222 protein-coding genes, 4 tRNA genes, 3 rRNA genes and 3 pseudogenes (2 of these 232 cut by a window edge) are annotated in these 220,383 nt (G+C 70.7%); 135 read left to right on the forward strand and 97 right to left on the reverse strand.

Annotation, left to right across the window (positions count from 1 at the left end):
* The 4 genes in view from PE066_RS12110 to PE066_RS12125 are tightly spaced (at most 33 nt apart) and all read right to left on the reverse strand, a layout consistent with a single transcriptional unit that may run on beyond the window.
* A protein-coding gene (locus PE066_RS12110; RefSeq protein WP_271232795.1) for a chemotaxis protein CheA crosses the window boundary here: on the reverse strand, positions 1-504 show its beginning. It extends 1,671 nt beyond the left edge of the window; only the first 504 of its 2,175 coding nucleotides appear in the window; its start codon is at positions 502-504; the stop codon falls past the left edge of the window.
* Entirely contained in the window at positions 501-830 is a 330-nt protein-coding gene (locus tag PE066_RS12115) for an STAS domain-containing protein (RefSeq protein ID WP_271232796.1), read from the reverse strand. Before PE066_RS12115 ends, PE066_RS12110 begins: the two co-directional genes overlap by 4 nt.
* Positions 827-1,198 (reverse strand): response regulator, encoded by a 372-nt coding sequence (locus PE066_RS12120; RefSeq protein ID WP_271232797.1) that lies wholly within the window; start codon positions 1,196-1,198, stop codon positions 827-829. Before PE066_RS12120 ends, PE066_RS12115 begins: the two co-directional genes overlap by 4 nt.
* A 33-nt stretch (positions 1,199-1,231) precedes the next feature.
* Positions 1,232-2,350, reverse strand: coding sequence for a methyl-accepting chemotaxis protein (locus tag PE066_RS12125; RefSeq protein ID WP_271232798.1), 1,119 nt, complete (start codon positions 2,348-2,350; stop codon positions 1,232-1,234).
* A 225-nt stretch (positions 2,351-2,575) separates the two neighbouring features.
* Here PE066_RS12125 and PE066_RS12130 point away from each other — a divergent pair, with 225 nt between their 5' ends.
* The 8 genes from PE066_RS12130 to PE066_RS12165 all read left to right on the forward strand — a co-directional run bounded on the left by PE066_RS12130 (position 2,576) and on the right by PE066_RS12165 (position 9,505).
* A complete protein-coding gene (locus tag PE066_RS12130; protein WP_271236567.1) occupies positions 2,576-3,403 on the forward strand; it encodes a response regulator in 828 nt (275 codons plus the stop codon).
* Complete coding sequence (locus PE066_RS12135) at positions 3,400-4,431, forward strand: hypothetical protein (RefSeq protein ID WP_271232799.1); 1,032 nt, start codon at positions 3,400-3,402, stop codon at positions 4,429-4,431. Before PE066_RS12130 ends, PE066_RS12135 begins: the two co-directional genes overlap by 4 nt.
* 40 nt (positions 4,432-4,471) lie before the next feature.
* A tRNA-Met gene (locus PE066_RS12140) sits at positions 4,472-4,548 on the forward strand.
* A 152-nt stretch (positions 4,549-4,700) separates the two neighbouring features.
* Positions 4,701-5,795 carry an ABC transporter ATP-binding protein gene (locus tag PE066_RS12145; RefSeq protein ID WP_271232800.1) on the forward strand — a complete coding sequence of 365 codons (1,095 nt, stop codon included), beginning with the start codon at positions 4,701-4,703 and terminating at the stop codon, positions 5,793-5,795.
* Positions 5,792-6,664 (forward strand): ABC transporter permease, encoded by an 873-nt coding sequence (locus PE066_RS12150; protein WP_271232801.1) that lies wholly within the window; start codon positions 5,792-5,794, stop codon positions 6,662-6,664. The genes PE066_RS12145 and PE066_RS12150 overlap by 4 nt, the downstream gene beginning before the upstream one ends.
* Positions 6,661-7,467, forward strand: coding sequence for an ABC transporter permease (locus PE066_RS12155; protein ID WP_271232802.1), 807 nt, complete (start codon positions 6,661-6,663; stop codon positions 7,465-7,467). Before PE066_RS12150 ends, PE066_RS12155 begins: the two co-directional genes overlap by 4 nt.
* Before the next feature lie 38 nt (positions 7,468-7,505).
* Positions 7,506-8,546, forward strand: a complete 1,041-nt coding sequence (locus PE066_RS12160) for an ABC transporter substrate-binding protein (protein ID WP_271232803.1) — start codon at positions 7,506-7,508, stop codon at positions 8,544-8,546.
* Positions 8,543-9,505 (forward strand): tripartite tricarboxylate transporter substrate binding protein, encoded by a 963-nt coding sequence (locus tag PE066_RS12165; RefSeq protein WP_271232804.1) that lies wholly within the window; start codon positions 8,543-8,545, stop codon positions 9,503-9,505. Before PE066_RS12160 ends, PE066_RS12165 begins: the two co-directional genes overlap by 4 nt.
* A 52-nt stretch (positions 9,506-9,557) precedes the next feature.
* On the opposite strand, the gene PE066_RS12170 is transcribed toward PE066_RS12165, so the two are convergent.
* Entirely contained in the window at positions 9,558-10,586 is a 1,029-nt protein-coding gene (locus tag PE066_RS12170) for a LysR substrate-binding domain-containing protein (protein WP_271232805.1), read from the reverse strand.
* A 182-nt stretch (positions 10,587-10,768) separates the two neighbouring features.
* Between PE066_RS12170 and torT the strand changes: the two genes are divergently transcribed.
* From torT to PE066_RS12265, 19 genes are all read left to right on the forward strand, one after another.
* Positions 10,769-11,833 (forward strand): TMAO reductase system periplasmic protein TorT, encoded by a 1,065-nt coding sequence (gene torT / locus PE066_RS12175; RefSeq protein WP_271232806.1) that lies wholly within the window; start codon positions 10,769-10,771, stop codon positions 11,831-11,833.
* A 16-nt stretch (positions 11,834-11,849) separates the two neighbouring features.
* On the forward strand, positions 11,850-13,385 hold the full coding sequence (locus PE066_RS12180; RefSeq protein ID WP_271232807.1) for a sugar ABC transporter ATP-binding protein: 1,536 nt from the start codon (positions 11,850-11,852) through the stop codon (positions 13,383-13,385).
* 8 nt (positions 13,386-13,393) lie between these two features.
* The gene (locus PE066_RS12185; RefSeq protein WP_271232808.1) at positions 13,394-14,455 is read left to right on the forward strand and encodes an ABC transporter permease; all 1,062 of its coding nucleotides are present in this window, start codon (positions 13,394-13,396) and stop codon (positions 14,453-14,455) included.
* Positions 14,456-14,488: 33 nt separating this feature from the next.
* A complete protein-coding gene (locus PE066_RS12190; protein ID WP_271232809.1) occupies positions 14,489-16,030 on the forward strand; it encodes a 4-hydroxyphenylacetate 3-hydroxylase N-terminal domain-containing protein in 1,542 nt (513 codons plus the stop codon).
* Positions 16,031-16,044: 14 nt separating this feature from the next.
* Positions 16,045-16,980, forward strand: coding sequence for a VOC family protein (locus tag PE066_RS12195; RefSeq protein WP_271232810.1), 936 nt, complete (start codon positions 16,045-16,047; stop codon positions 16,978-16,980).
* A 28-nt stretch (positions 16,981-17,008) separates the two neighbouring features.
* Entirely contained in the window at positions 17,009-17,425 is a 417-nt protein-coding gene (locus tag PE066_RS12200) for a RidA family protein (RefSeq protein WP_271232811.1), read from the forward strand.
* Between the two features lie 12 nt (positions 17,426-17,437).
* Entirely contained in the window at positions 17,438-17,971 is a 534-nt protein-coding gene (locus PE066_RS12205) for a flavin reductase family protein (RefSeq protein ID WP_271232812.1), read from the forward strand.
* 20 nt (positions 17,972-17,991) lie between these two features.
* Positions 17,992-20,343, forward strand: a complete 2,352-nt coding sequence (locus PE066_RS12210; RefSeq protein ID WP_271232813.1) for a xanthine dehydrogenase family protein molybdopterin-binding subunit — start codon at positions 17,992-17,994, stop codon at positions 20,341-20,343.
* Positions 20,340-20,648 carry a YciI family protein gene (locus PE066_RS12215; protein WP_271232814.1) on the forward strand — a complete coding sequence of 103 codons (309 nt, stop codon included), beginning with the start codon at positions 20,340-20,342 and terminating at the stop codon, positions 20,646-20,648. The genes PE066_RS12210 and PE066_RS12215 overlap by 4 nt, the downstream gene beginning before the upstream one ends.
* A 22-nt stretch (positions 20,649-20,670) precedes the next feature.
* Entirely contained in the window at positions 20,671-21,327 is a 657-nt protein-coding gene (locus PE066_RS12220; protein WP_271232815.1) for a CoxG family protein, read from the forward strand.
* Positions 21,328-21,334: 7 nt separating this feature from the next.
* Positions 21,335-21,817 (forward strand): (2Fe-2S)-binding protein, encoded by a 483-nt coding sequence (locus tag PE066_RS12225; protein ID WP_271232816.1) that lies wholly within the window; start codon positions 21,335-21,337, stop codon positions 21,815-21,817.
* 2 nt (positions 21,818-21,819) lie between these two features.
* Positions 21,820-22,650, forward strand: coding sequence for an FAD binding domain-containing protein (locus PE066_RS12230; RefSeq protein ID WP_271232817.1), 831 nt, complete (start codon positions 21,820-21,822; stop codon positions 22,648-22,650).
* Complete coding sequence (locus tag PE066_RS12235; protein ID WP_271232818.1) at positions 22,647-23,510, forward strand: fumarylacetoacetate hydrolase family protein; 864 nt, start codon at positions 22,647-22,649, stop codon at positions 23,508-23,510. Before PE066_RS12230 ends, PE066_RS12235 begins: the two co-directional genes overlap by 4 nt.
* Positions 23,507-24,244, forward strand: a complete 738-nt coding sequence (locus PE066_RS12240; protein WP_271232819.1) for a ribonuclease activity regulator RraA — start codon at positions 23,507-23,509, stop codon at positions 24,242-24,244. Before PE066_RS12235 ends, PE066_RS12240 begins: the two co-directional genes overlap by 4 nt.
* A complete protein-coding gene (locus PE066_RS12245; protein ID WP_271232820.1) occupies positions 24,241-24,657 on the forward strand; it encodes a cupin domain-containing protein in 417 nt (138 codons plus the stop codon). The genes PE066_RS12240 and PE066_RS12245 overlap by 4 nt, the downstream gene beginning before the upstream one ends.
* Before the next feature lie 220 nt (positions 24,658-24,877).
* A complete protein-coding gene (locus PE066_RS12250) occupies positions 24,878-26,362 on the forward strand; it encodes a 4-hydroxyphenylacetate 3-hydroxylase family protein (RefSeq protein ID WP_271232821.1) in 1,485 nt (494 codons plus the stop codon).
* A gap of 59 nt (positions 26,363-26,421) precedes the next feature.
* A complete protein-coding gene (gene dctP / locus PE066_RS12255) occupies positions 26,422-27,438 on the forward strand; it encodes a TRAP transporter substrate-binding protein DctP (RefSeq protein WP_271232822.1) in 1,017 nt (338 codons plus the stop codon).
* Positions 27,439-27,446: 8 nt separating this feature from the next.
* Positions 27,447-27,920 (forward strand): TRAP transporter small permease, encoded by a 474-nt coding sequence (locus PE066_RS12260; RefSeq protein WP_271232823.1) that lies wholly within the window; start codon positions 27,447-27,449, stop codon positions 27,918-27,920.
* On the forward strand, positions 27,917-29,206 hold the full coding sequence (locus tag PE066_RS12265; RefSeq protein WP_271232824.1) for a TRAP transporter large permease: 1,290 nt from the start codon (positions 27,917-27,919) through the stop codon (positions 29,204-29,206). Before PE066_RS12260 ends, PE066_RS12265 begins: the two co-directional genes overlap by 4 nt.
* A gap of 20 nt (positions 29,207-29,226) precedes the next feature.
* On the opposite strand, the gene PE066_RS12270 is transcribed toward PE066_RS12265, so the two are convergent.
* From PE066_RS12270 to PE066_RS12295, 6 genes are all read right to left on the reverse strand, one after another.
* A complete protein-coding gene (locus tag PE066_RS12270) occupies positions 29,227-29,961 on the reverse strand; it encodes an SDR family oxidoreductase (RefSeq protein ID WP_271232825.1) in 735 nt (244 codons plus the stop codon).
* Positions 29,955-31,475 carry a tripartite tricarboxylate transporter permease gene (locus tag PE066_RS12275; RefSeq protein ID WP_271232826.1) on the reverse strand — a complete coding sequence of 507 codons (1,521 nt, stop codon included), beginning with the start codon at positions 31,473-31,475 and terminating at the stop codon, positions 29,955-29,957. The genes PE066_RS12270 and PE066_RS12275 overlap by 7 nt, the downstream gene beginning before the upstream one ends.
* 15 nt (positions 31,476-31,490) lie before the next feature.
* Entirely contained in the window at positions 31,491-32,009 is a 519-nt protein-coding gene (locus PE066_RS12280; protein ID WP_271232827.1) for a tripartite tricarboxylate transporter TctB family protein, read from the reverse strand.
* Complete coding sequence (locus PE066_RS12285; protein ID WP_271232828.1) at positions 32,006-32,977, reverse strand: tripartite tricarboxylate transporter substrate binding protein; 972 nt, start codon at positions 32,975-32,977, stop codon at positions 32,006-32,008. The genes PE066_RS12280 and PE066_RS12285 overlap by 4 nt, the downstream gene beginning before the upstream one ends.
* Positions 32,978-33,016: 39 nt before the next feature.
* A complete protein-coding gene (locus tag PE066_RS12290) occupies positions 33,017-34,603 on the reverse strand; it encodes an alkaline phosphatase family protein (protein ID WP_271232829.1) in 1,587 nt (528 codons plus the stop codon).
* A 494-nt stretch (positions 34,604-35,097) separates the two neighbouring features.
* Positions 35,098-35,173 (reverse strand) — tRNA-Arg (locus PE066_RS12295).
* A 153-nt stretch (positions 35,174-35,326) separates the two neighbouring features.
* Here PE066_RS12295 and PE066_RS12300 point away from each other — a divergent pair.
* The gene (locus PE066_RS12300) at positions 35,327-36,208 is read left to right on the forward strand and encodes a c-type cytochrome (protein WP_271232830.1); all 882 of its coding nucleotides are present in this window, start codon (positions 35,327-35,329) and stop codon (positions 36,206-36,208) included.
* 70 nt (positions 36,209-36,278) lie between these two features.
* On the opposite strand, the gene PE066_RS12305 is transcribed toward PE066_RS12300, so the two are convergent.
* Both PE066_RS12305 and PE066_RS12310 read right to left on the reverse strand, forming a co-directional pair.
* A complete protein-coding gene (locus PE066_RS12305) occupies positions 36,279-36,806 on the reverse strand; it encodes a DUF2946 family protein (RefSeq protein WP_271232831.1) in 528 nt (175 codons plus the stop codon).
* Positions 36,807-36,841: 35 nt separating this feature from the next.
* The gene (locus tag PE066_RS12310; protein ID WP_271232832.1) at positions 36,842-37,600 is read right to left on the reverse strand and encodes a sulfite exporter TauE/SafE family protein; all 759 of its coding nucleotides are present in this window, start codon (positions 37,598-37,600) and stop codon (positions 36,842-36,844) included.
* Positions 37,601-37,989: 389 nt separating this feature from the next.
* On the opposite strand from PE066_RS12310, the gene PE066_RS12315 reads away from it, so the two are divergent.
* Positions 37,990-38,832 carry a hypothetical protein gene (locus tag PE066_RS12315; protein ID WP_271232833.1) on the forward strand — a complete coding sequence of 281 codons (843 nt, stop codon included), beginning with the start codon at positions 37,990-37,992 and terminating at the stop codon, positions 38,830-38,832.
* Here PE066_RS12315 and PE066_RS12320 read toward each other — a convergent pair.
* Positions 38,829-40,457, reverse strand: a complete 1,629-nt coding sequence (locus PE066_RS12320; RefSeq protein WP_271232834.1) for a GMC family oxidoreductase — start codon at positions 40,455-40,457, stop codon at positions 38,829-38,831. The two genes, PE066_RS12315 and PE066_RS12320, sit on opposite strands and share 4 nt — an antisense overlap.
* A 124-nt stretch (positions 40,458-40,581) precedes the next feature.
* Entirely contained in the window at positions 40,582-42,123 is a 1,542-nt protein-coding gene (locus PE066_RS12325; protein ID WP_271232835.1) for a CoA-acylating methylmalonate-semialdehyde dehydrogenase, read from the reverse strand.
* A 130-nt stretch (positions 42,124-42,253) separates the two neighbouring features.
* Here PE066_RS12325 and PE066_RS12330 point away from each other — a divergent pair, with 130 nt between their 5' ends.
* From PE066_RS12330 to PE066_RS12350, 5 genes are read left to right on the forward strand one after another with little or no spacing between them, the layout of a single operon-like run.
* The gene (locus PE066_RS12330) at positions 42,254-43,375 is read left to right on the forward strand and encodes an MlaE family ABC transporter permease (RefSeq protein ID WP_271232836.1); all 1,122 of its coding nucleotides are present in this window, start codon (positions 42,254-42,256) and stop codon (positions 43,373-43,375) included.
* Complete coding sequence (locus tag PE066_RS12335) at positions 43,375-44,199, forward strand: ABC transporter ATP-binding protein (RefSeq protein ID WP_271232837.1); 825 nt, start codon at positions 43,375-43,377, stop codon at positions 44,197-44,199. Before PE066_RS12330 ends, PE066_RS12335 begins: the two co-directional genes overlap by 1 nt.
* An 8-nt stretch (positions 44,200-44,207) precedes the next feature.
* On the forward strand, positions 44,208-45,185 hold the full coding sequence (locus PE066_RS12340) for an MlaD family protein (RefSeq protein ID WP_271232838.1): 978 nt from the start codon (positions 44,208-44,210) through the stop codon (positions 45,183-45,185).
* Positions 45,182-45,835 carry an ABC-type transport auxiliary lipoprotein family protein gene (locus PE066_RS12345; RefSeq protein WP_271232839.1) on the forward strand — a complete coding sequence of 218 codons (654 nt, stop codon included), beginning with the start codon at positions 45,182-45,184 and terminating at the stop codon, positions 45,833-45,835. Before PE066_RS12340 ends, PE066_RS12345 begins: the two co-directional genes overlap by 4 nt.
* A complete protein-coding gene (locus PE066_RS12350) occupies positions 45,832-46,482 on the forward strand; it encodes a Crp/Fnr family transcriptional regulator (protein WP_271232840.1) in 651 nt (216 codons plus the stop codon). The genes PE066_RS12345 and PE066_RS12350 overlap by 4 nt, the downstream gene beginning before the upstream one ends.
* On the opposite strand, the gene PE066_RS12355 is transcribed toward PE066_RS12350, so the two are convergent.
* The 3 genes from PE066_RS12355 to PE066_RS12365 are packed head-to-tail and all read right to left on the reverse strand — an operon-like array spanning position 46,454 to position 48,305.
* Positions 46,454-47,086 carry a MarC family protein gene (locus tag PE066_RS12355; protein ID WP_271232841.1) on the reverse strand — a complete coding sequence of 211 codons (633 nt, stop codon included), beginning with the start codon at positions 47,084-47,086 and terminating at the stop codon, positions 46,454-46,456. The genes PE066_RS12350 and PE066_RS12355 overlap by 29 nt on opposite strands.
* On the reverse strand, positions 47,086-47,559 hold the full coding sequence (locus PE066_RS12360; RefSeq protein WP_271232842.1) for a MaoC family dehydratase: 474 nt from the start codon (positions 47,557-47,559) through the stop codon (positions 47,086-47,088). Before PE066_RS12360 ends, PE066_RS12355 begins: the two co-directional genes overlap by 1 nt.
* Positions 47,559-48,305, reverse strand: a complete 747-nt coding sequence (locus tag PE066_RS12365) for an SDR family oxidoreductase (protein WP_271232843.1) — start codon at positions 48,303-48,305, stop codon at positions 47,559-47,561. The genes PE066_RS12360 and PE066_RS12365 overlap by 1 nt, the downstream gene beginning before the upstream one ends.
* Before the next feature lie 102 nt (positions 48,306-48,407).
* Between PE066_RS12365 and PE066_RS12370 the strand changes: the two genes are divergently transcribed.
* Positions 48,408-49,094, forward strand: a complete 687-nt coding sequence (locus PE066_RS12370; protein ID WP_271232844.1) for a dienelactone hydrolase family protein — start codon at positions 48,408-48,410, stop codon at positions 49,092-49,094.
* A 15-nt stretch (positions 49,095-49,109) separates the two neighbouring features.
* Positions 49,110-49,328: pseudogene (locus PE066_RS12375) on the forward strand (glutathione S-transferase family protein); the annotation flags it as partial.
* On the opposite strand, the gene PE066_RS12380 reads toward PE066_RS12375, so the two are convergent.
* Together PE066_RS12380 and hemB are read right to left on the reverse strand one after the other, a co-directional pair.
* The gene (locus PE066_RS12380; RefSeq protein ID WP_271232845.1) at positions 49,235-50,056 is read right to left on the reverse strand and encodes a CorA family divalent cation transporter; all 822 of its coding nucleotides are present in this window, start codon (positions 50,054-50,056) and stop codon (positions 49,235-49,237) included. The pseudogene PE066_RS12375 and the gene PE066_RS12380 sit on opposite strands and share 94 nt — an antisense overlap.
* An 11-nt stretch (positions 50,057-50,067) precedes the next feature.
* Positions 50,068-51,069, reverse strand: coding sequence for a porphobilinogen synthase (gene hemB / locus PE066_RS12385; protein ID WP_271232846.1), 1,002 nt, complete (start codon positions 51,067-51,069; stop codon positions 50,068-50,070).
* A 263-nt stretch (positions 51,070-51,332) separates the two neighbouring features.
* Here hemB and PE066_RS12390 point away from each other — a divergent pair, with 263 nt between their 5' ends.
* The 21 genes and pseudogenes from PE066_RS12390 (at position 51,333) to PE066_RS12490 (ending at position 65,689) form a co-directional block, all read left to right on the forward strand.
* Positions 51,333-51,755: a CopD family protein gene (locus tag PE066_RS12390; RefSeq protein ID WP_271232847.1), complete on the forward strand. Its 423-nt coding sequence runs from the start codon at positions 51,333-51,335 to the stop codon at positions 51,753-51,755.
* Between the two features lie 11 nt (positions 51,756-51,766).
* On the forward strand, positions 51,767-52,897 hold the full coding sequence (locus PE066_RS12395) for a VanZ family protein (RefSeq protein ID WP_271232848.1): 1,131 nt from the start codon (positions 51,767-51,769) through the stop codon (positions 52,895-52,897).
* Entirely contained in the window at positions 52,894-53,235 is a 342-nt protein-coding gene (locus PE066_RS12400) for a (2Fe-2S) ferredoxin domain-containing protein (protein WP_271232849.1), read from the forward strand. Before PE066_RS12395 ends, PE066_RS12400 begins: the two co-directional genes overlap by 4 nt.
* Positions 53,236-53,245: 10 nt before the next feature.
* Positions 53,246-53,869 (forward strand): alpha/beta hydrolase, encoded by a 624-nt coding sequence (locus PE066_RS12405; protein WP_271232850.1) that lies wholly within the window; start codon positions 53,246-53,248, stop codon positions 53,867-53,869.
* Positions 53,870-53,886: 17 nt separating this feature from the next.
* The gene (locus PE066_RS12410; RefSeq protein ID WP_271232851.1) at positions 53,887-55,044 is read left to right on the forward strand and encodes a D-alanyl-D-alanine carboxypeptidase family protein; all 1,158 of its coding nucleotides are present in this window, start codon (positions 53,887-53,889) and stop codon (positions 55,042-55,044) included.
* Between the two features lie 128 nt (positions 55,045-55,172).
* Positions 55,173-55,550, forward strand: coding sequence for a 30S ribosomal protein S12 (gene rpsL, locus PE066_RS12415; protein ID WP_027101803.1), 378 nt, complete (start codon positions 55,173-55,175; stop codon positions 55,548-55,550).
* Between the two features lie 141 nt (positions 55,551-55,691).
* Positions 55,692-56,165 carry a 30S ribosomal protein S7 gene (rpsG, locus tag PE066_RS12420; RefSeq protein ID WP_271232852.1) on the forward strand — a complete coding sequence of 158 codons (474 nt, stop codon included), beginning with the start codon at positions 55,692-55,694 and terminating at the stop codon, positions 56,163-56,165.
* A 64-nt stretch (positions 56,166-56,229) separates the two neighbouring features.
* The gene (gene fusA, locus PE066_RS12425; protein ID WP_271232853.1) at positions 56,230-58,332 is read left to right on the forward strand and encodes an elongation factor G; all 2,103 of its coding nucleotides are present in this window, start codon (positions 56,230-56,232) and stop codon (positions 58,330-58,332) included.
* A 128-nt stretch (positions 58,333-58,460) separates the two neighbouring features.
* The gene (gene tuf / locus PE066_RS12430) at positions 58,461-59,651 is read left to right on the forward strand and encodes an elongation factor Tu (RefSeq protein WP_271232854.1); all 1,191 of its coding nucleotides are present in this window, start codon (positions 58,461-58,463) and stop codon (positions 59,649-59,651) included.
* Positions 59,652-59,655: 4 nt separating this feature from the next.
* Entirely contained in the window at positions 59,656-59,967 is a 312-nt protein-coding gene (gene rpsJ / locus PE066_RS12435; RefSeq protein WP_145895499.1) for a 30S ribosomal protein S10, read from the forward strand.
* A 184-nt stretch (positions 59,968-60,151) separates the two neighbouring features.
* Positions 60,152-60,835 carry a 50S ribosomal protein L3 gene (gene rplC, locus PE066_RS12440; protein WP_271232855.1) on the forward strand — a complete coding sequence of 228 codons (684 nt, stop codon included), beginning with the start codon at positions 60,152-60,154 and terminating at the stop codon, positions 60,833-60,835.
* On the forward strand, positions 60,836-61,456 hold the full coding sequence (gene rplD / locus PE066_RS12445) for a 50S ribosomal protein L4 (RefSeq protein ID WP_271232856.1): 621 nt from the start codon (positions 60,836-60,838) through the stop codon (positions 61,454-61,456).
* On the forward strand, positions 61,453-61,788 hold the full coding sequence (gene rplW / locus PE066_RS12450; RefSeq protein ID WP_271232857.1) for a 50S ribosomal protein L23: 336 nt from the start codon (positions 61,453-61,455) through the stop codon (positions 61,786-61,788). The genes rplD and rplW overlap by 4 nt, the downstream gene beginning before the upstream one ends.
* A 3-nt stretch (positions 61,789-61,791) precedes the next feature.
* Positions 61,792-62,616 (forward strand): 50S ribosomal protein L2, encoded by an 825-nt coding sequence (gene rplB, locus PE066_RS12455; RefSeq protein WP_271232858.1) that lies wholly within the window; start codon positions 61,792-61,794, stop codon positions 62,614-62,616.
* Positions 62,617-62,628: 12 nt separating this feature from the next.
* Positions 62,629-62,907 carry a 30S ribosomal protein S19 gene (gene rpsS / locus PE066_RS12460; RefSeq protein WP_271232859.1) on the forward strand — a complete coding sequence of 93 codons (279 nt, stop codon included), beginning with the start codon at positions 62,629-62,631 and terminating at the stop codon, positions 62,905-62,907.
* Between the two features lie 12 nt (positions 62,908-62,919).
* Positions 62,920-63,249: a 50S ribosomal protein L22 gene (gene rplV, locus PE066_RS12465; protein ID WP_271232860.1), complete on the forward strand. Its 330-nt coding sequence runs from the start codon at positions 62,920-62,922 to the stop codon at positions 63,247-63,249.
* A gap of 14 nt (positions 63,250-63,263) precedes the next feature.
* Positions 63,264-64,181, forward strand: a pseudogene (rpsC, locus tag PE066_RS12470) (30S ribosomal protein S3); the annotation flags it as partial.
* A 4-nt stretch (positions 64,182-64,185) separates the two neighbouring features.
* Entirely contained in the window at positions 64,186-64,602 is a 417-nt protein-coding gene (gene rplP / locus PE066_RS12475) for a 50S ribosomal protein L16 (RefSeq protein ID WP_271232861.1), read from the forward strand.
* Between the two features lie 10 nt (positions 64,603-64,612).
* A complete protein-coding gene (gene rpmC / locus PE066_RS12480; protein ID WP_271232862.1) occupies positions 64,613-64,816 on the forward strand; it encodes a 50S ribosomal protein L29 in 204 nt (67 codons plus the stop codon).
* Positions 64,817-64,828: 12 nt separating this feature from the next.
* A complete protein-coding gene (gene rpsQ / locus PE066_RS12485; protein ID WP_271232863.1) occupies positions 64,829-65,098 on the forward strand; it encodes a 30S ribosomal protein S17 in 270 nt (89 codons plus the stop codon).
* Positions 65,099-65,182: 84 nt separating this feature from the next.
* A complete protein-coding gene (locus tag PE066_RS12490; RefSeq protein WP_271232864.1) occupies positions 65,183-65,689 on the forward strand; it encodes a peroxiredoxin in 507 nt (168 codons plus the stop codon).
* A 98-nt stretch (positions 65,690-65,787) separates the two neighbouring features.
* Here the strand turns inward: PE066_RS12490 and PE066_RS12495 are convergent, their stop codons facing one another.
* Both PE066_RS12495 and PE066_RS12500 read right to left on the reverse strand, forming a co-directional pair.
* On the reverse strand, positions 65,788-66,264 hold the full coding sequence (locus PE066_RS12495) for a GNAT family N-acetyltransferase (RefSeq protein ID WP_271232865.1): 477 nt from the start codon (positions 66,262-66,264) through the stop codon (positions 65,788-65,790).
* Between the two features lie 103 nt (positions 66,265-66,367).
* Positions 66,368-67,027, reverse strand: a complete 660-nt coding sequence (locus tag PE066_RS12500; protein ID WP_271232866.1) for a cytochrome b/b6 domain-containing protein — start codon at positions 67,025-67,027, stop codon at positions 66,368-66,370.
* Positions 67,028-67,171: 144 nt separating this feature from the next.
* Between PE066_RS12500 and PE066_RS12505 the strand changes: the two genes are divergently transcribed.
* Positions 67,172-67,627 carry a c-type cytochrome gene (locus tag PE066_RS12505; RefSeq protein WP_271232867.1) on the forward strand — a complete coding sequence of 152 codons (456 nt, stop codon included), beginning with the start codon at positions 67,172-67,174 and terminating at the stop codon, positions 67,625-67,627.
* An 85-nt stretch (positions 67,628-67,712) separates the two neighbouring features.
* On the opposite strand, the gene PE066_RS12510 is transcribed toward PE066_RS12505, so the two are convergent.
* The 3 genes from PE066_RS12510 to PE066_RS12520 are packed head-to-tail and all read right to left on the reverse strand — an operon-like array spanning position 67,713 to position 70,240.
* On the reverse strand, positions 67,713-68,210 hold the full coding sequence (locus tag PE066_RS12510; protein WP_271232868.1) for a TlpA family protein disulfide reductase: 498 nt from the start codon (positions 68,208-68,210) through the stop codon (positions 67,713-67,715).
* Positions 68,211-68,270: 60 nt separating this feature from the next.
* Positions 68,271-69,005: an alpha/beta fold hydrolase gene (locus PE066_RS12515; RefSeq protein WP_271232869.1), complete on the reverse strand. Its 735-nt coding sequence runs from the start codon at positions 69,003-69,005 to the stop codon at positions 68,271-68,273.
* On the reverse strand, positions 69,005-70,240 hold the full coding sequence (locus PE066_RS12520) for a CaiB/BaiF CoA transferase family protein (protein ID WP_271232870.1): 1,236 nt from the start codon (positions 70,238-70,240) through the stop codon (positions 69,005-69,007). The genes PE066_RS12515 and PE066_RS12520 overlap by 1 nt, the downstream gene beginning before the upstream one ends.
* A 78-nt stretch (positions 70,241-70,318) precedes the next feature.
* Here PE066_RS12520 and PE066_RS12525 point away from each other — a divergent pair, with 78 nt between their 5' ends.
* From PE066_RS12525 to ptsP, 4 genes and pseudogenes are all read left to right on the forward strand, one after another.
* Positions 70,319-71,551, forward strand: coding sequence for an MFS transporter (locus PE066_RS12525; RefSeq protein WP_271232871.1), 1,233 nt, complete (start codon positions 70,319-70,321; stop codon positions 71,549-71,551).
* Positions 71,548-71,998, forward strand: a pseudogene (locus PE066_RS12530) (PTS sugar transporter subunit IIA); the annotation flags it as partial. The gene PE066_RS12525 and the pseudogene PE066_RS12530, both read left to right, overlap by 4 nt.
* Positions 71,970-72,239, forward strand: a complete 270-nt coding sequence (locus PE066_RS12535; RefSeq protein ID WP_271232872.1) for an HPr family phosphocarrier protein — start codon at positions 71,970-71,972, stop codon at positions 72,237-72,239. The pseudogene PE066_RS12530 and the gene PE066_RS12535, both read left to right, overlap by 29 nt.
* Positions 72,240-72,342: 103 nt before the next feature.
* Positions 72,343-74,112 (forward strand): phosphoenolpyruvate--protein phosphotransferase, encoded by a 1,770-nt coding sequence (gene ptsP / locus PE066_RS12540; protein ID WP_271232873.1) that lies wholly within the window; start codon positions 72,343-72,345, stop codon positions 74,110-74,112.
* On the opposite strand, the gene PE066_RS12545 is transcribed toward ptsP, so the two are convergent.
* The 6 genes from PE066_RS12545 to PE066_RS12570 form a co-directional block, all read right to left on the reverse strand.
* Complete coding sequence (locus PE066_RS12545; protein WP_440480529.1) at positions 74,097-76,562, reverse strand: penicillin-binding protein 1A; 2,466 nt, start codon at positions 76,560-76,562, stop codon at positions 74,097-74,099. The two genes, ptsP and PE066_RS12545, sit on opposite strands and share 16 nt — an antisense overlap.
* A 102-nt stretch (positions 76,563-76,664) precedes the next feature.
* Positions 76,665-77,513: a DMT family transporter gene (locus tag PE066_RS12550; RefSeq protein ID WP_271232874.1), complete on the reverse strand. Its 849-nt coding sequence runs from the start codon at positions 77,511-77,513 to the stop codon at positions 76,665-76,667.
* A 55-nt stretch (positions 77,514-77,568) separates the two neighbouring features.
* Positions 77,569-78,558: a lipoyl synthase gene (lipA, locus tag PE066_RS12555; RefSeq protein WP_271232875.1), complete on the reverse strand. Its 990-nt coding sequence runs from the start codon at positions 78,556-78,558 to the stop codon at positions 77,569-77,571.
* A gap of 10 nt (positions 78,559-78,568) precedes the next feature.
* Positions 78,569-79,231 carry a lipoyl(octanoyl) transferase LipB gene (gene lipB, locus PE066_RS12560; RefSeq protein WP_271232876.1) on the reverse strand — a complete coding sequence of 221 codons (663 nt, stop codon included), beginning with the start codon at positions 79,229-79,231 and terminating at the stop codon, positions 78,569-78,571.
* Between the two features lie 11 nt (positions 79,232-79,242).
* The gene (locus PE066_RS12565) at positions 79,243-79,539 is read right to left on the reverse strand and encodes a DUF493 family protein (protein ID WP_271232877.1); all 297 of its coding nucleotides are present in this window, start codon (positions 79,537-79,539) and stop codon (positions 79,243-79,245) included.
* 3 nt (positions 79,540-79,542) lie between these two features.
* On the reverse strand, positions 79,543-80,436 hold the full coding sequence (locus PE066_RS12570) for a D-amino acid aminotransferase (RefSeq protein WP_271232878.1): 894 nt from the start codon (positions 80,434-80,436) through the stop codon (positions 79,543-79,545).
* Between the two features lie 125 nt (positions 80,437-80,561).
* On the opposite strand from PE066_RS12570, the gene PE066_RS12575 reads away from it, so the two are divergent.
* From PE066_RS12575 to PE066_RS12615, 9 genes are all read left to right on the forward strand, one after another.
* Complete coding sequence (locus PE066_RS12575; protein ID WP_271232879.1) at positions 80,562-81,047, forward strand: ATP synthase subunit I; 486 nt, start codon at positions 80,562-80,564, stop codon at positions 81,045-81,047.
* Positions 81,048-81,063: 16 nt separating this feature from the next.
* Positions 81,064-81,912 carry a F0F1 ATP synthase subunit A gene (gene atpB, locus PE066_RS12580; RefSeq protein ID WP_271232880.1) on the forward strand — a complete coding sequence of 283 codons (849 nt, stop codon included), beginning with the start codon at positions 81,064-81,066 and terminating at the stop codon, positions 81,910-81,912.
* A gap of 52 nt (positions 81,913-81,964) precedes the next feature.
* Complete coding sequence (atpE, locus tag PE066_RS12585; protein ID WP_440480530.1) at positions 81,965-82,228, forward strand: F0F1 ATP synthase subunit C; 264 nt, start codon at positions 81,965-81,967, stop codon at positions 82,226-82,228.
* Positions 82,229-82,300: 72 nt separating this feature from the next.
* Complete coding sequence (locus PE066_RS12590; RefSeq protein WP_271232881.1) at positions 82,301-82,771, forward strand: F0F1 ATP synthase subunit B; 471 nt, start codon at positions 82,301-82,303, stop codon at positions 82,769-82,771.
* 11 nt (positions 82,772-82,782) lie between these two features.
* On the forward strand, positions 82,783-83,313 hold the full coding sequence (locus PE066_RS12595; protein WP_271232882.1) for a F0F1 ATP synthase subunit delta: 531 nt from the start codon (positions 82,783-82,785) through the stop codon (positions 83,311-83,313).
* A 35-nt stretch (positions 83,314-83,348) separates the two neighbouring features.
* Positions 83,349-84,902 carry a F0F1 ATP synthase subunit alpha gene (gene atpA / locus PE066_RS12600; RefSeq protein ID WP_271232883.1) on the forward strand — a complete coding sequence of 518 codons (1,554 nt, stop codon included), beginning with the start codon at positions 83,349-83,351 and terminating at the stop codon, positions 84,900-84,902.
* A gap of 58 nt (positions 84,903-84,960) precedes the next feature.
* Positions 84,961-85,836 (forward strand): F0F1 ATP synthase subunit gamma, encoded by an 876-nt coding sequence (gene atpG, locus PE066_RS12605; RefSeq protein WP_271232884.1) that lies wholly within the window; start codon positions 84,961-84,963, stop codon positions 85,834-85,836.
* A gap of 17 nt (positions 85,837-85,853) precedes the next feature.
* Positions 85,854-87,263, forward strand: coding sequence for a F0F1 ATP synthase subunit beta (gene atpD / locus PE066_RS12610; protein WP_271232885.1), 1,410 nt, complete (start codon positions 85,854-85,856; stop codon positions 87,261-87,263).
* A gap of 3 nt (positions 87,264-87,266) precedes the next feature.
* Positions 87,267-87,695: a F0F1 ATP synthase subunit epsilon gene (locus PE066_RS12615; protein ID WP_271232886.1), complete on the forward strand. Its 429-nt coding sequence runs from the start codon at positions 87,267-87,269 to the stop codon at positions 87,693-87,695.
* A gap of 145 nt (positions 87,696-87,840) precedes the next feature.
* Here the strand turns inward: PE066_RS12615 and PE066_RS12620 are convergent, their stop codons facing one another.
* Both PE066_RS12620 and PE066_RS12625 read right to left on the reverse strand, forming a co-directional pair.
* Entirely contained in the window at positions 87,841-88,881 is a 1,041-nt protein-coding gene (locus PE066_RS12620) for a TerC family protein (RefSeq protein ID WP_271232887.1), read from the reverse strand.
* The gene (locus PE066_RS12625) at positions 88,878-89,315 is read right to left on the reverse strand and encodes a TerB family tellurite resistance protein (protein WP_271232888.1); all 438 of its coding nucleotides are present in this window, start codon (positions 89,313-89,315) and stop codon (positions 88,878-88,880) included. The genes PE066_RS12620 and PE066_RS12625 overlap by 4 nt, the downstream gene beginning before the upstream one ends.
* 139 nt (positions 89,316-89,454) lie before the next feature.
* On the opposite strand from PE066_RS12625, the gene nhaR reads away from it, so the two are divergent.
* Positions 89,455-90,375 carry a transcriptional activator NhaR gene (gene nhaR / locus PE066_RS12630; RefSeq protein ID WP_271232889.1) on the forward strand — a complete coding sequence of 307 codons (921 nt, stop codon included), beginning with the start codon at positions 89,455-89,457 and terminating at the stop codon, positions 90,373-90,375.
* A 12-nt stretch (positions 90,376-90,387) separates the two neighbouring features.
* Here nhaR and PE066_RS12635 read toward each other — a convergent pair whose 3' ends face one another.
* Genes PE066_RS12635 through PE066_RS12645 form a run of 3 tightly spaced genes read right to left on the reverse strand, consistent with a single transcriptional unit; the run spans position 90,388 to position 92,562 of the window.
* Positions 90,388-90,897, reverse strand: coding sequence for a TPM domain-containing protein (locus tag PE066_RS12635; RefSeq protein ID WP_271232890.1), 510 nt, complete (start codon positions 90,895-90,897; stop codon positions 90,388-90,390).
* Complete coding sequence (locus tag PE066_RS12640; RefSeq protein ID WP_271232891.1) at positions 90,897-91,883, reverse strand: TPM domain-containing protein; 987 nt, start codon at positions 91,881-91,883, stop codon at positions 90,897-90,899. Before PE066_RS12640 ends, PE066_RS12635 begins: the two co-directional genes overlap by 1 nt.
* A 4-nt stretch (positions 91,884-91,887) precedes the next feature.
* The gene (locus PE066_RS12645) at positions 91,888-92,562 is read right to left on the reverse strand and encodes a LemA family protein (RefSeq protein WP_271232892.1); all 675 of its coding nucleotides are present in this window, start codon (positions 92,560-92,562) and stop codon (positions 91,888-91,890) included.
* A gap of 49 nt (positions 92,563-92,611) precedes the next feature.
* Between PE066_RS12645 and PE066_RS12650 the strand changes: the two genes are divergently transcribed.
* The 4 genes from PE066_RS12650 (at position 92,612) to PE066_RS12665 (ending at position 95,340) form a co-directional block, all read left to right on the forward strand.
* On the forward strand, positions 92,612-93,361 hold the full coding sequence (locus PE066_RS12650; protein WP_271232893.1) for a hypothetical protein: 750 nt from the start codon (positions 92,612-92,614) through the stop codon (positions 93,359-93,361).
* A 22-nt stretch (positions 93,362-93,383) separates the two neighbouring features.
* Positions 93,384-93,833 carry a YybH family protein gene (locus PE066_RS12655; RefSeq protein ID WP_271236570.1) on the forward strand — a complete coding sequence of 150 codons (450 nt, stop codon included), beginning with the start codon at positions 93,384-93,386 and terminating at the stop codon, positions 93,831-93,833.
* A complete protein-coding gene (locus PE066_RS12660; protein ID WP_271232894.1) occupies positions 93,833-94,876 on the forward strand; it encodes a YheT family hydrolase in 1,044 nt (347 codons plus the stop codon). Before PE066_RS12655 ends, PE066_RS12660 begins: the two co-directional genes overlap by 1 nt.
* An 86-nt stretch (positions 94,877-94,962) precedes the next feature.
* A complete protein-coding gene (locus PE066_RS12665) occupies positions 94,963-95,340 on the forward strand; it encodes a hypothetical protein (RefSeq protein WP_271232895.1) in 378 nt (125 codons plus the stop codon).
* On the opposite strand, the gene mrdA is transcribed toward PE066_RS12665, so the two are convergent.
* From mrdA to PE066_RS12685, 4 genes are all read right to left on the reverse strand, one after another.
* The gene (gene mrdA, locus PE066_RS12670; RefSeq protein ID WP_271232896.1) at positions 95,337-97,427 is read right to left on the reverse strand and encodes a penicillin-binding protein 2; all 2,091 of its coding nucleotides are present in this window, start codon (positions 97,425-97,427) and stop codon (positions 95,337-95,339) included. The genes PE066_RS12665 and mrdA overlap by 4 nt on opposite strands.
* 220 nt (positions 97,428-97,647) lie before the next feature.
* On the reverse strand, positions 97,648-98,166 hold the full coding sequence (gene mreD / locus PE066_RS12675) for a rod shape-determining protein MreD (RefSeq protein WP_271232897.1): 519 nt from the start codon (positions 98,164-98,166) through the stop codon (positions 97,648-97,650).
* Positions 98,163-99,086: a rod shape-determining protein MreC gene (gene mreC, locus PE066_RS12680; protein WP_271232898.1), complete on the reverse strand. Its 924-nt coding sequence runs from the start codon at positions 99,084-99,086 to the stop codon at positions 98,163-98,165. Before mreC ends, mreD begins: the two co-directional genes overlap by 4 nt.
* 20 nt (positions 99,087-99,106) lie before the next feature.
* The gene (locus PE066_RS12685) at positions 99,107-100,150 is read right to left on the reverse strand and encodes a rod shape-determining protein (RefSeq protein WP_271232899.1); all 1,044 of its coding nucleotides are present in this window, start codon (positions 100,148-100,150) and stop codon (positions 99,107-99,109) included.
* A gap of 147 nt (positions 100,151-100,297) precedes the next feature.
* Between PE066_RS12685 and gatC the strand changes: the two genes are divergently transcribed.
* Genes gatC through gatB form a run of 3 tightly spaced genes read left to right on the forward strand, consistent with a single transcriptional unit; the run spans position 100,298 to position 103,505 of the window.
* Positions 100,298-100,597, forward strand: coding sequence for an Asp-tRNA(Asn)/Glu-tRNA(Gln) amidotransferase subunit GatC (gene gatC / locus PE066_RS12690; RefSeq protein WP_271232900.1), 300 nt, complete (start codon positions 100,298-100,300; stop codon positions 100,595-100,597).
* The gene (gene gatA / locus PE066_RS12695) at positions 100,594-102,063 is read left to right on the forward strand and encodes an Asp-tRNA(Asn)/Glu-tRNA(Gln) amidotransferase subunit GatA (RefSeq protein WP_271232901.1); all 1,470 of its coding nucleotides are present in this window, start codon (positions 100,594-100,596) and stop codon (positions 102,061-102,063) included. Before gatC ends, gatA begins: the two co-directional genes overlap by 4 nt.
* On the forward strand, positions 102,060-103,505 hold the full coding sequence (gene gatB, locus PE066_RS12700; RefSeq protein ID WP_271232902.1) for an Asp-tRNA(Asn)/Glu-tRNA(Gln) amidotransferase subunit GatB: 1,446 nt from the start codon (positions 102,060-102,062) through the stop codon (positions 103,503-103,505). Before gatA ends, gatB begins: the two co-directional genes overlap by 4 nt.
* A 93-nt stretch (positions 103,506-103,598) precedes the next feature.
* Here the strand turns inward: gatB and PE066_RS12705 are convergent, their stop codons facing one another.
* Both PE066_RS12705 and PE066_RS12710 read right to left on the reverse strand, forming a co-directional pair.
* The gene (locus PE066_RS12705; RefSeq protein WP_271232903.1) at positions 103,599-104,582 is read right to left on the reverse strand and encodes a Bug family tripartite tricarboxylate transporter substrate binding protein; all 984 of its coding nucleotides are present in this window, start codon (positions 104,580-104,582) and stop codon (positions 103,599-103,601) included.
* 34 nt (positions 104,583-104,616) lie between these two features.
* Positions 104,617-105,489 carry a fumarylacetoacetate hydrolase family protein gene (locus tag PE066_RS12710; protein ID WP_271232904.1) on the reverse strand — a complete coding sequence of 291 codons (873 nt, stop codon included), beginning with the start codon at positions 105,487-105,489 and terminating at the stop codon, positions 104,617-104,619.
* A 140-nt stretch (positions 105,490-105,629) separates the two neighbouring features.
* Between PE066_RS12710 and PE066_RS12715 the strand changes: the two genes are divergently transcribed.
* Positions 105,630-106,301, forward strand: coding sequence for a FadR/GntR family transcriptional regulator (locus PE066_RS12715; protein ID WP_271232905.1), 672 nt, complete (start codon positions 105,630-105,632; stop codon positions 106,299-106,301).
* Between the two features lie 52 nt (positions 106,302-106,353).
* Positions 106,354-106,905, forward strand: a complete 552-nt coding sequence (locus PE066_RS12720; RefSeq protein WP_271232906.1) for a DUF488 domain-containing protein — start codon at positions 106,354-106,356, stop codon at positions 106,903-106,905.
* 10 nt (positions 106,906-106,915) lie between these two features.
* Here PE066_RS12720 and PE066_RS12725 read toward each other — a convergent pair whose 3' ends face one another.
* On the reverse strand, positions 106,916-107,959 hold the full coding sequence (locus PE066_RS12725) for an NAD(P)H-dependent flavin oxidoreductase (RefSeq protein WP_271232907.1): 1,044 nt from the start codon (positions 107,957-107,959) through the stop codon (positions 106,916-106,918).
* Between the two features lie 181 nt (positions 107,960-108,140).
* On the opposite strand from PE066_RS12725, the gene PE066_RS12730 reads away from it, so the two are divergent.
* Complete coding sequence (locus PE066_RS12730; RefSeq protein WP_271232908.1) at positions 108,141-108,656, forward strand: hypothetical protein; 516 nt, start codon at positions 108,141-108,143, stop codon at positions 108,654-108,656.
* 67 nt (positions 108,657-108,723) lie between these two features.
* On the opposite strand, the gene pyrE is transcribed toward PE066_RS12730, so the two are convergent.
* Positions 108,724-109,404, reverse strand: a complete 681-nt coding sequence (gene pyrE / locus PE066_RS12735; RefSeq protein WP_271232909.1) for an orotate phosphoribosyltransferase — start codon at positions 109,402-109,404, stop codon at positions 108,724-108,726.
* Between pyrE and PE066_RS12740 the strand changes: the two genes are divergently transcribed.
* Positions 109,403-110,206 (forward strand): exodeoxyribonuclease III, encoded by an 804-nt coding sequence (locus PE066_RS12740; RefSeq protein WP_271232910.1) that lies wholly within the window; start codon positions 109,403-109,405, stop codon positions 110,204-110,206. The genes pyrE and PE066_RS12740 overlap by 2 nt on opposite strands.
* Positions 110,207-110,231: 25 nt before the next feature.
* Here the strand turns inward: PE066_RS12740 and PE066_RS12745 are convergent, their stop codons facing one another.
* From PE066_RS12745 to PE066_RS12765, 5 genes are all read right to left on the reverse strand, one after another.
* Complete coding sequence (locus PE066_RS12745) at positions 110,232-110,636, reverse strand: HIT family protein (protein WP_271232911.1); 405 nt, start codon at positions 110,634-110,636, stop codon at positions 110,232-110,234.
* 95 nt (positions 110,637-110,731) lie between these two features.
* A complete protein-coding gene (locus tag PE066_RS12750; protein ID WP_271232912.1) occupies positions 110,732-111,457 on the reverse strand; it encodes a response regulator in 726 nt (241 codons plus the stop codon).
* A 55-nt stretch (positions 111,458-111,512) separates the two neighbouring features.
* On the reverse strand, positions 111,513-114,038 hold the full coding sequence (locus PE066_RS12755; RefSeq protein ID WP_271232913.1) for a PAS domain-containing hybrid sensor histidine kinase/response regulator: 2,526 nt from the start codon (positions 114,036-114,038) through the stop codon (positions 111,513-111,515).
* A gap of 136 nt (positions 114,039-114,174) precedes the next feature.
* Complete coding sequence (locus PE066_RS12760) at positions 114,175-114,567, reverse strand: hypothetical protein (RefSeq protein WP_271232914.1); 393 nt, start codon at positions 114,565-114,567, stop codon at positions 114,175-114,177.
* A gap of 160 nt (positions 114,568-114,727) precedes the next feature.
* The gene (locus PE066_RS12765; RefSeq protein WP_271236571.1) at positions 114,728-115,960 is read right to left on the reverse strand and encodes a TIGR03862 family flavoprotein; all 1,233 of its coding nucleotides are present in this window, start codon (positions 115,958-115,960) and stop codon (positions 114,728-114,730) included.
* 163 nt (positions 115,961-116,123) lie between these two features.
* On the opposite strand from PE066_RS12765, the gene PE066_RS12770 reads away from it, so the two are divergent.
* The 3 genes from PE066_RS12770 (at position 116,124) to PE066_RS12780 (ending at position 118,003) form a co-directional block, all read left to right on the forward strand.
* A complete protein-coding gene (locus PE066_RS12770) occupies positions 116,124-116,504 on the forward strand; it encodes a hypothetical protein (RefSeq protein WP_271232915.1) in 381 nt (126 codons plus the stop codon).
* A 121-nt stretch (positions 116,505-116,625) separates the two neighbouring features.
* Positions 116,626-117,546, forward strand: coding sequence for a cysteine synthase A (gene cysK, locus PE066_RS12775; RefSeq protein WP_271232916.1), 921 nt, complete (start codon positions 116,626-116,628; stop codon positions 117,544-117,546).
* 88 nt (positions 117,547-117,634) lie between these two features.
* Entirely contained in the window at positions 117,635-118,003 is a 369-nt protein-coding gene (locus PE066_RS12780; RefSeq protein ID WP_271232917.1) for a PA2779 family protein, read from the forward strand.
* A 37-nt stretch (positions 118,004-118,040) separates the two neighbouring features.
* Here PE066_RS12780 and fusA (PE066_RS12785) read toward each other — a convergent pair whose 3' ends face one another.
* The 3 genes from fusA (PE066_RS12785) to PE066_RS12795 form a co-directional block, all read right to left on the reverse strand.
* Positions 118,041-120,092: an elongation factor G gene (fusA, locus tag PE066_RS12785; protein WP_271232918.1), complete on the reverse strand. Its 2,052-nt coding sequence runs from the start codon at positions 120,090-120,092 to the stop codon at positions 118,041-118,043.
* A 164-nt stretch (positions 120,093-120,256) separates the two neighbouring features.
* Positions 120,257-120,601: a RidA family protein gene (locus PE066_RS12790; protein ID WP_271232919.1), complete on the reverse strand. Its 345-nt coding sequence runs from the start codon at positions 120,599-120,601 to the stop codon at positions 120,257-120,259.
* Between the two features lie 95 nt (positions 120,602-120,696).
* On the reverse strand, positions 120,697-121,983 hold the full coding sequence (locus PE066_RS12795; RefSeq protein ID WP_271232920.1) for an O-acetylhomoserine aminocarboxypropyltransferase/cysteine synthase family protein: 1,287 nt from the start codon (positions 121,981-121,983) through the stop codon (positions 120,697-120,699).
* 237 nt (positions 121,984-122,220) lie between these two features.
* Between PE066_RS12795 and PE066_RS12800 the strand changes: the two genes are divergently transcribed.
* Positions 122,221-122,631 carry a hypothetical protein gene (locus PE066_RS12800; protein WP_271232921.1) on the forward strand — a complete coding sequence of 137 codons (411 nt, stop codon included), beginning with the start codon at positions 122,221-122,223 and terminating at the stop codon, positions 122,629-122,631.
* 75 nt (positions 122,632-122,706) lie between these two features.
* On the opposite strand, the gene PE066_RS12805 is transcribed toward PE066_RS12800, so the two are convergent.
* The 5 genes from PE066_RS12805 to PE066_RS12825 form a co-directional block, all read right to left on the reverse strand.
* Positions 122,707-123,429, reverse strand: coding sequence for a Crp/Fnr family transcriptional regulator (locus PE066_RS12805; protein WP_271232922.1), 723 nt, complete (start codon positions 123,427-123,429; stop codon positions 122,707-122,709).
* Positions 123,430-123,527: 98 nt separating this feature from the next.
* A complete protein-coding gene (locus PE066_RS12810; protein ID WP_271232923.1) occupies positions 123,528-124,031 on the reverse strand; it encodes a hypothetical protein in 504 nt (167 codons plus the stop codon).
* A gap of 152 nt (positions 124,032-124,183) precedes the next feature.
* Positions 124,184-125,584 (reverse strand): sensor histidine kinase, encoded by a 1,401-nt coding sequence (locus PE066_RS12815; RefSeq protein WP_271232924.1) that lies wholly within the window; start codon positions 125,582-125,584, stop codon positions 124,184-124,186.
* Positions 125,581-126,243, reverse strand: coding sequence for a response regulator transcription factor (locus PE066_RS12820; RefSeq protein WP_271232925.1), 663 nt, complete (start codon positions 126,241-126,243; stop codon positions 125,581-125,583). The genes PE066_RS12815 and PE066_RS12820 overlap by 4 nt, the downstream gene beginning before the upstream one ends.
* Positions 126,243-126,569 carry a PepSY domain-containing protein gene (locus PE066_RS12825; protein WP_271232926.1) on the reverse strand — a complete coding sequence of 109 codons (327 nt, stop codon included), beginning with the start codon at positions 126,567-126,569 and terminating at the stop codon, positions 126,243-126,245. Before PE066_RS12825 ends, PE066_RS12820 begins: the two co-directional genes overlap by 1 nt.
* A gap of 136 nt (positions 126,570-126,705) precedes the next feature.
* Here PE066_RS12825 and PE066_RS12830 point away from each other — a divergent pair, with 136 nt between their 5' ends.
* Genes PE066_RS12830 through PE066_RS12845 form a run of 4 tightly spaced genes read left to right on the forward strand, consistent with a single transcriptional unit; the run spans position 126,706 to position 129,114 of the window.
* Positions 126,706-127,134, forward strand: a complete 429-nt coding sequence (locus PE066_RS12830; protein WP_271232927.1) for a DUF1924 domain-containing protein — start codon at positions 126,706-126,708, stop codon at positions 127,132-127,134.
* Positions 127,131-127,649 carry a diheme cytochrome c gene (locus PE066_RS12835; RefSeq protein WP_271232928.1) on the forward strand — a complete coding sequence of 173 codons (519 nt, stop codon included), beginning with the start codon at positions 127,131-127,133 and terminating at the stop codon, positions 127,647-127,649. Before PE066_RS12830 ends, PE066_RS12835 begins: the two co-directional genes overlap by 4 nt.
* A gap of 15 nt (positions 127,650-127,664) precedes the next feature.
* Positions 127,665-128,465 (forward strand): cytochrome b/b6 domain-containing protein, encoded by an 801-nt coding sequence (locus PE066_RS12840; RefSeq protein WP_271232929.1) that lies wholly within the window; start codon positions 127,665-127,667, stop codon positions 128,463-128,465.
* A 28-nt stretch (positions 128,466-128,493) separates the two neighbouring features.
* Positions 128,494-129,114 (forward strand): lipoyl protein ligase domain-containing protein, encoded by a 621-nt coding sequence (locus tag PE066_RS12845; RefSeq protein WP_271232930.1) that lies wholly within the window; start codon positions 128,494-128,496, stop codon positions 129,112-129,114.
* Here the strand turns inward: PE066_RS12845 and PE066_RS12850 are convergent.
* The 3 genes from PE066_RS12850 to PE066_RS12860 are packed head-to-tail and all read right to left on the reverse strand — an operon-like array spanning position 129,083 to position 132,790.
* Entirely contained in the window at positions 129,083-130,267 is a 1,185-nt protein-coding gene (locus tag PE066_RS12850; protein ID WP_271232931.1) for a phospholipase A, read from the reverse strand. The genes PE066_RS12845 and PE066_RS12850 overlap by 32 nt on opposite strands.
* 55 nt (positions 130,268-130,322) lie before the next feature.
* Positions 130,323-130,721 (reverse strand): hypothetical protein, encoded by a 399-nt coding sequence (locus tag PE066_RS12855; RefSeq protein ID WP_271232932.1) that lies wholly within the window; start codon positions 130,719-130,721, stop codon positions 130,323-130,325.
* Positions 130,718-132,790 carry an ATP-dependent helicase gene (locus tag PE066_RS12860; RefSeq protein WP_271232933.1) on the reverse strand — a complete coding sequence of 691 codons (2,073 nt, stop codon included), beginning with the start codon at positions 132,788-132,790 and terminating at the stop codon, positions 130,718-130,720. The genes PE066_RS12855 and PE066_RS12860 overlap by 4 nt, the downstream gene beginning before the upstream one ends.
* Positions 132,791-132,905: 115 nt before the next feature.
* On the opposite strand from PE066_RS12860, the gene PE066_RS12865 reads away from it, so the two are divergent.
* On the forward strand, positions 132,906-133,871 hold the full coding sequence (locus tag PE066_RS12865; RefSeq protein WP_271232934.1) for an AEC family transporter: 966 nt from the start codon (positions 132,906-132,908) through the stop codon (positions 133,869-133,871).
* Positions 133,872-134,105: 234 nt separating this feature from the next.
* Here the strand turns inward: PE066_RS12865 and PE066_RS12870 are convergent, their stop codons facing one another.
* The 3 genes from PE066_RS12870 to PE066_RS12880 all read right to left on the reverse strand — a co-directional run bounded on the left by PE066_RS12870 (position 134,106) and on the right by PE066_RS12880 (position 137,271).
* Positions 134,106-135,632, reverse strand: coding sequence for an MFS transporter (locus PE066_RS12870; RefSeq protein WP_271232935.1), 1,527 nt, complete (start codon positions 135,630-135,632; stop codon positions 134,106-134,108).
* Positions 135,633-135,679: 47 nt separating this feature from the next.
* Positions 135,680-135,982 (reverse strand): hypothetical protein, encoded by a 303-nt coding sequence (locus tag PE066_RS12875; protein ID WP_271232936.1) that lies wholly within the window; start codon positions 135,980-135,982, stop codon positions 135,680-135,682.
* A gap of 92 nt (positions 135,983-136,074) precedes the next feature.
* Positions 136,075-137,271, reverse strand: a complete 1,197-nt coding sequence (locus PE066_RS12880; protein WP_271232937.1) for an esterase/lipase family protein — start codon at positions 137,269-137,271, stop codon at positions 136,075-136,077.
* Between the two features lie 239 nt (positions 137,272-137,510).
* Here PE066_RS12880 and PE066_RS12885 point away from each other — a divergent pair, with 239 nt between their 5' ends.
* The gene (locus PE066_RS12885; protein WP_271232938.1) at positions 137,511-137,822 is read left to right on the forward strand and encodes a hypothetical protein; all 312 of its coding nucleotides are present in this window, start codon (positions 137,511-137,513) and stop codon (positions 137,820-137,822) included.
* Between the two features lie 15 nt (positions 137,823-137,837).
* On the opposite strand, the gene PE066_RS12890 is transcribed toward PE066_RS12885, so the two are convergent.
* From PE066_RS12890 to PE066_RS12905, 4 genes are all read right to left on the reverse strand, one after another.
* Entirely contained in the window at positions 137,838-138,287 is a 450-nt protein-coding gene (locus PE066_RS12890) for a universal stress protein (protein WP_271232939.1), read from the reverse strand.
* Between the two features lie 92 nt (positions 138,288-138,379).
* Positions 138,380-139,318: a 1-phosphofructokinase family hexose kinase gene (locus tag PE066_RS12895; RefSeq protein WP_271232940.1), complete on the reverse strand. Its 939-nt coding sequence runs from the start codon at positions 139,316-139,318 to the stop codon at positions 138,380-138,382.
* Positions 139,319-139,385: 67 nt separating this feature from the next.
* Complete coding sequence (locus PE066_RS12900) at positions 139,386-139,811, reverse strand: Hsp20/alpha crystallin family protein (RefSeq protein ID WP_271232941.1); 426 nt, start codon at positions 139,809-139,811, stop codon at positions 139,386-139,388.
* A gap of 259 nt (positions 139,812-140,070) precedes the next feature.
* Entirely contained in the window at positions 140,071-140,802 is a 732-nt protein-coding gene (locus PE066_RS12905; RefSeq protein WP_271232942.1) for a TerC family protein, read from the reverse strand.
* Between the two features lie 392 nt (positions 140,803-141,194).
* On the opposite strand from PE066_RS12905, the gene rocF reads away from it, so the two are divergent.
* Positions 141,195-142,112: an arginase gene (gene rocF / locus PE066_RS12910; protein WP_271232943.1), complete on the forward strand. Its 918-nt coding sequence runs from the start codon at positions 141,195-141,197 to the stop codon at positions 142,110-142,112.
* Positions 142,113-142,217: 105 nt separating this feature from the next.
* Positions 142,218-142,496: a hypothetical protein gene (locus PE066_RS12915; protein WP_271232944.1), complete on the forward strand. Its 279-nt coding sequence runs from the start codon at positions 142,218-142,220 to the stop codon at positions 142,494-142,496.
* A 7-nt stretch (positions 142,497-142,503) separates the two neighbouring features.
* Here the strand turns inward: PE066_RS12915 and PE066_RS12920 are convergent, their stop codons facing one another.
* Together PE066_RS12920 and PE066_RS12925 are read right to left on the reverse strand one after the other, a co-directional pair.
* A complete protein-coding gene (locus tag PE066_RS12920; RefSeq protein ID WP_271232945.1) occupies positions 142,504-144,606 on the reverse strand; it encodes a sensor histidine kinase in 2,103 nt (700 codons plus the stop codon).
* Positions 144,603-145,322, reverse strand: coding sequence for a response regulator transcription factor (locus PE066_RS12925; protein WP_271232946.1), 720 nt, complete (start codon positions 145,320-145,322; stop codon positions 144,603-144,605). The genes PE066_RS12920 and PE066_RS12925 overlap by 4 nt, the downstream gene beginning before the upstream one ends.
* A 143-nt stretch (positions 145,323-145,465) precedes the next feature.
* On the opposite strand from PE066_RS12925, the gene PE066_RS12930 reads away from it, so the two are divergent.
* Genes PE066_RS12930 through PE066_RS12940 form a run of 3 tightly spaced genes read left to right on the forward strand, consistent with a single transcriptional unit; the run spans position 145,466 to position 148,899 of the window.
* Positions 145,466-146,128, forward strand: coding sequence for a hypothetical protein (locus PE066_RS12930; protein ID WP_271232947.1), 663 nt, complete (start codon positions 145,466-145,468; stop codon positions 146,126-146,128).
* 22 nt (positions 146,129-146,150) lie between these two features.
* Positions 146,151-147,440, forward strand: a complete 1,290-nt coding sequence (locus PE066_RS12935) for an SPFH domain-containing protein (RefSeq protein WP_271232948.1) — start codon at positions 146,151-146,153, stop codon at positions 147,438-147,440.
* Between the two features lies 1 nt (position 147,441).
* A complete protein-coding gene (locus PE066_RS12940; RefSeq protein WP_271232949.1) occupies positions 147,442-148,899 on the forward strand; it encodes a hypothetical protein in 1,458 nt (485 codons plus the stop codon).
* A gap of 33 nt (positions 148,900-148,932) precedes the next feature.
* Here PE066_RS12940 and PE066_RS12945 read toward each other — a convergent pair whose 3' ends face one another.
* Complete coding sequence (locus PE066_RS12945) at positions 148,933-149,301, reverse strand: hypothetical protein (RefSeq protein WP_271232950.1); 369 nt, start codon at positions 149,299-149,301, stop codon at positions 148,933-148,935.
* Positions 149,302-149,438: 137 nt separating this feature from the next.
* On the opposite strand from PE066_RS12945, the gene PE066_RS12950 reads away from it, so the two are divergent.
* The 3 genes from PE066_RS12950 to PE066_RS12960 all read left to right on the forward strand — a co-directional run bounded on the left by PE066_RS12950 (position 149,439) and on the right by PE066_RS12960 (position 154,569).
* Entirely contained in the window at positions 149,439-151,865 is a 2,427-nt protein-coding gene (locus PE066_RS12950; protein ID WP_271232951.1) for a hybrid sensor histidine kinase/response regulator, read from the forward strand.
* A 609-nt stretch (positions 151,866-152,474) separates the two neighbouring features.
* Positions 152,475-153,968: a glycerol kinase GlpK gene (gene glpK / locus PE066_RS12955; RefSeq protein ID WP_271232952.1), complete on the forward strand. Its 1,494-nt coding sequence runs from the start codon at positions 152,475-152,477 to the stop codon at positions 153,966-153,968.
* Positions 153,969-154,020: 52 nt separating this feature from the next.
* Positions 154,021-154,569, forward strand: coding sequence for a DUF3617 domain-containing protein (locus tag PE066_RS12960; protein WP_271232953.1), 549 nt, complete (start codon positions 154,021-154,023; stop codon positions 154,567-154,569).
* Positions 154,570-154,673: 104 nt separating this feature from the next.
* Here PE066_RS12960 and PE066_RS12965 read toward each other — a convergent pair whose 3' ends face one another.
* Positions 154,674-155,366, reverse strand: a complete 693-nt coding sequence (locus PE066_RS12965) for a YggS family pyridoxal phosphate-dependent enzyme (RefSeq protein ID WP_271232954.1) — start codon at positions 155,364-155,366, stop codon at positions 154,674-154,676.
* 48 nt (positions 155,367-155,414) lie between these two features.
* Between PE066_RS12965 and PE066_RS12970 the strand changes: the two genes are divergently transcribed.
* From PE066_RS12970 to PE066_RS12980, 3 genes are all read left to right on the forward strand, one after another.
* Positions 155,415-156,458 (forward strand): type IV pilus twitching motility protein PilT, encoded by a 1,044-nt coding sequence (locus PE066_RS12970; protein WP_271232955.1) that lies wholly within the window; start codon positions 155,415-155,417, stop codon positions 156,456-156,458.
* Positions 156,459-156,503: 45 nt separating this feature from the next.
* Positions 156,504-157,640, forward strand: coding sequence for a PilT/PilU family type 4a pilus ATPase (locus tag PE066_RS12975; RefSeq protein WP_271232956.1), 1,137 nt, complete (start codon positions 156,504-156,506; stop codon positions 157,638-157,640).
* A gap of 229 nt (positions 157,641-157,869) precedes the next feature.
* A complete protein-coding gene (locus PE066_RS12980) occupies positions 157,870-158,772 on the forward strand; it encodes an NAD(P)-dependent oxidoreductase (RefSeq protein WP_271232957.1) in 903 nt (300 codons plus the stop codon).
* Between the two features lie 146 nt (positions 158,773-158,918).
* Here the strand turns inward: PE066_RS12980 and PE066_RS12985 are convergent, their stop codons facing one another.
* Together PE066_RS12985 and PE066_RS12990 are read right to left on the reverse strand one after the other, a co-directional pair.
* Positions 158,919-159,560 (reverse strand): BON domain-containing protein, encoded by a 642-nt coding sequence (locus tag PE066_RS12985; RefSeq protein WP_271232958.1) that lies wholly within the window; start codon positions 159,558-159,560, stop codon positions 158,919-158,921.
* Positions 159,557-160,156 carry a phosphoheptose isomerase gene (locus tag PE066_RS12990; protein WP_271232959.1) on the reverse strand — a complete coding sequence of 200 codons (600 nt, stop codon included), beginning with the start codon at positions 160,154-160,156 and terminating at the stop codon, positions 159,557-159,559. Before PE066_RS12990 ends, PE066_RS12985 begins: the two co-directional genes overlap by 4 nt.
* Before the next feature lie 226 nt (positions 160,157-160,382).
* On the opposite strand from PE066_RS12990, the gene PE066_RS12995 reads away from it, so the two are divergent.
* Positions 160,383-163,646, forward strand: a complete 3,264-nt coding sequence (locus PE066_RS12995) for a PAS domain-containing hybrid sensor histidine kinase/response regulator (RefSeq protein WP_271232960.1) — start codon at positions 160,383-160,385, stop codon at positions 163,644-163,646.
* A gap of 190 nt (positions 163,647-163,836) precedes the next feature.
* Here PE066_RS12995 and PE066_RS13000 read toward each other — a convergent pair whose 3' ends face one another.
* The 3 genes from PE066_RS13000 to PE066_RS13010 all read right to left on the reverse strand — a co-directional run bounded on the left by PE066_RS13000 (position 163,837) and on the right by PE066_RS13010 (position 164,977).
* Entirely contained in the window at positions 163,837-164,202 is a 366-nt protein-coding gene (locus PE066_RS13000) for an Hpt domain-containing protein (RefSeq protein ID WP_271232961.1), read from the reverse strand.
* Complete coding sequence (locus PE066_RS13005) at positions 164,199-164,495, reverse strand: DUF4242 domain-containing protein (RefSeq protein WP_271232962.1); 297 nt, start codon at positions 164,493-164,495, stop codon at positions 164,199-164,201. Before PE066_RS13005 ends, PE066_RS13000 begins: the two co-directional genes overlap by 4 nt.
* A 95-nt stretch (positions 164,496-164,590) precedes the next feature.
* Positions 164,591-164,977 carry a YraN family protein gene (locus tag PE066_RS13010; protein WP_271232963.1) on the reverse strand — a complete coding sequence of 129 codons (387 nt, stop codon included), beginning with the start codon at positions 164,975-164,977 and terminating at the stop codon, positions 164,591-164,593.
* A 14-nt stretch (positions 164,978-164,991) separates the two neighbouring features.
* On the opposite strand from PE066_RS13010, the gene rsmI reads away from it, so the two are divergent.
* Positions 164,992-165,897 (forward strand): 16S rRNA (cytidine(1402)-2'-O)-methyltransferase, encoded by a 906-nt coding sequence (gene rsmI, locus PE066_RS13015; protein ID WP_271232964.1) that lies wholly within the window; start codon positions 164,992-164,994, stop codon positions 165,895-165,897.
* A gap of 131 nt (positions 165,898-166,028) precedes the next feature.
* Here rsmI and PE066_RS13020 read toward each other — a convergent pair whose 3' ends face one another.
* Together PE066_RS13020 and hemE are read right to left on the reverse strand one after the other, a co-directional pair.
* A complete protein-coding gene (locus PE066_RS13020) occupies positions 166,029-168,080 on the reverse strand; it encodes a primosomal protein N' (protein WP_271232965.1) in 2,052 nt (683 codons plus the stop codon).
* A gap of 343 nt (positions 168,081-168,423) precedes the next feature.
* On the reverse strand, positions 168,424-169,515 hold the full coding sequence (hemE, locus tag PE066_RS13025) for a uroporphyrinogen decarboxylase (RefSeq protein ID WP_271232966.1): 1,092 nt from the start codon (positions 169,513-169,515) through the stop codon (positions 168,424-168,426).
* A gap of 95 nt (positions 169,516-169,610) precedes the next feature.
* On the opposite strand from hemE, the gene PE066_RS13030 reads away from it, so the two are divergent.
* Both PE066_RS13030 and PE066_RS13035 read left to right on the forward strand, forming a co-directional pair.
* On the forward strand, positions 169,611-170,741 hold the full coding sequence (locus PE066_RS13030; protein ID WP_271232967.1) for a tetratricopeptide repeat protein: 1,131 nt from the start codon (positions 169,611-169,613) through the stop codon (positions 170,739-170,741).
* 50 nt (positions 170,742-170,791) lie between these two features.
* Positions 170,792-171,592, forward strand: a complete 801-nt coding sequence (locus PE066_RS13035; RefSeq protein WP_271232968.1) for a general secretion pathway protein GspB — start codon at positions 170,792-170,794, stop codon at positions 171,590-171,592.
* 79 nt (positions 171,593-171,671) lie between these two features.
* On the opposite strand, the gene PE066_RS13040 is transcribed toward PE066_RS13035, so the two are convergent.
* Together PE066_RS13040 and PE066_RS13045 are read right to left on the reverse strand one after the other, a co-directional pair.
* A complete protein-coding gene (locus tag PE066_RS13040) occupies positions 171,672-172,994 on the reverse strand; it encodes an O-acetylhomoserine aminocarboxypropyltransferase/cysteine synthase family protein (RefSeq protein WP_271232969.1) in 1,323 nt (440 codons plus the stop codon).
* Position 172,995: 1 nt separating this feature from the next.
* Positions 172,996-173,487, reverse strand: a complete 492-nt coding sequence (locus tag PE066_RS13045; RefSeq protein WP_271232970.1) for a CoA-binding protein — start codon at positions 173,485-173,487, stop codon at positions 172,996-172,998.
* Positions 173,488-173,566: 79 nt separating this feature from the next.
* Here PE066_RS13045 and PE066_RS13050 point away from each other — a divergent pair, with 79 nt between their 5' ends.
* On the forward strand, positions 173,567-175,978 hold the full coding sequence (locus tag PE066_RS13050; protein ID WP_271232971.1) for a glycoside hydrolase family 5 protein: 2,412 nt from the start codon (positions 173,567-173,569) through the stop codon (positions 175,976-175,978).
* A gap of 38 nt (positions 175,979-176,016) precedes the next feature.
* Here the strand turns inward: PE066_RS13050 and PE066_RS13055 are convergent, their stop codons facing one another.
* On the reverse strand, positions 176,017-178,173 hold the full coding sequence (locus tag PE066_RS13055; RefSeq protein ID WP_271232972.1) for a protein-disulfide reductase DsbD family protein: 2,157 nt from the start codon (positions 178,171-178,173) through the stop codon (positions 176,017-176,019).
* Positions 178,174-178,211: 38 nt separating this feature from the next.
* Positions 178,212-178,952, reverse strand: a complete 741-nt coding sequence (locus tag PE066_RS13060; protein ID WP_271232973.1) for an alanyl-tRNA editing protein — start codon at positions 178,950-178,952, stop codon at positions 178,212-178,214.
* A gap of 63 nt (positions 178,953-179,015) precedes the next feature.
* Between PE066_RS13060 and PE066_RS13065 the strand changes: the two genes are divergently transcribed.
* From PE066_RS13065 to PE066_RS13085, 5 genes are all read left to right on the forward strand, one after another.
* Positions 179,016-180,317: a PQQ-dependent sugar dehydrogenase gene (locus tag PE066_RS13065; RefSeq protein WP_440480531.1), complete on the forward strand. Its 1,302-nt coding sequence runs from the start codon at positions 179,016-179,018 to the stop codon at positions 180,315-180,317.
* Between the two features lie 50 nt (positions 180,318-180,367).
* Complete coding sequence (gene iaaH / locus PE066_RS13070; RefSeq protein ID WP_271232974.1) at positions 180,368-181,891, forward strand: indoleacetamide hydrolase; 1,524 nt, start codon at positions 180,368-180,370, stop codon at positions 181,889-181,891.
* A gap of 40 nt (positions 181,892-181,931) precedes the next feature.
* Positions 181,932-182,768, forward strand: coding sequence for a creatininase family protein (locus PE066_RS13075; RefSeq protein ID WP_271232975.1), 837 nt, complete (start codon positions 181,932-181,934; stop codon positions 182,766-182,768).
* Positions 182,769-182,895: 127 nt separating this feature from the next.
* A complete protein-coding gene (locus PE066_RS13080) occupies positions 182,896-183,363 on the forward strand; it encodes a CBS domain-containing protein (protein WP_271232976.1) in 468 nt (155 codons plus the stop codon).
* A gap of 87 nt (positions 183,364-183,450) precedes the next feature.
* Positions 183,451-184,089, forward strand: coding sequence for an MBL fold metallo-hydrolase (locus PE066_RS13085; protein WP_271232977.1), 639 nt, complete (start codon positions 183,451-183,453; stop codon positions 184,087-184,089).
* 93 nt (positions 184,090-184,182) lie between these two features.
* On the opposite strand, the gene PE066_RS13090 is transcribed toward PE066_RS13085, so the two are convergent.
* The 3 genes from PE066_RS13090 to PE066_RS13100 all read right to left on the reverse strand — a co-directional run bounded on the left by PE066_RS13090 (position 184,183) and on the right by PE066_RS13100 (position 185,674).
* Complete coding sequence (locus PE066_RS13090) at positions 184,183-184,395, reverse strand: KGG domain-containing protein (RefSeq protein WP_271232978.1); 213 nt, start codon at positions 184,393-184,395, stop codon at positions 184,183-184,185.
* A 166-nt stretch (positions 184,396-184,561) separates the two neighbouring features.
* Entirely contained in the window at positions 184,562-184,936 is a 375-nt protein-coding gene (locus tag PE066_RS13095) for a thioredoxin family protein (protein ID WP_271232979.1), read from the reverse strand.
* Between the two features lie 66 nt (positions 184,937-185,002).
* Positions 185,003-185,674 carry a histidine phosphatase family protein gene (locus tag PE066_RS13100; RefSeq protein ID WP_271232980.1) on the reverse strand — a complete coding sequence of 224 codons (672 nt, stop codon included), beginning with the start codon at positions 185,672-185,674 and terminating at the stop codon, positions 185,003-185,005.
* A 152-nt stretch (positions 185,675-185,826) separates the two neighbouring features.
* On the opposite strand from PE066_RS13100, the gene PE066_RS13105 reads away from it, so the two are divergent.
* Positions 185,827-186,096, forward strand: a complete 270-nt coding sequence (locus tag PE066_RS13105; protein WP_271232981.1) for a DUF6496 domain-containing protein — start codon at positions 185,827-185,829, stop codon at positions 186,094-186,096.
* A gap of 105 nt (positions 186,097-186,201) precedes the next feature.
* Here the strand turns inward: PE066_RS13105 and PE066_RS13110 are convergent, their stop codons facing one another.
* Genes PE066_RS13110 through PE066_RS13130 form a run of 5 tightly spaced genes read right to left on the reverse strand, consistent with a single transcriptional unit; the run spans position 186,202 to position 190,504 of the window.
* On the reverse strand, positions 186,202-186,885 hold the full coding sequence (locus tag PE066_RS13110) for a VOC family protein (protein ID WP_271232982.1): 684 nt from the start codon (positions 186,883-186,885) through the stop codon (positions 186,202-186,204).
* On the reverse strand, positions 186,882-187,751 hold the full coding sequence (locus PE066_RS13115; RefSeq protein ID WP_271232983.1) for a PhzF family phenazine biosynthesis protein: 870 nt from the start codon (positions 187,749-187,751) through the stop codon (positions 186,882-186,884). Before PE066_RS13115 ends, PE066_RS13110 begins: the two co-directional genes overlap by 4 nt.
* A 28-nt stretch (positions 187,752-187,779) precedes the next feature.
* Positions 187,780-188,400, reverse strand: coding sequence for a glutathione S-transferase family protein (locus PE066_RS13120; protein WP_271232984.1), 621 nt, complete (start codon positions 188,398-188,400; stop codon positions 187,780-187,782).
* Positions 188,397-189,602 (reverse strand): aminotransferase-like domain-containing protein, encoded by a 1,206-nt coding sequence (locus PE066_RS13125; RefSeq protein ID WP_271232985.1) that lies wholly within the window; start codon positions 189,600-189,602, stop codon positions 188,397-188,399. The genes PE066_RS13120 and PE066_RS13125 overlap by 4 nt, the downstream gene beginning before the upstream one ends.
* Positions 189,599-190,504 carry a DMT family transporter gene (locus tag PE066_RS13130; protein WP_271232986.1) on the reverse strand — a complete coding sequence of 302 codons (906 nt, stop codon included), beginning with the start codon at positions 190,502-190,504 and terminating at the stop codon, positions 189,599-189,601. The genes PE066_RS13125 and PE066_RS13130 overlap by 4 nt, the downstream gene beginning before the upstream one ends.
* 212 nt (positions 190,505-190,716) lie before the next feature.
* On the opposite strand from PE066_RS13130, the gene PE066_RS13135 reads away from it, so the two are divergent.
* Positions 190,717-192,141, forward strand: coding sequence for an aminotransferase-like domain-containing protein (locus PE066_RS13135; protein WP_271232987.1), 1,425 nt, complete (start codon positions 190,717-190,719; stop codon positions 192,139-192,141).
* Between the two features lie 10 nt (positions 192,142-192,151).
* Here PE066_RS13135 and PE066_RS13140 read toward each other — a convergent pair whose 3' ends face one another.
* A complete protein-coding gene (locus tag PE066_RS13140; RefSeq protein ID WP_271232988.1) occupies positions 192,152-193,891 on the reverse strand; it encodes a phospholipase D family protein in 1,740 nt (579 codons plus the stop codon).
* Between the two features lie 84 nt (positions 193,892-193,975).
* Positions 193,976-195,850, reverse strand: a complete 1,875-nt coding sequence (locus tag PE066_RS13145; protein ID WP_271236573.1) for an ATP-binding cassette domain-containing protein — start codon at positions 195,848-195,850, stop codon at positions 193,976-193,978.
* 803 nt (positions 195,851-196,653) lie between these two features.
* Between PE066_RS13145 and PE066_RS13150 the strand changes: the two genes are divergently transcribed.
* The 5 genes from PE066_RS13150 to rrf all read left to right on the forward strand — a co-directional run bounded on the left by PE066_RS13150 (position 196,654) and on the right by rrf (position 201,836).
* Positions 196,654-198,184 (forward strand): 16S ribosomal RNA (locus tag PE066_RS13150).
* Positions 198,185-198,283: 99 nt separating this feature from the next.
* Positions 198,284-198,360 (forward strand) — tRNA-Ile (locus PE066_RS13155).
* Positions 198,361-198,377: 17 nt separating this feature from the next.
* Positions 198,378-198,453, forward strand: a tRNA-Ala gene (locus tag PE066_RS13160).
* 281 nt (positions 198,454-198,734) lie between these two features.
* A 23S ribosomal RNA gene (locus tag PE066_RS13165) occupies positions 198,735-201,611 on the forward strand.
* 112 nt (positions 201,612-201,723) lie between these two features.
* Positions 201,724-201,836, forward strand: a 5S ribosomal RNA gene (gene rrf / locus PE066_RS13170).
* Together the 16S, 23S and 5S rRNA genes with 2 tRNA genes alongside form the textbook arrangement of a ribosomal RNA operon.
* 212 nt (positions 201,837-202,048) lie before the next feature.
* Here the strand turns inward: rrf and PE066_RS13175 are convergent.
* Both PE066_RS13175 and PE066_RS13180 read right to left on the reverse strand, forming a co-directional pair.
* Positions 202,049-203,740 carry an AMP-binding protein gene (locus PE066_RS13175; RefSeq protein WP_271232989.1) on the reverse strand — a complete coding sequence of 564 codons (1,692 nt, stop codon included), beginning with the start codon at positions 203,738-203,740 and terminating at the stop codon, positions 202,049-202,051.
* Positions 203,741-203,784: 44 nt separating this feature from the next.
* Positions 203,785-204,525: an FFLEELY motif protein gene (locus tag PE066_RS13180; RefSeq protein WP_271232990.1), complete on the reverse strand. Its 741-nt coding sequence runs from the start codon at positions 204,523-204,525 to the stop codon at positions 203,785-203,787.
* A 67-nt stretch (positions 204,526-204,592) separates the two neighbouring features.
* Here PE066_RS13180 and PE066_RS13185 point away from each other — a divergent pair, with 67 nt between their 5' ends.
* The 5 genes from PE066_RS13185 to PE066_RS13205 all read left to right on the forward strand — a co-directional run bounded on the left by PE066_RS13185 (position 204,593) and on the right by PE066_RS13205 (position 209,090).
* Positions 204,593-205,099, forward strand: a complete 507-nt coding sequence (locus tag PE066_RS13185) for a hypothetical protein (RefSeq protein ID WP_271232991.1) — start codon at positions 204,593-204,595, stop codon at positions 205,097-205,099.
* Between the two features lie 4 nt (positions 205,100-205,103).
* The gene (locus PE066_RS13190; protein ID WP_271232992.1) at positions 205,104-206,702 is read left to right on the forward strand and encodes a GMC family oxidoreductase; all 1,599 of its coding nucleotides are present in this window, start codon (positions 205,104-205,106) and stop codon (positions 206,700-206,702) included.
* Positions 206,702-207,607 carry an esterase/lipase family protein gene (locus PE066_RS13195; protein WP_271232993.1) on the forward strand — a complete coding sequence of 302 codons (906 nt, stop codon included), beginning with the start codon at positions 206,702-206,704 and terminating at the stop codon, positions 207,605-207,607. Before PE066_RS13190 ends, PE066_RS13195 begins: the two co-directional genes overlap by 1 nt.
* A gap of 110 nt (positions 207,608-207,717) precedes the next feature.
* Complete coding sequence (locus PE066_RS13200; protein ID WP_271232994.1) at positions 207,718-208,365, forward strand: helix-turn-helix transcriptional regulator; 648 nt, start codon at positions 207,718-207,720, stop codon at positions 208,363-208,365.
* Between the two features lie 74 nt (positions 208,366-208,439).
* A complete protein-coding gene (locus tag PE066_RS13205; protein WP_271232995.1) occupies positions 208,440-209,090 on the forward strand; it encodes a Crp/Fnr family transcriptional regulator in 651 nt (216 codons plus the stop codon).
* A gap of 12 nt (positions 209,091-209,102) precedes the next feature.
* Here PE066_RS13205 and PE066_RS13210 read toward each other — a convergent pair whose 3' ends face one another.
* On the reverse strand, positions 209,103-209,687 hold the full coding sequence (locus PE066_RS13210) for an adenylate/guanylate cyclase domain-containing protein (protein ID WP_271232996.1): 585 nt from the start codon (positions 209,685-209,687) through the stop codon (positions 209,103-209,105).
* Between the two features lie 138 nt (positions 209,688-209,825).
* A complete protein-coding gene (gene hppD / locus PE066_RS13215; RefSeq protein ID WP_271232997.1) occupies positions 209,826-210,965 on the reverse strand; it encodes a 4-hydroxyphenylpyruvate dioxygenase in 1,140 nt (379 codons plus the stop codon).
* Between the two features lie 109 nt (positions 210,966-211,074).
* Here hppD and PE066_RS13220 point away from each other — a divergent pair, with 109 nt between their 5' ends.
* The 9 genes from PE066_RS13220 (at position 211,075) to PE066_RS13260 (ending at position 220,121) form a co-directional block, all read left to right on the forward strand.
* Entirely contained in the window at positions 211,075-211,557 is a 483-nt protein-coding gene (locus tag PE066_RS13220; protein ID WP_271232998.1) for an Lrp/AsnC family transcriptional regulator, read from the forward strand.
* 96 nt (positions 211,558-211,653) lie between these two features.
* Complete coding sequence (locus PE066_RS13225) at positions 211,654-212,298, forward strand: GNAT family N-acetyltransferase (protein ID WP_271232999.1); 645 nt, start codon at positions 211,654-211,656, stop codon at positions 212,296-212,298.
* A 92-nt stretch (positions 212,299-212,390) separates the two neighbouring features.
* A complete protein-coding gene (locus PE066_RS13230) occupies positions 212,391-213,272 on the forward strand; it encodes an HlyC/CorC family transporter (protein WP_271233000.1) in 882 nt (293 codons plus the stop codon).
* A 17-nt stretch (positions 213,273-213,289) separates the two neighbouring features.
* Entirely contained in the window at positions 213,290-214,804 is a 1,515-nt protein-coding gene (gene lnt / locus PE066_RS13235; protein ID WP_271236574.1) for an apolipoprotein N-acyltransferase, read from the forward strand.
* A gap of 11 nt (positions 214,805-214,815) precedes the next feature.
* Complete coding sequence (glyQ, locus tag PE066_RS13240) at positions 214,816-215,745, forward strand: glycine--tRNA ligase subunit alpha (RefSeq protein ID WP_271233001.1); 930 nt, start codon at positions 214,816-214,818, stop codon at positions 215,743-215,745.
* Positions 215,745-217,850, forward strand: coding sequence for a glycine--tRNA ligase subunit beta (gene glyS / locus PE066_RS13245; RefSeq protein ID WP_271233002.1), 2,106 nt, complete (start codon positions 215,745-215,747; stop codon positions 217,848-217,850). The genes glyQ and glyS overlap by 1 nt, the downstream gene beginning before the upstream one ends.
* 13 nt (positions 217,851-217,863) lie before the next feature.
* Positions 217,864-218,430, forward strand: coding sequence for a D-glycero-beta-D-manno-heptose 1,7-bisphosphate 7-phosphatase (gmhB, locus tag PE066_RS13250; protein WP_271233003.1), 567 nt, complete (start codon positions 217,864-217,866; stop codon positions 218,428-218,430).
* Positions 218,431-218,434: 4 nt separating this feature from the next.
* Positions 218,435-219,169: a lysophospholipid acyltransferase family protein gene (locus tag PE066_RS13255; protein WP_271233004.1), complete on the forward strand. Its 735-nt coding sequence runs from the start codon at positions 218,435-218,437 to the stop codon at positions 219,167-219,169.
* A 43-nt stretch (positions 219,170-219,212) separates the two neighbouring features.
* Positions 219,213-220,121, forward strand: coding sequence for a M48 family metallopeptidase (locus tag PE066_RS13260; RefSeq protein ID WP_271233005.1), 909 nt, complete (start codon positions 219,213-219,215; stop codon positions 220,119-220,121).
* Positions 220,122-220,167: 46 nt separating this feature from the next.
* On the opposite strand, the gene PE066_RS13265 is transcribed toward PE066_RS13260, so the two are convergent.
* Positions 220,168-220,383, reverse strand: the 3' end of a protein-coding gene (locus PE066_RS13265; RefSeq protein ID WP_271233006.1) for an MBL fold metallo-hydrolase. It continues 855 nt past the right edge of the window; 216 of the gene's 1,071 nt are visible here — the last part of the coding sequence; the start codon falls outside the window, past its right edge; the stop codon is at positions 220,168-220,170.

Raw genomic sequence — 220,383 nt, forward strand, 5'->3', positions numbered from 1 at the left:
GCGCAGGACATCGGCGGCAAAGCGCACCGACACATGCCAGCGGGCGCGCTCGCCCGGCGCGCCGGCGTCGGGCGAGCCCGGCGCGGGCCCGCCGGCCGCGCTGAAGCCCGCCAGCCGCGCCAGCAGGCCGGGGCTGTCGGCGGCGATCGCCTCCAGCCGTTCGGCCCGGTCCTCGTCGTCGAGGCAATTGACCATCGCCGCGACATGGTCGCTGCAGGCCAGCAGCAGCTCGACCAGCGCGTCGCCGATGGCCAGCTCGCCGCGGCGCACCTCGACCAGCACGCCTTCCAGCACGTGGGTGAAGGTGACGATCGGATCAAGGCCGAACATGCCGCCCGATCCCTTGAGCGTGTGGACGGCGCGGAACAGCGCGTGGATCGCCTCGGCGTCGCCCGGCGACCGCTCCAGCGCAAGCAGCGCCGCCTCCATCTCGCGCAGCAGTTCGCGCGATTCGGCAAGGAAGGTCTGCGGGACGGCGTCGGCGCCGGGGTTCGGCCGGTTCATGCGGATCCGTCCGTCGTGGTGGGCTGCAGCGCGTCGAGCCGGTACAGCGCCAGCGCCTGGCGCACCGCCGGGCTGGCCGCCACCAGGGCGCAGCGGCGGCCGGCGTCCAGCGCCTCGCGTTGCGCCGCCGCCAGCAGCTGGATGCCGGCGGTGTCGATCTCCTCCACCGCGCGCAGGTCCAGCTCGAAGTCGCGCCCCGATTGCAGGGCCGCCAGCAGTTGCCGGCGCAGCTCGGGCGCCTCGTAGATCGTCGCCGGGCCCTGCCAGGCCAGTCGCAGCGGATCGTCGGCGTCACGGCCCGCCGGGTGCAGCGCGCCGGCCGTCATGGCAGCACCAGCCGGGCCACCGCCTGCAGCATCTGCTCGGGCCGGAACGGCTTGACCATCCAGGCGCGGGCGCCGGCCATCTGGCCTTCGAGCTTGCTTTCCTCGCGCCACTCGGTGGTGAGCATGATGATCGGCACGAAGGCATAGCGCGGCAGCTTGCGCGCCTCGCGCACGAAGCTGATGCCGTCCATCACCGGCATGTTGACGTCGCACACCACCAGGTGGATGCGGCGGCCGTCCAGGCGCTGCAGCGCCTGCCGGCCGTCGGCCGCCTCGATCACGTCGTACCCGGCGCCGCGCAGGGTGATGCCGACCACTTCGCGCAGCGAAGGCGAGTCGTCGACGACCAGGATGGACTTGCGGTTCACGCGGACTCCCGAACTGCCGGTTGGATAGCGAAGCTAGAAATAGGTGATCTCGTCGGCCGCCCGGGCGCCGGCGGGCACGCCGGGCGCCGCGTCGGGCTGCAGGTTGCGCAGCTCCTCCGGCGTGGAGTAGGGCTGGGCCAGCCGCTGCAGCCAGTCGCCGGCATCGGTCGACTCGAAGCGGCCGCCATCGAGCTCGCGCTGCAGCTCGTGCAGGTTGCGCGTGACGTGCGACAGGATCTGGCTGACCCGGTCCTGGAACTGCAAGGCGACCAGCACGCGCGAGACGTCGTCGCGCACTTCGCGCCGCTCGTGCCCCATGGCCTCGATCGCGCGCGCCAGTTCCGCCATCGCCGACTCGAAGCTGTCCACCACCTCGCGCACCAGCGACTGGCCCCAGGCGATGGAGCCGCCGGGCTCGCCCGCGGCCGGCGACTGTTCGTGGAAGGCGGCCTGGACCATGCCATGCAGGCGGTCGGTGTGGCGCGAGAACTGGTCGCTGGCTTCCGCGCTGCGTGCCGCCAGCTCGCGCATGCCGCTGACGATCACTGCGAACGGCCGGCCCGCCGTGCCGGCGCGCGCCGCTTCGATGGTGGCGTTGAGGGCGACGATGCGCGTCTGCATCGCGATCTGGCGGATGTCGGCAGCGTTCTCCTTCAGCCGCGCGGCCTCGCTGCCGATCTCGGCCACGATGCGCTCGCGGCTGGACTGCAACTGGCCGAGCGCCTCCACCAGCCGGTCGAGCCGTTCGCGGTTGTCGTCCAGCTGCGCCAGCAGGTCGGCGCCGGCGGGCGCGCGCCAGCCGGCCGGCCCGATCGCCGAGTCCAGCCGCTGCGCGATGCGGCCGAACAGCCGGGTGAGCTGGGCCACCTCGCCGTCGCCTTCGCTGCGCACCGTCTCGATCTGCCGCGCCCACAGCGGCGCCGACACGGCGCACAACCGGGCCATGCGTTCGATCTCGCACTGCGCCTGCGCGGCCGCCTCGGCGCGCTCGGCCGCGGCCCGGGCGGAAAGCCAGCGGGCCGCGTGCAGGGCCGCGGCCAGCAGCGCCGCCGCAGCCGCCAGCGAAGGCCAGCCGGCGCCGCCCACCAGCAGCAGCAGCGCGCTGCCGCCGGCCCCCAGCAGCAGCGGCGCCCGTCGCCAGGGGGTGGCCATGGCCGCGGCAATGGCCCGCGCCGGGCGCGCCGGTCGGCCCGGTTCGCGCCTTGCCGTCGCATGCATGGCCCATGTCATGACATTTTTTATAACGGCCAACGGGCCGTGCCGGCCGCCAGTCGGGCTGAACGTGACGAACCCGACTTTGCGTGCGTGGCGCGGTTGCGCCGTGGGCGATGCGCGGCTACTTTCGGCGACCGAACGGGTGAAGGGGCCGTGGTGCAGATGACGGGAATGCAGGCTGGACACGAGGCGACGGGTGCGGCGACGCCGTACCAGGTCGACGTGATCGGCTTCGACGCCACCGAGCGCGACATGCTCTCGGTGCTGTTCGCGCGCACCTCGGGCCAGGCGACCGCCTTCGTGCCGTTCGACCCCGACTCGATGGGCGAGCCGGACCTGTACCTGGTCGATGCCGCCGATGCGAGCGCCTACGGCGAGTACCGCCTGCTGTGCCGGCGCGAGGACAAGCCGGCCGTGCTGGTGGACGGCAGCCTCGGGCACGCCGGCGAAGTGCTGGAGCGCCCGCTCCAGGGCGAACGGCTGCTGGCCGCGCTGGAGCGCACGCTGGGCGAGCCGCGCGAGCCGGCGGCCGTCGCCGCGCCGGAGGCGACGGTGCTGGTGGTCGACGACAACGCCGGCGTGCGGGCCTTCATGCAGGCCCGGCTGGCGGCCTGCGGCATCGACGCGCATTTCGCCGAGAGCGGCGAGCAGGCCATCGCCATGGCCGGCGCCCAGGATTACCTGTGCGTGTTCCTCGACGTGATGCTGCCCGGCATCGACGGCTTCCAGGTCTGCCGAGCCATCAAGTCGCGGCGCGCGGCGCAGCGCACCGCGGTCGTGATGCTGACCGCCCGCAGCTCGCCGATGGACCGGCTGCGCGGCTCGCTGGCGGGCTGCGACGCCTACCTCACCAAGCCGCTGGACGAGGGCCGCTTCGCGGACGTGGTCGAGCGCTACGCCGGCCGGCCACGGTGCCACGCCGGCCGCGCAGCCGCCGCGCCGTCGGCGGCCGGGCGCCGACGCGCCGTCGCCCGCGCGAGCGTCTCATGAACATCCGCGCCCGTGCGCCGGCGGCGCAGGACTTCCCCGTGCTGCGGCTCGGCCTGGCCGGCTTCAGCCCGGCCGAGGAAGAGGGCATCCGCGCCGCGCTGCGCGAGCCCGCGCCGGGGCTTCTCTGGGAGATCGTGCCGCTGGCCGACGCCGATGCCTGGTGCGTCAACGGCGTGCGCGCCCAGCCGCTGGGCGACGGCACCGTCCGCATCGCGCCGGGACTGCCGTCGAGCCGCTCGATCCGGGTCGACCCGCGGGCGGTCGATTGCCCCGTGGTCTTCGCCCGGCTGCCGGCATCGCCCGGGTTCCGGCCGCAATGCGTGTTCGATCCCGAACAGCCGGCCACCATCGCCGCCATGCTGCGCTGGCTGGAAGGCCGGCTGCGGCCGATCGTCGTCCAGTTCCATGTGGCGCGCCATATCGCCGTGGCGGAGCCCGACCTGCGGGCCTGCAGCTGGCACGTGACGCTGGAAGGCCGCCTGTGCGCGGTCGTCAACCAGCGCAGCGGCATCGGCGTCTGGGCGCTGGCCGATCCGGCCGCGCTGCCCAACGCGCGCTGGAGCCGCCGCCCGGAATCGGCCAACGCGATCCCGGCCCACTTCGTGACGACCGACTTCTCGCAGCTGATGTGGCAGTACGCGACGCGCACCTCGCGCGACTGCCTGCCGCCGCACTACCGGACGCAGCCCCTGTTCCTGCGCCGCCCGCCCCGGCTGCCGGCGCGCACGCTGGACGACACCAGCCTGCTGCTGGTGCGCGAGCTAGGCCATGCGTGCGCCGGCTTTGCCGAGCTGCGCGAGCGCACCGGCCTCGGCGAGGCCGCGCTGGCCCGCCACCTCGGCGCGCTGTACATGGTCGGCGCGATCACGGCCGACCCGCGCCGGGCCTCGGTGCCACGCGCGGTGCTGGACGCCGCCAACTCGTCGGGCTTTGCGCCGGCGACCGTGCTGCCGGCCACCGCGCGCACGCTCGGCATGACGGTCAAGCTGATCATCGGCACGCCTGGCAACACGGCCGCCGCCGGCTGAGTGCGGCGGCCCGCGACTTGGCCTATAATCACGGCTTCGACGCGCGGTGGAGCAGCCTGGTAGCTCGTTGGGCTCATAACCCAAAGGTCGCAAGTTCAAATCTTGCCCGCGCAACCACCTTCCAAGCCAAACGCCCACTTCGGTGGGCGTTTGGCTTTTTGGCGTGGCAGGTGAGCACGAAAGCCGCGGGCCTATAACCAGCCGGCGCTGCGCGCGAGGCGAAAAGTGATTGGACGCACGGCAGAGCATGCGCCAGCATCGCTCGCCAAATGCAGCAGTCTCGAGCATCCAGCCCCGGGTCGGGCGGGGCGGGCCAGCGGGCGGTGAAGGTCGCCGTCCGCGGCCTCACCCGGCGCTTCGGCACCACCGTCGCGGCCGACCGCATCGACCTCGACATCCGCGACGGCGAATTCCTCACGCTGCTGGGCGCCAGCGGTTGCGGCAAGACGACCCTGATGCGGATGATCGCCGGCCTGGAGCGGCCGGACGCCGGCCGCATCGAGATCGATGGCCGCGACGTCACTGCCTTGCCGCCGCGGGCCCGGCGGCTCGGCATGGTGTTCCAGCAGTACTCGCTGTTCCCGCACATGACGGTGGCGGAGAACGTCGCCTACGGCCTGCAGGCGCAGGGCGGCGCCCGCGCCGAAATCGACGAGCGGGTGCAGGCCATGCTGGAGCTGGTGCAGCTGCCGCAGTTGCATGATCGACGGCCGGCGCAGCTGTCCGGCGGCCAGCAGCAGCGGGTGGCGCTCGCCCGCGCGCTGGCGACGCGGCCTTCGCTGCTGATGCTGGACGAGCCGCTGGCCGCGCTGGACCTGAAGCTGCGGCGCCAGCTGCAGGCGGAGCTCAAGCGCATCCACCGCCAGACCGGCACCACCTTCCTGTTCGTCACCCACGACCAGGAGGAGGCGCTGCACCTGTCGGATCGCATCGCCGTCATGCGCGGCGGCCGCATCGAGCAGCTGGGCGACCCGCGTTCGATCTACCTGGAGCCCGCCAACGAGTTCGTGGCCGACTTCATCGGCGACATCAGTTTCCTGGACGGCCACTACGACGCCGAGGGCGGCTTCGAGCTGCCCGGCGGCGCGCGCATCGCCGCCCCGCTGCCGCGACCGGCCGGCCCTGCCAGGCTGGCGGTGCGCCCCGAGCAGGTGAGCCTGACGAACGCCAGCTCCGGCCTGGCCGCGATGATCGTCGAGGTGGCGCCGGAGACCGGGAGCACCTTGCTCGGGTTGCGCCTGGCCTGCGGCCAGCGGCTGCAGGCGCGGCTGCTCGGCCTGCCCGCGAGCGCGCTCGCACCGGGCCAGCCGGTGCGGGTCCAGCTGGACCACTGCACCCTGGCGTTCGGCCCGGCCGCCGCATGAGCGCGCTGCGGGCCGCTTCGCTGCCGGATCGCGCGACCCTGTGGCTCGCATTGGCGCCGGCGGCCGCGCTGGTGCTGTTGGCCATGGTGGTGCCGCTGGCCGAGATGGCGGTCATCAGCTTCCGCAGCGAGAGCTTCGGCCAGATCCTGCCCGGCTTCACGCTGGCCAACTACGCCAGCCTGCTGGGCGGCCTGGGCAGCCTGCAGCTGTTCACGCAGACCTTCGCGGTCGCCGCCGCCGTCACGCTGCTGTGCGCCTTGCTCGGCTTCCCGCTGGCGGCGGCCATCGCGCGCGCGCCGGCGCACTGGCGCGGCCTGCTGTACTTCGCGGTCGCCGCGCCGCTGCTGGTGAACACCGTGGTGCGCAGCTACGGCTGGCTGCTGATCCTGGGGCGCAAGGGCCTGCTGAACACGCTGCTGCAGGCGGCCGGCTGGAGCGGCGAGCCGCTGGCGCTCACCGGCAACCTGACCGGCCTGGTGATCGGCGGGACCCAGGTGTTCCTGCCGTTCATGGTGCTGTCGCTGGCCACCTCGCTGCTGGCGCTGGACCGGCGGCTGCTGGAGTCGGCCGACATCCTGGGCGCCGGTCCGGCCCGCGCCTTCTTCAGCGTCACGCTGCCGCTCGCGCTGCCGGGCCTGATCGCCGGCTCGGTGCTGGTGTTCAGCCTGATGCTGGGCGCCTTCGTCACGCCGCTGATCCTGGGCGGCACGGCCGTCAAGTACGTGTCGGTGGCGGTCTACACCGACGCTTTGGTGCTGTTCAACCTGCCGCGGGCCACCGCCCTGTCGCTGCTGCTGATGGTGGCGGTGCTGGCCGTCTACGCGCTGCAGAAGCGCCTGACCCGCCGGGTGGAGGCGGCGCTCGCATGACCGCGGATCGACTCTGGCGCTGGGGCGGCAACGCGCTGGCCGCGCTGGTCTGCCTGTTCCTGGCGCTGCCGCTGCTGGTGGTCGTGCTGTTCAGCTTCAGCGAACGCTCGTTCTTCACGTTTCCCCCGGCCGGCTTCTCGCTCAAGTGGTACCGCGCCGCCTGGGCCTCCGATCTGTTCCTGGCGCCGGCCGTGCGCAGCCTGGTGCTGGCGGCGCTGGCCACGGCGCTGGCGGCCGTGCTGGCCGTGCCGGCGGCGCTGGGTCTGCGCCGGATGCCGCCGGGGCGCTTGCGCGCGGCACTGGAGTTCGGCTTCCTGTCGCCGCTGGTGGTGCCGGCGCTGATCATCGGGATCGCGCTGCTCTACGCGTTCAACCGGGCCCGCCTGCTGGACACCTTCACGGCGCTGCTGGTGTCCCACACGCTGATCGTGTTTCCGTTCATGTTCCGCTCGGTCCTCACCAGCGCGCTTGCACTGAAGCAGGCCCTGGTCGATGCCTCGGAGATCCTCGGTGCATCGCCGGCGACGACCCTGCGCCGCGTGGTGCTGCCGGCATTGCTGCCCGGCATCGTCGCCGGCGCGATCTTCTCGGCGATCGTCTCGCTGGACCAGTTCACCGTCAGCCTGTTCGTCACCCAGTCCGAACAGGTCGTGCTGCCGGTGGCGCTCTACAAGTACCTGTTCGACGTCAACGACCCGGTCGCCGCCGCCGTGTCCACCGTGCTGGTGGTGTTCGGGCTGCTGGCGGCCCTGCTGATCGACCGCCTGGGCTGGCTGCGCCACCTGGGCGGCGGCGGCGCCTGAAGCGCCGGCGTTTGCTTGTTCCCACGAAAGAAAGAACCATGACCCACGACTTCTCGCGCCGCCGGCTGCTCACCGCGGCCGCCGCGTGCGCCGCCGCCGGCTTGCCCTCGCTGCCGGTGGCCGCGCAGACGGCGCCGCTCACCATCGGCTGGTACCCCGGCCTGCTCGGCTCCTATTTCAAGCGCAGCTTCCTCGATACCTTCTCCGGCGCGCCCGGCGCCAAGGTGGTGGAGTCCTTCGACAACGCGCGCTTCACGCAGATGCAGGCCAACCGCAGCGCGCCCAACCTGCACGTGGGGGTGTTCACCGACGTGCTGCTCCCGCTGATCGCGCGCTCGGGCCTGGTGGCGCAGCTCGATGAAAAGCTGATCCCCAACCTGCGCGCGCTGGATCCGGCGGTGAAGCTGCCGGTCGGGCGCCATGCCGTCCCGGTGACCTACGGCACCTGGGGCATCGCCTACAACGCCCGCAAGGTGGGCAAGCCCATCACGGGCTGGGCCGACCTGCTGCGCGACGACCTCAAGGGCCACGTGTCGGCACCGAACGTCACCTACAACTCCTCGATGTACACGCTGGACGCCCTGGCCAGCCTCAAGGGCGGCAGCCTGCGCGAGCCGGCCGCGGGGCTGGAGGCGCTGCACCAGGTGCGCACCCGCGGTCCCGGGCTGTGGGACCAGGAGAGCATCGCCGTCGGCTGGCTCAAGAGCGGCGAGATCTGGGCGACGCCCTACTTCAGCGGCAACGTGCTGGCGATGATGAAGGATCCCGACCTGGCCGACCTGAAGTTCTGCGTGCCCAGCGAGGGCGGCTATGCGCTGCCCATGAGCGTGGCCCGGGTGGTCAACCCCTCCGCGGGCCAGGTTCCCGATGCCTTCATCAACCACATGCTCGGCATCGAGGCGCAGGAGGCGTGGGCGCGCATCGGCAATGCCCGGCCGGTGCATGCCAAGGCCAAGGTGCCGGCCGAAGTGGCGGCCGCGGTGCCGACCGCCGACAAGCTGCGGCACCTGGACTGGAGTTTCTTCGCCGAGCAACGCGCCGGCATCGTCGATCAATGGAACAAGGTGGTGAACCGATGAATACCCAACGCAGACACCTGCTGGCGCTCGGCGCCGGCGCCCTCCTGGCCGGGCTGGCGCAGCCGGCGCTGGCGCAGTCGGGCAGCGGCCGCTTCGTCGTGCCCTATGCGGCCGGCGGCACCGGCGATCTGCTGGCACGGGCGGTATCCGAGCGCATCGGCCCCGCGCTCGGCCGCAACTTCATCGTCGACAACAAGCCGGGCGGCGGCACCGTGATCGGTACCCAGTTCGCGGCCCAGGCGCCGGCCGACGGCGCCACGCTGCTGTTCGTGGCGGCCAGTTTCGTCATCCAGCCGCAGCTGCAGGCCAAGCCGGCGTACGACGCGCTGCGCGATTACGCGCCGGTCACGCAGCTGGCCAGCAACCCGCACGTGCTGGTGGTGCATCCCGCCGTGCCGGCCAAGACGCTGGCCGAGTTCGTCGCCTGGGCCAAGGCGAACAAGGCGGCCTTCGCGTCCTTCGGCAACGGCTCCTCGGGCCACCTGGGCTTCGAGCTGTTCAAGAAGGCCAGCGGCTTCGACATGGTGCACGTGGCCCACAAGGGCAGCGCACCGGCCACGCAGGACCTGCTGGGCGGCCACGTGCACGCGATGTTCGCCGACCTGCCGCAGGTGGTGGGCCACATCAAGGCCGGCAAGCTCAGGGCCATCGCCGTGGGTTCGGCCCGCCGCGACGCGGCGCTGCCCGAGGTGCCGACCTTCGGCGAGGCCGGCCTGCCGGGGTTCCTGTCGCAATCCTGGTACGGCGTCGTCGTCAAGGCCGGCACGCCGCCGGATGCAGTGCAGAAGCTGCAGGCGGCCATTGCCACGGCGATGGCCGATCCGCGCCTGCGCCAGGTGCTCGAGCCCACCGGGCTGGACATCGTCGGCAATTCCGCCGCCGACTTCGGCGCCTTCCTGCAGGCGGAGTCGGCGCGCTACGGCGAAGCGATCCGCATCTCGGGCGCCAGGATCGACTGACGCGCGGCGCGCGCTGCGCCGGTGCCGCACAGGCGCCGGCGGCGCAGCCGCCCTACCAGATGCCGACGGGCCGTTGCTGCACGACCGGTGTGCTGGCCACCAGAGGCGGACCGGGATCCGCCAGGGGTGACGTGTCGGCCACCACCCGCGGCATCCGCGCCGCCGTCTCGCGCAGCAGCTCGCGCACCATGCGCTGTGCGTTGCTCATGCGACGGTCCACCATCCACACCAGGCCGACCCGGATCAGGATGTTCGGCACTTCCAGGGGCAGCACCTCCAGCGCACCCTGGGCGGCGAAGTGGCGCGCCAGATCGCGCGCCAGGAAGCCGACCGAATCGGTGAACTGCAGCACGCCGATGTTGGTGAGTGTGGAGATCGACTCCACGTGCCGGCGCGGCACGTCGACGCCGCTTTCCGCCATGAAGGCGTCGATCGGGCCGCGGGTGGAGGCCGAGGGCGGCGGCAGCACCATCGGATAGCCCGACAGCATCGGCCACTCGAGCCGCCGGGCGGCCGCGAGCGGGTGGCCACGGCGCACCACCACCACCACCGGGTCCTCGTAGAGCAGCTCGCTGTCGAACTCTACCGGAAGCCGGCGCTCGGGTAGCAGCCCGACCAGCAGGTCGACGTCGCCGGCGCGCAGGGCCGGCAGCATGGTGGCCATGGTGCCTTCGCGCACGTTGACCGCCACATCGGTGGCTTCCGCCTCGAGCTGCGCGATGAAGCGGGGCACGAGCACGCAGGCGGTGGCCGGCAGCACGCCCATCGACACGCGCGTGATGCGCCCTTCCGTGATGTCGCGCAGCTCGTCGCGGACCACGGCGAGCTGGCCCAGGATCTCGCGCGCGTGGCGGATCAGGCAGGCCCCGTGCTCGGTGGGCTCCATCCCCCGCGGCGTGCGTTCGAACAGCGGCAGCTCCAGGCCTTCCTCGATCTGCGCCAGGGTCTTGGACACGGCAGGCTGCGTGACGTTCAGGTAGGCGGCGACGCGGTTGACGCTGCCCAGATCATCCATCGCCACCAGCAGTTGCAGATGACGCAGCTTGAGGTTCGCGCGGATGTACCAATCGAGTCTGGACATGGTGTGACTAGGGGAAAGTACGGAGGACCGATAACCGTCCGGTAATTGAATTGGACTGGAAGATTCAATGGACCTCATATGGTGCTTCCCCCTAGCATCCCTCTCACGCTTCGTTGACGACCACGCGGCGGACGCCGGCTCCCGATGCCGGCGGCGCGACAACTCCAACGCAAGAGGAACCGATGCTGAGACTTCAACGACTGGCGCTCGCCGCCGCTTCCGCGGTCCTGATGCTGGGCACCACGACCGTGCGCGCAGCCGACTGGTACCCGCTGAAGGTCAACACCGGGACCGACGGCAAGGTCGCGCTGGCCGACTACCGGCCGCTCGACAAGGCGAGCAAGAACTGGTCGATCTGCGTGTCGTTCCCGCACATGAAGGACCCGTTCTTCCTGGCCGCCAACTACGGCATGGTCGAGGAGGCGCGCCGGCTGGGCGTGCGCGTGCAGACGCTGGACGCGGGCGGCTATACCGGCCTGAACACCCAGATCTCGCAGATCGAGAACTGCGTCTCCGGCGGCGCCGACGCGGTGGTCATGGTGGCGATCGCGCGCGACGGCATGAACAACCTCCTGACGCAGCTGAAGTCGAAGAACATCCCGGTGGTGGACGCCGTCAACGGCGTGTCATCCAAGGACACCGGCGCACGCGTGCTCACCAGCCCGCGCGACGAGGGTCTGCGCGCCGGCCAGTACCTGGCCAAGAAGCATCCGCAGGGCAGCAAGCCGGTCAAGGTGGCGTGGCTGCCGGGCCCGGCCGGCGCCGGCTTCGTCGAGGCGTTCAACGCCGGCTTCCAGGAAGGCATCAAGGGCAGCGCGGTCGTGGTCGCCGAGACCAAGTACGGCGACGTCGGCAAGGAAGTGCAGGCCCGCCTGGTGGAAGACATCCTGCAGACCCACAAAGACCTCGACTACATCGTCGGCACCGCCGTGATGGCCGAGGCCGCCGTGCCGATCCTGAAGGCGCGCAAGGTCCACGACAAGGTCATGATGGTCTCGATCTACATGACGCCCGGCGTGTACCGGCACCTGAAGGCCAGGAACATCGAAGCCGCCGGTGCCACCCCGATCGCGCTGACCGGCCGCATCATGCTGGACACCGCGGTGCGCCTGCTGGAAAAGAAGGTCGAGTACCCGGACGTCAACACCCTGGGGCAGGTCTATACCGGTGCGGACATCGGCACGCTCGCCATCAACGACGTGCTGGCGCCCGCCAGCTACAAGCCGGTCTTCAAGTTCGGCAAGTAAGCCGGGACCCCGCGCCGTGAACGCTGTCGCCTCGCCAGCCGCTTGCGCACCGCGCGCCGGGCATGCCGCCCTGCGCGTGCGCGGCGTGTCCAAGCGCTACGGCCAGCACATCGCGCTCGACGCGGTGTCGCTGGACCTGCACGCCGGCGAGGTGCACGTGCTGTTCGGCGAGAACGGGGCCGGCAAGTCCACCCTGATCTCCATGCTGGCCGGCGCCGGTGAACCGAGCGCCGGCGAGCTGGAGATCGGTGCCCATCGCGGCGCGTTCGGCTCGGTGGCGCAGGCGCGCGCCCATGGCGTGCGCGCCGTGTTCCAGGAGTTCTCTCTGGTGCCCTCGCTGTCTGTGGCCGAGAACATCACGCTGGGCGAGGAGCCGCTGCGCGCAGGCGGGCTGCTGTCGAAGTCGGCGGCCCGGGCCGAGGCCCGGGCGCTGATCGAGCGGCTGGGCTTTGCGCTGGACGCCGACGCGCAGGTAGGCGACCTGCCGCGCGGCAAGCAGCAGATGGTGGAGATCTGCAAGGCGCTGCGGCGGGTGCCGCGCGTGCTGATCCTGGACGAGCCGACCGCGTCGCTGTCCGAGCATGACGCCCAGGCGCTGTTCGGGCTGTTGCGGCGGCTCAAGCAGGACGGCACGGCCATCGTCTACATCACGCACCGCCTGCACGAAATTTCCGCGCTGGGCGACCGGGTGACGGTGCTGCGCGACGGCAAGCAGGTCGCCACCGTGCCGGCCGACACGCCGCAGCACCGGCTGATCGAGCTGATGACCGGCCGCAAGCTGGCCGACATCTATCCCGCGCCCGGACGGGTCGGCGAGCGCGTCCGGCTGCAGCTCGATGGCGTGAGCCTCGCGCCGCGGCCGGGCTGCATCACCGTGCGCGATGCCAGCCTGCAGGTGCGCGCCGGCGAGATCGTGGGCATCGCCGGCCTGGTGGGCTGCGGCAAGAGCGAACTGGCGCAAGCCTGCTTCGGGCTGCGGCCGCTGGCCGCCGGGCGCGTCCTGCTGGACGGCCACGCCGTGCGTTTCGCCCATCCCGCCGATGCCATCGCGGCGGGCCTGTGGTACAGCCCGGCCGACCGCAAGTACGAAGGCCTGGCGCTGGGCCTGCCGGCCGGCGACAACATGGCGTTGTCGGCGCTGCGCTTCGGGCCGGTGCGCGGCCGCTGGCTGAAGCCGCGCCACGAGCGCGCGCACCTGCGCACGCTGGCGCAGCGGGTGGATTTCGCGGCGCCACGGCTGCGCGAGCCGGCGGCCAACTTCTCCGGCGGCAACCAGCAGAAGGTGCTGCTCGCCAAGGGGCTGGCGCAGGACATCGGCGTGTACGTGTTCGACGAGCCCACGGTGGGCGTGGACGTCGGCGCGCGGCAGGCGATCTACCGCTGCCTGGCCGAGTTGAGCGCCGCCGGCGCCGCCATCCTGCTGGTGTCGTCCGACCTGCCCGAACTGCTGGGCATGACGCACCGCCTGCTGGTGATGAACGAGGGGCGCATCGCGGCCGAATTCCAGCGGGCCGACTACGACGAGCACCGCATCCTGGCCCAGTTCTTCTGACCCCTCGCATGAATACCACCCACGCCGTTGCCGCCGAACTGGCCGTCGTCCCCGAGCGGCCCGCGGCTGCGCCGCCGGACGTCGCCACCGCCACGGCGGCGCCCGCCCGCTTTCGCCTGCTGCCCTGGCTGCAGCGCAACCGCCAGGACCTGGCGCTGCCGCTCATGTTCATCGCCGCCGTGGCGGTGTTCAGCCTGCAGGCGCCCGGCTTCCTCACCGCCGACAACCTGACCAACATGGCGCGCCAGTCGGTCTACCTGCTGATCGTGGCGCTCGGCCAGCTGATCGTGCTGGTGGGCGGCGGCCTCGACCTGTCGGTGGGCATGGTGGTGTCGCTCACCTCGGTGGCCAGCGCCACCGTCATGGCCGCCGTCTACGCGGCCGCACCCGACGCGCCCTGGCTGGCGGTGGCGGCCGGTGCCGCCACCGGCCTCGTGATCGGCTGCGCGGTCGGCCTGGTCAACGGGCTGGGCAGCACGCTGCTGAAGATCCCGCCTTTCATGATGACGCTGGGCATGTCGTCGGTGCTGTTCGGCATCACGCTGCTGGTCTCCGGCGGCGTGCCGATCTACGGCCTGCCGCCCGTGCTGGGCGAGGTGTTCGGCTTCGGCGAATTCCTCGGCGTGCCGGTGCCGGCCCTCGTGGCGGTGCTGCTGGTCGCCGCCACCTACCTGCTGCTGGAGTGGTCGCGCTTCGGCCGGCACCTCTACGCCACCGGCGGCAACCTGCGCGCGGCCGAGCTGTCCGGCGTGCGCACCCGCCGCGTCCTGGTCCATTCCTACATCCTGTCCGCCTTGACGGGCGTGCTCACCGGGCTGCTGCTGACGGCGCGGCTGGACACCGGCGAGGCCAACATCGGCGCCAGCCTGCCGCTGGAGTCGATCGCCGCCTGCGTGATTGCCGGCGTCAGCCTGGCCGGCGGCCAGGGGCGCGCGCTCAAGGTGCTGCTGGGCACGCTGCTGATCATGCTGGTGGGCAACGGCCTGAACCTGATGCAGGTGGGCGCCTATGCCCAGACCATGGCGATCGGCGCCATCCTCATTTTTGCCATGGCGCTCGCCCGCCACTGACCTTTCCACCCACCCCGACGGAGACACCCTCCCATGAACGCACCGATGCTGCAGCAGGCGCTGGTCCCGATGACCGGCCAGGAATACCTGGACAGCCTGAATGACGACCGCGAGGTCTGGATCTACGGCGAGCGCGTCAGGAAGATCACCGAGCACCCGGCCTTCCGCAACTCGGCGCGCATGGTCGCGCGCTTCTACGACGCCCTGCACGATCCGGCCCGGCGCGAGGTGCTGACGGCGCCGACCGAGTGGGGCGGCTACACGCACAAGTTCTTCCAGGCGCCCAGGACGGTGGAGGAACAGGTGGCCTCGCGCGACGCGATCGCCGAATCGCAGCGCATCTCCTACGGCTGGATGGGCCGCTCGCCCGACTACAAGGGCAGCTTCCTGGCCACGCTGGGCGCCAACTCCGCCTACTACAAGGGCTACGAGGCCAACGCCCTGGCCTGGTACCGCAAGGCGCAGGAGCGCACCTGGTACATCAACCACGCGATCATGAATCCGCCGGTGGACCGCAACAAGCCGAGCGCGGACACCTCCGACGTCTTCATCCGCGTCGTCAAGGAAACCGATGCGGGGCTGTACATCAGCGGCGCCAAGGTGGTGGCCACGGCCTCGGCCCTGACCAACTACACCTTCGTCGCCCACGCCGGCCAGATCCCGATCAAGGACCCGGCCTACGCCCCGGTGTTCATCGTTCCCACCGGCACGCCCGGCGTGAAGATGATCTCGCGCATCTCCAACGAGCAGCGCGCGGCCGTGCTGGGCAGCCCGTTCGACTACCCGCTGTCCTCGCGCATGGACGAGAACGACGCCATCCTGGTGCTGGACAACGTGTTCGTGCCCTGGGAGAACGTGTTCATGCACGGCGACGTCGAGCAGGCCAACGACTTCGCGCCGGGTTCCGGCTTCAACGCCCGCGCCGCCATGCATGGCTGCACCCGGCTGGCCGTCAAGCTGGACTTCATCGTCGGCGTGCTGAGCAAGGCGCTCAAGCTGACCGGCACCGCCGCCTTCCACGGCGTGCAGTCGCGCTTCGGCGAAGTGGTCGCCTGGCGCAACACCATGTGGGGCCTGTCCGATGCGATGGCCAAGAGCAACATCCCCTGGAACGGCATGGTGCAGCCGGACGCGCGCTTCGGCGCCGCCTACCGCACCATCTCGCAGGTGGCCTTCCCGATGATCAAGCAGATCATCGAGGCCAGCGTGACCAGCGGCCTGATCTACCTGCCCTCGCACGCCAACGACTTCAAGGTGCCGGAGATCCGCGGCTACCTCGACCGCTACGTCCGCGGCAGCGGCGGCGTCGACGCCGAGGGCCGCGTCAAGGTGATGAAGCTGCTGTGGGACTGCATCGGCAGCGAGTTCGGCGGCCGCAGCGAGCTGTACGAGATCAACTACCTGGGCTCCAACGACGTGACCCGGCTGGCCAACCTGTGGGAATCGCAGGGCAGCGGCGACATGGCCAACATGGAGTCGCTGGTGGACCGCTGCATGGGCGAGTACGACCTGGATGGCTGGACCGTTCCCGACCTCGTCAACAACGACGACGTGAGCGTGCTCAAGCGCCGTTGACGAGGACCGCTGACATGCCCAAGGCGATCGACGTCGCGTACGTCATCTACCAGGTCGACGACCTGGACCGCATGGAAACCTTCATGCACGACTTCGGCCTGGTGACCGCGCAGCGCAACGCCGGCCAGCTGTGCCTGCGCGGCGCTTCGACGGCGCCGGTGATCCACGTCACCCGCAAGGGGCCGGACAACCGCTTCCTCGGCGCGGCCCTGCAGATGGCGTCGCGCGCCGACCTGGAGGCGCTGGCCAGGCTGCCCGGCTCGTCGCTGGTGGAGCCGATCGACGACCTGCCCGGCGGCGGCTGGCGCGTGCGCACCACGACGCCCGACGGTGTGCCGGTCGACGGCGTCTGGGGCCAGGCGCCTGCGGAGCCGCTGGGCCTGCGCGATCCCAACCCGTTCAACGCCGGCACCGTCAAGCGCCGCATCAACGCCTCGCTGCGCCCGCAGCGCGAGCCGGGCCTGGTGCTGCGCCTGGGCCATTTCGTGCTCCGCGTGAGCGACCACGCCGCCTCCAAGGCCTGGTTCCACGAACGGTTCGGGCTGGTCGACTCCGACTACCTGTGCGTGCCCGGCGACGAGAGCCAGGTGTTCGGCACCTTCGTGCGCTTCGACTGCGGCGATGAGCCGGTGGACCACCACTCGATGCTGATCACGCAGGCCGCGGAAACCGGCGTGCACCACTGCAGCTTCGAGATGCAGGACATCGACGCCGTGTTCGGCGCGCACGACTACCTGCTGCAAAAGGGCTACCGGCTGGAGTGCGGCGTCGGCCGGCACCTGGTGGGCAGCCAGATCTTCGACTACTGGCGCGACCCGTTCGACTTCCGCGTCGAGCACTACACCGACGGCGATGTCGCCGATTCGCGCTACGAGCCCGTGCGCTATGCGGTGGCCGCCGACGAAACCACGCAGTGGGGCATGCAGCCCCCCCGCACCTTCTTCGACTAACCCGTTCCGTCAACAAAGGAGTACACCCATGACGACCACCCTGAAGAAGCAACGCTTCATCTCGCCCCACGTTGCCGAGTACCCCCCCGGCCACTGGTCCAACACCATCCGCGTCGGCGACCAGATCTGGCTGTCGGGCTTCACCGCCCGCTCCAACGACCTGAAGTCGATCCATGGCGTGGGCGACGCCTACGAGCAGGCCAAGGTGATCTTCACCAAGGTCAAGCACTGCCTGGAGGCCGCCGGCGCCACCATGGCGGACGTGGTGACCATGACGATCTACGTCACCGACATGGCCGACAACAAGGCCATCTGGAAGGCGCGCCAGGAATTCTTCACCGGCGACTTCCCGTGCTCGACGCTGGTCCAGGTGGCTTCGCTGGCCAACCCCGAGATCAAGCTCGAGATCACCTGCCAGGCGATGGCGGGCTCCGGCCAGGCCTGAGGACACAAGGCGATGCCCCCGATCGTTCCCGCTTCCCTGGCGAGCGCCTTCGAGGGCGTCGCCCCGGCCTTCACCGCGCGCGAGTTCCGCGACGCGATGGGCCAGTTCGCCACCGGCGTGGTCGTCATCTCCACCGAGGTGGACGGTGACGCCCATGCAATGACCGCCAATGCCTTCATGTCCGGCTCGCTCGAGCCGCCGCTGGTGCTGGTGTCGGTGGCGTGCACGGCCCGCATGCACGACAAGATCCGCGCCGCCGGCCAGTTCGGCGTCAGCGTGCTGGCGCAGCACCAGCTGCAGGTGAGCAGCCATTTCGCCGGCCGTCCGGTGGACGGCTTCGCCCCCGAATTCGACCGCCTGCAGGGCTTGCCCGTGATCCGCGGGGCCGCCGTGCACGTGGCGGCGGCGCTGGAACACGCCTACCCGTGCGGCGACCACACGCTCTACGTCGGCCGGGTGCTGGCGCTGCGCGGCCAGGCCGAGAAGCCGCCGCCGCTGCTGTACCACGGCGGGCGCTACGCGGCAGCGCAACCCATGGCCTGCTGAACGCACGAGACCCATCCGCGATGAAGGCTGACCCGATCCAGCGCGCGCTGCACGGCATAGGCGCGCCGCTGCCCAGGCTGGAAGATCCACGGTTGCTGACCGGCCACGGGCGTTTCGCCGACGACGCGGTGCTGCCCGACATGGTGCGGGGCTACGTGCTGCGCTCGCCGGTGGCGCACGCGCGCATCCGCTCCATCGACGTGAGCGGCGCGCTCGAGGTGCCCGGGCTGCTGGCGGTGCTGACCGGCGAGGACTACGCCGCCGACGGCCTGGGCCACATGCCCTGCGTGAGCATCCCGCCGACCATCACCGGGCGGACCTACCACCGCACGCCCTTTCCTCCGCTGGCCAGCGATCGTGTGCTGGCGGTCGGCAGCGGCGTCGCCTTCGTCGTGGCCGAGACGCTGGCCGCCGCCATGGACGCGGCCGAGCGCATCGTGGTCGACTACGAGCCGCTGCCGGCGGCGCCGACGGTGGAAGCGGCGATCGCCCCGGGCGCGCCGCTGGTGTGGCCAGAGGCCGAGGGCAACCGCTGCTTCCAGCACGAACTGGGCGATGCGCATGCGACGGCGGACGCCTTCGAGGGCGCGGCCCACGTGGTGCGCGCGCGCGTGCGCAGCCAGCGCGTGGCCGGCAATCCGCTGGAGCCGCGCACCGCGCTGGGCGTCTACCAGGAAGGCGAGGGCCGCTGGCAGCTCACCAGCTCGGCGTCCAACCCGCACCGCATCCGGCTGTTGCTGGCCGAGCACATCTTCCGGGTGCCGGCGCACCGCATCCACGTGATCGCCGGCGACGTCGGCGGCGGCTTCGGCACCAAGGGCGGTCTCTATCCCGAGGAGATCCTGGTGCTGTGGGCGGCGCAGCGCGTCGGCCGCCCGGTGAAATGGGTGAGCGACCGCAGCGAGGCCTTCCTGTCCGACTTCAACGGCCGCGACCAGATCGCCGACGCCGAGATGGCGCTGGACGCCGACGGCAAGGTGCGCGCGCTGCGCGTGGTCGTCAACCACAACCTCGGCTGCCAACTCGGCCCGTCGACGGCGCACCCGCCGCTGGTGGGCTGCCGCATGCTGTCGGGCGTGTACGCGATCCCGGCGATGCACGTCGAGATCAACGGCATCTTCACGCACAGCCGCACGCTCACCACCTACCGCGGTGCCGGCCGGCCGGAAGCCACGATGGTGGTGGAGCGCATGCTCGACCTCGCGGCGGCCGAGATCGGCATCGACCCGGTCGAGCTGCGCCGCCGCAACTTCATCCGCCCCGAGCAGATGCCGTACCGCACGGCCATCGGCGAGACCTACGACTGCGGCGAATTCGAGGCCGCGATGGACCAGGCGCTGGAACTGGCCGACTGGCAGGGCTTCGAGGCCCGGCGCGCCGAGAGCGCCCGGCGCGGCAAGCTGCGCGGCCGCGGCCTGTCCTGCTACATCGAGGTCTGCGCCACCATCAGCGACCGCATGGAGGTGCGCTTCGACGCCACCGGCGGCCTGACCATCCTGGCCGGCACCTTCAGCTACGGCCAGGGCCACCACACCAGCTACGCGCAGATGGTGCACGAGTGGCTGGGCGTGCCGCTGGAGCGCATCCGCTTCGTCCAGGGCGACACCGACAAGATCGCCAACGGGCGCGGCAGCTTCGGCTCGCGCAGCATGACCGTCGGCGGCTCGGCCCTGAAGGCCGCCTGCGCGCAGGTGGTCGAGCGCGGGCGCCGCGTGGCCGCCATCCTGCTCGACCGGCCGGAGGCGAGCCTGGTCTTCGAGGACGGCACCTACCGCAGCGCCGACGATCCCAACACCAGCATTTCGCTCGACAAGGTGGCCCGCGCCACCTATGCGTGGGGCACGCCCAAGCCGCTGCCGCCGGAGCTCTGGTCCGGGCTGGAAGGCGTGGGCCATTTCAGCGCCAGTCCGCAGAACTACCCCAACGGCTGCTACATCGCGGAGGTGGAGGTGGATGCCGACACCGGCGAGGTGCGGCTGGACGCGGTGACCGCCGTCGACGACGTCGGCAACGTGATCAATCCGCTGCTGCTGGAAGGCCAGATCCGCGGCGGCATCGCGCAGGCCGCCGGCCAGGTGCTCAAGGAAGCCGTGGTGTACGCACCGGACGGCCAGCTGCTGACCGGGTCCTTCACCGACTACGCCATGCCGCATGCGGCGGATTTCCCGCGCTTTCGATCGGCGCTGCGGCCGGTGCCCACCAAGACCAACCCGCTCGGGGTCAAGGGCGGCGCGGAAACCGGCACGGTCGGCCTGCCGCCGGCGATCGTCGGCGCCATCGTCGACGCGTTGCGCCCGCTGGGCGTGCGCGACATCAACTGCCCCGCCACGCCGCATGCGGTGTGGCAAGCCATCCAGGAAGCCCGCGCATGAACCTCTACATGGTGTACCGCGTCGATCGCGACGACGGCCAGGCCGCCGCCATCCGCGCCGCGACACGGCCGGCCCATCGCGCCTACATGGACCAGTTCGCCACGCGCGTGCGCCTGGGCGGCCCGATCCTCGACGCCGGCGGCCAGGGCTGCGGCGGGCTGATGCTGATCGAGGCCGAGAGCGAGGAGGCGGTGCGCGAGATGGTGCGCAACGACCCGTTCGAGCAGGCCGGGCTGTCGGCCCGCATCGACATTTACCCGTTCCGCTGGCAGACCAACCGGCCGGCGGACCTGCCACCCCTGTGAGGGTGCGAGCGAGAGGAATTCCATGGAACTGACAGGCGAGCAGCGGCTGCCGGTGACGCGCGAGCGCGTCTGGGCGGCCTTGCTGGACACGGACACCCTGCGCGCGGCCATTCCGGGCTGCGAGGCGGTCACGCACGAAGGCGACGGGCGCTACAGCGTGAGCGTGGTCGCGGCGGTCGGACCGGTGAAGGCACGCTTCAAGGGCCGGCTGCAGCAGCAGGACCTGCAGCCGCCGCAGCGCTACACGCTCAGCTTCGAGGGCGACGGCGGCATGGCCGGCTTCGCCCGCGGCAGCGCCGAGGTCGATCTGAGCGAGGCGGACGGCAACAGCACCGTGCTGGCCTACCGCGCGCAGGCGCAGATCGGCGGGCGGCTGGCGCAGATCGGCTCGCGCCTAGTCGATGCCACGGCCGCGCGCATGTCGCAGGAGTTCTTCGAGCGGCTGACCGAAGTGATCACGGCACCGCCCGGATCGGCGCAGGCGGCCCGCCCGGCCGTGGGCATTCCCCTGAGCGCCGGCGAGTCGCCGTCGCCTGCCAGGCAACGGGGCCCCGCGCTGGGCTCGGCGCCGGTCGAAGCCCCTGGCTGGAGCGGCACCGTCACGATCGCGATGCCGGGCTGGGCCTGGGCCTTCACCGTCGCCGCGGCCGTGGCCTGCGTCTGGATCGCCGGCACCTGAGGCCGCCATGCCCACGCGCGAAGTCACCCTCACCGTCAACGGCATCCGCCGCACGCATGCGGTGGAGCCTCGCACGCTGCTCGTGCAGTTCCTGCGCGAGCACTGTCACCTCACCGGCACCCACGTCGGCTGCGATACCACCCAGTGCGGCTGCTGCACGGTCCATCTCGACGGCCGCGCGGTGAAGTCGTGCACCCTGCTGGCGGTCCAGGCCGACGGCGGCGAGGTCACCACCATCGAAGGCATCGGCACGCCGAGCCAGATGCATCCGCTGCAGGAGGCCTTCCGCGAACACCACGCGCTGCAGTGCGGCTTCTGCACGCCGGGCATGGTGATGCAGGGCATCGACATCATCCGCCGCGGCTGCGCCGGCGACGACGCGACGGTGCGCCGCGAGCTGGAGGGCAATCTGTGCCGCTGCACCGGCTACGAGGGCATCGTCGATGCGATCCGCTCCTGCGCCCAGCGCTGCGGGGCCGAGGGGGTCTGACGGTGGTCGACTTCGATTACGCGCGGCCGCGCACGCTTGCCGAAGCGCTGGCCTTGCTGGCCGCCAATCCCGAGGCGCGGGCCCTGGCCGGCGGCCAGACGCTGATCCCCACGCTCAAGCAGCGGCTCGCCCGGCCGGCGCTGCTGGTGGACCTGCAGGCCATCGCCGAGCTGCGCGGCATCGAGGTGGGCGACGGCTTCGTCAGCGTCGGCGCCATGACGCGCCACGCCGAGACCGCCAGCCACGCGGGGTTGTCCGCGGCGATCCCGGCGCTGGCCTTCCTCGCGGGCGGGATCGCCCACCCGCAGGTGCGCCACGTCGGAACCATGGGCGGATCGATCAGCAACAACGACCCGGCGGCCGACTACCCCGGCGCGCTGCTGGGCCTGGGCGCGCAGGTCCAGACCACGAGCCGCAGCATCGCCGCCGACGATTTCTTCACCGGCCTGTTCTCGACCGCGCTGGAGCCGGGCGAACTGGTGGTGCGCGTGCGCTTCCCGCGACCGGTGCGCGCGGGCTACTGCAAGATCGCCAACCCCGCCTCGGGCTACGTGACCACCGGCTGCTTCATCGCCGACTTCGGCGGCGGCCGGGTGCGCGTGGCCGTCAACGGCGCCGGCCCCTGCGTGTTCCGCCTGCCGGCGCTCGAAGCCGCGCTGGGCGCCGACTTCTCACCCGCCGCGCTGGCCGGGTTCCGCCAGGATCCCAAGGGCCTCAACGCCGACCTGCATGCGAGCGCGGCCTACCGCGCGCAGCTCGTCGCAGTCGCCGTCCGGCGCGCGTTGTCCATGGCGCTGTCCGCATCCCCCCTACTGGAGAGTTCCCCCGCATGAAACTGATGTCCTATGTCACTCCGCAGCGCGCCAGCTTCGGCGTGGTGCAAGGCGGGCACGTGATCGACATGGGCCTGCGTCTGGGCGCCGGCTGCCCCGACCTGAAGAGCGCGATCGCGCAAGGCCTGCTGCCGCGCATCGCGGCGCTGGCCGACAACGCGCCGGCCGACTTCCGCCTGGACGAGGTGGTGGCCCTGCCGGTGATCCCCAACCCGAACCGCATCCTGTGCGTCGGCCTGAACTACGTGGCGCACCGCGCCGAGGGCAGCCACAAGACCGAGGCCGCCGCGCCGACCATCTTCCTGCGGCTGCCGGAATCGCAGGTGGGCCACGGCCGCCCGCTGGTGTGCCCGCGCGAGTCGGACCAATTCGACTTCGAGGCCGAGCTCGCGGTCGTCATCGGCAAGGCCGGCCGCCGCATCGCCAAGGAGAACGCGCTGGCCCACGTGGCCGGCATCAGCGCCTACAACGACGGCTCGGTGCGCGACTGGCAGTTGCTGATGGGCCAGTGGGCGCCGGGCAAGAACTTCCCCGCCACCGGCGCCTTCGGCCCGTGGATGGTGACCGCCGACGAACTGCCGCCGGACCGTGTGCTGAGCCTGGTGTGCCGGCTGAACGGCCAGGAGATGCAGCGCACCACCACCGACCTCATGATGTTCGGCATCCCCGAGCTGATCGCGTTCGTCTCCACCTTCACCACGCTGGAGCCCGGCGACGTGCTGGTGACCGGCACGCCCGGCGGCGTCGGCCTGCGGCGCGACCCGCAGGTCTGGATGAAGCACGGCGACGTCGTCGAGATCGAGCTGGAAGGCGTGGGCGTGCTGCGCAACCCGGTCGTCAAGGAAGGGGCGGCGGGGTGAGCAGCGTCCTCACCGAGCGCAGCCGCGAGCAGCTGGCCCGCAGCGGATCGGCCAACATCGCCAACTGCCTGCTCAAGCGCGGGCTGCGCAACACCATGCTGCTGGGCCTGTCGCCGATGGATCCGGGCCAGCCGCCGCTGGTGGGCCCGGCCTGGACGGTGCGCTTCATTCCCGCGCGCGAGGATCTCGACACGATGGCGCTGTACGCCACCGAGCAGAGCCTGCATCGCCGCGCCATCGAGGAGTGCCCGCCCGGCGCGGTGCTGGTGCTGGCACCGTCCGGCGAGACGCGGGCCTCGGTGATGGGCGACATGATGGCGCTGCGCCTGCAGGTGCGCGGGGTCGCTGGCGTCGTCACCGACGGCGGCTTCCGCGATGCGCCCGGCATCCGCAGCGTCGGCCTGCCGTGCTTCCAGGCGCGCAGCTCGGGGCCCGCAACGCCCATCGCGCTCAGCCCGGTGGAGTTCGACGTGCCGGTCGGCCTGGCCGGGGTGGCGGTGTACCCGGGCGACGTGATCGTGGGTGACGCCGAAGGCGTGGTCTGCATCCCGCAGCACCTGATGGCCGAGGTGGCGGCGGAAGCCGCCGGCAACGCCGACTACGAGGTGTTCGTCGCCGCGCACCTCAGGCGCGGCCGGTCCATCTTCGGCCTGTTCCCGGCGACGCCGGAGAGCCGCGCCGAATTCGAGCAATGGGTGGCCGCTGGCCGCCCGCCCCTGGAGAACCTGCCATGAACGCCCCCGACCTGAAGACGCTGGAAGTGCTGATCCGCAGCCAGGACCTAGATCCTGCCCAGTGGATCGACTACCCCGAGTACGGTTTCCGCCAGTACTTCCTGTGGAAGAACAAGGACACCGGTGCCTCGATCGCGCTGCTGGAATACCAGAAGGGCGGCCGCATCCCGGTCAAGCACAGCCACGCGTCCAACCAGTTCATGTACTGCCTCGAGGGCGACTACGAATACACCGATTCGGGCCTGCGCCTGAAGCCGGGCTCGTTCTACATGAACCCCAAGGACCATCCGCACGGCCCGACGGTGGCGCACGAGAAGAGCCTGCTGATCGAGATCTACGACGGCCCGCACTACTACGAGAAGCCGGTGTTCCACACCGACGAGACGATCGGGGACTTCCTCTCGAAGAAGTAGGCCCGGTGCCTGCGGACGGGTGGCGGCAGCCGTCCTCCGCAATGAGCACAGCGGCCACGCAGGGCGTCTGCTTGCAGGCGCCCTGCACCGCGTGCGCGCTCGCGCCGAGCGCTCGCGTTCTCTCATAACCCACGGGTTATTCGCTTGGCCGAATATGTCAGTAGCGCCCTGGCAGGGCCGCTGACACCATGCCGCTCCATCCATTCACGAGATAGGGGCCATGTCGAAGACCGGATCCAAGCACCTCAAGAGCCTTGCCGATGGCCGCGTCGTACTCCTCGACGGCGAGCGCGTGCAGAACCCCGTCGAGCACCCGGCCTTCCGCAATGCCATCGGAACCATCGCGCACCTGTACGACCTGCAGTCGGACCACCCCGAGACGATGACATTCGTCTCGCCCACCAGCGGCAAGCCGGTGGGGAGGCATTGGCAGATCCCCCGCAGCCACCAGGACCTGGTCGAGCGGCGCCGCGCCATGACGCTCTGGAGCCGCGCCTCCTACGGGTTCTTTGGCCGCTCGCCGGACCACATCCCGACTTCGGTGTGCGGCATGCTGATGGACCTCGAGCGCTTCCGCCGTTCCGCACCGGAGCGGGCCAGCGCGCTGCAGGGCTGGTTCGAGCACGCGCGGGACCAGGACCTGTACGTCACGTACACCATCATCAATCCGCAGTCCAACCAGGCCAAGGGCCCGGGCGAGCAGGGGTTCGAGCAGCATCCCGGAGCCAGGATCGTGGACGAGGACGGGGGCGGCATCACCGTGCACGGCGCCAAGATGCTCGGGACGGCCGCGGTGATGGCGAACGAAGTGTTCGTGGCCAACATCACCCCGCTGCGCCCGGGAGAAGAGGCATTCGCCACCTCCTTCGCGATCCCGCTGGGAACACCGGGCGTGAAGATCCTGTCGCGCAAGTCCTACGAACAGAGTGCGCTGTCGGAGTTCGACAACCCGCTGTCCTGCCGCTTCGACGAGAACGATGCCGTGGTGGTGTTCGACCAGGTCAAGGTGCCCTGGGACCGCGTGTTCGTGCACCGCGACATCGGGTTGGCGGCATCGCAGTTCCGCGACACCTGGGCTGCACCGATGCAGAACCACCATTCGCAGATCCGCTTGTCGGTGAAGCTGCAGTTCCTGCTGGGCCTGGCGCGCCGCATCGCCGAGATCAACGGCGTCATCGACATTCCGCAGGTGCGTGACCAGCTCGGGCGCATGGCCGCATCGGTGACCATGGTGGAAAGCCTTGTGCAGGCCATGGAGGTCGCGGGCGAGCAGGTGGGTCCCTACTTCGCGCCGAACCGCATGATGATGCACGCGGCGACCTGCCTGGCGCAGGAGCTCTATCCGCAGTTCATCACCTCCATCCGCGAGCTCGCCGGCGGCGGGATGATCATGCTGCCGTCCTCCAGCGCCGACTTCGACAACGAGGAGATCCGCGGACTGATCGGGCGCACGCAGCGCTCGAGCGTGACCGACGCCTATGGCCGGGTGAAGACGCTCAAGCTGGCGTGGGATGCGGTGGGGTCCGAGTTCGCCTCGCGGCACGTCCAGTACGAGATGTTCTACGCCGGCGCCACCGTGTTCCAACGGGCCGCCGCGTTCCGCAACTTCGACTGGGGGAACGCTGCGTCCCTGGTCGATGGGGCGCTCTCCGGCTACGACCTGCCTGCCGAAGCACGGCCCTCGGCCGGGCCGGCCGTTGCCTGATTCCCCGACCTCCCTCCCGTTCCCGTCCACGTCCACGACTGCGTCCCAAGGAGCTTCGCATGATCCCTCGTCGCCATTTCTGCGCCGCCGCTGCCGCGGCCGCGCTGCCCGGGCTTTCGCGCGCCTCCCGGCCGCTCCTGTTCAACAGCTTCCTGCCGCCCGTCCATCCGGTGGCCGCGCGCATCCTCAAGCCCTGGGCCGAGGAAGTCGGGAAGGCGACGCAGGGGCGGGTCGTGCTGGACATCCCCAGCGGCAGCGTCGCGCCGCCGACGCAGCAAATGGACGCGGCCGCGAAGGGCGTGATCGATGTCGGCTACCAGTTCCTCGGCAACCTGAGCGATCGCATCAAGCTGCCGCAGATGACCAATCTGCCGCTGCTGCACGCCGGCGCCCGCGCCAGCTCGGTCGCGCTGTGGAAGACGCATGCCCGCTTCTTCGCGCCGGCCGCCGAGTTCCGGGACGTGCATCTGCTGGGCCTGTGGGTGATGTCGCCGGCGACCATCTTCCTGATGAAGAAGCCGGTGGGCTCGCTGCAGGAGCTGGAGGGCATGAAGGTGTGGAGCACGCCGGGCTACCCGGCGCGGGTGCTCGAGGGGCTGGGTGTGTCCGTCGTCGCGGCTCCGGCGGTCCGCAGCTACGAGATCGTGTCCGGGGGCACCGTGGACGCGTTCGCCAGCTACGCGGTGTCCGATGCCGTTGCCTTCAACACGCTGCAGTACGCGCGGCACGTCATGGATCTGCCGGGCTTCCTGCAGGCGCCGTCCTTCGCGCTGTTCATCAACAAGCGCGCGTGGTCCCGCCTGTCGGCCGCGGACCAGGAGGCGGTGACCGCGTTGAGCGGGGAAGCGCTGGCGCAGCGCCTGGTGGTCCTCGACGAGATCGAGGCCAAGGGGCGCGAGGCAGCGGCGGCCAGGGGCGTGCAGATCGCACAGGCCGGCAGTTCCGTCGTGGAGGGTGTGCGCAAGGCGGCGGAGCCGCTGGTCAAGGAATGGCTGGCCGATGCGGCCCGCCTGGGCGTCGACGGGCGCCAGGCGCTCGACTTCTACAAGGCCGAGGCGGCCCGGACCAGCCGCTAGGACGGACGATGGAAACCCACGACCGATTCGACGCCACCCTGGGCGTGCTTTGCGCCATCCCGGGCGCGCTGATGGTGGGGCTGACCTTCGTCGACGTGTTCGCGCGCTACCTGTTCGCGGCGCCCGTGCGCGGCAGCCTCGAGATCATCGAGTTCTGCATGGCGCTGGTGATCTTCACGGCGCTGCCGCTGGTGACGCGGCATGGCGAACACGTGCGCGTCGGGCTCCTCGAGGACCTGGGCCCGCCGTGGTTGCGCCGAGCGCGTCGCCTGGCCTGCGACCTGGTCGGCGCGGTGGTGCTGTCGGTCGTGGGCTGGCGGCTGTGGGTGTACGCCGACGCTTCGCTGGCGGCCGGCACGCGCACCATGGTGGTCGGCCTGCCGGAGGCGCCGCTGGCCTACGCGATGGCGGTGCTCAGTGGCGTGAGCGCCTTCGTGCTCTTCGCGGCGATGGCGGCGGCGCTGAAGGGGCAGAAGTCATGAACATCGCGCTGGCTGGATTCGCGGCGGTCTTCCTTCTCGCGTTCTTCGGCGTCCCGCTCGGTATCGCGACGCTGCTGGTCGGGGTGGGAGGGTTCGCGCTGCTGCGCGGACTGGACCCGGCACTGGAAATGCTGGCCCAGATGATCATGGACTCGTCCGCCAACTACGGGATGTCGGTGCTGCCGATGTTCGTCCTCATGGGTGTCTTCGTGCAGAAGGCGGACATCGTCGATGAGCTTTACGCGGCGGCCAATGCCTGGGTCGGCCACCTGCGCGGTGGCCTCGCCCAGGCCACGGTGCTGTCGTGTGCGCTGTTCGCGGCGATCTCCGGCAGCTCGATCGCCACTGCGGCCACCATGAGCAAGGTGAGCATCAAGCCCATGCGCGGCCTCGGCTACGACGACCGGCTCTCCACCGGCACGGTTGCATCGGCGGGCGTGCTGGGCGTGCTGATTCCACCGTCCGTCCCGCTGGTCGTCTTCGGCCTGCTGACGGAGACCGACATCCGCAAGCTGTTCATCGCCTCGGTAGTGCCGGGCCTGCTGCTGGCGGCCTTGTTCTTCCTCACGGTCTGGATTTCGGTGCGCCGCAATCCTGCCCTGGGTCCTGCCGGGCCGAAGCAGCCGACAGCGGTGCGGCTCAAGTCCCTCAAGGGCGTGTGGCCGGTGCTGGCGCTGTTCACCCTGATCATGGGTGGGCTCTACGGCGGCATCTTCACGGCGACGGAGTCGGCCGGAATCGGCGCCGCCGGGGCCTTCCTGTTCGGCGCGGCGCGCCGGCGGATCACGCTGCAGGTGTTCATCGCGAGCCTGGTCGAGGCGGGCAAGACGACGGCGATGATCTTCACCATCATCTTCGGGGCGCTGGTCTTCACCAACCTGATCACCTTGTCGGGTTTGACGGGGCAGCTGGTGGCCTGGATCCAGGGCGGCAGCATGAGCGCCACGGGCGTGATCCTCTCCATCGGGCTGATCTACCTCGTGATGGGCTGCTTCATGGAGGGGATGGGCCTGATGCTGCTGACGGCGCCGCTGTTCGCCGCCATCGCGTCGCAGGTCGGCATCGACCTGGTGTGGTTGGGCGTCTTCGTCGTGATGATGATCGAGATCGGGATGCTGACGCCGCCGGTGGGCATGAACCTGTTCACGGTCAAGGCCATGTGCCCGGAGGTGCCCTTGTCCACCATCGTGCGGGGCGCGATGCCCTTCGTGGTGGCCAACCTGGTGGCGGTGGTGCTGGTCTGTGTCTGGCCGACGCTGGCGCTCACGCCGGTGAGCTGGTTCTAGCGCTGGCTGGCCGGCCGATCTCAGCGCGCCAGGGGTGCTGCCAGTTCGCGGGCCAGCGCTTGCGGGTCCTTCGCCAGCATCTGCTCGATGCGGGCGGCGCCGTCACCGAAGCTCAGATCCTCCTGGCCCCGCTCGATGCCGTCGAGCAGGGCTGCCGCCGCATCCTCGGGCCGGCCCTTGGGAATCGCCAGCCCCCGGGTCATGGCGGTGTCGACGGCGCTGGGCAGGAAAGCCACCACCAGCGTGCCCTGCGGCGCCAGTTCCGCGCGCACGCACTCCGTCAGGCGCAGCGCGGCGGCCTTGGAAGCGCTGAGCGAGCCCATCGCGGGCATGCCCACCCGGGCGGCGATCGACAGCACGTTGGCGATGGCGCCGCCGCCGTTGCGCGCCAGCACGGGCGCGAAGGCGCGGCACATGGCGAGCGTGCCGAAGTAGTTGGTCTCCATCTCGTCGCGGGCCGCCATCGGGTCGGCGGCGTGCAGCAGCCGCTGGTTGCGGTTGACGCCGGCGTTGTTGACCAGCAGCGTCACATCCTCGGCCGCCCGGGCGGCGGCGGCCACTTGCGCCGGGTCCGTGATGTCCAGGGACAGCGGCACCACGCGGGGGTGGGCGGCCGCGGGCATCCGGCGGCCGGCGGCATACACGCGCGCCGCGCCGCGGCGCAGCAGCTCGGTCACGATCCACGCGCCGATGCCGCCGGCGGCCCCGGTCACCAGGGCGACCGATCCGGCGATCGGGCGTGGGCCGGTCAGCACGCCGGGCCCTTCGGCGGTGCCGCGGGGACCGGTGCGCCGCGCAGGATCCGCCAGCCGCGGCGCAGCAGCGGCCACAGCAGCATCAGCAGCACGGCCGACATCAGCGCCGCCGAGACGGGACGCGAGAAGAAGATCGCCGGCGAGCCTTCACCGATGTTCAGGGCCTGCCGCATCGACGTCTCCATCAGGTCCCCCAGCACCATGCCCAGCACCAGCGGCACCGCCGGCAGGCCGGACAGCGCGCACAGCCAGCCGAAGATGCCGAACCCGAAGGCCACCCAGGTGAAGTAGAGCGAGTTGCCGACCGAGTACGAGCCGATGAAGCACAGGGCCAGGATCGCCAGGCCCAGCAGCCGGGGATCGACCTGCACGCACAGCGCCACCCAGCGCACCAGGAACACCAGCAGCAGCATGATGACCACGTTGATCAGCAGCATGGAAACCATGATCCCGCTGACCAGCTCCGGGCGTTCCGCGAACAGGTTGGGGCCCGGGAACACCCCGTGCACCATGAACACGCCCAGGATGATGGCGGTGACCGCGTCGCCCGGGATGCCCAGCGCCAGCAGCGGCACCAGGGCGCCGCCGCTGACCGAATTGTTGGCGCCCTCGGCCGCGATGATGCCGCGCGGGTCACCCTTGCCGATGTTCTCGGGATCGTGCCGCTTGGCCTCGAAGTACGACAGCGAGGTGGACAGCGCCGCCCCCACCGCCGGCAGCACGCCGATGAAGGTGCCGATGCCGACCGACTTGGCCAGCGTGCCCGGGTGGCGGAACACCTCGCCCAGGCCGCTCCAGCGGAAGCCGGCCTGCTCCAGCTGGTCGCCGCTCTTGCGTTCGCGCGGACGCATGCCCAGCAGCACGAAAGCCTGCGCCATGCCGAACACGCCGATGACCACCGCCGCCAGCGGCAGCCCCGTCATCAGCTGGGGCGAGCCGAAGGTGAAGCGCTGCTCCTGCGAGCTGGGGTCGATGCCGACGGTGCCGATGAACAGGCCCAGCCCCAGCATCAGCGCGGCCTGCACCGTGCGGCCCTGGTAGGCCTTGACCACGCAGACCAGCGCCAGCAGCGCGGCGGCGCTGAACTCGGCGGCACCGAAGCGACCGGCGAACGAGGCCAGCGGGCGCGCGGCGAAGATCAGGAAGACGGCGCTCACGATCCCGCCGACGAACGCGGAGGTGAAGGCCAGCGTCAACGCGCGCTGCGCTTCGCCCCGCGCGGCCATCGGGTAGCCGTCGAACATGGTCATGATCGACGAGGCCTCGCCGGGCGTGCGGATCAGGATCGAGGTGACGGCGCCGCCGTAGAAGGCTCCGCAGTAGATGCCGAGCAGCAGCACCAGCCCGGCCATCGGCGACATGCCGTAGGTGATGGGGAGCATCACGGCGATGGCGACGGCCGGGCCGATGCCGGGCAGCACGCCGATCAGGATGCCGAGGGCGGAGCCGGCCGCCAGCGAGGCGAGCACGCCCCAATGCAGCACGGACTGCAGCCCGAGGAGCAGTTCGTTCATGTCCAGTCCCTTGCTTCAGGAGGCGGCGGCAAGCAGGCTGGCGCTGGGAAACCAGACCTTCAGTCCGACCACGAAGGCCAGGTACAGCGCCGCCGTCATGACCACGGCCAGCACGGCCGGCAAGCGCCAGCCCAGGCCGGCCAGGCTGCCGAAGGCGAACAGGAAGGCGGCGGTGGCCGCGACGTAGCCCACCAGCGGTACCAGCGCGGCGTAGACCGCGTACCCGACGAAGGCCAGTACCACCACGGGCCAGTTGGCCGCCGGCTCGTCGATGTCATCGGTGGCGAGGGCGGCGCCCCGCAGCAGGCGAACGCCATGCACGAGCGCGCTGACCGCGACCACCGCCAGCGCCAGCAAGGGGAACAGGGCGGGGGAACGGTAATAGGGCACGTCCTTGGGCATGCCGATGATCAGGCTCGGCACCAGCGGCAGCAGGACCGCGGCGCCCAGCGCGAGCAGGCCGACGAAGCCGGCGGCCAGCCGCCGCTGCGCAGCTTCGCCGAGCTCGCGCGAGCGGCCGGCGGCAACGCTCACTGCGCTCCTCCGGCCTTCTTGATCAGGCCCAGCTCGGTCATCACCGGCGTGAGCCCGGCCTCGTCGGCGCGGATCTGGGCGGCCGTCTCTTCGGCGTTCTTCCAGAACAGAGGGGTGTTGATCTTCTTGGCCAGCTCGAGCACCGAGGGATCCTTCAACGCGACCTGCATCGCGGCCGCCAGCTTGTCGCGGATGTCGGCCGGCGTGCCCTTGGGCACGAACAGTGCCTGCCAGACCAGGACGTCGAAGTTGTAGCCGGCCTCGCGCAGCGTGGGCACGTCGGGCAGTTCGTGCAGGCGCGTGGGGTTGAAGGTCAGGATCGCGCGCACGTCGCCGGCGGCGATGGCGCTGCGGGCCGTGTTGTAGGGCGCGGTGACGAAATCGGCGTCGCCCGACTTCAGCTGCGCCGGGCTGGCCGGGCTGAAGGTGACCCCGCGGAAGCGCCACTTGTTCTGCGAGGCCATGCGATAGATGACCTGCGTGGGCACGGCGGCCGGCCCGAAGTGGCCCAGCACCAGCGGTTTGTCGGACTTCTTGGCGTGCGCCTCCAGGTCCTGGATGGTCTTGAACGGCGAGTCGCCGCGCACGATCACCACGAAGGTGGAGGCGTTGAAGATGCCGATCGGCTCGGCGTCGGTCACCTTGTAGGGCGCGTTGCCGGCCAGCGGCTGCGTGAGCATCGGCCCGATGCTGTTGAACAGGATGGTGTGCCCGTCGGGCTTGGCCCGCATGGCCTCGGCGGTGCCGACCACGCCGCCGCCGCCCGGCCGGTTGATCACGGCCATCGGCACGCCCAGCTGGCGCGACAGCACCGGCACCATGGTGCGCGCCAGGATGTCCAGTTCCTGGCCGGCGGGCCAGGGCACGATGGCCTCGATCGGCTTTTCGGGCCAGGCGGCGAAGGCGGGCCCGGCCGCCGTGGCGGCCAGCAGGGCGGCTGCGCGGATGTGGAAGGAACGGCGGTTCATGTCTTGTCTCCTGGTTTGTTCAACGGAAAAGGTGAGGCGTCACCACACGCCGATCAGCACGTTGGCCTTGCGCTGGTATTCGGTGTGCGAGGCGATGTAGTCATGGTCCACGCCGGTGCGCCGCTTCAGGCGCAGCTGCCAGTCGGCCAGGCGGTCGCGCATCTCGCGGCGCACACCGGCCAGTTGCGGATCGTCGCCGCGGTCCACCAGCTCCTGCGGGTCCTCCTGCAGGTCGAACAGCTGCGGGCGCAAGCCGTCGTGGTGGATGTACTTCCAGCGCTCGGTGCGGGCCATCCAGGCCTGGCACTCGCCGGGATGGCGGTCCAGGTGGGTGCGAGCGCCCCGGAAGGCATAGTCGAGTTCGCTGAAGGCGCAGTCGCGCCAGCCGGCCGGCGGCTCGCCGCGCAGCAGCGGCAGCAGCGACTCGCCTTCCACCAGGTGGCGCGCCGGGTCGAGCCCGAGCGCGTCGAGGATCGTGGGCAGCACATCGACGGCTTCCACCAGGCGCCGCTCCACGGTGCCGCGCGTCGCGTCGGCGGCGGCGCTCGGATCCACCACGATCAGCGGCACCCGGACCGCCTGTTCGTAGAACAGCTCCTTCTCGCCCAGCCCGTGATCACCCAGGTGGTCGCCGTGGTCCGAGGTGAAGACGATCAGGGTGTCGTCCAGCCGGCCCAGGCGCTGCAGCTCGGCGAACAGCCGGCCCAGGTGGTCGTCCACCTGCTTGACCAGGCCCATGTAGGTGGGGCGCACGTGCCGCACGAAGCGCTCGTCCTGGTGCGAGACGCAGTCCTCGTGCGCCCGCCGGTAGGCCTCGAGCACGGGGTGCGCATTCTCGGTGCGCGGGTCCGCCACCACGATCGGGCCGGTGTCGCTGTCGCGGTACATCGCGTGGTAGGGGGCGGGCGCCATCAGCGGCCAATGCGGCTTGATGTACGACAGGTGCAGGACCCAGGGCGCGTCGCCCTGCTGCCGCACGAAATCGATCGCGCGGTCGGTCATGTAGGCCGTCTCGGAGTGTTCTTCGCGCACCCGCGCCGGCAGGTGGGCATGGCGCGAGTACCAGCCGCTGACGGGCTCGCCCTGCTCGTCCAGCGCGCCAACGACGTGGTCGTTCCAGGGATCGTCGCCGGTGTAGCCGTGGCTGCGCAGGTAGTCGGCATAGCCGCTCTCGGGGCCCGGCGGGGCGTGGCCGTCGTAGCGGTCCAGCTGCTCGAAGCCGCCTCCGAGCAGCAGCCGCCCGGGGTCCGAATCGGGATCGATGCCCAGCCGCATCAGCCCGTGCCGGTCGGGGATCACGTGGGTCTTGCCAGCCAGCGTGGCGCGGCGGCCGGCCCGCCGCAGGTGGTCGCCCAGGGTGACCTGCGCCACCGACAGCGGCACGTAGTTCCAGGTCGTGCCGTGGCTGGCCACGTAGCGGCCGGTGTAGAACGACATGCGCGACGGCACGCAGACGGCCGACTGCACGTAGGCGCGGTCGAAGCGCACGCCGCGGCGGGCCAGCGAGTCGATGTGCGGGGTGTGCAGGACCGGGTGGCCGTAGCAGGACAGGTAGTCCCACCGCAACTGGTCGCACATGATGAACAGCACGTTCCGTGCCGACGTCCGCTGCGGTTGTGCCGCCATCCCAACTTGCTCCTGTTCGCCGGAGACGGCGCTGCCGTCCATGGCGCGCATCATGGAAACGAGCCGGGCTGACGTCTAATGAATATTGGAGTCAACAGCATAACCATCTCGTTAGGTGCGCCCGCAAGCCCAGGCATGGCGCTGCAGTGCTCTCTTCCGCTCGGCCGGCCCTAAGGGAAAGCGAGCGGTCGTGAGCGTCGGGCCGAAGCGGTAGCGATGCTTGAGCGTTCAAGCTTCTGGCAAGCACGACGCGTCTGGCATCGAACGGCTGCGGCCGTGGTGCAGGCGGCGCGTCAGGCGATGGCCAAGATCGAGCTCCGTCCTGCGCGGTGAACTCGCCGCTGCGGGAAGCGGCCTCGAGCACGAAGGTTCAAGCAGGATGGAGGCGGGTTGCTGCTCAGGCGCCGGCCCCATCGGCGCCATTGCCCGGCAAGCAGGCGGCATCCACGGACGGCCCCGTGGGTCACTGCTACGCTGGAATCAAGAGGGGGGATTGGCGCGGCTGGCGGGGATCGAACCCACGACCCTCGGCTTCGGAGGCCGATACTCTATCCACTGAGCTACAGCCGCATCAGGGCAGGAGGCGCATTATCGCTGATCGCGCATGGGGCTCGGCGCACGGGTGTGCGGCGTGCATGCGCACGCGAAGCGCAGCAGTGCCCCAGCTATAATCGAGAGTTGGTTTGAAACGCCGACGCGCGCAATACATCTCCCGAGGACGCCATGAGCGACAGCATGCAGGAAGAAGCCCACACCGGCCCGATCAAGACGCCCAAGCAGCTGCTGCTCGCCGCCATCATGGCTTTCGTCGTGCCGGTGATCGTCATCATCGGCCTGGTGGCTTACGTCACCTCGGAGAACAAGCCCTCGGGCAGCACCCAGGCCGAGGCGTACGCCATGGGCGGCATGACCGCGCAGGACCTGGAGCGGGGCGTCGCCGAGCGCCTGCGCAAGGTCGGCACCGTGGAAATCCGCGATGCCAACCGGCCGCTCAAGGCCGGCGCGGACGTCTACAAGGCCCAGTGCGCGGCCTGCCACGACGGGGGTGTCGCCGGTGCGCCCAAGTTCGCCGACGCGGGCGCCTGGGCCGCTCGCATCAAGACGGGCTTCGAGGCGCTGGTGGCCTCGGCCCTGAAGGGCAAGGGCGCCATGCCTCCGCAGGGCGGCGGCGACCACAACGACGTGGAGATCGCGCGGGCCGTGGCCTACATGGCCAATGGCGCGGGTGCCAAGTTCGCCGAGCCGCAGGGCCAGGCGCAGGCTGCCGATGCGGGGGCTTCTGCTGCTGCTGCGCCCGCTTCGGCCCCTGCTGCGCCGGCCACCCAGACGGCGGCAGCTCCTGCTGCGGCTGCTCCCGCTGCGGCGTCCGGCCAGGGCGAAGCCCTGTACAAGCAGGCCTGCATGGCCTGCCATGCGGCCGGCGTGGCAGGCGCCCCCAAGCTGGGCGACAAGGCGGCCTGGGCGCCGCGCATCGCGCAAGGCATGGACGCGATGGTGCAGGTGGCGATCAAGGGCAAGGGCGCCATGCCCCCGCGCGGCGCCAGCACCGCTTCCGATGCCGAGCTGCGCGCCGCCGTCGAGTACATGGCGAACGCGTCCAAGTAAGGCGCACGCGCCGCGACAAAGAGCCGGTCAGCGACCGGCTCTTTCTTTTTGCGCGCGGCGGATCGGTGAATCAGCCGAGGTGGCGCTGCGCCGGACTGCACACGAAGCCGAAGCGCAGCGGCAAGTCGGTGGCGGCCACCGGCTCGGGCGACCACTGCCCGGCCTCGACCCGGTCGGCGGCCGCATGCATGTCCAGGGTGTGCACCAGGCCCAGCCCGGCGTCGGTGTGCAGGAACAGCCGCCCGCCTTCATCGACATGGCTGGTGCGCGCCTGCACGGGGCGACCGGTGTGGGTGAGCACTTGGCCGTCCGGAGCCAGCCGCAGCACCCAGGGCGCGGCTTCCAGTTCGACATAGACGCGCTGCGGGCCGTTCTGGAAGAACCAGCAGCCGTCATCGTCGGCCTCGTAGTTGCGCTGGATGAATTCGATCAGCTTGGCATGGCGCAGCACCGCGCCCTTCACGGCCGGAAAGGAGCCGGCGGCCTGCACCCGGTCGTCGCGCATGTACCAGTCGCCGCGCGCGTCCAGCGCCAGCCAGCCGTAGCAATCCGGCACGTTGGGCCACTTGGCGATGGCCTGCCGGACGATGTCATCCATCGCGCCATTATCGGCCGCAACCGGCGCGCGCTGTCTCAGCGCAGGAACGCGTCGTAGCCGGTCTTCAGGATGAGCGCGCCCACCACCGCGATGAACATGCCGCGCACGAAACCGGCGCCATGGCGCAGCGCCAGCCGCGTGCCCAGCAGGCTGCCGGCCACATTCGCCAAAGCCAGCACCAGCGCGTAGTGCCACCACACGTGGCCCTTGTACGCGAAGAGCGACAGCGCGGCCAGGTTGGTGGAGGTGTTGACCAGCTTGGCCGACGCCGAGGCATGCAGGAAGTCGTAGCCCAGCCAGCGCACGAACAGGAACACCAGGAAGCTGCCGGTGCCCGGCCCGAAGAAGCCGTCGTAGAAGCCCAGTACCAGGCCGATCGCGGCGGCGGCCCAGGTCTCGGCGCGCCGCGTCAGCGTCGGCGCATGGTGCTGGCCCAGTTGCTTGCGGGCGATCGTGTAGGCCAGCACCGCCAGCAGCACGAAGGGCAGCAGCTTGCGCAGGAACTCCGGCGAGACCACGGTGACCGCCCACGCCCCCGCGAAGGCGCCGGCCAGGCCGCACAGTGCCGCCGGTGCGAGCGAGTGCCAGTGCAACTGCACGCGCCGGCTGTACTGCACGGTGGCGATCGCCGTGCCCCAGATCGACGCGCTCTTGTTGATGCCGAACAGCGTGGCCGGATGGGTGTTGGGGAGGATCGCGAACAGCGCGGGCACCAGGATCAGCCCCCCGCCCCCGACGATGGCATCCACGAATCCGGCCATCAGCGAGGCCAACGCCATCCAGATCAGGTCCATCGGGCCCGATTGTCTCATCCAGCCTGCAGGCGCCCGCGGCAGCGGCGGCGCGAAAAAACAAAGGGCGCCGGGGTGAGCCGGCGCCCTGAATGCATCTTCTTGGATTGCGGCAGGCCGTTGTGGTGTTCTCTGCCTTGTCTCCTCGGACCCCCGCCTGTGCACGGACGGCTGTCCGCTTGCGAGTGCCGGCCACTGTAGCGGCGAATCGAGGGGCCGCCATCGGGACTTTCCCGGTTCAAGGCGGCCGCAACGATCGGCGCTCCCCGTGGCCGGCGCGGCACCGCGCGCCTGTGCGGGCGCCTGCGTTTCGGCCCGAGGGACCGGTGCTATAGTGCCGCGCGGTCCGCGAGGCCCGCACACATCCCGGAGCGAACGATCGAATGACCACGATGCGACGGTACGGCTCCGGAACCGGGGGCGCTGCCCTGAACGCGCGCATCCGCCCCGCCGCCCTCCTTCTGCTGCTCGCCGCCGCGCCGCTGGCGCAGGCCGATGCGCCGGCGCCGGACCTCACCGGTTCGGTGGGGCTGATGCACCGCCGGCTGACGGAGCGCAATGCGCTGGGCGGCAAGCTGCTCACCGAGACCGGCCCGATGCTGCAGGTGCAACTGGAAGCGACGCGGCCGCTGCCGGACGGCGCTGCGCTGGCGGCGCGGGCGCACCTGGCCGCCGGCGACATTGACTACGACGGTCGCACCCAGGGCGGCGTGCCGCTGGCCACCACCACCCGGCAATACGAGGGCGGCGTCGACGTCCTGTGGCGGCCGCACGAGCCCGCGGCCTGGGGCGAAGCCTGGCTGTCGCTGGGCTGGCTGGCCAACCGGCGCCTGATCCGGGGTACGCCGATCGCGGGCGGCCTGGACGAACTCTCGTCGGCGACGCTGGCCGGCGTGCGCTGGCGCAGCCCGGCGTTCACCCCGGCGGCGGGCTGGACCAGCCGGGTCGAGGTGGAGGCGCGCACCAGCCTGTCGCACCAGCTGCGGGTGGACTACTACGGCCTGCTCGACCGATCCAGGTTCGAAGGCGCGCGCAAGCAGTTATGGACGCTGCGGCTGCAGGCCGCGCCGACCGATTCGCCCTGGCAATGGGGGCTGGAGTGGTCGCTGCTGCGCCAACCCGCCAGCAAGGCCGTGCCGGTGTCGCGCGGCGGCATGCTGCTGCCCGGCACCACCGTGCGGCAGCCGGAGTTGACCTCCAGCGATTTGGTGCTGCGGGTCGGCCGGCGCTTCTAGGCCGCCTCGGCCAGCACCCAGTCGGCGGCCTTCTCCGCCATCATCAGCGTCGGCGAATTGGTGTTGCCGCTGGTGATGGTGGGCATGGCGCCGGCATCCACGACCCGCAGCCCCTCGACACCGCGCACGCGGAACCGGGCATCCAGCACCGCCATCGGGTCGCCGTCGCGGCCCATGCGGGTGGTGCCCACCGGGTGGAAGATGGTGGTGGCGATGTCGCCGGCCAGCCGCGCCAGTTCCTCGTCGGTCTGGTACTGCAGCCCGGGCTTCCATTCCTCGGTGCCGTACTTCGCCAGCGCCGGCTGGGCGCAGATGCGCCGCGTCAGCCGCAGCGAGTCGGCCGCGACCTGCCGATCCTCGGGCGTGCTCAGGTAGTTGGGCGCGATCGCCGGCGCGTCCTCGGCGCGCGGGCTGCGGATGCGCACCGAGCCGCGGCTGGTCGGGTTGAGGTTGCACACGCTGGCGGTGAAGGCGGGAAAGCCGTGCAGCGGCTCGCCGAAAGCGTCCAGGCTGAGCGGCTGCACGTGGTATTCCACGTTGGGCCAGCGCTGCTCGGGCGTGCTGCGGGTGAAGGCGCCCAGTTGCGAGGGCGCCATGCTCATCGGGCCGCTGCGCATCAGCAGGTACTGCAGGCCGATGCGGGCCTTGCCGTGCCAGCTGTTGGCCAGGGTGTTGAGCGTCGGCACGCCGCGCACCTTGAACACCGCGCGGATCTGCAGGTGGTCCTGCAGGTTCTCGCCGACGCCCGGCAGCTCGTGCACGACCGGGATCCCGTGCCCTTGCAGCAGCGCGCCGGGGCCGACGCCGGACAGCTGCAGCAGCTGCGGCGAGCCGATGCTGCCCGCGCACAGCAGCACTTGCGTGTGCGCATGGACCCGCACGTGCTCGCTGCCGGTCCACACCTGCGCGCCGGTGCAGCGCAAGGCGCCGTCCGCGCCACGCTCGACCAGCAGGCGGTGCACCGTGGCGCCGGTCCACATCGAGAAGTTCGGCCGGCCGTAGCAGGTCGGCCGCAGGAAGGCCTTGGCCGTGTTCCAGCGCCAGCCGTTCTTCTGGTTGACCTGGAAGTAGCCCACGCCTTCGTTGTCACCGCGGTTGAAGTCCTCGCTGTGCGGGATGCCGGCCTGCTGCGCCGCCTGCGCGAAGGCGTCGAGGATGTCCCAGCGCAGGCGCTGGCGCTCCACCCGCCACTCGCCGCCGGCGCCATGGACCTCGTCCGCGCCCTTGTAGAAATCCTCGTGCCGCTTGAAGAAGGGCAGGCAGCGGTCCCAGCGCCAGTCGGGGTCGCCGGTCAGCTCGGCCCAGTGGTCGTAGTCGCGCGCCTGGCCGCGCATGTAGATCATGCCGTTGATGCTGGAGCAGCCGCCCAGCGCCTTGCCGCGCGGGTACTTCAGCTGGCGTCCGTTCAGGCCGGCGTCCGGCTCGGTGCGGTACATCCAGTCGGTGCGCGGGTTGCCGATGCAGTACAGGTAGCCGACCGGGATGTGGATCCAGTGGTAGTCGTCGCGGCGGCCGGCCTCGATCAGCAGCACGGTCTTCGACCGATCGGCCGAGAGGCGGTTGGCGAGCAGGCAGCCGGCGGTGCCGGCACCGATGATCACGTAGTCGAAGGTGTTGTCGCTCACCCTTGTCTCCTCCTCCGCTCTTGGATGCGGCTGTCTTTTCCAGTGCCACCGCGGATCCGGCTTGGCCGGTCCGCTGGTGGCTCCCCCTCGGGGGAGGCGGCCGTCAGGCCGCTTCGGGGGGAGCCTATTTGGCCGTCGGCATGGCGAATTCCGCGCCCTTGCCGATGCTCTCGGGCCAGCGCTGCATGATCGACTTCTGCTTGGTGTAAAAGCGCACGCCCTCCTCGCCGTAGGCGTGCATGTCGCCGAACAGGCTCTTTTTCCAGCCGCCGAAGCCGTGCCAGGCCATCGGCACCGGGATCGGCACGTTGATGCCCACCATGCCCACCTGCACCCGGCGCGAGAACTCGCGCGCCACATGGCCGTCGCGCGTGAAGCACGACACGCCGTTGCCGTACTCGTGCGAGTTGATCAGCGCCACCGCCTCGGCCAGGTCCTTGACGCGCACGCAGCCCAGCACCGGGCCGAAGATCTCCTCCTTGTAGATCCGCATGTCCGGCTTGACGTCGTCGAACAGCGTGCCGCCGATCCAGAAGCCGCCCTCGCAGCCGGCGCCCGCCTTGGCGCCCTGGAAGCCGCGGCCATCCACCACCAGCTTGGCGCCCTCCTGGACGCCCTGGCCGATGTAGCCGGCAATGCGCTGCTGCGCGGCGCTGCTGACGATCGGGCCCATCTCGGCATCGAGCTCGACGCCATTCCTGATCTTCAGCTGCTGGGTGCGCTCGGCCAGCATGGGCAGGATCTTGTCGGCCGCCTCGCCCACCAGCACGCCCAGCGAGATCGCCATGCAGCGCTCGCCGGCCGAACCGAAGGCCGAGCCGATCAGCGCGTCCACCGCCTGCTCGAGGTCGGCGTCGGGCATCACCACCATGTGGTTCTTGGCGCCGCCCAGCGCCTGCACCCGCTTGCCGTGGCGCGCGCCGGTCTCGTAGATCTTCTGCGCGATCGCGGTGGAGCCGACGAAGGAGATCGCCTGCACATCCGGGTGCTCCAGCAGCGCGTCCACCGCGTCCTTGTCGCCCTGCACCACGTTGAACACGCCGTCGGGCAGGCCGGCTTCCTTGAGCAGGCGGGCCATCAGGATCGAGGCGCTCGGATCCAGCGGGCTGGGCTTGAGGATGAAGCTGTTGCCGGCGGCGATGGCCACCGGGTACATCCACATCGGCACCATGCAGGGGAAGTTGAACGGCGTGATGCCGGCCACCACGCCCAGCGGCTGGCGCATCGTCCAGTTGTCCAGGCCGGTGGAGACCTGGTCGGTGTACTGGCCCTTGAGCAGCTGCGGGATGCCGCAGGCGAATTCGACGATGTCGATGCCGCGGCTGACCTCGCCCTGGGCGTCGGTGAACACCTTGCCGTGCTCGGCGGTGATGGCATGCGCCAGTTCGTCGCGGTGCCGGTTCAGCAGCTCCAGGAACTTGAACATGACCCGGGCCCGGCGGATCGGCGGGGTGTCGGCCCAGGCCGGGAAGGCAGCGCGGGCGCTGGCCACCGCCCGGTCCACTTCGGCGGCGCTGGCCAGGGCGACCTTGCCGGTGACGGTGCCGGTGGCCGGGTTGAAGACGTCGGCGCTGCGGCCGCTGGCGCCGGGCACCGGCGCGCCGTCGATCCAGTGGTCGATGGAGGCGAGGGCGGCGGCGGCGCGGGTGGAGTCGGGTGCGTTCATGGCGGTATCGTGGTGGGGCAGGCTCGGAATGTGCCAGTCTAAGGCGCGCAACACCGCGGACCGGATTCGGGCCGGAAATGGCACTACCCGCGCCACCCGCCGTTAGCATTGCACTTTCTTACAAGCGCCCATGCAGGAACCCTCGACACCCCGTCTCGAGCCGTTGCCCGATGCAGGAGGAACCCCGGTCAGGGTGCGGGGCCAGTGGACCGCCGCTCACATCGCCCAGCCCGGCGTGCTGGATGCCCTGACCGCCGACTTGCGCGGCGCCGCCGGCCGGGAGCACTGGGATCTGCGCGGCGTCGAGCAACTCGACCACGTGGGCGCACAGCTGCTGTGGGACCACTGGGGGCGGAGCCGCCCGCCGCAGCTGCAGGTGCGGGCCGCGCAGCAGGCGGTGCTGGAGCGGGTCGAGCAGTTCACCACCGGCGCGCCGCCGCCGCGCCGCCCGAGCCTCGGCGAGCGCTACCTGGCCGTCGGCGAATCGGTCCTGGACCGGGCCTTCCGGGCGCGCGAGTTCGTGCGGCTGGCCGGCCAGTTGGCCATGGACGGCCTGCGGTTGCTGCGCAGCCCGCAGGAGGGGCCCTGGCGCGACTTCTCCGGCCACCTGTACCACATCGGCGCGACCGCGCTGCCCATCACCGCGCTGGTCGGCTTCCTGATCGGGGTGGTGCTGGCCTACCTCACCGCCAAGCAATTGCGCCAGTTCGGCGCCGATGCCTTCATCGTCAACATCCTGGGCGTGGCGCTGATCCGCGAGCTCGGCCCCATGCTGGCCGCCATCTTGGTGGCGGGGCGCTCGGGCTCGTCCATCACGGCCCAGATCGGCGTCATGCGCGTCACCGACGAACTCGATGCCATGAGCGTGATGGGCATCTCGCACAGCTACCGGCTGGTGCTGCCGCGGGCGCTGGCGCTGGCCATCGCCATGCCGCTGGTCAGCATCTGGACCACCTTGTGCGCGCTGGTGGGCGGCATCCTGGCGGCCGACATGTCGCTGGGCATCACGCCGACCTTCTTCCTGCGCGCGCTGCCCGACGCCGTGCAGATCGGCAACCTGCTGCTGGCCACGTCCAAGTCGGTGGTGTTCGGCCTGCTGATCGCGCTGATCGGCTGCCACTACGGGCTGGCGGTGGAGCCCAACACCCAGAGCCTGGGCGAAGGCACGACCGCCTCGGTGGTGACCTCGATCACCGCGGTGATCCTGGTCGATGCGCTGTTTGCCATCGCCTTCCAGGAAGTGGGGTTCTGATGGCGCAGGCGCTGGCTGCCCCGCTGCTGCCGGCGCCCGGCACCCCGATGGTCGACATCCGCGGCCTGAGCACGGTGTTCGACCTGCCCGGGCGCACGTTCACCGTGCACGAGAACCTCGACCTGGCCGTGCAGCGCGGCGAGGTGCTGTCGCTGGTGGGCGGCTCGGGCACCGGCAAGACCGTGCTGCTGCGGCAGATCCTGGGCCTGGAGCAGCCGGCCGCCGGCGAGATCCGGGTGCTGGGCCGGCCGGTGGCGGAACTCGGCCAGCGCGGCGCCGCCAGCCGGGTCGGCATGCTGTTCCAGCACGGCGCGCTGTTCTCCGCCTTCACCGTGCTGGAGAACATCGCCTTTCCGCTCAGTGAGCTGCGCACGCTGCCGCCGGCGCTGGTGCGCGAGGCGGCCATGGTCAAGCTGCAGATGGTCGGCCTCAAGCCCGAGGACGGCGCCAAGATGCCCTCCGACCTGTCCGGCGGCATGATCAAGCGGGTGGCGCTGGCCCGCGCGCTGATCATGGACCCGCCGCTGCTGCTGCTGGACGAGCCCACGGCGGGGCTCGATCCGGACAGCTCCGACGGCTTCGTCACGCTGCTGCGGGCCCTGCACCGCGACCTGGCGCTGACCGTGATCATGGTCACGCACGACCTCGACACCCTGTTCGAGCTGTCCACCCGCATCGCGGTGCTGGCCGACCGGCGCGTGATCGTCAACGGCCCACCCAAACAGGTCATCGCCTTCCAGCATCCGTTTGTGCATGATTTCTTCCTCGGCCCGCGCGGCCAGCGCGCCATGGAGCTGCTGCGCGAGTACCCCTTCGCCGTCTAGGAGACCGGATGCAAAACAAAGCCCACGCCCTGGCCGCCGGCGTCTTCGTGCTGGTGCTGACCGGCCTGCTGCTGCTGCTGGGGGCCTGGCTCACGCGCGAGAGCGGCGAGCAGCATGTCTATGAAATCTCCACCCGCGAGGCCGTGACCGGCCTGCAGGAGCAGGCGCCGGTGCGCCTGCGCGGCGTGGACGTCGGCAAGGTCGCCTCCATCGCGTTCGATCCGAAGGTGCAGGGCAACGTGCTGGTGCGCATGGACATCGCCGCCGGCACCCCGATCACGCGCGAGACCTTCGCCACGCTGTCGTTCCAGGGCGTGACCGGCCTGGCCTTCGTCCAGCTCGACGACGCCGGCCAGCCGGCGCCGCTGCTGCCGCCCGACGACGCGGCGCCGCCGCGCATCCCGCTCAAGCCGGGCCTGCTGTCCAAGCTGGCTTCGCGCGGCGAGGCCATCATGGAGCAGGTCGAGCAGGCCAGCACCCGCATCAGCCAGCTGCTTTCCGAGTCCAACCAGAAGCGCTTCACCGCCGCTTTCGACAACGTGGCCGAGGCCGCCGCCAGCATCACCGTCCTGAGTCGCAACCTCGACGCCACCCTCAGCGCCCAGTTCGGGCCGCAGCGCGTCAACATCCCCTCGCTGGTGCGGCGCACCGACAACGCACTGGCCTCGCTGCAGGAGACGTCCGAGGCCACCCGCGTCACCATCACCGAAATCGGCCAGACGGCGCGCCGCCTGAACGCCGCCGACGGGCCGATGGATCGCCTGTCGGCCGGCACCGCCTCGCTGGCGCACGCCGCCGATGCCTTCAATTCCGCCACCTTGCCGCGCATCAACCGGGTGACCGAGGACACCTCGCGCGCCGTGCGCCAGCTCAGCCGCACCATCATCGGCATCAACGACAACCCGCAGTCGCTGATCTTCGGTACCGGCCGCATCGAACCGGGCCCCGGCGAGGAAGGCTTCACGCCCCCAGGAGCGAGCAAATGACGATCCGTATCCTCGCGCGCGCCGCCGCCGCTCTGTCGCTGCTCTTGCTGGCCGCCTGCGCCAGCATCGTCGACAAGCCGGTGCGCCCGACCTTGTTCGACATGGGGCCGCTGCCCCCGATCACGCCGCCGATCGAGCGCTCGGGCCAGCGCTTCGCACTGGTGGTGCCGGAGATCGACGCCGCCGGCGCGCTGGAAGGCTCGGCCATCCTGTACCGGCTCGGCTACTCCGACGACCACCAGCTGCGCGCCTATTCGCAGTCGCGCTGGAGCGCGCCGCCGCCCCAGCTGGTGCGCCAGCGGCTGCGCCAGCAGCTCGGGCGCGAGCGGCCGGTGCTGAACCTGGACGAGAGCGCCTCGCTGGCGCGCGAGGCGGCGCAGCCGCTGTACCTGCTGCGCATGGAGCTGGAGGAGTTCGCCCACGTGTTCGACGAGCCCGCCAGCAGCCGGGGCGTGATCCGCCTGCGCGCCACCCTGTTCCTGAGCACCACGGCGGGCGAGAAGCTGGTCGGCCAGCGCAGCATTGCGGTGCAGGGCGTCGCGCCGTCGCAGGACGCCTCCGGCGGCGTGAGGGCGCTGACCGAGGCCACCGATGCCGCGGCGTCCGACATCAGCGAGTGGCTGGTGCAGGTGGCGCGGACGCGGCCATGAGCCCGGCGGCGCAAGGCACCGCAGAGGCGGCCCGGCTGGTCACCGGCGCCACGGGTCGACCGCCGCTGGAGGAGGAGATGAAAGCGGCCGGGCTGGAGGTGCTGGGCCCGTGCGAAGGGCTGTCGCAGCGCCGCGAACTGCTGCGCGAGTCGCCGTTCCTGCAGGACTTCACGCCGGCCGAGGCCGAGGTGCTGGGGCAGGCCATGCTGCACGTGCGCGCGCAGGCCGGCCAGGTGCTGATCGCCGAGGGCGACGCCAGCGACTGGATGATGCTGCTGCTGTCCGGCACGGTCGATGTCGGCAAGCGCAAGGTCGGCGCGGCGGTCGATCGCGGCGCGCTGCCCGTCACGACCGAGCGGCTGGCGGTGCTGCGGGAGGGCGCGGCGCTGGGCGAGATGTCGATGCTGGACGGCGAGCCGCGCTACGCCAGCTGCTGGGCGTTGAGCGAGGTCGAGGCGGCGGTGCTCAGCCGCGCGGCCGTCGCCGGCCTGATCGCCGGGCAACCGGCGGTCGGCGCCAAGCTGCTGGTGAAGATCACGCAGCTGCTGGCGCAGCGCCTGCGCAACACCAGCAACCAGCTGCTGCGCCACCTGGAGCAGGCCGCCGCCGGGCAGGCCGCTAGTGGGCCAGGGCCGGAAACAATTTGACGAGACCCACGGCCATCACTTCGACGGCCAGCGCGGCCAGGATCAGCCCCATCAGCCGGGTCATCACGCTGATGCCGGTCTTGCCCAGCACGCGGGCGATCGGCTCGGCCAGGGCGAAGGCGATGGCGATGGCCAGGCCGATCACCACTCCGTAGCCCACCAGCGCCGCCATCTGCCAGAAGGTGTGGGCGCGCTCGGCATAGATCACCACGGTGGAGATGGTGGCCGGCCCGGTCAGCAGCGGGATGGTCAGCGGCACCACCGCGATGCTGGCGCCCATGGCGGCTTTCTCCGCGCCCTGCTCCAGGTCGTGCGTGGCCGGCTTGGCCTCGGCCGGCCGGGCGTTGAGCATGTTCAGGGCGCTGGTCAGCAGCAGCATGCCGCCGCCCACCTGGAAGCTGGCCAGCGAGATGTTGAAGAACTCCAGCACCTGCAGGCCCAGCAGGGCGCTCATGGCGATCACCAGGGCCGCGGTGGTGGCCGCCGTGACCACGGTCTCGCGCCGCTGCTGGCGGCTGAAGCCGTCGGTGTAGTGGATGAAGAAGGGCACGATGGCCAGCGGATTGACCACCGCCAGCAGCGTGATCAGCGGCTTGAAGTCCATCAGCCGGCTGCAGCGGGAGCGGCGGGCGTGCGCCGGCGGAACATGCCCCAGCCCTCCATGTGCAGCACCTGCTCGCCGCGCTGGTTGAACATTTCCCAGACCGAGCGCACCAGGCCGATGTCGGGCCGGCTGTTCATCGGACGCGCTTCCAGCACCCGGTGCTTGAGCGCCAGCGTGTCGCCGGGGTAGACCGGCTTGAGCCACTTGAGGCTCTCCAGCCCCGGCGAGCCCATGCTGCTGGAATCGCGCAGGAAGTGGTCCACCGTCAGCCGCATGGCCAGGGCGCAGGTGTGCCAGCCGCTGGCGCACAGGCCGCCGAACACCGACTGCCGGCCGGCCTCCTCGTCCAGGTGGAACGGCTGCGGGTCGAACTGCGCCGCAAAGTGCTTGATCTCCTCGGCGCTGGGGCTGACGGTGCCCAGCTCCAGCACCACCCCCGGCTGCAGGTCCTCCCACCAGTAGCGGATCGCCATCAACGCCCTCCCGATACGTCCAACAGGCTCATGGTGGTGTAGCTTGCCTCGGGCGAGAGCAACCACACGATCGCCTGCGCGACTTCGTCGGCGCTGCCGCCGCGCTGCATCGGCACCTCGGGCGCCAGCCGCTGCACGCGGTCGGGGATGCCGCCGGAGGCGTGGATGTCGGTGTCGATCAGTCCGGGCCGCACGGCATTCACGCGGATGCCGTCGGCGGCCACTTCCTTGGCCAGCCCCACGGTGAAGACGTCGATCGCGCCCTTGGCCGCGGCGTAGTCGACGTACTGGTTCGGCGAGCCGAGCCGCGCCGCCGCGCTGGACACGTTGACGATGGCGCCGCCCGGGCCGCCGTGCCGCGTGCTGATGCGCCGCACGGCCTCGCGCGCGCACAGGAAGGAGCCGATCACGTTGATGGCGAAGATGCGCTGCAGGCGCGCGGCGCTCATCTGCTCGACCCGTTCGCTCACGTCGACAACGCCGGCGTTGTTCACCAGGTCGGTGACGCGGCCCAGGCGCGCATCGATGTCGGCGAACATGCGGACCACCTGCTGCTCGTCGGCGACGTCGCCCTGCACGGCGATGGCGCGCCGGCCCGCCTGCTCGACCTGGCGCACCACCTGCTGCGCCGCATCGGCGTTGCTGGCGTAGTTGACCGCAACTGCCCAGCCGCGCGCCGCGGCCAGCCTGGCCGTGGCGGCGCCGATGCCCCGGCTGCCGCCGGTGACCAGCACGACTCGCTCCAATTTCCGCCTCCTGCGCCGAGGGCGCGACTACGATACAACCCCATTAGAACAAAGCGCGGGCGGCGCCGCCCGCGTGCTCAACCCACCGACAAGGAGACCGACATGGGCAGCTTCGTGGACCTGCAGGCCGGCGACGGCTTCAGCTTTCCCGCTTATGTGGCGCAACCGAACGGCCGTCCCAAGGGCGGCGTCGTGGTGCTGCAGGAAATCTTCGGCGTCAATTCGCACATCCGCTCGGTAGCCGACGGCTACGCGGCCGAAGGCTGGCTGGCGGTGGCGCCATCGACCTTCCACCGAATCAAGCCGGGCGTGGAACTGGGCTACGGCGAGAACGACATGTCGGCCGGCTTCGCGCTCAAGACCGCGGTCGAGGCGCTGCCGGCGCCCGGCGTGATGCCGGACATCCAGGCCGCGATCGGCCATGCGGCGCAGGCCGGCAAGGTCGGCATCGTGGGCTACTGCTGGGGCGGGCTGCTGTCCTGGCGCTCGGCCTGCCTGCTGGACGGCCTGTCGGCGGCGGTGACCTACTACGGCGGTGGCATGACCACGCCGGATGAAGCCGCGCGCCAGCCCCGCGTGCCGGTGCTGTCGCACTTCGGCGAGCAGGACCACTGGATCCCGCTGGAAGGCGTGGAGGCGTTCCGCAGGGCCCACCCGGAGGTCGAGGTCCATGTGTACAAGGCCAAACACGGCTTCAACTGCGACCAGCGCGGCTCCTGGAACGAGCCGGCCGCGAAGCTCGCGCGCGAGCGCTCGCTGGCCTTCTTCGGACAGCACCTGGCGGCCTGAGCCAGCGCGCGCGACATGATCCGGTTGTTCCACTACCCCGGCACCGCGGCCATGGTGCCGCACATCCTGCTGGAAGAAATCGGCGTGCCCTACGAGCGGGTGCACGTGGACCGCGCCGCCAACGCGCACAAGGCGCCGGACTACCTGCGGCTCAATCCCAACGGGCTGCTCCCGGTGCTGGTCGACGGCGAACTGGTGTTGTACGAGACGGCCGCGATCGCGCTGCACCTCTCGCGCGCGGTGTCCAGCCACTCCTGCATGGCGTCGCCCTGCTCCTCGCACAGGTCTTCGAGCGCATGCAGCTCGCGCCGGGCGACCATCAGTGCGCCCCAGTTGCGGAAGGCGGTGTTGGGTCGCAGGAGTTCCTGTTGCCACTGGTCCAGCTCGCTGGTGAGCTGGCGGCGCAGCTCCAGGTAGCCGTCCACCATCACGTTGACCATGCGCAGCATCAGGTCCGACGGGCTGGCCGGCAGCCGGCTGCGGTTGCTGCCAGCCAGGCCGTCGTTCTGCACGGCGTCGGACAGGTAGCGCGAGATGAAGGAGCGGGCGGTCAGGCAGCCGGTGGGATGGACCGTCACCAGCAGCCGGTCGAACACCACGAAGGCGAGCGCGCGCGTGCGGATGCGGTAGAAGCTGGCCAGGGCCGACGGCGGGGCGCCGGCCGGGTGTTCCTGCAACTCCCGGTCGACCTCTTCGCCGGTGGCCAGCCGGCGGAACACCACCAGGTCATAAACCGAGGTGTAGTCGTAGTGCGAGGGATGGGCCCGGTTGCCCAGGTCCTTCAGGTGCAGGTCCAGCAGCGCCGAGCCGCCCAGCCGCTGGCAGGCGGCCTGCAGCACCGCCAGCTGCTCGGTCAGGGCCTCGCGCTCGAGGTAGATCCAGATGAACCCATCGCCCGGCGCCTGCGCCGGCACTTCATCGAGGAAGCGCAGCGTGCCGGGCGTGAATTCGACGATGTGCATGGGTGGGTGCTTCAGGCGCGCAGCCGGCGTGCCGCTTCGAGCGCGAAATAGGTCAGGATGCCGTCGGCGCCGGCCCGCTTGAAGGCCAGCAGGCTTTCCATCATCGCCGCCTCGCCGTCCAGCCAGCCGTTGCCGGCGGCGGCCTGCAGCATCGCGTACTCGCCCGAGACCTGGTAGGCGAACGTGGGCATGCGGAATTCGTCCTTGACCCGGCGCAGCACGTCCAGGTACGGCATGCCGGGCTTGACCATCACCATGTCGGCGCCTTCGGCGATGTCCATGGCGACCTCGCGCAGCGCCTCGTCGCTGTTGCCGGGGTCCATCTGGTAGACCTTCTTGTTGCCCTTGCCGAGATTGGCGGCGGAGCCGACCGCGTCGCGGAACGGGCCGTAGAAGGCACTGGCGTACTTGGCGCTGTAGGCCATGATGCGGGTGTGGATGGCGCCGCGCGACTCCAGCGCCTGGCGGATCGCGCCGATGCGCCCGTCCATCATGTCGCTGGGGGCGACGATGTCCACGCCCGCCTCGGCCTGCACCAGCGCCTGGCGCACCAGCACCTCGACCGTCTCGTCGTTCAGGATGTAGCCGCTGGCGTCCAGCAGGCCGTCCTGGCCGTGGCTGGTGAACGGGTCCAGCGCGACGTCGGTCATCACGCCCAGCTGCGGGAACTGCTGCTTGAGCGCGCGCACGGCGCGCGGCACCAGCCCCTGCGGGTTGAACGCCTCGCGGCCGTCCTCGGTCTTGAGCGCCGGATCGATCACCGGGAACAGCGCCATCACCGGGATGCCCAGTTCCACGCACTCCTGCGCCACCGGCAGCAGCAGGTCCACGCTCAGGCGCTCCACGCCCGGCATGGAGGCGACCGCCTGGCGCTGGTTCTGGCCATCGAGCACGAACACCGGGTAGATCAGGTCGTGCGGCGACAGCGCGTGCTCGCGCACCAAATTGCGGGTAAATTCGTCGCGGCGCAGGCGGCGCGGGCGGCCTTGGGGGTAGGGGGCATGCAGGACCATGGGGAAAATTGTGCCCGATGCCCCGGCGTCGCCGGCGCGGCGCATCCCCCGCTTTTGCGCTTGCCGGCTTGAAAGCGCGGGAGGCGTTTGGTAGATTACGGCCGGGCGGCTTGCCGCCCCCCGCTTTTCCTCCCTGAGCGGGTGCCTTAATGTGTGACAGCAAAAAGGCTTCCTGCCCCGGCTGATGGCCGGGGCTTTTTTTTGCCCGTGCCCCGCCGGTGGCTGTCGCGGACGCGGGGCCACCCCTTCCGTACACTCGGCGCATGCTCTGGGTCAAGGCGCTTCACATCGTGTTCATCGCGAGCTGGTTCGCGGGCCTGTTCTACCTGCCGCGCATCTACGTGAACCTGGCGATGGTGGAGCCGGGCTCGCTCGCCGAGCGTGAGCGGCTGCTGCTGATGGCGCGCAAGCTGCTTCGCTTCACCACGCTGCTGGCGGTGCCGGCGGTCGGCCTCGGGCTGTGGCTGTGGCTCGGCTGGGGCATCGGCCGCGGCAGCGGCTGGATGCATGCCAAGCTGGCGGTGGTGGCGCTGACCGTCGGCTACCACGCCGCCTGCGCACGGCTGCTGCGCAGCTTCGATGCCGGCGACAACCGGCGCAGCCACCGCTGGTACCGCTGGTTCAACGAGGCGCCCGTGCTGCTGCTGCTGGCGGCCGTGGTGCTGGTGGTGCTCAAGCCCTTCTGACGGCAGCGCGGATGGCGGCACGCAAGACTTCGGCCTGGCCGCTGGCGCAGGCCTGGGCGGCGCTGATCGTCTATGCCAGCCTGTATCCGTTCGCCGACTGGCGCGATCAGGGCATTGAGCCGTGGGCGTTCCTGCACAGTCCCTGGCCGCGCTACTGGACCGCGTTCGACTTCGCGGCCAACACCGCCGGCTATGCGCCGCTCGGCTTCCTGCTGGCCCTGGCCTTCCTGCGGCGAAGCAGCGCGCTGCCGCAGGCCCGGCTCTGGGCGCCGGTCGCGGTCGCCACGGCCTGCGGCGCCGTGCTGTCGTTCGGCATGGAGGCGCTGCAGACCTACCTGCCGGCGCGCGTGCCCTCCAATGTGGACTTCGGGCTGAACGCGCTGGGCGCGCTGATCGGCGCCGCGCTGGCGGTGGCGCTGGAGAAGGCCGGTGCGCTGGACCACTGGAGCCGGTTCCGGCGGCGCTGGTTCGTGGACGAATCGCGCGGCGCGCTGGTGCTGCTGGCGCTGTGGCCGGTGGCGTTGCTGTTCCCGGCGGCGGTGCCGCTCGGTCTGGGCCAGGTGTTCGAGCGCCTCGAGGCCGCCGTGGCCGACTGGCTGATGGACACGCCGTTCCTCGAGTGGCTGCCGGTGCGCGACGTGGAGTTGCAGCCGCTGGTGCCGGGCGCCGAGCTGATCGGCGTGGCGCTGGGTGCGCTCGTGCCCTGCCTGCTGGCGTATTCGGTGATGCAGTCGATCGGCCGGCGCGCGCTCTTCGCCGGATTGCTGGTGGCGGCGGGCGTTGCGGTCACCGCGCTGTCCTCGGCCCTGAGCTGGGGGCCGGCGCATGCCTGGAGCTGGCTGACGCTGCCGGTGCGACTGGGCCTGGTGACCGGCCTGGTGCTGGCCCTGGCCCTGCTGGCGCTGCCGCGCCGGGGCTGCGCGGCGCTGCTGCTGCTGGTGCTGGTGCTGCAACTGGCCCTGTTGAACCAGGCGCCCGCCAACGCCTATTTCACGCACACGTTGCAAGGCTGGGAGCAGGGCCGCTTCATCCGCTTCCACGGCCTGGTGCAGTGGCTCGGGTGGCTGTGGCCTTACGTGGCCCTGGCCTATGTGCTGGTGCGCGTCTCCAGTCCGGATGCGCGGCCTAGAATTCCGCAATGAGTCCAGACCAGCCCTCCTACTACGAGCGGCACATCTTCTTTTGCCTGAACAAGCGCAGCAACGGCGAGAACTGCTGCGCCGACCACAACGCCGAGGCCGCCTTCGACCGCTGCAAGGCGCAGGTCAAGGCCCAGGGGCTGGCCGGGCCGGGCAAGGTGCGGGTGAACAAGGCCGGTTGCCTCGACCGCTGCGCCGCCGGACCGGTGGCGGTGGTCTATCCGGAAGCCGTCTGGTACAGCTACGTGGACCAGCAGGACATCGACGAGATCGTGGAGTCGCACCTGAAGAACGGCCGCGTGGTCGAGCGCCTGCTGACGCCGCCGCACCTGGGGCGCTGAGCCCGGCGCCATGAACGTCCACACGCGGCGACTGCAGGCGCAGGGCGCGGCCGGTGCCATCGAGGTGCTGCGCGACGACCCCGAGCAGGCCGCCGTCGGCGTCGCCTTCATCGCGCATCCGCACCCGCTGTTCGGCGGCACCATGGAGAACAAGGTGGTGCAGACGCTGGCGCGCGCCTTCGTGCAGGAAGGCTGGAGCGCGGTGCGCTTCAATTTCCGCGGCGTCGGCGGCAGCGCGGGCGAGCACGACGAGGGCCGCGGCGAGGCCGACGACATGCGCGGCTTGGTCCAGGAGCTGGCGCCGCAAGGGCCGATTGCACTGGCCGGCTTTTCCTTCGGCGCCTACGTGGCGGCGAGCGTGACCGAGGCGCTGTGGCCGCAGCGCGAGCTGCGCAAGATCGTGCTGGTGGGTACCGCCGCTTCGCGCTTCGCGGTGCCGGCGCTGCCCCGCGACGCCCACGACCGCACCCTGGTGGTGCACGGTGAGCAGGATGACACGGTGCCGTTGCAGGCGGTGCTCGATTGGGCCCGGCCGCAGACCCTGCCGGTGACGCTGGTGCCCGGGGGCGGTCATTTCTTTCACGGACAATTGCCGCTCCTGAAAAACCTGGTGGCCCGCCACCTTCGCAGCTGAAGGAGTTTTCCCTGCCGATGAACCGTTTTGCCAAGGCGCTGGCCGCGCCGTTGCTCGCCCTGCTTTGCTTGGCCGCCGCCGCCCAGGCGCCGCAGCCTCCCGAAATCGCCGCCCGCAGCTACCTGCTGCTGGACGTCAGCGCCAACCAGGTGCTGGCCGGCCGCGACATCGACACCCCGGTCGAGCCCGCTTCCCTGACCAAGCTGATGACCGCCTACCTCGTCTTCGATGCGCTGCGCGCGAAGAAGATCGGCCTGCAGCAGACCCTGCCCGTGAGCGTGCGCGCGTGGAAGATGCCCGGCTCGCGGATGTTCATCGACCCCAGCATGCAGGTGCCGGTGGAGGACCTGATCAAGGGCATGATCGTGCAGTCGGGCAACGACGCCACGGTGGCACTGGCCGAAGGCGTCGGCGGCAGCGTCGAGCGCTTCGTCGAGCTGATGAACGACCAGGCCAAGGCCCTGGGCATGAACAACACCGGCTACAAGAATGCCGAAGGCCTGACCGCGCCGGGCCACACGACCACCGCGCGCGACCTGAGCATCCTGGCCACCCGGCTGCTGCAGGACTTCCCCGAGTACACCCACTACTACGCGATCAAGAAGTACCGCTTCCAGGGCACGCCGACGGCCAACGACACCAACCGGAACATGCTGCTGTTCCGCGACCCCACGGTCGACGGCCTCAAGACCGGCCACACCGACGCCGCCGGCTACTGCCTGGTCGCCACCGCGCGACGCGACTTCCCCAACCTGCAGGGCCGCCGGCTGCTGTCGATCGTGCTGGGCACGACCAGCGAGAACGTGCGGGCCAACGAGTCGCAAAAGCTCCTGAACTGGGGCTTCACCGCCTGGGAAGGCATCAAGCTGTTCGACGCCAACCAGCCGGTGGTCACCCCCGAGGTCTGGAAGGGCACCGCCAACACGGTCAAGCTCGGCCGCCACCAGCCGCTGGTGGTGGCCGTACCGGCGGGCACCGCCGCCCAGCTCAAGACCGCCGTGGCCCGGCCCGACCCGCTGGTGGCGCCCTTCACCAAAGGCCAGCAGGTGGCCACGCTGAAGGTGCTGGCCGGCGACAAGCCGGTGGCTGAGGTGCCGCTTGTGGCGCTGGAGGCGGTCGGCGAGGCCGGCGTGCTCGGCCGCGCCTGGGACGCCATCCGCCTGTGGATCCGGTGAGCGGACGGCCCCCGCGCCCTTGAGGGCAAACCCGCATCCGGCTATACTGGCGGGCTTTCCCGCAATTGGGGCGGGGAAGCCGTGCGCGCCACCGGGTGCGCCATTTCACGCTTAGGGACCCTTTTTCAATGCCAACCATCAACCAACTCGTGCGCCAGGGGCGGGAGGTCGAGAAGACCAACTCCAAGTCCCCCGCGATGCAGAACAGCCCCCAGCGCCGTGGCGTGTGCACCCGCGTGTACACCACGACGCCCAAGAAGCCGAACTCGGCCCTGCGCAAGGTCGCCAAGGTGCGCCTGACCAACGGCTTCGAGGTCATTTCGTACATCGGCGGCGAAGGCCACAACCTGCAGGAGCACTCGGTGGTGCTCGTGCGCGGCGGCCGCGTCAAGGACCTACCGGGCGTGCGCTACCACATCGTGCGCGGCTCGCTCGACCTGCAGGGGGTCAAGGACCGCAAGCAGTCCCGCTCCAAGTACGGCGCCAAGCGCCCGAAGAAGGCGTAACAGGTTTTTCGTTTGTCGGTGCTTCGACCGCTCGGCAGGCGAATCGAAGCGTAGTGACCCGCTGTCGGGTCGAGTAAGCGGGAGGCCGATTGGCTCCCTGGGCCCTCCGAGGGCCGGCTGAAGCAAATCAAGAGGTGAAAAATGCCACGTCGTCGCGAAGTCCCCAAGCGTGAAATCCTGCCGGATCCCAAGTACGGCAATGTCGAGCTCGCCAAGTTCATGAACGTCATCATGCAAGGCGGCAAGAAGGCGGTCGCCGAGCGCATCGTGTATGGCGCGCTCGAGCAGATCGAGAAGAAGAACCCCGGCCGCGACCCGGTCGAGGCCTTCACCATGGCGATCAACAACATCAAGCCCATGGTGGAAGTGAAGTCGCGCCGTGTCGGTGGCGCCAACTACCAGGTCCCGGTGGAAGTGCGCCCGGTGCGCCGGCTGGCGCTGTCGATGCGCTGGCTCAAGGAGGCCGCCAAGAAGCGCGGCGAGAAGTCCATGGCCCTGCGCCTGGCCAACGAACTGATGGAAGCCACCGAAGGCCGTGGCGGTGCCATGAAGAAGCGGGACGAAGTGCACCGCATGGCCGAGGCCAACAAGGCCTTCAGCCACTTCCGCTTCTAATCACCGTCCCCATCCAGGATCGGGCCCGCCGCGAGCGGGCCTGTCCCGTTAACGAAAGCACATCATGGCCCGCAAAACGCCTATCGAGCGGTACCGCAACATCGGTATCTCGGCGCACATCGACGCCGGCAAGACCACGACGTCCGAGCGCATTCTTTTCTACACCGGCGTGACCCACAAGCTGGGCGAGGTGCACGACGGTGCCGCCACCACCGACTGGATGGAGCAGGAGCAGGAGCGCGGCATCACGATCACGTCCTCCGCCGTGACCTGCTTCTGGAAGGGCATGGACCTGAGCCGTCCGGAGCACCGCATCAACATCATCGACACCCCGGGCCACGTGGACTTCACCATCGAGGTGGAGCGTTCCATGCGCGTGCTCGACGGCGCCGTGATGGTGTACTGCGCCGTGGGCGGCGTGCAGCCGCAGTCCGAGACGGTCTGGCGCCAGGCCAACAAGCACAAGGTGCCGCGCCTGGCCTTCGTCAACAAGATGGACCGCACCGGCGCCAACTTCTTCAAGGTGCACGACCAGATGCGCCTGCGCCTGAAGGCCAACCCCGTGCCGGTGGTGGTGCCGATCGGCGCCGAGGACGGCTTCGAGGGCGTGGTCGACCTGATCAAGATGAAGGCCATCTACTGGGACGACGCATCCCAGGGCATGAAGTTCGAGTACCGCGACATTCCGGCCAACCTGGTCGACACCTGCAACGAGTGGCGCGAGAAGATGGTCGAGGCGGCCGCCGAAGCCAGCGAAGAGCTGATGAACAAGTACCTCGAGGAGGGCTCCCTCTCCGAGGCGGAGATCATCGCCGGCCTGCGCCAGCGCACCATCGCGACCGAGATCCAGCCCATGCTGTGCGGCACCGCGTTCAAGAACAAGGGCGTGCAGCGCATGCTGGACGCCGTGCTGGACTTCCTGCCCGCGCCGACGGACATCCCGGACGTCAAGGGCACCGACGACGACGAGAAGCCCGTCACCCGCAAGGCCGACGACAACGAGAAGTTCTCGGCGCTGGCCTTCAAGCTGATGACCGACCCCTTCGTCGGCCAGCTGACCTTCGTGCGCGTCTACTCCGGCGTGCTGAGCAAGGGCGACACCGTCTTCAACTCGGTCAAGGGCAAGAAGGAGCGCATCGGCCGGATCGTGCAGATGCACGCCAACGAGCGCCAGGAAGTCGACGAGATCCGCGCCGGCGACATCGCCGCGTGCGTGGGCCTGAAGGACGTCACCACCGGTGAGACCCTGTGCGACCCGGCCTCGCCCATCGTGCTGGAGCGCATGGTGTTCCCCGAGCCCGTGATCCGCCAGGCCGTGGAGCCCAAGAGCAAGTCCGACCAGGAGAAGATGGGCATCGCGCTGCAGCGCCTGGCCTCGGAAGACCCCTCGTTCCGCGTGAACACCGACGAGGAATCCGGCCAGACCATCATCGCCGGCATGGGCGAGCTGCACCTGGAAATCATCGTCGACCGCATGAAGCGCGAGTTCGGCGTCGAGGCCAACGTCGGCAAGCCGCAGGTGGCCTACCGCGAGACCATCCGCAAGCAGGTCACCGAGGTCGAGGGCAAGTTCGTGCGCCAGTCGGGCGGCAAGGGCCAGTATGGCCACGTCGTCTTCACGGTCGAGCCGAACGAGGCCGGCAAGGGTTTCGAGTTCGTCGACGCCATCAAGGGCGGCGTGGTGCCGCGCGAGTACATCCCGGCGGTGCAGAAGGGCGTCGAAGAGGCCCTGAACACCGGCGTGCTGGCCGGCTACCCCGTGGTGGACGTGAAGGTCACGCTGACCTTCGGCTCGTACCACGACGTCGACTCGTCCGAGCAGGCGTTCAAGATGGCCGCCATCTTCGGCTTCAAGGATGGCGCCCGGAAGGCCAACCCCGTCATCCTCGAGCCCATGATGGCAGTGGAAGTCGAGACGCCCGAGGAGTACGCCGGCAACGTGATGGGCGACCTGTCGTCCCGCCGCGGCATGGTGCAGGGCATGGACGACATGGTCGGCGGCGGCAAGGCCATCAAGGCCGAGGTCCCGCTGTCCGAGATGTTCGGCTACTCGACCACCCTGCGCTCGATGTCGCAGGGCCGCGCGACGTACACCATGGAGTTCAAGCAGTACAGCGAGGCCCCGAAGAACGTCGCCGAGGCGATCATCGCGGCGCGCGCCAAGTAAGTTCGAGACGGCCGCTTCGGCGGCCCGTCTGCGACCACGCCCCCCTCGCTGCCCGTGGCGAGGGAGCCAGGAGCGTGGTGCAGACGTAAAACCCGATCACGGGCATTGCTCTTTCTGGAGATTTTTCAATGGCAAAAGGTAAATTCGAGCGCACCAAGCCGCACGTCAACGTGGGCACGATCGGCCACGTGGACCACGGCAAGACGACGCTGACGGCGGCGATCGCGACGGTGCTGTCGGCCAAGTTCGGCGGCGAAGCCAAGGCCTACGACCAGATCGACGCGGCGCCGGAAGAAAAGGCGCGCGGCATCACGATCAACACCTCGCACGTCGAGTACGAGACGGCGGCGCGCCACTATGCGCACGTGGACTGCCCGGGCCACGCCGACTACGTCAAGAACATGATCACCGGCGCTGCCCAGATGGACGGCGCCATCCTGGTGTGCTCGGCCGCCGACGGCCCGATGCCCCAGACGCGCGAGCACATCCTGCTGGCGCGCCAGGTGGGCGTGCCCTACATCATCGTGTTCCTCAACAAGTGCGACATGGTCGATGACGCCGAGCTGCTGGAGCTGGTGGAGATGGAAGTGCGCGAGCTGCTGAGCAAGTACGACTTCCCTGGCGACGACACCCCGATCATCAAGGGCTCGGCCAAGCTGGCGCTGGAAGGCGACAAGGGCGAGCTGGGCGAGCAGGCCGTGCTGAAGCTGGCCGAGGCGCTGGACACCTACATCCCGACGCCCGAGCGGGCCGTCGACGGCGCCTTCCTGATGCCGGTGGAGGACGTGTTCTCCATCTCCGGGCGCGGCACGGTGGTGACCGGCCGCGTGGAGCGCGGCATCGTCAAGGTCGGCGAGGAAATCGAGATCGTGGGCATCAAGGCCACGCAAAAGACCACCTGCACGGGCGTGGAGATGTTCCGCAAGCTGCTCGACCAGGGCCAGGCCGGCGACAACGTCGGCATCCTGCTGCGCGGCACCAAGCGCGAGGACGTCGAGCGCGGCCAGGTGCTGTGCAAGCCCGGCTCGATCAAGCCGCACACGCACTTCTCGGCCGAGGTGTACGTGCTGAGCAAGGACGAGGGCGGCCGCCACACGCCGTTCTTCAACAACTACCGCCCGCAGTTCTACTTCCGCACGACGGACGTGACCGGCTCGATCGAGCTGCCCAAGGACAAGGAAATGGTGATGCCCGGCGACAACGTGACGATCACCGTCAAGCTGATCGCCCCGATTGCCATGGAAGAAGGCCTGCGCTTTGCCATCCGCGAGGGCGGCAAGACCGTCGGCGCCGGCGTCGTCGCCAAGATCATGGAGTAATCAGATGGCCCAGCAGAAAATCCGCATCCGCCTCAAGGCCTTCGATTACAAGCTGATCGACCAGTCCGCCGCCGAGATCGTCGATACCGCCAAGCGCACCGGCGCCATCGTCAAGGGGCCGGTGCCGCTGCCGACGCGCATGAAGCGCTTCGACATCCTGCGCTCGCCGCACGTCAACAAGTCGAGCCGCGACCAGTTCGAGATCCGCACCCACCAGCGTCTGATGGACATCGTCGACCCGACCGACAAGACGGTGGACGCGCTGATGAAGCTCGACCTGCCGGCCGGCGTGGACGTGGAGATCAAGCTGCAGTAAGCGCAGCCGCAAGGCAAGTCAGTGCCCGCTCTTGGCAGGCTTGCCGGGGTCCGGCTATAATTTCGGGCTCCGCGCCGACAGGTGCGGAGCTTTTTTCAACCTTCTTGTGCCGTTCTCCTGCGGGAGGGCGTCCAACGCAGAAGCCAATTGCAGCGGCTGCGGCGCAAGTTCAGGAGCTAACAACATGAGTCAAAGCAACTCCCTCGGGTTGCTGGGCCGCAAGGTGGGCATGATGCGCCTGTTCACCGATGACGGGGATGCCATTCCTGTCACGGTGCTCGACGTGTCGGGCAACCGCGTGACCCAGGTCAAGACCCAGGAAACCGACGGCTACGCGGCCTTGCAGGTCACGTTCGGCAAGCGTCGTCCCTCGCGCGTGTCCAAGCCGCTGGCCGGCCACCTGGCCAAGGCGGGCGTCGAGGCGGGCGAGATCATCCAGGAATTCCGCGTGACGGCCGAGGCCGCCGGCAAGTACGCCGCAGGCGCCACCGTGCCGGTGGCCGACGTGTTCGCCGTGGGCCAGCAGGTCGACGTGCAGGGCACCTCGATCGGCAAGGGCTACGCCGGCACCATCAAGCGCCACAACTTCGCCTCGCAGCGCGCCTCGCACGGCAACAGCCGCTCGCACAACGTCCCGGGCTCGATCTCCATGGCCCAGGACCCGGGCCGCGTGTTCCCGGGCAAGAAGATGACCGGCCACATGGGCGACGAGACCGTCACCACCCAGAACCTCGACGTCATCCGCATCGACGAAGCGCGCCAGCTGCTGCTGGTCAAGGGCGCCGTGCCCGGCGCCAAGGGCGGCTTCGTCACGGTGCGCCCGGCCGTCAAGGCCAAGGCCGCCGCCGCCGAGAAGGGAGCGAAGTAAATGCAGCTCGAACTCCTGAACGAGCAGGGCCAGGCCGCGTCCAAGGTGGACGCGCCCGAGACCGTGTTCGGCCGTGAATACAACGAGGACCTGGTTCACCAGATCGTCGTCGCCTACCAGGCCAACGCCCGCCAGGGCACCCGGGCCCAGAAGGACCGCCAGCAGGTCAAGCACTCGACCAAGAAGCCGTTCAAGCAGAAGGGCACGGGCCGGGCCCGCGCCGGCATGACCTCCTCGCCGCTGTGGCGCGGGGGCGGCCGCATCTTCCCGAACAGCCCGGAAGAGAACTTCACCCAGAAGATCAACAAGAAGATGTACCGCGCCGGCATGGCGTCCATCTTCTCCCAGCTGGCCCGCGAAGGGCGCCTGGCCGTGGTCGACTCGCTCAAGGTCGATTCGCCCAAGACCAAGCAGCTGGCGGCCCGCTTCAAGGCCATGAACCTCGAGTCGGTCCTGGTGATCGCCGAAGAGGTCGACGAGAACCTGTATCTCGCTTCCCGCAACCTGGCCAACGTGCTCGTCGTCGAGCCGCGTTACGCCGATCCGCTGTCGCTGGTGCACTTCAAGAAGGTGCTGCTCACCAAGGGCGCCCTCGACCAGCTCAAGGAGATGTTCGCATGAGCCGTGTGAACCCCACTCCCGCCGAACGCAAGTTCGACGAAGGCCGCCTGATGCAGGTGCTGGTCGCACCGATCGTCTCCGAGAAGGCGACGCAGGTGGCAGACAAGACCAATGCCGTCACCTTCAAGGTGCTGCAGGACGCCACCAAGCCCGAGATCAAGGCTGCCGTGGAACTGATGTTCAAGGTCGAGGTCACCGGCGTGTCGGTGGTCAACACCAAGGGCAAGACCAAGCGCTTTGGCCGCTCGGTGGGTCGCCGCGACAACGTGCGCAAGGCCTACGTGACGCTCAAGGAAGGCCAGGAGCTCAACCTCTCCGGGGAGGCCGCGTAAATCATGGCAGTCGTGAAGATGAAACCGACCTCGCCCGGCCAGCGCGCCGTGGTCAAGGTCACGCGGGACCACCTGTACAAGGGTGAGCCTTACTCGCCTCTGCTCGAAAAGCAGTTCCAGAAGGCCGGCCGCAACAACAACGGCCACATCACCATCCGGCATCGCGGCGGCGGCAACAAGCACCACTACCGCGTCGTGGATTTCCGCCGCGAGAAGGACGGCATCCCGGCCAAGGTGGAGCGCATCGAGTACGACCCGAACCGCACGGCGCACATCGCCCTGGTGTGCTACGCCGATGGCGAGCGCCGCTACATCATCGCTCCGCGCGGGCTGGAAGTCGGCGCGCAGCTGGTGTCCGGCTCCGAAGCCCCGATCCGCGCCGGCAACACCCTGCCGATCCGCAACATCCCGGTGGGCTCGACCATCCACTGCATCGAGCTGCAGCCCGGCAAGGGCGCGCAGATCGCGCGGTCGGCCGGCACTTCGGCGACGCTGCTGGCCCGTGAGGGCGTCTACGCGCAGGTGCGCATGCGCTCCGGCGAAGTGCGCCGCGTGCACATCGAGTGCCGCGCCACGATCGGCGAGGTGGCCAACGAAGAGCACAGCCTGCGCCAGCTCGGCAAGGCCGGCGCCAAGCGCCACATGGGCATCCGCCCGACGGTGCGCGGCGTCGCGATGAACCCGATCGACCACCCGCACGGCGGCGGCGAGGGCCGCACCGGCACCGGCATGCCGCCGGTCGATCCGTGGGGCAACCTGACCAAGGGCTACCGCACGCGTAATAACAAGCGTACGCAGACGTTCATCGTCTCGCGCCGCAAGAAGTAAGGGGTCGCACAAATGACGCGTTCTCTCAAGAAGGGTCCGTTTGTGGACCACCACCTGGTGGCCAAGGCCGACAAGGCCGTGACCAACAAGGACAAGAAGCCGATCAAGACCTGGTCGCGCCGCTCGATGATCCTGCCCGAGTTCATCGGGCTGACCATCGCCGTGCACAACGGCAAGCAGCACGTGCCGGTCTACATCACCGACCAGATGGTGGGCCACAAGCTGGGCGAATTCGCCCTGACGCGCACCTTCAAGGGTCACCCGGCGGACAAGAAAGTCCAGAAGAAGTAAGGAGCAGACACCATGGAAACCCGTGCAGTCCTCCGCGGCGTCCGCCTGTCCGTCGACAAGGGCCGGCTGGTGGCCGACCTGATCCGCGGCAAGAAGGTGGACCAGGCGCTGAACATCCTGGACTTCACCCAGAAGAAGGCCGCCCTCGTGGTCAAGAAGGTGCTGGAGTCCGCCATCGCGAACGCCGAGCACAACGAAGGCGCCGACATCGACGAGCTGAAGGTCAAGACCATCTACGTCGAGCAGGGCGCCACGCTCAAGCGCTTCACGGCGCGCGCCAAGGGCCGCGGCAACCGCATCAGCAAGCCCACGTGCCACGTGTACGTGACGGTCGGCAACTGAGGCAAGGCAAGAATATGGGACAGAAAATCCACCCGACCGGCTTCCGTCTTTCGGTCAGCCGCAACTGGGCCAGCCGCTGGTACGCCAACAACCGTGACTTCGCCGGCATGCTGGCCGAGGACATCAAGGTCCGCGAGTACCTCAAGAGCAAGCTGAAGAACGCCGCCGTCTCGCGCGTTCTGATCGAGCGCCCCGCCAAGAACGCCCGCATCACCATCTTCTCGGCCCGCCCGGGCGTGGTGATCGGCAAGAAGGGCGAGGACATCGAGGCGCTGAAGAAGGAACTGGCCACCCGCCTGGGCGTGCCGGTCGCCGTCAACATCGAGGAAGTGCGCAAGCCCGAAGTCGATGCCCAGCTGATCGCCGACTCGATTACCCAGCAGCTCGAAAAGCGCATCATGTTCCGCCGCGCCATGAAGCGCGCGATGCAGAACGCCATGCGCCTGGGCGCGCAGGGCATCAAGATCATGTCGGCGGGCCGCCTGAACGGCATCGAGATCGCGCGCACCGAGTGGTACCGCGAAGGCCGAGTGCCGCTGCATACGATGCGCGCCGACATCGACTACGGCTTCTCCGAAGCCAAGACCACCTACGGCGTCATCGGCGTCAAGGTGTGGGTCTACAAGGGCGACACGCTGGGCCGCAGCGACGCGCCGTCGCTGGACTCGACGCCCCGCCCCGAAGGCGAGGAGCGCCGTGGCCCGCGCGGCCCGCGCCGTGACGGCCGCGGCGGCCCCGGCGGCGATCGCCGTGGTCCCTCGCGCGGCCCGCGCGGCGGCGCCGGTGCTGGCTCGACCAGCGCCGCGCCCGCCGACGGCAGCGACAAGCCCCAAGAGGCAACTGGAGGCGCGGATGCGCCGAAACCCGCCGTTAAGCGCGTAGCCCGCAAGGTCGCCGCGCCGGCCGCCACCCCGGCCGACGGCAAGGAGAGTAAACATGCTGCAACCCGCTCGACGCAAGTACCGCAAAGAGCAGAAGGGCCGCAACACCGGCATCGCGACGCGTGGCAACAGCGTCGCCTTCGGTGACTTCGGCCTCAAGTCCACCGACCGCGGCCGCCTGACGGCGCGCCAGATCGAGGCCGCGCGCCGCGCGATCTCCCGCCACGTCAAGCGCGGCGGCCGCATCTGGATCCGCGTCTTCCCGGACAAGCCGATTTCGCAGAAGCCGGCCGAAGTCCGCATGGGCAACGGCAAGGGCAACCCCGAGTTCTACGTGGCCGAGATCCAGCCGGGCAAGGTGCTGTACGAGATCGTGGGCGTGCCCGAGGAGCTGGCGCGCGAGGCGTTCCGCCTGGCGGCGGCCAAGCTGCCGCTGCGCACCACGTTCGTGTCGCGCATGATCGGCGCGTAAGGAGGAAAGCATGAGCAAAGCATCCGACCTGCGCCAGAAGGACGTGGCCGCCCTCGAGACCGAGGTCAAGGATCTGCAGCGGGCCCATTTCGGCCTGCGCATGCAGAAGGCCACCCAGCAACTGAACAACACCGCTTCGCTGCGCGTCACGCGCCGCGACATCGCGCGCGCCAAGACCATCCTGGCCCAGAAGCGCGCCGAGACCGCCAAGTAAGGAGTGACGGACATGACGGAAGCCAAGACTTCTCTGAAGCGCACCCTGGTTGGCAAGGTGGTGAGCGACAAGCGTGCCAAGACCGTGACGGTCCTGGTCGAGCGCCGCGTCAAGCACGAGCTCTACGGCAAGATCGTGGCCCGCTCGAGCAAGTACCACGCCCACGACGAAAAGGGCGAGTACCACGTGGGCGACCTGATCGAGATCACCGAGAGCCGGCCGATCTCCAAGACCAAGAACTGGGTGGCTACCCGCCTGGTGCAGAAGGCCGCGGCGGTCTAAACCCCCTCGCCTTCCCGCGACTTCGAAACGGCCCACAATGTGGGCCGTTTTCTTTTTTCAGACCCAGCAACAGGAGAAATGCACATGATCAAGGTCGGAGACAACCTGCCCGATGTGACGCTGCAGGAGTACTCGGAAGTCGAGGGCAATGGCTGCAGCATCGGCCCCAACCCGGTGAAGGTGAAGGAGGCGGCGGCCGGCAAGACCATCGCCCTGTTCGGCCTGCCCGGCGCCTTCACGCCGACCTGCTCGGCCAAGCACGTGCCGGGCTACGTGCAGCAGTTCGACGAGCTGAAGAAGGCCGGGGTCGACGAGATCTGGTGCGTCAGCGTCAACGATGCCTTCGTCATGGGCGCCTGGGCGCGCGAGCAGAAGACCGGCGGCAAGGTGCGCATGCTGGCCGACGGCAGCGCCGATTTCGCCCGGGCCACCGGCCTGACGCTGGACCTCACCGGCCGGGGCATGGGGGTGCGCAGCACGCGCTACTCCATGCTGGTCAAGGACGGCAAGGTCGCCACGATGAATGTGGAAGGGCCGGGCAAGTTCGAGGTGAGCGACGCCGCCACGCTGCTGGCACAAGCCAAGGGGTAAGCCGGACCTCGCGCCTGCTTCGCTCGGGCGAGCGGTAGGGGCGCGCACAGGCGTGCCCCTTTTTGCTTTTCAGGCCGCCCGTCCGGGGGCTTTCAGCGCTACAGGTCCACCTTCAGGTAGTGCGCGCCGGCGATGGGGTTGTGGTAGTACGGCTCGATCGGGTGGAAACCCAGGTCCTCGTACAAGGCGCGCGCTGCCTCCATGTCGTCCAGCGTATCGAGCAGCACGCAGGCATAGCCACCCTGGCGGGCTGCGTCGAGGATGGCTTCGGCCAGTTGCCGGCCCAGCCCGAACCCGCGGAAAGCCCTGCGCACGTACAGCCGCTTCATCTCGGCGGCGTTGGGGTAGTCGCAGGCGGCCAGCGGCCGCAGCGCACAACAGCCGGCCAGGGCGCCATCGACCCGCGCCAGCAGCAGCGCGCCATGGGGAGCCGCATACTCGCCGGGCAGCGTCTTCAACTCCTCCTCGAACCCCTGGAAGCACAGGTCCACGCCAAGTCCCTGGGCGTATTCGATGAAGATCTCGCGGGTGGCTTCCAGCTCTTCGGCGCTGGCCGGCGTCGCCAGCTCGATCAAGGGTAAGTCGGCCGTGGGCAATCTGGTGGCGGGGGGATGGACGGGCTGGCCAGTTTAGCGGCTGGCCGCAGCGGCTCAAGCTGAGCCGCTCGGCCGGCAGGGGCTAGGTGACCAGCCAGCCGACGGCACCGGCGCACGCGGCAAACAGGCCCAGGGCGGCCAGCCGGGACGCCGCATCGTCGCGCGAAGCCGGCGCCGGGAAGGCCAGCACCTTGTCGCCGCGCAGCATGGGTCCGACCAGGTCGTGCTTCTTCTTCCACTGGTAGAACAGGACCGCCGCGATGTGCAGGCCGAGCAGGCCGACCAGCAGCCATTGGCCGATGTCGGCGTGGTACGCGGTGGCGGCCAGGCCGGTGTCGGTGCCGACCAGCCGGTTCAGCGGTCCCTGGAAGGCGATTTCGTCATCGCTGACCAGCCCGGTGCCGACCTGTGCCAGCAAGGCCACCAGCATGGCCAGCACCGAGGCGGCGCCCAGCGGGTTGTGACCCACCAGATGGTCGGGATGGGCGCGCCCGCGCAGGTAGTCCACCACCCGGGCCGGCGCCTGCAGGAAAGCGGCGAAGCGCGACCAGCGCCCGCCCACCAGCCCCCAGACCAGCCGGAAGACCAGCAGCGCCAGGACGGCGTAGCCCAGGCGGGCGTGCCACACGATCCAGGAGCCCGGCGCCCAGGCGGTGGCCAGCAGGCCGATGATGCAGGCCACCAGGCCCCAGTGGAACAGGCGCGTGGGCAGGTCCCAGACGCGAACGGTGTGCAGGGTCATGGGTCGATTTTCTCGCCGCCGATTGTGCGTGGAATCTCCGACCGCGCCGGTCCCCGCCAAATTCCCGAGTGCGCCGCCGGACCGGGCCGATTTGCTACAAACCCGGCGCCGCCCCCGCGGCACCCATCAACCCGGAGACCCTTCATGAGATTTTTCGCACCGCTCGCCCTCGCCGCTGCAGCCGCCGCCTTCGCGGGCCCGGCCGCGGCGCAGTTCGCCAAGCCGGAGGACGCCGTCAAGTACCGCCAGAACTCGCTGTTCGTGATGGCCCAGCACTTCGGTCGCATCGGCGCGATGGTGAACGGCAAGGCCCCCTACGACGCCAAGGCGGCGGTGGAGAACGCCGAAATCGTCAACGTCATGGCCAAGCTGCCCTGGGCGGGCTTCGTCGCCGGTACCGACAAGGTCGGCCAGACCAAGGCCAAGCCGGAGATCTGGGCCGAGCAGGCCAAGTTCCGCGAGCACAACGAAAAGCTGGTCGGCGAATCCGGCAAGCTGCTGGCGGCGGCCAAGACCAACAACCTGGACAACCTGAAGGCCGCCTTCGGCGCCACCGCCGGCACCTGCAAAGCCTGCCACGACGACTTCCGCAACAAGTGACCCGGCAAAGCCCCGTGAAGCGGGGCACGCCGAAAAACAAAGGGCGCCGGTGGCGCCCTTTGTTCATTCCAGCGCGCCGGAGCGCTCACCCCTGCGCCAGCAACCGCTCGATCAACTGGTGCAGCTCGGCGAAATCCGGCTGGCCGACGTAGCGCTTCACGATCTCGCCGCGCTTGTTGACGATGAAGGTGGTGGGCGTCAGCTGCACGTCGCCCCAGGCCCTGGCGGCCGCGCCGGTGTTGTCGATGGCCACGGAGAACGGCAGCTTGCGCGTCTGCGCAAAATTGACGACGTAGCTCGGCGGGTCGTAGCTCATCGCCACGGCCAGGGTGTCGTAGCCGCGCGCCTTGTACTTGTCGTGGGTCTCGACGATGTGCGGCATCTCGGCGACGCAGGTGGTGCAGCTGGTGGCCCAGAAGTTCACCAGCGTGACCTTGCCCTTCAGGTCCTCGGTGGTCTTCTTGCTGCCGTCCAGCAGGACGAAGGTGGACGCCGGCGCGGCCGCGGTCCCGGTGTTCAGGTACACGGTGGCGCCGATGGCCACCACGGCCGCCGCCACCACGCCGATCAATGCTTTCTTCATGGGCTGTCCAGTTTACGGCCCGATGGACCCCGTTTCCGGCAAAAGGTTTCTGGCCGGGACTCAGGCGCAGGCCGACAGAACGGCGGCCAGCTCCGCCGGCTGGCTGACCATCGGGTCGTGGCCGCTCGCGAGCTCGACCACGCGGGCGCCGGCGCCGCCACGCCAGGCTCCGGCCCAGAAGCCCGGGTCGGCCATGCGCGGCCGGATGGCGTCGATGGTGGGCAGCGGCGGCCGGGTGCAGTTGACGAAGGTTCTCGGCACGGCCGCCACGCGCGCGGGGTCGAACGCCAGCGCCGCCTCGTAGCAGTGCCCCGGCTGCGGCGTGAGCCGGCGCTTGACCCACTGGTAATCGGCGGCGTCCAGCCCGTAGTTGTCCGGATCGGGGACGGCCAGCGCGAACTCGGGCGAGGCGGCAGCGCTGGCCAGGCGCGCATCGCGCACGGCGCGCGCATGGGTGCTGCTCCAGCTCTCGCCCGGCCGCGGCACCACCGCATCGACGTACGCCAGGTGGCGCAGGCGGCCGCCCATGCGGTCGGCGATCGCCGTGCCGATCATCCCGGCGTACGAGTGGACGGCCAGCACCACGTCGTCCATCTCCTCGGCCTCGATCGCCGCCGCCACGTCCTGGATGTGGGTCTCCAGCGTGATGGCCGGCGACAGCAGGTGGGCCCGCTCGCCCAGCCCGGTCAGCGTCACCGCATGCGCCCGGTGGCCCTCGCGCGCCAGCGCCTGCACCACCCGCTGCCAGCACCAGCCGCCGTGCCAGGCCCCGTGCACCAGGACGAAATTGGCCATCAGGTCACTCCCTGTCGTTGCAGGCCGGCCACCTGCTCGTCGCTCCAGCCGAGCACGCCGGTCAGCACTTCGCGCGTGTGCTGCCCCAGCAGCGGCGGCGGCCGTTCGCTGCGCACCGGGGTCGCTCCCATCTTGATCGGACTGCCCACCAGCCGCAAGCCGTCGGCCAGCGGGTGCGGCCAGTCGGTCACCATGCCGCGCTCGCGCACCTGCGGGTCGGCGAACACCTCGGCCAGGTTGTTGATCGCTCCACAGGGCACCTTGGCCGCCTCGAGCGCGCCCAGCCACTCGGCCTTGCCGCGGGTGCGCATCACCTCCTCCAGCATCGGCACCAGCACGGCGCGGTGCCGCACCCGGTCCTGGTTGCGGGCGAAACGCTCGTCGCGCGCCAGCGCCGGCCGGCCCGCCACCTCGCAGAACCTGGCGAACTGGCCGTCGTTGCCGACGGCCAGGATGATGTGGTCCTTGCCGCCGTCCGCTGCCGGCGCGACCTCGAACACCTGGTAGGGCACGATGTTCTGGTGCGCGTTGCCGGCGCGGCCCGGCACCTGGCCGCTGACCAGGTAGTTGGCGCCCAGGTTGGCCAGCATCGCCACCTGCGTGTCCAGCAGGGCCATGTCGATGTGCTGGCCCTCGCCGGTGCGCTCGGCGTGGCGCAGCGCCGCCAGGATCGCCACCGTCGCATAGAGGCCGGTGAACAGGTCGGCCACCGCCACGCCGACCTTCTGCGGCCCGCCGCCCAGGTCGTCGCGCTCGCCGGTGATGCTCATCAGGCCGCCCATGCCCTGCACGGCGTAGTCGTAGCCGGCGCGCTCGCGGTAGGGGCCGGTCTGGCCGAAGCCGGTGATGCTGCAATAGACCAGGCGCGGATTGACGGTGCGCAGCGAGGCCCAGTCCAGTCTGTAGCGGGCCATGTCGCCGACCTTGAAGTTCTCCACGAACACGTGGCAGTGGCGCGCCAGTTCGCGGATCAGCGCCTGTCCGGCCGGCTGCGCGATGTCGCAGGTGACGGACCGCTTGTTGCGGTTGGCGCCCAGGTAGTAGGCGGCCTCGTGCGTGTCGTGGCCGTCGCGGCCCGGCAGGAACGGCGGGCCCCAGCTGCGGGTGTCGTCGCCGCTGCCCGGGCGCTCGATCTTGATCACGTCGGCCCCCAGGTCGGCCAGGGTCTGGGTGCACCAGGGGCCGGCCAGCACGCGGGACAGGTCGAGGATGCGGATGCCGTCGAGCGAGGTCATGGACGCGATTGTCGAACGGAACCGTATCATCGGGCCGATGCCTTCGACCTGCGCAGCGCACCTGCCGATGAAGTCCGGATGGCGCTGCTGAGCCGGCGCGCGGCGGTCCAGATGTTCCTGGCGTTCGCCTTCGCCTACTTCTTCTCCGCGCTGCTGCGGGCCATCATCGCCACCCTGGCCCCGACCCTGACCGGCGAGTTCGCGCTGACGGCGCGCGACCTCGGCCTGCTGGCCGGCGGCTACTTCATCGGCTTTGCCGCCACCCAGTTGCCGCTGGGCACCTGGCTGGACCGGCACGGGCCGAAGAGGGTCATCCTCGCCTTCCTGTCGATCGCGGTGGCCGGCTGCATCGCGTTCTCGCTGGCCGGCAGTTTCGCCACGCTGCTGGCCGCACGCGTGCTGTGCGGCATCGGCGTCAGCGCCTGCCTGATGGCGCCGCTCACCGGTTTCCGCCGCTGGCTCGACCCAGGTGCGCAACTGCGCGCCAACTCCTGGATGCTGATGACCGGCTCGTTCGGCATGCTGGCCTCGACCCTGCCGGTGCAGTGGCTGGTGCCGCTGGCCGGCTGGCGGCCGTTGTTCTGGGCGCTGGCGGCGCTGATCGCGCTGTCCATGCTGCTGCTGGCCTGGCGGGTGCCGGCCTGGCAGGCGCCGCCGGCCGGCAACTCGGCGCCCGCCAGCTATGCCGAGGTCTGGCGCAGCGCCTACTTCTGGCGCATGGTGCCGATCGGCTTCTTCAGCTATGGCGGCTTGGTGGCACTGCAGACGCTGTGGGCCGGGCCGTGGATGGTGCGGGTGGCCGGCTACACGCCGGTCGAATCGGCCGCCGGCCTGTTCACCATCAACCTGTCGATGCTGGTCACCTTCTGGAGCTGGGGCGTCGTCACGCCGCTGCTGGCGCGCCGCGGCATCGGCGCCGACCGGCTGATCGCCTGGGGCCTGCCCTGCAGCCTGCTGGTGCTGGCCGCCATCGTGTGGGCCGGTCCGGCCGCCGGCGCCGCGGCGCTGGCCCTGTTCTGCGTCAGCTCCAGCTTCGTCACGCTGGCCCAGCCCGCCATCGGCATGGCCTTCCCGGCGGCACTGGCCGGGCGTGCCTTGTCGGCCTACAACCTGGTCATCTTCCTGGGCGTGTTCACCCTGCAATGGGGCATCGGCCTGCTGGTGGACGGCTTGGAGGCACTCGGCTGGCCGCAGGTAGCCGCCTTTCAAGGCGCCTTCGCCGTTTTCCTTGCCTTCAGCGTGGCCTCGTACGGCTGGTTCCTGCTGGGGAACCGGGATAATCGAAGGGCCGCACAGCCGGCCTCGCCATGAACGCGATCCTGATCATCGGCCACGTACCGCTTGCGAGCGCGCTGCGCCAGTGCGCGCTGCACGTCTTTCCGGATTGCGAGCCGGTGCTGGCTGCCGTGGATGTCCCGCCCGACGCCGCTCCCGAGCAGACCCTGGCGCGCGCCCGCGAGGCGATGGCCGGACTCGCCCGGCCCGGCACCGACGGCGTGCTGGTCCTGACCGACCTGTTCGGCGCCACGCCGGGCAACGTCGCGCAGCGGCTGGTCGACGGCGTGCACTCGCGCCTGATCACCGGCGTCAACCTGCCCATGCTGCTGCGCAGCGTCTGCTATCGCAACGAGCCGCTGGACGCGCTGGTCTCGCGCGCCGTCGTCGGCGGCACCCAGGGCGTGATGCAGGTGGCCGCCGGCGCTGCGCCCAACCCGCCCCACCGCGCCCCATGATCTCGACCCGCACGACCATCGGCAACAAGCTCGGCCTGCATGCCCGCGCCTCCGCCAAGCTCACCAAGCTGGCGGCCAGCTTTCCCTGCGAGGTCTGGATGAGCAAGGGCGAGCGGCGGGTCAATGCCAAGAGCATCATGGGCGTGATGATGCTGGCCGCCGGCGTCGGCAGCGAGGTGCTGATCGAGGCCGAGGGGTCGCGCGAGCAGGAATGCGTGGACGCGCTGCTGGCGCTGATCCGCGACAAGTTCGGCGAGGGGGAGTGAGCCCGCTTCGCTTCGCATGACCAATGACGAATGAAATGACCCCGAAGCGCCAGCCGCCGGTCATCGCCGCGCGCCGCACGCGGCCATTCGTCATGGAGCGGCCATGACCTTCGCTGTCCACGGGCTGCCGGTCGCGCGCGGCATCGCCATCGGCCGCGCGGTGCTGATGGGCGGGCGGGTGGACGTGGCGCACTACTTCATCGAGCCGTCGCAGGTGGATGCCGAGATCGCGCGCGTGCGCGAGGGGCGCAATGCGGTGGTCGAGGAGATCCAGCGGCTGCAGCACACCATCGCCGGCATGGGGCCGAAGGAAGCGCCGCACGAGCTGTCGGCACTGCTGGACGTGCACCTGATGCTGCTGCAGGACGAGGACCTGATCGACGGCGTCAAGCACTGGATCCGCGAGCGCCTGTACAACGCCGAGTGGGCGCTGACCACCCAGCTCGAGCAGCTGTCGCGCCAGTTCGACGAGATGGAGGACGAGTACCTGCGCGAGCGCAAGGCCGACCTCGAGCAGGTCGCCGAGCGCATCCTGCGCTACATGAAGGGCGTGCCCTCGCCGGTGGCGGCGCCGCCGCCGCGCCGGCGCACGCAGGAGCTGCTGCTGGACGACAGTGTCGACGTGCCGCTGGTGCTGATCGCGCACGACCTGTCGCCGGCCGACATGCTGCAGTTCAAGCAGAGCGTGTTCGCCGGCTTCGTCACCGACGTCGGCGGGCGCAACTCGCACACCGCGATCGTGGCGCGCAGCATGGACATCCCGGCGGTGGTGGGCGCGCGCGGCGCCAGCCAGCTGGTGCGCCAGGACGACTGGGTGATCATCGACGGCGACGAGGGCGTGGTGATCGTCGAGCCCTCGCCGATCATCCTGGCCGAGTACGGCTTCAAGCAGCGCCAGGCCGAACTGGAGCGCGGCCGCCTGGCCCGGCTCAAGCACACGCCGGCGGTCACGCTGGACGGCGAGAAGATCGAGTTGCTGGCCAACATCGAGTTGCCGGAGGACGCGGCGGCCGCCGTCGAGGCCGGGGCGGTGGGCGTCGGCCTGTTCCGCAGCGAGTTCCTGTTCATGAACCGGCGCGACGGCCTGCCCGGCGAGGACGAGCAGTACGAGGCCTACCGGCGCGCGGTCGAGGGCATGGGCGGGCTGCCGCTGACCATCCGCAGCATCGACGTCGGCGCCGACAAGCCGCTGGACGAGGCCGACCGCCATTCGAGCCACCTCAACCCGGCGCTCGGGCTGCGCGCCATCCGCTGGTGCCTGGCCGACCCCGCCATGTTCCTGATCCAGCTGTGCGCCATCCTGCGCGCCGCCGCCCACGGCAAGGTCAACCTGCTGATCCCGATGCTGGCCCACGCCAGCGAGATCCGCCAGACCCTGGCGCTGGTGGACGCCGCCCGGGCCGACCTCGACCGCCGCGGACTCGCGTACGGGCCGGTGCAGCTGGGCGCGATGATCGAGATCCCGGCCGCGGCGCTGACCCTCAAGACCTTCCTGCGCCACTTCGACTTCCTGTCGATCGGCACCAACGACCTGATCCAGTACACCCTGGCGATCGACCGCTCCGACGAATCGGTGGCGCACCTGTACGACCCGCTGCACCCGGCGGTGCTGAACCTGGTGGCCCAGACCATCGCCGAGTGCCAGGCCCAGGGCAAGGGCGTCAGCGTGTGCGGCGAGATGGCCGGCGACACCGCCTACACGCGCCTGCTGCTCGGGTTGGGCCTGCGCAGCTTCTCCATGCACCCGGCGCAGATCCTGGCGGTCAAGCAGGAGGTGCTGCGGGCCGACACGCGGCGGCTGCGCGAGTGGGCGCGCGAGGTGGTGGCGGCCGAGGAACCGGCCCAGCTGATGGCGGCTCAGGGCCCCTGGTAGCCGCCGCCCGGCAGGCCCGGTATCGCCGGCAGGGGGGCCGGTCCGGCGCCACTGGCTTCGCCCGGCGGTGTCCAGAGGCGGTGGGGCGGCCCCGCGCCGCCGCCTGCCGCCGGGTCACGGGGCGGCGCGACCACGATGGCGCGCTCGACGCCGCGCCCGCCCGCCGACTCCACCGGCGACGGCGCCACCACCACCGACTGCACCGGCGGAAAGCCCAGCGCAGGGCCGGTGTTCACCCCGTACTCGGCCGGGTAGGGGTTGACGGGGGTCAGCGGCACCAGTTCCGGCTGCAACTGCGGCGGCCGCGGGAACAGCGCGCCCCATTGCGGCGCCTGCGGCTCCCAGGAGAACGGCTCGGGTGCGGCCGGGAAACGGGCCTTGGCATCGACCAGGCGGGCTTCGGCGAGCAGGCCCATGAACTCGCCGACCATCGGCAGGGCACTGCGCGCGCCCTGGCCCCAGGCGTCGGGCATGGTGATGCGGCTGTCGTTGAAGCCGACCCAGGCGCCGGCCACCAGCCGCGGATGCATCAGGATGAACCAGCCATCGGTGTTGTACTGGGTGGTGCCGGTCTTGCCAGCCAGTTCGCCGCGCAGCTTGTAGCGGCTGCGGATGGCGGCGCCGGTGCCGCGGTCGATCGCGGCGCGCATGGCGTCCAGCAGCTCGGCATCGGCCGCCGGCGAGAGGGCCGGCTCGGGCGCCGCCGGGGCAAACGATTCCAGCACCCGGCCCCGGCGGTCTTCCACGCTGAGCACCAGCAGGGGCGCCACGTAGTCGCCGCCGTTGGCGATCGTGGCGTAGGCCGCGGCCATCTCGCGCAGCGTCACCCCGCTGGTGCCCAGCCCGAGCGAAGGCACCGGGTCGAGCCGGCTGTCGCGCACGCCCATGGCCTGCGCCAGCCGCGCCACCGCATCCGCCCCGACGTGGTGGATGAGCTGGGCGGTGATGGTGTTCTTGGATCGCGCCAGGGCATCGTGCAGGCTGACCGGCTCGTAGCTCGGCTCGCCGATGTCGGTGGGGCGCCAGATCTTGCCGTCCGGCGTGACGTACTCCATCGGCTCGTCGATCAGCATGTCGGTGGGCAGCGCGCCGAGCTCGAACGCGGCGCCATAGACGAAGGGCTTGAAGGTCGAGCCGGGCTGGCGCCGCGCCTGGTTGACGTGGTCGTACTGGTCGATCGCGAAATCACGGCTGCCGACCCAGGCCCGCACGTACCCGGTCCCGGGCTCCACCGCCACCAGGCCGGCTTCCAGCCGGGTCTTGCCGGCCCGCAGGGCTTGCATGAACCGGGCGTCGGTGCGCAGCCGCGCGATTGCCTGCGCCTCGTCCTGGCCGCCGGCGCGCGCGGCCTGGAACTGCGGGGTCTCGCGGATGAAGGTATCGACCAGCGCGCGCTGGGCGGCCCAGCCCTTGCGGCCGTCCCAGGCCTTGTCCACGCGCTGCTGCAGGGTGTCGGCCTGCCGGGCCAGGGCGGCGGCGGCCATCGCCTGCGCGCGCGAATCGAGCGTCGTGCGCACCACCAGGCCGTCGGCGTAGATGTTGTAGCCGTTGCGGTCGGCCCAGTCGATCAGCCAGCGCCGCAGCAGCACCGTGAAGTGCGGCGCCGGGCCGAGCTGCTCGTCGCGCCGCTCGAACTTGACCTGCAGCGGCGTGTCCTTGAGCTGCTCAAAGCGCTGCGCCTCCAGCTCGCCCGTCCGCACCATCTGCGCCATCACGATGTTGCGCCGCTCGCGTGCGCGCTCCGGATTGAGCACGGGGTTGTAGTAGGTGGTGCCCTTGAGCATGCCGACCAGGGTGGCGCTTTCCCGCACGTCCAGCTCGCGCGCCGGCTTGTCGAAATAGGTTCGCGCGGCCATCTCGATGCCGTACGTGTTGTAGAGGAACGGTACCGTGTTCAGGTAGATCTCCAGGATGTCGTCCTTGCCGTAGGCGCGCTCGATCTTCAGCGCCGTGAGGGCCTCGCGCACCTTGCGCTCCAGGGTCGGTGCGCGGCCGATCGCGTCCGGGTAGAGGTTGCGCGCCAGCTGCTGCGTCAGGGTCGAGCCGCCCTGCAGCCGGCCGCGCACGGTGCTGAGGGCCGCCGCCAGCGTGCGGCGCCAGTCCAGCCCGCGGTGCGCGTAGAAGCGCTGGTCCTCGGTGGCCAGCAGCGCGTGGATCACGTGCGGCGAGATGTCCGCGAGCGGCACCCACTGGCGCCACTCCTGGCGGAACACGGCCAGCTGCTGGCCGTCCGACGTCAGCAGCACGCTGGGGTGGTCGTCCTGGCTTTGCTTGAGGTCGCCGATCAGCGGCGTCCGCGGCAGCTGATCCATCAGATAGAGCACCGGCGGTACCGTGGCGGCCACCAGCAGCGCGAGCAGGACCGTGGCACCGACCAGCCAGGGATGGCGGAGGAACCAGGGACGCCGCGGCGGGGCGGCGCCGGGATCGGCACGGTCGGCCATGGTCATCGGCAGCTTCGGTCGGAGTCGGACAACGACTCTAGGAAGCGCCGCACCGCGGCCCTGTAGGACTTGTACGCCAGCGGTCCGGCCCGCCGGCGCCAATCGCGCTCAGGCTGCGCTGGCGGGCGCCGGTCGCTCGCGCATGCGGGTGCCCAGCACCGCGCCGCCGACGATCAGCGCGGCGGCCAGCGCAATGCTCCAGCTCAGGCCGCGGCCGGTGACCAGCAGCAGCAGCGCGGTCGAGGCCAGCGGCGTGATGTAGCTCAGCACGCCGATCTGGCGCGCATCGCCGGTCTTGAGCGCCCGGTCCCACAGGAAGAAGGCCGCGCCCAGCGGGCCCAGCCCCATCAGCGCCAGCAGGCCCCAGTCGCCGGCGCCGATTGTTACCCGCGGCTCCAGCAGCGCATGGCAGGCCAGCGACAGCAGGCCCGAGACCAGCCCGAACAGGCCGATGGCCGCGGTCGGGAAGGTCGGCACCCGGCGCGTCAGCAGCGAGTAGGTCGACCAGATGAAGGCGGCGCCCAGCGCCGGCAGGAAACCCCAGGACCAGCTGCCCGAAGCACCGCCCGCGCCCAGGATCGCGACGGCGGCGCCGGCGAATCCGAGCAGCGCCCCCAGCACGTGGCCGGCCTGCAGCGACAGCCCGGGCAGGAACACCGGCGCCAGCACCACGATGAACAGCGGCCACAGGTAGTTCACCAGGTTGGCCTCCACCGCCGGCGCCATGCGCAGCGCGATGAACAGCAGGAAGTGGTAGCCGAACAGCCCGTACAGGCCCAGCGCCAGCGTCGCGGGCGGCACCCGCCACTGGCGCACGAGGGGCCAGGCCGGCACGCTGCCGATCACCAAGGCGATGCCGGTGAGCAGGAAGGGCGGCAGGTGCTGCAGCGAGGCGCCCAGCGAAGCCAGGCCGGCCCACAGGCCGATCGCGCCGAGCGCGTACAGGTTGGCGTGCATGGCGCGCGAGCTTAGCCGGGCGCGGCGGCCCTGCCTTCGCGCGGGGCCGGACGAATCAGGTGTTGGCGACGCCGGCGGCGTGCGCCTGCTGGTCGGCGTGGTAGCTGGAGCGCACCAGCGCGCCGACCGCGGCGTGGGTGAAGCCCATCTCCCTGGCCTGCGCCTCGAACATCCGGAAGGTGTCCGGGTGGACGTAGCGCTTGACCGGCAGGTGCGAGGTGGACGGCGCCAGGTACTGGCCGATGGTGAGCATGTCGATGCCGTGCGCGCGCATGTCGCGCATGACCTCCAGGATCTCCTCGTCGGTCTCGCCCAGGCCCACCATCAGGCCGCTCTTGGTCGGCACGTGCGGAAACAGCGCCTTGAACTTCTTGAGCAGGTTCAGGCTGAAGGCGTAGTCGGAGCCGGGGCGGGCCTGCTTGTACAGGCGCGGCACCGTCTCCAGGTTGTGGTTCATGACGTCGGGCGGGGCGGCCTTGAGGATGTCCAGCGCGCGGTCGTCGCGGCCGCGGAAGTCGGGCGTCAGGATCTCGATGGTGGTGGCGGGCGACAGCTCGCGCGTGCGGCGGATGCAGTCGACGAAGTGCTGGCTGCCGCCGTCGCGCAGGTCGTCGCGGTCGACACTGGTGATCACCACGTACTTCAGCTGCAGGCGGGCGATGGTGCGGGCCAGGTTCTCCGGCTCGTGCGGATCGAGCGCGTCCGGGCGGCCGTGGCCGACGTCGCAGAACGGGCAGCGCCGCGTGCACTTGTCGCCCATGATCATGAAGGTGGCGGTGCCGCGGCCGAAGCACTCGCCGATGTTGGGGCAGGAAGCTTCCTCGCAGACGGTGTGCAGGTTGGCCTCGCGCAGGATCTGCTTGATCTCGTAGAAGCGGGTGCTGGGCGAGCCGGCCCGCACCCGGATCCACTCGGGCTTGCGCAGGATCTCGTGCGGCTCCACCTTGACCGGGATGCGCGAGAGCTTGGCGGCGGCCTTCTGCTTGGCGGCCGGGTCGTAGGCCTCGAGGGATTGCGCTTCGCGCACGACGGGGGTGGAGCTCATGGGCGTGGGGTCAGGGTGCGAGCAGGGCGTTGAGCTTCTGGCCCAGGACCTGCGCTGCTTCGTTCCAGGGGGTGGGAGCCCCGATTCTAGAAAGGTCCACCGTCTGCAACCCTGCGTAACCGCAAGGGTCGATGCGGGAAAAGGGTTCCAGGTCCATCCCGACGTTCAGCGCCAGTCCGTGGTAGGTGCAGTGGCGGCTGACTTTGACGCCGAGCGCGGCGATCTTGCCGAGGCCGCGGAATGGATCGTTCGGGTTCGGGGCCAGGCGGTCGTGGCTGAAGGGATCGTCCAGCCGCACGTAGATGCCCGGCGCGCCGCGCACGCGGTGGCCGGTGACGCCGAACTGCGCCAGGGCGCGGATCACCGCCTCTTCCAGCCGGTAGACGTACTCCTTGACGAAGTAGCCGCGCCGGCGCAGGTCCAGCAAGGGATAGGCGACCACCTGCCCGGGGCCGTGGTAGGTGACCTGGCCGCCGCGGTTGGTGGCCACCAGCGGGATGTCACCGGGGGCCAGCACGTGCTCGGGCCGGCCGGCCAGCCCCTGCGTGAATACCGGCGGGTGCTCGCACAGCCAGATCTCGTCGGGCGTGTCCGCCTGGCGCGCGTCGGTGAAGGCCTGCATGGCCTGCCAGGTGGGCAGGTAGTCCACCCGCCCGAGCATGCGCACCTGCATGCCGCAGCGCCCTACAGCACCACCTTGACCATCGGGTGCGCCGTCAGCGCGCGGTACAGGTCGTCGAGCTGCTCGCGGCTGGTGGCGGTGACGATGATGGTGATGCCCAGGTAGTTGCCGGCCTTGCTGTCGCGCAGCTCGATGGTCGCGGCATCGAATTCGCCGTCGAACTGCCGGGCGATCTGGGTGACCGCATGCACGAAGCCATCGGCCTTGGCGCCCATCACCTTGATCGGGAAGCGCGAGGGGTACTCGATCAGCGAGTCCTTGCGCGGGTCGGCGGCAGGTGCGGGCTTCGGTGCGGTCATGGGTCAGGAGGATTGCTTGGCTTGTTGGTAGCCGGCGTAGAGCTTGTCGTAGATGGGGCCGGGGCGCCCGTTTCCAACCGGCTGGCCGTCCATCGTGGTGATCGCCAGCACTTCCTTGGTGGCCGAGGTCAGCAGCAGCTCGTCGGCCGCCAGCACCTCCTCGCGGCTGACCCGGCGCAGCTCGAACGGGATGCCGGCGGCGCGGCACAGCTGCTCCATCAGCCCGTAGCGGATGCCTTCCAGCACCAGGTTGTCGCGCGGCGCGCCCAGCACCTTGCCGTCCTTGACGACCCAGACGTTGGACGCGGCGGCCTCGGACAGCATGCCGTCGCGGAACATCACGGTCTCCGCCGCGCCCTGGTCGGCGCTGAGCTGGCGGGCCATGACCGAGCCCAGCAGGCTGGTGCTCTTGATGTGCGCCTTCTTCCAGCGGAAGTCCTCGGCGCTGATGCAGGCCACGCCGCGGGCGCGGTCCTCGGCGCTGTACAGCGGCAGCCGGTTGCTCATCGCGAACACGGTCGGCTGCAGGTTCGGCAGCATCACGTGGTCGCGCATGGCCACGCCGCGGGTGACCTGCATGTAGACCATCTGGTTCGTGGCGTCGGCGGGCTGGCCGACATGGCGGGCGTAGGCCTGCACCAGCTGGTCCACCAGTGCGCGCCATTGGGCGCGGGCCATCGGGTTGGCGATGCGCAACTCGCCCAGGCTGCGGTCCAGCCGCGCCATGTGCTCGTCGAAGCGGAACGGCCGGCCGCCATACACCGGAACCACCTCGTACACGCCGTCGCCGAAGATGAAGCCGCGGTCGAGCACGCTCACGCGCGCCTGGTCGACGCGGGTGATCTCGCCGTTGAGGTAGCAGGGCAGGTCGGGCAGCGGGGCGGGGGTGTCGTTCATGGCGCGATTGTCGCGCCGAGCCGCCCGGCTGTCCGGCCCAGCCCAGCCGTGGATTTCGGCCTTGGGTTTCTACTTATAATGGGCGGCTTTGTGGATTTCAGGGCCAAGGGCTGGGGCTGCTCTCAATGAAAAAAACAGTTGCCCCGCTGCCTGAGCCCTGGGAGGACGAGCAATCCCCAGTCAAGCCGCTGAGCGCCGAGGAGGCGCGAAAGCTGCGCGAACAGCACCCGCCGGTTTCCCCCTGGTGGGTGGTCGGGGGGCAGGCGGTGGTGGGGCTGGTCGCGGCGCTCGTGGCCTGGGCCATCACCGGCAAGCACAACGTCGGGTGGTCGGTTGGGTACGGCGCGCTGGCCGTGGCGGTTCCCGCCGCGGTCTTCGCGCGGGGCCTGACCGGGCGGATTGCCTCGCTCAATGCGGGCACCGCGGCGTTCGGCTTCATGCTGTGGGAGATGGTCAAGATCGCCTTGACGGTGGCCATGTTGATGGCCGCGCCAAGGCTGGTGCGCGAGTTGAGCTGGCCGGCGCTGCTGGTGGGGCTGGTGCTCGCGATGAAGGTGTACTGGGTGGCGCTGGCGATTGCACCGCGCGGGCGGCCCCCGAAGACGAACTGAAGAGACGCACGACAACATGGCTGCCGAAACCGGACCGAGCGCAGGCGAGTACATCGTCCACCACCTGCAGCACCTGCAGAACAAGACGCCGGGCAACGTGCTCGACTTTGGTGTCTTCAATTTCGACTCGCTGTTCTGGGCGATCCTGCTGGGGGTGGTCACCTGCTACTTCCTCTGGAAGGCGGCACGCAAGGCCACCCCGGGGGTGCCGGGGCGCTTCCAGGCGGCCGTGGAGATCCTGGTCGAGATGGTCGAGTCGCAGGCCAAGGGCATCGTGCACAGTGCCGAGAGCCGCAAGTTCGTCAGCCCGCTGGCGCTGGTGGTGTTCCTCTGGATCCTGGTGATGAACGCGATGGACCTGCTGCCGGTGGACCTGCTTCCGCAGATCTGGCACGGCGTGGCACCGGCCGTCGGCTCGCCCGACTACATGCGCGTGGTGCCGACCGCCGACCTGTCGGTCTCCATGGGCCTGTCGGTGGCCGTGCTGCTGATCTGCCTGTACTACAACATCAAGATCAAGGGCCTGGGCGGCTGGATCCACGAGCTGTTCACCGCTCCGTTCGGCTCGCACCCGCTGCTGTGGATCCCCAACTTCGCCATGCAGGTCATCGAGTTCGTCTCCAAGACCATCTCGCACGGCATGCGGCTGTTCGGCAACATGTACGCCGGCGAACTGGTGTTCATGCTGATCGCCCTGATGGGCGGCGCCTGGTCGCTCTCGGCCACCGGCATCTTCCTGGCGATCGGCCACGTCATCGCCGGCTGGGCCTGGGCCGTCTTCCACATCCTGATCATCACGCTGCAGGCGTTCGTGTTCATGATGCTGGCGCTCGTGTACGTCGGCCAGGCGCACGACGCCCACTGATCCGGTTTTCCCTTCCCTTTCCCAACCAACCCAAAGTCCCTTAGGAGCAATCATGGAAGTTATCAGCTTTGTCGCCCTGGCCGCCGGCCTGATCATCGGCCTCGGTGCCATCGGCGCCTGCATCGGCATCGGCATCATGGGCAGCAAGTACCTCGAGTCGGCCGCCCGCCAGCCCGAGCTGATGAACGAGCTGCAGACCAAGATGTTCCTGCTGGTGGGCCTGATCGACGCGGCCTTCATCATCGGCGTCGGTATCGCCCTGTGGTTCGCCACCGCCAACCCGTTCCTGGGTCAGCTGGCCAACCTGCCGAAGTAAGCCGCCGCGGGCGGATCTTCCTTCGTCAACGTCTTTCCCGGCGCGCCGAGTGCCGGGGACAAGGATGAAACAGTGAGCATCACCGGTACCCTCATCATTCAGATCATCGTGTTCCTGCTGCTGGTGGCGTTCACGATGAAGTACGTGTGGCCGCCGATCGCCGCCGCGCTGGACGAGCGCGCCACCAAGATCGCCGAGGGGCTGGCCGCCGCGGACCGGGCCAAGTCCGAACTCGCCGCCGCCAACGCCAAGGTCGACGAGGAGCTGGGCAAGTCGCGCAACCAGATCGCATCGCTGCTGGCCGACGCCGAGCGCCGCGCCCAGGCCATCGTCGAGGAAGCCAAGGGTCGCGCCGGCGACGAGGCGGCCAAGATCGTGGCAGCCGCCCGCGCCGAAGCCGAGCAGCAGACGGTGAAGGCCCGCGAGGCGCTGCGCGAGCAGGTGGCCGCGCTGGCGGTCAAGGGTGCCGAGCAGATCCTGCGCAAGGAAGTCAACGCCGGCGTCCATGCCGACCTGCTCAACCGCCTGAAGACCGAGCTGTAAGGGACCGACGCATGGCCGAACTCGCCACCATCGCCCGCCCGTACGCCGAGGCGCTGTTCAAGTCCTGCGCCGCTGACCTGGACGGCACTGCGCAGTGGCTGGACGCGCTGGCCGCCGTGGCCGGCAACGAGCAGTTGCTGCAGTACGCCGACAATCCCAAGGTCACGGACAAGGAAGTGTTCGACCTGGTCGCCGGCGTGCTGCGCCAGCCGCTGCCGACGGTGGGCCAGAACTTCCTGCGCACCGTGATCGACAACGGCCGGCTGGCCGCGCTGCCCGAGGTGGGCGCGCAGTTCCGGGCCATGAAGAACGCCCAGAGCGGCGCCTCCGACGCCATCGTCTACAGCGCCTTCCCGATCCCGGCAGCCAGCCTGGGCGAGGTGGCGCAGACACTGGAGCGCCGCTTCGGCCGCAAGCTCAATGTCACGGTGCAGGAGGATCCGTCGCTGATCGGCGGCATCCGCGTGGTGGTCGGCGACGAGGTGCTCGACACCTCGGTCAAGGCCCGCCTCGAGCAAATGAAAGTTGCGCTGACGGCCTGACGGCCGCCCGCTCCCAAGGACACAAGGAACGAGTCATGCAGCTCAATCCCGCAGAAATTTCCGAACTGATCAAGAGCCGGATCGAGGGCCTGTCCGCCAGTGCCGACATCCGCAACCAGGGCACGGTGATCTCCGTGACCGACGGCATCGTCCGCATCCACGGCCTGTCCGAGGCGATGGCCGGCGAAATGCTGGAGTTCCCGGCCACCAAGGACGGCACCCCGACGTTCGGCCTGGCGCTGAACCTCGAGCGCGACTCGGTCGGCGCGGTGATCCTGGGCGAGTACGAGCACATCTCCGAGGGCGACACCGTCAAGTGCACGGGCCGCATCCTGGAAGTGCCGGTCGGCCCGGAGCTGATCGGCCGGGTGGTGAACGCGCTGGGCCAGCCGATCGACGGCAAGGGCCCGATCAATGCCAAGATGACCGACGTGATCGAGAAGGTCGCCCCGGGCGTGATCGCGCGCAAGTCGGTCGACCAGCCGGTGCAGACCGGCCTGAAGTCGATCGACTCGATGGTGCCGATCGGCCGTGGCCAGCGCGAGCTGATCATCGGCGACCGCCAGACCGGCAAATCCACGGTCGCGATTGACACGATCATCAACCAGAAGGGTCAGAACATGACCTGCGTGTACGTCGCGATCGGCCAGAAGGCGTCCACGATCAAGAACATCGTGCGCGCGCTGGAGCAGCACGGTGCGATGGAATACACCATCGTGGTCGCGGCCTCCGCTTCCGAATCCGCCGCCATGCAGTACGTCTCCGCGTATTCGGGCTGCACGATGGGCGAGTACTTCCGCGACCGCGGACAGGACGCGTTGATCATCTATGACGACCTGTCCAAGCAGGCTGTCGCCTACCGCCAGGTGTCGCTGCTGCTGCGCCGCCCGCCGGGCCGCGAAGCCTACCCGGGCGACGTGTTCTACCTCCACAGCCGTCTGCTGGAGCGCGCCGCGCGCGTGAACGCCGACTACGTCGAGGCCTTCACCAAGGGCGAGGTCAAGGGCAAGACCGGTTCGCTGACGGCGCTGCCGATCATCGAGACGCAGGCCGGCGACGTGTCCGCGTTCGTGCCGACCAACGTGATCTCGATCACCGACGGCCAGATCTTCCTGGAAACCAGCCTGTTCAACGCCGGCATCCGTCCCGCCATCAACGCCGGCATCTCGGTGTCGCGCGTGGGCGGTGCCGCCCAGACCAAGCTGATCAAGGGCCTGTCCGGCGGTATCCGTACCGACCTGGCGCAGTACCGTGAGCTGGCCGCGTTCGCCCAGTTCGCCTCCGACCTGGACGCCGCCACCCGCAAGCAGCTCGATCGCGGCGCCCGCGTGACGGAACTGCTCAAGCAGCCGCAGTACAGCCCGCTGCCCATCTCGCTGATGGCCGCTTCGCTGTTCGCGGTGAACAAGGGCTACCTGGACGATATCGACGTCAAGAAGGTGCTGTCGTTCGAGTCGGGCCTGCACGGCTGGCTCAAGGACAAGCACGCCGGCTTGCTGGACAAGCTGGAAACGCAGAAGGCCATGGACAAGGATGCCGAGGCCGAGCTGACCGGCGCCATCGAAGCGTTCAAGAAGACCTTCGCCTAACCCCGCTTTTCGTGCGCGCCGGCCCCGCCGGTGCGCACGGGACACCAGGAAACTAGCAATGGCTGCAGGCAAAGAGATTCGCGGCAAGATCAAATCGGTGGAGAACACCAAGAAGATCACCAAGGCCATGGAAATGGTCGCCGCCTCCAAGATGCGCAAGGCGCAGGACCGCATGCGCGCGGCCCGCCCCTACAGCGACAAGGTCCGCAACATCGCGGCCAACCTCGGCAAGGCCAACCCCGAGTACACCCACGCCTTCATGCGCCACAGCGACGTGAAGGCGGCGGGCTTCATCGTGGTCTCCACCGACAAGGGCCTGTGCGGCGGCCTCAACACCAACGTGCTGCGCGTGGTCACGACCAAGCTGCGCGAGCTGCAGGAACAGGGCGTGAGCGCCCAGACCGTGGCCATCGGCAACAAGGGCCTGGGCTTTCTCAACCGCATCGGCGCGCAGGTGGTCTCGCACGCCACCCAGCTGGGCGACACGCCACACCTCGAGCGGCTGATCGGCCCGGTCAAGGTGCTGCTGGACCAGTACGCCGAAGGCAAGCTCAATGCCGTCTACCTGTGCTACACGCGCTTCATCAACACGATGAAGCAGGAGCCGGTGGTCGAGACCCTGCTGCCGCTGTCGGCCGACAAGATGCGCGCCGAGACCCATGCGGCCGGCGAGCCGGGCTGGGACTACATCTACGAGCCCGACGCCAAGACGGTGATCGACGACCTGCTGCTGCGCTACGTCGAGGCGCTGGTCTATCAGGCGGTGGCCGAGAACATGGCGTCCGAGCAGTCGGCCCGCATGGTGGCCATGAAGGCCGCCACCGACAACGCCGGCAACCTGATCAACGAACTCAAGCTGGTCTACAACAAGACGCGCCAGGCGGCGATCACGAAGGAACTCTCCGAGATCGTGTCCGGCGCGGCCGCTGTTTGAATTTAACGGAGCAAAGAATGGCTCAAGTCCAAGGAAAAATCGTCCAGTGCATCGGCGCCGTGGTGGACGTCGAGTTCCCGCGCGAGAACATGCCGCGCGTGTACGACGCGCTGAAGATGGAAGGCAGCGCGCTGACGCTGGAAGTGCAGCAGCAGCTGGGCGACGGCGTGGTGCGCACCATTGCGCTGGGCTCGTCCGACGGCCTGCGCCGCGGCTCCATGGTCTACAACACCGGCGCGCCGATCACGGTGCCGGTGGGCAAGGCCACCCTGGGCCGCATCATGGACGTGCTGGGCAACCCGATCGACGAGCGCGGCCCGGTCGACCAGGCGCTGACCGCCCCGATCCACCGCAGGGCCCCCGCGTACGACGAGCTGTCGCCCTCGCAGGAACTGCTGGAGACCGGCATCAAGGTGATCGACCTGATCTGCCCGTTCGCCAAGGGCGGCAAGGTGGGCCTGTTCGGCGGCGCCGGCGTCGGCAAGACCGTGAACATGATGGAGCTGATCAACAACATCGCCAAGGCGCACTCGGGCCTGTCGGTGTTCGCCGGCGTGGGTGAGCGCACCCGCGAGGGCAACGACTTCTACCACGAGATGGCCGAATCCGGCGTCGTGAACCTGGAGAACCTCGGCGAGTCCAAGGTGGCCATGGTGTACGGCCAGATGAACGAGCCCCCGGGCAACCGCCTGCGCGTGGCGCTGACCGGCCTGACCATCGCCGAATCGTTCCGCGACGAAGGCCGCGACGTGCTGTTCTTCGTGGACAACATCTACCGCTACACGCTGGCCGGCACCGAAGTGTCCGCGCTGCTGGGCCGGATGCCGTCCGCCGTGGGCTACCAGCCGACGCTGGCCGAGGAAATGGGCCGCCTGCAGGAGCGCATCACCTCCACCAAGGTCGGCTCGATCACCTCGATCCAGGCCGTGTACGTGCCCGCGGACGACCTGACCGACCCGTCGCCCGCCACCACCTTCGCCCACCTGGACGCCACCGTGGTGCTGTCGCGCGACATCGCCGCGCTGGGTATCTACCCGGCGGTGGACCCGCTGGACTCCACCAGCCGCCAGGTCGACCCGAACGTGGTCGGCGAGGACCACTACACCACCACCCGCGCGGTGCAGGCCACCCTGCAGCGCTACAAGGAACTGCGCGACATCATCGCGATCCTGGGCATGGACGAACTGTCGCCGGAAGACAAGCTGGCCGTGGCGCGCGCGCGCAAGATCCAGCGCTTCCTGTCGCAGCCGTTCCACGTGGCCGAGGTGTTCACCGGCTCGCCCGGCAAGTACGTGCCGCTGTCCGAGACCATCCGCGGCTTCAAGATGATCGTGGCCGGCGAGTGCGACCACCTGCCCGAGCAGGCCTTCTACATGGTCGGCACCATCGACGAAGCCTTCGAGAAGGCCAAGAAGCTGGCGGCCTAAGCCATGGCGGACCCGACCCACACCATCCACGTGGACGTGGTCAGCGCCGAGGAGTCGATCTTCTCGGGCGAGGCGCGCTTCGTCGCCCTGCCCGGCGAGGCCGGCGAGCTCGGCATCTACCCGCGCCACACGCCGCTGATCACGCGCGTGCGGCCCGGCTCGGTGCGCATCGAGAAGGCCGACGGTAGCGAGGAGTTCGTGTTCGTGGCCGGCGGCATCCTGGAGGTGCAGCCGACCCGCGTCACCGTGCTGTCCGACACCGCCATCCGCGGCAAGGACCTGGACGAGGAAAAGGCCGCCGAAGCCAAGCGCGCCGCCGAGGAAGCGCTGAAGAACGCCAAGAGCGAAATCGACATCGCCCGGGCGCAATCCGAGCTGGCCATCATGGCGGCGCAAATCGCGGCGCTGCAGAAGTACCGGCAGAAGAAGTAGACGACTCCGGGGACAGAGCAAGCGCGCAGCGCCTGCTCCATCCGCCCGAAACAAGAACGCGCTAAAAACCCGCGCTCTCGAGCCCCCGCCCGAAAGGCGGGGGCTTTTTTCTTGCCGGCCCGGCGTAGCGCGCGGATGGCACCGATCAGCGGTACCGCTTGCCGTCGCCTCGCGACACCGGATCCCGGGCGCGGCGCGCCCCGCCGCCGTTGGCAGTCGGCAAGACCGCCGAGCGTGTCTTCCACAGCGAAACCAGCACGCCACCGGCGATGAGCCCGGCCGTGACCGACAGGCTGATCGCCGGCGGGATCTTGCCGGTGATGTTCACCAGGAAGATCTTGCCGCCGATGAACACCAGCACCAGGCCCAGCGCATACTTCAGGTACACGAAGCGGTGGATCATCGCCGCCAGCGCGAAGTACAGCGCCCTCAGGCCCAGGATGGCGAAGATGTTGCTCGTGTAGACGATGAACGGATCCGTGGTGATGGCAAAGATCGCGGGCACCGAGTCGACCGCGAAGATCAGGTCGGCGAACTCCACCAGGCACAGCGCTAGGAACAGGGGCGTGACCCAGAGCACCGGCGCGCCGCCGCGGGCGAGCGGCTCGCGCACGAAGAACGCGTTCCCCCGCAGCTCGGGCGTCACGCGCAGCATGTGCCGCATCAGCCGCAGCACCGGATTGCGCTCCAGGTCCGGCGGGTGGTTGGCCAGCCACAGCATCTTGATCCCGGTGATCACGAGGAAGGCGCCGAACAGGTACAGCACCCAGGCGAACTGGGACACCAGCGCCGCGCCCAGTCCGATCAGGAGGGCCCGCAGCACCAGCACGCCCAGGATGCCCCAGAACAGCACGCGGTGCTGCAGCCGCCGCGGGATGGCGAAGAACGAAAAGATCATCGCGATGACGAACACGTTGTCCATCGACAGCGACTTCTCGATCAGGTAACCGGTGAAGTACTCCAGCCCCGACTCGGGGCCCAGCTGCCACCAGAGCCAGCCGCCGAAGGCGGCGGCGGCACCGACGTAACCGGCCGACAGCCACAGGCTTTCGCTGACACCGATCTCGTGATCGTCGCGGTGCAGCACGCCCAAATCGAACGCCAGCAGCATCACGACGAGGGCCGCGAAGACCAGCCAGAGCCAGGTCGCCTGCCCCAGGAAAGGGGTCGTCAGTATTTCGGTCACGTCTGTTCCCGTCCACCCCACGCGAGGTGGTCGTCGTTCGCTGCACGGTCAGTGCAGTCCACGCCCCAGCGCAGGCGCGCACTGGCGAGCAGGGCCTGCTCGCCGGACGCCAGATGGCCGTCCGCCTGCGCGGCGGCCAGCGCCAGCTCGGCCACCGTCTGCTGCAGCCCGGGGTCGTCGACCTCGGACAGCAGTGCGCCGACCATGGCCGGATCGAGCTCGGCCGTGCCGCTCCAGCCGGCGGTCGCGACCAGGTCTTCCGCCAAGTGCCGCAGTACCTCGTGCAGATCGGCTGGACCCAGGCCCAGTTGTTCGTGCGCGCCGGCGCGCTCGAGTGCGGCGAGTTCGCGGCTGCCGAGATGCCCGTCGGCGATCAGGGTCAGCGCGACCAGTCGCGCCGATGCGTGCGGGCTGTTGCGGGGATAGGCTCTCATCGCAGGTCTCCAGTGAATCGATGCGGTCAATGTAGGCCCGGCGACCTCGCAAGAAAAATCGATATTCGTGCAGCAAGCTTCGATAATCTCGAAGGGTCGGGCCGCCATGTCCTCGTCTGGCCCGACCGACCGAGCGACCGTGAACTATCGGCATCTGCACTACTTCTGGAGCGTGGTGCGCGCTGGCGGCGTGTTGCGCGCGGCCGAGCAGCTGCACCTGACTCCGCAGACGCTCAGCAGCCAGATCCGGCTGCTGGAGGAGCGCGTCGGCCAGCCGCTGCTGCGCAAGGCCGGCCGGGGGGTCGAGCCCACCGAGGCTGGGCGGCTGGCACTGCAGTACGCCGAGGAGATCTTCGCCCTCGGACAGGAGTTGGAGCACGCGTTGCGGGGCGGGCGCGAAGCGGCGACACCGTCGCCCGTCCTGCGCGTGGGCATCGCCGACGCGGTGCCCAAGGCGATCGCCTGGCACGTGCTGGAGCCGGCCCTGCGCATGTCACCCCCGCCGCGGCTGCAGTGCAGCGAGGGCAAGCTCACTGCGCTGCTCGCTGAGCTGGCGCTGCGCCGGCTCGAACTCGTGGTGTCGGATGTACCGCTGCCCGGTCATGTTGGCGTGCGAGCCTACAGTCACCTGCTCGGCCGTAGCGCGGTCTCGTTCTTTGCGGCTCCGGCCTTGCTGCAGCAGGCCGGGCTGACCCTGCGCGGCGCGCGCGCCCGGTTCCCGGTCCTGCTGGCCGAGTTGCCGACCCTGCTGCCGGGCCCGGATTCCGCGCTGCGGCCGCGCCTTGACGCGTGGATGCGCCGCCAGGGGGTGCTGCCACGGGTGGCCGGCGAGTTCGATGACACCGCCCTGATGAAGGCATTCGGCCGCGAGGGCAGCGGCGTCTTCGCCGCGCCGGCCGTGCTGGCCCGCGAGATCGCCCGCCAGTACGAGGTGCAGGCGATCGGCACCGCCGGGGAGGTGCAGGAGGAGTTCTACGGCATCACCGGCGAGCGGCGCATCACTCAACCGGCGATCGCGGCCATCACCGCGTCGGCGCGCCAGGAGCTGTTCGCCACCTGACGGCCGGGCCCTTCAGCCAAGGGCCGGCGGGTCCGGCAACTCGTTCGGGTTGGCCTGGCCGGGCTGCAACGGGAAGTGCTCGACCAGCAGCGCCGACACCTCCTCCAGTGCTTGCGTGAGCCCGTCTTCGAAGCGGCCGGCGCGGAAGGCCTCGCGCATGTGCTGCACGATGGCGTGCCAGTGGCCCGGCTCGATGCGCCGCGCCAGCCCGCGGTCGGCCACGATCTCGATCGCGTGCTCGGCCAGCAGCAGGTAGATCAGCACGCCGTTGTTGTGCTCGGTGTCCCACACGCGCAGCTTGCCGAACATGGCGACAGCCCGTTCGCGCACGCCGGCGTCGCGCCACAGGTAGCTCAGCGGCAGCCCGGCTTCCACGTAGATGCGGATCTCGCCGCTGTGGCGCCGCTCGCTGGCCGCCACCCGCGCGGCCAGGCGCTCGGCCAGCTGGGGCGGGATCGCCTTGCGGGTGTCGTCTTCATCGAGCCAGCGGTGGCGCGCGATGCGCCGGATCCTGTGCCACATCACCAGCTCCCCGAGGCGCCGCCGCCGCCGAAATCGCCGCCGCCGCCGGAGCCGAAGCCGCCGCCACCGCCCCAGCCGCCGCCGCGGCCACCCCCGCCCCAGCCGCCGCCGGGAAAGGTCACCGGCCCGCCCCAGCCGCGCCGGCGCCCGCCCAGCCCGCCGAGGCCGGACAGCATCGAGAACAGCAGCGCCAGCACGCCGGCCGCCAGTCCCACCACGAGGCTGGACGTGATCAGCAGGGCCAGCCCGCCGACGCCGCCGCCGGTGAGCAGCGAGCCGAGCTTGCGGCCGAAGATGCCGCGCAGCACGGCGCCGGCGATCGGCACGGCGAAGAACAGGAAGATCGCCAGGTCGAACCAGTCGAAGCCCGGCGCCCGTCCCTGGCCACGCTGCCCGGGCGCCGGCAGCGCTTCGCCGCTGACGCGTGCGATCAGCCGGTCGGCCGCGGCCTGCAACCCGCCGGCGAAGTCGCCCTGGCGAAAGCGCGGCGTGATCGCCTCGTCGATGATGATCTTCGCGGCCAGGTCCGGCACCGCGCCCTCCAGCGTCTTGGCCACCTCGATGCGGACCTGCCGGTCCTCCTTGGCGACGATGACCAGGATGCCGTCGCCCACGTCCCGGCGGCCGATCTTCCAGGTGTTGGCGACCCGGTTGGCATAGCTGAAGATGTCCTCCGGCTGCGTGGTGGGCACCAGCAGCATCACGATCTGCGTGCCGCTGCGCTGCTCGAAGGCGGCCAGCTTGTCCTCCAGCCCCTTGCGCTGGCTGTCGTCGAGCGTGCCGGTCTGGTCGACGACGCGGGCGGTGAGCTCGGGGACGGGAAGGACGTCCTGGGCGGCGGCCGGTCCCCAGGACCATGCCAGCAGCAGGCCGACGAAGCACGAGAGCAGGAGCCGTGCGAAGACCTGGATCGCCGCCGGCGCGGCAGCGGCAGGCCGGGGCGCGCTACCGCCTCCTGCCGTCGACGAACGAGGCCGGCCGCCCATGCGGCTAGCGGGTCGGTGTCCCGGCCGGCGTGGACGGCGCACCCGAAGCGGCGGGCGCAGCAGGTGCCGCCGGCGCGGCCGGCCGTGCCGCGCCGCCGAAATCCACCTGCGGCGGCCGCGAGATCTCGGCCTCGTTCTGCACCGTGAAGTTGGGCTTGGGCTCGTAGTTGAACACCATGGCCGTCAGGTTGGTCGGGAAGCTGCGCGTGAGCACGTTGTACTGCTGCACGGCCTGGATGTAGCGGTTGCGCGCCACCGTGATGCGGTTCTCGGTGCCCTCGAGCTGCACGCGCAGGTCGCGAAAGCCCTGGTTGGCCTTCAGGTCCGGGTAGCGCTCGACCACCACCATCAGCCGGCTCAGGGCGCTGGACAGCTCGCCCTGGGCCTGCTGGAAGCGCTGGAACGCCTGCGGATCGTTCAGCGTCTCGGGCGTGACCTGCATCGAGGTGGCCTTGGAACGCGCCTCGATCACCCGGCTGAGCGTCTCCTGCTCGAAGTTGGCTTCGCCCTTGACGGTGGCCACCAGGTTGGGCACCAGGTCGGCGCGGCGCTGGTACTGGTTGAGCACCTCGGACCAGGCCGAGCGGGTCTGTTCGTCCAGTCGCTGGAAGTCGTTGTAGCCGCAGCCGGTGAGCGTGAGCGACAGGGTCAGGGCGATGAGGGCGAACCAGTGGCGCATCGGGGCGTCTCCTGCAGCAGGGATCGTCGCCGACGGTAGCATAGAAGCCATGCGGCATGAGCCGATCCACGCCCTGCAGGCGGCCGCGCGCGACCCGGCCCGGACGGCGCCGCCGCCCTCGCGCCTGGTCATCGCCGGCGCCACCGGCGTGCTCGGCAACGAAGTGCTGCGCCGGCTGGTCGGCCTGCAGCGCTACGGCAGCACGGAAGTGCTGGCGCGCGAGCCGATCCGCGCCGGCCTGCGCGGCGTCGGCAGCCGGCTGGTGGAAGGCGACGACCCCGCGCAGTGGGCGCCCGGCGCCGCCGACACCGGCCTGGTGCTGTTCGAGCCGCCGCGCCTGTTCTACGACCGCGAGCGCGCGCTGTGGACGCCCCGGCCCGGGCAGTTGCCCGCGCTCGCGCAGTGGATGCGCCGCAGCGGGGTGCGCACGCTGGCGATCGTGCTGCCGCACGCGCAGGGGCGCCTGCCCGAGGCGCTCAAGCGCGGGCTGGCCAGCCTGGATGAGCAGGCGGTGGCGGCGCTCGGCTTCGAGCGCCTGCTGATCGTGCGCAGCGCCCGCAAGCCCGAGCCGGTCGTCGGCGGCGGGCCGCTGGCCGGGCTGGCCCGCTGGATGGGTTCGGTGTTCAAGTACATGCTGCCCGACAGCGAGCAGCCGGTGCGCTCGGCCAAGGTCGCCGAGTTCGTCGCCGCGGCGCTGCAGGCCGCGCCGCCGGGCATCCACGTGGCCGCGCCGGAGACGGTGTGGCGCGCGGCGCAGGGCCCGGCGCAGGAGGCGGTGCACGCCTGGCTGCGCCGCTGAATCCATGCACAATCGCCCGGACATGCGCAAGTCCAGGCTCCAGGCGGCCAACCTCCAGGGCGATGCCGATGAGGTCGAGGCCGCGTTCTACGACGCGCTGCAGAGCGCCGACATCGACAAGCTGATGGCGTGCTGGGCCGACGAGGACGAGATCGTCTGCATCCACCCCGGCGGCCCGCGGGTGGTGGGCGCGGCGGCCATCCGCGCCACCTTCGAGGCGATGTTCGCCAACGGCAGCATCCGCGCCTGGCCCGAGCGGGTGCGCAAGATCGAGTCGATGGCCAGTTGCGTGCACAACCTGCTGGAGAAGGTGGAGGTGCTCACGCCGCAGGGTCCGCGCCACGCCTGGGTGATCGCGACCAACATCTACCACAAGACCGCGCAGGGCTGGCGCCTGGTGGCGCACCACGCCAGCCCCGGCACCGCCAGCGACATCCAGGAGGTCTCGGACTCGCCCTCGGTGCTGCACTGATGCAGGCGGCGGCAGGCGGGGGAACGATCGCGCAGGACGGGGCGTTCGGCTACGCTGCTCCCGCCTGGCTGCCCGGCGGCAACCTGCAGACGATCTGGCCGGCGCTGTTCGCGCAGCGCGCGGCCGGCGCGCCGCCGCAGTACCGGCGCGAGCGCTGGCACACCCCGGACGGCGACTTCGTCGACCTCGACTGGCTCGAGCCCACGCCGGCCGCCGCAGCCCCCCTGCTGGTGCTGTTCCATGGCCTCGAAGGCTCCTCGCGCAGCCACTACGCCGAAGCCTTCGCCGGCTTCGCGCGCGACCAAGGACTGGCCTACGTGGTGCCGCACTTCCGTGGCTGCAGCGGCGAGATCAATCTCGGCCCGCGCGCCTACCACTCGGGCGACTACGAGGAAGTGGACTGGATCCTGCAGCGGCTGCGCGAGCGCCATCGCGGCCCGCTGCTGGCCGTCGGCGTGTCGCTGGGCGGCAATGCGCTGCTGCGCTGGGCCGGCGAGTCCGGCAGCCAGGCCGCACGGCTGGCCGATGCGGTGGCGGCGGTCTGCTCGCCGCTGGACCTGGCCGCCGGCGGCGCCGCCATCGGGCGCGGCTTCAACCGGCTGGTCTACACCACCATGTTCCTGCGCAGCATGCGGCCCAAGGCCCTGCGCAAGCTGGCCCAGCACCCCGGCCTGTTCGATCGCGAGGCAATGCTGGCCGCGCGCGACCTGTACGCCTTCGACAACGTGTTCACCGCGCCGCTGCACGGTTTCCGCAACACCGATGACTACTGGGCGCGCGCCTCGGCCAAGCCGCACCTGGCGCGCATCCGTCTCCCGGCGCTGGCGCTGAACGCCCGCAACGACCCGTTCGTGCCGGCGTCCAGCCTGCCGCGCGCGGCCGAGGTGGGCGGGTGGGTCACGCTGTGGCAGCCGCGGCAGGGCGGCCACGTGGGCTTTCCGGCCGGCGGCTGGCCGACCCATGTGCGTTCGATGCCGCACGCCGTCGGGCACTGGCTGCTGGACGCCGGAGGATGGCACGGGGGCGGTGTGGGCGGCGGCTGACGCGGGCCGTCGCCTTTCGCCGATGGGGGCCGGCGCGCGCACTGGCAAGTTCGGCGGCTGGGGCAATCGCCCGCGGGGGTGTCCGCATGAACACGCGACAGATGCTTCAGGTGGCCGGCGTTGCCGCGGTCCTGGCCCTGCCGGAGGCCAGCCAGGCCCAGCCGCAGCCGATCGGGCGAGATGACGACGCACCGCCGCCCTCCCGCTGTGACGGGCCGGCCTACGACGGGCCGGCGCTGTGGCATCGGCAAGAGCGCCTCGCGCAGTTCGAGTCCCTCGGCGAGCACTGCCTCAAGCGCCTGATGGTCGAGTGCGATGCCGCCGCCGGTCGCCAGTTGCTGGACCCCGACAGCGCGTTCACCTGCTCGCTCGGCTACGAGGCGCTGCTGCGGCGCGGCTTCGATGGCAACTTCCAGGCACTGCTGGCGTGGTGGCGCCGCCGCGCCGCCGGCCAGGGCGATTAGCCGGGCCGGCGCGGCGCTGCCACCGGCACGGTGCTGGTGGTCGGCACCGCCGCCGTGACGGGCGCCGAGGCAGGCGCGGACACGGCAGCGGCCATGGCGGCCGCGCCCGGCGGCGCCAGCGGCGGCGGGCGCGATCCGGCCGGTGGCCAGGCCGCCTCGGACGCCAGCCTCGGCTTGCCCATCGGCGGGCCGCCCTGGCCCTTGCTCACCGCCGCCAGGTCCTCTTCGCTCGGGTACAGCCCCGTCAGCCAGTAGTCGAACACGCGGCGCGCGATCGGTGCCGCCGCAGCCGCGCCGAAGCCGGCGTTCTCCACCACCACCGCCAGAGCGATCTGCGGGTCCTCGGCCGGCGCGAAGGCGATGTAGAGCGAGTGGTCGCGCTGGTGTTCCTCCAGCTTGGCGGCGTTGTACTTTTCCTTCTGGCCGATGGTCACGGCCTGGGCAGTGCCGGTCTTGCCGCCCGAGACGTAGCCGGCGCCGGCGAACACCCGGGTGCCGGTGCCGCCCTGGGTCACGCCCACCATGGCCTTGCGCACCACGGTGATGTGCTCGGGCTTGTAGCCCAGGTCCACGCCCGGCTCCGGCGGCACGATCTCGCGCACCCGCGTCATCGGGTCCTGGGTCGCGATCACCAGCCGCGGCTTGTGCTTGACGCCGCCGTTGGCCAGCGTGGCGGTGGCCTGGGCCAGCTGCAGCATGGTGAAGCTGTTGTAGCCCTGGCCGATGCCCAGCGAGATGGTCTCGCCGGCGTACCACTTCTTCTGCTCCGGCCGCCGGTAGTAGTTGCGCTTCCACTCCTGGCTGGGCAGCACGCCGCGCACCTCGCCGAAGATGTCGATGCCGGTCAGCTGGCCGAAGCCCAGCGGCTTCATGAAGTCGTGCATCAGGTCCACGCCCATCTCGTTGGCCAGCGAGTAGTAGTAGACGTTGCTCGACCTGACGATGCTGGTGTGCATGTCGACTGCCCCCAGCCCGTGGTCGCCGTGGCTGCGGAACACGTGGCCGCCGAAGCTCCAGGAGCCGTTGTCCATCACCACCTGGTTGGCGGTGCGCTTGCCGGTGGTCAGTGCGCCCAGCGCCATGAAGGGCTTGTAGGTGGAGCCGGGCGGGTAGGTGCCGCGCAGCGCCCGGTTCAGCAGCGGCTTGTCGATCGACTCGTTCAGCGCCTGCCAGTTCTCGGTGTCGATGCCGTCGACGAACAGGTTGGGGTCGAAGGTCGGCTTGGAGACGAAGGCCAGCACCTCGCCGGTCTTGGGGTCCAGCGCCACCAGCGCGCCGCGCCGCTCGCCGTACAGGTCCTCGACCAGCTTCTGCAGCTTGATGTCGATCGACAGCATCACCGTATGGCCCGGCGTGGCCGGCGTGTTGGCCAGCTTGCGCACGGCGCGCCCGCCGGCCGAAGTCTCGACCTGCTCGACGCCAGTGGTGCCGTGCAGCTGCCGCTCCAGGCTCTGCTCCACCCCCAGCTTGCCGATGTACTCGGTGCCGCGGTAGTTGGCCTGCGCCTCCTCTTCCCACTCCTCCATCTGCTTCTTCTCGGCCTGGTTGATGCGGCCGATGTAGCCGATCACGTGGCTGGCGAGGTCGCCCCAGGGGTAGTTGCGGAACAGGCGGGCCTTGATCTCCACGCCCGGAAAGCGGTAGCGCTGGGCGGCGAAGCGCGCCACCTCCTCGTCGGTCAGCTTGGTGCGGATCGGCAGCGACTCGAAGCCCTTGGTCTCGTCCAGCAGCTTGCGAAAGCGCCGCTTGTCGCGCGGCTGGATGTCGACCACCTGCGCCAGCGCCTCGATGGTGGCCTCCAGGCTGCCGGCCAGGCGCGACGGCGTGATCTCCAGCGTGTAGGCCGAGTAGTTGGTGGCCAGCACGATGCCGTTGCGGTCCAGGATGAGGCCCCGGTTGGGAACGATCGGCACGATCGCCGTGCGGTTGCTCTCGGCCCGCTCGCTCAGCTCGTCGTGCTGCAGCACCTGCAGGTAGACCAGCCGCAGCGCCAGCAGCAGGAAGCAGGCCAGCACCACCAGGCTGGCCGCGAGCACCCGCGCGCGAAAACGCGAGAGGTCGGCTTCGACGTTGCGGAGTTCGGTCATGGGTGGGCGTTTCTGGCGGCGCTTGGTCGTCTGAGCGTGGGCGTTGGATCACTCCGATCGACGGCGCTTGCGCGCCTGTGCGGGGGCCGTTCGACCACTCCAGTCAGTTGGGGACAGAGCAACGCGGCACCCTGTGCCGCGCTTGGTCTGTCCCGCTCTCTAGTCAGTTGGGGACAGAGCGACGCGGCGTCCCGCCGCTCTCGGTCTGTCCCGCAAAGTCTCATAAGGGGCGATTCTCATCCGGATCCGGCGCCCGGCGCTGCGGCGCCAGCAGGATCACGCTCACCACCGGCCAGAGCAGGGATTCGATCACGGGGGCGAGCAGGGCGCTGGCGCCGGGGAAGATGCCGCCGGCCATCATGCGGATCGCCAGCTCGATGGCGTGCGCCGCCGCGAACAGCGGCAGCACCTGCACCGCCTGCGACGGCACGGTGAACCAGAGCAGCCGGCGGTGCATGGTGATGGCGAAGAAGCTCAGGGTGGTGTAGGCCAGCGCGTGCTGGCCGAGCAGGGCGGCCTGGTGCACGTCCATCGCGATGCCGAACAGGAAGGCCGCGCCGATGCCCACCCGCAGCGGCTGGTGCACGCTCCAGAACACCAGCACCAGCGCCAGCACGTCCGGCATCCAGGCGACGCGGCCCAGCGGCAGCATGTTGGCGAGCATCGCCACCAGCAGGCTGGACCAGATGAACAGGGGGTTGGCCGGCAGCAGCAGCTGCTGGCCCGGGCGCATGATCATTTGCGCGCTCCCTTGCCCGTGGCCGGCGGCGCTGCCAGGTCGGCCGGCCGCGCCGGCAGCAGCCCGGCCACCGGCTTGAGCACCATCACGTAGCGGGCGCCGTCCACCTGCGCCTGCGGCACGCAGTAGATGCGGGCGAAGCCCGAGTCGGCGCGCCGCTCCACCTTGCCGACGCGGGCCACCGGCAGGCCGGCCGGATAGATGCCGTCGACCCCGCTGGTGGTGAGCAGGTCGCCCTCGTGCACGTCGGCGTTGCCGGCCATGAAGCGCAGCTCCAGCGCGCCGGCGTGGCCGGCGCCGGAGTCGCCGAAGGCCACACTGCGAGCGCCGGTGCGGGTGTTCAGCACCGGGATGGCCTGGTCGCGGTCGGTGATCAGCGTGACTTCGCTGATCAGCGGGTGCACGCGGGTGACCTGGCCGAGCACGCCGGACTCGTCGATCACCGGCGAGCCGGCCTCGATGCCCTGGGCCAGCCCCTTGTCGATCACCACCTTGCGGGTGTAGGGGTCGGCGGCGTCGTACAGTACCTCGGCGGCCTGCGCCGGCGTGGTGATGCGCTCGCGCAGCGCGAGCAGCTGGCGCAGCCGCTCGTTCTCCTGCGCCAGTTCCTCGACCTGGTTGGCGCGCTGCGACTGGCGAGCCAGCTTCTCGCGCGCCGCCGCTTCCTGCGACTGGGCGGCGCGCAGCGACTCGAAGTAGTGGCCCGCCTCGCGCACGGCCAGCACCGGCCGCAGCGCCAGCCATTGCACCGGGTACAGCACGGTGGCCACCCCGGCGCGCAGCGGCTGGGTGATGCCGAAGCGGGTGTCGGCCACCATCAGGAACAGCGCCAGCGCGCTGAACACCATCAGCCGCGACAGGGCCGAGGGGCCCTGCTTGAAGAAGGGGGGCGGGCTTCGATCCAGCGTACCGAGCGGCATCGCTGTCTCCGCAGGCGGGATTACTCGCTGGTGAAGATCGAACCGAGGCGCTCCATGCGCTCCAGTGCGATGCCGCAGCCGCGCACCACGCAGGTCAGCGGATCTTCGGCCACCAGCACCGGCAGGCCGGTCTCCTCGGCCAGCAGGCGATCGAGGTCGCGCAGCAGCGCGCCGCCGCCGGTGAGCATCATCCCGCGCTCGGCGATGTCGGCGCCCAGCTCGGGCGGCGTGCTCTCCAGCGCGCTCTTGACCGCCGACACGATGTTGTTCAGCGGATCGGTCAGCGCTTCCAGGATCTCGTTGGAGGAGATCGTGAACGAACGCGGCACGCCTTCGGACAGGTTGCGGCCCTTGACCTCGATTTCCTTGACCTCGCTGCCGGGGAAGGCCGAGCCGATGGTCTTCTTGATCGCTTCGGCGGTGGGCTCGCCGATCAGCATGCCGTAGTTGCGGCGGATGTAGGCGATGATGGCGTCGTCGAAGCGGTCGCCGCCGACGCGCACGCTGCCCTTGTAGACCATGCCGCCCAGCGAGATCACGCCGACTTCGGTGGTGCCGCCGCCGATGTCGACCACCATCGAGCCGGACGCTTCGCTCACCGGCAGGCCGGCGCCGATGGCGGCGGCCATCGGCTCCTCGATCAGATAGACCTCGGCGGCGCCGGCGCCCAGCGCCGACTCGCGGATGGCGCGCCGCTCCACCTGGGTGGAACCGCAGGGCACGCAGATGATGATGCGCGGGCTGGGCTTCAGGATGGAGCGCGGGTGCACCATCTTGATGAACTGCTTGAGCATCTGCTCGGTGACGGTGAAGTCGGCGATCACGCCGTCCTTCATCGGGCGGATCGCCTCGATGTTGCCCGGCACCTTGCCCAGCATGGCCTTGGCTTCGTGGCCGACGGCCTGGATGGTCTTCTTGCCCTGGGGGCCGCCCTCGTGGCGGATCGCCACGACCGACGGCTCGTCCAGCACGATCCCCTTGTCCATCACGAAGATCAGCGTGTTGGCGGTGCCCAGGTCAATGGCCAGATCGGTTGACAGGTACCGACGGAACGCTCCGAACATGGGGGGGAATCCTCTTTCTTCTACGAAAGCGGCCCCGCGGAGGGGCCGTGCGCCAAAGGCGGGATAATAACTGATCCCCTGTGAATAACTGTCCGGCGCGGCGCCCTGACTGTCGCGCTTACATTCCGTTTCCCGCCGCATCGCGCCATGGCCCTGACCCCCGACGACATCCACCGCATCGCGCATCTCGCGCGGCTGGAGATGCAGCCCGCCGAGAGCGAGCGCATGCTCACCCAGATCAATGGCTTCTTTTCCATCGTGGAGGCGATGCAGGCTGTGGATACCACGGGGATCGAGCCGCTCGCGCACCCGGTCGCGGCGTTCCAGGACGTGCAGCTCCGGCTGCGCGAGGACGTGGCGAGCGAGACCGACCAGCGCGAGGCCAACCAGCGCAGCGCCCCGGCGGTCGAGCGCGGCCTGTTCCTGGTGCCGAAGGTGATCGAATGAGGGCCGAGCTGCATGAACTGCCGGTGGCCGAACTGGCCCGCCGGCTGAAGTCCAAGGACGTCTCCGCCCTTGAAGTCGCGCAGCACTTCCTGGCGCGCGGCGAAACCCACGGCAGCCTGGGCGCCTTCCTGGCCATCGATCCCGAAGTGACGCTGGCGCAGGCCCGCGCCGCCGACCAGCGCCTCGCCGCCGGCGACGGCGCGCCGCTGCTGGGCGTGCCGGTGGCGCACAAGGACATCTTCGTCACGCGCGACTTCCCGACCACCGCCGGCTCGAAGATGCTGGCCGGCTACCGCTCGCCGTTCGACGCCACCGTGGTGCGCAAGCTGGCCGAAGCCGGCATGGTCACGCTGGGCAAGCTCAATTGCGACGAGTTCGCCATGGGCTCGTCCAACGAGAACTCGGCCTACGGCCCGGTGAAGAACCCGTGGGACGCGAGCCGCATCCCGGGCGGCTCCTCGGGCGGCAGCGCCGCGGCAGTGGCCGCGCGCCTGGCGCCGGCCGCCACCGGCACCGACACCGGCGGCTCGATCCGCCAGCCGGCCTCGTTCTGCGGCATCACCGGCATCAAGCCGACCTACGGGCGCGCCTCGCGCTACGGGATGATCGCCTACGCCTCCAGCCTGGACCAGGCCGGCCCGATGGCGCGCAGCGCCGAGGACTGCGCGCTGCTGCTGTCGGCCATGTGCGGGCCCGACCCGGACCGCGACTCCACCTCGCTCGACGTGCCGGCCGAGGACTTCACGCAGGCGCTGGGCGGCTCGCTGCAGGGCCTGCGCATCGGCGTGCCCAAAGAGTTCTTCGGCGAAGGCCTGGCGCCGGACGTGCGCGCCGCCATCGACGCCGCCCTGCAGCAATACGAGAAGCTGGGTGCGCGCCGGGTGGAGATCTCGCTGCCGCGCACCGAGCTGTCGATCCCCGTCTACTACATCATCGCGCCGGCCGAAGCCTCGTCCAACCTGTCGCGCTTCGACGGCGTCAAGTTCGGCCACCGCGCCGGGCAGTACGCCGACCTGCTCGACATGTACAAGAAGAGCCGCGCCGAGGGCTTCGGCCAGGAGGTCAAGCGCCGCATCATGGTGGGCACCTACGTGCTGTCGCACGGCTACTACGACGCCTACTACCTGCAGGCGCAGAAGGTGCGCCGGATGATCGCCGACGACTTTAGGCGCGCGTTCGCCGAGTGCGACGTGATCGCCGGCCCGGCCGCGCCGACGGTGGCCTGGAAGCTGGGCGAGCACGGCAGCGATCCGCTGGCCGACTACCTGGCCGACATCTTCACCCTGCCGGCCTCGCTGGCCGGCCTGCCGGGCATGAGCGTGCCCTGCGGCTTCGGCGCCGGCGGCATGCCGGTGGGGCTGCAGTTGATCGGCAACTGGTTCCAGGAAGGCCGGCTGCTGGGCGCCGCCCATGCCTTCCAGCAGGCCACGGATTTCCACCTGAAGCAGCCGGAGGGCCTGCAATGAGCCCGCTCGTGCAAGGCTGGGAAGTGGTGATCGGCTTCGAGACCCACGCCCAGCTGTCCACCCGCTCCAAGATCTTCAGCCGCGCGCCGACCGACTTCGGCGCCGAGCCGAACACGCAGGCCAGCGCCGTCGACCTGGCGCTGCCCGGCACGCTGCCGGTGATGAACCAGGGCGCGGTCGAGCGCGCCATCGCGTTCGGCCTGGCGGTCGGTGCGCACATCGCGCCGCGCAGCGTGTTCGCGCGCAAGAACTACTTCTACCCGGACCTGCCCAAGGGCTACCAGATCAGCCAGTACGAGATCCCGGTGGTGCAGGGCGGCGTCGTCGAGTTCTGGCTCGGCGACGAGAAGCGCTCGGTGCGCCTGGTGCGGGCCCACCTGGAGGAAGACGCGGGCAAGTCGCTGCACGAGGACTTCGTCGGCCAGACCGGCATCGACCTGAACCGCGCCGGCACGCCGCTGCTGGAGATCGTCACCGAGCCGGACATGCGCTCCACCGCCGAGGCGGTCGCCTACGCCAAGGAGCTGCACAAGATCGTCACCTGGATCGGCATCTGCGACGGCAACATGCAGGAAGGCAGCTTCCGCTGCGACGCCAACGTGTCGGTGCGCAGGCCAGGCGGGCCGCTGGGCACCCGGCGCGAGATCAAGAACCTCAACAGCTTCCGCTTCATGCAGCAGGCGATCGACTACGAGATCCGCTGGCAGATCGAGGAGCTGGAGGAGGGCCGCGCGATCCAGCAGGCCACCGTGCTGTTCGACCCCGACACCGGCGAGACGCGCGCCATGCGCACCAAGGAGGACGCGGCCGACTACCGCTACTTCCCCGACCCGGACCTGCCGCCGCTGGTGGTGGCGAGCGAATGGGTCGAGCAGGTGCGCGGCTCGATGCCGGAGCTGCCGCGCGCCATGGCCGCGCGCTTCGTCGCCGGCTACGGTCTGCCCGAGTACGACGCCACCACGCTGACGCAAAGCCCGGCGATGGCCGCCTACTTCGAAGCGGCGGCGAAGGCCAGCGGCCAGCCCAAGCTGGCCAGCAACTGGATCATGGGCGAGGTCTCGCGCCGGCTGAACGCGCAGGAGATGCCCATCGAGCAGGCGCCGGTGCCGGCCGCCACGCTGGCCGCGCTGGTCGGCCGGATCGCCGACGGCACCATCTCCAACAGCGCCGGCCGGCAGGTGTTCGACGCGCTGTGGAGCGGCGAGGGCCAGGACGTCGATGCGCTGATCGAGGCCAAGGGCCTGCGGCAGATGAACGACGCCGGCGAGCTGGAGCAGATCCTCGACGGCATCATCGCCGCCAACCCCGACAACGTCGCCCAGTTCAAGGCCGGCAAGGACAGGGCCTTCAACGCCCTGGTCGGCCAGGCCATGAAGGCCACCAAGGGCAAGGCCAACCCGCAGCAGGTCAACGAGCTGCTGCGCCGGAAGCTGCAGGGCTGAACGCCGCGGCAGCGGGGCGGCCTGCGGGCCGCGCGGCCCCGGCAATGGCCGGGCCTTGCGCGGCCCGGCCGGTTGCCTCCAAGCCGGCCCGGCTTACTCCACCTTGCCGATCTTCTTGACGACGTCCGCCATCCGGCGGGCATCGTCCTGCACGTACTTCTCGAAGTCGGGCGTGTCCTGGTACAGCACCGGGCTGCCGGCGCCGAGGATCACCTGCTTGACCTTGGGATCGTTGGCGGCCGCCTTGGCCGCCGCGCGCAGGCGCTGCACGACCGGCTCGGGCGTGTCGGCCGGGGCGAACAGGCCGGACCACTGCGCGTATTCGGCGCCATAGCCGATGTCCTTCAGCGCCGGCACCTCGGGCAGGGTTTCCAGCCGCGCCTGGCCCCAGTGGGCCAGCACGCGCACCTTGCCCGCCTTGACGTGCTGCAGCACCGTGGCCGGCCCGGTGGACAGCGCGTCGACCTGGCCGCCCAGCAGGGCGACGACGGCCGGCCCGGCGCCGGTGAAGGGCACGTGCGTCATCCGGACGCCGGCGTTCTGGGCCAGGATCTCCATCGGCACGTGCATGGTGCCGTAGTTGCCCGAGGACCCGTAGTTGATCGCGCCCGGGCGCTTGCGTGCGTCCTCGACGAAGTCCTTCGCGGTCTTCCACGGCGCGTCGGCGCGCACGGCCAGCACCGTGGGGTCGGCCGTGAAGCGCGCGATCGGCCGCAGCGAGCGGACCGTGAACGTGGTCTGGCGGCCCAGGATCGCGTCGGCTTCCGGCAGCACCGTCAGCGAGGACAGCGCCATCAGCACCGTGTAGCCGTCCGGCGCGGACTTGGCCACCTGGGCCATGCCGATGGCGCCGCCGGCGCCGCCCTTGTTCTCGATGACCACCGGCTGGCCCAGCTCGCGCGACATCGCCTCGGCCACCGGCCGGGCGACGGTGTCGGCGAGCCCGCCCGGCGGGAAGGGCACGACCATCTTCACGGGACGGCTGGGAAAGTCGGCCGACTGGGCCATCGCGGTCGTGCCGGCCATGCACAAAGCGGCCACGACCGCGAACCTGAAGCCGGTAACAAGGGTTCTCATGGTGTCTCCTCGGGTCAAATGGAAAAGGGGGCTGTCACTCGAATCGGTTCTCGATCGAGCCGATCCCGTCGATCTCGATGCGCACCACGTCCCCACTGCGCAGGTAGCGCGGCGGGTTGAATCCCATGCCCACGCCGGCGGGGGTGCCGGTGGCGATCACGTCGCCGGGATAGAGCGTGATGCCGCGCGAGACGGTCTCGATCAGGGTCGGGATGTCGAAGATCAGGTTCACGGTCTCGGCGTCCTGCCGCAGCTCGCCGTTGACCCAGCAGCGCACGCGGGTGCGCGTGCCGTCGAGCTCGTCGGCCGTGACGATCCACGGGCCCATGGGGCAGAAGGTGTCGAACGACTTGCCCATGTCCCACTGCTGGTGGCGCATCTGCACGTCGCGCGCCGTCACGTCGTTGACGATGGTGTAGCCGAACACGTGCGACAGGGCGTCGGCCCGGGCGATGTTCTTGCCGCCCTTGCCGATCACCAGGGCCAGTTCGGCCTCGTAGTCGATCTGGGCGGAAACCGCGTCGCCCGGCAGCGCCACCGGGTCGGCCGGGCCGACCACGCACTCGGGCACCTTGGTGAACACGATCGGCCACTCCATCGGGTTGGCGTTGCTGCCCTTGAAGACCGATCCGGCCAGCTCCTGCGCGTGCGCATGGTAGTTGCGGCCCACGCACCACAGGTTGCGACGCGGCAGCGGCAGCGGGGCCTCGAGGGTCACCGCCGACAGCGGCAGCGCGGCGCCGGCCGGTGCCGGCATCGGCTCGCCCCGGGCCGCGGCCTCCACCAGGGGCAGCGCGCCCTGGCGCGCCTGCTCCGGCGACAACTGCAACGGCGTGACCTGCTGGCCGTCGGGCGAGACAATGCCCACCTGGCGGCGCCCTTCATGGATAAAGGTGGCGATGCGCACGAAAAAACTCCTGATTGGTTAAAAATGGTCCATTTGGACCAACATCCTTTATCCTACACGCATCGGCGCACGTGCATCCAGCGATATCCGACAAGGAGTTGCGATATGGCTGGGGTCTGCCGGAATTGGTACTGATTGGTATGAAAGCCGGTAGCCTTCGCGAATTCATCCTCGACAACCTGCGCGCCGGCCGCTGGCGCGCCGGCGACCGGTTGCCGCCCGAGCGCAGCCTGAGCGACCAGTTCACCCTCAGCCGCGGTTCGGTGCGCAAGGTGCTGCAGGACCTGCGCGGGCTGGGCCTGATCGAGCAGACGGTGGGCAGCGGCACCTACGTGACCGAGGGCGCCGATGCCGTGATCCGCACCCTGCCGGCCGTGCGGCCGGCGGCGGTCCAGACCAGCCCGGCCGAACTGATGGAGGCCCGCATCACCCTGGAGCCGGCGGTGCTCGAACTGGTGGTGGCCCAGGCCACCGCCGCCGACTTCGAGCGCATGGACGAATGCTGCGAGCGGGCGGAGGCCGCGCAGACGCTCGAGGAGTTCGAGCACTGGGACGGGCTGCTGCACGAGGTGATCGCCGGCGCGACGCGCAACAGCTTCGTCACCGGCGTGTTCCGCCTGATGAACCAGGCCCGGGCCCAGACCGAGTGGGGCGCCCTGAAGCGGCGCAGCGTCACGCCCGAGCGTCGCCAGGAGTACCAGCGGGAGCATCGACGCCTGGTGCAGGCCCTCAAGGCGCGCGACCTCGAGCAGGCCCGCTCGGCCGCACTTGCGCACCTGGAGCACGTGCGCCGGAACCTGTTCGGGTCCTGAACGGAGCCGCGCGCCACGACACGCGGATGCCGTTCCGCACTACAGTGCAGCGGTGCCCCTTGAAGTCTGGACCCTCGGCCACTCGAACCGCTCGGCGCAGGAATTCCTGTTGCTGCTCCAGGCCTGGAAGATCGAGGCGGTGGCCGATGTGCGGCGCTTCCCGGGCTCGCGCAAGCACCCGCAGTTCGGCAGCGAGGCGCTGGCGGCCTCGCTGCAAGCCCACGGCATCTCCTACGCCTGGCTGCACAAGCTCGGCGGCCGGCGCAAGCCCGACCCGGCCTCGCCCAACGTCGCCTGGCGCAACGACTCGTTCCGTGCCTACGCCGACCACCTGGCGACGCCGGAGTTCGCCGAGGGGCTGGACGAACTGCTGCACATGGCCGCGGCCTGCCGCACCGCGATGATGTGCTCGGAGCTCGTTTGGTGGCGCTGCCACCGCGGCCTGATCGCGGACGTGCTGCTGTTCAGCGGCATGGCGGTGACGCACATCCTGGACGAGCACAAGGCCAGCCCCCATCCCTACACGCCGCCGGCGCGGGTGCGGGGCGGCGAGCTGGTCTATTCGCTGGAAGGCGAGCCGCTGTCGCGGCGCGGCTGCTGCTGATCGCGCCGCTTCACGCCAGGCCGCGTGCCAGCTCCCGGGTGAGCTGCGCGGCCGGCACCTCGCGGCAGCCGCCGGTGTTCTGCCCGGCCCACAGCGGCGAGAAGTCGCTGCGGCCCTGGGCTTCGGCCCGGGCGCGCAGCAGCCCCATGGCCGGCGCCGCTTGCGGGAACGCCGGGGCCGCCGCGCTGATCGGGCCCAGTTCGCGGATCACCCGGTTGACGATGCCGCGCGCCGGCCGGCCGGTGAAGACGTTGGTGACCACCGTGGTGCGCGCCGCTTCGCTCTTCAGCGCCGTGCGGTGCAGCGACGTGGTCGTGCATTCGGGACACAGCAGGTAGGCCGTGCCGACCTGCACGCCGGCGGCGCCCAGCGCCAGGGCCGCAGCGACACCCTGCGCATCGGCAATGCCGCCGGCGGCGATGACCGGCACGCGCACGGCCTGCGCGACCTCCCGCACCAGGGCGAAGGTGCCGACCTGGGTGGCGACGTCGTCGGTCAGGAACATGCCGCGATGCCCGCCCGCTTCCAGCCCCTGGGCGATGACCGCGTCGACGCCGCGCTCCTGCAGCCACAGCGCCTCTGCCACGGTGGTGGCCGATGACAGCACCTTGGCGCCCCAGCCGCGCACGCGCTGCAGCAGCTCGGGCGAGGGCAGGCCGAAATGGAAGCTGACCACGGGCGGGCGGAATTCCGCCAGCAGGTCCGCCGCCTCCGGGCCGAACGGCAGCCGGCCTGGCCCGCGCGGGATCGCGCCGGGATCCAGCCCGAGTTCGCTGAAATACGGCGCCAGCGCCCGGTGCCAGCCCGCCTCGCGCGGCTCGTCGGCGGCGGGCGCGGTGTGGGCGAAGAAGTTGACGTTGAAGGGCTGGTCCGTCTGCGACCGGATCGTCTCCAGCTCCTTGCGCAGCGCGTCGGGTGCGAGCATGGCGCAGGGCAGCGAACCGAGTCCGCCGGCATTGGAGACCGCGATGGCCAGCGCGCTGCCCTGCACGCCGGCCATCGGCGCCTGGACGATGGGCAGCTCGGTGCCCAGCAGTTGCTGGAGGGTGGTCATGGCGCGCTCCTGGTGTGCGAAGCGGCCATGGTAGCGGCGGCGCCGTGGCGCTACCGCCGGCACGGGGACTGGGCGCGCGGCCGGCCGTGCGCGGCTCCGGCTGCAACAGTTGATTGCCGAGCACGAACCGGGCGATCCGCTGGCTACATTGGGCCGCTTCGCAATGAAAGGAGAAATCCGGATGGCCACCCAATCCAGGCGTGCACAGAACAGCTCGACCGACGACGCGGCCCGCGTGGCCCGAGGTGCCCTGACGTCCGGCGCCGCGGCGGCAGCCGACATGGCACGCCAGCAACTGGCGCTGGCAGCCGACTTGTGGGCCACGCTGCTGCGAGCCGGAGAGTCCGTGCAGCAGGCGCAATTGCACATGACGCAGCGCGCTTCGCTGCTGCACCGGCAGGCGGCGGAGAACCTGCGCAAGGCCGAGACGCCGCTGGAGTTGATGTCGGTGCAGGCCAACCTGCTCGCCTACGACTTCCAGGAGTCGATGCGCTACCTGCAGGAGCTGCTGCAGGCCGGCACCAGGGCCGGCAGCGATGGGCTCAGCCGGGCAGAGCCGCGCGAGCAGGATGCGGCCACGCAGGCCGCGAGCGCGGCCGCGCAGGCCGTCGGTGCGGCCATGAACGCGGCCGCCCCGATGGCGCAGGCCTGGCAGCAGATGTTCACGGCACCGATGGCGGCACAGAAGCCGCACTGATCGCACGGCGGGGCTGACCGCCCATGGCGGGCCGGCGCGGGCTGCACCGGCCGGATGCCGGCCGGCGTCAGTCGACCCCGTATTGCTCCCGGTACGCCAGCACCCGGGCGTAATGCGCGCCGAGTTCGCCGCCGGCGTGCTGCTCCAGATAGGCCAGCAGGTCGGCCAGCTCCGCGATCGCGCACACCTGCAGGCCGAGCTGGCCGCGCACGTACTGCACGGCGCTGTGCGCGACGTCTCGGCCATCCTCGGTCGCCTTCTCCTGGCGGTCCAGCGCGATCGCCACCGCATGCGGCGTGGCGCCGGCGGCGCGGATCAGCGCGATCGATTCGCGCGCGGCGGTGCCGGCCGACATCACGTCGTCGACGATCAGCACCCGGCCGCGCACCGGCGCGCCGACCAGGTGGCCGCCCTCCCCGTGGTCCTTGGCTTCCTTGCGGTTGTAGGCGTAGGGCACGTTGCGCCCGGCGCGCGCCAGCTCGATCGCGACCGCCGCCGCCAGCGGGATGCCCTTGTAGGCCGGCCCGAACAGCATGTCGAACTCGATGCCCGAAGCCAGGATGCGGCGTGCATAGAATTGCGCCAGCCGGCCGAGCTTGGCGCCGTCGTCGAACAGCCCCGCATTGAAGAAGTAGGGCGACAGGCGACCGGCCTTGGTCCTGAACTCGCCGAAGCGCAGCACGCCGGCTTCCACCGCAAATTGCACGAACTCCTGCGCCAGGGCGTCCTGGCCGCGCGCTGCCACCATGGGAAATTCCTTGTTCAAGCTCACCAGCCTCAACCTCAACGGCATCCGTTCCGCCGCGAACAAGGGCGTGGAGCAATGGCTGGCGCAGGCGAAGCCGGATTGTATTTGCGTGCAGGAGGTCAAGGCCCAGGCGCCCGACGTGCAGGGCCGCTTCGAGGAGCTGGCCGGCCTGAAGGGCCACTTCCATTTCGCCCAGAAGAAGGGCTACTCGGGCGTGGCGGCGTACAGCCGGCACGAACCGACCGACGTGATCACCGGCTTCGGCTCCGAGGAGTTCGATGCCGAGGGCCGCTACGTCGAACTGCGCTTCGACACGCCGCAGCGCAAGTTCTCCGTCATCAGCGCCTACTTCCCCAGCGGCTCCTCGGGCGAGGAGCGCCAGCAGGCCAAGTTCCGCTTCCTGGCCGAGTTCGAGCCGCATCTGCTGCGCCTGAAGGGCGAGCGCGAATTCGTGCTGTGCGGCGACGTCAACATCGCGCACAAGGAGCAGGACCTGAAGAACTGGCGCAGCAACCAGAAGAACAGCGGCTTCCTGCCGGAGGAGCGGGCCTGGATGACCAAGCTGCTGGAGCAGCACCGCGTGGTCGATGTCTACCGCCACCTGCAGCCGCACACCACCGGCGAGAGCTACACGTGGTGGAGCAACCGCGGCCAGGCCTATGCCAACAACGTCGGCTGGCGGCTGGACTACCACCTGGCCACGCCCAACGTCGCCGTCACGGCCCGGCGCGAGGAGATCTACCGCGCCGAGAAGTTCTCCGACCACGCGCCGGTGACGGTGGAGTACGAGTTGAAGATGTAGCCCGGCGCAACGCGTCAGGGCAGGCTCAGAGCCGGATCTTCGCGGCGAGCTGCCGCAGCTCGTCGATCGATGGATTCTTGCGCGGCCACACCAGCCCGACCCCGTCATCGGCATGGCGCGGCAGCACGTGCACGTGCAGGTGCGGCACGGTCTGCCAGCCCGACGCCTTGTTGGCCTGCAGGATGGTCAGGCCTTCCGGCTGGAAGGCGGCGTGCACCGCCTTCGCGACCCGGTGCACGGTGCGGAACAGCGCGGCGGCCGTGTCCTCGTCGATGTCGAGCAGGGTCTCGGCCGGCTGCCGCGTGGCCACCAGCACGTGACCGGGGTTGAGCTGGCCCGCGTCCATGAAGGCGAAGGTCAGTTCGTCTTCGTACACGATCGCCGCCGGCACTTCGCGCCGGAGGATGCGGGTGAAGATGGTCGGTTCCAAGCGGGGCTCCCGTGCAGGCCAAGGAGACCCGATTCTCGGGCAGGCCCGCGCCGCCGTGCCGGCCATGCGGGCAAGGCCATTCCTCCTGCCGGGCCTCAGCCGGGGACGAACATGTAGCCGGCGTTGCGCACCGTGCGGATGCAGCGCGGCTCGCCGCCGGGATCGGGCTCCACCTTGCGGCGCAGGCGGCCGATGCGGATGTCGATCGAGCGGTCGAACGGGCCCGATTCGCGGTTGCGCGTGCGCATCAGCAGCTGGTCGCGCGTGAGCACCCGGTTCGGGTTGGCCAGGAAGGTCGTGAGGAGCTCGAACTCCATCGGCGTGATCGGGATCTCGCCGCCGCCGAGCTCGAACAGGCGGTGCGATTCGACGTCGATCTCGCAGCGGCCGAAGCGCTGCCGCCCGCCCGCCCGGGTCGCGATGCCGGAGACGGCCGCGGCGGTCGGCCTGGCCTGCAGCCGCCGCAGCACGCTCTTGAGGCGGGCCAGCAGCTCGCGCATGTCGAACGGCTTGGCGATGTAGTCGTCGGCGCCGATCTCCAGCCCCACCACGCGGTCGACCACGTCGCCCGAGGCGGTGACCATGATCAGGCCGAGGTCGTAGTGTTCGCGCAGGTAGCGCGCCAGCGCCAGCCCGTCCTCGCCGGGCAGCCGGATGTCCAGCAGGACGGCGTCCGGCAGGTGGTGCTCCAGCTGCCGGCGCATCTGCGGTCCGCTGCCCGCCTCGTCCACGTCGAAGCCGTGGCCTTCGAGGTAGTCGTGCAGCATCGCCCGCACCGACGGGTCGTCGTCCACCACGAGCAAACGGTTGCGCGCGTCCATGGCGCCGGAATTTTCCCGCAGCGGCCGCCCGGTCCAAGGCCAGCCGCGGGTGCGCTTACAGCGCCGTTACACCCTGCTCGACCACCGGCCGCGCGGCCCCCGCTTCGGCATCGAGCAGCTCGCGCAGCAGCTGGCGCAGCGCCGCGGTGTCGATCGGCTTGCGCAGCAGCCCGGCCACGCCGCTGCCGGCCAGATCTTCCGCCCGGATCGCGCCGGCATTGCCGGTGTACAGCAGCACCGGCAGGCCCGGGCGGCACTGCACCGCATGGCGCGCGAGCGCGAGCCCGGTCATGCCCGGCATGGTCTGGTCCGTCAGCAGCAGCTCGAAGGCCTCGTCGTGCGCCGCCAGCCGGCGGGCCGCGAGCAGCGGGTCATGCTCCAGCACCACCTCCAGGCCCCAGCTGCCCAACAGCTCCTGCATGTAGTCGCTGACGATGGACTCGTCCTCCACCAGCAGCACCCGGGCGCGCAGCGGCGGCGCCGGTGGCGCGGCCGCGGCCGCTGCCGCAAGCGCGGCCGGGGGCTCGCCGCAGGCCTGGTGCGCGGCGGGCAGCATGACGCGAAAGGTGGAGCCGCGACCCGGCTCCGATTCCACCTGCACGTGGCCGCCATGGTCGTGCGCGATGGCATGGACCATGGCCAGGCCCATGCCGCTGCCGCGGCCGACCTCCTTGGTCGTGTAGAACGGATCGAACATCCGGTCGAGCACGTCCTGCGGCATGCCGCGGCCGTCGTCGGCCACTTCGAACCAGACCCAGCCGTCCCCCTCCAGCGCCATGCTGCACGAGGCGCAATGGCCGGCCGCCGCGGAGTGCCCGATGCGCAGGCGCAGGTTGCCGTGCTCGCCGATCGCATCGCGGGCGTTCAGGCACAGGTTCAGCAGCACCTGTTCGAGCTGCACCGGGTCGGCCGCCACCGGCGGCAGTTCGGCGTCGTGGCCGCCCGGCGCGTCCAGCGTCACCGCAATCGAGGCCGGCAGGTTGGGCCGCAGCAACTGCAGCGCCTGCCGCGCCACCTGGGCTGGCTCCAGCAGCCGCCGGTCGCCGCTGCGCGGCCGCGAGAACGCCAGCAGCTGGGCGACGTGGTCGCGCGCGCGCTCGGCGGCCAGCCGGGCCTGCTCGAGCTGGCGCCCCAGCACCGCGTCGTCGTCGTTCGCCGCCGCGCGCTCCTGCGCCATCGTGACGTAGCCGAGCACGCTGGTGAGGATGTTGTTGAAGTCGTGCGCCAGCCCGCCGGTGAGGTGGCCGATCGCCTCCATCTTCTGGGCCTGGCGCAGCTGCCGCTCCAGCTCGGCGCGGCGCTGCTCGGCGGCCTTGCGCTCGGTGATGTCGCGCACCGCGTACAGCACGTGCGGCCGCCCGCGGTACGTCATCGGCGTGCCGCGCACCTCGGCCTGCCAGGTGGAGCCGTCCTTGCGGGTGCCGGTGACTTCGAACCGCAGTTCCCGGCCGGTCGCCAGCGCCACGTCGTGGGCCCGGCGGTGCCGGGCGCGGGCGCCGGCATCCGCCTGCGTCAGCACGTGGTCGGCGGCCATCACTTCCTCGCGCGTGTAGCCGCTGGCCGCCGTGTAGGCCGGATTCACCTCGATGGCGCGGTAGTCGGTATCGCGCAGCACCAGCGCGTCGGCCGAGGCGTTGAAGATCGCGCGGTACTGCTCCTCGCTGTCGCGCAGGGCCTGCCCGGCCGCCTTGGCCTGCGTGATGTCGCGGCCGATGTACAGCACGTGCGGCTGGCCACGGTGCTGGATCGGCACGCCCCGCAACTCCAGCTCGTAGCGGTGGCCATCGCGGTGCAGCAGCTGGGTTTCCAGCCGGATCGTCGCCCCGGCCAGTGCCTTGTCGTGCTGGGCCCGGATGGTGGCGCTCAGCTCGGGCGGGTTGGCCAGCACCCGATCGACCCCCAGCACCTCGGCCCGGGTGTTGCCGGTCATCGCCTCGTAGGTGGCGTTGACGTCCACGATGGCGAAATCGGCGTCGCGCAGCACCAGGGCATCGACCGAGGCGTTGAAGATCGCGCGGTACTGCTCCTCGCTGTCGCGCAGGGCGCGGTCGCGCGCGCGTCGCTCGCTGATGTCGCGCACCACGGTCAGGGCGTGCGGCCGGCCGCGCTGCACGAAGGGCATCACCCGCAGGTCGGCCTCGAAGGTGGTGCCGTCCGGACGCAGCACGGTGGTCTCGACGTGCGTCGTGCGGCCGGCCAGGGCGTCGCGGACCATGTCCAGCCGGGCCCGCACATAGTCGGCGGGCATGCTGTCCGGATAGCTCTGCCCGACCATGTCCTCGCGGCGCACGCCGTACAGGGCAACGCCGGCCGGGTTCACGTCCGCCACGCGCAGGCGCTCGTCCCAGACGAACAGGCCGTCGAGCGAGGCCTCGAACACGGCGCGATACTGTTCGTCGCGCTGGCGCAGGTCTTCCAGCACCTGCTTGCGCGCCTGGCTGGTGGCCAGCAGCCGCACCAGCTCGTCGAACACGATCGCGCTGGGCGAGGGCGGTGCGGACCGCACCAGGCGCCGCCGCGTCTGCCCTGGGTCGGCGTGGCACATCGATGCCGCCGGCGGCGGTGGCGCTGGCCTGCTCATGGCGCCAGTCTAGGACGCAGCGGGCGGTGCCGGCGGGCCGATTGCCATGCCGCTACACAGCCGATACATGCCGGTTGCCAGGCGCTCGCGCGGCCGGCCGGCAAGGCGGGGCCGCGCGGGACGGCGGCGGCCGAGCTCAGCGGGTCTCCTCGCGGCCGGCCAGCAGCGTGGCGCGGCTGCCCATCGGATGCTGGGCGAGATAGGCCGAGCCGCTGTCTTCCGAGGTGAAAGCGCGGACCGCGTCGCGCGAGGCGATGTAGTCGGCCGTGACCTGGGCGCGCGTGAGCTGGCTCGTCCTCGGCTGCGGCATGTTGCCCTGCGACGCCCATTCGCCGCCGGCGGCGGTCAGCATGTCGCGCTGGCTCATCACCTCGGCCCGCACGTCGGCGCGGCTGCGGGTGCTGACGAACGGCGGGGTATCGACCAGCGGGGTCTCGGCATTGGCGCTGGCCGTCATCAGGGCGGAGGCGAGGGTGGCGGCGGCGACGGTGCTGCCGTACGCGAGGGCGGAAACGAGGCGGCGGTTCATGGCATTCTCCAGAGCGAAGCGACTGCGAGGAGGTGGCAAGGCGGCCTTCGCTCTCTTTCCGCATTGCCCCGTGGCGTGGAAAGGAGTCTGTCCGGCGACGGTATTCGCCCTGTGTCGGGCGACCGCCGTTTTGTATTGCCCGCGTATTCGCGCGGGGCGCTCAGGCGGATTCGCCTTGCCGGCCGGCGCCCGCGTGCTGCAGCCAGCGTGCCGCGCCCAGCCCGGCGATGCGTCCGGTGGCCAGGCAGGCGGTCAGCAGGTAGCCGCCGGTGGGCGCTTCCCAGTCCAGCATCTCGCCGGCGCAGAACACGCCGGGTACCTCGCGCAGCATGCCGTGCGCATCCAGCGCCTCCAGGCACACGCCGCCGGCGGTGCTGATCGCTTCGGCCACCGGCCGTGCCCGCGCCAGCGGAAGCGGCAACGCCTTGAGGGCGGTCGCCAGCGTCGCGGGATCTGCCAGTTGTTCCGCCGTGAGCAGTTCATGCAGCAGCGCCGACTTGACGCCGGCGATGCCCAGACGGCTCTTGAGGTGGGTGGACAGGCTGCGCGGCCCGCGCGGGCGCTGGGTCTCGGCCAGCACCTGCTGCGCACTGTGCTGCGGCAGCAGGTCGATGATCCAGCGGGCCTGGCCACGGGCGGCGATCTCTTCGCGCAAGGCGGCCGAGAACGCGTACACCAGGCTGCCCTCGATGCCGCTGTCGGTCAGCACGAATTCGCCTTGCTGGCTGTCCGCCGGCGCTTGCACCGACAGGCGGGCGGCGACCGGCTTGACCGGATGCCCGGCGAAGCGCTGGCGCAGCCAGTCGCTCCAGCCGGACGCACCGGGGCGCGTCGGCACCACGTCGAACCCGCAGTTGGCCGGCTGCAGGGGCGCGAGGGCCACGCCGCGCTCGCGCAGCAGCGGCACCCAGGCGCCATCCGATCCCAGTCGCGGCCAGCTGGCGCCGCCCAGCGCCAGCACGGTGGCATCGGCCCGGTGCACGACCGGTCCGGCCGGCGTGTCGAAGGCCAGGGCGCCGCCGGCGCCGTCCCATCCGGTCCAGCGGTGGCGGGTGTGCACCCGCACGCCGGCGGCGCGCAGCCGGTGCAGCCAGGCACGCAGCAGCGGCGCGGCCTTCATGTCGGTCGGGAACACCCGCCCCGAAGTGCCGACGAACGTCTCGATGCCCAGGCCGGCGGCCCATTGCCGCACCGCCTCGCCGCCGAAGCCGGCGAGCGCTTCGCGCAGCTCGCCGCTGCGCGCGCCGTAGCGCGCGAGGAAGCGCTGCGGGCCCTCGGAATGCGTCAGGTTCAGGCCGCCGCGGCCGGCCAGCAGGAACTTGCGGCCGACCGACGGCATCGCATCGAACAGGTCCACCGCCAGGCCCTGCCCGGCCAGCGTCTCGGCCGCCATCAGGCCGGCGGGGCCGCCGCCGATGACGGCAACGCACAAGGGGGAAGAGGTCACGGTCCGATTGTCGGGTGTGTTCCCCCATGTAAGAGTCCGTTTCCCTCGCCGAAGTGTCACACACGGCCCTTAGCATGGCCGCGCAGTCCGGTTTTGCAAGGGAGGTTGCATGAACGAATACCGTCCGCAGTTCTGGTTTCGCGCCGAGCACGTCGGTGCCGATTTCAGCGCCGACGGCGAGCGGCAAGTGGCGGCGTGGCTGCGCGATCGCCTGCAAGCCCTGGGCTATGCGGCGCGGGCGCCCGAGGAACAGTCCTGGGGACACCGCATCCGCATCGATTCGGCCGTGCCGCTGTATGTCGATTGCGCGCCGGCCCGGCGCGTGACCGGCTCGCCCTTCGCGCCGCCGTGCTGGATCGCGGAGGTCAACGCCGACGACGGGCTGAAGATCGGCTGCGAGGGCCGGGTGACGGCGCTGCCGGTGGTGGCCCAGGTCGGGCGCGACCTCAAGGGCATCCTCGGCGAGGACGCCGGCGCCTGGATCCACTGACGAGCTATTGGCGGCGCGCGCCGGCGCCGGTGGGTGGGGCGCCGCGCATCACCGAACCGCCCCCGCACGGCGGTCGCGGCCGGCGCACAATGGCCGCCTTGCCTGCAAGGAGCATCCAGCGATGAAGGCCAACAGCATCCTCGACACCATCGGCCGCACGCCGCACGTGCGCCTCAACCGGCTGTTCGGCGACAGCCACCAGGTCTGGGTCAAGTGCGAGCGCGCCAATCCGGGCGCGTCGGTCAAGGACCGCATCGCCCTGTCGATGATCGAGGACGCCGAGAAGACGGGCAAGCTGCGCCCGGGCGGCACCATCATCGAGCCGACCTCCGGCAACACCGGCATCGGGCTGGCCATGGTGGCGGCCGTCAAGGGCTACAAGCTGGTGCTGGTGATGCCCGACAGCATGTCCGTCGAGCGGCGCCGGTTGATGCTGGCCTATGGCGCGACCTTCGACCTGACCCCGCGCGAGAAGGGCATGAAGGGCGCCATCGCCAGGGCCGAGGAGCTGGCCGCGCAGACGCCCGGCGCCTGGATCCCGCAGCAGTTCGAGAACCCGGCCAACGTCGCGGTGCACGAGCAGACCACCGCGCGCGAGATCCTGGAGGACTTCCCCGACGGGCTGGACTGCATCATCACCGGCGTCGGCACCGGCGGCCACATCACGGCCTGCGCCAAGGTGCTCAAGCCCAAGTGGCCGCAGCTGAAGGTGTTCGCGGTCGAGCCGACCGCCTCGCCCGTGCTGTCCGGCGGCCAGCCGAGCCCGCACCCGATCCAGGGGATCGGCGCCGGCTTCGTGCCGGCGATCATGGACATGTCGCTGCTCGACGGCGTGATCCAGGTCGACGCCGAGCCGTCCCGCGAGATGGCGCGCCGCTGCGCGCGCGAGGAGGGCATCTTGGTGGGCATCTCGTCCGGCGCGGCGCTGGCCGCGGTGGCGCAGAAGCTGCCCGAGCTGCCCGCCGGCGCCCGGGTGCTGACTTTCAACTACGACACCGGCGAGCGCTACCTGTCGGTGGACGGCTTCCTGCCGGCGGCCTGAACGCCGAGCCCATCCGGTAACGCCGCCCCCACGCGGGGCCGGCCGCCGATATAGTGACCCGCTCCACTTCACGCAGCGAGGCTCGGCCATGAAGCCACTGACGCACTTCGTTCGCCGCTCGTGCTGGGGCCTGGCGGCGGCCCTCGCATTGCAGGCGCCGCTGGCGCAGGCGGAAATGATCGGGGCCGAGGCGGCCATGGCCGCGCAGCCGGCCACCCAGGAGCAGCTCGAGCGGGCCCGCGTGCAGCAGTTCCTGGAAAGCGCCGCGCTGCAGGACCGCTTGCGGGCGCTGGGCGTGGACGGGCTGCACGCGGCCAGCCGGGTCGACGCCATGACGCAGCAGGAGGTGCACGCGCTCGCGCAGCGCATCGACAGCCTGCCGGCCGGCGGCGCCTTCAGCGACCGCGAGATCATCCTGATCCTGCTGATCGCGCTGCTGATCGTGGTCGCGCTCTGACGCGCTCTGACGCGCTTTGCCGTGCCCGCGGGCCGGGCTACTCTTCCTTCGGCTTGAACTGCGCCGCCAGTTGCGCCTGCACGCTGGGCGGCACCGCCTCGTAGTGGCTGAAGGCCAGCGTGTAGCGGCCCTGGCCGCCGGTCAGCGAGTTGAGCCGCGACTGGTAGCTGGCCAGCTCCGACAGCGGCGCCAGCGCCTGCACCATGGACAGGCCGTCGGCGCCCGAATGGGTGCCGCTCACCTGGCCGCGGCGCGCGGCCAGGTCGCCGGTGATGTCGCCCAGGTTCGGCTCGGGCGCGCTGATCTCCATGCCGACGATCGGCTCCAGCACGCAGGGCCGGGCCGACTTGACCGCATCGACCAGCGCCTTGCGGCCGGCGGTGACGAAGGCGATCTCCTTGCTGTCCACGTTGTGGTGCTTGCCGTCGTACACGGTGACCTTCAGGTCCACCACCGGGTAGCCGGCCACCACCCCCTGCGCCATCGCCTGGCGCACGCCCTTTTCCACCGCCGGCATGAAGTTGCCGGGGATGGCGCCGCCCTTGACCTCGTCGACGAACTGGAAGCCGGTGCCGCGCGGCAGCGGCTCGATGCGCAGGAACACCTCGCCGAACTGGCCGGCGCCGCCGGTCTGCTTCTTGTGGCGGTGGTGGCCCTCGGCCGGCGCCGTCACCGTTTCACGGTAGGCGATGCGCGGCGGGCGCGTCTCGACCGGGCAGCCGTGCACTTCCGTCAGCCGCTCCAGCAGGGTGCGCAGGTGCAGCTCGCCCAGGCCGTAGACCACGGTCTCGTGGGCGCCCGCCGGCTGCTCGACCCGCAGGCACGGGTCCTCGCTCACCAGCTTCTGCAGGATCTCGTGCAGGCGCTGTTCGTCGCCGCGCCGCTTCGGCTCGATCGCCAGCCCGTGCACCGGCACCGGGAACTGCAGCGGCTTCAGGTGGATGTGCGCGTCCTCGGCGGCGTCGTGCAGCACCGCGTCGAAGTGCATCTCCTCCACCTTGGCAATGGCGCACAGGTCGCCGGGGACCGCCTGGGCCACCTCCGTCAGCCGGCTGCCCTGCAGCTGGAAGAGGTGGCCGACCTTGAAAGGGCGGCGGCCATCGCCCACGTAGAGCTGGCTGTCGCGCGTGATCGTGCCCTGGTGCACGCGCGCCACGCCCATCTTGCCGACGTAGGGGTCCTGCGTGATCTTGAAGACATGGGCCAACACGTGGCGCTCCGGGTCCACCGCCGCCTCGACCGGCCGTGCAGCCTCGTCTTCGCGCAGCAGGAACTCGGGCGGGTTGCCCTCGCTCGGGTCGGGCAGCAGGCGCTCGATCACGTCCAGCAGCTCGGCCACGCCGGCGCCGGTGCGCGCCGAGACGAAGCAGATCGGCACCAGGTGGCCTTCGCGCAGCGCCTGCTCGAGCGGCGCGTGCAGCTCGGCCGGATCGACGTCGCCCTCGTTCAGGTAGCGCTCGACGAAGGCGGCGTCCACTTCCACCACCTGCTCGACCAGCGCGCGATGGGCCTGCTCGACCGAGGAGAAGTCGGGGGCCGGCCTTTCGTCGCCGAGCTTCCAGAAGCAGTCCAGCACCGCCTGGCCCTCCTGCGCCGGCAGGTTGACCGGCAGGCATTCCTTGCCGAAGGCGGCCTGGATCTGCTCGACCAGCGGCTGCAGCCCGGCGCCCGGCGCGTCGATGCGGTTGACCACGATGAGGCGGTCGCGCCCGAGCTGGCGCGCCGCCTCCATCATGCGCACCGCCATCGGCTCGATGCCGGTGGCGGCGTTGATGACGATGGCCGCGCTCTCCACCGCCTGCAGCGCCGGCAGCGACTGGCCCAGGAAGTCGGGCGCGCCGGGCGTGTCGATCAGGTGGGTGGTGATGCCGCGGTGCTCGAGGTGCAGCACGCTGCTGTTGAGGGAGCGCAGCGCGCGCTTTTCCAGCGGGTCCCCGTCGGAGACCGTGCTGCCCTTTTCCACGCTGCCGGGCGCGCCGATCGCCCCGGCCTTCCACAGCAGGGCTTCGGCCAGGCTGGTCTTGCCGGCCGCGCTGGGGCCCACCAGGGCCACGGTGCGGCGGCTGGCAATGTCACGATGAGCGGGCACGGGGCACTCCTTTCGCAACGAAGGACGGCCCCGCGGGCGAGGCCGATCGCCTTCATTGTGGGTGCATTCGGTGGCCGATGGCAGCCCTGGCGGCAGCCGAGGCGCGGCCGTGCCGCCGCGCGGATGGGCTCGCCCCGGCGGGAGCCCGGCCGGGGCGGGAGCCGCTACACCGCGGCCGTGACCACCACCTCGATGCGCCACTCCTTCTTCACCAGCTGGCCCTGCACGGTGGCGCGCGGCGGCGCGTTGCCGGGCGCCACCCAGGCTTCCCAGACCTCGTTCATGCCGGCGAAGTCGGCCAGGTCGGGCAGGAAGATCTGGGCCATCAGGATCTTCGACTTGTCGCTGCCGGCGCGCGCCAGCAGCGCGTCGATGGCGGCCAGCACCTGGCGCGTCTGGCCGCGGATGTCCTGGGTGGCGTCGCCGGCCACCTGGCCGGCGAGGTAGGCGGTGCCGTTGTGCACGGCCATCTCGGACAGCCGGGTGCCCACGTCGAAGCGCTGGATCAAGTCGATTCCTTTCGTGCGGGCCCCGCAGGGCCCTGGACAAGCTGCGCCGTCACCCATGGCGGCGCCAGGCCGCCATTGTTGCAGCCGGCCCGCGCTCAGCGCGTGGCCGCCAGCGCCTGCGCCAGGTCGGCCTTGAGGTCGTCGATGTGCTCGATGCCGATCGACAGCCGCACGGTCTCTTCCGACACGCCGGCCTTCTTCAGCTCCTCGGGCGACAGCTGGCGGTGCGTGGTAGAGGCCGGGTGGGTGGCCAGCGAGCGCACGTCGCCGATGTTGACCAGCCGGGTGAACAGCTGGAGCGCATCGAGGAAGCGTGCACCGGCCTCGCGCCCGCCCTTGACGCCGAAGGTCAGGATGCCGGAGGCGCGCCCGCCCAGGTAGCGCTTGGCCAGCTCATGCTGCGGGTGCTGCGGCAGCCCGGCGTAGCTGACCCATTCGACGGCCTGGTGCTGTTGCAGGAACTGCGCGACGGCCAGCGCGTTGTCGCAGATGCGGTCCATGCGCAGCGCCAGCGTCTCGATGCCCTGCAGCACCAGCCAGGCGTTGAACGGCGAGATCGCCGCGCCCATGTTGCGCAGCGGCACCACGCGCGCGCGGGCAATGTAGGCGGCCGCGCCCAGCGCCTCGGTGTACACGACGCCGTGGTAGCTCACGTCAGGCTCGTTCAGGCGGCGAAAGCGCGCCGCATGCTGCGCCCAGGGGAACTTGCCGCTGTCGACGATGGCGCCGCCGATGCTGTTGCCGTGGCCGTTGAGGTACTTGGTCAGGGCGTGCACCACGATGTCGGCGCCGTGCTCGAACGGGCGCAGCAGGTAGGGGCTGGGCACGGTGTTGTCCACGATCAGCGGCACGCCATGGTCGTGCGCCACCCGGGCCAGGGCGGCGATGTCGGTCACGTTGCCCAGCGGGTTGCCGATCGACTCGCAGAACACGGCCTTGGTGCGATCGTCGATCAGCGCGGCGAACGACTCGGGCCGGGCCGGGTCGGCGAAGCGCACCTCGATGCCCTGCTGCGGGAAGGTGTGGGCGAACAGGTTGTAGGTGCCGCCGTACAGCGTGCTGGCCGAGACGATGTTGTCGCCGGCCTCGGCGATGGTCTGGATCGACGCCGTGATGGCCGCCATGCCCGACGCCACGGCCAGCGCGCCGATGCCGCCTTCCAGCGCCGCCAGCCGCTGCTCCAGCACCGACTGGGTCGGGTTCATGATGCGCGTGTAGATGTTGCCCTCGACCTTCAGGTCGAACAGGTCGGCGCCGTGCTGGGCGCTGTCGAAGGCATAGGCCACCGTCTGGTACAGCGGCGGCACCACGGCGCGCGTGGTCGGGTCGGGCGAATAGCCGGCGTGCACCGATCGCGTCTCGAATTTCCAGTTCTGGCTCATAAGGGTCTCCTCGTGCGGCATGGCGCCCGCCGCGAGCCGGCGGGCAAAAAGGGCGTAGCTTGCCTGCGAAATGGGACGCGGCAAGGAACGAGTTCTCATGAGCTTATGGCGGGCCGGCGCGTTGATGCAGCTCAATCCGCGGTGCGAGGGGCGCTGTCGTCAATAACGTCCTACAGACGCCAGGGGGCCGCGCGGAACACCATCGCGCCCCTGTAGTACCACCGCTTGCATCGACACGTGACTTCCGCCAGTGCCTTTGCTCCCGAGCGAGCCCGCGAAACCTCCTTCAACGGCACCCTCTCCCTTGCGCGGCCGGCCCGACCGGCGGTGCGGCCCTTGCAGCCGCACCGCCGCCGGGCCCTGCGTTACCACTTCCACCTCGCCCAGCGGGCAGACCGCTCGCCGGTGCGGGCCGTCGATTTCGACGACCCCGCCGTGTTCGACGCCTGCTGCCGCGTGCTGGTGCGGTGCGCGGTGATCGGCCGGGTGGAGGTGCCGCCCGCCGGCGCGGCCGCCGGCAGCCTGAGCTTCCGCTCCGAGTTGCCGCTGCGCCGCGTGTTCGAACAGCTCGAGCCCACCGTGCAGGCCTGCAACCGCGCGCTGCGCGACACACCCTGGCAGTTCCTGCTGCAGGCGGGCGATCCCTGAATCCGGTCGTTTCCCCCGCGAAGGTGGCGGATCCGGCGCAGCGCGCCTGCAGCGCTTCGATTCCCCTGGATGCGGTCAGGCGGCGTCGGCCGCCCGCAAGGCGGCCACGTCGGGCACCACGATGCGCCGGCCGGCCACGGTCAGCAGGCCGCTCGCCTGCAGCTCGCGCAGCAGGCGCGAGAAATGCTCGGGCGAGACGTGCAGGCGCGCGGCGATCGAGGCCTTGCTGGCCGGCAGCACGACGCCGTCGGGCCCGCCGCCGGCCTCGGCCACCCGGGCCAGGAAGTCGATCACCCGCTGGCGGCCGCCGCCGCGGGCCTGGCGGCCCTGTTCCTGCACCAGGCTTTCGATGCGCGCGCTCAGCGCCGCGATGATGCGGCGCGCGAACACCGGGCTGCGGTCGATCTCCTCGAACACCGCTTCGCGGGGCAGGTGCAGCAGCAGCGCGTCGCCGGCGGCGACCGCATCGACCACCGCCGGGCGCTCGAGGAACATCACGGCTTCGCCGAAGCTGCGGCCGGCCGAGGCCACGCCGGTCAGGCGCTCCCGGCCGTGGCCGTCGCGCGCCAGCAGCCGCACTTCGCCGAACACCACCAGGTACATGCCGGTGGGCTGGTCGCCGATGCGGAACAGCGCCTGGCCGCGCTGCAAGGCCAGGCGCCGGGTGCGCGCCGCCAGCCGGTCGAGGCTGGCCCGGTCCATGCCCTTGAGCAGGGGCAAGGCGGCGAGCAGGGCGCGTTCCCGGGCCGGCGCCAGGCCGGCGCCGTCGCTGCGGGATCGGGGGTCGGATGCGGACACGGCTGCCAGGCCGGCACGGCCCTGCCGCGCCGGCCCACCGGGTGTACCTGCTGCGCCCCCGGCGCGCCTTGAGCTGGCGCAAGCCGGCGCGCGCGGGATCAGGCGCGCAGCTTCTTCCAGCCCGGGTGGTCGAAGGTGCGGCCGTATTCGTTCAGCGCGTTCAGCAGCTTGACGGCACCGTCGCGCGGCCTGGCCTTGGACTTGCCCGCCATCGCCTCGTTGGCTTCGCCGATCTGGCCGATGATCAGGTGCAGCGCCGCGTCGGCGTCCGGCGGCAGCTTGCAGTTGGCCACGATGTAGGCGACCTGCTGCTCGGCCTTGGCGGCGATCGCCTGGTACTGCTCGGGCGCCAGCTTGTTGTCGTGGATGGCGCCCAGCTGCGGCTCCAGCGCGTGGCGGATCTCGGTCATGCCCTGGCGCAGGGCCGCGTCGGTGGCCCAGCGCTTGCCGGCCGGCAGCGGCTTGTCGGCCGCGCTGGCATGGCCGTGGTCATGCGCTTCGCCGGCCGCCAGGGCCGGGGTGGCGGCCACGTTCAGGGCGGTGAAGCCGGCGGCGGCCAGCGTGATGGCCAGCAGGCGGGCGGTGGCGGGGATCGATGTCATGGGGTGTCCTTTCGGTCGGTTGCGGGAAGGACGATGGCCTTCCTCGCCCCGATGGAGCGTCCCGTGCGGCCACGGATTCCGGCGCGCTGGCGCGGTCTTGATATCTGCTAAGAAATGGCCGCGCGGTGCAGGTCGCCGGGCGCTTGCCGCGCTCAGGCCGCCGGCAGCAGCAGCACCGCCCGCAGGCCGCCCGCGGCGCCGCGCTGCAGCTCCAGCGTGCCGCCGTACAGGCCGACCAGGTCCTGCACGATGGCCAGCCCGAGGCCGCTGCCCGGCACGGTTTCGTCCAGCCGCACGCCGCGGCGCGAGGCCTGCGCGCGAGCGGCGTCGTCGATGCCGGGGCCGTCGTCTTCCACTTCGATGCGCACCTGCGGGCGCTGCGTGCCGGCGGTGACCGCCTGCGCGCGGACGTCCACCGCGCTGCGCGCCCACTTGCAGGCGTTGTCCAGCAGGTTGCCCAGGATCTCGTGCAAATCCTGCTCTTCGCCCTGGAAGGCCAGCGCGCCGTCGATGGCCGCGGACTCGATGCGCAGGCCGCGATCGGCATGCACGCGCGCCATCGCCCGCACCAGTCCTTGCGCCACGGGCGCCACCGGCGTGGACTGGCCCCCCGGGCGCGCCAGGGCCGCGGAACGGGCCCGCGCCAGGTGCCAGTCGACGTGCCGCGCCGCGCGATCGACCTGCTCGTGCACCAGCCGGCCCAGCTGCGGCAGCTCGCCGCTGGCCACGGTGCCGGCCGCCAGCCGCTCGGCCGCCTGCCGCAGCACCGCCAGCGGCGTCTTCACCGCATGCGCCAGGTTGCCGGCGTGCTTGCGCGCCTGCTCCACCATGGCGGCGTTCTGCTCCAGCACGCCGTTGAAGTCGTCGACCAGCGGCTGCACCTCGGCCGGAAAGCGGCCCAGCAGCCGCTGCGCGCGCTGGCCGCGCACCGCCTCCAGCGCCTCGCGCAGCGCGCGCAGCGGCGCCAGCCCCACCAGCACCTGGACCCACGAGGCCGCCAGCAGCAGCGCGAACAGCACCAGCAGCGACAGCGCCAGCTGGCCGCGAAAGCGCTGCACCGCCTGGTCCAGCGGCGCGGTGTCGGCCGCCACCGCCAGCCGCCAGCTGGCCTGCGGCTGGCGCGGGTCGTGCACGCTGCGCTCGACCACCAGCACCGGCCGGCCGAGCGGCCCGAGCGCCTCGTGCACGTGCACGGCACCGCCGGGCACGCGGTCGTCCGGCAGCACCAGCGCCTGGTCCCACAGCGAGCGCGAGCGCAGCGCGCCGCTGCGGGCGGGCCCGTCGACCTGCCAGTACAGGCCGGAGTAGGGCCGGTCCCAGCGCGGGTCGCTCAGCCCGGCGCTGTCCACCAGCGGCTGCGCCGCCGGGTCGAAATCCAGCCGCGCCGTCAGCTGGTCGAGCTGGCCCTGCAGGCCGTCGCGGAACTGCTGCAGCGCATGTTCGCGAAACAGCGCCGACAGCCCCCAGCCGGCCACCAGCAGCGCCAGCGCCAGCACCACCGCGGTGGCGGCCAGCAGCCGCCGGCGCAGCGACGGCGCGGCGGCGGGCTTCATGCGCCGGGCACCAGCCGGTAGCCCATGCCGCGCACGGTTTCGATCATGCCGGGCGGCAGCTTCTTGCGCAGGCGGCCGACGAACACCTCGATGGTGTTGGAGTCGCGCTCGAAGTCCTGCGCGTACAGGTGCTCGGTGAGTTCGGTGCGCGACACCACGCGGCCGGGCCGGTGCATCAGGTAGGCCAGCAGCTTGAACTCGTGGCTGGTCAGCGGGACCGGCACGCCGTCGCAGGTCACGCGGCCGCTGCGGGTGTCGAGCGCGACGGGGCCGCAGGTCAGCACCGCCGAGGCGAGGCCCTGGGCGCGCCGGATCAGGGCCCGCAGCCGCGCCAGCAGTTCTTCCATGTGGAAGGGCTTGGCCAGGTAGTCGTCGGCGCCGGCGTCGATGCCGGCCACCTTCTCGTGCCAGAGGTCGCGCGCGGTGAGGATCAGCACCGGCGTGGCCAGCCCGCCGGCGCGCCAGCGGCGCAGCACGCTCAGCCCGTCCAGCACCGGCAGCCCCAGGTCCAGCACGATGGCGTCATGGGGCTCGACCGCGCCGAGGTGCAGCGCGTCCTGCCCGTTGTCGGCGACGTCGACCGCGTAGCCGGCTTCGGCCAGCGCCTGCGCCAGCTGGCGGCGCAGCGCCGGCTCGTCCTCCACCAGCAGCACCCGCATCAGCGCTGCCTCTCGCGGCGCCGCAGCACCTCGCCGGTGCGGCCGTCGACGTCCAGCTTGACCAGCGCGCCGCCGGGCTGCAGCAGCTTGAGCTCGTAGACCCAGCGCTCGCCGTCGCGCTCCAGCTCCACCGCCATCACCTGGCCGGGATGGGTCTGCGCCACCTGCTGCAGCACGCGGTCGAGCGGCAGGACGTCGCCGGCCTGCAGCGCGGCCCGCGCCTGCTCGTGGTCCCGGTGGCGGTCGGCCCGGGCGGCGGGTGCTCCGGACGCCAGCGCCAGCGCCGCGAGCAGCGGCAGGAGGCGGGCGAGGGGACGGATGCGCATCGGGGCTCCGAAGGGCGGGTGGGCGTGCGCCGCATTGTGTCGCGGTCCGGCTGAACGCCACATGAACGCCGCCTTCATCGCGGGTACAGCCGCCGGCTCGCAGCATGGCGGCGCCATTCGATGAAAGGAAGCTTCCATGACGCCTCGCCCGATCCGCGCCGCCGCCCGGCGCGCGCTGCCGTGGGCCCTCGCGCTGCTGGCCGCCTTGAGCGGGCTGGCCGCGCACGCGGCCGACACCTCGGCGGCGCAGCAGTTGCAGCACTGGAGCGCGCAGGCCGACCAGCCCGGCGATGCGGCGGCCGGCCGCGTGTTCTTCACCGGCCGCCATGGCGGCGAGTGGTCCTGCGCGTCCTGCCACGGCAACCCGCCGACCGCCAACGGCCGGCACGAGAGCACCGGCAAGACCATCGCCCCGCTGGCGCCCGCCTTCAACCCCAAGGCCTTCACCGACAGCGCCAAGGTCGACAAGTGGTTCCGCCGCAACTGCCGCGACGTGTTGCAGCGCGAGTGCAGCGCCCAGGAGAAGGCCGACGTGCTGGCCTTCCTGCAGGGGTTCAAGCCATGACCCGCGCCGCTGCCTTCGCTTCGCGCGCGCTGCTCTCGCTGGCCGTGCTCGGTGTTATTCCCGTTGCCGCCCAGGCCGACGGCGGCCGCCGACTGCCGGCGCAGGTGCCGCCGGCCTACACCGCCGAATGCGGCAGTTGCCACCTGGCCTATCCGCCCGGACTGCTGCCGGCGCGCGCCTGGCTGCGCGTCATGTCCGGGCTGCAGGACCACTACGGCACCGATGCGTCGCTGGACCCCGCCACGGTGCAGCAGCTGTCGGCCTGGCTGGTGGCGAACGCCGGCACCTACAAGCGGGTGCGCGAGGAGCCGCCCGAGGACCGCCTGACGCGCTCGGCCTGGTTCGAGCGCAAGCACCGCGGCCTCGAGCCGGCTGCCTGGAAGCTGGCCAGCGTCAGGAGCGCCGCCAACTGCGCGGCCTGCCACACCCGCGCCGAGCAGGGCGAGTTCGACGAGCACCAGTTGCGCATCCCGGCCGGGCTGGACGCCCGCTCGCGCCGCGCCTTCCACGATTGACAAGGAGCCCATGCCATGACTTCCACCTCCCCTTCGCTGGCGGCCGCGACCGCCGCGCGTCCGCCCGCGGCCAGCCGCCGCGCGGTGGACGCGCCCACCCGCATGTTCCACTGGCTGTTCGCCCTGAGCTTTGCCGGCGCCTGGTTGACCGGCGACGCCGAGCGCTGGCGCGCCCTGCACGTGGTGCTGGGCTACACGATGGCCGGCCTGCTGGCGTTCCGCATCGTCTACGGCCTGGTCGGGCCGCGGCAGGCGCGATTGAGCCTGACGTTCCGCCGGCTCGGCGGGTCGCTGCGATGGCTGCGCGGCGCGGTCGCGAGCAGGCTGTCCGGCGTCGATTGGCGGCGCGGCCAGAACCTGCTGACGCCGCTGGCCATCGTGGGGATGCTGGCGCTGGTCGTTCCGGTCACCCTGAGCGGCTACGCCACCTTCCACGAATGGGCCGACGGCGAATGGCTGGAGGAGATCCACGAGTTCTTCGCCAACGCGTTGCTGTGGGTGGTGCTCGCCCACCTGGCGCTGCTGGCGGTGCTCAGCCTACTGCGTCGCCAGAACCAGGCGCTGCCCATGCTGACCGGCCGCCTGCCCGGGCGCGGGCCCGACCTGGTGCAGCAGAACCGCGTCGGCCTGGCCTTGCTGGTGCTGGCCGCCGTGCTGGCGTACGGCAGCTGGGAATGGCAGCAGGCGCCCCACGGACTGCTGCCGTCCAAGGCGCTGCGCGGCGGCGACCACCGCAAGCGCCGGCAGGGCGACGACGACCGTGCGCGTGCGCCGACGCCGGTGCAGCCGGCACCGGTTCGCTCCATACTCGTGTGATGCCCCTCGATGCCACCCGTCCGTACCGATGAAGCCCGCGCGCCTGTGGGCTTGCGTGAGCCTGGCGCCGGCCGTCGTCCTCGGCCGCAGCCAGCGCGGGCTGCCGACGCACCCGGTGGTGCGCGTGCAGCGCCGCTCCAGCGGCGGCGGCGCCGTGCTGACCGGCCCCTGGATGCTGGAGGCGATGCTGCGGCTGCCGCGTCAGCACCCGATCGCGGCCCGGGGCCCGGCGGAAGCCGCGCGCTGGTTCGGTAGCTTGCACCTCGAGTGGCTGCGCGAGCAGGGCATCGAAGGCGCCGCGCTGCACGAAGGCAAGACCACCGCGCACTGGTCCTGCTTCGCCGGCCTGGGGCCGGGCGAGGTACTGGTGCAGGGCCGCAAGCTGACCGGCATCGCCCAGACCTGGCGCCGCCAGAACATCTACCTGGGATCGGGCACCCTGCTGTCCACGCCGCCCTGGCCGCTGCTGTGCGAGGTGCTGGGCCGCCCGTCCGGCGACGCCGCGGAACTGCGCGACCAGGCCACCTCCGCCCAGGAATGCCTGGGCCAGCCGGTGCAGGCGGCCGAGTGGCTGCGCAGCCTGCGCCAGAAATTGGGGTCAGATTCCAATTTCCCGCTCACCAATCGACCAGGCTCAGCCCCACGCTGAACGTCACGCGCCGGCGGTTGTAGTCGAGCAGGCTGTCGCCGTAGCCGGCGAAGAGCTGGGTGTGCAACTGCAGCCCGCTGGGCTCGCCGGTGCCCTTGTCGACCAGCGCGCGGAACCATTCGACGCGCAGCGAGCCGCGGCCGCTGCGCCGCAGCGAGTGGCGCGCGGTGACCGACCACAGGTTGTCGCTGTTGGCCTGCCAGATCGCCTGCAGCTCGCCGCGGCCCAGCCAGTCGGTGATCGCGGGGTTGTCGTCGGTGCCGCCCTCGGCCATGCGGCGCCACAGGCGGCCGTGCAACTGCAGTGCGCCTTTCTCGGCGCCGGCCATCAGGTAGGCGCGGTTCCAGCTGCGCGACAGCGGCAGCGACTGGCCGTTCGACTGGTGCGCCGCGCCCAGGCCGGCGTAACGCAGCCGCCACTGGCCGGGCATGGCCGATTGCACCGGCGCCACGTACATCACCTCCGGCTCGTGGTCGGTGTTGCGGAACGGCCGCGACAGGCCGGGCGTGAACAGCTGCCAGTACGACTGCTGCGTGTAGCCCAGCCAGAGCGAATCGGTCTCGTCCTCGTCGTGCACCAGCAGCCCCTTGGCGATCTTGGTGCGCACCGACAGCTGCAGCCGCAGTTCGGTGTTGCGGTAGGGCACGTCGGCCAGCGCGGTGTTGGTCGGGTTGTCCGACGTGGGCCGCCGGTTCACGCTGTCGGACGCCACCACGTCGATGCTGCTCGGGCGGTAGCCGCGCAGGCCGAAGGTGCCGCAATCGGCGCCGGGCTCCAGCTCCCAGAAGCGCGACATCGAGGAGTAGCGCTGGTCGGCGCAACCCTGGCGCGAGGTCAGGCGCAGGCCGATGCGGGCGCCGGGGGCCGAGCGCACCGGCGGTTCGGGCAGCACCTCGGCAGCCGGGGCCGCAGGTGCCGGGGCCGCGGGTGCCGGGGGTGCGGGCGACGGCGGCGCTACTGGCAACGGCACCGCGTTCGACGAGGCGGCTGCACCGGTCTGTCCCTGCGACCAGCGGTCGAAGCAGGCCAGCCGCGCGGCCGGTTCGGCCAGCGCCGTGCAGGTTTGCCAGGGTTCGGAAGGAGTCGGCTGCGCCTGCGCAGCCAGCGACGCGAACACGAGGCCGGCGGCCCCGCGCGTGAGGAAAACAGGCATCGGGCGATGCTAGCCCGCAAGGCGGCCCGAACCGCCGCGCTTGCGTATCAAGTCGCTACAGCTTCCGCATGGTGAAGCCGAGCGCCTTGCCCTCGCCGCGCGGCTGCCAGCTGCCGCGGATCTCGCGACCGCACGAGCCGGGCACCACCTCGCCCAGCCAGGTGCCGTCGATGCGCCGGCCGTCGGCCGACTCCTCCAGCGTGACCTCGCCTTCCTCGATGTCGCCGGCGACCAGCCTGCGCTCGCCGTCGCGGTTGATGGCGCCGCGCAGGCTCTGTGCATAGACCGGGTGCCGCTCCAGCAGCAGCGTGGCGCCCTGCGCCAGGCCGTCGAACTCGGCGTGCCACAGGCCCAGCATCTGGAGCGGCGTCACTTCGGCCGGCTGCGGGCAGTCGGCGGCATTCGCCAGCGCGCTGGCGCCGCCCAGCAGCAGTGCGGCCAGCCGCGCCTTCATGGCGTGCCGCCCGCTGCGGCGGCGGCCGCTTCGGCGCTGCGGCGCGCGAACTCCGCGCGCAACGCCTTGAGCTTCTCGCGCGGGTCCTCCTTCACCGTGGCCTTGTCCAGCGCCATCTCCGCGATGAAGCGGCTGGGCTGGCCGGCGACCACTTCGCGCCCCTTCTTGCGCTTGCGCAACCAGCTCACCGCCAGCGAGCGCTGCGCGCGCGTGATGCCCACGTACATCAGCCGGCGCTCCTCCTGCAGCCGCTGCAGGATGCCCTCGTTGGCCTGGCCCTTGAGGCCGTCGTCGTCATCCAGCTTGAACGGCAGCAGCCCTTCCACGCAGCCGACCAGCATCACGTGCGGCCACTCCAGGCCCTTGGACGCGTGCAGGGTGGACAGGGTCACCACGTTCTGGTCCTGCTCGCGCTCGGACAGCGTGGACAGCAGCGAGATCGTCTGCGCCACCTCCAGCAGGCTCTTCTTCTCGCCGGCCAGCGCGACGCCGGCGCTGTCGTCGATCTCGCCGCCGCAGCGCTTGGCCATCCAGTCGCAGAAGTCCAGCACGTTGCTCCAGCGCGCCGCCGCCAGCTTCTCGCTGTCCTCGCTGTCGTACAGGTGCTTCTCGTAGCCGATGTCCTTGAGCCAGTCGGCCAGGAACGCCTTCGCATCTTCCGCGCCCAGCGTGTGGCGGGCGCGGTACTCGAGGTCGTTCACGTAGCGGCCGAACTCGTGCAGGCTGCCCACCGCCCGGGCCGGCAGCGCCGCGCCGAGCGAGGAGGAGAACAGCGCCTCGAACAGCGACAGCTTGTACTGGCCGGCGAACACGCCCAGGCTCCCCAGCGTGGTGTGGCCGATGCCGCGCTTGGGCGTGGTCACCGCGCGCAGGAACGCCGGGTCGTCGTCGTTGTTCACCCACAGGCGCAGCCAGGCGCACAGGTCGCGGATCTCGGCGCGGTCGAAGAAGCTCTGGCCGCCCGAGACCTTGTACGGCACCTGCGCCTTGCGCAGCGCCTGCTCGAACACCCGCGCCTGGTGGTTGGCGCGGTACAGCACGGCGAAGTCCTTCCAGTCCTTGCCCAGGCCGGCGGCGCGCAGCGACTGGATGCGCGCCACCGCGCGTTCGGCCTCGTGCTCCTCGTTGTCGCAATCGACCACGCGCACCGGCTCGCCCTCGCCCAGCTCGGAGAACAGCGTCTTGGGAAACAGCTTGGGGTTGGGCTGGATGACGTTGTTGGCGGCGCGCAGGATGGCCCCGGTGGAGCGGTAGTTCTGCTCGAGCTTGACCACCTTCAGCTGCGGCCAGTCCTGCGGCAGGCGCTTGAGGTTGTCGAGCGTGGCGCCGCGCCAGCCGTAGATCGACTGGTCGTCGTCGCCGACCGCGGTGAACCGGCCGCGCTCGCCCACCAGCAGCTTGAGCAGCTCGTACTGGGTGGCGTTGGTGTCCTGGTATTCGTCGACCAGCACATGGCCCAGGTGGCGCTGCCACTTGTCGCGCACTGCGTCGTGCTCGTGCAGCAGCTTCAGCGGCAGGCCGATCAGGTCGTCGAAGTCGACGCTCTGGTAGGCGGTCAGGCGCTCCTCATAGCGCGCCATGATGCGGGCGGTGACCCGCTCGTTGTCGTCCTTGGCCTGCGCCTCGGCCTGGGCCGCGTTCAGGCCCATGTTCTTCCACAGGCTGATCGCCCACTGCCACTGGCGCGCGGTGGCGGCGTCGGTGGTGCCGCCGGCGTCCTTCAGGATCGCCGTGACGTCGCCGGTGTCGAGGATCGAGAACTGGGGCTTGAGACCGAGCGCCGCGCCGTCCTGCCGCAGCAGCCGCACGCCCAGCGCGTGGAAGGTGCAGATCACCACCTCCTTGGCGTCGCGCCCGATCAGGCCCTTGGCGCGCTCGCGCATTTCGGCGGCGGCCTTGTTGGTGAAGGTGATGGCCAGGATGCGGCGCGCCTCCAGCCCGGTCTGGATCAGGCGCGCGACCTTGTGCGTGATCACGCGCGTCTTGCCCGACCCCGCCCCGGCCAGCACCAGGCAGGGCCCGTGCATGTAGTTGACTGCTTCCTGCTGGGCGAGGTTGAGGCCGGACATTCGGGGGGTACTGCGGCGCCCGGGGGCGCGATGGGGAAAGCGGCGAATCATAAGCGGCGGGTCCGGCGCGCACCCGGCAAAAAGGCCGCATGGGGTTGCACGGACAATACGCTGCGTGCTCGACGTCCTGAGGGTCACCTTCCCCTTCTTCGCGCTGGTGCTGTGCGGCTACCTGGCCGCGCGCTGGCGCCTGCTGCCGCTTGAGGCGATCGGCGGGCTCAATGCCTTCGTGCTGTATTTCGCACTGCCGGCCATGCTGTACGAGTTCGGCGCGCGCACGCCGCTGCACCAGTTGCTGGACCCGGTGGCCTTCACGGTTTATCTGGCCTGCGCGCTGCTGATGGTGGCCGGCACCGTGAAATTCAGCCTGAACCCGCGCATCCGCTGGAACGACGCGGCGTTCGGCGCGCTGGTGGCGGCCTTCCCCAACACCGGCTTCATGGGCGTGCCGCTGCTGGTGGCGCTGCTCGGCGCGGCCTCCGCCGGCCCGACCATCCTCACGATCGCGATCGACCTGGTGATCACCAGTTCGCTGTGCATTGCCTTGTCGCGGCTGGACGGCGCCCACCAGCACGGCGCCGCCGGCGCGGCCCGCAAGGCGCTGCGCGGCATGGCGCTCAACCCGATGCCCTGGTCGATCGCGCTGGGCGCGCTGTCCTCGGGCCTCGGCGTGCTGCCGGTCCAGCCGGTGATGGCCACGATCTCGCTGCTGGCCGCCGCCGCCTCGCCGGTGGCGCTGTTCACCATCGGTGCGGTGCTGGCGCGCTCGCAGCTCGTCGCGGCGGCGTCGGAGCACGGCCCGCTGCCGGCGGGCGACTACGTGCCGGTCGCCGCAGCCAAGCTGCTGGTGCACCCGCTGCTGGTGTTCGCCGTCGGCGAGCTCGCCATCGCGCTCGGCCTGCCGCTGGACCGCTTCGCCCTGACCGTGATGGTGCTGGTGGCGGCGCTGCCCAGCGCCAGCAACGTGTCCATGCTGGCAGAGCGCTTCGGCGCCGACAACGGGCGCATCGCGCGGATCATCCTGCTGACCACGGCCGCGGCGTTCTTCACGTTTTCGGCGGCGGTGGCGTTGATGAAATAGGCGCCTGGCGCCGCCTCGGCCGGAGGTCACAGCTGTGTGCGATCGCACGGCGACTGGAAGGTGGTAGCACACGTGCTGCGGTTCCCGCGGCAGGCGCCGCCCGCCGCGCCGCACGGCCTCAAGTCACGCGCTCTGTGCGTGTCCCGCCCGCTGAAGGCGAAAGCATTGGATCCCCGCCTCCGCGGGGATGACGGGGAAAAGGCGTGCCGCCAGCGGACCCTCGAGGGACATCGCTCACGCGCTTCGCCTGCGATCGAGGATCCGCTGCTCCGGCCAGCGCGGCGGCTCGCGCAGGCGGCGGCGCTCGCTGCGCCACCACTTGCGGCGCTCGTTCAGGCGCTCGAACGGGAACAGGCCCTCGAAGGCGGCGGACGACAGGCTGTTGAGCGAGCGGCGCGCCTCGAACACGAAGGCCTGCACCACCTGGCGCTCGCTCACCTCGCGCCCTTCCTCGATGCGGTACAGCGCGTGGATCACGTACAGGCCCAGCAGGGCGGAGATCGCGAACAGGAACTCCCAGTGGGCGAAGCTGAAGATCGCCATCTCCTTCCAGTGGCCGGGCGACTGCCAGCGCACCACGGCCGACAGCTCGCTGGTCTGGAAGGCCTGGGCCAGCGCGCCGGCCAGCACCGGCGCGATGCCGCCGGCCACCGCCGAGGCCAGGCCGATCGCGGCCAGGTACACCGTGCCCTCGCCCTGCGGCGCCAGCTTCAGGCCGAGGTTGCCGGTGGCCAGCGCGATGCCGCCGGTGGCGATGCCCATCACGAAATGCAGCACGTACAGCAGCCCGAGCTGGCCGCGCGCACCGCTCACCGCATCGACGAACACCAGCGCCAGCACGCAGGCGAAGTGCACCGGCAGCGCCACCGCCAGCACGCCCTTGTTGGAGAGCCGGTCCGACAGCCGCCCCCAGAGGTACAGCGTGAGGGCGTTGCTCACCTGGCTGGTGACCCACAGGCTGGTGACGGTGCCCACCGGGTAGCCGAGCTGCTCGATCAGGTAGACGGTCAGGAACGGCGCGGTGAAGTTGGAGGCGATGGTCCACGCCGCCAGGAAGATCAGCAGCCGGCGGAAGTTCGGATGCGTGAACGGCTGGCGCAAGCGCTCGAGCGCGCGCCCGGCCGGGGCGCCGGCCGACATCGCCGGCTCGGGCGCGCGGCCCAGGTGCCAGGAGCTGACGAAGCCGGCCAGGCCGGCCAGGGCGAAGGCCGCGGCGTAGGCGTACATCGGCTGGCCGCGCGGCGCCGCGTCGACCATCCTGCCGGCGATCAGCGTGCCGACGCAGGCCAGGGCCGTGCCGAAGAACAGGCGGCGCGAGAAGAAGTGGCCCAGCCGCTCGTGCGGGATGAGCTGGTGCAGCCAGGAGTTGATGGCGCAGCCGCCCACCGCGTTGAAGGTGGCGATCAGCACCTGCGCGCCGATCAGCGCCGTCAGCGCGAAGCCGCCGCCGATGAACGGCAGGACGGCGGTCGCCAGGATCACCAGCCGCGCCGCCGTCACCGACAGCACGCCGATGCGCCGGCGCAGCCGCACCCGCTCGATCAGCAGCGTGGCCGGCAGCTGCGACGCCTGGGCCAGGAACGGAATGGCCGCCAGCAGGCCGATCTGCAGCGGTGTCGCGCCCAGCGTGAGCGCGAAGGCGACCAGGATCACGCCGCCGGAGAAGGCGCCGCACAGGCTGGCCCAGGCCAGGTCCTGCACCAGCGCGCGCTCGCCGCTGGCGAGCTGCTCGGCCGAGACGTGGGGGACCGGGCGCAGCATCGGTCAGCGCATCCGGCCTGCGCCCGCGCCGCGCCCGCGGCTGGCGATCAATGGTTGCGGTGCAGGCGGGCGGCGCCGTCGCCGTGCAATGCCTTCAGCAGGTTGCGGCCGCGCCGCTCGGTCTCCGGGTCGGGCAGGTCCAGCATCTCGCGCACGCTTGGCAGCGGCTCCAGGCAGGGGCCGAGCGCCGTCTCCAGGGCCGCCATTCCGGTGCTCTCCGGTTCGGGCGAACCGCTGCGCTCGAGGTGCGCCTTGAGGTCGCGCAGCACGCGGTGCAGGAAAAGCTTGGTCGTTTCGGGCACCAGCAGGTCGCCGTTCATCTGCTCCTGGGCTCGGGGAAGATAGGACATCGCACGCACTCCACAAGTTGCGGCCAGTGTGCGGCGCGCCCGCCGAGGCGCCTGTCAGCGACCGGCCTACCCCCCTGTGCGAGCGGCGCCCCTCAGGCCGACAGCCACTGCCGCATCGTGCGAAAGACTGCATCGCTCGCCAGCAAGCCCATGTGGTCCACGCCGCGGGCGACCCAGCGGCGCTCCTCCGGCAGGGCCAGGGGGCCGCCGGCTGCGCCGCCGGCGCGGCCCAGCGCGCTCGCCACCGGCACCAGGCCGTCGCTCAGCCCATCGCCGACGGCACCGGCGATCGCATGGGCGCGCAAGGTGGGCGGCAGGCCGGCGTCGGCGTCGGGCGGCAGCGCCGCGCCGGCGCGTGGATCGGCCGGCAGCACGCGGCCATGGAGAAAGTCGTCGATGCCGGCGCTGTGTCGGCGGGGCAGGCGCGCCAGCGGCAGCAGGCCGGCGGCGCGGCCGGCGCCGATGCGGGCCAGCCAGGCCAGCACCCGGCCCGGCGCGGCGCCGCCGTGCGGCGTGCCGAGGAACACCACGTGCCGCACCCGCGCGGGCCAGGCCATGCCGCAGCGGCCGGCCTGGTGCAGGGCGCTGCGCAGCACCAACCCGCCCAGGCCATGGCCCACCAGCACCACGCCCTGCAGCGCGACGGGCCACTGCGACAGCATCGCCTGCAACTCGGACGCCAGCTCGCGCCCGACGGCCGCGACCGGCCGCCCGCTGCTGTAGTGCGCCAGCACCGGCGTGGCATCGATGGCCGCGGCCAGCGCCTGTCCGTGGTCCTGGCCGTCGTCGGTCTGCCAGTGCAGCGGATCCAGGCCCAGGTCGTGCACCAGCACCAGCACGCGCGGCGTCGGGCTGCCGGCGCGCTGCAGCCGGGTGCGGATCAGCAGCGGGTTGTCGGTGCGCTGCAGGTGGTCGCCGGCGACGGCATTGAGCGCGGCCAGCAGCGCTTCGCGCCGCGGCGACGGCCCGGCCGAATCCCGCTCCTGGCGCGGGTCGGCCAGCGAAGCCTGCAACGAGGCCAGCGCCAGGTCGATCACGCCGCCGGCGAGGCCGGCCGTGCCGCGCAGGCCGTGGTAGATGACCGTGCCCCAGCCGGTGCGCGGCTGCGCAATGCGCGCGCCGCGCACCGCCGGCCGGACCCGGGCCAGGCGGTCGTGCGCCGCCTCGATGCGATCGATGCCCAGCGCCACGCCGTCCATCACCAGCCGCATGCCGCCGCGCAGGTCGCGCACGGCGGCGGCGGCGTGGCGCGGCCATGGCGGATCGGCGGTCGGTGCGGGGCTGGGCATGGGGTCCTCCCTTCGGCGGTGCGCCGCCCATGCTAGGCGGGCCGTTCCCGACGCCTCGTAGGAGGAGGGTGACACATGCAGTGGCCCTGCGGGGCCCTGGCCCAGGGCCGGACCGCACAGCCGGCGCCGCCGCGTTCCTACAGCCCGGCAGCGGTGCGCCTGTCCAGAATGGCTGCAGGACCCGCGGTTGCGGCCGCGCTCCGCTTTCCATCACTTTCCATGCCATCGGGAGATTCGACATGTCCAAGACCACGCTGACCGCCGCGCTCGCGGCCGCCGCCGCCCTGGGCCTGGCCGCCTGCGACGTGCAGAAGACCGACGAGGGCCATGTGGCGCTGCCCAAGTACGAAGTCACCAAGACCCAGGAGGGCCGGGTCGACCTGCCCAACTACAACGTGAAGACGCCGGACGTCGAAGTCGGCACCACGCGCAAGCAGGTCACGGTTCCCGACGTCGATGTGCACGCCGAGAAGAAGACCATCGAGGTGCCCAAGGTGACGGTCACCCCGCCGGCCGAGGAACGGCAGGCGAACGCGACCGGCAAGCAATAGGCGGGGCGGGCCGGCTCAGTCGATCTCGCTGCCGCGGATCACCAGCACCGGCACCGGCGCGAGCCGGATGATCTGCTCGGCGCCGCTGCCCAGCAGCAGCCGGCCCATGCCGCGCCGGCCATGGGTGCCGACCACGATCAGGTCGGCATTCCACCCCTGCGCCGCCTGCGCGATCGATTCGCCCAGGCGGTTGGCGGTGTGTTCGAGCAGGCGGGTCTCCACCTCGACGCCGGCGTCGCGGGCGCGCTGGGCCGCCTCCTGCAGCGACTTCGCGCCGGCTTCCCGCGCCACCGTCAGCAATTGGCCCGAATAGTCCATGCCGGCGACGAAGGCCAGCTCCTCGACCGCATGGACCGCCAGCATCCGGCCGCCCGAGGCGCGGGCGAATTCGATGGCCGTGGCCATCGCCTGCAGCGCGGTGGCGCTGCCATCGACGGGAACGAGGATGCGTTGGTAGTTGGGCATGGGACCTCCTGCAGGTGGCTTGCCGCCAAGCATAGCCTTGGCGGCAGGGCTTGCATCGCCCGCGCGTGCTCGGCACGGCGGGGGCGGCCCCGCTAGACCGGCCGCACCTGCACCTGCGCCCGCAGCCGGTCGATGTCTTGCGGCCGCGCCAGGCTGGTGCCGCCGCCCAGCAGCGCGGCCGCGCCGGCGGCCATGGCGGTGGCGAGCGCATCGGGCAGGTCGCCCCCCCGCGCCAGCACCGACACCAGCCCGGCCAGGAAGCTGTCGCCGGCCCCCACGGTGCCGGCCACGTCGACGCTCAGACCGGGCGCGCGCAGGGACTGATCGCGCGTGACCAGCAGGGCCCCCTTGGCCCCGAGCGAGACGGCGATGATCTCGGCCCGGCCCTGCTCGATCAGCCGGCGGGCGGCGCGCAGCCAGTCGGCCTCGACGGCCAGCGGCTCGCCCGTGAGGGTGCGCAATTCGGACAGGCTGGGCTTGGCCAGGTACAGCCCGGCGGCGAACGCAGCCGCCAGCGCGGGCCCGGAGGTGTCCACCACCAGCCGGCTGCCCAGGCGTTGCGCGGCCGCCGCCAGCGCCTGCTGGAACGCCAGCGGCACGCCCGGCGCCAGGCTGCCGCTGGCGATGATCCAGCGCGGCGCCGGCGCGAAGGCGCCGAGCGCATCGAGGCAGGCGCGCCACTCGCTCTCGGCCAGCTCCGGGCCCGGCAGCACGAAGCGGTACTCGCGCCCGGTGGCGGTTTCGTTCACCGTGAAGCTCTCGCGCGTCTCGCCGCCGATGCCCACGCAGTGCACCGGCACGCCCTCGGCCTGCACCCGCTCGCGCAGGCGGTCGCCGGTGGAGCCGCCGCAGGGGAACACCGCCGCCACCTCGGCGCCGAGGCGGTGCAGCACGCGCGCCACGTTGATGCCGCCGCCGCCCGGGTCGAAGCGCGGCTGCTCGCAGCGCAGCTTGTGAGCGTCGAGCACGCGCTCGGTGCGGGTGGAGACGTCCAGGGCCGGGTTGAGGGTGAGCGTGACGATCGCAGCCATGCGCCCGTTTATACCCACGCACCCGGCTCGCCCGGCGGTGCGCGCAGGCCCCGATGCGGGCCGCGGATCACTGGACCGTGATCTTGCGGGCCGCCGCCGGCGCCTTCTTGGGCAGCTGCAGGCTCAGCACGCCGTCGGCGTACTTGGCTTCCACCTTGATCTCGTCGATGTCGCTGGCCAGGCTGAAGCTGCGCGACATCGTGCCGTAGTAGCGCTCGCTGCGCAGCACCTTGTCGCCAGCACCCTTGGTCTCCTTCTCGCTGCGGCACTCGGCGTCGATGCGCACCACGTTGCCGTCCACCCGCACCTGGATGTCTTCCTTGCGCACGCCGGGCACGTCGGCGGTGACCTGGTAGCCCTGGTCGTTCTCGCTCACGTCGATGCGCATGCGCAGCGGCTGCGAGTCGTCCGCATGGGTCGGCGCGAAGAAGCGGCGGAAGGCGGCATCGAAGGGATCGCTGAACACGGGGTCCAGCACGCGAAGGTTGCTCATGGCCGGTTTCTCCTCACGGGGTGGCGCGGCGTCCAGCGCCGCACTATCGATCCTCGCCAGGGCCGGCGCGGCGTGCCAGTCAGCCGCAACGCCATCGCGTGTAGGCCAAGGCATACGACGGGCTGGACCGCCCGCGATCGAGGCGCCGGCGGGAGCGGGTCGCGTCGCGCGCTGTCGGGTTCCCGAAAAGAAGAAGGCGCCGGCGGTTCGCGCCGGCGCCTCGTGTGGCGCGGATGGGGCGGCGGGCGCCGCCCGGGGGTCAGGAGGCGGGTGCGCCTTCTTCCTTCGATTGCCCGGCCTGGGTGCGCTGCGCCTGGCGGCGGGCGGCCAGCCAGCCGGCGCCCAGCACGCCGACGATGGCCAGCACGTAGACGGCCCAGCGCGAGGCCGTGGCCTGCACGGTCTGGGGGTCGAACACGCCGTCCAGCCACTGCTCGCCGACGATCATCTTGGCCGCCGTGAAGGCCAGCACGGCCGCGCCGAGCTGGATGATGATGGGGAAGCGGTCCACCAGCTTGAGCACCATGGTGCTGCCGAACACCACGATCGGGATGCTCACCAGCAGGCCGATGACCACCAGGTCGAACGAGCCGTGGGCGGCACCGGCCACGCCCAGCACGTTGTCGATGCCCATCAGGGCGTCGGCGATCACGATGGTCTTCATCGCGCCCCAGAAAGTGGAGGCGACCGCCCCGCCGTGTTCGTCCGATTCCTCGTGCGGGGCGATCAGCTTGTAGGCGATCCACAGCAGGCCCAGGCCGCCGACCAGCATCAGCCCCGGAACCTTGAGCAGCCAGACCACGCCGATGGTCATCACCGAACGCACGGCGATGGCACCGACGGTGCCCCAGACGATGGCCTTCTTGCGCAGGTGCTCGGGCAGGTTGCGCGCGGCCAGCGCGATGACGATGGCGTTGTCGCCCGCCAGCACGAGGTCGATGAGGATGATGGCCAGCAGCGCGGAGAACCAGGCCGGCGAAAGGAATTCCATGGTGAGAAGGGCTCCAGGTCTTGACTTCGGGGTGTCCGGGGCGACGGCGCCGGCGCAAGGCCGACGTCCGGCACCCAGGCCGTCGTCGAAGGTCTTGCTCGGCTTGATGAGTCCGGCCCGGCGTGCCGGAAGCCGCGCAGCGGCTTCGTACTGACGACACGTCGATCGGCGCGGCCGGGATCGCCGGCGCGCCGGGGAGCTACTCCCCTTCGCAGGCCGCGATTAGAACACGCAGGCTGCACAGCCGGAATACGTAGCGTCCGCATGTCCCGGCGTCGGCGAGGGGGCTTGCAGCAGGCGTGCGCCGGCGACCCGCTCCGCCGCTTGCGCTGCGCCAGCGGCCTGCCGCTGCGGGCGCCCCGGCGACCGCGCGATCCACCGACAATCGCGGCATGAGTTCGGCCCGCACCGTCTGCCTGATCGGCGCGCCCACCGACATCGGCGCCAGCGTCCGCGGCGCCGGCATGGGCCCGGACGCGCTGCGCGTGGCTGGCCTGGCCGAAGCGCTGCGCGCGCACCGGCTGGAGGTGGTCGACCGCGGCAACCTGTCCGGCCCGCCCAACCCCTGGCAGCCGGCGCAGGGTGGGGCGCGCCACCTGGACGAGGTGGTGGCCTGGAACTGGAGCGTGTACGGCGCCGTCGAGCAGGCCCTGGCCAGCGGACAGGTGCCGCTGCTGATGGGTGGCGACCACTCGCTGGCGATCGGCTCGATCAGCGCGGTGGCGCGGCACTGCCGCGCCCATGGCCGGCAGTTGCGGGTGGTCTGGCTGGACGCCCACACCGACGTCAACACCGAAGCCATCAGCCCGAGCGGCAACCTGCACGGCATGCCGGTGGCCTGCCTGCTGGGCCACGGCCCGGCGCCGCTGGTGGGCTGGAGCGGCGAGCCGGCCGCGCTGGCGCCCGGCCAGCTCGACTTCATCGGCATCCGCAGCGTCGATGCCGACGAGAAGGAGGCGATCCGCCAGCTCGGCCTGCAGGTGTTCGACATGCGCCACCTGGACGAGCACGGCATGCGCACCACCATGGCCGAGGTATTGGCCGACGTGCACGAGGACACCCACCTGCACGTGAGCTTCGACCTCGACTGCCTGGATCCGATGGAGGCGCCCGGCGTGGGCACCGGCGTGCGCGGCGGCCCCACCTACCGCGAGATGCAGCTGTGCATGGAAATGATCGCCGACACCGGCCGGCTCGGCTCGCTCGACGTGGTGGAGATCAACCCGGCGCTGGACGTGCGCAACCGGACCGCCGAACTGGCGGTGGAGTTCGTGCGCAGCCTGTTCGGCGCCTCGACGCTGGTCCGCTGAGCCGGCAGCCGTTTCGGCCGCGTCACGTCGGCCGCAAAGTGTGATCGGCGCGCCCTGCTGGGCGGCTGCGCGGCTAGGCTGGTGGGTTGCAGGGAGACCGCCCCCGTGGACCCCGAGCTGGAACAGCAGGACTTCGCCCCGCCGCCCGAGCGGCGGCTGCTCCTGCGCGGCCTGCCGGTGGCGATCGTGGCCAACGTGCTGCTGATCCTGGCGCTGGCCGCCAGCCTGGACTGGAAGCGCGCGCCGGACCCGTCGCTGGCGGCGATCCCCTTGCCGCCGCCGGCCGCCACCCCGGCCGAGCCGACCCAGGCGATGGGCGCGCCGCCCGCGCCGCCCGCTGCCGAAGCCGCCGCAGCGCGCCGCCCACCGCCGCGCTCCCGCTGAATCCGCCTCAGCCGGCCAGCGGCAGCGTGATCTCCAGCGCCACGCCGCCGTCCTCGTTGGCCGCGCGGATGCGCCCGCCCATCTTGGCCAGGTAGGTGCGCGCCACGAACAGGCCCTGGCCGCGGCGGCCGCCGGTGTCCTCGCGCGCGGCGTCGCTGACGCCGTAGTCGAACACCTTGTCGAGCAGGGCCGGATCGATGGCCGGGCCCCGGTTGTGCACGCGCACCAGCGCCTGGCCGTCGGCCGCCGACAGGCGCAGCCCGATCGGCGTGCCGGGCGTGCGGTGCCGGTCGGCGTTGCGCAGCAGGTGGGTGAGCACGTCTTCCAGCGAGAACTCGTCGGCGCGCACCGTCACCGCGCGGCCGAGCGGGCGGTACTCGACGCCGGCGATGCCGGCGAAGGCGGCGTTGCCGGCCACGTGGCGCAGGAACTCGTCGAGGTCGAGCGGCGCCAGCGCCAGGTCGGCGGCGGCCAGCGCCTCGCTCGGCGAGGCCTGTCCGTACAGCACCTGCACCGCGTGCTGCATGCGCTGCACATAGCGGCGCGCCGGGTCGTCTTCGCCCGCGTGCAGCACCATCAGCGACTGCAGCGGCGACAGGATCTCGTGGCCGACCGCCTGCAGCATGTCGCGCTCCTGGCGGGCGCGCAGCTGCTCGCGCTGCACGTCGTCCTTCACGCGCTGCAGCAGGTCGGCCAGCCCGCCGGCCAGGATGCCCAGCTCGTCGCGCCCGCGCAGGTCCGACACGTCGAGCCGGCCGATGCGCTCGCCGCCGTGCGCGTCCTGCTGCACGTCGCGCGACACCGCTGCCGCGCGCCGCGTCAGCACCGTGATGCGCCGGATCAGCCCCAGCTCGATCACCAGCCAGGCCAGCACGATGGCGCCCAGCATGGCGGCCACGTACCAGGACATGCGGGTGGCCACCGCGCTCAGCCCGCGCTCGATGCCGCGCGCGTCGCCGGTGAGCAGCACCTCGTAGCGGCCGGCCGGCGTGGCCAGCACCTCGCGCGCCTCCGAGCGCCCGGTCATGCCCTTGACCGGCAGCTGCCGCACCAGCCGCGTGATCAGCGGTGAGCTCGGCTCGGGCGACTCGTCGCGGCCCTGCAGCACCAGCGGCTGCGGGTTCTTCGCGCCCAGCTTGCGGATGCTGAGCGTCTCGCCGGGCAGCAGCGCCTTGCGCAGGTCCTGCAGCGAGGGCGGCGGCGAGGCGCCCGGTGCCGCGGTGTCGAACAGCGGCCGGTCCGAGCCCGGCCCGAGCACCTGCATGCGCACGTCGATGCGGTCCAGGTCGGGCGGCGGCCAGACCGGCCGGCGATCGCCGAACAGGGCCTCGCTGAAGGCCTCGACCGGCAGCCGGATCGAGAAGAAGGCATCGCGCAGGCAGCCCGGCTGCGGGTCGCCCTCGGCGCAGGCGCCGGCCTGCCACAGCCAGCCGCGGAAATCGCGCACCGGCCGCGCCGCCGACGGCAGGGTCGGCGCGCCACTGTCGACGAAGCCGGTCAGGCGGCCGCGCACCAACGGCGAGCGCGGGCTGCCCAGCTGCTCGAACGGCGCGACCCAGCGCCAGGTTTCGCCGCGCATGGACAGGCTGACGTGGGCGCGGTGCACGGCGCCCAGGTCCAGCATGCCGCGCTCGCGCGGCACCAGCTCGCCGACCCGCAAGCGCCCGACCAGGTAGACGAAGCCGCCGGCGTACGGGTCGCTGCCGATCGCCACGCAGACCGAGCTGCCGTCGGGGTAGCGCACCGAGCAGCCGGCCATCTCCACGGCCTGCTGCGCCTTGTGCTGGTCATCGAAGTCGATCGCCGAATAGGGCAGCAGCAGCGGGTGCAGGGCGCCGGCGCCCTCGCCGCTGGCGCCGGGGTTGAGCAGCGCCAGCAGCCCGGCCGGATGCCGCAGGCGCGCCATCAGTTCGGCCTGGGTGCGCAGGAAGCCGCGCTGGTAGTTGGCGTAGCTGCGCTCCTTCTCGTCCTGCAGGAGCACCAGCGCCAGCGCCAATGTCGCGACCACCAGCAGCAGGAACACGCCGCGCAGCAGGATGCGGCGGGTGAAGGCGGCCAGCCCCAGCCGCGGCTTGTCGCGCGCGGACGGGGCGGGCGCCGGCCGCTTCATGGCCGGCGCGCGGTGGCGGCATCGACCCAGCGGAAGCCCCGCATGGGCACGTTCTCGATGCCCTCGAAGGCGGGATCGACCTCGCGGAAGGCGTCGCGGATGGTGCTGACGTGCTTGCGCACGTTGTCGCGGTTGCGCCCGCTCTTGACCACCTCGAACAGCTCGTCGTAGCCCACCACCTGGCCGCGCCGCTGGTACAGGGTGGCCAGGATGCGCTGGGCCGTCAGCGGCAGGTTGATGCGCTCGCCGCGCCAGGTCGGGGTGCGCTGCCACAGCGGATCGAGCGACAGTTCGGCGGCGGCCGGTTGTGCCGGCGCCGGCTGCTGCGCACGGCGCTCGCGCGCCACCCGCAGGATCTCCAGGAAGGTCTCGACGAAGTCGGCCTCTTCGAAGGTGGTCTTCTGCAGGTAGTCCCAGGCGTCCAGCGCCTTCATGATGCTGCGGTAGATCGCTGCCGGCATGGCCGACACCACCAGCACCGGCGTGCCGCGGCCCTGCTTGTTGATCGCGTTGATCAGGGCGACGCCGGCGTGGCGCTCGCGCCCCAGCTCGATGTCCAGCACCACCACGTCCCAGGCCTGGCGCGCCAGCGCGGCCTCGGCCTCGTCGCGGCTGAAGAACTGCTCGATCTGCGCCGCCGGGTGCGCGGCGCGGATCCAGCCGGCGAGCTGCCCGCTGGTGGGCGGGTCGTCCTCGATGACGGCGATGCGGGCCATGCGGCCGATTATGGGCGGCGGCCCGCGCGGCGCGCGTGAAGGTTTCTTCCGGGCCGTGAAGCAAGCCGCCCGCCGCCCGCCTTGTTCACTCCGGGGCCGCTTCGAAGAATGGCCGCATCGCACCACCACCAAGGAGAAACGCGATGCACGCCACCCCCGTCCCGTTCCGCGCGCGGCGCGCACTCGGCCAGTTGCTGGCCGTGGCCGCCGCCGCGGTGATCGCCGCCTCCACCTGGGCCGCCGGCGTCCAGGAAGAGGGCTACCTGCTCGATGCCGGGCTCTGGCACAGCGAGGTGGCCGGTGCGGCCGCGAGCCATTGGCCGCGCGACGGCTGGTACCGGCTGGCCCTGGGCGACCAGGCGATCGAAGTGCAAGTCGCCGACCCCCAGCTGGCCACCGTTGCGGACGAAGACGAGGACCGCGGCTGGTACGTGCGCATCCCCGGCCTGCGCCTGCAGACCGGCGCGCGTGCGCTGTACCGCATGGCGGCGCCGGTGGCGCAGCCGGCGCTCGACCGCGAGTACCAGCTGATGTTCGGCCGCACGCCCTTCGGCTTCACGGTCGAGGACGGCAACGGGTCGCTGAACTACGCCATCCGCTATGACGGCGCCGAGCACCTGTACCGGCTCGGGCGCCCGGGCGACCCGACCGCGATCCGCTCGATCGTCGACCTGGATGGCGACGGGCGGCCCGACTTCGTCGTCGACGTGGACGACCAGACCTACCTGCTGCTCTCGGGTACCGCGCGGCCGGGCGTCAATCTGCCGAGCGCGCAGCTGTGGGCCGCGGCGCACGACGGCTGCTGACACCCGTTTCTGGAGGAACGCCATGAACGACCGCCTCGAGTCCCTGTGGGCCGCCTTGCGTGCCGCACTCTCGCGCGTCCGGTGGCGCCGTGCCGGCCCCGCCGGCGAAGCCGCGCCTGCTCCCTTCGGCGCCGAGGCCACGCTGGGCCGCTTCGCCCGGCTGCTGCCGGTGCTGCTGGTGCTGGCCGGCGCGGTGGCCGCCGGCTGCTGGCTCGCCTTCCATCCGCCGCTGCAGCCGGTGCCGCGCGGCGAGGTCGGGCTGCGCGTCAACCAGTTCACCGGCCAGGTCACGCAGTGGCGCGACGGGCTGGTGCTGGTCGTGCCCGGCCTGCACCGGATGCGGGTGGTGTCGCTGCGCGACCGCACCTGGCGGCCGGACCAGCTGGCGCTGGCGTCGGGGCCGGCGCCGGTGCAGTCGGTCGAAGGCCTGTCGGTCGGCATCGACCTGACCGTGCGCTACGCGGTCGATCCGGCCGGCGTGGCGCGGCTGCGCGAGTTGCCGACCGACCTGGACGCGGAGATCGTCGAGCCGGCGGTGCAGAACGTGGTCTACAAGGTGTTCGCCCGCTACACGGTGCGCGAGATCTTCGCCACCCAGCGGGCCGAGATCCAGGCCGCGATCGAAGCGGAGCTGGGCCCGCGGCTGGCGGCCGATGCGGTGCTGCTGCGCAGCGTGCTGGTCGGCAAGGTCGACCTGCCGGCCGACTACAAGCGCGGCATGGAGTCGCTGCTGGCCGAGGAACTGGCCACGCAGAAGATGCGCTACACGCTGGAGCTGAAGGACAAGCGGGTCAGGGAGACCGAACTGGAGGCCACGGCCGACAAGGTCCGGCGCGAGGTGCGGGCCGAGGCGGCGGCGCGCGAGCAGGTGATTGCGGCGCGCGCGCAGGAGGAGGCCATGCGGCACGTGCTGCCGTTCAAGGAGCGCCAGATCGAGCAGCGCCGGCTGGAGGCCGAGGCCGAGAAGCAGGCCCGCCTCAAGGTGGCCGAGGGCAGTGCCCAGGCGCGCCGCATCGAGGCCGGCGGCGAGGCCGACGCGCGCCGGCAGTTGGCGGAAGCGGAGGCCTTCCGGCTCGACCGGCTGGGCCAGGCCAGCGCCGAGCAGATGGCGCGCGAAGGCACGCTGCTGTCGCGCCACCCCCTGCTGATCCAGAAGACGCTGGCCGACAAGCTGTCGGACAAGGTGCAGGTGATCATCGCCCCGCCTGGTGCCGCCGGCGGCTTCATCGGCGCCAACCTGCTGGGGGGCGGCTCCGGCGCGGCGCCCGGTCTGCAGCAGGCGGCCGCGCGCGAAGCGCAGGAGGGTGACTGAGATGCCGGCGGGGATGCTGCTCACCGCCGCCGCGGCCGCCGGCCTGGGCACCGCCATCGTCACCGGCGAGGCGGCGGTGCTGCGCGCCGCACCGCGCGAGTCGGCGCAGCAGCAGGCCAGCCTGCGCCGCGGCGAGCTGCTGGAGGTGCGCGGCGAGCGGCTGGACCACCTGCAGGTCTGGGACCACCGGCGCGAGCGCGGCGGCTTCGTGCGCGCCAGCCAGCTGCGGCGGCTGTCCGGTGCGCCGGAGGACGCGCCGGAGCTGCTCGCGGTGCTGCGCTTCGTGCGCGAGACGCCGGGCGACGAGGCGCTGGGCATCGGCCTGGCCGGCGCCTGGCTGCAGGCCGCGCCGGCCGAGGCGGTGCGCGGGGCGGCCGGTGTCGAGGTGCTGGATGCGCTGGGTACGCTGGCCGAGCGGCTGGCGCAGCGCGCCTCGTCCGGTGCACACCTGAGCCGCGGTGCGCAGGCCGGCGTCGCCGCCGACCTGGAGGTCGCACGGCACTACGGCGTGCGCTTCGCCAGCCACGAGCGCGACGGCCGCATGCGCGTGTGCTACGACGGCGAGGCGTTCCGGCGCGTGCTGGTCCTGGGCGCGCAGCCGGCGCAGCAGGCCCACGCCGCACTGGCGCTGACGAATGCCGATTGCCTCGACCCGGACCTGCCGCCGTTGCAGCTGCACCAGGCCAACCAGTGGCGCGCGCAGGTGCTCGATCGGGTCGAGGCGGCGGGCCTGCCCGCGTACTTGAAGAACCGTGTCGCGATGCGTCGCGCCGAGGTCTGGAGCACGCTGGCCTGGGAGCTGGCCCGCCTGAGCCAGCCGCCGCAGGCGGCGGGCCGGCGCGCCTTGGCGGAACTGGGCTCGGTGCAGCCGGCCGAGCTGCCGGAAGCCGATGCGGCGGCGTGGAACGATGCGGTGATGCGGGTCAATGCCTCGCGCTGGGCGGCGGTGGCGCCGCCGGCGGCAGCCACGCCCTCGTCGCGCCCGTCGGTGATCGCCGTTGCCGGCCAGCCGGGGGAGACCTGCGTGCTGCTGGTCGATGCGCGCCACGATGCGGCGAACCCGCTGGCGCGCCGCTGCACCTGGGGCGTGGCCTGGCCCTCATCGGCCTCGCTCAACCGCGAAGGCAACGCGCTGGCGCTGGCGGTGCAGCCGCTGGCGGGCTGGCGCGAGCTGTGGCTGTTCCGCCGCTCGCGGGCCGGCTGGGCGGTCGATGTGCTGCCGCCCCATGCGGTGTCGCCGGCGCTGGGCTACGCCGAGTTCGCCGGCTGGGTGCCGGGCGGACAGCAGGTGCTGGTGGCGCGCGAGGCGCGCGGCGATGGCCAGTACCGGCGCCGCTACGAGGTGCTGTCGCTCGACAGCCTGGCGGTGCAGCGGCAATCGACGGATGCGGCTGGGCTGGGTCCGTTCCAGCGCTGGGCCGACCCGGCCTGGAAGCGGCTGACGGTCAGCCTGCGCTGAGCCGGGCACCGACAAGCCGATACGGCCGCGTTTTCAGTCGTCGGCTTCCGGCTCGCGATCGGCGTCGAGGTCGGTGAACTCCTGGCTGTCGGGATCGGCTTCCGGGAAGCCGTTGCCGGAACCGGGGCCGCTGTCCACGTCCTCGCCGAGCGTCTCGTCCTGGTCGCCGGCGCCCATGCGCACCACGCGGTCGGGCGCGATGTCGGCGCCTTCCTCGAAATCGCCGCCGAAGACGCCGGCGCGCTCGCCGGTGCCGGGGCCGTCGGAGTCGGCATGGACCTCGGGCGTGCCGATCGCGTCGCTGCCGCTGTCGGAGTTGTCGCTCGGGCCGAGGGCGTCGCTGCCGCGCCCGGCGGGCTGGGCGGGCGCCGGGTCGGCGCCCAGGATGCTGCTGTAGGCCATGGGGTTCTCCTGTGGTCCGGAACCAGTTTGGCGGCGCCGTTGCTGCTGTCGCGTAGTCGGCAGGGCGCGCCCGCTGTCGGACGCGGCGCATAATCGTTTGCACTCCCGTCCGCAGCCTCCAGCCCGGGGCACCGAGCATGCAAGTTGCGCAGCCCGACCCAGCGGAGGAGCCGTCCGCCGGCCCTCCATCCCACCGTCCCGCCGAGCGCACAGGAGGGCCGCTGGCCGGTGCCGGGCACATCCCCGGCCAGCGCGCCGCACTGGCCGAGCTGCACCTGAAGCTGCTGGACCGGCTCGGCCCGCCGTCGGCCCTGGTCGACGCCGACCACGAGGTTTTGCACCTGTCGCCGCAAGCCGGCCGTTTCCTGCAACTGCGCGGCGGGGAGCCGTCGCGACGGTTGCTGGCGCTGGTCGATCCGGCCTTGCGCCCGAGCCTGGCGGCGGCCCTGCAGCAAGCCGGGCGGTCGGCCGCCGAAGTGCGATCGGCGCCGGTCGAGCTAGGCAGCGGCGGCGAGCGCCTGTCACTGGCGGTGCGGGTGGTGCCGGCGGCCGACCTGGGCCCCGGCCTGCTGCTGGTGCTGTTCGAGACGGGCCCCCCCGCCGCAGCGCCGGCGGCCGATGCGTGCCTGGCCGAGCTGGAGCACGCCACCCGCGGCCTGCTCGAGCTGCTGGAGGCCACCGGCATTCCCACCGTGTTCCTCGATCCCGGGCTGGGCGTGCGGCGCTACACGCGCGCCGCGACCCAGCTGTTCAGCCTGCTGCCGGCCGACGCCGGGCGCCGGCTGACCGACCTGGCCACGCCGCTGGCGTACCCGGAGCTGGCCGCCGATCTCGAACGCGTGCTGCAGGAGCTGCAGCCGGTCGAGCGCGAAGTCGGCGACCGCGCCGGGCGCCGCTTCCTGGCGCGGCTGCTGCCCTACCGCGCCACCGGCGACGACCTGGCCGGGGTGGTGCTGTCGTTCACCGATGTCACCGAGCGCAAGCAGGCCGACGAGACACGGCGCTGGCTGTCCACGGTGGTCAATGCCTCGACCGACGCCATCATCAGCTTCTCGACCGACTTCACCATCCTGAGCTGGAACGCCGGCGCCGAGCGCATCTATGGCTACCCGGCGGCGGAGGTGATCGGCCGGCCCCTGTTCCTGCTGGCGCCGGGCCGCGAGGCCGACTACCACGAGAACATGCGGCAGCTGCGCCGGGGCGAGGCGATCCAGTACGAGGCGGTGCGGCGGCGCAAGGACGGCGGCGAGGCGCAGATCTCGGTGCGGGTGTCGCCGATCCGCGGCGCCGACGGCCAGGTGGTCGGCGGCACCGCGATCGCGCGCGACATCAGCGATGCCATGCGCGCGCGGCAGGCGTTGCAGGAGCGCGAGGCCGAGCTGCGCCAGGCGCTGGAGGAGACCCAGCAGGCGCGCAGCGCGCTGGAGACGGCCGACGCCAACAAGGACCGCTTCCTGGCCGTGCTCTCGCACGAACTGCGCAACCCGCTGGCCTCGATCGCCAGCGCCTCCGAGCTGCTGCTGATGCCGCGCCTGCCCGAGTCGGCCCGGCACAAGGCGGCCGAGGTGGTGCAGCGCCAGGCGCACGCCATGAAGGCGCTGCTGGACGAGCTGCTCGATGTCTCGCGGCTGACGCTGGGGCGGCTGAGCCTGGAGCGGCAGCCGGTGGCGGTGGCCTCGGTGATCCAGACCGCGCTGGAGGCCACCCGGCCGCTGGTGCAGGCCGCCTCCCACGAGTTGCTGGTGCGGCTGCCGCCGCCGGCGGTGCAAGTCGATGGCGACCCGATGCGGCTGGCCCAGGTGGTGTCCAACCTGGTCACCAATGCCGCCAAGTACACGCCCGAGAGCGGCCGCATCGAGGTGTCGGCCACGGTCTTCCACGACGAGGTGGTGATCGAGGTGTCGGACAACGGCATCGGCATGGAGCCTTCGCAGATCGAGCGCATGTTCGACCTGTTCTCGCAGGGCGAAGGTGCGCTGGACCGCTCCAATGCCGGGCTGGGGGTCGGCCTGGCCCTGGCCCGCAACATCGTCGAGCTGCACGGCGGCTGGATCATGGCCAGCTCGGCCGGGCTGGGGCAGGGCTGCCAGGTGCGCGTCGGGCTGCCGCTGCTGCCCGAATCGGCGCGCGGCGCCGTTGCCGGCGAACCGCCGCCGCAGCAGGCGCCCGAGCCGGCCGTTGCCGCCGAGGGCGAGCTGATCCTGGTGGCCGACGACAACGGCGACGCGGCGTGGGGGCTGGCCAAGCTGCTGGAGCTGTCGGGCTATCGCGCCGTGCTGGCGCGCAGCGGCGGCGAGGCGCTGCAGGTGGCCGAGCAGGAGCGGCCGGCGATCGCGCTGCTGGACATCGGCATGCCCGACCTCAGCGGCCACGAGGTCGCCCGGCGGCTGCGCCGGTCGCCCTGGGGGCGCGACATGATCCTGATCGCGGCCACCGGCTGGGCGCAGGAGACCGATATCCGGCATTCGATGGAAGCCGGCTTCGATGCCCACCTGACCAAGCCGCTCAACGTGGCGCGCATCGACGGGCTGATCGAGGAACTGGCGGCGCGGCGCAAGAGCTGAGCCGCGCCGGCCGCCACGGCGGCCTAGCAGGCGGCGACGTAGTGGCCATCCGGTCCGCCCGCCACCGCGAAGTCGATCGGCGCGGCACCGGCTTGCGGGGCCGTGCGGGGGCCGCCCATCCGGATCCGAGCACCTGCCAGCGCGCTTCCAGCGGAACCAGCACCGGCCCCAGGGGCTGCGCCCACACGCCGGAGGCACCAGCGCCGGGACGGCGGGGGCGCTCCAGGCGATGACCCAGTCCCCGTTCGACAGGCCGGCGAGCGCGAACGAGCGGACCGGCGGCGCAATCGTCGTGACCCCGCAGTCCGTGCGCGTCTCCCGGAGTGAATGGCGGATGCTGGCGTCGCGCCCCGGCCGGAAGCGAGCCGGTCTCGCATCATTGGTGGCGACAGGTTGCGGATGCGGGATGCGGGATGCGGGATGCGGGATGCGGGACGCGGCTTGTTTCGATCCGCCATCGATTGGCGCAATGGGTTTGCAGGTCCCGGCCACATCGGAGCGGGCATCGAGCCGTGCCAAGGGCGGCAGCAGCCGGCGCCTGGGATGTGCAGCGCCGCGGCGTGGCCCTGCTGCCTGGCCGCCGGTCCGCGCTGCGGCTAGCATCGCCGGATGACCTACCTGCTTGCGCTCGACCAGGGCACCTCCAGCTCCCGCAGCATCGTCTTCGACGCCGCCGGCGCCATCGTCGCCATGGCCCAGCGCGAGCTGCCGCAGATCTACCCGCAGCCCGGCTGGGTGGAGCACGACCCGATGGCGATCTGGCACGGCCAGCTGGCCACCGCGCAGGAGGCGCTGGCCCAGGCGGGGATCGCGGCCAAGGACGTGGCGGCGCTGGGCATCACCAACCAGCGCGAGACGGCGGTTGTGTGGAACCGCCGGACCGGCCAGCCGATCCACCACGCCATCGTCTGGCAGGACCGGCGCGGCGAGCCGCTGTGCGCCCAGCTGCGCGAGCAGGGCCATGCCGAGCGCATCCAGCAGCGCACCGGGCTGCTGATCGACTCGTACTTCTCCGGCACCAAGATCCGCTGGCTGCTGAACCACGTGCCCGGCGCCCGCGCCCTGGCCGACCAGGGCGAGCTGGCCTTCGGCACCATCGACAGCTGGCTGCTGTGGCAGCTCACCGGCGGCGCCCTGCACGCCACCGACGTGACCAACGCCTCGCGCACGATGCTGTTCGACGTGCACCGCAACCGCTGGGACGAGGAGCTGCTGGAGCTGCTGCAGGTGCCGGCCTCGCTGATGCCGCAGGTGCTGCCGTCCAGCGCCGACTACGGCCGCACGGTGGAGGCGCTGCTGGGCGCGCCGGTGCGCATCGGCGGCGTCGCCGGCGACCAGCAGAGCGCCCTGTTCGGCCAGGCCTGCTTCTCCGAGGGTTTGGCCAAGAACACCTACGGCACCGGCTGCTTCCTGCTGATGCACACCGGCGGGCGCTTCCAGCGCTCGGCCAACGGCCTGCTGACCACCAGCGCCGCGCAAACCTCGGCCCGGCCGCAGTACGCGATGGAGGGCAGCGTCTTCGTCGGCGGCGCCGTGGTGCAGTGGCTGCGCGACGGCCTCAGGGCGATCGAGAGCAGCGCCCAGGTGCAGGCGCTGGCCGAGAGCGTGCCCGATGCCGGCGGCGTGATGCTGGTGCCGGCCTTCACCGGCCTGGGCGCGCCCTACTGGAAGCCCGACGCGCGCGGCACCCTCACCGGCCTGACGCGCGGCACCACGCTGGCCCACATCGCCCGCGCCGCGCTGGAGAGCATCGCCTACCAGAGCGCGGCGCTGCTGCAGGCGATGGCGCGCGATGCGCAGGCGGCGGGGGCGGCGCCGGTGGCCGAGCTGCGGGTCGACGGCGGCGCCTGCGTCAACGACCTGCTGATGCAGTTCCAGGCCGACCTGCTGGGCATCCCGGTGGTGCGGCCGGCGGTCACCGAGACCACTGCCCTGGGGGCTGCCTACCTGGCCGGCCTGTCGGCCGGCGTGTACGCCGGCACCGACGAACTGCAGGCGCAGTGGCGCGTGGAGCGCCGCTTCACGCCGGTGCTGCCGCGCGAGCGCGCGCTCGAGGCCATGGCGCGCTGGGAGCACGCGGTGCGCCAGGCCACGCTGGCCTGAGCGGCCGGCGGCCGCCACAATCGGCGCCTGTCACACACGAGGAGAGCAACCCATGAAGAAACTGCCGCTGGCCTTCGCCTTCGCACTGACGGCCGCCGGGGCGCTGGCGCCCGCCGCCGCCCAGTCCACCCTCAAGCCGGGCCTGTGGGAGATCGAGCAGCGCTTCCAGGGCAACCCCGAGCTCGACGAAGCCATGAAGGAGATGCGCGAGCAGATGGCCTCGATGCCGCCCGAGCAGCGCAAGCAGATGGAAGCCATGATGGCGCGCCAGGGCGTGCAGATGAGCGGCAAGGGCGTGCGCATGTGCATGACCCGCGAGATGGTCGAGCGCAACGACGTGGCGGGCCCGCAGGGCGACTGCCGCACCACGCAGCAGCAGCGCAGCGGCAACACCACGAAGGTGGTGTTCACCTGCACCAACCCGCCCTCGCGCGGCGAAAGCCAGATCACGATGAAGGGCAACGAGGCCTACACCGCCAGGACCACCATCACCAGCACGGAGCGCGGCAAGACCGAGACCACGAACATGGAATCGTCCGGCAAGTGGCTGTCGGCCGACTGCGGCAACGTCAAGCCGGTGGTGGCCCCCAAAGGCAAGTGACCCGCAAGCGCGCAGCGCGACGCGGGTCATCCCCGCGTCTGCGCAGCGCGGCGCCAGTCAACCCCGCGAAAGCGGGGCTCCCAGAATGCGCGCGGATGCCCGGGTCATCCCGCGCGCGGCCGCCCGCCGAAGATGGCGGTGCCCACCCGCACCATCGTGCTGCCGGCGGCAATGGCCGCTTCCAGGTCGGCGCTCATGCCCATCGACAGCGTGTCCAGCGCCAGGCCCTCGGCCTGCAGCTGGCGCAGCAGCGCCGCGGCGCGCGCATGGACCTCGCGCTGCGCCTCGAAGTCCGGCGCCGGTTCGGGAATCGTCATCAGCCCGCGCAGCCGCAAGGCCGGCAAGCGCGCCACTTCGCGCGCCAGGCCGGCCACCTCGTTTGGGGGCACGCCCGACTTGGCGGCGCCGCCGTCGATGTTGACCTGGATGCACACCGACAGCGGCGGCTTGCCCTCGGGCCGCTGGTCCGACAGGCGCTGGGCGATCTTCAGGCGATCCACCGTGTGGGCCCAGTCGAAGTGCTGCGCAACCAGCCGCGTCTTGTTGCTCTGGATCGGACCGATGCAGTGCCACTGCAGCGGCAGGTCGGCCAGCAGCGCCATCTTCTCCACGGCCTCCTGGATGTAGTTCTCGCCGAAGGCCAGCTGGCCGCCGGCGTGGGCTTCGCGCACGGCATCGGGACCAAAGGTCTTGGACACCGCCAGCAGCGTGACATCGTTCACTGGTCGCTGCGCCGCGGCGCACGCGGCGGCGATGCGCGCCCGGACGGCCTGGAGGTTGTTACGAATCGTCGTCATAATCAACCGGCGCTTTTTATTCGAAGACAAGACGTCAAGAGGGACCCGGTGGATATTACCCAGCTGCTGGCATTCAGCGTGAAGAACAAGGCTTCGGACCTGCACCTGTCGGCCGGCCTGCCACCCATGATCCGCGTGCACGGCGACGTGCGCCGCATCAACGTCGACGCGCTGGACCACAAGCAGGTGCACGCCATGGTGTACGACATCATGAACGACACCCAGCGCAAGCAGTACGAGGAATTCCTCGAGTGCGACTTCTCGTTCGAGATCGAGGGGCTGGCGCGCTTCCGGGTCAACGCCTTCAACCAGAACCGCGGCGCCGCCGCCGTGTTCCGGACCATCCCGTCCAAGATCCTGACGCTGGAGCAGCTGAACGCGCCCAAGATCTTCGGCGACCTGGCGCTCAAGCCGCGCGGGCTGGTGCTGGTCACCGGCCCCACCGGCTCGGGCAAGTCGACCACGCTGGCGGCGATGGTCAACTACCTGAACGAGACCGAGTACGGACACATCCTGACGGTGGAAGACCCGATCGAGTTCGTGCACGAATCCAAGAAGTGCCTGATCAACCAGCGCGAGGTCGGGCCGATGACGCTGTCGTTCGCCGCGGCGCTGAAGTCGGCGCTGCGCGAGGACCCGGACGCCATCCTGGTGGGCGAAATGCGCGACCTCGAGACGATCCGGCTGGCCATGACGGCGGCCGAGACCGGCCACCTGGTGTTCGGCACCCTGCACACCTCGAGTGCCGCCAAGACCATCGACCGGGTCATCGACGTGTTCCCGGCCGAAGAGAAGGAAATGGTGCGCGCCATGCTGTCGGAGTCGCTGCAGGCGGTGATCTCGCAGACCCTGTGCAAGACCAAGGACGGCTCGGGCCGGGTGGCGGCGCACGAGATCATGCTGGGCACCTCGGCCATCCGCAACCTGATCCGCGAGGCCAAGGTCGCGCAGATGTACTCGGCCATCCAGACCGGCAACAGCTTCGGCATGCAGACGCTGGACCAGAACCTGTCGGACCTGGTCAAGCGCAACGTGATCTCGCCGGCCGAAGCGCGGTCGAAGGCGAAGATTCCCGAGAATTTCCCCGGCTAGCCACTCGCAGCCCTGCCCCGAGAGCGACGAAGGAGCGCGCAGACCATGGAACGCGACCAGGCCAGCAAATTCATCAACGACCTGCTCAAGCTGATGATCAGCCGCAACGGCAGCGACCTGTTCATCACCGGCGACTTCCCGCCCGCCATCAAGGTGGACGGCAAGGTCACCAAGGTGTCGCCGCAGCCGCTGACCGGCCAGCACACGCTGGCGCTGGCGCGCTCGATCATGAACGACAAGCAGGCGTCGGAGTTCGAGCGCACCAAGGAGTGCAACTTCGCCATCTCGCCGCCGGGCATCGGGCGCTTCCGGGTCAACGCCTTCGTGCAGCAGGGCAAGGTCGGCATGGTGCTGCGGGTGATTCCGCAGAGCCTGCCGACCATCGACAAGCTGGGCGTGCCGCAGGTGCTCAAGGAAGTGACGATGGCCAAGCGCGGCCTGTGCATCCTGGTGGGCGCCACCGGCTCGGGCAAGTCGACCACGCTGGCGGCGATGATCGACTGGCGCAACGAGAACTCCTGGGGCCACATCATCACCATCGAGGACCCGGTGGAATTCGTGCACCCGCACAAGAACTGCGTGGTCACGCAGCGCGAGGTCGGGCTGGACACCGACAGCTGGGAAGCGGCGCTGAAGAACACGCTGCGCCAGGCACCGGACGTCATCCTGATGGGCGAGATCCGCGACCGCGAGACGATGGAGCATGCCATCGCCTTCGCCGAGACCGGCCACCTGTGCATGGCCACACTGCACGCCAACAGCGCCAACCAGGCGCTCGACCGGGTGATCAACTTCTTCCCCGAGGAGCGCCGCGCCCAGCTGCTGATGGACCTGTCGCTCAACCTCAAGGCCATGGTGTCGCAGCGGCTGGTGCCCAAGCAGGACGGCAAGGGCCGGCACGCGGCGGTGGAGATCATGCTCAACACGCCGCTGATCTCCGACCTGATCTTCAAGGGCGAGGTCTCCGAGATCAAGGAGATCATGAAGAAGAGCCGCAACCTGGGCATGCAGACCTTCGACCAGGCCCTGTTCGACGCCTACGAGAACAACATCATTTCGTACGAGGACGCGCTGCGCAACGCCGACTCGGTCAACGACCTGCGGCTGCAGATCAAGCTCAACTCGCAGCGCGCCAAGACCCAGGACCTGTCCTCGGGCACGGAACACCTGGCGATTGTTTAACTTCTGAATCGCTGCGCGATTCAGAAGTTGTTCCTCAGTCAGTTGACCGAAGCCCGGCGAAGCCGGTTCTTCGGTCAAAGGGTGTTCGCGCTGCATGCTATTCCGCGCGAACGGTACGCGCCTGCGGCGCAATGCGATAGCGCCCACACCGCCGGGCATCGGCCAGGCGGAGGCATCGCACGGGGCTGGTCTTTCCTAGAATTGGTCGCTTTCACACGAAGGAGACACCATGCCCAGCACCAACCCCCGCCCCTATGAACCGACGCCCGCGCGCAAGGTGGCCTTCCTGGGCCTGGGCGTGATGGGTTTTCCGATGGCCGGGCACCTGGCGCTGGCCGGCCACGACGTGACGGTCTACAACCGCACGCCGGCCAAGGCGCAGGCCTGGACCGGCGAGTTCAAGGGCCGCGCCGCCGCCACCCCGCGCGAGGCGGCGGCCGGCCGCGACATCGTGTTCAGCTGCGTCGGCAACGACGACGACCTGCGCTCGGTGGTGCTGGGCGATGACGGCGCACTGGCCGGCATGAAGCCGGGTGCGGTGTTCGTGGACCACACCACCGCCTCGGCCAACGTGGCGCGCGAGCTGTCCGCCGCCGCCGCGGCGAAGGGGTTGCACTTCATCGACGCCCCGGTCTCGGGCGGCCAGGCCGGGGCCCAGAACGGGATGCTGACGGTGATGTGCGGCGGCGATGCCCCGGCCTTCGACGCCGTCAAGCCGGTCGGCATGGCGTTCGCGCGCGCCTTCACCCTGCTGGGCGGCAGCGGCGCCGGCCAGCTCGCCAAGATGGTCAACCAGATCTGCATCGCCGGGCTGGTGCAGGGCCTGTCCGAGGCGATCGCCTTCGGCCAGCGCGCCGGGCTGGACATGGAGCAGGTGCTGCAGGTGATCGGCAAGGGCGCCGCTCAGAGCTGGCAGATGGACAACCGCGGCAAGACCATGATCGCCGGCCAGTTCGACTTCGGCTTCGCGGTGGACTGGATGCGCAAGGACCTCGGGCTGTGCCTGGACGAGGCCCAGCGCAACGGCGCCCGGCTGCCGGTCACCGCGCTGGTGGACCAGTTCTATGCCGACGTGCAGGCGATGGGCGGCAACCGCTGGGATACGTCGTCGCTGATCACGCGATTGAAGTAGGCCCACCCCCCCAGCGGCCTGCGGCCGCTCCCCTTGAGGGGACCAGCGGCCCGGGAAGCCGGTTCCGCGGTGGCGCTGGGCTTCCCCCCCGCGTGGCTGCGCCGGCTCGGGTCCGCGCCTGCCGCGCGGAGAAGACGGGGAGGTCCTCAGTTTGCCGAGCTGGACGCCGCTGTCGGCCGCGGCGCGATGCGCTGCAGTTCTTCTTCCGAGATGATGTCGAACAGCCGCACCACGCGCTGCACGCCGCCGACCGTGCGGGCGATCTGGCTGGCGCGGTCGGCCTCGCGCTGGGTGACCCGGCCCATCATGTAGACGGTGCCGCGCTCGGTGATCACGCGGAAGGCGTTGACCGACAGGTCGCGGGCATCGACCAGCGAGGCCTTGACCTTGCCGGTGACCAGGGTGTCGGACGAGCGCTGGCTCAGGCTGGAATTGCCCATCACCCCCAGCTCGTTGTAGATGCCCTTGACGTTCTCCACGCGCGAGACGATCTGGGCGACCTGCTGCTTGTCGGCCTCGCTGGGCACCTCGCCGGTCAGCAGCACCTGGCGGTTGTAGCTGCTGACGTTGACGTGGGCGCGCTCGCCCAGGGCGTCGCGGATGCGGGAGGCGGCACGCAGCTCGATCCCCTCGTCCTCCAGCTGCGCGCCGGACGTGCGCCGGTCCAGGGCCACCAGCGTGCCGACCGCGGCGCCGCCCAGCACCAGCGGCGTGCAGGCGGACAGGGTGGCCGCGAAGGCGGCGGTGGCGAGGGCGGCGGCGGCAAAGCGAAGCAAGGGGTGGGTCATGCGGGGGGTTCCTGTTCTCCGAGCAATTGGGAATCGACGCCGTCGCAGATGCAGTGCAGGGCGAGGATGTGGACTTCCTGGATGCGGGCGGTGCGCTCGTGCGGCACGCAGATGTGCACATCGGTCTCGTGCAGCAGCGTGCCGATGCGCCCGCCGCCGCGGCCGGTGAGCGCCACCACGCTCATCTCGCGCTCGTGCGCGGCTTCGATGGCGGTGATCACGTTGGCCGAGTTGCCGCTGGTGGACAGCGCCAGCAGCACGTCGCCCGGCTGGCCGAGCGCGCGCACCTGCCGGGCGAACACCTGCTGGTAGTCGTAGTCGTTGGCGATGGCCGTCAGGATCGAGCTGTCGGTGGTCAGCGCGATCGCGCCCAGCTCCGGGCGCTCGCGCTCGAAGCGGCCGACGAATTCGGCGGAAAAGTGCTGGGCGTCGGCGGCCGAGCCGCCATTGCCGCAGGCCAGCACCTTGCCGCCGCTGGTGACGCAGGCCAGCACCGCCTGCACGGCGGCGGCGATGGGCTTGCTCAGCGCCTGCGCGGACTGGTACTTCAGGTCCGCGCTGTCGATGAAATGCTGCTGGATCCGCTGTTCGAGCATGGCCGGGGATGATACCGAAGGCCCTGTCCGGCCCCGCCGCACGCCCCCGTGGCGCCGGGCCGACGCGCCCGCGTGCCTTTCGCGCGCGGCGTAACCCGGCTAGGCAATCGGCCTAAAGCATGGCGTCGTTGGCCTACTAGAGTCATTGATGAGCTGACGTTCGCTGAGACAGGATCCGCGGACCTGCATCCTGGCCCCAGCGCAGCGGAACACCACGCAGATCCCGATGCGCCCTGAACCTCCGGCCTCCCCGTCGTCCGATGACATCGCCGGCCTGCGCGAGCGGCTGGCCCGCGTCGAAGCCGAGCGCGACGCCGCCCGGGCGGCGCTGCTCGAGTGCCAGGCCACCAACGATCGCCTGCTGTCGACGCTGGACGCCTGCAGCGACGGCATCCTGGTGATACGCCCCGATGGCACGCGCTTCTTCAACATCCGCACGGTCGAGATGTGGGGACTGCCCGAGCTGGAGCTCGAGCAGCTGGACACCCAGGCGCTGCGCAAGGTCATGGCCGCGCAGCTGGTCGACCCGGAGGGGTTCCGCCGCCTGGTGGCGGCCACGGAAGCGGACCGCCGCCGCACCAGCACCGACCTGCTGGAATTCAGGGACGGGCGCGTGATCGAACGGCGCGTCCATCCGCAGGTGCTGCATGGCCGCGCCGTCGGCAGCGTGCTGATCTACCGCGACGTGAGCCGGCAGGCGCAGCACGAGCGCGAGATGGCCTTCAACAGCCAGGTGCTGGAGAACTCCGGCCCGATGCTGTGGATCGATTGCGCGACCGGCGTGGTGACCTGGGCCAATCCGGCGATGTGCGAGCACCTGGGCTACTCGCGCGAAGAGATGCTGGCCTTGTCGATCGAGCAATTCAGCGACATCTCCGCCCAGCAGCGGCGCGAGGTTTCGCGCAGCGCCGCGCAGGGGCGCATCGCCAGCTTCACCGCCCGCCACCGGCGCAAGGACGGCGACTGGCGCGACGTCGATGCCACGATGTTCCTGGCCGAACACGGCGGCCGCGCCATGTTCGTGGCCAACGTCAAGGACACGACCGAGGAGAAGGCGGCGCAGCGCGAGGCGGCGCGCCAGCAGACGCTGCTGGCCGCGCTGATCGACTCCATCCCCGACCCGATCTTCTACAAGGACATGGACGGCGTGTACCTCGGCTCCAATGCCGCGCACTGCCGGCGCCAGGGCCGCACGCGCGAGCAGATCCTGGGCCGCACCTGCGAGCAGCTGTACCCGGCCGAGCGGGCGGCGGCGGTCCGGCTGCGCGACAACGCCACGCTGGCCACCCTGCAGCCGCGCGTGACGGAGGAATGGATCGTGCACGGCGACGGCCGCGAGGTGCTGTACGAGACGCTGACCGCGCCGATGTGGGGGCCGCAGGGCGCCCCGATCGGCATGCTGGGCGTCTCGCGCGACATGACCCAGCGCAAGCGCGCCGAGGCGGAGCTGCGCGACGCCAGGGACGCGGCCGAGGCGGCCACGCGCTCCAAGTCGGACTTCCTGGCCAACATGAGCCACGAGATCCGCACCCCCATGAACGCCATCATCGGCCTGTCGCACCTGGTGCTCAAGACCGAGCTGGGGCCCAAGCAGCGCGACTACCTGCAGAAGGTGCAGTCGGCCGGCCAGCACCTGCTGCGGGTGATCAACGACATCCTCGACTTCTCCAAGGTCGAGGCCGGCAAGCTGGAGCTGGAACGCGGCGAGTTCGACCTGGAGGAGCTGCTGGACACCACCAGCAGCCTGCTGGCCGACTCGGCCGAGCGCAAGGGCCTGGAGCTGGTGATCGAGGCCGAGCCCGAGGTTCCGCGCCTGCTGCAGGGCGACTCGCTGCGCCTGGGCCAGGTGCTGCTCAACCTGGCCGGCAATGCGGTCAAGTTCACCGAGCGCGGCGAGGTCGGCATCGGCGTGGCGGTGCGCGAGCGCCAGGGCGGCGAGGCACTGCTCGAGTTCCGGGTGCGCGACACCGGCATCGGCCTGTCCGCCCACCAGTGCGCGCGCCTGTTCCGCAGCTTCTCGCAGGCCGACATGTCGATCACCCGCACCCACGGCGGCACCGGCCTCGGGCTGGCGATCAGCAAGCGCCTGGCCGAGCTGATGGGCGGCGAGATCGGGGTCGAGAGCGAGCCCGGCAAGGGCAGCACCTTCTGGTTCACCGCGCGGCTGGGCGTCAGCGCCCGGCAGGTGCGCGAAATGCTGCCCCGGCCCGACTTGCGCGGCCGGCGGGCGCTGGTGGTGGACGACAGCTTCTACGCCCGCGCGGCGCTGGTCGACCTGCTGCAGGAGATGACCTTCGAGGTGAGCGAAGCGGCCGGCGGGCTGGAGGCGATCGACGCCGTGCGCACCGCCGCCATCGAGGGCCGCCCGTACGACGTGGTCTATCTCGACTGGCGCATGCCCGGCATCAACGGGGTCGACACGGCGCGCCGCATCCGTTCGCTCGGCCTGCAGCAGCCGCCGATCCTGATGATGGTGTCGGCCTACAGCCGCGAGGAGCTGATGAGGGAAGCCGAGCGCGTGGGCATCGAGACGGTGCTGGTCAAGCCGGTGCGCCCGTCCTCGCTGCACGACGCCACCATGGACGTGCTGGCCCGCTCCCTCGGGGTGCGGTCCGCCGAGCGCGAGGTCGACGTGGCCGGCGACGCGCCGCTGCAGCCCGATTGCCTGGCGTCGATCCGCGGTGCGCGCATCCTGCTGGTCGAGGACAACGACATCAACCAGCTGGTGGCGCAGGAGATCCTGGGCGAGGCCGGGCTGGAGGTGACCGTCGCCGAGAACGGCCAGGTCGCGCTGGAGATGGTGCAGAGCGCGTACTACGACCTGGTCTTCATGGACATGCAGATGCCGGTGATGGACGGCGTGACCGCCACCCGCGAGATCCGCAAGATCGCCCGGCTGGCGCGGCTGCCGATCGTGGCCATGACGGCCAGCGTGATGGCGCACGACCGCGAGCAATGCCTGCAGGCCGGCATGAACGACACCGTCACCAAGCCGATCGACCCCAAGGTGCTGTGGGCGGTCCTGCTGCGCTGGATCGCGCCGCTGCACCCGGCGGGCGGCGCCAGGGCGCAGCAGGGCGCCGCGCGCACCGGCCGGTCGGAATGGGACGGCATCGCCGGGCTGGACGCGGACCAGGGCCTGGCGGTGGCCTGCGGCAACCGCCAGCTGTACCGCGATCTGCTGGCGCGCTTCGTGAGCGGGCAGGGGCCGGTGCCGGTGCAGATCCACGACGCGCTGGCCAACGGCCAGATCGGCGACGCCGAACGGCTGGCGCACACGCTCAAGGGCGCGGCCGCCAACGTCGGTGCGGCGCCGGTGGCGCAGTTCGCGGCGCAGCTGGAGGTGGCGCTGCGCAACTACGAACCGCCGGCCGCCGTGCAGGAGCGGCTGCGCGGGCTGGAGCGGACGCTCGGTTCGCTGGTGGCCGCGCTGGCGGCGCGCCTGCAGGCCGAGCCGGCGGCGCCCGAATCAGGAAGCGGTCATTCGTGATCGAAGTGGGCGGCTGGTCGCCAGCCGGGCCGAAGTGATGGCGGGCTTTCGGCCCCGCGCGCGCCCGAGGTGGTGCTGCTCGACGTGACGCTGCCCGATCCCGCCAGCAGCCCGGCGGACGGCGCCGACCCGTGGACCAACGCCGACGCCACCGCCCCGGGCGACCGGCCCGTCGTCTGAGGCCGGCGCCTCAATCCGGCGCGAGGTGCGGCGCCAGCGCCGCCAGCAGGGCCGACAGCGCCGGTTCCAGTTGCGCCAGCTGCGCCAGCGTGTCGTCGACCCGCGCCTGGCCGCGCAGCGCGGACTCCAGCTCGGCGGCCAGTTGCTCGATGCGGGTTGCGCCCACCTGCGCCGACGATCCCTTGAGCGTGTGGGCCATGCGCGCGGCGGCGGCGCGGTCACCGCGCGCGAGCGCGCCGCGCAGCTCGGCGCCGAAGCCCCCGCTGTGCTGCAGGTACAGGCGCAGCAAGGCCTGGTAGAGCGGCGTGCGGCCGCCGCACTGGCGCAGGCCGCGCTCGATGTCCAGCCCGGGCACCACGGGCGGCAGCTGCGTCATCCGGCCAGTGCCGGCTCGCGCGGCTCGGCGGTGGCCGGGTCGATGACCGCCATCACCTTCGAGACGCTGTCGGCCGGGAAGCCGCCGCGGCGGGCGTGCTCGCGGATCAGCTCTTCGTTCTGCGCGTGGTAGACGCAATAGATCTTGTCGCCGGTGACGTAGCTCTGGATCCACTGGACCTGCGGTCCCATCGCTTCCAGCACGTCGCAGGACTTGCGCGAGATCGCCTGCAGTTCCTCCGGCTTCAGGCTGCCGGCACCGGGCAGCGTTCGTTCGATCACGAATTTCGGCATGGTCGTCTCCTGCTGGGTTGGGCGCTCCAAGCTACGCCCAAAGGCCGTAACGCGGTGTCAGCGTTGGTGAATGCACCGGCACGCCGGGCGCGCGCTCAACCGGCATCGAAGGCGGCGCGCAGCCATTGCACGCGGCCTTCCTCCAGCGCGACCACGTCGAAGCGGCAGGGCGGCGGCGCCGCGAACCGCAGCAGGAAATGGCGCGCGGCGAACACGATGCGGCGCTGCTTGAGCGCGCCCACGCTGGCGGCGGCGCCGCCGAAGTCGCGCCGGCCGCGCCGCCGCACCTCGATGAACACCAGCGTGGCGCCGTCGCGCATCACCAGGTCGATCTCGCCGCCGCCGCGGCCGGGGGTCCGATAATTGCGCGCCACCAGCCGCAGCCCGGCCTCCAGCAGGTGGGCCAGCGCGCGGTCCTCGGCGGCGTCGCCCGCGGCCTTGGTGGTGGGCCCGGCCGCGCGGCCGGCTGCACTCCTGAACATCGCGAAGGGTCCCCTTGTCCAGCGCTTCTTCCTACGCCGCCGCCCGGCAGGCCGCCCGCGAAGCGGCGGGCGCCCAGGATTATCCGAAGGGGGCCCTGTATGTCGTGGCCACGCCCATCGGCAACCTGGCGGACATCGGCCTGCGGGCGCTGCACGTGCTGGCGCTGGCCGACCGCATCGCCTGCGAGGACACCCGCCACACCCAGTCGCTGCTGCGTGCCTACGGGCTGGAGCGCGCCGCCGGCACGCTGCTGGCGCTGCACCAGCACAACGAGGCCGAGGCCGCGCAGCAGGTGATCGGCCGGCTGCAGGCGGGCGAGCGCATCGCCTATGCCAGCGACGCCGGCACGCCGGCGGTCAGCGACCCCGGGGCCCGGCTGGCCGCGGCGGTGCAGGGCGCCGGGCTGCGGGTGGTGCCGATCCCCGGGCCGAGCAGCGTGACGACGCTGCTCAGCGCCGCCGGCTGCCTGCACGACGGCGGCTTCGTGTTCGCCGGCTTCCTGCCCAGCAAGGCGGGCGAGCGCGACGCCGCCGTCGCCGCGCTGGCGCAGGAAGCCCGCGCGGTGGTGCTGCTGGAGGCGCCGCACCGGATCGAGGCGCTGGCCGCCGCGCTCGCGGCGCTGGACGAGCGGCCGGTCACCGTCGGGCGCGAACTCACCAAGCAGTTCGAGCAGGTCGCGACCCTGCCGTGCGCGCAGTTGCCGGCCTGGCTGGCCGCCGACGCGCAGCGCACCCGCGGCGAATTCGCGCTGGTGCTGCACGGCGTGGCGCAGGCCGCGCGCGCCGACGACGGCGAGCGCGTGCTGCGCCTGCTGCTGGCCGAGTTGCCGGTGAAGACCGCCGTCAAGCTGGCCGCCGACATCACCGGTGCGCCGCGCAATGCGCTGTACGAGCAGGCGTTGCGGTTGAAGAGCGGTTGAGATTTCCCGCTCCCTGAGGTTTCGTCTGCGTCATCCTCCGCGCAGGCGGAGGATCCAGCCCAACGCGCCTGCGGCTCCGCAATCGCCCGCGAGGAGTGCATCGCGGGTGAAAGGACGCGTTGAGCGGTCCCTCAGATCGCCAGCGGATCCACGTCCACCGCCCAGCGGATCAGGCCCTTGCAGCGGCGCGCCTGCAGCAGCGGCTGCCAGCCCGCCAGGAAGCGCTGCAGCGCCGGCCGGGACGCACTTTCCACCAGCATCTGGGCCCGCTCGACGTTGGCCACCCGCTGCACCGCCATCGGCACCGCCGGGTACACGGTGACGTGCGGCGCTTCGGGCAGTTGCTGGGCGGCCTCGGCCGCCTCGCGCAGGAAGCCCTGCGCCACCTCCTGGGTACGGGCCTCGGCCCGCACCAGCGCCTGGTAGGCGAACGGCGGCATGCCGGCAGCCTCGCGCTCGTCCAGCTGCTGGGCGGCGAAGGCCGGGAAGTCGTGCCGCCTCAGCGCGGCGAACAGCGGGTGCGCCGGGTGCCAGGTCTGCACCCACATCTGGCTGTGGCCGGCCTGCCGCGCATCGCGTCCGGCACGGCCGGCCGCCTGCATCAGCAAGGCAAACAGCCGCTCGGGCGCGCGGAAATCGCTGGAAAACAGCGCCGAGTCGGCGTTCAGCGCCGCCACCAGCGTGATGCGGCGGAAGTCGTGGCCCTTGGTGACCATCTGCGTGCCGACCAGCACGTCCACCGCGCCCGCATGGACCGCGCCGAGTTGCGCCTCCAGCGCGCCCTTGGCCCGGGTGCTGTCGGCGTCGATGCGCGCGATCCGCGCCGGCTCGCCGTCGGGCCGGCGGGTGCCGGCGAACAGCTGCGCCAGGTGCTCCTCCAGCCGCTCGGTGCCGCGGCCCAGCGGCGCGATGTCCAGGTTGCCGCACTGCGGGCAGGCGCGCGGCACCCGCTCGCTGAAGCCGCAGTGGTGGCAGCGCAGCGTGCGGTCGATCTTGTGGAACACCCGGAACGCGCTGCAGTGCGGGCACTCGCTTTTCCAGTCGCAGGCGGTGCAGGCCAGCACCGGCGCGTAGCCGCGGCGGTTGAGGAACAGCAGCGACTGCTCGCCGCGGGCGATGCGCTCCTCGATCGCCGCCGCCAGCGCCGGCGCGAGGACCGTGCCCTTGGGCTGCAGGTTCATGTCGACCAGCCGCACCTGCGGCAGCGGCCCGGCACCGATGCGCGAGGGCATGGCCAGGCGCGCGTAGCGCCCGCGCTCGCTCGCCTGCCAGCTCTCCAGCGAGGGCGTGGCCGAACCGAGCACCACCTTGGCGCCGTCGAGCTTGCCGCGCACCAGCGCCAGGTCGCGCGCCGAATAGCGCGCGCCCTCCTGCTGCTTGTAGCTGGGGTCGTGCTCCTCGTCGACCACCACCAGCGCCAGCCGCGGCAGCGAGGCGAACACCGCCATGCGCGTGCCCAGCACGATGCGGGCGGCGCCGGTGTGCGCGGCCAGCCAGGCCTTCAGGCGCTGCGGATTCGTCATGCCGCTGTGCAGCGAGACCACGCCGGCGTCGCCGAAGCGCTCGCCGAAGCGCGCCTGCAACTGCGGCGTGAGGTTGATCTCCGGCACCATCACCAGCGCCTGCGCGGTGGGATCGGCGCCCAGGGCCTGCGCCACCGCCTGCAGGTAGACCTCGGTCTTGCCGCTGCCGGTGGCGCCATGCAGCAGGAACGGGCCGGGTTCGGCGCCGATGCGCTGCAGCGCGGCGGCCTGCTCGTCGGTCAGGGCCGGCGCCGGATCGACCGCGGCGCCGCCGCCGGCGGCGGCCGCGCGGCGCAGCCGGCGCTGCCATTGCTCGGGGCTGAGTTCGCGCAGTTGCGGCGGCAGCGCCGCCAGCGCAACCTCGCCCAGGCTGCGCTGGTAGTAGGCGGCCGCGAACGCCACCAGTTCGCGCCAGGCCGAGGCCAGCGGCGGCAGCCCGTCCAGCACGCCGGCCACCGGCTTTTCCTCGCGCGCCGGCCCGTCCGGCTCGTCCGGCGCCTCGCCCCAGACCACCCCCAGCACCTCGCGCCGGCCGAGCGGCACGCGCACCAGGGTACCGGCTGCAAGCGGGAGCTCACTTCGATAGCTGAGCGGCCCGCCCACCGTGCTGTGGGCCGGCGTCGGCACCACGATCGCGAGTCGATGCAGGGGCTCGGCCATCCGTTACGCCGGCTTCCTCAGGCCGATCTGCGAAATGTCAGCCAAGTCCTTGATTTGCAAGCTCTTTGCCTCTGTTCAGGATTTCTGTGGATAACTTTGTTGATAGAACCTGCGTCGAGCTCGGCAACCCCCGAAAAATCAAGGATTTGGCTGGACTGCACGCAAAAGCGGCATTCTCACAACATCAAGAAAATCAAGCACTTAGCGCAGCTATGGGTTTCGTAGCGCGGCCGTGTGCGGCAACGCTCACTCGTTGCGCCGCAACACGGTTTTTGTGCATAAGTCAAGCCGCGCCGGCCCGCTCGTCGCCCCGTCCACTGGGGTATGTCCCGATGACGTGGCTTCAGGCGGCGACTTGCCGGGCCGAATGCCGGTGCACCGCCTCGACCAGCACCTGCACATGTTCGGGCGGGGTGTGCTGGCTGATGCCGTGGCCCAGGTTGAAGATGTGGGTGGGGCCGGTGCCGGCGCCGGCATGGGGCGCCCCGAAGCTGGCGAGCGTGGCGCGCACCGCTTCGTCGATGCGCTCGGGCGGCGCGAACAGCACGTTGGGATCGATGTTGCCCTGCAGCGCCTTGCGCTCGCCGACCAGCGCCCGCGCCCGGCCCAGGTTCACGGTCCAGTCCACCCCCAGCACGTCGCAGTCCAGCGCCGCCATCTCGTCCAGCCAGAGCCCGCCGCCCTTGGTGAAGACGATGCGCGGGATGACCTGGCCCTCGTGTTCGCGCTTGAGGCCCGCCAGCACCTGCCGGGTGTAGGCCAGGCTGAAGTCCTGGAAGGCGCCGTCGGCCAGCACGCCGCCCCAGCTGTCGAACACCATCACGGCCTGCGCGCCGGCCTCGATCTGCGCGTTCAGGTAGGCGGTGACGGCGTCGGCGTTGACCTGCAGCAGCCGGTGCATCAGGTCGGGCCGGCCGTACAGCATGGACTTGACCAGCCGGTAGTCGTCCGAGCCGCGGCCTTCCACCATGTAGCAGGCCAGCGTCCAGGGGCTGCCGGAAAAGCCGATCAGCGGCACCCGGCCAGCGAGCGCCCGGCGGATCGAGGTGACGGCGTCGAACACGTAGCGCAGCTTGTCCAGGTCGGGCACGGCCAGCGCCTGCACCGCGGCCTCGTCGCGCACCGGGCGGGCAAAGCGCGGACCCTCGCCGGCGGCGAAATCCAGGCCCAGCCCCATGGCATCGGGCACGGTCAGGATGTCGGAGAACAGGATGGCCGCGTCCAGCGCGTAGCGGTCCAGCGGCTGCAGCGTGACTTCGGTGGCGTAGTCGGGGTTCGTCGCCAGGCCCATGAAGCTGCCCGCCCGCGCCCGCGAGGCCCGGTACTCCGGCAGGTAGCGGCCCGCCTGCCGCATCAGCCAGACCGGGGTGTAGGGCGTCGCCAGCCGTTGGCAGGCGCGCAGGAAGGTGTCGTTCTTCAAGGGGGCAAAAGACATGGGCCGATTGTCGCAGGCGTGAGCCCGCCGGACGGTTCCGGCGGCCGGCCCGGGGTCGTCCGGGCCGCGACCGGCGCCCCTATCATCGCGGCCCGATGGACGCGCGTTTCGAACAGGCCAAGGCCTTCTTCCTGCAGGGCCTGGGGCACTACCAGGCCGGCCGCTTCGAGGCGGCCGAGCGCGACTTCGGCGCCTCGCTGTCGCTGCTGCCCGGCCGCCTCTCGACCCTGACCAACCTGGGGGCCACCCGCCTGAAGCTGGGCCGGGTGGAGGAAGCGGCGCAGCTGCTGCAGGAGGTCCTGCAGCAGGAGCCGGACAACGCCGAAGCGCTGGGCCACCTGGCCGCGGCGCTGGCCGAGATGGGCCGGCGCGAAGCGGCGCTCGACGCCGTGCGCCAGTCGCTGGACCATGCGCCGGGCAGCGGGGCCGGCTGGCTGCTGCGCGCCACGCTGGCACGCGAGCTCGGCTCGATCGAGGAGGCCGCCGGCGCCTACCGGCAGGCGCTGGCGCACGGGGCCGACCCGGAGCTGGTGCGTTTCGGCCTGGCCGCCGTGCAGGCCGGCGACGACACCCCGCCCGCCCCGCCGGCCGCTTACGTGCAGACGCTGTTCGACAGCTATGCCGAGGGCTTCGAGGAGCACCTGGCGGGCGCCCTGGGCTACCGGGCGCCGCAGGTGCTGGCGGCCGGGCTGGGCCGGGCGCGCTATCGCAGCGCCCTCGATCTGGGCTGCGGCACCGGCCTGTGCGCGCCGCTGCTGCGCGCGCGCTGCGACCGGCTGGAGGGCATCGACCTGTCGCCCCGCATGGTCGAGCAGGCGCGCGGGCGCGGGCTGTACGACGAAGTGCAGCCGGGCGATCTGGCCGGGTTCCTGGGCAGCACCGGGCGCCGCTACGACCTGCTGCTGGCCGCCGACGTGTTCATCTACGTCGGCGCGCTCGAGCGCGTGTTCGAGGGCGCCGCCCGGGTGCTCGAGGCCGGCGGCGAGTTCTGTTTCTCGCTCGAGGATGCCGGCGACCGGCCCGGGTTCGTGCTGCAGTCCAGCCTGCGCTATGCGCATGGCGAGGCCTATGTCCGTGCGCTGGCGGGACCATGCGGCTTCGAACTACAAGCGATCGAGCGCGGGCCCCTGAGGATGGACGCTGGCCAGCCCGTCGCCGGGCTGTTCGCCTGGCTGCGCAAGGGCGGCGCTGCCGGCTTGCCGGCCCGCGGGTCCGCCGGCGGGTAGCGGCGGCCGCCTGCGCCGGACCGGGCCTGCCACAAGGAGCAAGGCCAGCCATGCATCGTCCTGTCATCCCTTCCCGGCTCCTGGCCGTGGCGGCGGCACTGGCCGCCGCCAGTGCGGCGGCGCAGGTGACGCCCTCCGAGCCGTTCGGCGGCCGGCCCTTCGGCGCCAGCGGCGCGAGTGGGGCGCTCGCACCAGCACCGGCCCCCTTGCCGGCGGGTACCGCTGCAGTACCCGCGCCGGCCCCGCCGCCCGCCCTGGTGATGGAGCCCGCGGCGCCGGTGGTGGTGCAGCCCCAGGCGCCGGTGATCGTGCAGCCGCCGGCTCCCTCGACCGCCGTCATGGGCGCAGGGCCCGCTGGCGGCGCCGGCCGGCCGGACGACGCCGGCGCGGGCTCGTCCATGCCCCTGCCGGGCGGGGCGCCGCAAGGCAGCGCGCCGCCGCCACAGACGGGCACGGCGCGCGCCGGCGGCCCGGCGCTGCCGCAAGGCATGGCGCCGCCCCCCAGCGCTCCGCCACCGGCTCCGCCACCGCCGGCACCGGTGCCACCGCCACCGCCGGCCATGAGCCCCGCGCCGGCCACCCAGCCCTTCAGCGCGCCGCGGCCCGGCGGCCCGGCCGCGGCTGCGCCGGCACCGGCGCAGTCCGCGGTGAAAGGCCTGCCGCCCGACGCGCCGCGGCTGGTGATCACCGGCTCGGTGTACTCGGCCGATCCGGCGCAGCGCCGCTTGATCGTCAACGGACAGGTGTTCCGGGAAGGGGCCGACCTGGGCTCGGGCGTGACGCTGCAGAAGGTGCAGCCGGACAGCGCGGTGCTGGGCTTCCGGGGCCAGAACTACGACGTGTACTTCTGAGCGTCGCCAGCCTCGGAAGGGGCGCGCGCCCGGATCGAAGTGCAGCGCCGGCGATGCCCGGCGCTGCCTGCCCGGTCGCTCAGGCCACCGCCTTGCGCAGCGCCTGGTCGATGTCCCACAGGATGTCGTCCACGTCCTCGATGCCCACCGACAGCCGGACCATGTCGGCGCCGACGCCGGCGCGTTCGAGCTCGGCTTCGTCGAGCTGGCGGTGGGTGGTCGACGCCGGGTGGATCACCAGCGTCTTGGCGTCGCCGATGTTGGCCAGGTGGCTGAGGAATTCGCAGGCGTCGATGAAGCGCTCGCCGGCCTTGGCCGGGTCGGGCGCCTTGATGCCGAAGGTCAGGATGCCCGAGCAGCCGGGCCGGCCATCGACGGCGCGGAACTGCTTCTTCGCCAGCGCGTGGTCGGGCGAGCCGGGCAGGCCGGGGTAGTTGACCCAGCCGACCAGCGGATGCTCGCTCAGGAACTCGGCCACCCGCTGGGTGTTGCGGCAGTGCGCCTGCATGCGCAGGTGCAGCGTCTCGATGCCCTGCAGGATCAGCCAGGCGTTCAGCGGCGACAGCGTGCCGCCGAAGGTGCGGTTGACCTCCATGCGCGCCTTCATGGTGTAGCCGAAGTCGCCGAAGGTCTCGTGGAACCTGACGCCGTGGTAGGCCCGGCTGGGCTCCAGCATCTCGGGGAACTTGTCGCGCGACAGCGGCGAGCCCCAGTCGAACTTGCCGGATTCCACCAGCACGCCGGCCATGGTGGTGCCGTGCCCGCCCAGGTACTTGGTGGCGCTGTGCACCACGATGTCGGCGCCGAAGGCGAACGGGTTGCACAGGTAGGGGCTGGCCACGGTGTTGTCGATCACCAGCGGCAGCCCGTGGGCGTGGGCGATGGCGGCGACCGGCTCGATGTCGAACACGTTGACGCGCGGGTTGCCCAGCGTCTCGCCGTACAGCGCCCGGGTATTCGAGCGGATCGCGCGGCGGAACTGGTCGGGGTCGCGCGGGTCGACGAAGGTCGTCTCGATGCCCAGGCGGGAGAAGCCGACCCCGAGCTGTCCCACCGTGCCGCCGTACAGCGTCGACGCCGCCACGATGTGGTCGCCGGCTTTCAGGATCGCCAGCAGGGCGGTCATCTGCGCCGCCATGCCGGTGGCGCAGGCCAGCGCGGCACGGCCGCCTTCGAGTGCAGCCACGCGCTCTTCCAGCACCGCCACCGTGGGGTTGCTGATGCGGCTGTAGACGTTGCCGAAGGTCTGCAGGTTGAACAGGCTGGCGGCGTGCTCGGCCGAGTCGAACACGAAGCTGGTGGTCTGGTGGATCGGCGTGGCGCGCGCGCCGGTCACCGGATCGGGGATGGCGCCGGCGTGGATGGCACGGGTGCCGAAGCCGAAATCGTGGTCCTGGGCCATGTCAATAAGGCAGTTGCTGCGGCCGGCGCGCGGAGATCACGCGGGTGTTGACGCCGGCCCAGTTGAGGCCGCCGAACAGGCGGGCGTGCTCGATCTTGACGCAGCGGTCCATCACCACGTCCAGGCCGGCGGCGCGCGCCTTGTCCGCGGCGGCTTCGTGCACCACGCCCAGTTGCAGCCACAGGCACTTGGCGCCGATGGCGATGGCCTCGTCGGCGATCGGCGGGATGTCCTCGCTGCGGCGGAAGCAGTCGACCATGTCGATCGTCGTGCCTTGCGCCGCCAGCGCCTGGGCGGCGGCCGTGACGCTCGGGTAGCAGCGCTCGCCCAGGATCTCGTCGGCCTTGGGGTTGACCGGCACGATGCGGTAGCCGTGCGCCTGCATGTACTTGGCGGCGAAGAAACTGGGCCGGTGCCATTGCGGCGACAGGCCGACCACGGCCAGGGTGCGGCAGCTGGCCAGGATGCGCCGCAGATCGCTGATGGAGCTCATGCGACCAGTGTACGCAGGGCCCCGCAAACGCGCCGCCGTCCTACCTGCCCGCACGCTGGCTCAGCCTAAGGTGAACCGCGTGCAACCTGACGACACCGACGACATCCTGCCGCCGATCCGCCGCCGCCTGCTCCTCAAGTTCACCGCCGCCTCCGCCGCAGCCACCGCGCTGCCGGGCTGCCTGGGGCGGGACGGCGAGGCGCAGGCCACCCAGCCGGGCTTTTCCATCGGCACCAACCTGTCGGGCATGGAGTGGCCACAGCCGGGCATCCGGCGCGGCAACAGCACCCTGCCCAACCTGCACTTCACGGTGCCGCGCCGCGCCGACATCGCCTGGCTGGCGGCCCAGGGCTTTCGCCGGAACCGGCTGCCGGTGCTGTGGGAGCTGCTGCAGCCGGTGCTGTTCGACAGCCGGCCCGACGCCGCCGCCCGCGCGCTGGTCGGCGAGCCGGGCGCGTTCCACCCGCTCTATGCGCAACTGATCACCGACGTGCTGGACGCGCATGCGGCGGTCGGCGCCACCTGCCTGCTCGACCTGCACAACTACGGCCGCTACCGCGACTTCCGCTACCGCGACGATGGCAGCGTGCCCGGCCTGCGCCGGGGCCTGACGCCGCTGCACCGCGCCTTCACCGAAGACCCGCAGGGCCTGCGCGAGCGCATCTTCTCGCTGGCCCCGGGCGCCACGTTGACGCAGGCCCACTTCGCCGATGTCTGGCGCCGCGCCGCGCAGCGCTGGCAGGGCCACAAGGGCCTGGCCGGCTTCGGCCTGATGAACGAGCCGCACGACCTGCCCCGGCCCGGCGGCACCGAAGCGAGCGAAGGCGGCGGCGAGGACCTGGCGATCTGGCCGGCCTACGCGCGCGCGGCGATCGAGGCCATCCGCCAGGTGGACGGCGGCACGCCGATCTACGTCGGCGGCAACGAGTGGAGTTCGGCCATGTCCATGGCCGGGCGCAACCCGGGCTTTCCGCTGGCCGGCGAGCGCCTGGTGTACGAGGTGCACCTGTACCTGGACGCGGCCAGCAACGGCCACGCCTTCGACTACGACAGCGAGCGCCGCAAGGGCTTCAGCGCCGGCCTGGGCGGCCGTGCCATCGATGCCGACACCGGCGCCAAGCGCCTGGCCATGGCCGGCGACTGGGCGCGCGAGCACCGGCTGCGGCTGGCGCTGACCGAGATCGGCATGCCGGTGGACGACCCGCGCTGGCAGCCGATGTTCGAGCGCACCCTGGCGCGCGCAGCGCGCGACGGCGTGGAGGTCTACAGCTGGATGGGCGGCAACCACTGGCCGATCCGCAACTACCCGATCCACCACGTGCCCGGCTGGTACCAGGACCGCACCCTGGTGCCGGCGGTGGCCGGGCCGATGCAGCAGGCGGCCGGCATTGCCGCCGCCACGCTGTACGACGAAGGGCCGGGCTGGGCCGAGGGCGGCCGCGCGGTGGAGATCACGCTGCAGGCGCGCGGCTGGCTGCGCGAGCCGCTGACGGTGGGCGTGCGCGCCAGCAGTGGCAAGCTGTCGGCCGACCGCATCACCTTGCCGGCCGGCGCCAACACCGCCGCCCGCTACCGCTTCACGCCGCAGCCCGGGCGCATCGCGACGCTCGGCTACGTCGCCGAAGGCATCGCCGTGCCGCCGCCGCGCAAGGTGTATGCGCTGGCCGACCCGGTGGCCCACGCCGGGCGCGACCTGGCCGAGGCCGCCCATGCCATCCTGGCCCGCTACGGCGCCAGCAAGTGGGAGATGGCGCACGCCTGGACCGACTACGTGGGCGGCGCGCCGGCGCAGGACGGCCAGCCGGTGCGCGCGGTGGCCGATTCGGGCTTCGGCTCCAGCACCGCCAGCGCGATGGAGATGCTGTGCTTCATCAACACCGACAACCCGGATGCCGGAGCGATCCGCCCGCCGCTGCTGCGCGTGGTCGAGGGGCGCCGGGCAATCGACACGGCGGCGCCGGGCGCCTGGGGACTGTGGTGCAAGCAGCGCGCGCCGGCCGCCGGCGTGCAGCCGCACCCGCGCAACCGCGTGCCCTACGACCTCGAGGGCGAGTACTTCGCCCTGGCGGCGATCCGGCTGCCGCGGGCGAATGCCGGCGGCGTGGTGTTCCAGGCCTCGCGCGCCGAGGCGCGCCAGGCCAGCGAACTGCTGCTGGAAGGCGGCGTGGCGCTGGCCCGCTGGACCGACGCGGGCGGCCGGCAGGCCGTGCTGCGCGCGCCCGAGCGGCTGCAGCCGGGCCGGGCGGTGCTGGCGCTGACCAGCGCGCCGGGCTCGCAAGCGCTGCGCATCGACGGCCGGCCGGTGGCGCAAGGCAGCGACCGCTTCGCGCCGGCCGTGTTCGACCAGATGCTGATCGGCTGGGGCTTCGTCGACCACTACCCGCAGGAGAGCCTGCGCGGGCTGGTGTTCGGCGCCATCGCCGGCAGGGGCCGGCCGAGCGAGGCGGAACTGGGCGTGCTGGAACGCTACCTGGCTGCGCTGGCGGCCTGAGCGAGGCGCTGGTCAGGCCTGCCTGCGCGCGGAACCGTTCAGAGCGGGCCGATGACGGCCAGCACTTCCTGCACCCCGAGCACCTCGGACAGCACCACCGGCGCGCTGCCCTGGCGGTAGTACACGTAGACCGGCACGCCGTTGCGGCCGAGCGCGGCCAGCGCCGCCGTGATGGCCGGATCGCGGCGGGTCCAGTCGGCGCGCAGCAGGGCCACGCCCTGGCGCTCGAAGCCGGCCAGCACCTGCGGGTTGGTCAGCGTGGTCTTCTTGTTGAACTGGCAGGTCACGCACCAGGCGGCGGTGAAATCCACGAACACCGGCCGGCCTTGCGCCACCAGTTGCTCGACCTTGGCCTGCGACCAGGGCTGCCAGCCGTCCTCGGAGGCCCGGGCCGCCGTCGCCGCCGGCAGCGGCTGCGTGAGCTGCGGCAGGGCCGCCCAGCCCACCAGGACGAGCGCCGCCAGCGCGGCGGCCGCCAGCACCGCCCGGGTGCGGCCGCGCAGGGTCAGCGTCCACACCAGCAGGCTCAGCGCGACCAGCAGCGCCAGCAGCGCGCCGGCGCCGTCGATCCCGCTTTGCTGGCCCAGCACCCACACCAGCCACACCACGGTGGCGAACATCGGGAAGGCCATCAGCTTGCGGAACACGTCCATCCAGGCGCCGGGCCGCGGCAGCCGGCGCGCCAGCGCCGGGACGAAACTGGCCAGCAGGTAGGGCAGGGCCAGGCCCAGGCCCAGCACCGCGAACACCAGCAGCGCCTGCCCGACCGGCAGCGTGACCGCCAGCCCCAGCGAAGCCCCCATGAACGGCGCGGTGCAGGGCGAGGCCACCGCCACCGCCAGCACGCCGGTCAGGAAGGCGTTGCCCACCGGATGGCGCACTTCCATCGAAGCCAGCGAGCCCGGCAGCACCGAGCCGAACTCGAACACGCCGGCCAGGTTCAGCCCGATCAGGGTGAACAGGGCGGCCAGCGCCGACACCACCAGCGGCGACTGCAGCTGGAAGCCCCAGCCGAGCTGATCGCCGGCGGCGCGCAAGGCCAGCATCAGCCCGGCCAGGGCCAGGAACGACAGCACCACGCCGGCCGTGTAGGCCAGCCCGGCGATGCGATGGCGGCGCACGTCCCCGGCGTGCGAGGCGAAGCCGACCACCTTGATCGCCAGCACCGGGAACACGCAGGGCATCAGGTTGAGGATCAGTCCGCCGATGAGGGCGCCCAGCAGCGCGGCCGCCAGGCCGATGCCGGGACCGGGCGGCGCCGCCGGCGCGGCGGCGTTGTTGCGCAGCGCCTCGGCCAGCGCCGGTGACACGGTGGCCGGTGCCGCCACGGCCGGCCAGGTGCCCAGCACCTGCAGCTCGGTGTGCCAGCCGCGATCGCCCGCCGCCAGCACCACCGGCATCGGCTGCGGGCTGGCGCTGCGCTGCGGCGACAGCGGCACCCGGGCGGTCCAGACCTCGCCCTGCCAGGCCTGGGTCCAGGCGCCGGCGGTCTCGATCACCTCGGGCGTCTCGGGCAGGAACTGCAGCGTCTGGCCGCGCACCGTCGCCGGCAGCCCGTGCACGCGGATGTCGAGCGCCCCATCGGCGATCTGCGCGGTGTTGCCGGTGGAAGTTCCGGAGGGCGCGAGCGGCCTCGGCTGGGCGGCGAACGCGGCTTCGAAAGCCGAGCCGTGCAGCGCGGTGCTGCCGCGCACCGGCACCTTGAGCGTGAATTCGCCGTCCTGCGGGATGCATTCCAGCCGGCACACCAGCCAGCTCGCCTTGAGCCTGACTTCCAGTTCGGGCGCGAACGGCGACGGCTTGAATTCCGGCGTGACGGTCAGCGGCACCGGCAGCAGCACCGTGCCTTCGTAGCCGTAGTTGGCCAGGGTGCCGATCGGGATCTTCTTGGGCACCGGCCACTGGATGTCGCCGGCCAGCACGCCCGGCGGCAGCGTCCATTCCAGCCGCGTCGGCAGGCCCGAATCGCCCGGGTTCTTCCAGTAGGTGTGCCACTGCGGTGCGTGCCTCAGCTGCAGCCCCAGCCAGAGCGGCTGGTCGGTCGCGACGCCCTGCGGCGCATGGGCCAGCAGTTCGGCCCGCACCTGGTCGGTGGTGACGACCGCGGACCCGGCGGCGGGCGCCTGGGCCTGGGCCGTGGCGGCGCCCAGCGCCAGCAGCCAGGCGGCCAGCAGCCATCGAAGGACGAACGTCATCGCCGTGTCCGAGCTCGGCCGTGGAATGAAGTTCCGCTTCACGCCATTCCCAGCACCACCCGCCGGGTGCTGGCGGACTTCTTCTCGATCTTCGTCACCACCACGGCGCCGATCTCGGCGGTGCTGGCCACGTGGGTGCCGCCGCAAGGCTGGTAGTCGACCAGCTCGGCGCCGCCGACGCGGATGGTGCGGATGCGCCCGGTGCCGCGCGGCGGCTGCACCGACATGCTCTTGACCAGCGCCGGGTTGGCGTCCAGTTCCTCGTCGGTGATCGAGCCGATCGCCACCGGGTGGGCGGCCGCCACCAGCCGCGCGATGCCGGCCGTGAGCTGCTCCTTGTCGAGCGGCTCGGTCATGTTGAAGTCCAGCCGCGCGTAGTCGGGCGTGATCGAGCAGCCGTTGACCAGCTGCGGCACCAGGTGGCACAGCAGGTGGGTGGTGGTGTGGAACCGCATCAGCCGGTGCCGGCGGTCCCAGTCGATGCGCGCCACCACGCGGTCGCCCGGCTTCAGTTGCGCCAGCAGCCCGTCCTGCCCCGGCGCCGGCACGTGCCAGATGCCGCCGGTCGGCTGGCCCTGCTCGTCCTTGGCCTTGCGGGTGTCGGCGATCGCCAGCGTGCGGCCGCCGGCCAGCGCCAGCACGCCGGCATCGCCGGCCTGGCCGCCGCCGAGCGGGTAGAACACGGTGCGGTCCAGCACGATCCCGTGCTCGCCCACCGACAGCACGCCAGCCTCGCACTCGCGCAGGTAGCCGTCGTCGCGGAACAGCTCTTCGGTCATGGTCCGGATTGTCGCGGTTTGGACCTACAGCCGTCCTGCGCGGGGACAACCAGACTGCGCGGAGTGAACCGACTGTTACCTTTTCTGGCGCTGGCCGTACTGGCGGGCTGCGTCGACCTGGGGCGCCTGCCGGAATCGGCGACGGTCGGCCCTTCCCCGCAGTTGCCCGCGCCGCGATCCGGCCTGCTGCCGACCGTGAACATCGCGCCGGCCGAGGGCTGGCCGGCCGGCGGACGGCCGATCGCGGCGCCCGGTTTCCAGGTGACCGCCTTCGCGACCGGCCTGGACCACCCGCGCTGGCTGTACCTGCTGCCCAACGGCGACGTGCTGGTGGCCGAGAGCAACCAGCCGCCGCCGCCGCAAGGCCGCTCCGGCGGCTTGCGGGCCTGGGCCATGCAGCGGGTGATGAAGCGGGCCGGCGCCGGCGTGCCCAGCGCCGACCGCATCACGCTGCTGCGCGACGCCGACGGCGACGGCGTGGCCGAAACGCGATCGGTGCTGCTGCAGGGACTGCACTCGCCGTTCGGCATGGCGCTGCTGGACGGCCGGTTGTACGTGGCCAATGCCGATGCGGTGGTGCGTGTTCCGCTGGCCCCCGGGCAGACGCAGGTGACCGCGGCGCCGCAGCAACTGACCACGCTGCCGGCCGGGCGCAACCACCACTGGACGAAGAACCTGCTGGCCAGCCGCGACGGCCGCAAGCTGTATGCGACGGTGGGCTCCAACAGCAACGCCGCCGAGAACGGGCTGGCGGAGGAAGAGGGGCGGGCGGCGATCTGGGAGATCGACGTGGCGACCGGCGCCAGGCGCCTGTTCGCCAGCGGGTTGCGCAACCCCAACGGGCTGGCCTGGGAGCCGGCCAGCGGCGTGCTGTGGACCGTGGTCAACGAGCGCGACGAACTGGGCAGCGACCTGGTGCCCGACTACCTGACCTCGGTGCGCGACGGCGGCTTCTACGGCTGGCCCTGGAGCTACTGGGGCGCCCACGTGGACGCGCGCGTGCAGCCGCCGCAGCCGCAGCGGGTGGCGCAGGCCGTGGTGCCGGACTATGCGCTGGGCAACCACGTCGCGCCGCTCGGGCTCGCCTTCGCCGATGGCCGCCTGCCGGCGCCGTTCGCCGCCGGCGCCTTCATCGGCCTGCACGGCTCCTGGAACCGGCGCCCGCTGTCCGGCTACAAGGTGGTGTTCGTGCCGTTCGAGGACGGTAGGCCGGCCGGCCCGCCGCGCGACGTGCTCACCGGCTTCCTCAGCCCGGACGGCAAGGCCTGGGGCCGGCCGGTCGGCGTGACGCTGGATGCACGCGGCGCGCTGCTGGTAGCCGATGACGTGGGCAATGCCGTCTGGCGGGTGGCGCCGGCGCGCTGAGCGCGCGTGGCGGACGGACCCGCGGCCAGGGCTTCACCAAGGAGACCGCCATGAGTCCTTTGCGCACCGCCGTCCCCCTCGCCGCCCTCGTGCTGGCCGCCTGCACCGCGCCGCCGCGGGCCAGCGCGCCGGCACCGGACATCGACGTCCTCACCGCCACCGACGCGGCGGCGCGCATCTGCGCCGGCCAGCTCGGCAGCGAGGCGCTGATCCGGGCCTACCTGGCGCGGGTGCAGGCGCGGCCGGAGCTGAACGCGTTCATCACGCTGGACGCCAACGGTGCGCTGGCGGCGGCGCGGGCGGCCGACCAGCGCCGGGCGGCGGGCGCGCCGTGCCGGCCGCTGGAAGGGGTGCCGGTCGTCGTGAAGGACAACATCCACGTGGCCGGCCTGCCCTCGACCGCCGGCACCCCGGCGCTGCGCCGGTTCGTGCCGGCCGCCGACGCCCCGGTGGTGGCGCGGCTGCGCGAGGCCGGCGCGATCGTGCTGGGCAAGACCCACATGCACGAACTGGCGTTCGGCGTGACCGGCTACAACCCGGCGTACATCGCGCCCGGCAACGGGGTCGGCGTGCGCAATGCCTACGACCCGTCGCGGGTGGCGGGCGGCTCCTCGTCCGGCACCGCCGCCGCGCTGGGCGCGCGCATGGCCCCGGCCGGGCTGGGCACCGATACCGGCGGCTCGGTGCGCATTCCCTGCGCCTTCAACGGCTGTGCGTCGCTGCGACCGACCGTCGGCCGCTACCCGCAGGCGGGCATCGCGCCGATCTCGCACACGCGCGACACGGCCGGGCCGATGGCGGTGGCCATGGGCGACGTCGAGCTGCTGGACCGTGTGCTGACCGGCGCGCCAGCCGCGCAGCCGGTGCCACTGGACACGGTCCGGCTGGGCCTCGTTTCCTCCATGCAGGCCAACCTGGATGCCGACACCTGGGGCGCCTGGGAGGCCGCGCTCGGGCGGCTGCGCGCGGCCGGCGTGACGCTGGTCGACGTGCCGCTGCCGCAACTGGCGCAGCTCAATGCGGCGGTCAGCTTCCCGCTGGCGGTGTACGAAGCCAACGACGACATGGCGGCCTACCTCGCGCAGTCGGGCACGGGCGTCCCGATCGGGCAACTGGTCGCCGGCATCGTCAGCCCCGACGTGAAGGCCACCTACGAAGGGCTGGTGCTGCCGCGCAAGCTGCCGGCGCCGGCCGGCGGCGTGGTCGATGCGGCGCCGGCGTACCAGGCCGCCCTGCAGACCCACCGGCCGGCGCTGATGCGGCTCTATGCGGAAACCTTCGCCGCCCAGCGGCTCGATGCCTTCGTCTTCCCGACGGTGCCGGTCACGGCGCTGCACGCCAACCCCGACGCCAGCAGCCTGCCGAATTTCCTGCGGCTGATCCAGAACACCGACCCGGGCAGCAACGCCGGCGTTCCGGGCGTGCAGGTGCCGATCGGACTGGGCGAGACCAGCCGGCTGCCGATCGGGATCGAGCTGGACGGCCCGGCCAACAGCGACCGCCGGCTGCTGGGCATCGGCTTGTCGCTGGAGCGGTTGTTCGGCCGGCTGCCGCCACCGCAGCCGCTGCCCTGACGGCGGCGGCCGCCACGGCCCCAGCCGCTACCATCGCGCCATGGCCCTGCCTTCCCGCTTCTGGTCCGACCTGTCGACGCGCGAGTTCGCGCGCCTGCAGGCCGCCGGCGCGGCCGCCGACGTGATCGCGGTGCTGCCGGTCGGCGCCATCGAGCAGCACGGCCCGCACCTGCCGGTGAGCGTGGACGCGACCCTGGTGGACGGCGTGGTGGCGGCCAGCCTGCCGCACCTGCCGGCCGACTTGCCGGTGCTGTTCCTGCCGACCCAGGCGGTGGGCAAGAGCAACGAGCACATCCGCTTCCCCGGCACGCTGACGCTGTCGGCCGACACCACCGTGCGGCTGTGGGCCGAGATCGGCGAGTCGGTGGCGCGCGCCGGCGTGCGCAAGCTGGTGCTGTTCAACTCGCACGGCGGCCAGGTCGGCCTGCTGGACATCGTCGCGCGCGAGCTGCGCGAGCGCTGCGAGATGCTGGTGTTCGGCTGCAACTGGTTCACGCTGCCGCTGGGCGAGGCGGTCGAGGGGCAGTTCAGCGCCGAGGAGCACCGCTTCGGCATCCACGCCGGCGACATCGAGACCTCGATGATGCTGGCGCTGCGGCCGCAGTGGGTGGACATGGCGCAGGCGCGGCACTTCCGCTCCACCTCGCAGGAGCGGGCGCAGCGCTTCGAGCTGCTGGGCAACGGCCGCTCGGCCAAGCTGGGCTGGCAGATGCAGGACTACAACCCGCACGGGGCCGCCGGCAACGCCGCGCTGGCCAGCGCGGACAAGGGCCGCGCGGTGGTGGAGGCGGCCGGGCGCCAGCTCGCGCGGCTGCTGCAGGAGGTGGACCAGGTGCCGCTGTCCACGCTGGTGGCGCGCCCGCACTTTCCCGACTGAGCCTGCGCCCGGCTTCGTCGTTCGCGTCCTACGGCAGCTTGCGAGGGGGCCGATGGCTTTCGCCGCGCTGCCGCGTAGATTGGTTCGCAAGCCGGCCGCTGGCGCCGGCACCAACCAGGAGCGAACGATGGCGACCGTGGCAGACGTGATGACCCGCAACCCGCGCAGCATGACCCCGCAGGACACGCTGGTGGCTGCGGCCAAGGTGATGGACGAGCTGAACGTGGGCGTGGTGCCGGTGTGCGAGGGCGACCGCCTGCTGGGCATGGTGACCGACCGCGACATCGTGGTGCGCGGCCTGGCCCGCGACGCCGATCCCGAGGCCTGCAAGCTGGCCGACGTGATGAGCGGGCACGTGCGCACCGCGCGCCAGGACGACGACGTCGACGAGGTGCTGATCGAGATGTCCAACGCGCAGATCCGCCGGATGCCGGTGGTGGACGCCCAGGACCGGCTGGTGGGCATCCTGTCGATCGGCGACATCGCCGCCAAGAGCCCCGAGGACGAGGAGGACGTGGGGCTGTCGCTCGGGGACATCTCGTCCCCGGCCGAGCCGGACCGCTCCGGCTCGCGCAAGCAAAAGCAGAAGGGCTGAACGCCGACCCTTCCCGCCTGCGCGCCAGGCCCGGGCGCGCAGGCGGGCCGCGCAACGCGCGCGCGGGCACAGGGGACAATTGCGGCCATGCTCCGCTACCGCACCGTCCCCGTCACGCCCTTCGCCCAGAACTGCTCGTTCGTCTGGGACGACCAGACGATGGAAGCCGCCGTGATCGACCCCGGCGGCGACCTGGACGTGCTGCTGCAGCAGGCCGGGGCGCTCGGCCTGTCGCTGCGGCAGATCTGGCTCACCCACGCCCACATCGACCATGCCGGCGCCGCCGGCGAGCTGGCGCAGCGGCTGCAGTTGCCGATCATCGGCCCGCACCGCGGCGACCAGTTCTGGATCGACGCGCTGCCGCAGCAAAGCAGCATGTTCGGCTTCCCGCCGGCGCAGTCGTTCGCGCCGGCGCGCTGGCTGGAGGACGGCGACACGGTCACGCTCGGCGCGCACACGCTGCAGGTGCGCCATTGCCCCGGCCACACGCCGGGCCACGTGGTGTTCCACTCGCCCGAGCTGCAGCGTGCCTTCGTCGGCGACGTGCTGTTCGCCGGCAGCATCGGGCGCACCGACTTTCCAGGCGGCGACCACGACACGCTGGTCGCCAGCATCGTCGAGCGGCTCTGGCCGATGGGCGACGACACCGTGTTCATCCCCGGCCACGGCCCCGAGAGCAGCTTCGGCCGCGAGCGGCGCAGCAACCCCTTCGTCGGCGGCACCTGAGAAGGCGGGGGCCGCGGCCCGCGCAACAAAAAGCCACCCGCGCGGGGTGGCCCTGCAAGCGCGCGCCGCTGTGCGGCGCATCGTCGGCGCAGCCTACTGCGCGTTCTTCTTGCGGTTGGCGCTGCGCGCCTGCCCGCCCTTGCGGCCGGCCTCGCGGGCTTCCTCGGACGTGAACTCGTGGGCCGTGCCCTTTTCGTGGGCCGCCTTGCCGCCCTCGCTGGCGATCTGGCGCTGGCGGTCGGGGTCCATCGATGCGAAGCCGCGGTTCGACTTGCCACCGGCGCTTCCTTGATTGTTCGATGCCATCTGGGTACTCCTGGAAAAAACGCTTGGGAAGAGTTGCATGGAGGCCGTCGCCTGCCATGGACCGGATTGGGCTTGCAAAGCAGAGAAAAGCCCGTCAGGCCCTTCAGCCGAGCGCTGTAGGAAGGGACCTTGCGGGGTTACATCCCGACAACGCCTGTATCGGCTGCTAGCCTTTTGGAAGCACGCCGGCCTGCAGCCGCTGCAGCAGCTCGCCCGCCTCCGGTGGCGTTGCCGGGGCCGCGCGGTCGTCCGCCAGCAAGGCGTCGAGCAGGCGCGCGACCTGCGCGGCTGCCGGCTGCACCGGCCCGAAGAAGCGCGCCTGCGCGCCGCGCGCGACCAGCAGGGTGGGGAAGGTCTCGATCTCGACGTCGCCCATGGCATCGGCTTGGTCTTCCACATCGACCCAGGCGAAACGGGCCTGCGGATGGGCGGCGGCCAGCGCCTCGAACTCACGGCTCCACTCGCCGCACACGCGGCACCACGCCGCGCACAGGCAGATCACCTGCCAGCCGGTTGAATCGCCTGCGCTGCTCGTGCTCATGCGGGCAGTCTAGGGCAGGGCCGCATTCCCCGGCTCTCGCCGGCGTACCGGCGGGGGCTGCCCGGCTCAGGCATGGGTGATCCAGCCGCGCAGGCCGGGCGCATCGAGGTGCGGCAGGCAGTTGAAGCTGACCAGCGAGTGCCGCTTGGGGGTGAAGGCGAACTCGGTCAGCCCGGTGTTGCGCAGGCGCATGTTCAGCTCGATCGTGGCCTGCGGCGACGCGCCCAGCACGTGGCCGACCGCGGTGGCGATCGGCCCGCCGCTGGTGACCATCAGCACCTGCTGGCCGTAGTGGTTGGCCCGCACGTGGTCCAGCGCGCCGGCCACGCCGGCCAGGAACTCGGCCCAGCTCGGCATGCCGCGGGGTTGCGCCGCGCCGGCCATCCACTGTGCCAGGCCATCGCGCAACAGCCGGAAGTGGTGGCGGTAGGCCTCCGGCGAATCGGGCCGCGGCAGCGGTTCGGGGTGGATGGCGGCGATCACGGCGCCGCTGTCGTACTCGTTCAGCCCTTCCCAGGACAGGTGCTCGCCGGCCTGGTCCATGCCCTGCAGGATGCCGGCCAGCGTCTGCCGGTGCCGGCGCAGGGTGCCGGCGATCAGGCCGTCGAAGCGCAGCCCCTGGTGCGCGAAGTATTCGCCCAGGCGCACGCTCTGGCGGTGGCCGAGCTCGCTGAGCTGGTCGTAGTCGTCGGCGCCGAACGAGGCCTGGCCATGGCGCACGAGGTACAGGGTTCCCATGGCCTGCATTCTGGTCCGGCGGGCAGCAGGGGCGCGGTCTCGTGGGGGACGGCGCTCACGCGGGCCCTCGCCTACGCGATGTGCCGCCGCGTTCCTGCACCGGCGCGCGGCGCGCGGCGGTGTGATGGACGGCCGCCTGCAGGAGAGACACGATGGCCCGTTACGGCAAGAAGGCGAACGAGAAAGTGGAAGAGGCCATGCATGAGTTCAAGCATGGCCAGCTGCGCAGCAGCTCCGGCGACAAGGTGAAGAACCCGAAGCAGGCGATCGCGATCGGCCTGTCCGAGGCGCGCAGCGAGGGCGGCAAGGTGCCGAAGAAGAAGGCCGGCTCCGACAAGCCCGCGGCGGCCAAGTCCTCCTCGGGCAAGTCCGGCGGCAGCAAGTCGGGTTCGAAGACGACCGCCAGCCGCAAGAGCCGGTGACCGGCGCCGCGACGGCTCAGCAGGCGGCGTGGACGGCGCTGGCGTCGCCGGCCGCGGCGGTGCCGAGGAAGGTGGCGCGCACCCGGATGTGCCCGGCCGGGCCGGTCAGAGGCCGGCGGATTCGAAGCGCACCAGGCCCCGGGGCGTGTGCAACGCGGCACAGAGGTTGGGCGGACCCTCGTGGACGGCGAAGCTCTCCAGGCCGATCAGGGCCAGCGCCGTCCGCAGCAGCGCGGCCTGCGGATGCTGCAGCGCCAGTCCGTGCAGCGTGGCGCCGCACGCGGGCAGGCCGGCGGCCGGATGCGGGCCGCCCCACTCGATCAGCGTGGGCAGGCAGCCATCGAACAGGCGCTGGCCGTCCGGGCGCAGGCTGATGCGCCAGCGCAGCGGCCCGCGCGGCGTCTCGCGCGAAGCGGCGACCGCTTCGCCCCGATCGATGCCCAGCCGCTGCCAGGCGGCCAGCGCCGCATCCAGGTCCGGCACGCGGGCGACCCAGTGCAGCAGCCGCGGGCCCTGCTCGCGCACCGCCGCCCGCTGGACCGGCTGGTCCATGTCGAACCAGCGCGTGCGCGCCGGCGCCGGCGCTGCCGGGTTGCGCGCGATGAGCTCGAGGTAGGCCTGGGGGAAGTCCACCGTGGCGATCCGCAGCAGCCGGTTGTGCGTGCCCATCAGCGGGTGCTCGCCGCCGGGGCCCGGCGCCACCCCCAGGGTGCGCTCGCACCAGGCGGCGCCCTGCTCGAGCGCGTCGGCCACCACCACCAGGTGGTCGATGCGCGCGCCGCCGCTCACAGGCGCACCTCGCCGGCGATGCAGGTGACCGCGTGGCCGCCGATCCAGGTCTCGCCACCCTCGCGCGCCACATGGACCCGGCCGGCGCGGCCCAGCGCGGTGCCCTGGGCCGCGACGTAGCGCTCGGGCGCGAGCCCGGCGCCGATCAGCCACTGGGCCAGTGCGGCGTTCAGGCTGCCGGTGACCGGGTCCTCGACCATGCCGTTGTTGCCGGGGAAGAAGGCGCGCACCTCGAATGCGCAATCGCCGCCGGCGGCGTGCGGGCCGGCGACACCGACCTTGCCGCGCGGGCCGACCACGCCCACGTCCAGGCCGGCCAGCACGGCGGCGTCGGGTTTCAGGGCCAGCACCTGTTCGGCGCTGCGCAGCAGCACGCCGCGCCAGTTGGGGCCGTTGTCGCACCAGGCGTGGGCGGCGACGTCGTCGCGCGCAATCCCCAGCCCGCGCGCGATCAGCTCGACGTCGGCTTCGGGCAAGGGTCCGCCCTTGCGCAGCGGCGGCGCGGCGAACGCGAGCCGGCCGCTGGCCGCGTCGCGCTGGATGCGCACCAGCCCGATGCCGCATTCCTGCACCACGTGCGCGCCCCGGGGGCGGCCGCCGGCGGCCAGCCAGGCATGGCAGCTGCCCAGCGTCGGGTGGCCGGCGAACGGGAGTTCGCGCCCCGGGCTGAAGATGCGGACCCGGTAGTCGGCCTGCGGGTTCTCGGGCGGCAACAGGAAGGTGGCTTCGGACAGGTTGGTCCAGTGGGTGAAGGCCAGCATCTGTTCGGTGGACAGGCCGCTGCCGTCCAGCACCACGGCCAGCGGGTTGCCGAGGTAGGGCGTGGCGGTGAAGACGTCGACTTGCTGGAAGGGACGGGAAGTCATGGCGTGGCTGGCGAGAATGAGAAGTCGATCAGGAAAGGGGAAGGTCGAGCACGCCCGCGGCGGCCGGCAGCGCCAGCATGTGCCCGTACCAGGCGTCCAGCCGCGGCCGCTCGCGCCAGGCCAGCGGGAGCCCGCGCCAGCGGTGCATCTCGCAGGCGACGGGCAGGTCGGCCACGGTGAGGCGGTCACCCGCCATGAAGCGCCGGTCGGCAAGGTGCGACTCGAGCAGGTCCCACAGCGGCTCGGTGGCGGCGACCGAAGTATCGGCCAACGCCTGGTTCCGGGCGGCCGGGGCGATCCGGATCAGCTGCACGAAGGCATCGCGGCCGGCCGGGTTGAGGGTGGTCTGCTGCCAGTCCATCCAGCGCTCGGCGTCGAAGCGCGCGCGCAGGTCGTGCGGATACAGGTCCTCGCGGCCGTAACGTGCCGCGAGGTAACGCACGATCACATTGGATTCCCAGAGCTCGTAGCCGTCGTCGTCGAGGAGCGGCACCAGCGCGTTCGGGTTGCGCGCCAGGTACCCGGGCGTGCGCACCACGCCGAAGGCGTCGCCGGCCTCCAGGCGCTCGAACGGCAGCTCCAGCAGCTGCAGCGCGAGGACCACCTTGCGCACGTTGATGGAGGACAGCCGCCCCCACAGCCGGATCATGGCCGCGGTCCCGTCGCGCGGATGGCGCGCGCCAGTGCCGCGATGCCGGTGTCGATCTGCGCGGCCGTCGCGGTGACGAACGACAGCCGCAGGGTGCGCTGCGCCGCGGCGTCGTCCTGTGCGTCGGCGTAGAAGGCGGCGCCCGGGACGAAGGCCACGCCGGCGTCCACCGCGCGGGGCAGCAGCTCGAGTGCGGAGTGGCCGCGCGGCAGGCGCGCCCACAGGAACATGCCGCCGTCGGGGCTGTTCCACTGCACGTCCAGCCCGTGCATCTCGCGCGACAGCGCGGCCAGCATGGCGTCGCGCTGCGAGCGGTAGAGGGCGCGGATGCGTGGCAGGTGCCGCTCGAGGAAGTCGCCTTCGAGGACGCGCGCCGCCATGCGCTGGTTGAAGCCGGGGCTGTGCAGGTCGGCGGCCTGCTTGGCCTGCAGCAGCTTGGGGTACAGCGCCGGCGGCGCCACCAGGAAGCCCAGGCGCAGCCCGGGCGCCAGCACCTTGGAGAAGGAGCCGAGGTACAGGCTGCCGTCGGGAAGGCGCGCCGACAGCGGCAGCGGCGGCGGCTGGTCGAACCAGAGGTCGCCGTAGGGGTTGTCTTCGACGATCGGCAGGCGCAGTTCGGCGGCGAGCTCGGCCAGCGCCGCCCGGCGCGCTTCGCCCATCGTGCGGCCGGTCGGGTTCTGGAAATTGGGCAGCAGGTACAGGAAGCGGGCGCCTGCCGCCTTGGCGCGCAGGTCGTCCAGGTTCAGGCCGCCGTCGTCGCTGCGCACGCCGACGACCTGCGGCTCCATCGGCGTGAACGCCTGCAGCGCGCCCAGGTAGGTCGGCGTCTCGACCAGCACGCGCGAGCCGGCGTCCAGCAGCACCTTGGCCACCAGGTCCAGGCCCTGCTGGGAGCCGGTGGTGATCAGCACCTGGTCGGGGTCGACCGGCCAGGGCAGCAGGGCGGCGACCCGCTCGCGCAGCGCCGGAAAACCTTCGCTGGCGGCGTACTGCAGCGCGGCCGCGCCGTCCTGCTGCAGCACCTGGGCGCTGGCGGCGGCGAACTCGGCGACCGGGAAGGTGGCCGGCGCGGGCAGGCCGCCGGCGAAGCTGATGATGCCGGGGCGCTCGGTGACCTTCAGGATCTCGCGGATCACCGAAGGGTTCATGCGGGCGGCGCGCCGCGCCAGCACCCAGGGGGAGGGCAGGTCGTTCGGGTTCATGCAGGCTCCTGGACGTAGCGGGGTTGCACCGGCATCTTGCGGCCGATGAAGACGGTGGCGATCACGGCCAGGGCGAAGCCCAGCGTGGTGGCGTCGATCGCCTCGCCGAGCAGGGGCACGGCGAACAGCATGCTGAGGAACGGCTGCACCAGTTGCACCTGGCTCACCCGCACGGTGCCGCCCAGCGCCAGGCCGCGGTACCAGGCGAAGAAGCCCAGCCACATGGAAAACACGCCGACGTAGGCGAACGCCCACCAGGCCGAGGCCGGCAGCGTCGCCTGCGGCCGGGTGAGCAGCGCCGCCGGCAGCGTGATCGGCAGCGCGATCACCAGCGCCCAGCAGATCACGTGCTCGGCGCGCATGCGCTGCGACAGGCGCGCGCCGTAGCCGTAGCCGACGGCGGCGCAGGCCATGCCGGCCAGCAGCAGCAGGTCGGCCGGGTGCAGTGCGGTGCCTCCGCTGCGCAGCAGCGCGAAGCCGACCACCAGCGCGCTGCCCAGCGCGGCGCAGGCCCAGAAGCCGGCGCTGGGCCGCTGACGGTGCAGCCAGGCGCCCACCGCCGCGGTCGCCAGCGGCAGCACGCCCACGATCACGCTGGCATGCACGGCCTCGACGTAGCGCATGGCCACCGACGTGAGCAGCGGAAACCCGAACACCACGCCGGCCGAGGTGATGGCCAGCGGCAGCCAGTCGCCGCGCTGCGGCAGTGGCGCCCGGCTGGCCAGCAGGAAGACTGCGGACAGGGCGGTTGCGACCACCGCGCGGCCGAGCGCGATGAACACGCCCGACATCTGCGGCGCATCGGGCGTGCCGACGGCCAGCCGGGTCATGGGCAGCGTGAGCGCGAAGACCGCCACGCCGATGAAGCCCAGCCAGAGACCACGGATCTCCTGCGGCTTCACTGGACGACCCTCTGCACTGCGTGCTCCGGTAGGGGCGCCTGGGAGCGGGTCGGCGCGCTCATGGGCGCGCTCCGGTGCGGCAGCGGCGGGAGGGGCTTGCTTGCGATTGCATGAGGGCCAATGTAAGCTTGGCGACCAGTACACCATCCATACAGTTGGCCGGTTCAGATGCAGTTCTGTATCGACCCGCCGGGCAATACACGAAAGCGCCGATGCTGACCCGATCGTCCTCGCAATCGCTGACCGAGCAGCTGTCCGGCCGCTTCGCCCAGCGCATCCGCGACCGGCTGCTGGCGCCGGGCGCGCGCCTGCCCTCGGTGCGGCAGTGCGCGCAGCAGCAGGGCGTGAGTCCCTCGACCGTGGTGGCCGCCTACGACCAGCTGCTGGCGCAAGGGCTGGTCGAGGCCCGCAAGAACCGCGGCTTCTTCGTTCGCGAGCTGGCCCGGCGCGAGCCGGCCGCCGTGCGGCCGGGTGCCGGCAGCCGGGCGGGCGCCACCGACGCAGCGCCGCGGCCGTCGCCGGTCGATGCCACGGCGCTGATCCGCGGCATGTTCCAGGGCTTCGACGGCAAGCCCCAGCCCGGGATGGGCGCGTTTCCGCCGCAATGGCTCGAATCGGCCTTCATGCCGGCGGCGGTGCGCAAGGTGACCGGCGCCCGGGCGCTGCAGGCGGTCTCGCTGCAGTATGGCGAGCCGATGGGCGACAGCGCGCTGCGGCTGGCGCTGTCGCGCAAGCTGGCCGCGATGAACGTGCACGCCGGCCCGGACCACATCATCACCACGGTCGGCGCGACCCACGCGCTGGACATCGTCAGCCGCGCGTTGCTGCGCGCGGGCGACCCGGTGATGGTCGAAGAGCCGGGCTGGGCCGTGGAGTTCGCCCGCCTGACGGCGCTGGGCATGCGGCTGCTGCCGGTGCCGCGCCGCGCCGACGGGCCGGACTTGGATGTCATGGCGCGCTATTGCGAAGTGCACCGGCCCAAGCTGTACGTCAGCGTCAGCGTGCTGCACAACCCGACCGGCTACTGCCTGTCGCCCGGCAGCGCGCACCGGCTGCTGCAACTGGCCCAGCGCCACGACTTCCATGTGGTCGAGGACGACACCTACAGCCACATCGCACCCGAGCACGCCACCCGGCTGTGTGCGCTGGACGGGCTGCAGCGCACCATCCATGTCAGCGGCTTTGCCAAGATCCTGGCGCCCAACTGGCGCGTCGGCTTCCTGGCGGCCAACCCGGCGCTGATCGAGCGGCTGCTGGACACCAAGCTGCTGTCGACGCTGACCACGCCGGCCCTGCTGGAGCGTGCGCTGGCGCTGTGCATCGAGCAGGGCCAGTTGCGCCGGCATGCCGAGCGCATCCGCACCCGGCTGGATGCGGCGCGCAGCCGCAGCGTGAAGCTGGCGCTGAACGCCGGCTGCCGCTTTGCCGCCGAGCCGGCCGGGCTGTTCGGCTGGGTCGAGACCGGCGTGGATACCGACGCGCTGGCCCAGCGCATGCTGGACGAGGGCTATCTGCTGGCGCCCGGCGCCCTGTTCCATGCCGAGCGCAAGCCCAGCACGCTGATGCGCATCAACTTCGCGACCACGCAGGACGCCGCGTTCTGGCGGAAGTACGCCGAGCTGGTGCGGCGGATGTGACGCCTCGGCGTCAGAGCATCTCGTCCGGCGCGAACGGCGCCAGCAGATTGACCAGCCCGCGCAGCCGCAGCGAGGCCTCGGGCTCCTGCGTCGCATCCCCGAACGCGGCGCCGGGCGGTGCCCGCCACGCCAGGCCGCCCTCGCCATCGAGTTCGACCCGGTAGGTCCCTTCGGCGAAGGATCGCTCGATCAGCCCGGCCGCGAGATCGGCCAGCTTGCGGCTGCGGATCAGCAGGGCCACTTCGCTGTTCTGCTTGTGCGAGCGCAGGTCCAGGTTCATGGAACCGATGACCGACAGCCGCCGGTCGATGACCACCGCCTTGGAATGCAGGCTGGCGCGGGTGGCGCCGCTCTTCGAGCCGCCGGCGGCGCTGCCCAGGCCGGCGCCGCTGTGGCTGCGGCCGCCGTGCAGCGCGGCCGACTGCGAGTCGGCACGCATCTCGTGCAATTCCACCCCCATGCGCAGCAGGCCGCGCCGGTAGCGGCGGTAGCCGGCATGGGCCGCGGGCGCATCGTTGGAGGCCAGCGAATTGGTCAGCACGCGGACGGCGACGCCGCGGGCCCGGGCCTGCCGGAACACCTCCATCATCTGTGGCCCGGGCACGAAGTACGGCGAGATGATCAGCAGCTCGCTGCGGGCCTGCTGCATGAGCTGCAGCAGGCCGTCCACCACGGTGTCGCCGGCCCCGGCCTCGTCGTCGCCGGGGCCGATCTTGCCGGGCTCGTCCACCAGCAGGGTGGACGGCGCCCAGACCAGCGGCGCCCGCCGCAGGTCCATCGCGGGACGCTGGGCCCAGGCCTTGGCGGCCGGTGCCCCGTCGGGGAGCACGGTCGAGGGCCGGCCGTCGGCGACTGCCGCGGCTGACTTCGCCGCGGCCGCGGGCGCTGCCTCCGGGGCCTCCTGCGCGGAAGCGGCGCCGCTCCCAGGCGCGCCGCTGGCCCGGCCCGCCTCGCGCAGCCGGTCCAGGTCCTTCCGGGACAGCAGAGCCTGTACCGGATAGGCGAGTTGGTCGTTCCAGAAGCGGTCGAAGCTGGCCGACATCGGCTTGACGATGGCGCCGGCGGCCATCACGTCCAGGTCGACGAAGGCGCTCTCGCCGTCGCCGCCGAAGTAGGCGTCGCCCAGGTTGCGACCGCCCGTGATGCCCCAGGCGTTGTCGGCGATGAACAGCTTGTTGTGCATGCGCTTCTGGATGCGCTGCACGTCCGGCAGGGAGCCGAGCACGCGGGTGAGCAGCGACCGGCGCGAGCCGACCAGCGGGTTGAACAGCCGGATCTCGACGCCCGGCTCGAAGGCCAGCCGCAGCACCTGGGCGTCCTCGCCGACCGAGTTGAAGTCGTCCAGCAGGATGCGCACCCGCACGCCGCGCCGTGCCGCCGCGCGGATCCGCTCCAGCAGCACGGCGGTGCTGGTGTCCGCATGGATGGCGTAGTACTGCAGGTCCAGGCTGCGCTCGGCGCCCTCGACCAGCGCCAGGCGGCTGGTGAAGGCCGTCTCCACGCTGTCCAGCAGCAGGAAGCCGGAGCCGGCGCGCGTGCCTGCCGCTGTCCGCCGCTCCAGCGCCAGGCGGCCCAGCGCGGTCTGCTCGGGGGTGGTGAAGGCGTGCGAGGGCGGGCGTTCGACGTGGCTGGGCAGGCTGGCGCAGCCGGTGGTCCAGCCGAGCAGCAACAGGCAGGTCAACAGCTGCAGCAGCCAGTCCGGCGCCGCCCTGCGCGGGGCGCGCACCAGGGGTCCGGAGTTGCTGGCCATATGCCGGGCCACTTTAGATGCGGCGCCGTGCGTGCGGGGCGCGCCGCAGGTCAGCCGTGGCCCCCAGTTGGCGCCAGTGGCGCCCTACAGCTCGCCCAAGGCTTCCCAGCGCTCCAGCGCGGCCATCAGCTCGTCTTCGATCTCGGAGCTGCGGGTGGCCAGTTGGGCTGCGCGCGCGGCTTCGCGTGCATAGAGGCTGCCGTCGGCGAGCTCGGCCGTGATGGCCGCCTGCTCCTGCTCCAGTGCATCGATGCGGCCGGGCAGGGCTTCCAGCTCGCGCTGTTCCTTGTAGCTGAGCTTGCGGCGCGCCTGGGGTGCCGGTGCTGGAGCCGGAGCAGCCGCCGGCGGCTCGCGCGTGGTTCCGACCGTCGCTGCCGGCATCGGCGCGAGGGACCGGCTGCGCTGGGACTGGGCCAGCCAATCCTGCACGCCGCCTTCGTACTCGCGCCAGCGGCCGTCGCCTTCGTGCGCGACGATGCTGGTGACCACGTTGTCAAGGAACGTCCTGTCATGGCTGACCAGGAACACGGTGCCGTCGTACTCCTGCAGCAGGTCTTCCAGCAGCTCCAGCGTATCGATGTCCAGGTCGTTGGTGGGCTCGTCCAGCACCAGCACGTTGGCCGGCCGCGCGAACAGGCGGGCCAGCAACAGCCGGTTGCGCTCGCCGCCCGACAGCGAACGCACCGGCGACGCCGCGCGGGCCGGGGGAAACAGAAAATCGCCCAGGTAGCTCTTGACGTGCTTGCGCTGGCGGCCGATCTCGACCCATTCGCTGCCGGGGCTGATGAAATCCTCCAGCGTGGCGTCGAGGTCGAGCGCCTCCCGCATCTGGTCAAAGTAGGCGACCTGCAGGTTGGCGCCCTGGCGCAGCTTGCCGCTGTCTGCTGCCAGCTCGCCGAGGATGAGCTTGAGCAGGGTCGTCTTGCCGGACCCGTTGGGGCCGACCAGCCCGACCTTGTCGCCGCGCAGGATCGTCGCGGAAAAGTCGCGCACCACGGCCTTGCCGTCGAACGCCTTGTGCACGTTCTCGAGCTCGGCGACCAGCTTGCCGCTGGAGGCGCCGGTCGCAACCTCCATCCGCACCTGGCCCACGGCTTCGCGCCGGGCCGCACGCTGCTCGCGAAGCATGTGGAGGCGATTGATGCGGCCCTGGGCGCGGGTGCGGCGCGCCTCGACGCCCTTGCGGATCCAGACTTCTTCCTGCGCCAGCAGCTTGTCGGCCTTGGCGCTGCCCACTGCCTCCTGCGCGAGCTGCTCTTCCTTGAGGGTTCGGTAGCGGCTGAAGTTGCCGGGCCAGGAATGGAGACGGCCGCGGTCCAGTTCGACGATGCGGGTGGCGATGCGGTCGAGAAAGGCGCGGTCGTGGGTGATGGTCACCACGCTGCCTTTGAAATCCAGCAGCAAGCCCTCGAGCCATTCGATGGCGTCCAGGTCCAGGTGGTTGGTGGGTTCGTCCAGCAGCAGCACGTCGGGGCGAGTGACCAGTGCCTGAGCCAGCGCGACCCGCTTGCGTACCCCGCCCGACAGCGTGCCGATGCGCGCCGCCGCATCCAGATGCAGGCGATGCAGCGTTTCATTGACGCGTTGTTCCCAGTTCCAGCCGTCTCCCGCCTCGATGCGTGCCTGCAGGCGGTCGAGGTCGCCGTCGCCCTGCGTGTACTGCCCGATGAGCTCCAGCACATCGCGGAGTCCCAGGCGGACCACGTCGAACACCGTGGACTGATCGTCGAGCACAGGCTCCTGGGCCACATAGGCAACGCGCAGCCCTTGCTGGAGTTGCAAGCTGCCGTCATCGGGGCGCTCCAGTCCGGCCAGGATCTTCAGCAGCGATGACTTGCCGGCGCCGTTGCGACCGATGAGCCCGACCCGCTCGCCGGCTTCAAGTGCGAACTGCGCATGATCGAGCAGGGGCAGATGGCCGAAAGCCAGCTGCGCGTCCAAAAGGGTGAGGAGTGCCATGACGCGGGCGATTATGGGCAGTGCCCCGCACACGAGAGCGCCTGAATGCGTGGCGGGGTGAATGCATGGCGCGGACGCCGCGAGACTTGAAGGGAACGACAAGCGGAGCAGATCGCCGCGCCACGGCCTCTTCCTTGGATCTCGCCACGTCAGGCTCTTCCTTGTACCGTGGGTGTTCAAAGTCGAGCGTCTTGCCGTGCTCGGCCACGCGTCCCCTTGTGGCAACCAGGTAAGAAAGTGCATCCGCGTTGTCGCGTTTCCTTTTCAACGTGCTATAGTCACGGGCTCCGCTGATGAGGGGGTGCCCAGAGGGCGCCAGACTTCGGCAGCGGGGGCAGAAGAAGAAAAAGAGCCAAGTTGGTTGACCGGCGTGAATAAACCGGTATAGAATCAAAGGCTCTGCTGATGACGAGGCATCAGGCGGCCCTAGCGGGCCAACGGATGCGGCGGAATCGGTAGAAACCCTGGAGGCTGGCGGAAAACGTGCCATAATCAAGGGCTTCGCCGAAAGCGATTCGCCAAAGCTTCACCACGAAGCGGCAGGCGAAAAGAAGACGGCAGGAGTTTGACAGAGCTTCGAAAAATCTGTTAGAATTCAAGGCTTCGCTGATCGCAGCGAGTCAGGCAAAGCAGGGCGATGAGCCGGTGGCGCCGCAAGGTTCGTTAACAACATACAGCCGATAAGCGTGGGCGTTTGATGGCGATTGCCAAGTTCTTCGGAACAATTAAACGCTCACTGAAGAGAAGTGAAGTTCACTTCGATTCCTTTTGAGCGGCCCCGCGAGGGGCAACAAATCAAGATCGAACTGTAGAGTTTGATCCTGGCTCAGATTGAACGCTGGCGGAATGCTTTACACATGCAAGTCGAACGGCAGCACGGGGGCAACCCTGGTGGCGAGTGGCGAACGGGTGAGTAATACATCGGAACGTGCCCAGTCGTGGGGGATAACTACGCGAAAGCGTAGCTAATACCGCATACGATCTCTGGATGAAAGCGGGGGACCGCAAGGCCTCGCGCGATTGGAGCGGCCGATGGCAGATTAGGTAGTTGGTGGGGTAAAGGCTCACCAAGCCTGCGATCTGTAGCTGGTCTGAGAGGACGACCAGCCACACTGGGACTGAGACACGGCCCAGACTCCTACGGGAGGCAGCAGTGGGGAATTTTGGACAATGGGCGAAAGCCTGATCCAGCCATTCCGCGTGCAGGATGAAGGCCCTCGGGTTGTAAACTGCTTTTGTACGGAACGAAACGCGCTGTGCTAATACCACGGCGTAATGACGGTACCGTAAGAATAAGCACCGGCTAACTACGTGCCAGCAGCCGCGGTAATACGTAGGGTGCAAGCGTTAATCGGAATTACTGGGCGTAAAGCGTGCGCAGGCGGTGATGTAAGACGGATGTGAAATCCCCGGGCTCAACCTGGGAACTGCATTTGTGACTGCATCGCTGGAGTGCGGCAGAGGGGGATGGAATTCCGCGTGTAGCAGTGAAATGCGTAGATATGCGGAGGAACACCGATGGCGAAGGCAATCCCCTGGGCCTGCACTGACGCTCATGCACGAAAGCGTGGGGAGCAAACAGGATTAGATACCCTGGTAGTCCACGCCCTAAACGATGTCAACTGGTTGTTGGTCCTTTACTGGATCAGTAACGAAGCTAACGCGTGAAGTTGACCGCCTGGGGAGTACGGCCGCAAGGTTGAAACTCAAAGGAATTGACGGGGACCCGCACAAGCGGTGGATGATGTGGTTTAATTCGATGCAACGCGAAAAACCTTACCCACCTTTGACATGTACGGAATCCTGCAGAGATGCGGGAGTGCTCGAAAGAGAGCCGTAACACAGGTGCTGCATGGCTGTCGTCAGCTCGTGTCGTGAGATGTTGGGTTAAGTCCCGCAACGAGCGCAACCCTTGCCATTAGTTGCTACGAAAGGGCACTCTAATGGGACTGCCGGTGACAAACCGGAGGAAGGTGGGGATGACGTCAAGTCCTCATGGCCCTTATAGGTGGGGCTACACACGTCATACAATGGCTGGTACAGAGGGTTGCCAACCCGCGAGGGGGAGCCAATCCCATAAAGCCAGTCGTAGTCCGGATCGCAGTCTGCAACTCGACTGCGTGAAGTCGGAATCGCTAGTAATCGCGGATCAGAATGTCGCGGTGAATACGTTCCCGGGTCTTGTACACACCGCCCGTCACACCATGGGAGCGGGTTCTGCCAGAAGTAGTTAGCCTAACCGCAAGGAGGGCGATTACCACGGCAGGGTTCGTGACTGGGGTGAAGTCGTAACAAGGTAGCCGTATCGGAAGGTGCGGCTGGATCACCTCCTTTCTGGAAAACCGCAATCCAAATCAAATGCCCACACTTATCGGTTGTTGGAAGGTTGTCGCCACCGACCGGGTCTGACCTGAGTTGACTAGCGACCGGCTTGGGTCTGTAGCTCAGTTGGTTAGAGCACCGTCTTGATAAGGCGGGGGTCGTTGGTTCGAGACCAACCAGACCCACCATCCCTTCTCTAATCCTGGGGGGATTAGCTCAGCTGGGAGAGCACCTGCTTTGCAAGCAGGGGGTCGTCGGTTCGATCCCGTCATCCTCCACCATTCATCAGTCAACACCAAAGCGGCTTTTCACGAGGCTGCTTTGTTGTTGAATCCGGCATTGTCTGGAATCAATCGGCTGTTCTTTAACAATTCATAGAGTCGAATCAGCGTTGTTCGCGGAAACTGCTTCATGGCAGACCGTGCCGCGGACAACAATTTTGATTGCGTCAACTGAACTTCACTTCGAAGCAATTCGAATGAAGACGGCATAACGCGCCAGGTGAAAGACCTGGCCATTCCTTGATTGACTTTGCTTCTCGTGAGAGGCGTCAAAGTTATAGGGTCAAGTGAATAAGAGCATGTGGTGGATGCCTTGGCGATGATAGGCGACGAAGGACGTGATAGCCTGCGATAAGCTTCGGGGAGCTGGCAAATTAGCTTTGATCCGGAGATTTCCGAATGGGGAAACCTACCCTTATGGGTATCGCATGATGAATACATAGTCATGCGAGGCGAACCGGGTGAACTGAAACATCTCAGTAGCTCGAGGAAAAGACATCAACCGAGATTCCGAGAGTAGTGGCGAGCGAAATCGGAACAGCCTGCTAGTGATAGCGCAGAACTTAGCGGAACGGCTTGGAAAGGCCGGCTACAGAGGGTGATAGCCCCGTACGCGAAAAGATCTGTGTGGTACTGAGCTAGCGAAAAGTAGGGCGGGACACGTGTAATCCTGTCTGAACATGGGGGGACCATCCTCCAAGGCTAAATACTCATCATCGACCGATAGTGAACTAGTACCGTGAGGGAAAGGCGAAAAGAACCCCGGGAGGGGAGTGAAATAGATCCTGAAACCGCATGCTTACAAAAAGTCGGAGCCCGCAAGGGTGACGGCGTACCTTTTGTATAATGGGTCAGCGACTTACATTCAGTGGCAAGGTTAACCGAATAGGGAAGCCGCAGGGAAACCGAGTCCGAACAGGGCGTCCAGTCGCTGGGTGTAGACCCGAAACCAAGTGATCTATCCATGGCCAGGATGAAGGTGCCGTAACAGGTACTGGAGGTCCGAACCGACTAGTGTTGCAAAACTAGCGGATGAGCTGTGGATAGGGGTGAAAGGCTAAACAAACTTGGAAATAGCTGGTTCTCTCCGAAAACTATTTAGGTAGTGCCTCAAGTATTACCTTCGGGGGTAGAGCACTGTTTTGGCTAGGGGGTCATGGCGACTTACCAAACCAAGGCAAACTCCGAATACCGAAGAGTACAGCTTGGGAGACAGAGCACCGGGTGCTAACGTCCGGACTCAAGAGGGAAACAACCCAGACCGCCAGCTAAGGTCCCTAAAATTGGCTAAGTGGGAAACGAAGTGGGAAGGCTAAAACAGTCAGGATGTTGGCTTAGAAGCAGCCATCATTTAAAGAAAGCGTAATAGCTCACTGATCGAGTCGTCCTGCGCGGAAGATGTAACGGGGCTAAGCCAGTTACCGAAGCTGCGGATTTGCACGCAAGTGCAAGTGGTAGGAGAGCGTTCTGTAAGCCTGTGAAGGTGTCTCGAGAGGGATGCTGGAGGTATCAGAAGTGCGAATGCTGACATGAGTAGCGTTAAAGCGGGTGAAAAGCCCGCTCGCCGTAAGCGCAAGGTTTTCTACGCAACGTTCATCGGCGTAGAGTGAGTCGGCCCCTAAGGCGAGGCAGAGATGCGTAGCTGATGGGAAACAGGTCAATATTCCTGTACCGATGTGCAGTGCGATGTGGGGACGGAGAAGGTTAGCTCGGCCGGGTGTTGGATGTCCCGGTTCAAGCCTGTAGTCGTGCCTGGTAGGCAAATCCGCCAGGCTTAGATGAGGGGTGATAACGAGGCGGCTTGCCGCCGAAGCGAGTGATACCCTGCTTCCAGGAAAAGCCACTAAGCTCCAGCTGCACACGACCGTACCGCAAACCGACACTGGTGCGCGAGATGAGTATTCTAAGGCGCTTGAGAGAACTCGGGAGAAGGAACTCGGCAAATTGACACCGTAACTTCGGAAGAAGGTGTGCCCTTAGTAGGTGAAGTCCCTCGCGGATGGAGCCCAATGGGGTTGCAATAAATCGGTGGCTGCGACTGTTTAATAAAAACACAGCACTCTGCAAACACGAAAGTGGACGTATAGGGTGTGACGCCTGCCCGGTGCTGGAAGATTAAGTGATGGGGTGCAAGCTCTTGATCGAAGTCCCAGTAAACGGCGGCCGTAACTATAACGGTCCTAAGGTAGCGAAATTCCTTGTCGGGTAAGTTCCGACCTGCACGAATGGCGTAACGATGGCCACACTGTCTCCTCCCGAGACTCAGCGAAGTTGAAATGTTTGTGATGATGCAATCTCCCCGCGGAAAGACGGAAAGACCCCATGAACCTTTACTGTAGCTTTGTATTGGACTTTGAACGGATCTGTGTAGGATAGGTGGGAGGCTTTGAAGTGCGGTCGCTAGATCGCATGGAGCCAACGTTGAAATACCACCCTGGTGCGTTTGAGGTTCTAACCTAGGCCCGTTATCCGGGTCGGGGACAGTGCATGGTAGGCAGTTTGACTGGGGCGGTCTCCTCCCAAAGCGTAACGGAGGAGTTCGAAGGTACGCTAGTTACGGTCGGACATCGTGACGATAGTGCAATGGCATAAGCGTGCTTAACTGCGAGACTGACAAGTCGAGCAGATGCGAAAGCAGGACATAGTGATCCGGTGGTTCTGTATGGAAGGGCCATCGCTCAACGGATAAAAGGTACTCTGGGGATAACAGGCTGATACCGCCCAAGAGTTCATATCGACGGCGGTGTTTGGCACCTCGATGTCGGCTCATCTCATCCTGGGGCTGTAGCCGGTCCCAAGGGTATGGCTGTTCGCCATTTAAAGAGGTACGTGAGCTGGGTTTAAAACGTCGTGAGACAGTTTGGTCCCTATCTTCCGTGGGCGCTGCAGATTTGAGGAAGCCTGCTCCTAGTACGAGAGGACCGGAGTGGACGCACCTCTGGTGTATCGGTTGTCACGCCAGTGGCATTGCCGAGTAGCTAAGTGCGGAAGAGATAACCGCTGAAAGCATCTAAGCGGGAAACTCGTTCCAAGATGAGATCTGCCGGGGCCTTGAGCCCCTGAAGAGTCGTTCTAGACCAGGACGTTGATAGGCTGGGTGTGGAAGCGCAGCAATGCGTTAAGCTAACCAGTACTAATTGCTCGTGCGGCTTGACCCTATAACTTTGATCGCTCAGATCAGGGTTGTTGTGCCGAGTGACGCAATCCAAATAAGCTGATTGGCTCTATGAATTGGTTGTCTTGACCCGCTCAAGATGACGACAAGTTATGCCTGATGACCATAGCGAGGTGGTCCCACTCCTTCCCATCCCGAACAGGACAGTGAAACGCCTCTGCGCCGATGATAGTGCGGATTCCCGTGTGAAAGTAGGACATCGTCAGGCTATTACAGCAGCAAAGGCCCGGCAGATATGCCGGGCCTTTTGCTTTTCCGGCACTCTTCTCGATCAATGCGCAGTGGTAGCCTTGCCTGCTGATGCGCAGTCTCCACGGATGCGGTTATTGCCGAGTTGTTCGGCCATGACTCCATTGCTGAAGCACCAGCCTGGTCCGAAAAAGGCGATTGATCGGCCTCGGCGGCCGCTCAGCGGCAGACTCAAGCCTGCTTCGTCGAGCGCAGCTCCCGCCGCAGGATCTTGCCGACGTTGCTCTTGGGCAGTTCGTCGCGAAATTCGATGTGGCGCGGCAGCTTGTAGCCGGTGAGCTTCTGGCGGCAGTAGCTGGCGACATCCTCCTCGGTCAAGACCGGGTCGCTTCTCACTACGAACACCTTGATGGCTTCGCCCTGCTTGTCGTCCGCGACTCCAATGGCTGCGCACTCCAATACGCCAGGGCACAACGAGATCACGTTCTCCAGTTCGTTGGGGTACACGTTGAAGCCGCTGACCAGGATCATGTCTTTCTTGCGATCGATGATGCGGGTGTAGCCGCGATCGTCCATAGCGCCGATGTCGCCGGTCCGCATGAATCCGTCATCGGTAAACGCCATGCGAGTTTCTTCCGGCTGCAGGTAGTAGCCGGTCATCACGTTCGGCCCTTTGATGCAGATCTCGCCGGCCTCGCCCACTGCAAGACTACGGCCCGCGTCATCCTTGATCGCGATCTCGACACCGGGCAGCGGCAAGCCGATGGTGCCGGAGAACTCGCTGGCAGTGACCGGGTTGTTGGTCCCGATGGCGCAGGTTTCGCTCATCCCCCAGCCTTCGACCATCACGCAACCGGTGGCCTTCTGCCACGCACGGGCGGTGCCTTCCGAGGCCGCCATGCCACCGGCTTGCGACACGCATAATTGCGAGAAATCGATGCTGCGGAACTGGGGATGCTGCAGCAGCGCATTGAACAGCGTGTTGACCGCCGGCAGCAGGTGGAACGGCCGGCGCTTGAGCACCTCGATGAACTTGGGGATGTCGCGCGGGTTGGGAATCAGTGTGAGGTGGGCACCCCAGCGGATCGTCAACAGGCAGAGCGTGAGCGCGAAGATGTGATACAGCGGCAGCGCCGCGATGCAATTGGCGCGCCGGATGTCGCCTACCTTGCCCAGGGCCGGGGTGAACCAAGCCTCGGCTTGCAGGATGGCCGCCACGATGTTGCGATGGGTGAGTACCGCACCTTTCGACAAGCCGGTCGTACCGCCCGTGTACTGCAGGAAAGCCACGGAATCCAGCGCCTGCGGAGCCGGTCGCAACGGCATCGACGCGCCGGCCCGAACTGCGCGCGCGAACGGTGTGACCTTGCGGCCGCCGGACAGTGGAAGCCGGTAAGGCGGCACCATCTTGGCAACGTGCCGCACGGCAAACGTGATCCAGCGTCCATACCAGGAGCCCAGCAAGTCCCCCATGGACGCAACCACGACATGCTGCACCGAGGTGCTTTCGACCACTTCGGCCAATGTGTGCCCGAAGTTCTCCAGGATCACGATCGCCGTAGCGCCAGAGTCTTGCAACTGGTGCTGCAGTTCGCGCGCGGTATAGAGCGGGTTGACGTTGACGCAGGTGAACCCGGCCCGCAGGACCGCCGCCATCGCAACCGGAAACTGCGGAATGTTCGGCAGCATCAAGGCCACCCGTGCGCCGGGCTCGAGGCCCTGGGCTTGAAGCCAGGCACCGAGCGCGCTCGACCAGCGGTCCAGGTCGGCATAGGAGATCCAGCGCTCCATGCAGACCGCAAATGGGCGCGCGGCGTTTTTGCGGAAGGACTCCTCCAGCAATTGGCTCAGTGAGCCGTATTGCTCCGGATCGATCGTCTGGGGAACGCCCTCGGGGTAGCTGCGCAGCCAGTGTTTGGGCATCGTCGCCTCCTCGCGCGTGATTGTCGACAGCGCGCCGCAGGTCGCTACGGGGCTTGTCCTAGGATGCGCGCCAACGCCGACTCGCTTTCGGCCAGGTCCTGCTCAAACAAGAGCGTGAACAGCGCCTCCTCCCGCTGTCGGACCGTCGCCAGAAAATGCTCGACGGCGCCGCGCTGGCGGGCCATGCCGGCGAATGTGTCGAAGCCGGCTTCCAGAAAGTGCTGCAGCGCGCCCAGACCGGCGGCCGACGCCGGACCCCGCATCATGCGCAGCATGGTCCGCAGCCCCGGCGCGCGCGTGAGCCGCGCGAGCTCTTCCCCGAGCCGGATCACCGAATCGAGCTGATCGACCCTCTCCTGCCGGCGCCCCAGCTCGCGCCAGGCCGCTACGTACCGCCTGGCCGGTGGTTCCTGCGGGGCGCTGCGCAGCCAGAGTCGCGCCATCTGCAGGTCCAGATCCTCCGTCATGGCGTGCAACCGCGCCAGGGAGGCGGCGGTGTCGCTCACATGCGCTGGAAACAGCGTTTCAATGGCGCCGGCAATCCGGGCGAACTGCTCGTCGCGCCGTGCGTAATCCTTGTCGCCGTACAACTCCTCGAGGAAGAACGCGGCGGCAGGGGCATAGACGCCACCCTGCAGCAGGTCCGCGTAGGTGCCGGCGAAGCGGCTGGATTGCAGCCGCTTGACCTGTACCAGCGCCTCCTGCAACCGGTGGTCCCCGCCCGCCGACTGCCTCAGGCTCGTGACGGCGGCAACGGCATCGCGGATGCTGCGGGCGGCTTCCATTCAGGCCCGCAGTCTAACTAGGCGAAGTGCTCTACCGCCGCCGTGCGCCCGCTGCCATAGTGGTCGGATGCGCAGGAGAAGCTGGCTCAAGCTCGGAATCGGAGCAGCCGCGGTGCTGGCCATTGGCGGCGGCGCGGTCGCGCTGCTCGGGCCAGGCTGGCAGCGCGGCCGGCTGGCCCCCGCCGGCCGGACCGTCTTCACCCACGTCGGCCGTGCCTTGCTGGAGGGCAGCCTGCCGGCCAACCCGGCGGAACAAGCCGCGGCACTCGACGGCCTGCTCGATCGCGTGGACGCGCTGGTCGCGGCGCTGCCGCCCCACGCGCAGCAAGAGCTGTCGCAACTGCTGTCGCTGCTGGCCACTAGCGCCGGACGGCGCGCGCTCGCCGGCCTCGCGCAAGATTGGCCGGTGGCTCCCCTCGCCGGCATCCAGCAGGGGCTGCAATCGATGCGGATCTCGTCGCTGTCGCTGCGCCGGCAGGCCTACCAGGCGCTGCACGACATCACGGGCGCCGCCTATTTCTCCGATCGCGGCACCTGGCCGCAGCTCGGCTATCCCGGGCCGATGGACATCTGACGCCATGAGCCGCCTGCCTGATCCGATCCGTGAAGGCCTGGCGCGCGGCTGGCGCGTGGCCGGCGGCCCGCACGGCGCCGTGCCCGACCGGCTGGCGTGCGACGTCGCGATTGTCGGCTCCGGCGCCGGCGCAGGGATCAGCGCCGAGATCCTCACCAGGGCCGGACTGAAGGTGCTGCTGGTCGAGGAAGGCCCGCTGAAGACCAGCAGCGACTTTCGCCAGCTCGAATCCGAAGCCTACCCCTCGCTGTACCAGGAGAGCGCGGCGCGCAAGACCAGCGACAAGGCCATCACCATCCTGCAAGGCCGCTGCGTCGGCGGCTCCACCACGGTGAACTGGACCAGCTCGTTCCGCACGCCGGCGGCCACGCTGGATCACTGGCAGCGGCACTTCGGCCTGCAGAGATTCGGCAATGACGAGCTGGCGCCGTTCTTCGAGCAGGCCGAGCGGCGCCTGTCGATCGGTCCCTGGCTGCTGCCGCCCAACGAAAACAACGCTCTGCTGCGCCGCGGCGCGGCTCGCCTGGGCATCGCCACGGCGGCGATCCAGCGCAATGTCAAGGGCTGCTGGAACCTGGGCTCCTGCGGGTTGGGGTGTCCGACCAACGCCAAGCAGTCGATGCTGGTCACCACCATTCCCTGGGCGCTGGACCACGGTGCGCACCTGCTGGTGGAAACGCGCGCCGAGCGGCTCGAGTTGGCCAATGGCCGCGTCACGGCGCTGGTCTGTGTCCCCGCCTCGGGCGAAGGGCCGGCCACCCGTATCACCGCGCGCCACTACGTGCTGGCTGCCGGTGCCATCAACTCGCCGGCCGTCCTGCTTCGGTCGCAGGCACCCGACCCGCACGGACGTCTGGGCCAGCGCACCTTCCTGCACCCCGTGGTCCTGTCCGCGGCTCACTTCGACGGCAAGGTCGAAGGCTGGCGGGGGGCGCCGCAAACGCTCTACTCGGATCATTTCCTGGAGACGCAGCCGATCGACGGTCCGATCGGCTACAAGCTGGAAGCCCCGCCGGTCCACCCGGTGATCTTTGCCACCACGGTCACGGGCTACGGCCGCGAGCACGCGGATCTGATGCGGCAATTTCCGAACACGCACGTGCTGATTGCGCTGCTGCGCGACGGCTTCCACGAGCAGTCGCCGGGCGGCTCGGTGCGGCTGCGCGGCGACGGATCGCCGCAGCTGGACTACCCCTTGACGGACTTCGTCATGGAGGGCGCTCGCCGCGCCCTGCTGAGCATGATGGAGATCCAGTTCGCCGCTGGCGCGCGGCGGGTGCTGCCGGTGCACGAGCTCGCCCGGCCGTACCTGGACTGGAACGAGGCCCGTCGCGCCGTCGCGGCCCTGCCCATGAAACCGCTGCTCGCCAAGATCGTCAGCGCGCATGTGATGGGCGGCTGCGGCCTGGCCGGCGATCCGGCGCTGGGCGTGGTGCGGCCCGACGGCGTGCACTGGCAACTGCAGAACCTGTCGGTGCACGACGGTTCGCTGTTTCCCACCAGCGTCGGCGCCAACCCGCAGTTGTCGATCTACGGCATCGTCAACCGCCTGGCGCAGGACCTGGCCCGCCGGATGGGCGGCCGCGACGCGATACTCGCCTGATGCCTTCGAAGTCCAGCGTTGCGCTGCTCCAGCAAGCCACGACGCTGGGCTTGCTGGGAGCGGCCCTGGCCTGGCTGCTCCTGGTCTGGGACCACTCGCGGGCCGGGGCCGTCGCCGGCGCGCTGGCCCTGATGCTGGTCCACGCGGCTGTGCTGGGCGTCGAGTTCCTGCTGCTGCCGCTGGCCCGGCGCGGCGACCCGGCGCCGAGGGCCAGCTTGGCCCAACTGGCGGGCGCCTGGCTGCGCGAGGTGGGGGTCGCCAGCCGGGTGTTCGCATGGCGCCAGCCCTTCGCGTGGCGCAAGGAACCCGATCGATTGCAGGGGCGTCCCGGTGCCACCGGCATCCTTTTCGTGCATGGATTCCTGTGCAACCGCGGCTTCTGGACGCCCTGGCTGCGCGAGGCCCGATCGCGCGGACACGCCTTCATCGCAGTCAACCTCGAGCCGGCGTTCGGCTCCATTGACGACTACGGCAGGACCATCGACCAGGCGGTGGCCCGATTGCAGCAAGCCACCGGGCGGCCGCCGCTGCTGGTGTGCCACAGCATGGGCGGGCTGGCCGCGCGCGCCTGGCTGCGGACCAGCCGCAACGTGGATCGGGTGGCGCACGTGGTCACCATCGGCACACCTCACCACGGCACCTGGCTGGCCCGCTTCAGCCGCATGCCCAACGGGCGCCAGATGCGCATCGGCGGCGACTGGCTGCTGGCGATGGGCGCGTTGGACCCGCAGGCCGCGCGCCTCTTCACCTGCTGGTACACCAACTGCGACAACATCGTTCTTCCGCCGTCCACGGCGACCTTGCCGGGGGCCGACAACCGCTTGCTGGCGGGGGCCGCTCACGTCGACCTGGCTTTCCGGCCGGCCCTGATGCAGGAAGTGTTCGCGTTGGTCGGGCGCACCTGAAGGGCGGCTTGCCGGGTCGCCGGTGAAGCAAGTCACAGGAAGTGGCGGCGGTATTCACTGGTCTGCAGCCGGACGGCTCCTTAAGCTCGGCCCTCCAGAGGGAGGAGACCATGGATACGACGACGGGAGGGGAGGCGCTGCGCGCGCCCGATGCGAGGTGGGGCTCGCCGGCATTGCTGGACCTCGTGCTCGACGAGCTGGCGTACGGCGTCGCTGTCGCCACCGGCGAGGGCGAGCTGCTCCACGCCAACCACGCCGCCCGCCACGAGCTGGGCCGGCGACGCGCAATGGCATTGCACAACGGGCGTCTGCGTGTGCGCGTTCCGGAAGACGCCCGGGTGCTGCAGGAAGCCCTGGCCAAGGCGGTGGACGGCAAGCGCAGCCTGATCACGCTGGGCAGCGCCGAGGCCGGTCGGGTGAGCCTGGCCGTGGTGCCGGTGCGGCGCGATCCTGCGGCGGGGCAGGCCCACGCTGCCTTGCTGTTCTCGCGTCCGTCGGTCTGCGGATCGCTGATGCTGTTCTTCTTCGCCCGCAGCCATTCGCTGACCTCCACCGAGGAAAACGTGCTCGCCATCCTGTGCCAGGGCTACTCGGCTCCCGAGGTGGCCGAGCAGCTCCACGTGGCGGTATCGACGGTGCGCAGCCACGTGCGCAGCCTGTGCGCCAAGACGCGTTCGAGCGGCGTGCGCGAGCTGGTGAACCGGGTCGCGATGCTGCCGCCGGTCGCGCCGGCCTTGCTGTGCGAGGCGATGCACTGAGCCGCAAACCTCCCGTTGGCGGCGCCGGAGGGCTCTGCTAGAGTGCCGCCGCAGGGAGGCAGGCCCCGATGACCATGCTGGACCCGGCGGCGCGCGACCGCCTCTTCTCCTCGCTCACAGCCCCCATCCGGTCGCTTGCCCTGCGCGGCGTCGTCCGCAGCTATCGCAAGAACACCATCCTGGTGCAAGAGGGCGAGCGCGGCGATTCCACGTTCGTGCTGTTGCAAGGCAAGGCAAAGGTCTATTCCAACGACGCCGAAGGACGCGAAATCGTCTACAGCGTGGTCGGTCCGGGCGACTACTTCGCCGAGATGTGGCTGGACGGCGGTCCGCGCTGCGCTTCCGTGATGACTCTCGAGCCCTGCATTTGCGCCATCGTCGGCAGCGATGACTTTCGCGATCATTTCGCCCGCGATCCGGCCTTTGCACTGGAACTGGTGTCGCGCCTGATCCGCCGCGTGCGCGAAGCGACGCTGAAAGCGCGGGAACTGGCTTTGCTGGACGTCTACGGCCGGGTGGTGCGCGCGCTGGAGGCGCACGAGGGGCCGGCCGTGCCGGGCCGGCCGGTGGTGTTGTCGCCGATCACGCACCAGGCCATCGCCAGTCGCGTCGGCTCCTCGCGCGAGATGGTCAGCCGCCTGCTGAAGGACCTGGAGCGGGGCGGCTACCTGGAGCTCGGCGTCAAGCGCATCACGCTGCGACGCAAGCTGCCGGCCCGCTGGTAGCCTGCAGCCGACTCAGACGGCAGCAGGCAGCCGTGCGTTGCCGGTCGCGGCATCGCACTCCGCCAACTGCACCTTGTAGACGTGCACCGGGTCGCGCACGTGCCGCAGCCGGTGCATGCCGCAATCCACCACCCGCGCCGGGATGCCGTCGCCGAGCAGGGTGCGCAGGTCGGCGCTGATACAGATCTCGTCCGGCGTGGCCAGTTGCAGCAGGCGGTACGCCAGGTTGACGCCGCAACCATAGATGTCGTATTCGTCGGCGACGAACTGCGCGAAATGGGCCGCGATGCGCAGGTGCAGTTGGTCTTCCTGGCGCAATTCCGCGTTGGCCGCCGCGCAGGAGCGCTGCATGCCGAAAGCGGCCTGGATGGCTTGCAGGGGACCGCTGAACTCGATCAACAGCCCGTCGCCCGTGCTCTTGTGGATGCGGCCCGCGAACGCCGGCAGCACCTCTTCCCGGATCTCGCGCACGAACCGCTGCCAGCGCAGGATGTAGCCGCTTTCATCGACTTCCATCAGCCGGACCGACTCGACCACGTCGAGCACCAGGATGACCCCGGTCAGCTGGACGGTGTCGGGCGGGAGTGCGGGGCTCATGGCGCGGGCGGCGTGGCGACGGATGAGTTCGGATTGTCACTTTCGCGACCTCCGGCGCAATCCCGCACGTCCGCCTTCCGTCGGAGTGGCACGGTCCACCCCCGTCAGAAATGACAGGGGTGCTGACAAAAGCCGGGTTCAGCGGGGCGCTGTCAGCACGCCGCGCCGCATCTGGTCCAGCTCCATGGTCTCGAACAGCGCCTTGAAGTTGCCCTCCCCGAAGCCCTGGTTGCCCTTGCGCTGGATGAACTCGAAGAAGATCGGGCCCAGCTGGTTCTCGCTGAAGATCTGCAGCAGCAGCTCGCCGGGCTCGCCGTCGACCAGGATGTTGCGCTGCTTCAAGCCCTCCAGGTCCTCCTGCAGGTCGGGAATCCGCCGGGGCAGCAGCTCGTAGTAGGTCTCGCTGGTGGTCAGCAGCTTGACGCCGGCCAGCTGCAGCGCGTCCACCGTCTCGTAAAGATCGGTCGAACCCAGGGCGATGTGCTGGATGCCCTCGCCGCGGTACAGGTCCAGGTACTCCTGGATCTGGCCGGCCTTGTCGTTGCCTTCCTCGTTGATCGGGATGCGGATCTTGCCGCACGGGCTGGTCATGGCCTTGCTCTTGACGCCGGTCGCCTGGCCCTCGATGTCGAAGTAGCGGATCTCGCGGAAGTTGAACAGCCGCTCGTAGAACTCCGACCACTCGGCCATGCGCCCGCGGTGCACGTTGTGCGTCAGGTGGTCGATGTAGGTCAGGCCATGCCCGCGCGGGTCCAACGCTTCCTGCGCGCCGATGCCGGGCAGGGGCTCGAAGTCCACGTCGTAGAAGCCGATGTTGCCGATGTCGCCCTGGCGCGCGCCGTTCTTGCCGCGCCAGCGGTCCACCAGGTAGATCAGGCTGTCGCCGATGCCCTTGATGGCCGGGATGTTCAACTCGCCCGGGCCGGCCTGGCCGGCGTAGCCCCAGGCGCCGAGCGACACGGCGCGTTCGTACGCGGCCTTGGCGTCCTGCACCCGGAAGGCGATCGCGCAGATGCTGGGGCCGTGCTGGCGCGCGAAGCGCTGGGCGAAGGAGTCCGGTTCCGCATTGACGATGAAGTTGATGCCGCCCTGCCGGTACAGCACCACATTCTTGTGGCGGTGCCGGGCGATGGCGCGAAAACCCATGCGCTCGAACAGCTCGCCCATCGCCCCCGGATCGGGCGCGGCGTACTCGATGAACTCGAAGCCATCGGTCCCCATCGGGTTGTCCCAGCCGGGGGCGGCCTGGGTGGCTAGGGCGGGCAGTGCGGCATTCATGTGGGCAGCTTCCAAGGGATAACGGAGGCCGCCACTGTAGGTGCAGGGCACCTCAATATTCCGCCGATCCACGGCTCGAAATGACCGTAGTGAGCAGTAAAATTGCGTCATGGCCGATGTTGCCGCACTTGACAAGCTGGACAAGGCGATCCTGCGGGCCCTGCAGCGCAACGGCCGGGAGACCTACGACCTGATCGGCGAGCAGGTCGGCCTGTCGGCCAGCGCCGTGCTGCGCCGGGTCAAGCGGCTGGAGGAGGCCGGCGTGATCGAGCGCTACGTCGCCCTGGTGCGGCCGGAGGCCGTCGGGCTGGGCCTGACCGCGTACATCAATGTGCGGCTGGAAAAGCACACCGAGAGCCACAAGCGCAACCCGATGGACGTGTTCCGCGCCAGCGTGCAGGGCTGGCCCGAGGTGGTCGAGTGCGCCGCGCTGACCGGCGAGATGGACTTCCTGCTGCGGGTCGTGGTGCAGGACATGAGCCACTACAGCCGCTTCATCCTGGACACGCTGCTCAAGCACCCGAGCGTGCAGGACTGCAAGACCAGCTTCGTGCTCGACAGCGTCAAGGCGACCACCGCCATGCCGGTCTAGCGGGGCCGCCCCTGGCTGAGCCTTCCGTGCTAGGTAGAACTACCTGTCCGGCTCGCGGGTGGTTGGTCCGCCGGCGAAAGCCCTTAAATTGGTTCCATGGCTGCCATGCATGAACCGGCCATCGTCCCGATCCGCTCGCTCGGGCCGCGCCACCGCGAACGCATCGCCGTGCACCTGCTGGCGCTGGATGCCAACGACCGCTACCTGCGGTTCGGCTACGCAGCGACCGACGAGCAGGTGCGCCACTACGTCGAGCAGCTCGATTTCGAGCACGACGAGATCTTCGGCATCTACAACCGCAAGCTCGAGCTGATCGCGATGGCGCACCTGGCGTTCTCGCGCGACCCCGAGGCCAGCCGCTGCGCCGAGTTCGGCGTCTCGGTGCTGGCCAAGGGCCGCGGCCGCGGCCTCGGCCGGCGCCTGTTCGATCGCGCCGCGATCCACGCCCGCAACGAAGGGGTGGACATGCTGTTCATCCATGCGCTCAGCGAAAACAAGGCCATGCTCAAGATCGCGAAGAACGCCGGCGCCCGGCTGGAGCGTTTCGGCAGCGAGACGGAAGCCCACCTGCGCTTGCCTCCCGCGACGCTCGAGACCCGCGTGAGTGCGCTGGTCGATGAGCAGCTGGCCCAGACCGACTACCGCCTCAAGCAGCAGGCACGCAGCTTCTGGACGTTCCTGGCCGGGCTGCAGGAAACCCGGCAGGGCGTGCGCCGGGGCCGGCACAAGTCCGGCAGCTGAGCGGGCGCGTATGGCCGCCGCCGGGCGCGGTGAAAAACGATTGCGCTATCCTATTCGTCCCCCAACTACCGCACGTCCTGCATCCCAAGGCTGTGTCCGACCCCCACCCTGCGCGATCCCCGGACAGGGAAGATCGCCGCACGTTCCTGCAGAAGGTCGCCGAGTTCATCCACCCGGGCCCCGACTCCCGCGATGAACTGATTTCCACCCTCGCCGACGCCGAAGACAACCAGGTCATCGACGCCGAGTCCCGCGTGATGCTCGAAGGCGTGATCCGCATGGCGGACCTCACGGCCGGCGACGTCATGGTGGCGGCGCCGAGGATGGACCTGATCGACATCGACTCGCGCTACGACGAGATCCTGCACCTGGTGATCGGCACTGCCCACTCGCGCTTTCCGGTGTTCGAGGGCGATCGCGAGAACATCATCGGCATCCTGCTGGCCAAGGACCTGCTCAAGCTGCAGCGGGCGCCGGAGCTGAACGTGCGCGCGCTGCTGCGCCCGGCCGTGTTCGTGCCCGAGAGCAAGGGGCTCAACGACCTGCTGCGCGAGTTCCGCGGCAACCGCAACCACCTGGCGGTGGTGGTCGACGAGTTCGGCCGCATTGCCGGGCTGATCACCATCGAGGACGTGCTCGAGCAGATCGTCGGCGAGATCGAGGACGAGTTCGACATCGGCGAGGAGGGCGGCGACATCTTCGCGCTGGCCGACCGCACCTGGCGCGTCAGCGGCGACACCGACATCGACCGGGTAGGCGAGGCTTTCGGCGTCACGCTGGCGCCGAGCGACGAGGAAGAGGAAGGCCGCTTCGAGACCATCGGCGGCCTGATCGCGCACGAGATGGGCCACGTGCCGCGCCGCGGCGAGAGCCACCGTATCGGCGGGCTCGATTTCGTCGTGCTGCACACCAAGGGCGGCGCCGTGCGCTGGTTCAAGGTGTCGCCGGCCGCCGCGGACGATCGCGCCGGGTGACACGCGCGGCCGCGCCCATGGTCGTGGGCGGGCTGGCGCCGCTCGCCGGACTGGCGCAGGCGTTCTCCATTGCCTGGCCCGCCACCGGCCAGCCCCTGTGGTGGCTGCAGCTCGCCTCGCTGGCGCTGTTCTGCGCGGCGCTGAATGCAACCGCCACGGTCCGGCAAGCTTTCTTCGCAGGCTGGCTGTTCGCCGTGGCCTGGCTGGCCGGCACCTTCTGGTGGCTGTTCATCTCCATGCACACCTACGGCGGGCTGGCGGCGCCGCTCGCGGCGCTCGCCGTGCTGGCGCTGGCCGCGTTCCTGGGGGCCTACTACGCCACCGCGGCCGCGGTGTTCCGCTGGTTGGCGCCGCGCGGCCTGATGGCTGGGGCGGCCGCCTTCGCGGCGCTGTGGCTGCTGGCGGAGCTGCTGCGCGCCGAGTGGTTCACCGGCTTTCCCTGGGGCGCCGGCGGCTATGCCCACGTCGACGGCCCCCTGGCCTTCCTGGCGCCCTGGACCGGCGCGTACGGCATCGGCCTGATCGCCGCTGCCGCGGCTTTCGCCCTGTCCCGGCTGCACGAAATGCGCCGCTCGCGCGGCTATTGGGCCGGCCTCGTCGGCGCGGCCTTGCTGCTGGCGGCCTGCGCCCAGGTGGATGCGCGGCATGGAGATGCCGCTGGCGAGCCCCTGTCGGTCACGCTGCTGCAAGGGAACATCCCGCAGGACGAGAAGTTCGAGTCCGGCAGCGGGGTGCCGCTGGCGCTGGACTGGTACGGCCAGCAGTTGCAGGCCAGCCGCTCCAGCCTGACGGTGGCGCCGGAAACGGCCATTCCGCTGCTGCCGCAGCAGCTGCCCGAAGGCTACCTGCAGGCCCTCGCCGCGCGCTTCGGCCAGGGCGGCCAGGCGGCGCTGGTCGGCATCCCGCTGGGCAGCTTCGAGCAGGGCTACACCAATTCGGTGGTGGGCCTCAAGCCCGGCGCCGACGCCTATCGCTACGACAAGCACCACCTGGTGCCCTTCGGCGAGTTCATCCCGCCGCTGTTCCGCTGGTTCACCGACCTGATGAACATCCCGCTGGGCGATTTCAACCGCGGCGCCGTCGGCCAGCCCTCGTTCGAATGGCAGGGCCAGCGCCTGGCGCCCAACGTCTGCTACGAGGACCTGTTCGGCGACGAACTGGCGGCGCGTTTCGCCGATCCGGCGCGCGCGCCGACGGTGTTCGTCAACGTGAGCAACATCGGCTGGTTCGGCAACACCATCGCGATCGACCAGCACCTGCACATCAGCCGCATGCGCGCCCTCGAATTCGCGCGGCCGGTGATCCGCGCCACCAACACCGGCGCCACCGCCATCATCGACCACCGCGGCCGCGTGACGCATGCGCTGGAGCGTTTCAGCCGGGGCGTGCTCACCGGCGAGGTGCAGGGGCGCGAGGGGGTGACGCCCTACGCGCAGTGGGCCGCGCGCCTGGGCCTGTGGCCGTTGTGGCTCCTCGGCCTTGCTCCTGCTTTCGCAGCGATGGTGCGGCTTCGCAGGAGAGCGGCCACTTAAAATCGGGCCAAATGCTCACCTTCCAGCAAATCATCCTCAAGCTGCAGGCCTACTGGGATGCCCAGGGTTGCGCGCTGCTGCAGCCGTACGACATGGAGGTGGGCGCCGGCACCTCGCACACCGCCACCTTCCTGCGCGCCATCGGTCCCGAGCCCTGGAAAGCTGCCTACGTGCAGCCCAGTCGCCGGCCCAAGGACGGCCGCTACGGCGAGAACCCCAACCGGCTGCAGCACTACTACCAGTACCAGGTGGTGCTCAAGCCGGCGCCGGCCGACATCCTGGAGCTGTACCTGGGCTCGCTGCAGGCGCTCGGCTTCGACCTGAAGAAGAACGACATCCGCTTCGTCGAGGACGACTGGGAGAACCCGACGCTGGGCGCCTGGGGCCTGGGCTGGGAGGTCTGGCTCAATGGCATGGAGGTGACGCAGTTCACCTACTTCCAGCAGGTCGGCGGCATCGACTGCAAGCCGGCCACCGGCGAGATCACCTACGGCCTGGAGCGCCTGGCCATGTACCTGCAGGGCGTGGACAACGTCTACGACCTGACCTGGACCGAGGGGCTGACGTACGGCGACGTCTACCTGCAGAACGAGCGCGAGCAGTCGGCCTACAACTTCGAGCACAGCGACGCGGAGTTCCTGTTCACCGCCTTCGGCGCCCACGAGAAGCAGGCGCAGCACCTGATGCAGCAGCAGCTGGCGCTGCCGGCCTACGAGCAGGTGCTCAAGGCCGCGCATTCGTTCAACCTGCTGGACGCGCGCGGGGCGATCAGCGTCACCGAGCGCGCCGCCTACATCGGCCGCATCCGCAACCTGGCGCGCAGCGTGGCCCAGAGCTACCTGCTCAGCCGCCAGCGACTGGGATTCCCGATGGCACCGAAGGCCTGGGCCGAGGCTGCCACCGCCAAGATGGTGGCCGACAAGCTGGTGGAGGCTGCGTGATGGCCACCGACAACCTGCTGGTCGAACTGCTGGTCGAGGAACTGCCGCCCAAGGCCCTGAAGAAGCTGGGCGAGGCGTTCGGCGCCACGCTGCTGGAGCAACTGAGGGCGCAGGGCCTGGCCGGCGAAGGCTCGGTGCTCACGCCCTATGCCTCGCCGCGCCGGCTGGCCGCGCACGTCACCCGGGTGGCGGACCGCGCCGCCGACAAGGCGGTGTCGCAGAAGCTGATGCCGGTCAGCGTCGGCTTGGATGCGCAGGGCCAGCCGACGCCGGCGCTGCTGAAGAAGCTGCAGGCGCTGGGGGCAGACGCCTCCGCCGTGGCAGGCCTCAAGCGCGTGATGGACGGCAAGGCCGAAGCCCTGTTCCATGAAAGCACGGCCCGCGGCGCGACGCTGGCCGAGGGTCTGCAAAAGGCCCTGGCCGAAGCGATCGCGCGCCTGCCGATTCCCAAGGTCATGACCTACCAGCTGGCCGACGGCTGGACCGACGTGAAGTTCGTGCGCCCGGCCCATGCGCTGGTGGCGCTGCACGGCAGCCAGGTAATCCCGGTCCAGGCGCTGGGCCTGCAGGCTGGCCGCGTGACCGAAGGCCATCGCTTCGAGTCGGCCGGCGCCGTTTCGGTGCCGGATGCGGACAGCTACGCCCGCGTGCTGCTGGAGCAGGGCGCGGTGATCGCCGGCTTCGAGGAGCGCCGCGCCGAGATCGCGCGCCAGCTCGCCGCCGTCGCCGCCCAGGTGGGCGAGGGCGCCCGCCCGATCGAGGACGACGCGCTGCTCGACGAAGTGACGGCGCTGGTCGAGCGCCCCAACGTGCTGGCCTGCGCCTTCGAGCGCGAGTTCCTGCAGGTGCCGCAGGAGTGCCTGATTCTCACGATGAAGGCCAACCAGAAGTACTTCCCGCTGCTGGACGCCCAGGGCCGGCTCACCCACCGCTTCCTGGTGGTGAGCAACATCCGCCCCGAGGACCCCGGCGCGGTGATCGGCGGCAACGAGCGCGTGGTGCGCCCGCGGCTGGCCGATGCCAAGTTCTTCTTCGACCAGGATCGCAAGAAGCCGCTCGAATCGCGGGTCGACGGCCTGGCCAAGGTCGTGTACCACAACAAGCTGGGCACCCAGGGCGAGCGCATCGAGCGCGTGCGCGCGCTGGCCAAGGTGATCGGCGCGCAGATGGGCAGCGACGAGCTGGCGGTGCACGCCGACAAGGCCGCGCGGCTGGCCAAGGCCGACCTGCTGACCGACATGGTGGGCGAGTTCCCCGAGCTGCAGGGCATCATGGGCCGCTACTACGCGCTGGCCGACGGCCTGCCGGCCGGGATGGCCGATGCGATCGAGGACCACTACAAGCCGCGCTTTGCCGGCGACAGCCTGCCGCGCGGCGACGTCGGCATCGCGGTGGCGCTGGCCGACAAGCTGGAGACCCTGGTCGGCCTGTTCTCGATCGGCCAGCTGCCCAGCGGCGACAAGGACCCGTTCGCGCTGCGCCGCCACGCGCTGGGCATCGTGCGCATACTGCTCGAGCGCGACCTGCCGCTGCAGATGGATCCGCTCATCGCCGAATCGCTGGCGCTGTTCCCGCAGGCGCCGGCCGGCACCGGCGCGCAACTGGCCGACTTCATCTACGACCGGCTGGCCGGCCTGCTGCGCGAGCAGGGCTACACGGCGCAGGAGGTCGATGCCGTGCTGTCGCTGCGGCCGCAGCGGCTGGGCGACGTGGTCAAGCGGCTGGCAGCGGTGCGCGCGTTCGCGGCCCTGCCCGAGGCGCCGGCGCTGGCCGCCGCCAACAAGCGCATCGGCAACATCCTGAAGAAGGCCGACGGTCCGGTGGATCCGCACGCCGCGGAAGGTCTGCTGCGCGAGGAGGCGGAGAAGGCGCTGTACGCCGCCATGCGCCAGACGGCGCCGGCGGCCCAGGCCCAGTTCGAGGCCGGCGACTACACCGCCTCGCTGCAGACGCTGGCGGCCTTGCGCGCCCCGGTCGATGCGTTCTTCGACGGCGTGATGGTCAACGCCGAGGAAACCGACCTGCGGCTGAACCGGCTGGGCCTGCTGGCGACGCTGCACCGGGCGATGAACCGCGTGGCCGACCTGTCGCGCCTGGCCGCCTGAGCCCGCAAGCCGCATGAAGCTCGTCATCCTCGACCGCGACGGCACCATCAATGCGGACAGCGACGAGTACATCAAGTCGCCGCAGGAGTGGGAGCCGCTGCCCGGCGCGCTGGAAGCGATCGCCCGCCTGAACCACGCCGGCTGGCACGTGGCGATCGCCTCCAACCAGTCGGGCCTGGGGCGCGGGCTGTTCGACGTGGCCACGCTCAACGCCATGAACGCCAAGATGCACAAGCTGCTGGCGGCCCATGGCGGCCGCGTCGATGCGATCTTCTATTGCCCGCACACGCCGGAGGACGGCTGCGGCTGCCGCAAGCCGCTGGCCGGCCTGTTCGAGCAGATCGGCGAGCGCTTCGGCGTCGAGCTCAAGGGCGTGCCGGCGGTCGGCGACAGCCTGCGCGACATGCAGGCGGCGGTGGCCGCCGGCTGCGAGCCGCACCTGGTGCTGACCGGCAAGGGCGCGCCCTATCGCGGCCAGCCCCTGCCGGACAGCTTCCCCGCCGACACCCGGGTGCACGAGGACCTGGCGGCGTTCGCCGAATACCTGGTGGGGCGGCCGGCGCCGCGCCCGCAGGCCTGATCCCATGGCGTTTGTTCGATCGGCGCTGCACGCGCTGTGGATGCTGGTGACGGTGGTGCCCTGGGCGCTGTGGATGGTGCTCGCCTCGATCTGGGCCAACGGCGAGCAGATGTACTGGAAGGCCGCGCGCTGGCTGCGCTGGCAGATCGGCGCGGCGCGCATCCTGTGCGGCATCGAGGTGCGCGTGACCGGCATGGAGCACCTGCCGGACGGCAAGACCAGCCCGGCGATCCTGCTGGTCAAGCACCAGTCCACGCTGGAGACCTTCCTGATGCCCACGCTGATGCCGCACCCGCTGGCCTACGTGTTCAAGCGCGAGCTGATCTACATCCCGTTCTTCGGCTGGGCGATCGGGCGCATGGACATGATCCACATCGACCGCCGCAAGCGCGCCCAGGCGTTCAACAGGGTGGTCGAACAGGGCAAGCGCCTGCTCGCGCAAGGCATCTGGATCATCATGTTCCCGGAAGGCACGCGCATCCCGCGCGGCCGGCAGGGCACCTACAAGACCGGCGGCACCCGGCTGGCGGTGGCCACCGGCGCGCCCGTGATCCCGATCGCGGTGAGCTCGGCCAAGGTCTGGCCGCGCAAGGCCTTCATCAAGCGACCCGGCCTGGTCGACGTCTCGATCGGCCGGCCGATTCCCAGCCAGGGGCGCGATCCCGACGAGCTGATGCGCCAGGTCGAGACCTGGATCGAAGCCGAGATGCGCCGGCTCGACCCCGAGGCCTACCGCTAGCGGCGCATCGCTGCCCGCAAGCGCGCTGCCTATACTGCCCGCCGTGCTGAAGTTCCTGCAGCTCACGCTCGATTTCCTCGATCCCGCGCCGGCGGCCTCCGCGCCTGCAAAGCCTGCCGTCCAACCGGCGCCGCTGCCCGAACCCGAGCCGGCCGCGCCGCCGGCCGAGCCGCTGGCGGCGGTGCTCGCCCCGGCCACCTTCCACCACCCGCGCGCCAACCGGCAGGCCACGCTGGGCGGCACCTTCGTGGCCTACGAGTTCCGCCGGCGGCGCCGCCGCAGCATCGGCTTTGTCGTCGGCGCCGAAGGCCTGACGGTCAGCGCGCCGAACTGGGTGCCGCTGCGCGAAGTCGATGCCGCGGTGCAGGAAAAATCCGGCTGGATCCTGGCCAAGCTGCAGGCCGCGCGCCAGCGCCAGGACAAGCTCGAATCGGCTCGCATCGAATGGAAGGACGGCGCCAGCTTCCCGTTCCTGGGCGAGCCGGTGATCGTGGTGCTGGACCCGCGCCGCGGCACCGGCGCCGTGCTGAACACCGACGCCCAGGCGCTGCCCGGCGTGCCGCGGCTGACGCTGCACGTCGGCCTGCCGCAGGACGCGGCGCCCGAGAAGATCCGCGACGTGGTGCAGGCCTGGCTGATGCGGCAGGCCCGGCGCCTGTTCACCGAGCGACTGGACCACTTCGCTCCGCTGCTGGCCGTGCAGTGGCGCAAGCTGGCGCTGAGCAACGCCGGCACGCGCTGGGGAACGGCCCACTCGGACGGCACCATCCGGTTGAACTGGCGGCTTGTGCATTTCCGCCTGCCGGTGATCGACTACGTGGTCGCGCACGAGCTGTCGCACCTGCGGGTGATGGACCACAGTCCGCGCTTCTGGGACACGGTCGCCACCGTGGTGCCGGACTACGCCCAGCTGCGCGGCCAGCTCAAGGACGAGGCGATACCGGGCTGGTGAACGGCGGGGCGAACGCCGCAGCCCTGCCGTCGCACCCGGCCGTCCGTCAGCCGGCGGCGAAGCGCCAGACGCCGTCGGCACCGCGCTCGCGCCGCAACCGGCCCTCGTACCAGAGCGCGTGCAGGTGGGCCACCGCTTCGCCCATGGCGAAGGTGGTCTGGTGCAGGTCGAGCTTGCGCTTGAACAGCACCGGCAGCATCTCGGCCGCCGTGCGCGGCCGCTCGGCGCAGGCCTGCAGCACATCGGCCAGCCGCTCGCGGTG

The sequence above is a fragment of the Ramlibacter tataouinensis genome (genome assembly GCF_027941915.1).
GTDB lineage: Bacteria > Pseudomonadota > Gammaproteobacteria > Burkholderiales > Burkholderiaceae_C > Ramlibacter > Ramlibacter tataouinensis_C.

Coding starts and splice junctions, on each gene's coding strand:
- PE066_RS12890 (WP_271232939.1), bottom strand. CDS start 138,287: ATGCCCAACTACCAACGCATCCTCGTTCCCGTCGATGGCAGCGCCACC.
- PE066_RS12870 (WP_271232935.1), bottom strand. CDS start 135,632: ATGCTGCGCCCGGTCCCCCACGTCTCGGCCGAGCAGCTCGCCAGCGGC.
- PE066_RS12370 (WP_271232844.1), top strand. CDS start 48,408: ATGGGCAGCTTCGTGGACCTGCAGGCCGGCGACGGCTTCAGCTTTCCC.
- tuf (WP_271232854.1), top strand. CDS start 58,461: ATGGCAAAAGGTAAATTCGAGCGCACCAAGCCGCACGTCAACGTGGGC.
- PE066_RS12750 (WP_271232912.1), bottom strand. CDS start 111,457: ATGGACGCGCGCAACCGTTTGCTCGTGGTGGACGACGACCCGTCGGTG.
- PE066_RS12330 (WP_271232836.1), top strand. CDS start 42,254: ATGCAGGAACCCTCGACACCCCGTCTCGAGCCGTTGCCCGATGCAGGA.
- PE066_RS12210 (WP_271232813.1), top strand. CDS start 17,992: ATGAAGGCTGACCCGATCCAGCGCGCGCTGCACGGCATAGGCGCGCCG.
- PE066_RS12815 (WP_271232924.1), bottom strand. CDS start 125,584: ATGAAGCCCGCCGCCGCGCCGTCGCTGCGCCGGCGGCTGCTGGCCGCC.
- PE066_RS12510 (WP_271232868.1), bottom strand. CDS start 68,210: ATGAAGAAAGCATTGATCGGCGTGGTGGCGGCGGCCGTGGTGGCCATC.
- PE066_RS12310 (WP_271232832.1), bottom strand. CDS start 37,600: ATGGACCTGATCTGGATGGCGTTGGCCTCGCTGATGGCCGGATTCGTG.
- PE066_RS12200 (WP_271232811.1), top strand. CDS start 17,009: ATGACGACCACCCTGAAGAAGCAACGCTTCATCTCGCCCCACGTTGCC.
- PE066_RS12190 (WP_271232809.1), top strand. CDS start 14,489: ATGAACGCACCGATGCTGCAGCAGGCGCTGGTCCCGATGACCGGCCAG.
- PE066_RS12205 (WP_271232812.1), top strand. CDS start 17,438: ATGCCCCCGATCGTTCCCGCTTCCCTGGCGAGCGCCTTCGAGGGCGTC.
- rpmC (WP_271232862.1), top strand. CDS start 64,613: ATGAGCAAAGCATCCGACCTGCGCCAGAAGGACGTGGCCGCCCTCGAG.
- PE066_RS13060 (WP_271232973.1), bottom strand. CDS start 178,952: ATGACCGAAGAGCTGTTCCGCGACGACGGCTACCTGCGCGAGTGCGAG.
- PE066_RS12705 (WP_271232903.1), bottom strand. CDS start 104,582: ATGAGAACCCTTGTTACCGGCTTCAGGTTCGCGGTCGTGGCCGCTTTG.
- PE066_RS12940 (WP_271232949.1), top strand. CDS start 147,442: ATGCCGGCGGGGATGCTGCTCACCGCCGCCGCGGCCGCCGGCCTGGGC.
- PE066_RS12390 (WP_271232847.1), top strand. CDS start 51,333: ATGCTCTGGGTCAAGGCGCTTCACATCGTGTTCATCGCGAGCTGGTTC.
- PE066_RS12400 (WP_271232849.1), top strand. CDS start 52,894: ATGAGTCCAGACCAGCCCTCCTACTACGAGCGGCACATCTTCTTTTGC.
- PE066_RS12550 (WP_271232874.1), bottom strand. CDS start 77,513: ATGCACGCCAACCTGTACGCGCTCGGCGCGATCGGCCTGTGGGCCGGC.
- gmhB (WP_271233003.1), top strand. CDS start 217,864: ATGAAGCTCGTCATCCTCGACCGCGACGGCACCATCAATGCGGACAGC.
- PE066_RS12810 (WP_271232923.1), bottom strand. CDS start 124,031: ATGACATCGATCCCCGCCACCGCCCGCCTGCTGGCCATCACGCTGGCC.
- PE066_RS13210 (WP_271232996.1), bottom strand. CDS start 209,687: ATGAGCCCCGCACTCCCGCCCGACACCGTCCAGCTGACCGGGGTCATC.
- PE066_RS12235 (WP_271232818.1), top strand. CDS start 22,647: ATGAAACTGATGTCCTATGTCACTCCGCAGCGCGCCAGCTTCGGCGTG.
- PE066_RS12900 (WP_271232941.1), bottom strand. CDS start 139,811: ATGAGCAACCTTCGCGTGCTGGACCCCGTGTTCAGCGATCCCTTCGAT.
- PE066_RS12405 (WP_271232850.1), top strand. CDS start 53,246: ATGAACGTCCACACGCGGCGACTGCAGGCGCAGGGCGCGGCCGGTGCC.
- PE066_RS13100 (WP_271232980.1), bottom strand. CDS start 185,674: ATGGGAACCCTGTACCTCGTGCGCCATGGCCAGGCCTCGTTCGGCGCC.
- PE066_RS13095 (WP_271232979.1), bottom strand. CDS start 184,936: ATGAGCACGAGCAGCGCAGGCGATTCAACCGGCTGGCAGGTGATCTGC.
- PE066_RS13010 (WP_271232963.1), bottom strand. CDS start 164,977: ATGTTCAGGAGTGCAGCCGGCCGCGCGGCCGGGCCCACCACCAAGGCC.
- PE066_RS12160 (WP_271232803.1), top strand. CDS start 7,506: ATGACCCACGACTTCTCGCGCCGCCGGCTGCTCACCGCGGCCGCCGCG.
- PE066_RS13205 (WP_271232995.1), top strand. CDS start 208,440: ATGCTGGACCCGGCGGCGCGCGACCGCCTCTTCTCCTCGCTCACAGCC.
- PE066_RS12820 (WP_271232925.1), bottom strand. CDS start 126,243: ATGCGGGTGCTGCTGGTGGAGGACGAGCCGGCGCTGCGCCGCCAGCTG.
- PE066_RS12345 (WP_271232839.1), top strand. CDS start 45,182: ATGACGATCCGTATCCTCGCGCGCGCCGCCGCCGCTCTGTCGCTGCTC.
- PE066_RS13040 (WP_271232969.1), bottom strand. CDS start 172,994: ATGGCCCAGGACCACGATTTCGGCTTCGGCACCCGTGCCATCCACGCC.
- PE066_RS13045 (WP_271232970.1), bottom strand. CDS start 173,487: ATGAGCTCCATCAGCGATCTGCGGCGCATCCTGGCCAGCTGCCGCACC.
- PE066_RS12380 (WP_271232845.1), bottom strand. CDS start 50,056: ATGCACATCGTCGAATTCACGCCCGGCACGCTGCGCTTCCTCGATGAA.
- PE066_RS12780 (WP_271232917.1), top strand. CDS start 117,635: ATGAAGCCACTGACGCACTTCGTTCGCCGCTCGTGCTGGGGCCTGGCG.
- PE066_RS12665 (WP_271232895.1), top strand. CDS start 94,963: ATGAACACGCGACAGATGCTTCAGGTGGCCGGCGTTGCCGCGGTCCTG.
- PE066_RS13075 (WP_271232975.1), top strand. CDS start 181,932: ATGGCCCTGCCTTCCCGCTTCTGGTCCGACCTGTCGACGCGCGAGTTC.
- PE066_RS12945 (WP_271232950.1), bottom strand. CDS start 149,301: ATGGCCTACAGCAGCATCCTGGGCGCCGACCCGGCGCCCGCCCAGCCC.
- rplC (WP_271232855.1), top strand. CDS start 60,152: ATGAGTCAAAGCAACTCCCTCGGGTTGCTGGGCCGCAAGGTGGGCATG.
- PE066_RS12990 (WP_271232959.1), bottom strand. CDS start 160,156: ATGCTCGAACAGCGGATCCAGCAGCATTTCATCGACAGCGCGGACCTG.
- PE066_RS13080 (WP_271232976.1), top strand. CDS start 182,896: ATGGCGACCGTGGCAGACGTGATGACCCGCAACCCGCGCAGCATGACC.
- PE066_RS13175 (WP_271232989.1), bottom strand. CDS start 203,740: ATGCCCAAACACTGGCTGCGCAGCTACCCCGAGGGCGTTCCCCAGACG.
- rplV (WP_271232860.1), top strand. CDS start 62,920: ATGGAAACCCGTGCAGTCCTCCGCGGCGTCCGCCTGTCCGTCGACAAG.
- lipB (WP_271232876.1), bottom strand. CDS start 79,231: ATGCAGGTGCGCATGCTCGGGCGGGTGGACTACCTGCCCACCTGGCAG.
- PE066_RS13055 (WP_271232972.1), bottom strand. CDS start 178,173: ATGACGTTCGTCCTTCGATGGCTGCTGGCCGCCTGGCTGCTGGCGCTG.
- PE066_RS12905 (WP_271232942.1), bottom strand. CDS start 140,802: ATGGAATTCCTTTCGCCGGCCTGGTTCTCCGCGCTGCTGGCCATCATC.
- PE066_RS12655 (WP_271236570.1), top strand. CDS start 93,384: ATGCGCAAGTCCAGGCTCCAGGCGGCCAACCTCCAGGGCGATGCCGAT.
- gatB (WP_271232902.1), top strand. CDS start 102,060: ATGAGCCCGCTCGTGCAAGGCTGGGAAGTGGTGATCGGCTTCGAGACC.
- PE066_RS12965 (WP_271232954.1), bottom strand. CDS start 155,366: ATGACGACGATTCGTAACAACCTCCAGGCCGTCCGGGCGCGCATCGCC.
- PE066_RS12930 (WP_271232947.1), top strand. CDS start 145,466: ATGCACGCCACCCCCGTCCCGTTCCGCGCGCGGCGCGCACTCGGCCAG.
- PE066_RS12355 (WP_271232841.1), bottom strand. CDS start 47,086: ATGGACTTCAAGCCGCTGATCACGCTGCTGGCGGTGGTCAATCCGCTG.
- iaaH (WP_271232974.1), top strand. CDS start 180,368: ATGAGTCCTTTGCGCACCGCCGTCCCCCTCGCCGCCCTCGTGCTGGCC.
- PE066_RS12125 (WP_271232798.1), bottom strand. CDS start 2,350: ATGGCCACCCCCTGGCGACGGGCGCCGCTGCTGCTGGGGGCCGGCGGC.
- PE066_RS12935 (WP_271232948.1), top strand. CDS start 146,151: ATGAACGACCGCCTCGAGTCCCTGTGGGCCGCCTTGCGTGCCGCACTC.
- PE066_RS12920 (WP_271232945.1), bottom strand. CDS start 144,606: ATGAAGCGGCCGGCGCCCGCCCCGTCCGCGCGCGACAAGCCGCGGCTG.
- PE066_RS13020 (WP_271232965.1), bottom strand. CDS start 168,080: ATGGCCGAGCCCCTGCATCGACTCGCGATCGTGGTGCCGACGCCGGCC.
- PE066_RS12615 (WP_271232886.1), top strand. CDS start 87,267: ATGGCGGACCCGACCCACACCATCCACGTGGACGTGGTCAGCGCCGAG.
- PE066_RS13030 (WP_271232967.1), top strand. CDS start 169,611: ATGGACGCGCGTTTCGAACAGGCCAAGGCCTTCTTCCTGCAGGGCCTG.
- PE066_RS12565 (WP_271232877.1), bottom strand. CDS start 79,539: ATGACCGCACCGAAGCCCGCACCTGCCGCCGACCCGCGCAAGGACTCG.
- PE066_RS13195 (WP_271232993.1), top strand. CDS start 206,702: ATGCCTTCGAAGTCCAGCGTTGCGCTGCTCCAGCAAGCCACGACGCTG.
- PE066_RS12285 (WP_271232828.1), bottom strand. CDS start 32,977: ATGAACCGCCGTTCCTTCCACATCCGCGCAGCCGCCCTGCTGGCCGCC.
- PE066_RS13120 (WP_271232984.1), bottom strand. CDS start 188,400: ATGATCCGGCTGTGGGGGCGGCTGTCCTCCATCAACGTGCGCAAGGTG.
- PE066_RS12770 (WP_271232915.1), top strand. CDS start 116,124: ATGAACGAATACCGTCCGCAGTTCTGGTTTCGCGCCGAGCACGTCGGT.
- PE066_RS12150 (WP_271232801.1), top strand. CDS start 5,792: ATGAGCGCGCTGCGGGCCGCTTCGCTGCCGGATCGCGCGACCCTGTGG.
- PE066_RS12850 (WP_271232931.1), bottom strand. CDS start 130,267: ATGCCTGTTTTCCTCACGCGCGGGGCCGCCGGCCTCGTGTTCGCGTCG.
- PE066_RS13225 (WP_271232999.1), top strand. CDS start 211,654: ATGGCTGCCATGCATGAACCGGCCATCGTCCCGATCCGCTCGCTCGGG.
- PE066_RS12155 (WP_271232802.1), top strand. CDS start 6,661: ATGACCGCGGATCGACTCTGGCGCTGGGGCGGCAACGCGCTGGCCGCG.
- PE066_RS12220 (WP_271232815.1), top strand. CDS start 20,671: ATGGAACTGACAGGCGAGCAGCGGCTGCCGGTGACGCGCGAGCGCGTC.
- PE066_RS12260 (WP_271232823.1), top strand. CDS start 27,447: ATGGAAACCCACGACCGATTCGACGCCACCCTGGGCGTGCTTTGCGCC.
- ptsP (WP_271232873.1), top strand. CDS start 72,343: ATGACCTTCGCTGTCCACGGGCTGCCGGTCGCGCGCGGCATCGCCATC.
- PE066_RS12505 (WP_271232867.1), top strand. CDS start 67,172: ATGAGATTTTTCGCACCGCTCGCCCTCGCCGCTGCAGCCGCCGCCTTC.
- PE066_RS12265 (WP_271232824.1), top strand. CDS start 27,917: ATGAACATCGCGCTGGCTGGATTCGCGGCGGTCTTCCTTCTCGCGTTC.
- PE066_RS12135 (WP_271232799.1), top strand. CDS start 3,400: ATGAACATCCGCGCCCGTGCGCCGGCGGCGCAGGACTTCCCCGTGCTG.
- gatC (WP_271232900.1), top strand. CDS start 100,298: ATGGCCCTGACCCCCGACGACATCCACCGCATCGCGCATCTCGCGCGG.
- PE066_RS12215 (WP_271232814.1), top strand. CDS start 20,340: ATGAACCTCTACATGGTGTACCGCGTCGATCGCGACGACGGCCAGGCC.
- PE066_RS12840 (WP_271232929.1), top strand. CDS start 127,665: ATGACTTCCACCTCCCCTTCGCTGGCGGCCGCGACCGCCGCGCGTCCG.
- cysK (WP_271232916.1), top strand. CDS start 116,626: ATGAAGGCCAACAGCATCCTCGACACCATCGGCCGCACGCCGCACGTG.
- torT (WP_271232806.1), top strand. CDS start 10,769: ATGCTGAGACTTCAACGACTGGCGCTCGCCGCCGCTTCCGCGGTCCTG.
- PE066_RS12685 (WP_271232899.1), bottom strand. CDS start 100,150: ATGTTCGGAGCGTTCCGTCGGTACCTGTCAACCGATCTGGCCATTGAC.
- PE066_RS13115 (WP_271232983.1), bottom strand. CDS start 187,751: ATGACTTCCCGTCCCTTCCAGCAAGTCGACGTCTTCACCGCCACGCCC.
- PE066_RS13180 (WP_271232990.1), bottom strand. CDS start 204,525: ATGGAAGCCGCCCGCAGCATCCGCGATGCCGTTGCCGCCGTCACGAGC.
- PE066_RS12725 (WP_271232907.1), bottom strand. CDS start 107,959: ATGACCACCCTCCAGCAACTGCTGGGCACCGAGCTGCCCATCGTCCAG.
- PE066_RS12395 (WP_271232848.1), top strand. CDS start 51,767: ATGGCGGCACGCAAGACTTCGGCCTGGCCGCTGGCGCAGGCCTGGGCG.
- PE066_RS13255 (WP_271233004.1), top strand. CDS start 218,435: ATGGCGTTTGTTCGATCGGCGCTGCACGCGCTGTGGATGCTGGTGACG.
- PE066_RS13035 (WP_271232968.1), top strand. CDS start 170,792: ATGCATCGTCCTGTCATCCCTTCCCGGCTCCTGGCCGTGGCGGCGGCA.
- rpsG (WP_271232852.1), top strand. CDS start 55,692: ATGCCACGTCGTCGCGAAGTCCCCAAGCGTGAAATCCTGCCGGATCCC.
- PE066_RS12795 (WP_271232920.1), bottom strand. CDS start 121,983: ATGAGCCAGAACTGGAAATTCGAGACGCGATCGGTGCACGCCGGCTAT.
- PE066_RS12170 (WP_271232805.1), bottom strand. CDS start 10,586: ATGTCCAGACTCGATTGGTACATCCGCGCGAACCTCAAGCTGCGTCAT.
- rpsS (WP_271232859.1), top strand. CDS start 62,629: ATGACGCGTTCTCTCAAGAAGGGTCCGTTTGTGGACCACCACCTGGTG.
- PE066_RS12625 (WP_271232888.1), bottom strand. CDS start 89,315: ATGAGAGCCTATCCCCGCAACAGCCCGCACGCATCGGCGCGACTGGTC.
- PE066_RS12980 (WP_271232957.1), top strand. CDS start 157,870: ATGCCCAGCACCAACCCCCGCCCCTATGAACCGACGCCCGCGCGCAAG.
- atpA (WP_271232883.1), top strand. CDS start 83,349: ATGCAGCTCAATCCCGCAGAAATTTCCGAACTGATCAAGAGCCGGATC.
- PE066_RS13085 (WP_271232977.1), top strand. CDS start 183,451: ATGCTCCGCTACCGCACCGTCCCCGTCACGCCCTTCGCCCAGAACTGC.
- mreD (WP_271232897.1), bottom strand. CDS start 98,166: ATGATCATGCGCCCGGGCCAGCAGCTGCTGCTGCCGGCCAACCCCCTG.
- PE066_RS12500 (WP_271232866.1), bottom strand. CDS start 67,027: ATGACCCTGCACACCGTTCGCGTCTGGGACCTGCCCACGCGCCTGTTC.
- PE066_RS12855 (WP_271232932.1), bottom strand. CDS start 130,721: ATGAAGGCGCGGCTGGCCGCACTGCTGCTGGGCGGCGCCAGCGCGCTG.
- PE066_RS12145 (WP_271232800.1), top strand. CDS start 4,701: ATGCAGCAGTCTCGAGCATCCAGCCCCGGGTCGGGCGGGGCGGGCCAG.
- PE066_RS12185 (WP_271232808.1), top strand. CDS start 13,394: ATGAATACCACCCACGCCGTTGCCGCCGAACTGGCCGTCGTCCCCGAG.
- PE066_RS12760 (WP_271232914.1), bottom strand. CDS start 114,567: ATGAACCGCCGCCTCGTTTCCGCCCTCGCGTACGGCAGCACCGTCGCC.
- PE066_RS13220 (WP_271232998.1), top strand. CDS start 211,075: ATGGCCGATGTTGCCGCACTTGACAAGCTGGACAAGGCGATCCTGCGG.
- PE066_RS12860 (WP_271232933.1), bottom strand. CDS start 132,790: ATGTCCGGCCTCAACCTCGCCCAGCAGGAAGCAGTCAACTACATGCAC.
- PE066_RS13005 (WP_271232962.1), bottom strand. CDS start 164,495: ATGCCGAAATTCGTGATCGAACGAACGCTGCCCGGTGCCGGCAGCCTG.
- PE066_RS12635 (WP_271232890.1), bottom strand. CDS start 90,897: ATGTGGCACAGGATCCGGCGCATCGCGCGCCACCGCTGGCTCGATGAA.
- PE066_RS12640 (WP_271232891.1), bottom strand. CDS start 91,883: ATGGGCGGCCGGCCTCGTTCGTCGACGGCAGGAGGCGGTAGCGCGCCC.
- PE066_RS12715 (WP_271232905.1), top strand. CDS start 105,630: ATGAAAGCCGGTAGCCTTCGCGAATTCATCCTCGACAACCTGCGCGCC.
- hemB (WP_271232846.1), bottom strand. CDS start 51,069: ATGGTCCTGCATGCCCCCTACCCCCAAGGCCGCCCGCGCCGCCTGCGC.
- PE066_RS12650 (WP_271232893.1), top strand. CDS start 92,612: ATGCGGCATGAGCCGATCCACGCCCTGCAGGCGGCCGCGCGCGACCCG.
- PE066_RS12195 (WP_271232810.1), top strand. CDS start 16,045: ATGCCCAAGGCGATCGACGTCGCGTACGTCATCTACCAGGTCGACGAC.
- PE066_RS12335 (WP_271232837.1), top strand. CDS start 43,375: ATGGCGCAGGCGCTGGCTGCCCCGCTGCTGCCGGCGCCCGGCACCCCG.
- PE066_RS12520 (WP_271232870.1), bottom strand. CDS start 70,240: ATGACCTCGCTCGACGGCATCCGCATCCTCGACCTGTCCCGCGTGCTG.
- PE066_RS12340 (WP_271232838.1), top strand. CDS start 44,208: ATGCAAAACAAAGCCCACGCCCTGGCCGCCGGCGTCTTCGTGCTGGTG.
- rocF (WP_271232943.1), top strand. CDS start 141,195: ATGAGTTCGGCCCGCACCGTCTGCCTGATCGGCGCGCCCACCGACATC.
- PE066_RS12575 (WP_271232879.1), top strand. CDS start 80,562: ATGAAAAAAACAGTTGCCCCGCTGCCTGAGCCCTGGGAGGACGAGCAA.
- pyrE (WP_271232909.1), bottom strand. CDS start 109,404: ATGGTGGCAGCGCGCGGCCAGGACGCCCTGGCGCAGGAGTTCGTGCAA.
- PE066_RS12645 (WP_271232892.1), bottom strand. CDS start 92,562: ATGCGCCACTGGTTCGCCCTCATCGCCCTGACCCTGTCGCTCACGCTC.
- PE066_RS12315 (WP_271232833.1), top strand. CDS start 37,990: ATGCGACGGTACGGCTCCGGAACCGGGGGCGCTGCCCTGAACGCGCGC.
- PE066_RS12925 (WP_271232946.1), bottom strand. CDS start 145,322: ATGGCCCGCATCGCCGTCATCGAGGACGACCCGCCCACCAGCGGGCAG.
- PE066_RS13200 (WP_271232994.1), top strand. CDS start 207,718: ATGGATACGACGACGGGAGGGGAGGCGCTGCGCGCGCCCGATGCGAGG.
- PE066_RS12950 (WP_271232951.1), top strand. CDS start 149,439: ATGCAAGTTGCGCAGCCCGACCCAGCGGAGGAGCCGTCCGCCGGCCCT.
- rplW (WP_271232857.1), top strand. CDS start 61,453: ATGAGCCGTGTGAACCCCACTCCCGCCGAACGCAAGTTCGACGAAGGC.
- rplB (WP_271232858.1), top strand. CDS start 61,792: ATGGCAGTCGTGAAGATGAAACCGACCTCGCCCGGCCAGCGCGCCGTG.
- PE066_RS13125 (WP_271232985.1), bottom strand. CDS start 189,602: ATGAACCCGAACGACCTGCCCTCCCCCTGGGTGCTGGCGCGGCGCGCC.
- PE066_RS12975 (WP_271232956.1), top strand. CDS start 156,504: ATGGAACGCGACCAGGCCAGCAAATTCATCAACGACCTGCTCAAGCTG.
- rpsQ (WP_271232863.1), top strand. CDS start 64,829: ATGACGGAAGCCAAGACTTCTCTGAAGCGCACCCTGGTTGGCAAGGTG.
- fusA (WP_271232853.1), top strand. CDS start 56,230: ATGGCCCGCAAAACGCCTATCGAGCGGTACCGCAACATCGGTATCTCG.
- PE066_RS12305 (WP_271232831.1), bottom strand. CDS start 36,806: ATGGATGACATCGTCCGGCAGGCCATCGCCAAGTGGCCCAACGTGCCG.
- PE066_RS13090 (WP_271232978.1), bottom strand. CDS start 184,395: ATGGCATCGAACAATCAAGGAAGCGCCGGTGGCAAGTCGAACCGCGGC.
- PE066_RS13140 (WP_271232988.1), bottom strand. CDS start 193,891: ATGGCCAGCAACTCCGGACCCCTGGTGCGCGCCCCGCGCAGGGCGGCG.
- PE066_RS12535 (WP_271232872.1), top strand. CDS start 71,970: ATGATCTCGACCCGCACGACCATCGGCAACAAGCTCGGCCTGCATGCC.
- PE066_RS12985 (WP_271232958.1), bottom strand. CDS start 159,560: ATGACCCACCCCTTGCTTCGCTTTGCCGCCGCCGCCCTCGCCACCGCC.
- PE066_RS12290 (WP_271232829.1), bottom strand. CDS start 34,603: ATGGCGGCACAACCGCAGCGGACGTCGGCACGGAACGTGCTGTTCATC.
- PE066_RS12300 (WP_271232830.1), top strand. CDS start 35,327: ATGAGCGACAGCATGCAGGAAGAAGCCCACACCGGCCCGATCAAGACG.
- PE066_RS12275 (WP_271232826.1), bottom strand. CDS start 31,475: ATGAACGAACTGCTCCTCGGGCTGCAGTCCGTGCTGCATTGGGGCGTG.
- PE066_RS13000 (WP_271232961.1), bottom strand. CDS start 164,202: ATGACGCAGCTGCCGCCCGTGGTGCCCGGGCTGGACATCGAGCGCGGC.
- atpE (WP_440480530.1), top strand. CDS start 81,965: ATGGAAGTTATCAGCTTTGTCGCCCTGGCCGCCGGCCTGATCATCGGC.
- PE066_RS12880 (WP_271232937.1), bottom strand. CDS start 137,271: ATGCCCAGCCCCGCACCGACCGCCGATCCGCCATGGCCGCGCCACGCC.
- PE066_RS12660 (WP_271232894.1), top strand. CDS start 93,833: ATGCAGGCGGCGGCAGGCGGGGGAACGATCGCGCAGGACGGGGCGTTC.
- PE066_RS13190 (WP_271232992.1), top strand. CDS start 205,104: ATGAGCCGCCTGCCTGATCCGATCCGTGAAGGCCTGGCGCGCGGCTGG.
- PE066_RS12165 (WP_271232804.1), top strand. CDS start 8,543: ATGAATACCCAACGCAGACACCTGCTGGCGCTCGGCGCCGGCGCCCTC.
- PE066_RS12835 (WP_271232928.1), top strand. CDS start 127,131: ATGACCCGCGCCGCTGCCTTCGCTTCGCGCGCGCTGCTCTCGCTGGCC.
- mreC (WP_271232898.1), bottom strand. CDS start 99,086: ATGCCGCTCGGTACGCTGGATCGAAGCCCGCCCCCCTTCTTCAAGCAG.
- PE066_RS13145 (WP_271236573.1), bottom strand. CDS start 195,850: ATGGCACTCCTCACCCTTTTGGACGCGCAGCTGGCTTTCGGCCATCTG.
- PE066_RS12245 (WP_271232820.1), top strand. CDS start 24,241: ATGAACGCCCCCGACCTGAAGACGCTGGAAGTGCTGATCCGCAGCCAG.
- PE066_RS12490 (WP_271232864.1), top strand. CDS start 65,183: ATGATCAAGGTCGGAGACAACCTGCCCGATGTGACGCTGCAGGAGTAC.
- PE066_RS12960 (WP_271232953.1), top strand. CDS start 154,021: ATGAAGAAACTGCCGCTGGCCTTCGCCTTCGCACTGACGGCCGCCGGG.
- PE066_RS12755 (WP_271232913.1), bottom strand. CDS start 114,038: ATGAGCAGGCCAGCGCCACCGCCGCCGGCGGCATCGATGTGCCACGCC.
- rpsL (WP_027101803.1), top strand. CDS start 55,173: ATGCCAACCATCAACCAACTCGTGCGCCAGGGGCGGGAGGTCGAGAAG.
- atpG (WP_271232884.1), top strand. CDS start 84,961: ATGGCTGCAGGCAAAGAGATTCGCGGCAAGATCAAATCGGTGGAGAAC.
- mrdA (WP_271232896.1), bottom strand. CDS start 97,427: ATGACCGAACTCCGCAACGTCGAAGCCGACCTCTCGCGTTTTCGCGCG.
- PE066_RS12875 (WP_271232936.1), bottom strand. CDS start 135,982: ATGTCCTATCTTCCCCGAGCCCAGGAGCAGATGAACGGCGACCTGCTG.
- PE066_RS12885 (WP_271232938.1), top strand. CDS start 137,511: ATGTCCAAGACCACGCTGACCGCCGCGCTCGCGGCCGCCGCCGCCCTG.
- PE066_RS12545 (WP_440480529.1), bottom strand. CDS start 76,562: ATGACCATGGCCGACCGTGCCGATCCCGGCGCCGCCCCGCCGCGGCGT.
- PE066_RS12845 (WP_271232930.1), top strand. CDS start 128,494: ATGAAGCCCGCGCGCCTGTGGGCTTGCGTGAGCCTGGCGCCGGCCGTC.
- glyQ (WP_271233001.1), top strand. CDS start 214,816: ATGCTCACCTTCCAGCAAATCATCCTCAAGCTGCAGGCCTACTGGGAT.
- PE066_RS13185 (WP_271232991.1), top strand. CDS start 204,593: ATGCGCAGGAGAAGCTGGCTCAAGCTCGGAATCGGAGCAGCCGCGGTG.
- dctP (WP_271232822.1), top strand. CDS start 26,422: ATGATCCCTCGTCGCCATTTCTGCGCCGCCGCTGCCGCGGCCGCGCTG.
- rpsJ (WP_145895499.1), top strand. CDS start 59,656: ATGGCCCAGCAGAAAATCCGCATCCGCCTCAAGGCCTTCGATTACAAG.
- rplP (WP_271232861.1), top strand. CDS start 64,186: ATGCTGCAACCCGCTCGACGCAAGTACCGCAAAGAGCAGAAGGGCCGC.
- hppD (WP_271232997.1), bottom strand. CDS start 210,965: ATGAATGCCGCACTGCCCGCCCTAGCCACCCAGGCCGCCCCCGGCTGG.
- PE066_RS12350 (WP_271232840.1), top strand. CDS start 45,832: ATGAGCCCGGCGGCGCAAGGCACCGCAGAGGCGGCCCGGCTGGTCACC.
- PE066_RS12525 (WP_271232871.1), top strand. CDS start 70,319: ATGGCGCTGCTGAGCCGGCGCGCGGCGGTCCAGATGTTCCTGGCGTTC.
- PE066_RS12740 (WP_271232910.1), top strand. CDS start 109,403: ATGGGAAATTCCTTGTTCAAGCTCACCAGCCTCAACCTCAACGGCATC.
- PE066_RS12825 (WP_271232926.1), bottom strand. CDS start 126,569: ATGCGCATCCGTCCCCTCGCCCGCCTCCTGCCGCTGCTCGCGGCGCTG.
- PE066_RS12325 (WP_271232835.1), bottom strand. CDS start 42,123: ATGAACGCACCCGACTCCACCCGCGCCGCCGCCGCCCTCGCCTCCATC.
- atpD (WP_271232885.1), top strand. CDS start 85,854: ATGGCTCAAGTCCAAGGAAAAATCGTCCAGTGCATCGGCGCCGTGGTG.
- PE066_RS12360 (WP_271232842.1), bottom strand. CDS start 47,559: ATGGCGATCCGCTACTGGTGGGAGGACCTGCAGCCGGGGGTGGTGCTG.
- PE066_RS12595 (WP_271232882.1), top strand. CDS start 82,783: ATGGCCGAACTCGCCACCATCGCCCGCCCGTACGCCGAGGCGCTGTTC.
- PE066_RS12570 (WP_271232878.1), bottom strand. CDS start 80,436: ATGAACGACACCCCCGCCCCGCTGCCCGACCTGCCCTGCTACCTCAAC.
- PE066_RS12730 (WP_271232908.1), top strand. CDS start 108,141: ATGGCCACCCAATCCAGGCGTGCACAGAACAGCTCGACCGACGACGCG.
- PE066_RS13105 (WP_271232981.1), top strand. CDS start 185,827: ATGGCCCGTTACGGCAAGAAGGCGAACGAGAAAGTGGAAGAGGCCATG.
- rplD (WP_271232856.1), top strand. CDS start 60,836: ATGCAGCTCGAACTCCTGAACGAGCAGGGCCAGGCCGCGTCCAAGGTG.
- PE066_RS12130 (WP_271236567.1), top strand. CDS start 2,576: ATGACGGGAATGCAGGCTGGACACGAGGCGACGGGTGCGGCGACGCCG.
- atpB (WP_271232880.1), top strand. CDS start 81,064: ATGGCTGCCGAAACCGGACCGAGCGCAGGCGAGTACATCGTCCACCAC.
- PE066_RS12765 (WP_271236571.1), bottom strand. CDS start 115,960: ATGGCGGCCGAGACGCTGGCCGGGCAGGGCCTGGCGGTGGACCTGTTC.
- gatA (WP_271232901.1), top strand. CDS start 100,594: ATGAGGGCCGAGCTGCATGAACTGCCGGTGGCCGAACTGGCCCGCCGG.
- PE066_RS12515 (WP_271232869.1), bottom strand. CDS start 69,005: ATGGCCAATTTCGTCCTGGTGCACGGGGCCTGGCACGGCGGCTGGTGC.
- lipA (WP_271232875.1), bottom strand. CDS start 78,558: ATGAGCTCCACCCCCGTCGTGCGCGAAGCGCAATCCCTCGAGGCCTAC.
- glpK (WP_271232952.1), top strand. CDS start 152,475: ATGACCTACCTGCTTGCGCTCGACCAGGGCACCTCCAGCTCCCGCAGC.
- PE066_RS12115 (WP_271232796.1), bottom strand. CDS start 830: ATGACGGCCGGCGCGCTGCACCCGGCGGGCCGTGACGCCGACGATCCG.
- glyS (WP_271233002.1), top strand. CDS start 215,745: ATGGCCACCGACAACCTGCTGGTCGAACTGCTGGTCGAGGAACTGCCG.
- PE066_RS13135 (WP_271232987.1), top strand. CDS start 190,717: ATGCTGACCCGATCGTCCTCGCAATCGCTGACCGAGCAGCTGTCCGGC.
- PE066_RS12895 (WP_271232940.1), bottom strand. CDS start 139,318: ATGGCTGCGATCGTCACGCTCACCCTCAACCCGGCCCTGGACGTCTCC.
- PE066_RS12830 (WP_271232927.1), top strand. CDS start 126,706: ATGACGCCTCGCCCGATCCGCGCCGCCGCCCGGCGCGCGCTGCCGTGG.
- lnt (WP_271236574.1), top strand. CDS start 213,290: ATGGTCGTGGGCGGGCTGGCGCCGCTCGCCGGACTGGCGCAGGCGTTC.
- PE066_RS12410 (WP_271232851.1), top strand. CDS start 53,887: ATGAACCGTTTTGCCAAGGCGCTGGCCGCGCCGTTGCTCGCCCTGCTT.
- PE066_RS12225 (WP_271232816.1), top strand. CDS start 21,335: ATGCCCACGCGCGAAGTCACCCTCACCGTCAACGGCATCCGCCGCACG.
- PE066_RS12250 (WP_271232821.1), top strand. CDS start 24,878: ATGTCGAAGACCGGATCCAAGCACCTCAAGAGCCTTGCCGATGGCCGC.
- hemE (WP_271232966.1), bottom strand. CDS start 169,515: ATGTCTTTTGCCCCCTTGAAGAACGACACCTTCCTGCGCGCCTGCCAA.
- PE066_RS12995 (WP_271232960.1), top strand. CDS start 160,383: ATGCGCCCTGAACCTCCGGCCTCCCCGTCGTCCGATGACATCGCCGGC.